We start from the raw sequence: 229,086 nt of genomic DNA on the forward strand, positions 1-229,086 counted from the left end.
TACGACGTGGAGGCCATCGAGGACGACCTCAAGGAGAACCAGTTGCTGTACGAACTCGGCGAGCGCTCAGAAGAGGAGTATCGGCGCCGCAAAGACGAACTCGAAGAAGAACTCGAAGTCGCCCGCGACGTCCACGAACGGCTCTCGAGCGGGCGCGTCGAGGTGAAAAAATAACGATGAGCGACGGTACCGACATCCCGGACGACGACCGCGACGAATCGCCCGACGACCACCGCGCCGACGACGGCCGACCAGGCGACGGTCGATCCGACGATCATCGTCCCGACGACCGCCGATTCGACGGGAGCAAAAGCGAAGACGAGGGGCCCGACCACTGGCTCTCGAGCCTGCTGTCCGCCCTCGAATCGCTCGAGAGCGGCGCGACCTCGCGGTCCGGTCGGCGGCGGGGCGACCACGCGGTGTTCGATTACGACGTGTCGATCCGGTCGGGCGACGACCTGTGGGACGACAGCCGGTTCGATCGACCCGCGGACGAGACCGACCGGTTCGGCACCGACGCTCGGGACCGCCCGCGAACCCGTCGCCGCCGCACGTCGCCCTCGAGCGACCACCACCTGACGACGCGGCGGCACGACGACGAGTTGCTCGTCACCGCGGACGTCGCGGGGAGCGACCGAGAGGAGGTCACGGTCGGGTTCGACGACGACACGCTCGTCGTCGCCGTCGAAGAGCGCGAGGTCGACCGCATCGACGTCCCCTGGCGCGAGCGGACCGCCGATGCGACCATCAAGAACGGTGTGCTGACCGTTCAGATCCGCCCGAAGACGAACTCGAGCGACGATTCGGGATCGACCGACGAAACCGAACCCGGAACAGACGACGGGGGACAGCAATGAGTGACGCCGACTCCGAGCCGGAGACGGGGGCGGAGGCGGACGCGTTCGACGAGTTGGTCGCGGACGCGAAAGAGAGCCTCGACCGGCTCGAGGGCCACCTCGGCGATGCCGACGCGCTCGACGACCTCGACAACGATACTCTCGAGACGGTCGTCGGCGACGTCAACGCCCTCGTCCGGGTCGCCGAGGAGGTCGAAGACCTGCTCGAGGCGATGGACCTCAGCGAACTGCCGGACGCGGTCGACGGGGACGAACTCCTCGACGCGATCGAACTCGGTGAGATTCCCGACGCGCTGGCCAACGAGGACGAGGGCGTCGGCGACATCGTCGATTTCACGGCGCTGTTCGACGCGATCGACCTGCTGAACGCCTGGAACGCGGCGGACCTGAGCGAGGTCTGGGAGGCGAAACGCGAACTGGATGACGCCGTCGGCGAACTCGAAGACGGGGACGACGCCGGACTGATCGAGGATGCGGTGTCGGACATCGCGGACGACGATGACGACGATGACGACGACTTGCTCGAGACGGGAATGGACACCGCGGAGACAGCTAAGCAGGCGCTCGGCGACATCAACGTCGCGGAGGATCCGGAGGCCTACCAGGTCGCTATCCAGCAGCAGGCTATGGAAGGGATCGACGCCTTCCGGACGGCGCTACTGGAGACGCACGAACAGTTCGAGCGCCTCTACGAGTTCAACCGCGAGAAGATGCGCCGTCAGGATACGAGCACGAACTCGCGAAACCCGACGGCGGCGTCGACGATTCCGGTCGACAGGCGGGACCTCGGGAGCAACGCGCGGTACGCGACGGTTCCGCAGGACGTCAAGCTCTCGACGGCACCCAGCCGGAAACGAATCTACGGGCGGCGCTTCGAACTCGAGCGGGAACGACGGAGGAGGAACAATGACTAACCCATCGATACAACGCCGACGCGGAGGACCGCCAACGACCGATCAGATTCCGGCGACCGCAACGAGATCAGCGACGGGGTCGACCGACGTCGGAGGTGACGACCGTGCCCGATGACTTCCAACCCAGCCGGCAGAAGGCCGACCTCGCCGAAGTCATCGAGATGCTGCTGGACAAGGGGATCGTCATCAACGCCGACATCGCCGTCTCGATCGGCGACACGCAACTGCTCGGCGTTCAGGTCCGGGCCGCGATCGCCTCCTTCGAGACGGCGGCGAAGTACGGTCTCGAGTTCCCCGAAGGGACGGACATGCGCCGGGTCGCCGAGGCCGTCGGCGACCCCGAGCTCGCGGAGATGGAGCGGCCGAAACCGCCGATCGATCCCACCCGGAGCGTCAACGTCACCGCCGACGAGGAGGTCGCCGGCGACCGGAACGAAAGCGCCGAGAGCACCGATACCGACGGCGGTGCCGACAGCGACGGCGAGTCGACTGCGAGCAACCTGGCCGTCGACGAGGGCGACATGGTGAGCGAACGCCTCGGCGCGCGCCCGGAACCGGACCGGCCGACCAGCGGCGGGTTCGACCTGCTCAGCGGCTCCGACGACGACGCAGACGCCGACGCGAGCGACGACGGCGAGCGCGAGTCGGCATCGGCCGACGAGGAATCCGAGGCGAGCGAGGCCGAAGCCGAAGCGGACGCGAACTCGGAGGGTGAGGACGCGTGACGACGATCGACGTCGGCGACGGCGAGGACGCGCGACAGGGGCTCGTGACCCTGGTCGTCACCGTCGTCGAGATCCTGATCGACGCCTTGGAGCGCGAGGCGGTTCGGCGCATGGAATCGGGCAACCTCTCGGACGAGGAAATCGAACGCCTCGGGAGCCAGCTCGCGACCATCGAGGCCGAGATCGAACAGCTCAAAGCCGACGAGGGGATCGACGACGGCGTCGACGACCTGCGGGGCGACCTGAACGGAATCGTCAACGACGCCATCGAACAGCTCCACGGCGCCCATCACGAGGGATCGACCGCACCTCGGACGCCAGGCTACTCCGTCTTCGGAGGTGACGACGAATGAGTCACGACGGATCGGGCGACGCCGGCGCCAGCCCTGGCGTCGGCACCGGGACCGACGACCGACTCGAAACGCTCGACGACCAGGCGACCGCCGGCCAGGCCGACGCCGAGGCCCCGGAGATCGACGAGGGCCGGTACCTCTACTGCATCGTCCGGGCCGACGAAGACGCGGACCTCGACGTGACCGGCGTCGACGGCGAACCGGTCACCGTCGTCGCCGAAGACGGGATCGGCGCCGTCGTCCACGCCTGCGACGGGATCTACGACTCGGCGGACCTCGCCCAGATCAGGCGCTGGCTCGTCCGCCACCAGACGGTCGTCGACGAGGCGGGTCAGGCGTTCGGGACGCCGATCCCGTTCCAGTTCGACACGATCCTCCGCGGCGACGACGAGGCCGTCCGCGAGTGGCTCCGCGAGGAGTCTGACACCCTGGAACGGGCGCTTGCCGGACTCGCCGGGCACTGGGAGTACCGCGTCGACGTCGTCGAGGTCGATCCCATCGGCGACGAGGAACTGATCGAGCGCGACGAGCGACTGCGCGAACTCGACGAGCGGATCGGCGGCTCCGAGGAAGGCACCGCGTTCCTGCTCGAGAAGAAATTCGACCAGCGGCTGTCGGAGCTCCGGGCGGCCCGCCGGGAGTCGCTGACCGCCGATCTGCAGGATCGCCTGGCCGACGCGGCCCGCGAGGTCCACGCGCTCGAGCGCTCGCCGAGCGCGAAGCTGTCCGACGACCTGGCGGATGCAGACGGCGACGACTCCGACGGCGAGACCCTCTGTCGGCTCACGCTGTTAGCCCACGAGGACGACGAGGGGACGATCGGGTCGATCCTCGACGACGTGGCCGCGGCCGACGGGCTCGAGGTCAGGTTCACCGGGCCGTGGCCGCCGTACACGTTCGCGCCGGAACTCGGCGGTGACGGCGACGGCACCGGTGCCGACAGCGACGCGCCGAACCCACAGCCATGAGACCGCAAAAGGACGACGAAGCGTTCGTGGACGTGCTCGACGTGCTGCTCAGGGACGGCGCGGTCCTGCGCGCTGACGTAATCGTCTCGGTCGCGGACATCCCGCTGGTGGGCATCAAGCTCACGGCGGCGATCGCCGGTATGGAGACGATGAACGAGTACGGCCTCTTCGAGGAATGGGACGGCAGCCGACGGCGGGCGGCCGTCAGACGTCGCCAGTACAGGAGGCCCAACAAGCCCGACGCCGAGACCGAACTCGAATCCGAACCGGCCGGCGAGCCCGGAACCCTCGACGAACTCGGCGTCGGCACCGCTCACGAGGGCGTCGACGACCGGGACGACGCAGACGGCGCGCCGGACTGACGATTGCTGGCCGTCCGATGCAGCAGGAAACTGAGATCGAGAACGAAAACGGACAGACACGCAGACGGCGTGAAGCGGAAGCAGAAGCGAAAGCGGCGAGAGGAGCGGCACTACTGCGCTCGCGGTCGTCGAAATCGATCGATATCGATCGATATCGGGCAGGCCGAATTCCGGACGGCACTCCCCCAAACCCGGACGGAGCGGGCTGGGGATGCCGGTCAGGCGTACTTCGGCCGTTCCGTCGTGTGTTCGACGTCGCCGGTGACGGTCTCCTCGTCGCGGTCCTCGTCGTAGACGTACTGCCCGGTCGCACCGCAGAGCGTACACTCGTACGTCTCGGAGATCTCGTTGATCAGTTCGCCGTCCTCGAAGTACACGCGGCTCTGCGTTATCTGCAGGAACTGGGCCGTCTCGCAGTTAGTGCAGGTGATCATATCCGTTCGATAGCCACCACCGGTTGTAGTTATCCGGCTTGTAACCGAAAGGGACGGCCGCCTATGGGGCTCTTACCCGGTCGACGCGCGCGAATCGGGGTGCGGCCGGATACAGCTTCCAGGCGGAGTCGTTCAACCCTGATCAAACGGACGTAATAACAGCATAATCCCGGGACGGGAACGGAATCGATTCGAGAGACGACGAACTCATTACCCCGGCGAAAACACCGCTTTCTCGGGGGAAACGAGCCTATTATAGTCACCGCTATCGACGGTTTCGGATCGGTTTCGAGCCGACCGGGCCGGCCATCGCCGTCCCGTCCGATCGGCGAGAGCCGACGGCGGTGCGATCGGGTGGCTCCCGACGCAGCGATCACGTATCGATATCGACATCGACTGCGATCCGCTCGCCCGTCCTGGCCGACTCGTAGGCCGCTTCGGTCAGCGCCGTCACTCGAAGCGCGTCCCGGACCGTCGCCGGCGGCTCGGTTCCCGCCCTCACACTCTCGATGAAGGCCTCGGCGCGGGACTGCTCGCGACGGGGATCGATGTAAGGGACGTGCTCCCCCGCGTCGGCGTCGATCTCGAAGATCTCCCGCGAGCCCCACTGGATCCCTTCGAGGTAGACGGCACCCTCGCCGTCCCAGAGGTGGACGTGCTCGCGGACCGACGGCGCGTCGCCGTGGAACGAGAAGGTCCCGGTCGCACCGTTTTCAAACGCGACGTCCAAGTGGGCGCGGCGGTCGACTCGTCGGTCCTCGTCGTGAAAATCCATGCTCGCCGCGACGGACGCCGGCTCCAGACCGGTCGTCCAGAGGACGCCGTCCAAGACGTGACTACCCGTATCGTACAGGAATCCGCCTCCCGAGAGGTCGGGATCGAGTCGCCAGGTCCCCCGCGAGTCGTCGATCCAGCCCTGGGTGATCGAGGCGGTCAGCCACTCGGGTTCGTGAGCGGGAGCGGCAAACCGCTCGCGGGCGGTCCGAAACGCCGTCTGGAGGTGGCGCTGGTAGCCGACCATCACGGTCCGATCGCTCCGTTCGACGCGCTCGGCGAGGTCGCGGGCCCGTTCGAGGTCGGTCGTCAGCGGCTTGTCGCAGTAGACGTGATAGCCCCGGTCGAGCGCGGCGACGACCTGCTCGTAGTGGAGGGTGTGCGGGGTTCCGACGAGCACCGCGTCGAGCGGTGCGTCAGCGAGCATCGTCTCGTACTCGGCGTACCGGCGGTCGGCCGAGATGGCGAACGCCTGACCGACCTCGTCGCGGAGCGCCGCGTCGAGGTCGCAGATCGCCTCGACGGTCGCGTCCGGATGGCGGTGGAACTGCCCGCCGACGGTGGTACCGATGTAGCCCAGGCCGACGATACCGATGCGAATCGGACGTGACGCAGCGTCGTCACTCATACGGGCCCGCACAGCGCGCAGCGATATCCCTCTGGCGGCGTCGCAGGCAAGTACCCCGTCGATTCCCCGCCGTAAGCGGCCGGCTACTGCTTCGAAGGGGGCGGCTGTCGATCCATAGGAGGGTGCTACGGCCGGATTACACGCCGCCTGCGGGTGGTTCGGGCCTGCTACCGGCCTCCAAGCGAGCGCATAACAATACTCGAACCCCGCGTTGGCCGATGTGCGGGGTTGCAAAGACCCCCGCCGGGTACGCGCTCGGCCCAACCGGCGACGCGCTGACCGGCCGATTGCGTGCGTTCGTGCCCGGATCGCTCGGACGTGGACTCGCCCCCGCTTCGAGTACGCTCATGTCTCTCACGCCCAGGGCGGTTCCCGCCCCGCCCGGGTTTCACGCGGCCGACTCGTCGACCGAAATCGACCGAAAAGCCGCGGCTCCGAGTATCGATCGAAAGACCGCTCCTCGCGGAGCGCCGCTTAGAACTCCGTGATGACCGGGATCCCGACCGTCTCGTAGTCGTCCATCGCGGCCAGGGTCTCCGGCGCGTCCTCGAGCGACAGCGTCTCGCCGATGATCTTACTCGGCTCGAGGGTCCCCTGGGCGATCAGGGAAAACAGTTCCTCGTAGCGGACCAGCGGCATGCCGAACGAGCCGTGGAAGTCGATCTCCTGCATCGTCATGACGTCGACGGGGAGGTTGATCTGGCCCGCCTCCTCGCCGGTGGTGAGCCCGACCTGGACGTGACTGCCGCGGGTACCGAGGCTGGTAACCGAGTTCTGGCAGGTCTCGGCGATGCCCAGCGCGTCGATCGAGACGTCGGCCCCGCCGTCGGTGATCGCTTTGACTTCCCGCGGGGCGTTGTCGACGTCGGCGCCGTTGATCGTCTCGACGGCGCCCAACTCCTCGGCCCGCTCGAGTTTGCTGTCGAGGACGTCGATCGCGATCGGATGCGCGCCAAGCGCCCGAGCGATGTGGATCGCCGAGAGCCCGACGCCGCCGCAGCCGTGGACCGCGACCCAGTCGCCTGGCCGGAGGTCGGCCCGATCGGCCAGCGCGTGATAGGCCGTCATGAACCGACAGCCCAGGCCGGCCATCTCGGCGAAGTCGACCTCGTCGGGGAGTTTTACGCAGTTGAAGTCGGCTTCCCGGACGGGAAATGCCTCCGCGAACGCCCCCGGCGCGTACTCCGAGAGTCCGAGCGGGAGCACCGTCTCGCAGTTGTTCGCCCGCCCCTCGCGGCAGTGGGCGCAGTTCCCGTCGCCGAGGTGGAACGGCACCGCCACGCGGTCGCCCGCCGCGAGCGTTTCGACGTCCTCGCCGACCGCGGCGACGACGCCCGCGGGCTCGTGGCCGAGGATCTGCCCCTCCGGGACGCCCGCACCGATCCAGCTCCAATCGCCCTGCCAGGCGTGCCAATCGCTGCGACAGATGCCACAGGCCTTCGTCTCGACGACGACCTGGTCCGGTTCCGGTTCCGGGTACTCGACGTCCGTGATCGCAAGCGGTTCTCCGTGTTCTTCGATGACGGCTGCTCGCATGTCCCTCGGTTTCGGGGGACACCATAAAAGTTTATGAGGTATTTATCGCGCATCGGAGCGGCGTCGATCCGCATCGTCCGTGGAGCGGTCACACTGGTACGCGCGCTCGCACGTCGGCCGACGGGCGACACACCGGCCGAACCACCGTTCTTCTCTTATACTATCGGTGCCTACTGAGCGCGGAATGTCCCATCGTTCGCGGTACATCCACGGGCTGGGGGTCCTGTTCATCGCGATCGCGGCGGTCCAATCGGTCGTCAAAGTGGTCAACGGTGGGGTGCCTCTGGAAGCGACGATCGACTTCGTGTTGATCAGCCTTCCGGGGATTCTCTTTCTGTACGTCGGCGGCTGGTTGTCGAGCACGGACCTCGATCCCGAACTCTACCCCCGGATCGCGATCTGGAGCCTCGGCGGCGTCAGCGTGATGTTCGTCTTTCTTTTCTTGCGTGCGGTTCACCCCGGAGTCGCCGCCTCGTTCACGTTCGGAGAGCGCGCCATCGCGTTAGCGCTCGGGTCGGTCGCGGGCCTCGGAATCGGCATTCACGAAGCGCAGGCGATCACTCGAGAGCGGGAGGTCAATCAGCGAAACGAGGCGCTGAAGCGAACGCGGCGACGGCTCGAACGGCGGAATCGGGAGCTATCGCAGACGCGAGACGACCTCGAAGCCGCGGTAGAACGGTTACAGGAGTCCAACGAGCGATTGGATCACTTCGCTTCGATCGTCTCCCACGATTTACGGGAACCGCTCCGAATGGTGACGAGTTACCTGGGACTCATCGAGGACAGGTACGCCGACGACCTCGACGACGACGGCGAGGAATTCATCGAGTACGCCGTCGACGGGGCCGAGCGGATGCAGACGATGATCGACGACTTACTCCGGTACTCGCGGATCGAGACGAAGGGGAACCCGTTCGAACCGGTCGAGCTCGACGCCGTGCTCGACGACGTCCGCCAGGACATACGGGTCAGCGCGGACGAGACCGACGCGACGATCACGGTGGAGTCGCTCCCGTGCGTCCGCGGCGACGAGAGCCAACTGCGCCAGCTGTTTCAGAACTTACTGTCCAACGCGATCGAGTACAGCGGCGACGACCCGCCCCGAATTCACGTCGCCGCCGATCGAACCGAGGCGACGTGGGTCCTCTCGGTCCGCGACCACGGCATCGGGATCGATCCCGACGATCAAGACCGCATCTTCGAACTCTTCCAGCGCCTCCACGCGATCGACGACTCCGAGGGATCGGGAATCGGCCTGGCGTTCTGTCGCCGCATCGTCGAGCGACACGGCGGCGAGATCTGGGTCGACTCCGAGCCCGGTAACGGATCGACGTTCTCGTTTACGCTGCCGGACGCCGTCGACGCGCCGGTACCCGCCGACGCGAATCCGCAGCACTAGATCGGGTTCGCGCGAGCGGCGATCACAGACTGAACGGATCGCCGCTCGCGATAGCTCACTGCGATCGGTTGCCGATGACGACAGTCAGGGACGCCTACGGCTCCAGGAAGTCATTTGACGCTGCGTGTGGACGTCCGGACCATGGGGATTCGTACCGCGGTCGATCAGAACCCGCTGCTCGCGTTCGGGCTGCTGTTCATCGCCGGCTGGGCCGTCTTCGTCGGCTCGCACATCATCAGCGTGATGGGGAGCATCACCGGCGGCGACTGGGTCGGCCGACACGGCCTCGGCGGCCTGATGGGACTGCTCGTGCTGGCGATCTTCCTCGGCATCGTGATCGCCGCGTTCGGCGCGCTCAGCGAACCGGAACCGGCGCCCAACGAGTGGCCGCCCGAGTAACGGCCGCCGACCGCTCGTCGACTGCTCGTCGACCGCCCGCCGCGACTCCGACCAGTTGATACGCGATGTACGACGAATGCACTCGATGCAGACAGATGGACCGAATTGCCCACCTCAATCCCGACCAGGCGTACCGCCGCCGTCTCAACTGCGAGGAACGCACGCGCTGGGAGTTCGCCTTCCGCGGGGAGGGCGTGTCGCCGTGACCCTCGAAATCGACGTCAGCGACCGGTTCCTCGAGGCCGCGACCGAGTGGGGCGACAACCGCCTCATGGACGACGAGCAGGCCCTCGAGACGAAGGCCGAGCAGGCCCTGCTCGAGATCGAACACCTCGTTTCCGGTGCGAACGAGGTCGACTTCGAGGTCGACGCCGACGAGGGCGTCATCTACCACGAACCCACCGACGAGCTCGACGCGTTCCTCGAACGCCAGGCCGACGAAGTCGGGCTCGACCCTGACGCGGTGCTGGCGTTGCACGTCGATCTGTTCGCCCGCGCGTTCCTCGACGACGCGGACGGCGGGTCGGCGTCGGACCGACCGGACGATCCGCGGCCGTTCTGACGCGGGGGTGGGCGGCCGTTCCGCAACTGTTCTCGCTCTCGGCCGAGATCGAGCCGGGGCCGAGCCCCGCATGACGCGGAACGTCTAGGCGAACCCTGACAAAAGCATAAGCCCGTCACTAGTGCACACATAGCTATGACCCACACCGACTGGCGACCGGACCCGGACCTCGACAAGAAACGCGATCGGGAGGTTTGGACGCACACCGCGCCGCACAACATCAACGACGGCGAAGTCGACGGCGACGTCTCCTTCAGCGACGAGGTGTTGGCGCCGTTCGTCGACGACGAGGAGGACGAGTCCGAAGACGAGGAGTGACGACGGCGCGGCTCCGTCGGCGCACCGCCGCCAGGCGACGGCCGGGCCGCGACCGGCCTGAAATCAGGCCATCTGCACCGAGATTTCCTCCTCGAACGCGATGTACCCTTCGAGCAGCGCCGCGACGGCCGCGTAGAAGCGCTCGTCGGTACGCTCGTGGACGTCCGCGGCCAGGTCGTCGATCCACTCGGAGAGGTGCTCCTCGTGGAACACCCGCTGGTAGCCGAACGTCTCCTCGTACCCCGCTCGCTGTCGGCGGATCAGGTTCCGGAGAAAGGCCAGTTCGACGGCGACGTAGTCGTTCTCCTCGGGGTAGTCCTCGGGCGGCGACCACCCCGCCGCGCCATAGCTGGCTTCGACCTCCGCCAGGCCCTCGCCGCGGAAGTCGGTGTCATCGCGGTAGTAGGTCTCGTGGGGGAGGATCGGCGGCCGCGGACCGACGAACAGCCGCGTGAACTCGCGTTCCAGGTCGGCCTGAACGTCGGCGACGTCGCGGTGGCGGTTCTCTTCGATGAACGCTTCGAGCGCTGCGAACCCCCGATCGAGGTCCTCGCTGACGCTGTCTTCGGGGAGCATCACGTCCTCGGAGAGCAGCGTCTCGACGAACGCCTCGTCGGGGACGTCGACGAACGCGTCGATCAGGAAATTCACTAACTCGGTTCGGGCGTCGTACAGCGCTCGTTGGTTGACACTCATGGGTACGATTACTCACCTCGGTGGAGCAGTTGCGCGCGGCAGTCGCCGCAGTACTCGAAGACGCTGCCGCGGGCACTCGGCGCGATGCCAGCGACGACGTCGCCGACCTCCGCCTGGATCTTCCGCGCGGTCCCCTCGCTCGTGAACGGCTTCCCGCAGTTGCGACACTCGCGCATTTCGCCGTCGAAGACCTCGGTCCAGGCGGGATCGGTGCCGTCGCCCGCGGCCTCGTTCTCGTCGTCTTCGACGTCGCGGTTCTCCGGCAGCAGCGACAGGTCGAGGCCGTCGCGCATCGTGATGACGTCCTCGACGCAGCCCTCCTCGCAGAGCCCGCAGTTCACGCACCGCTCGTGGTTGAACTCGAGGACGGCGTCGGCCTCGTTCCGGCGGATGGCGTCGGTCGGACAGAGGTTCGAACATGTCGGCGTGAGCGTACAGCCGTCGGCGACCTCCATGCGGCCGAAGTCCTTCAGCCCGCGGATCACGTCGCGGTCGGGCTCGACGTGCTCGAGGATCGCGCGGACGCTCTCGAGCGTCCAACCGTGGCTGTCGAACGGCGGGTTCTCGCGCTCGGGGTCGTCGATCCCGCCGGTGGCCTCGTGTTCGCCGACCGGAACCGGCGAGTCGTCGAGAGCGGCGGTGAACGACGAGAGTTCCTCGGCGAACGCTGCGGGCGCGTCGGGATCGGGCGCGACGAACGCGACCCGCTCGCCGAGTCCCAGGTCCGCGGTCGCGCGATCGAGCCGGTCGACCAGGTCGGCCTTCGGCTCCGGCCCGGAGTGGCGGCAGTCGCCGCCGCAACCGACGATCGCGACGCCGTCGGCGCCGGCCGCCAGCGCGTGCATCGCGTGGGCCTCGCCGACGGTATCGGTACAGTTGACGCGCACGGGGAGGATCGGCGGGTACTCGATATCGGCCTTCCCCGCGGCGGCCAGGCGACCGTACTCGGCCAGCGCGTCGTCGGCGTCTTCGGAGCAGACGAAGGCGACGACGGCCGTATCGAGGTCCGAGCCCGAACGGTTCAGGAGCCAGCCGCCCTCCTCGCCGGTCGGTCGGAGCAGGGCCTCGACCTCGCGGGCGAGGCGCTCGTTCGAGGGTTCGCGGAGCCGCGTCGCGCCCGTGGGGCAGGCGCTTGTGCAGGCGCCGCAGTTCTGGCAGGCCTCCTTGTGGAACTCGACCTCGTCGATCCGCGCGCGCTCGACGGCGTCGTGGGGGCAGGCCTCGACGCACTCGTTACAGCCGGGCTGGCTCGAGTCGCCGGCCGCACAGACGTCCATCTCGAGGTCGAGGTGGTCGGGTTTCTCGATTCCGCCGAGCAGGTCTTTCACCGCCGAGATCGTCGCCGCGTCGATCGGCGCGGTGTAGAAGCCGATCCGCCCGCCGCGGGCCGCGCTGGAGGCCGCGGGGTAGACGACCTGGTCGAACTCGAGCGTGCGCTCGGTCCCGTCGAGGTCGATCGCGTCGGTGGGACAGACGTCGGTCCAGTCGCCGTCGGGAGCCTCGGGGTCGACGTCGACCGGGTAGCGCGTCACCGCGCCGTCCGGGCCCTCGCGGACGCACTGCATGCAGGACACGCAGTCCTCCGTGACGCGGGACTCGAGGCGGACGGAAAAGTCGCCGAACCGGCCGTCGACGCCGACCACGCGGCCGCGTTCGATCGTCACCTCGTCGAGGGCCGGCGCCGCGTCGACGTACTCCTCGCCGTCGGCGATCAGGGTCACGTCCGCATCGTCGGCCAGCGCCGCCGCGGTCTCCGGATCGGCCACGACCGCGACGCGCTCGCCGGCCGCCCGCGAGACCGATCGGGAGACCGGTTCGGTCTCGAGACCGGCGCGCCTGGCGGTGACCAAGCGAGCGGTCTTGGCCGTGGCGTCGGCTTCGTCGTGGACCCAGCCGGCGCCCTCTCGCTGGTCGACGAACTCGACGGCGTCGGGGTGAAGCCCCTGCTGTTCGGCGACCCGTTCGAGCTTTCGCTGGACCCGCGACTCGGGGCACGTGACGATCAACTGGTCGAGGTCGTACTCGTCGATCACCTGCTCCATCGCGGGGAGGCCGTCCTCGCAGAGCAGGCTCGAACTGGCCGCGACGTCGACGTCGGCGATGCCCTCGCGGACGCCCTCCAGATCGATGTCGCAGGTGTCGGCGCACGAGCAGACGAAGCTCCCGACCTTCATCTCGTCATGCTATATCATGGCAGCATAATAGCGTTATGTGGGGATTCGATGAATGTCCAGTGTAATTTCGATATCGTGGCGAAAATTAACGCTATTCGTTTATTCTACGGCCATGATCTAGCTCCGATTCTAATTACAGAAAACGTTCCGTAGCAAATATTCATACGGTATAGCGTCGAAGTAGGGTATGGCATGGTAAATGTTCGCATTGGACCAACACGATCGCGGAAGGGTGTCAGCCACACGGCGATCGCTCGGCCACCATGAGCGGAGCCGGCGACCCGGTCACGATCGACCTCGACCGACGGTCGTTCATGAAAGCTAGCGCGCTCGCCGGCGGCCTGTTCCTCGGCGGCGGCGTGACCGGGCACGTTCTCAGTCAGGAGGAGGAGGGCGAGGAGGGCGTCGTCGACGACGCCGAGACGTCGAAGGTGATCTGTAACTACTGCGCCGTCGGCTGCGGCTTCAAGGCCGTCAAGGACGGCGACTCCTTCGTCGCCCAGGAGCCGTGGTTCGAGAACCCGATCAACAACGGCTCGCTGTGCTCGAAGGGCGCCGGGATTCTCGAGACGGAACACTCGCCCAAGCGGCTCAAACATCCGATGCAGAAGGTCGACGGCGAGTGGCAGAAGCTCACCTGGGACGAGGCCTACAGCGAGATCGCCGACACGTGGGAAGAGACGATCGAGGAGTACAGCCGCGAGAGCGTCATGCTGTTGGGCAGCGCTCACCACGCCAACGAGGAGGCCTACGCCATCCGCAAGCTCGCGGCCTTGATGGGCACTAACAATGTCGACCACCAGGCGCGGATCTGTCACTCCCCGACGGTCACGGGCCTGGCCAACACCTGGGGCTTCGGCGCGATGACGAACACGATCAACGACTACCGCAACTTCGATCTGCTCATCATCCTCGGCCAGAACCCCGCCGAGTCCCACCCGATCGCGATGCAGCACATCCTGGAGGGCCAGGCTCGCGGCGGGACGATCGTCTCGATCGATCCGCGCTACACGAAGACGTCGGCCCACGCCGACTACTACTATCGGCTGCGGCCGGGGACGGACGTAGCGCTGGTCTTCGGGTTGCTCAACTACGTCCGCGAGCAGGACGGACTCGACGACACCTTCCTCGAGGAGCGGGTGATGGGCTGGCCCGACGCCGAGACCGAACTCGACCGGTACGACCTCGACACGGTCTCGGATATCACCTGGATCGATCAGGCGGACCTCGAGGAGATCGGCGACCTAATCATCGAGAACGTCCCTCACATCCAGGTCGAGTGGGCGATGGGCGGGACCCAGCACAACAACGGGACCCAGAACATCCGCGCCTACGCGCTGTTTAGCCTGGCAACCGGGAGCGCGGCTCGCTCGGGCGGCGGCCTGCAGGTTATGCGCGGGCACGCGAACGTCCAAGGGGCGACCGACCTCGGCGTCGACGCGAGCATCCTGCCGGGCTACTACGGCGTCGACTCGCCTGGCTCGTGGGAACACTGGGCCGACGTCTGGGATCAGAGCCCCTGGACCAGCGGCAGCACATCGTTCGAGGAGCTGTACAACAAGTTCGAGATGATGCCGGAGGACATGTGGGGCGGCATGGAGACACCGGCTGAGGTCGAGTCGCAGGGGGCGGGCGTCGACGTCGAGGAGGAAGAAGAGAGCCAAGGGGGCGAAGGAGAGGAGAGCGGAGGGGGCCAGGGAGACGAGGAGCAGGGCCAAGACCAGGAAGGAGACAACGAAGAGGAGGGCCTGGACCAGGAGGCCCCGATCGACGTCGAGGAGCGGTCGATGATGTTCCAGATCGGGCTGACCGTCGCCCGCTGGTACGAGGCGGCCCTCGGGCAGGAGGATCGCCTGCTCCAGTCGAACCTCTACCAGCCCGAGCCGCTGAAGATGGCGTTCTTCTGGGGTCACTCGGCGAACTCCATCAGCGAGATGGACCGGATGAAACGGGCGATGGAGTCGCTCGACCTCATGGTCGTCGTCGACGTCTTCCCGTCGGTCGCCGGGACGCTGCCCGACGACGCGAACGTCATCCTGCTGCCGGCCTCGAGCCAGTACGAGCACGTCCGGACGGTGACGAACTCCCACCGCTCGGTCCAGTGGAGCGAGCGGGCCTCGCCGCCGGCGCACAACTCGCGGCCCGACCTCCGGATCATGCAGGAGCTGGCCCACCACCTCGGGTTCGGCGACCACTTCGACTGGGGAAGCGGCCCCGAGATCCACAACGGCCAGAGCTCCTACGAGGACGCGCTCCGGGAAATCAACCTCGGGACCCGCTCGATCGGGTACCAGCAGTCCCCCGAGAAGCTCCAGCAACACAAGGAGTACGACTGGGCCTTCAACACGGACAACCTGCGGGCGGACACCAACGGGCTGCCGGTCGACGGCGACTACTGGATGCTCCCCTGGCCCTACTGGGGCGACGACCATCCCGGGTCGCCGATCATCTGGACGAAGGAGGCCGATCCCCGCGAGGGCGGTCACGACTTCCGTGAAAACTGGGGCGTCAGGGCCCCGAACCCCGACGAGTGGGAGCAGTTGGATATCGACAAGGAGTACCCGCTCCAGGAGACCGTCAATCAGGAGGGCGAGGATGGCCTCGACCTGATTGCCGACTCCTTCGAAGCGCCGTGGTGGGACGGCCAGCAGGTCAACGGCGTCCCGTCGTATCCGAACTACGCGACGATGCTGCCGGACGATCCGGCGAACGCGTCGACTCAGACGCTGCCCGTCGAGTACGCGCTCGACGAGTCGGAATCGGTCTACACCGCGGCCCAGGCGCTTAACGAGGAGTACGGCGACGAGGTCGACATCGATGCCTCGGCCTACGAGGAGTACGACTACGCCCAACCCGATCCGCCGACGGGTCGCGGGAAGGCCCGCGCGGTCGTCTGGAACTTCCTCGATACGGTGCCCGTCCACCGGGAACCGGTCGAGAGTCCGCGGCCCGACCTCGTCGAGGAGTGGCCGGCAAACGGCGAACAGACCAACTTCTGGCGGCTCGACCAGAACAACGCCTCGGTCCAGCAGCGAGCCACGGAGGCCGTCCACACCGAACTCGGTAGCGATTCCGAGAACGGACGGACGGTGATCCTGACCTCCGGTCGTCAGGTCGAACATCAGGGCGGCGGCGCCGAGACGCGGAACAACGAGTACACCGCCGACCGCCAGCCCCACATGTACGCGGAGATCAGCCCCGCGCTCGCCGAGGAACTGGACGTCGTGGGCGGCGACGATCACGTCGTCGTCACCTCGGCAGATAAGGGGTCGATCCTGGTGAAGGCCAATGTGACGAACCGGGTTAACGAGGAGGAGATCTTCCTCCCCTACCACTGGGGCGGCGTCTTCCACGGCGAGGACAGGAGCCCCAACTGGCCCGAGGGGACCGAACCGCTGGCGATCGGCGAGAGCGCGAACATCATCACGCCGAGCGGCTTCGACGCCGAGACGCAGATGCAGGAGACCAAATCGGGCGTCGTCCACGTCCAGAAGGCCACGCAGTCGGTCGTCGATGACCTCGACATGGAGTTCATCGACTACCCGCAGGACGAGGTCGGGCTCGGCGCACAGAAACAGTACGACGTCCGCGACTGGGACATGTTCGAGGGAGGTGCAACACAGTGACACAAGAGGAACCATCCGGCCAGATCATGAGCCAGGGCGTGATGAGCACCGGCGAGGGGATGCGGATCTTCCCCGACGTCGAGGCCTGTATCGACTGCGGCGGCTGCGTCGTCGCCTGCAAACGCACCTGGGACCGCGAAATTCAAAATCAGCGTATCGACATCACGACGATGGCCGAGGGGTCGGCCGGCCCGCAGGGCGAAAACGCCAACAAGACCGATCGATTGGAGGCCGGCGAACGACCTGGCGAGACGAGCCTGCCGATGCAGTGTTACCACTGCGAGAACGCACCCTGCGTGTCGGTCTGTCCGACCAACGCCTTACAGAAGGAAGACGACGGGTTCGTGTCGGTCAGTGAGGATCTCTGCGTCGGCTGCCAGTACTGCCTGTCGGGCTGTCCGTTCGGCGCGCCGCAGTTCCCGGACAGCAACGACGGCGCGGCCCAGATCTTCGGCACCGGCGGCATCATGGACAAGTGTACCGGCTGTCGCGAGCGCCAAGAAGCCCAGAAGGGACCGGCCTGCGCCGAAGAGTGCGCCACCGACGCGATCCTGGTCGGAGGCGCCGGCGAGATCGCCGACGAACTCGAGAAGCGAGACAGCGGCCCGTTCTTCAACGACGAGGCCATGGCGGTCATCTTCGGGGCGGAGGACGCCCAGCTATTCCAGTGAGCCATGAGCGACGAACAACCACCCGACGACTCCCGCGACCGTGACCGCGAGGGCGACGACACCCGGGCCGCGAACGAGCGAGAGCGAACCCGGGAGCGGACGACTGACGCTGTCGACCGCGAGGCCCGAGCCGACGACCAGGCCGGGGCATCGACATCGACAGTCCGGAACGGCGGCGCGTCCGATCCGGAGGCCGAGCCGTCGAGCGACGGCGGCGATACCGGGAGCGGCAGCGGCGGCCGCTCCGACCGAATCGCCTTCGTCGTCAGCGCGATCGTCGGTCTCGTACTGGCGGTCGGCTCTATCGCGCTGGTCTCCGGCCGTGGGCCGTTCTTCGAGGACCTCCTTCGTGTCCGCCCGAGCGTCGAGGGCGGCGGCGTCGGCGCCGACTGGGTCGTCGGTAACACGGAACCGGCCCTCGAGATCGCGATCGCCGTCGTTCACTTCGCGGACGTCATCATGGGGATCTTCATCCTCCTGATGGTGTTCATCCACTGGGCGGCGTTCCGCCGCCTGGCCGCCCGGATGCGACCGCCGGGAGCCCCGACCCGCGGCCGAGACGCGGCGGCGGCGACCGACGGCGGTGCGCCGAGCGGCGACGCGGAGCCGAATCCGGAGCCTGGCGACGGCGACGAAACCGACACCGATCCAAGCCGATCCGACGGCGGTGATGCCCGATGACCAACCTCGATCACGGGAAGTTCTCCCGCGTAACTACCACGTTCCACTCGCTGCTGGCGCTGACGGTGTTCTTCCTGTTCTTTACGGGGTACGCCATCGCCTTCAACACGGAGCTGTGGTGGATGGTCGAGCTGATGGGCGGCAATCGAGGCGTGCTCGCGGTCCACCGCTTCGCTGGGTTCTCGCTGATCCTGCTGACCGGGTTCTGGGTCACCTTCATGCTCCTTCGGTCGGCGAGCCGGGCCAACTTCCGCGAGGTGCTGCCGGACCTCCGGACAGACCTGGCGGCATTCATTCAAGACGTTAAGTTCGCGCTCGGGCGGACCGACGAGCGCCACCCGGCCGCCCGCCAATTCGCGGGCTACAAGGCCGAGGAGGTGCCGCTGATCTCCTACGTCGGGAAGGGCGTCATCTGGATCTTCACCGTGGAGTTGCTCCTCCTGATGCTCTCCGGGCTGCTCATCTGGCGCAAGACCTGGCTGATCGACTTCTACAACTCCCAGTCGGTCGTCATGGCCTTCGTCGCCTTCCACGGCCTGCTCGGGGTCATCATGCTGATGGGCGTGATGTTCCACACCTTCGAACACGGGTTCCACCCTGCGTTCTACCCGGTCGAGATGAAGGCGTTCCTGCCGAAGGATCGGACGCCGAACTTCCACGACGATCCGGACGAGTACGAAACCACCGGCATCGATCGGCTTCGCCTGCGCCCCTCCTGGCGGTGGGCGACCAACCTGATGGGCGTGCTGGTCGTCGTCGGCATCGTCAGCGTGATGATGGCCAGCCTCTCGTACGGCGGCTACCCGGTGCCCGACCGGTTGCAGTTCAACGAGGGCAGCGTCCTGCGCACCATCGGCGTCAACATCGGCATGCTGGTGTTGCTCGTCGGTCTCATGCTCTCGGTCTACGGGAACGTCCTCCGGGCGCGGTACCTGCGCCGACGTCGGACCGAACCGGCGGAAGACGTCGAGCGAGCGCCGGCGACCGCCGACGGCGGTGACCGCGACGGCGGAACCCAAACCAGCACCGACGGCGGCCCGCGACCGCCCGCCGATCGATCGACAGATACCGATCGGCCGGACGGCACCGCCGACTCCGGCGACTAACCGTCCGCCTCCGCCCGCTTTTCTCGAGTCGCGGCGCAGCGAGTCGCTCGCCAGGCGAGACCGACGCCACAAGCGCAGCGGTCGAAGCGCCGAAGATCCGTCGGAATCCCGACCGCTCCGGTGGGGATTTACCTGTGTCCGCATCGTGTGAGAAGACATGGCAGACGCGCTGTACTCGATCTACGCCGTCGCGATCCTGATCGTGGCCGTCGGCGGACTCGTAGGCGTCGTTTTCGGCACGCCGGACACCGAGGGTGGCTCGAAGTACCGGTTCGAGACGCTCGCGGCCGTCGCTGCCCTCTTTATCGTCGCGATGGTCGGAAGCTTCGTCCTGTAGCCGAACCGAGTCGATCCGCGAGCGGGAGCGGCGGGACGGTACCGCAACCGACCCCATCCGATTTCGTCGGAAGACCAGTGCCGACTAGCATTGGGGGCGGTCAGTAGCCGTGTTCCACGGCTCGCTGCAACTGGCGCCTAACGAGTATCATATACCAAACAGTATTGTATAGTTGTGTTAGAGGCGACAAAACTATCGGTCGTCTTTCTGGATCGGGGCCGACCGACACGGTCTGTCTTCGCGTGGTTGACCGCCGATCGGTCCCTCCCTAGCTCGCGTTTCATTTCGAGAGCAAAAATACGGTGTGTTGTACCGAATAAGTCCGTTACAGCTGTTCTATCACGGTATCCATCGACTGGCCGCTGAGATCGGCTGCCGCCGCTACCGGCCGCGAACGGTGTCTCCTGCGGCGCGGTTGAAATTCGATCGGTAGCCGTGACCGCGCCCATCAGTTCGGCTCCGGATCCAGCGGCAGCGACCGTTAGTAGATCGAGTATCTATCATATTAGAATACTACTCTCATTCCTGGTACTTGTTAGAATGAGGTCGAACGATCAACGTCGGCGGTCGCCCCCGAAGCGGTGATATCGTTCTCGCGTCTCGCCGACCGACCGCGTTCGAACGACGATCCGCGAGCCGAACCAACGTCAGGTGTCGATCGCCGCTCCCGGTCGATCGAACAGCCATCGGGGCGTCACCTGGTATCGTCGGCGCGACCGCGCAGCCGATAAAAATGTTGGCGAAGCTTGAAGATCGAATAAATGATGCATATCGGCCATGTTAAAATACGAGGTGGCCGGTCAGGGTGATTCGAACGTGGAGTGTGGTATCTGCTCCGAGCACACGTGATACGTTACCTTCACCATCTACCCCGGATAGCGTATCGGCGTTACTGTAGAAAAAGGAGCGTTCGACACCAGTGACGGACTAATTTTTTATTTGTGACAATATATGAGAGACGATACTTAGTTGCCGGTTGTGGTTTCTTCGACGGAGCGACTCGTGAACGCGCCTCCAATCAGTTTTCCAGCCTTCGGATTTACGGCCATACGATTGTAATTCCCAGTAAGTGATGCGTTGGAGTCGTGCTCGATAGCCAGCGCCGCATTGGTTCGCCGAATCGCTTCGGTGAGCGGGCGCGACTGTGGCATTCACAGTTTTCTAAAACGCCCGTTTCCTAATTATGAACGAAATGAGGAACGGGAAATTTTCCGCGGCCTCTCGATCAGCAAATCGGCTCTCGACCCGAGTTTTGCGGCTATTGCCGGGTCTCAACTCCGCCTAACGGGACGGTCTCCGCTCGACCGTCCGTCGCGCTCTCGCGCCGTGAAACCGAATGGCGTGGGTTCACTCGATGCCCCTATGGAGAACGAATATTCATTATTGATAAACACTATCGTATACGATGGCGATGGTTTCGGTAACTAATCACACGTATTTGCTGGTTGCCGGCCTCGTCTCATCGATCGGCCTGCTGAACCATTGATCCACATACTGACTACCATATTCGTAATTATTGAACACATAGGTATTTATAGGAAACGCTGACTAGGCATGGTATGGGCAAACAGGCGAACAATCCCGTCAAATCGGTCGTGACCACGTTCAGGATTCTCCAAACGCTGCGCCGGTTAGACGGGGCCGGCGTCACCGAACTGTCGACCGAACTCGATCTCCCGAAGAGTAGCGTCTACAACTACCTCAGCACGCTCGAGCAGGAAGAGTACGTCGTCAAGGAGGACGGGCAGTACACCCTCGGGCTCCGCTTTCTCGACCTCGGACGGTACGTGCGAGAGCGCGACGACCTCTACGAGACGGCCCGTCCCGAAATGGAGTCGATCGGCGAGGAGACCGGCGAACTCGTCAATCTGCTCGTCGAGGAACACGGCCAGGGCGTCTACGTCTGCCGCGTCCGGGGCGACCAGGCCGTCAACGTCGCGGCGAGTACGGGCCACCGCGTCTCGTTACACAACACGGGGCTCGGAAAGGCGATCCTCGCGTATCTGCCCGAAGAGCGTGTCGACGAGATCCTCGACGAGAACGGGCTGTCGGCCGATACGCCGCACACGATCACCGATCGCGACGAACTCAAGGCCGAACTCGATCGGATCCGCGAACGCGGCGTCGCGTTCGACCGCGAGGAGCGCATCGGCGGCCTCTGCTGCGTCGCCGTGCCGGTTCTCGATCTCGACGACCGGCCGATCGGGGCGCTCAGCGTCGCCGGCCCGACGAGCCGCATGAAGGGAGAGCGGTTCGAGAGCGAACTGCCCGAACTGCTGAAGAGCGCGGCGAACGTCATCGAACTAAATCTCACGTACTCCTGAGAGCCCGATCGGATCAAACCCACGCTACGCCGTCGCACAAACTACTGTTCATCGAAGACGAACGAACGTCTCACGCTCGACGCCAGGCGACGACGTCGGCCGCGGTCGTCCGTTCGAGGGTGCCGCGATCGACGTGGGCGTCGAGGTGACCCGACAGCGGGTACGCGAGATCGACGTCGAGCCCGTAGCTGCCGCGCCGGTCGACGACGGCGTCGATGGCCTCTTGGAGCGTGATCGTCCCGCGGTCGTCGACCAGGTCGAGCGCGAGCGCGTCGAGTTCCGACGCGAACGCCAGCGACTCGTCGACGAACGCCGTGACGTCGTCGCCCTCGAAGACCTCGTAGTGGGTCAGCGAGAGGATTTCCGGCGAGAGGGTTCGAAGCAGTTCGATCGTGTCCCGGTACTCGGGGTAGCGGTAGTACGGCGGCGGCTGGATGGAGTCGCCGTCGACGGTGAACACGCCGCGGCCGAAGATCGCGTCGCCGCCGAGTACGACGTCGTATTCGGGGTCGTAGAGCGCGAGGTGACCACGCGTGTGTCCGGGCGTGTGCAGGACCCGGAGGTCCCGGTCGGCGAGCGCCAGGCGCTCCCCGCCGCGGAGGCGGAGATCGATCCGTTCGTCGGGGCCCAGCATGCCGTCCAGCCACTCGCGGGTGGCCGCGTCGTAGCCGATGTCGTGGTCGGCCTCGAACATGCCGTAGCGCTCGCGCATGATTCGGTCGACGCTCTCCATCAAAGGGGCGTCTGCGTCGTGAGCCGCGAACGTGACACCAGGTGCGTGCTCGCGGAGTTCGCGGTTGCCGCCGTGGTGGTCGGCGTCGGCGTGCGTGATCACGGCCAGCGAGACGTCTTCGAGCGACCATCCCTGTGCTTCGAGGAACGGACGGTAGACGGTCGTCGGTGCGTCGACGACGCCGGGATCGACGATGATGGGGCCGTCGGCGCCCTCGAGGACGTGATAGCCGTGGAGCTTCTCGTCGATGACGGTCTCGACTCGGTAGATTCCGGGCGCTATCGTGTCAGTCTCTATCGCTCGCATTCGTTCGATCGAATTTTCGTCGGAGCTACAAAAGCGTTCGTTCGAGCGGGGTGTCGGCCGTCGAGCGGTGACCGGCCGGCGGAACCGGGTAGCCGATCAGAACGCGCTGTCCGCGAACCCGCCGTCGACCGTGAGGACCTCGCCGGTGACGAACGACGCCGCGTCGCTGGCGAGGTAGATCGCCGCGCCGACGATCTCCTCGCGCTCGGCGACCCGACTCAGCGGGGTCCGCTCGTCGATGCGCTGGCGCTTCTCGGTTCCCTCGGCGTACGTGTCCGCGTTCTGGGGCGTGATGACGAACCCGGGCGCGATCGCGTTGACCCTGATCTCCGGGGCCAGTTCCTTCGCAGACGCACGCGTGAATGCCTCGACGCCGCCCTTGGCCGCAGAATAGGCCGGCAGGTTCGCCATCGAGAGCCTGGCCGACAGCGAGGAGATGTTGATGATCGATCCGCCCTCCTCGATCGCCGGTGCGAACGCCTGGGTGACCCGGCGGACGCCGTCGAGGGCGACGTCGGTGACGAAGTCCCAGTCCTCCTCCGAAATGCCCTCGACGGTCGCCCGGGAGATGGCCCCCTGGGAGGCGACGACGATGTCGATCCCGCCAAGTTCGTCGACGGCCGTTTCACGAACCCGATCGAGCGAATCGTGCTCGGTGACGTCGCAGGTGACGCGTGCCGTGTCGACACCCCGGTCTTCGATCGCCGCCGCGGTCTCCTCGACTTTCGTCTCGTCGCGACTCGTCGCGACGACGTCGGCGCCCTCTTCCGCGAAGCCGAGAGCGATCGCCTGTCCGATGCCGCTGGTCCCGCCGATGACGACGGCGCGTTTGCCGTCGACGGTCACCGGGCTATGTCGGTAATCGACCATGCGGTGACCGAACTCGTCTATCCCTATTATGGTTTCCCTCCGTCGCGGTGCCGGGCGGTCGCAGGCGCGAGCGGCGATCCGTCGCCATCGACCGGCGGATCGGGTCGTCGTGAAACCCCACAGAATTATAACTACCGGCGATCGATGCGGAACCATGCGCGGACTTGCCAAGACCAGTCGTAGCCACGGAGCCATGGAACTCGTCGACCGCGAGCGGCCCGAGCCCGGACCCGACGAGGCGCTGATCGAAGTCGACTACGCGGGCCTGTGCGGAAGCGACGCGGGGATCTACGAGTTCGAATCGGCGTTCGAGCGGATGGAGCTGCCGACCGTCATCGGCCACGAGTACACCGGCCGGGTCGTCGAGACCGGCGACGACGTCACGAAGTTCTCTGTCGGCGACCGCGTCGTCGAACGGCCGATCCGGGGCTGTGGCGACTGCTACCAGTGCGAGATCGGCCAGGAGAACGTCTGCCAGAACGCCGTGATCACGGGCGTCGACCACGACGGCGCGTACGCAGGGCACATCGCCGTTCCCGAGACGGCACTCCATCCCGTCCCCGACGACGTCGACCCCAAACACGCCGCGCTCGTCGAACCGACGAGCATCGGCGCGCGGGCGGTCATCCAGAACTCCCGCGTGAGCCCCGGCGACCACGTCATGGTCGCCGGCCCCGGCCCCATCGGTCAGCTCACGGCTCAGATCGCGCGGTCCCAGGGCGGCGAGGTCGTCGTCGCCGGCGTCGGACGAGACGCCGACTACCGGCTCCCGCTCGCCGAGGACCTCGGCTTCGAGACGATAAACGTCGCGGACGACGACCTCGACGCCAGGCGCGACGAACTGACCGACGGCATCGGCTACGACGTGGTCTTCGACACGACCGGCCACCCCTCGGGTCTGACGATGGCGGTCGACGAGGTCCGGAAGGGTGGGCAAATTGTCCTCGTCGGCCAGACCGGCGAGACCACGATGCCCTACTCTCCGCTCGTGCGCTCGGAGATCGACCTGCAGTGTTCCTACGCCTCGATGTACGAGGACTTCGAGCGCTCGCTGCGGCTGATCGCCTCCGGCGACGTCGACCACGCGACCTTTCTCGACGACCGGTTCAGCCTGCTCGAGGCCGACGACGCGTTCGAGACGTTCCTCGATGGCGGCACCTGTAAACCCGTCTTCGACATCTCGGTGCTGCGGAACTGACGCGCCTACCGCGAGTCCGATCGGCTTCACGGCAATCGGATCGGAACAGGTCACGCGTCAGACAGAAGTTTTAGTAGTGACTGTCGTAATTCACGAACGTCGATGGACTACAGACAGCTGTCCGACCCGAACGCAGAGTATACGATGCGCGACCTCTCCGCGGAGACGATGGGGGTTTCCAACTCCCGCGGGCCGCGCGACGTGAAGATCACCGACGTCCAGACGACGATCGTCGACGGCAACTACCCGTGGACCCTCGTCCGCGTCTACACCGATGCCGGGATCGTCGGCAACGGCGAATCCTACTGGGGCGCCGGCGAACAGGAGATCATCGAGCGGATGGCCCCCTTCATCGAGGGCGAGAACCCGCTGGACATCGACCGGCTCTACGAGCACCTGGTCCAGAAGCTCTCGGGCGAGGGCTCGATCTCAGGGAAGGCGATCTCCGCGATCTCCGGGATCGAACTCGCGCTCCACGACGTCGCGGGCAAGATCCTGGAGGTCCCGGCCTACCAGCTACTGGGCGGCAAGTACCGCGACGAGATGCGGATCTACTGCGACTGCCACACCGAGGAGGAGGCCGACCCCGACGCCTGCGCCGACGAGGCAGAACGCGTCGTCGGGGACCTGGGCTACGACGCCTTGAAGTTCGATCTCGACGTCCCTTCGGGTCACGAGAAAGACCGCGCGAACCGCCATCTCCGGAACCCCGAAATCGAGCACAAGGCCGAAATCGTCGAGAAAGTTACCGAGCGCGTCGGCGACCGCGCCGACGTCGCCTTCGACTGCCACTGGTCGTTCAGCGCCGGCAGCGCACACCGCTTAGCCGAACGGCTCGAAGAGTACGACGTCTGGTGGCTCGAAGACCCGATCCCGCCGGAGAACCACGACGTCCAGGCGGAGGTCACCAAGCGGACCTCGACGCCGATCACCGTCGGCGAGAACGTCTACCGCGATCACGGCAACCGCCGGCTGCTCGAGGAGCAGGCCGTCGACATCGTCGCGCCGGACGTTCCCCGCGTCGGCGGCATGCGCCAGACCCGGAAGGTCGCGGACCTCGCCGACCTGTACTACGTACCGGTCGCGATGCACAACGTGTCCTCGCCGATCGGCACGATGGCCAGCATTCACGTCGGCGCGGCGATCCCCAACTCCCTGGCCGTCGAGTACCACTCCTACGAACTCGGCTGGTGGTCGGACCTGATCGAGGAGGACATCATTCACGAGGGGTACGCCGAAGTACCGGAGAAGCCGGGGCTCGGCGTGACGCTCGACCTCGACGCCGTCGAGGAGCACTTGGCTGACGGTGAGACGTTGTTCGACGAAGCGTGAGCGACGTCGAACTCACGGAGCTTCGATCTGGGTTGTTCGATGAGGCGTAAGCTGATATCGAGCCCGCAAATCCCCGATTTGCGTCGTTTGACGAAGCGTGAGCGAAGTCGAATTCGCGGAGTGCCGCTCCGGGTCGTTCGATGAAGTATCGCTTCATCGGGCTCGCGGATCGGACCGCTGTGTCGATCGACGCGGCGCGAGACGCGACGCGTTCCGACGCGTGAACGGATCGCGACGGGATCCGGTCGGTCACCGGTTCCGGTGACGGACTGCCGTACCCGCGACGGACGTACCGCCTTCGAGAGCATCCGTCCCACCTTTCTATTCGGTAGCGGTATCGCCTGCGCCCGGAGGGAATCGCGAGCCGGACCACGGCTCCAAGCGATGCGTTCGGCGCCAGCATCGACAACGTGTAGCTGACTTGTACCGGTAGTTTTATAATTATATACGCTTGTTTTCCAATTAGTATGGTTAACAATAACACGGCTGACAATGGTATGGGGAGACGGACGTATCTCGGTGGCGTCGCGGCGAGCGCCGCGCTCGGCCTGGCCGGCTGTGTCGGGGATGGGGGAAGCGACTCCGGCGAACTCGAGGTGTTGCACGGCTGGACCGGGGGTGACGGGGCGGACGCCGTCGACGCGCTCACCACTGCCTTCGAGGAGGAACATTCCGACGTCGAGTCGAACTTCCAGCCCGTCGGTGGCGACGGGAACGTCGAACTGAACACGAAGATTCTCCAGCGATTGACCAACTCCAATCCCATGAGTTCCTTCGCGAACTGGCCGGGGAACAACCTCGAGCGATACCGGGGCGGCCTGATGGACCTCGAAGAGGACGTCTGGGAGGCGGAAGGGTACAAGGAGAGCATACAGGATCGAGCGATCGATTACTGTACGTTCAACGATAAGATGCCGGCGGTCCCGCTCGGGTCCCACCGGATGAACAACCTCTTTTATAACACGACCGCGTTCGAGGAGGCCGGCGTCGACGCCGAGAGCCTCGATAGCGTGTCGGACTTCCTCGACGCGCTCGACACAATCGATCGAGAGACCGATTACACGCCCTTCGCACACGGGATGCGCGCGCCGTTTCTCGGCCTGCAGACGTGGGCCCAGATCCTCACGAGTCAGAGCGGCGTCGACGCGTACATGGACTTCATCGAGGGCAACGGCGACAGGGACGCGATAATCGACGCGCTCGAAACGCTCCGAGAAATTCAGGAAAACTACATCAACGCCGACGCGTCCTCGATCGGGTACACGACAGCCGCCCAGAAGATCATCGGCGACGCGGACGAGCCGAGCGACGCCGCGTGTATCCACGGCGGCAACTGGCTCTACGGAATGTTCCGCGGCGACGACAGCTTCAACTACGGCGAAGAGTGGAACTGGGCCCCCTTCCCCGGCACCGAGGGGATCTACTTCTACCACATCGACGCGTTCGTCGCACCCGGAAGCAACCCGAGTCGGGAGCAGACGATCACCTGGCAGAAGTTCGTCGGCACGAAGACGGCGCAGATCGAGTTCAACAATCTCAAAGGCTCGGTTCCGCTCCGAACTGATATCGACCCCGGCGAACTGACGGACTTTCTGGCGATGACCTACGAGGACCTGACCGACTCCGAAGCGTATCCCCCGACGATCGCCCACGGGCTCGCCGTCGAACCCGAGGCCATGAACGACTGCAAGAGCGCCATCGGGAACCACTTCATGGGTCCGTATGACGCCGAAGCGGCGGCTGACGGACTGCTCGATGCCGTTTCCCAGTGATGGGCCATACTCGACTTCCGTCTCCACCCGGACCCCGACCGGATACCGCGCTATCATAACTCAATTTTTATTACGGTCGGAAGTAATGGCTAGCCCGATGGCAACGCGCGACAAGACAGAACCGACGGCAGTACCGACGGAGGAGGTGGTAGACTGGAAGACGAAGCTCAGGTACTTCCTGAACAGCGACTTCGTCCGGTCGTCACCGTACTGGGGGATTCCCTTCATACTGATGGGAATCGCCGTCTACGGAGGAATCGGCTACAATATCGCGATCTCGTTTACCGATTACGCGGGAATCGGTCAACCGACGTTCTCCAGCTTCGACCTCGAGATGTACCGGGAAGCGCTCGCGAGCGAGGCGTTCCGCGAGGCTGCATTCAACAACTTCGTCCTGCTCATCGCCTTCACGACGATCTCGCTGGCGCTGGGGCTGTTCCTCGCGATCTTGCTCGATCACGGGATCCGATACAAGGACAAGATCCAGACGATCTATCTCCTTCCGATGGCCCTCTCGTTCGTCGTCACGGCCCAGCTCTGGCTGTGGATGTTCAATCCCGAAAGCGGCGTCCTGACGGTCATCGTGACGACGCTCGGCTTCGAACCGATCGACTGGCTCGGCAACCCGCGGCTCGCCCTGCCGGCGGTCATCTTCGCGCTCGTCTGGCAGTTCAGCGGGTACGCGATGGTCGTCTACCTCGCGGGCCTCCAGTCGATCCCCGCTGACCAGTTCGAAGCGGCGAACGTCGACGGCGCGAGCACGATCCGGACCTACCTCCGGATCATCGTGCCACAACTCAAGGAGTCGTCGGTCAGCGCGGCCGTCGTCCTGATGGTATTCGCGCTCAAGGCCTTTACCTTCCTCTACTCGCTGGTCGGCCAGTACCGGCCGCCCAACGGGACCGACATTCTGGCCACGCTGATGGTTCGCCAGGCGTTCAAGTTCGGAAAGTGGGCCTACGGGGCCGCGATCGCGACGATGTTGCTATTGCTCGCGCTGAGCGTCATCGCGCCGTACCTCGCGTACCAACACCGTCAGGGGAGCCTCTAACATGTCACAGTCAACCTCCAGATCACCAATCGACGTCGAATCGCTCGTCGAGGACTTCAATTACAGGCGAGTCGGGCAGTACGCGCTGGTCGTGCTCTTCCTGGGTTTCTTCCTCGTGCCGCTCGAGACGGGTATCATGACGGCCCTGAAGACGAATTCGGCCGTCGCGCGGTCGCTGCCGTTCGCACCGCCCGTCGGGGACGGGTTCACGCTGGCGAACCTCGAGTACGCGTTCAATCAGCTCACGCGCGCGTTCGTAAACTCGCTGCTCATGGCGGTCCCGGCGACGATCCTCAACGTTCTGCTCGCGAGCATGGCCGCCTACGGGCTCACGATGGTCTCTTGGCGCGGTCAGCTGGCGGTGCTGTCGTTGTTCCTGGTCGGTGTCTTCGTCCCCTACCAGGCCGTGCTGGTACCGCTGGCACAGTTTTGGAACAATATCTTCCCGTTGGCACGGATGCTGGAGCCGCTGTTCGCGGCCGTCCCGCTGTTGCAGGGCGAGCACTCGCGGCTGGTACCGCTGATCATCACGCACGTCGCGTACGGGATTCCGATCTGTACGGTCCTCTTTCGATCGTACTACAAGGGCATGCCCAACTCGCTGGTGGAGGCGGCCAAGATCGACGGCGCGAGCATCACGAAGATCTACCGGCGTATCGTCCTGCCGCTGTCGCTGCCGATGTTCGGCGTCGTGTTCATCTACCAGTTCACCCAGATCTACAACGAGTTCCTGTTCTCGTTCACCCTCATTCCGGGCGCCGGTCACTCGGCGGCGCCGGTGACGCTGATCCTCCCGGCGATCGGCGCTTCGACCGAGGGGATCGACTTCGGGATCCGAATGTCCGCGGCGTTCCTCGCGGCGCTGCCGACGATCATCCTCTACGTCGCGTTTGCAGAACAGTTCGCGAAAGGACTGCGCACGGAGAGTGGATAACTGATGGGACGCATTCAACTCGATCATCTGACGAAACGATTCGGAGACACGGTCGCCGTCGAGGACGTAACTCTCGACATCGAGGACGGCGAGTTCCTCGTTCTGGTCGGCCCCTCCGGGTGCGGGAAGTCGACGACGCTGCGGATGGTCGCCGGCCTCGAGACGCCGTCCGAAGGCAACCTCTACATCGACGGCGCCCACATGAACTACCGCGTGCCCCAGAACCGGGACATCGCGATGGTCTTCCAGGACTACGCGCTGTACCCGCACATGACCGTTCGGGAGAACATCCGGTTCGGGCTCGAAGAGGAGGCCGAGTACACCGCCGCGGAGATGGACGATCGCGTCGCGGCGGTCGCCGCCGACCTCGGAATCGACGACCTGCTCGACCGCAAGCCAGGCGAACTCTCGGGCGGCCAGCAACAGCGGGTCGCGCTGGGTCGGGCGATCGTCCGCGATCCGGAGGTCTTCCTGATGGACGAACCGCTGGCCAACTTGGACGCGAAGCTTCGGTCCCAGATGCGGACCGAGCTCCAGCAGCTCCAGTCGGACCTCGGCGTGACGACCGTCTACGTCACGCACAACCAGACGGAGGCGATGACGATGGGCGACCGGATCGTCGTGTTGAACGACGGGCACCTGCAGCAGGTCGGCGAACCGCTGGAACTCTACCACGAGCCGGCCAACCGATTCGTCGCGGGGTTCATCGGCGAGCCGATGATGAACTTCCTCCGGGGGCGCAACGACGACGGCGCCTTCGTCGGCGACTACCTCGAGTACCCGTTCGACGAGCGGCTCGCCGACGCCGTCGGCGACGCCGACGAACTCGTGCTCGGGGTCCGCCCCGAGGCCGTCGACGTGCGGCGGGCCGAGGCTGCCGGGTCGGCGCTCGGGCCTCACGAGTTCCGGATGCGGGTGACGGTCACCGAGACGCACGGCGACCAGAACGTGGTGTCGCTTACGGCCGACGAGGAGACGGACCACGACGCCCTACGGGCGGTGACCGACGGGATGCACGTCGTCGACCAGTCCGACTCGGTCGTGGTCTCCATCGTCCCCGACGCGGTCCACGTCTTCGACGGCGCGACCGGCGACGCGTTGTGCAACCGACGGCTCGAAACCGAACGCAAACTCACGACGGTGTAATCGCATATGGCGCGCTTAGAACTCGACGACGTAACCAAGGTGTATCGGGAGAGCGACGGTGATAGTGACGCGGGCGTCGTTGCGGTCGACGACGTCTCGGTCGACATCCCCGACGGGGACTTCCTCGTGTTGGTCGGCCCCTCCGGCTGTGGGAAGTCGACGACGCTGCGGATGATCGCCGGCCTCGAAACGGTGACCGACGGCGAGATCAGGCTCGGCGACCGGACCATCAACGACGTGTCCGTCCAGGAGCGGGATATCGCGATGGTCTTTCAGTCGTACGCGCTGTACCCGCACAAGACCGTCCGCGAGAACATGTCCTTCGGGCTCGAGGAGTCGACGGACCGCTCCGACGGCGAGATCGTCGAGACCGTCTCGGAGGTCGCGACCCTCATGGGCATCGACGACCTGCTCGACCGCAAACCAGGCGAACTCTCGGGCGGCCAGCAACAGCGGGTCGCGCTGGGTCGGGCGATCGTCCGCGATCCCGACGTCTTTCTGATGGACGAGCCGCTGTCGAACCTGGACGCGAAGCTCCGCGCGGAGATGCGAACGGAGCTGCAACATCTCCAGGAGCAACTGGGCGTGACGACCGTCTACGTCACCCACGACCAGACCGAAGCGATGACGATGGGCGATCGGATCGCCGTGTTGGATCAGGGAACGCTCCAGCAGGTCGGCACGCCGTTGGAGTGCTACCACGAGCCGAACAACCTGTTCGTCGCGGGATTCATCGGCGAACCCTCGATGAACTTCTTCGACGGCCGATTCGAGGGGGACGCGATCGCGACCGACGCCTTCGAGTACCCGCTCTCCGCGGACCTTGACCTGCCGGCCGAAACCGGCCTCGAGGACGGCAGCGGCCTGGTCTTCGGGATCCGTCCGGAGGACATCACGCTCCGCGGCCAGGCGACGGGCGAGCGCTGCTTCGCGGCCGAGGTGACGGTCGTGGAGCCGATGGGCAACGAGAACATCGTCCACCTCCGGTTCGACGACGCGGACGGCGGCGAGTCGTTCATCGCGACGACCGAGGGGATTCCGAGGGTCAGCGACGACGACCGGATCGGCGTCGAGTTTCCGGAGGAAGCGATTCACCTCTTCGACGCCGAGACCGGAGCGGCGGTGAAGAACCGACGGCTGTCCTTTACGGGGGCGGCCGAAGGGACGCTTCCGTAAGCGGACGCTGTTCTATCCCTCTAGCGGACGCACTGTTCTCTATCGGCGGTTCCTCGAAAGAAGTGTAACCGGGGCGTGACTAATTCTCAAAAGCGGTGGGACCGCCAGCCACTCAGGCGAACGGGAGGATCGCCGAGAAGACGAGCGTACTGATTAGACCCGTGATCCCGATGAGGGTCGTCACAACGGTCCACGTCTTGAGCGTCTCGGCCTGCGTGAGGCCGCCGATCTCCTTGACGATCCAGAAGCCGCTGTCGTTGTACCACGAGCAGAACGACGCGCCCGCGCCGATGGACATGACGAGGTAGGCGACGTTGACGTCGAGGCCGCTCGCCAGCGGAGCCATGATCCCCGCGGTAGTGACGATCGCGACGGTCGCCGACCCCTGGACGACGCGGACGCCGGCGGCGATCACCCACGCCGTCACGAGCAGCCCGAGGCCGACCCCTTCGAGGTTGTCAGCGATGTACGTGCCGGCGCCGGCCGCCTGCAACATCGCGCCGAACGCGCCGCCCGCGGCGGTGATGGCGGCGATGTTCCCGCCGCTCTTGAGCGCGTCCGTGAGTTCGTCGGAGAACGCATCGCTGTTGAGGTCGCTCATGCGGAAGTACGTAAGCGCCGCAGCCAGCGCGGCCGCCGTGAGCGCGAGGTTCGGATCGCCGAAGAAGCCGGTGACGGCTCCGACCGCCGCGTCTTCCCCGAGGATCGTCTGCGCGGTCGTGTCCGCGGTGACGAGGAGGACGGCGAGGAGGATCGGGAGCAACGACTCGAAGACACCCGGGAGTTCGCTCGTCGGCACCTGGTTCTGCGCCTCGAGTTCCTCGACCGTCGTGCCCATCGAATCGCGAAGCGGAATTTCGAGTCGGCGGTTGATCCAGTACCCGTACCCAAGCCCCGACACGAGCGCGGTCGGGACGCCGACGAGCACGCCGATCATGATCGTGCTTCCGAGGTTCGCGTCGAACTCCTCGACGGCGAGCAGCGGACCGGGCGTCGGCGGCACGAACCCGTGGGTGACGACGCCGGCGGCGCCGACCGCGACGATGTACAGGGTGTAGTTCTTTCCGATGCGCGACCGCGCGGACCGCGCGAGCGGCGCGAGCAGGTAGAACACGTTGTCGAAGAACACGGGAATCGACATCAGGAAGCTGCTGCTGAACAGCGACAGCTCCGTGTTCTCGTCGCCGAACACGCTCGTAAACGCGCGCACGATCCGATTCGCGGCGCCGCTTTCGACCATCGCCTTGCCGATGATCGCAGCCATCAGGATGGGGATCCCGATTCCGACCATGTTGTCACCGAACGCCGACGCGAACTCGCTCGGGACGTCGGCGAAGGCGACCTCCGGAGCGACGATCCCGACCGTGAACCCTGCGATAACGAGCGACACGAACGCTGGCAAGTCGAGGACGACCAGCAGTAGAATAATCGCCACGATGCCAGCGACCAGCGACACGAGGGGCGCCTGGCCCCCTAACTGCAATACAGTGTTATTGAACATCACACCCATACATATATGATCATTATATTTTATCGTTTTTAATGATTGCAGACGTCTTCGATGAAAGAGTAACTCGTAGCGGAGTGAATTTGAAGCGTATCGCGTATGGGCGACGGCGAAAAGCGGCTCCGACAGTGGTTCGACAGCGCCGATCCGACCGAACCGCCCGGAGTCGCCGGTCCTACTCCCGGTCTCGACTCCGACTCCGACTCCCAATCGGGGGAGAGAATCTCGTTCGCATCGCTCCGCGGGGACGATCCCATCCCCGAGACGTGGATCCCGATTAGACTTCGATGACCGGATTCGAGAGTTCGCCGATCTCGTCGATCTCGATGCGAACTTCGTCGTCCGGCCGAAGCGTAAACCCGTCGTCCGGGACCAGCGACGTACCGGTCAGCAGGAGACCGAGTTCGGGAACGGTATTGTGGTCGCGCCAGAACTCGACCAATTCCTCGCAAGTCCGAGCCATGTTCCCGGTGGAGGTTTCGCCCTCGTAGCGGACCTCGCCGTTACGGCTGATCTCCATCGTCATCGTCAATTCGTGGGGGTCGTCGACGGAGTCAGCGGATACGATCGCGGGGCCGATCGAACAACACCGCTCGTACATCTTCGCCTGGGGCAGGTAGAGCGGGTTCTCGCCCTCGATCTCGCGGCTGCTCACGTCGTTGCCGATCGTGTAGCCGACGATGGAGCCGTCGTAGAGGACGATCCCGAGTTCCGGCTCCGGGACGTCCCACGTCGAGTCCGCGCGGATCCCGATCGCCTCGCCGGGGCCGACGGTGCGGCTGGGCGTCGCCTTGAAGAAAATCTCCGGTCGCTCGGCCTCGTACGCGTGCAGATACATCTTGGGCATGCCGCTCTCGGCCTCGCGCGCCTCCTCGCTGATCTCGTAGGTGACGCCCGCGGCCCACACTTCCTCGGGCACCACCGGTCGGCTCACGGCCGCCGGGTCGACGTCGACGACGGGCGCGGTGTCGGTTAGCTCGGACGCGAGCCGATCGACGCCCTCGTCGGAGATACTCGCAGCGGCTGCGAGGTCGCCGAAACTGTCGAGCCGCGGCTTGACGGCCGTGAGATCGTACGCAGTCTCGTCTTCGACGGCGAGCAGCCGATACTCACCGCCGCTGAAACGGCGATAGTAGCGCATGAGAGGATTGAATGCCCTATCCATGATAAAGTTCACCATTGCGGACAATTGCGGGGAAGCGCACGGACGGCCTGGCGGAGACGAGCCGTCGCGGGACACAGATTTATTAACCAGACCGGGAAACACGGCGACATGGCACCGACGATCACGCGGATAGAGAGTCGCGAATTCGAGTACCCGCTGGAGGACATCGGGACCGACGAGCACGGGTTCAACCTGGTCTACGAGCCAGGCGAGACGACCTCTCGAAAGCTGTTCGGCATCGAAATCCACACGGACGAGGGAATCACCGGCGAGTACGTCGGCGGGAACTCCCCGGCTGCGGCCCAGTACAACATCATCGCGAAGTACCTGATCGGAACGGACCCGCTGAAACGCGAGAAACACTGGTCGGAGATCAAGCGCGCCCTCCGAAAGTACGACCGGATGGGGATCGGCCCAATCGACATCGCGCTGTGGGACTTCGCCGGCAAGTACTACGACGCGCCGATTCACGAACTACTGGGGACGTACCGCGAGCGCATCCCCGCCTACGCCTCTACCTACCACGGGGACGACGCCGGCGGCCTCGACTCGCCGGAGGCGTTCGCCGACTTCGCCGAGGAGTGTCGCGACCGCGGGTTCGGCGGGTTCAAGATCCACGGCTGGGGCGGCGGCGACGACGCCCGCGACTTGACGCGAGAGATCGAGGCCGTCCGCGCCGTCGGCGAGCGGGTCGGGGACGAGATGGACCTGATGCACGACCCGGCCTGCGAACTCGAGACGTTCGCCGACGCCCTCGAACTCGGCCGCGCGCTGGACGAGGAGGGGTTCTTCTGGTACGAGGATCCGTTCCGCGACGGCGGGATCTCCCAACACGCCCACCGGAAGCTCGCCCGGAAACTCGACACGCCGATCCTCCAGACCGAACACGTCCGCGGCCTGGAGAGCAAGTCCGACTTCGCCGCCAACGACGCCACGGACTTCCTGCGCGCCGATCCCGAGTACGACGCCGGCATCACGGGAGCGATCAAGGTGGCGCGGATGGCCGAGGCCTTCGGCCTCGACGTGGAGTTCCACGCGCCTGGTCCCGCACAGCGACACTGTATCGCGGCGTGTCGAAACTCTAACTACTACGAGATGGCGCTCGTCCATCCGAAGTGCCAGAACACTCAACCGCCCGTCTACCGGGACGGCTACTCCGACATGATGAGCGCCGTCGGCGAGGACGGAACCGTCCCGGTCCCCGACGGCCCCGGTCTGGGCGTCGAGTACGACTGGGACTACATCGAAGCCAACACGACTGGCAGCGTTCACGTCTACGAATAACAGCGCAGCGCGATCGCCGACCGTCGGGCGGGGCTTCGCGGCCCGTCGACGGGTTCATCGACCCGGGAGCGGGCCGGACGAGCCAGGCGACGGCGACCGTTCGATCCGCCGACCGGTTCTTCGCCGAACATTTCGGAACGGGAAGAATTATGGGCGAACGGGATGACTGATACACTGTATGTCCGACCAGCGGCTGAACTTCATCGGCGGCGAGTGGACCGAATCGCAAACCGGAGAGACCTTCGAGACGACCGACCCCGCGAATCCCGAGGAGGTCATCGCGACCTATCCCCAGTCCGACGCCGCGGACACCGAACGGGCCATCGAAGCGGCCGCCGAGGCCAGCGACGAGTGGGCCGCGACGCCCGGTCCCGAGCGCGGTCGCGTCCTCACGAAGACCGGCTCCCTGCTCGACCGGCGCAAGGACGACCTGACCGAACTGCTCGTCCGCGAGGAGGGCAAGACCCGGAGCGAAGCCGGCGGCGAGGTACAGCGGGCTATCGACATCTTCCACTACTACGGCTCGAAGGCCAGCGACCTCGGCGGCACGGTCAAGAGTTCGAGCGCCCGCGACACGAACCTCTACACGAAAACTGAGCCCCTCGGCGTCGCAGGCCTGATCACGCCGTGGAACTACCCCATCGCCATTCCGGCCTGGAAGATCGCGCCCGCCCTGGCCGCCGGCAACGCGGTCGTCATCAAGCCTGCCTCGCTCGCGCCTGGCGTCGTCCACGAGATCGCCGACGCGCTCGCAGAAGCCGGCCTTCCCGACGGCGTGCTCAACGTCGTCACCGGCCCCGGGAGCGAAGTCGGCGCCACCATCGCGGGCCACGAGGATGTCGACGCCGTCTCCTTTACCGGCAGCACCGCGGTCGGCAACACCGTCTACGACACCGCGACCGAGGACGGCAAGCGCGTCCAGCTCGAGATGGGCGGGAAGAACCCGACGCTCGTCGGTGCCAGCGCGGACGCCGAGGAAGCGGCCGACATCGTCGCCGACGGCGCCTTCGGCGTCACCGGCCAGGCGTGTACCGCCTGCTCCCGGGCGATCGTCCACGAGGAGGTCTACGACGAGTTCGTCGACGCCGTCGTCGATCGGGCCGCGGCCATCGAACCCGACCATGGAATCGACGATCCGGACATGGGTCCCCACGTCAGCGAGTCCGAACTCGAGAGCACGCTGGAGTACGTCGAAATCGCCGAAGACGAGGGGGCAACCCTCGAGTACGGCGGGTCGACGCTCGATCGCGAGGGATACTTCGTCGAACCCGCCGTCTTCTCGGACGTCGACTCCGAGATGACCCTCGCCCAGGAGGAGGTCTTCGGCCCGGTGCTCGCGGTCATCCCCGTCAGCGATTTCGACGAGGGCGTCCGCGTCGCCAACGACGTCGACTTCGGGCTCTCGGCCGGCGTCGTCACGGACGACCACACCGAGGCCAACCGCTTCGTCGAGGAGATCGAAGCCGGCGTCGTAAAGATCAACGAGAAGACGACCGGCCTCGAACTGCACGTCCCCTTCGGCGGGATGAAAGACTCCTCGAGCGAGACCTACCGCGAACAGGGCGACGCCGGACTCGACTTCTACACGATCAGCAAGACGGTCTACGACAACTACTGACGAACCGCCAACCCGCTCGAGACGAGTTCGGAACCGACGCTATTTTTCGGCGGCTGTGTCCCGACTGCGATCGCTGGTCGAGCGCCTGGCGACGGGTCAACGGGTGCACCCGGCCACCCTGAACCGAGCGGGCGGAACACTGTATAGAACCACGGAATGGGGCAGAGATAGTCGTCGCAGCGTTGCCAGTCGTTCCCGAAGAGGGGTGGTTTGTTATCTAATAGCGAACGTGTGTTAGGATGGTCCCACATACGCCGGAAAACAAATTACGGACGTATGGTTGTAATCCATCGGTGGCGTCGAAACACCTCATTCGACGTATTGTCGGGGTACCGTGGGTCGAATCCAGTGTCTGACTGCACAGATCAATCCGTCACGGGGACGCGATCGCTATCACTTCTGTTTACCAATTATGGATAGGTGAGGCGCGAACAACATTACTCTAAGATCGGTTGTCCGTGCTTCGAGGCCGTTTCTTACTCGAATTTTCCAGATGATTGCCATTCGCCTATATGGGATTTGAGTTTCGGATAGGTGAATCCGAATCGATACGAAAGACGGGTCGCCGACGATCGGGAGGCGGAACCCTCGGAAAGAACGCTTCGTGCTTCTAGAGCCAGCAAAGACGTGACAAATCGGACACCGGTCCGAATTATTAAGGATCTGGGTTGTGAGCGTACGGGTGATGCAGACGAGCCCAGACAGCGGCGTCAGCAGGACGCCGGCCGAGCAGCGCATAGAGGACCGTCTCCGAGAGATGACGCTCGACGAGAAGGTGGCACAACTCGGGTCCGTAAACGCCGACAAACTTCTAGACGATACCGGAGAACTCGACGAGGACGCCGTCACCGAGCACCTCTCGGACGGTATCGGCCACGTGACTCGCATCGGCGGTGAGGGGGGCTTACCGCCGTCCGAGGCGGCCCAACGGACGAACGAACTCCAGGCGTATCTCCAGACAGAGACGCGACTCGGTATCCCTGCAATCCCCCACGAGGAGTGTCTCAGCGGGTACATGGGCCCGGAGGGGACGACGTTTCCGCAAATGATCGGGATGGCGAGCACGTGGTCGCCCGACCTTCTCGAAGCGGTCACCGACACTATCCGCGACCAGTTAGAAGCCATCGGGACCGCACACGCGCTGTCTCCGGTCCTCGACGTCGCCCGCGATCTCCGGTGGGGGCGCGTCGAGGAGACGTTCGGCGAGGACCCCTACCTGGTCGCGGCGATGGCGTGTAGCTACGTCGACGGACTTCAGGGGGACGGTGACGGCGTCGCCGCGACGCTCAAGCACTTCGTCGGCCACGCGGCTGGGGAGGGCGGGAAGAACCGGAGTTCGGTCTCCCTCGGACGGCGCGAACTCCGCGAAACCCACATGTTCCCCTTCGAAGCGGCCGTCCGCACGGCGGACGCCGAGTCGGTCATGAACGCCTATCACGACGTCGACGGCATCCCGTGTGCCAGCGACGAGTGGCTGCTGACCGACGTGCTCCGCGGCGAGTGGGGATTCGACGGGACGGTGGTCTCCGACTACTACAGCGTCGAATACCTCCGGAGCGAACACGGGATCGCCGCCGACGAACGGGAGGCGGGCGTCACGGCCGTCGAAGCCGGCATCGACGTCGAACTCCCCTGTACGGACTGCTACGGCGATCACCTTGCAGCCGCCGTCGAGGCCGGCGAACTCGCCGAGGAGACGATCGACGAGGCCGTTCGTCGCGTCCTCCGCGCGAAGGCCCGAAAGGGGCTGCTCGACGACCCGACGGTCGATCCCGACGCCGCGACGGACCCGTTCGGCACCGACGCGGCGAGGGAACTCACCGCGCGTGCCGCCCGCGAATCGATGACGCTCCTGCAAAACGACGGCGATCTGCTTCCCCTCGTCGGCGAGGAGACGGACGCCGTCGCGGTCGTCGGCCCGAAAGCCGACGACGCCCAGGAGCTCATGGGCGACTACGCCTATCCCGCCCACTACCCCGAAGCGGAGGTCGAGTTCGACGCGACGACGCCGCTCGACGCCGTCCGCGAACGGAGCGACGAGTACGGGTTCGAGGTGCACTACGAGCGAGGCTGTACGACGACCGGCCCCGACACGGACGACTTCGATGCGGCCGCGGACGCCGCCGCGAACGCCGACGTCGTCCTCGCATTCGTCGGAGCGCGCTCCGCCGTCGACTTCTCGGACTCGGACAGAGAACGGGTCAACAAGCCCAGCGTCGCCACCAGCGGCGAAGGGTGTGACGTAGTCGACCTCGGGCTCCCCGGCGTCCAGCGCGACCTCGTCGAACGCGTTCACGAGACCGGGACGCCGGTCGCGGTCGTCGTCGTGAGCGGGAGGCCCCACTCGATGGAGTGGATCGCGGCGGAAGTCCCGGCGGTCGTGCAGGCGTGGCTCCCCGGCGAACGCGGCGGCGACGGCATCGCCGCCGTCCTGTTCGGCGAACACAATCCCGCCGGCCACCTCCCCGTCTCTATCCCGCGCACCGTCGGGCAACTCCCCGTCCACTACAACCGGAAGCCGAACACCGCGAACGAGGAGTACGTCTACACGGAGAGCAAGCCGCTCTACCCCTTCGGCCACGGTCTCTCGTACACCGACTTCGAGTACGGCGACCTCTCGGTGTCGACGGACGAACTCCCGCCCGCTGGCACGATCGTCGCGGACGTGACCGTCGAAAATACCGGCGACGCCGCTGGAGACGACGTCGTCCAACTGTACGCGAGCGCCGAGAATCCCGGCCAGGCGCGCCCGGGTCAGGAACTCGTCGGGTTCGAACGCGTCTCTCTCGATGCGGGCCAGGCGAAGCGCGTCAGGTTCGAGGTCGACGCCTCGCAACTCGCCTACCGCGACCGAGACTTGGACCTGATCGTCGAGGAGGGGCCCTACGAGTTCCGCGTCGGCCATTCGGCCGCCGACGTGGTCGCGACCGCATCCTTCGAGGTGACCGGGACGAGCGACGTACCGCGGTCCGGTCGAACGTACTTCACCGAGACGGACGTCGCGGACGTCGAGTAGCGACTCCGATCGCGGCTGGGTGTCGGTCCCGTCTGGATCGGTCCTGACTCCAGGTTCGGGTGCGACGGACGGCCCGCCGACGTGGATCGTCCTCGGTCAGTGGTGCCGACGGTTGGTGCGGTAGTCAAACCCACACGTATTTACCCGCCGACGCGTATCACACGGCCATGCCGACAGATTCATCGGAGCTACTCGATGGGATCGCTTCCGAGTCGGAATCGATACCCCGCGGTGGCCTCGACGAAGCGGCGGTTCGCACCGCCCTCTCGTCAGCCGATCCGTTGATCCGACAGCGAGGCGTGGCGGTCTGCGAGACCCTTCTGGAAAGGGACGTCGACGCCGTCCGCCCGTACCTCGATGCGATCGCGTCGTTCGCCGCCGACGACAACGCCGCGATCGCACTGCGCGCGATCGCCGTCCTCGACGCCGTCGCCGAAAGCGATCCGGCGGCGCTCGAAGGCCGGGTTACCGACCTCGTCAGTGCCGTCGACAGCGACATCGCGGACGTGCAATTGACCGGTGCGACCGCACTCGGCACGCTCGTCGTGTCGCGACCCGATCTCGTCGCGCCGTCCGCACGGCAGTTGATCGCGGCCGTCCGAGCCGCCGAGGTCGACCCGAACGGTCGGGACTTCAGCGACGTGGTGGACGACGAGGTGACCCGACGAACGCTTCGGAACCACGAGGAAGAAGAGCGAAACCGGCGAATCGCCGGTCGTCGCACGCTCGTCAACGTCGTCGTCGCCACCACCGAAGCGGAACCCGAATCGGTCGTTGCCGCCGTCGAGGACCTCGTCGCGCTGGTGGACGACGAGGACCCGGTCGTCGCCGGCGGCGCCGTCGATGCGCTCGCCGAACTGGCGGCGGCGGACCCGACGGCCGTCGCCCCCGCGACCGATCGTCTGGTCGCCTGTCTCGACCGCGAGAGCGTCGTCGTCCGTGCGCGCGCCGTTCGAGCGCTCGGGCACCTCGGGGACGGAACGGTCGCGCCGAAACTTCGAGCGGTGGCCGCGAGGGACGCCGACGACGACGTTCGGGAACTCGCGGCCGTGACCGCGGGCTTCCTCGCCGAGCCGTCGTGATCCGGGTCGCGAGCCGACGGCGAGCGAGGATCAGTCGTCCATCGCGCGTTTCGTGCAGTACCAGTACGTTACGCTGAAGCAGGCGAACGCTCCGACCACCAGCACGATATCGATGACGAGGATGGGAAACGCCTCGTCGCCGGGTTCGACGAACGGGATCGAGAGCGCGAGGAGGAACCCAGACGCGATCAGCAGCGCGAGGACGACCTTCATCTGCTCGCGCTGAGCGGCGACGAGGTCGAGCAGCGTCGACGTCTTCGACATGGCATGTGAATTGTGAACTCATTGTAAAAACCTACTGGTGTCCTCCCTACCGTCACTCGCGCCGCTACTGCCGGCCGTCACTCGGTCGGTTCGGGGCCGGCGGAGACGAGGTGTTTCGGCGGGCGCTAGTCGGCTTGCCGTCAGTAGTTCGATCCCGTCACACCGATACTACCGGATATCCCTGTGGGAGCGAGACGGCCTGCTCCGCTCGCCCCGTCCCGAAGGAATATCATTGAAAATAAGCATCATAATGTTTATTGCTAACTATGATTATCTATTCCACGTCATGGTGTCTGATAGCAGCCCGGATGACTACAGCGATGTGGTCAGTCGCCGGGAGATGGTGACGATAGCAGGGGCGTCCGGTGTGGCCGCGCTCGCCGGCTGCGTCGGCGGCAGCGGGACGGACGACGGCACGTTCGTCAACGCGTACACCGGAAATCCCGCCGATCTCCACTTCAATACCTCGGCGATCCAGAACTACAGGTGGCCCGCGGGCCGATCGGTGTTCGCTCCGTTCATGAAGTACTCGTTTACCGAAAACGAGTTCCTGCTCGGAGCGCTCGACGACCTGGAAATCGAGGACGAGGAAGTCACGCTCACCTTCCGCGACGACCTGGCGTGGGACGACGGCGACGGGTGGACGACCGAGGACCTCGACGTCCAACTCCAACTCGCGGAGAAGACCGGCAGCTCGCTATGGGGCTATCTCGACGACTACGAGATCGTCGACGACAAGACCGTTCGCCTGCTCCTCTCGGGACCGACGAACCCCCAAATCATCAAGTTCGAACTCACGAACTTCCTCGTGGATACAAAAGCGGAGACCCACGAGCAGTGGCTGGACGCGGACGAGTCGGAGTTCCTCCGGTGGGAGTGGGACGACCCCGTCGCCAGCGGCATGTTCTCGTTCGTGAGCAAGGACCGCCAGGCGTTCGAGTTCGAACCTAACCCCGAGTTCTACAACGCCGACGACGTCGATATCGAGACGTTCCTGATCGAGAGCTACGGCGGGAACACCGCACAGCACCAGGCGTTGATGTCGGGGACGGAAGCCGACGCGGCGCCGAGCCTGTTCGCGCCGCCGGAGATCGTCGACCAGTTCCCGGACCACGTCGTCGAGGTCCAAATCCCGGCCAAGTGGGGCTACGGCATCGTGTTCAACCACGACGACCCGCACTTCGGACAGCGGGAAGTCCGACAGGCGGTCGCACACGTCATCAATCGCGAGGCGATCGTCGAGAACGCCGGTCCGCGATCGAAGTTCGTGACCCCGACACCCTGCGGTATCGCACCCCGCGATCAGGAGTACTGGCTCGGCGACTGGTACGACGACTTCGAAACCTACGGCGCCGGGTCCGGTCAGACGGAGGAGGCGGCCGACCTGCTCCGGGACGCCGGCTACACCCGGGAAGACGGCACGTGGCGGGACGCCGACGGGAACGCCATCGGCGGGGAGTACTACTCGCCCGCGGGCTGGACGGACTGGACGACCATGTCCCAGACCGTCGTCACCCAGCTGAACGAGTTCGGGTTCGACTTTTCGGTCAGCACGAAGCCGACGAACGACTGGTTCAGCCAGTACTCCGACAGCAACTTCTCGATGGGGAGCCTCTACTGGCTGCCCGGCGGCTCGCGGTCGTCGTTCCCGTACTTCCCCCTGCGCTACCAGCTGTGGGAGGAGGAAATCGGCGGCGGCCACAACTACCGATCGAAGGCGGACTCCGAACAGACGATTCCCGACAGGGACGGCGGGGAGCTGACGCTCAATCCGCTCGAGGTGACCGAGGAGATCGCAAGACAGCCCAACGACGAGGAGGCGCGGCCGTACGTCCAGCAAGCGGCGTGGCACAGCCACATCGAACTGCCGTTCCTCGGATTGGTATCCAAGTACGAGCAGTCCTGGGTGACCGACGACGAGTGGACGGTCGCGGACGAGGACAGCCCCAACCGACGGGTCAAGTGGCCGCAGTTCTGGTGGGTCCACGAGGGTGAACTGCAGCCCCGGAGCTAACGCTGAGCCGGTGACGTGATCCCGACATCACAGCAACCTACAAATGAACTACTACCTCAAACGGACGATACAGATCCCGTTAACGATCCTCGCAGTGGCGACGCTTACCTTCGGCCTGATCCGACTGCTTCCCGGCGGTCCGTTCACGCAGTTACGAATCCAACTGCTCCAACAGGGCGTTCCCGCCGAGCAGGTCGATGCGCGTATCGAGGCGCTGCAGAACATCAGGCCGGACGCACCGCTTTGGCAACAGTACCTCGACTATCTGATCGGGGTCGTCCAACTGGACCTCGGCCAGTCGATCTCGCTCAACGAACCCGTCATGGACGTGCTGGCCCGATCGCTTCCCTGGACCGTCTTCCTCGTCGTGACGTCGACGATATTGATGTTCGTCGTCGGCGTGGTGATCGGCGCGCTCCAGGCGTACTGGGAAGGGTCGCGATTCGACCGGCTCGCCTCCGGCGGGTCGATCTTCCTGATGTCGGTTCCGTACTACATCTTCGCGGTGCTTTTCCTGTTTTTCCTGGCGTTTCAACTCCAGCTGTTTCCGACCGGGAACGCCGTCGACCGAGGCGTCGACGCCTCGCTCAGTCCCGCGTACCTCTCGAGCGTGCTCCGCCACGCTGCGTTACCCATCCTGGCGTTTACGATCAGCGGCATCGGATCGACGGCGCTCAACATGCGTGGGAACGGGATTCAAGTGCTCGGCGAAGAGTTCGTCGAAGTCGCCAGGCTTCGCGGCCTCTCAAATAGTCGCATCGCCACTCGGTACGTCGCCAGAAACGCCATCCTGCCGATGTATACGGGACTGCTCCTGTTGATCGGGTTCCGTCTCGGCGGCACCGTCGTGCTCGAGGAAATCTTCTCGTACCCCGGGCTCGGCTACTACATGATCCAGGCGGTGAACGCGAACGACTACCCGCTCATGATGGGATGTTTCCTCGTCATCACGGTCACGCTCGTCGTCGCGGTCTACGTCGCCGACCTGACGTACGGACTGATCGATCCGCGCATCACGGCAGGTGATTCGAATGAGTACTGAACCGGACTCCGCCGCCGAGGGGATCGACTGGCGATCGGAGACGTCGAACGTCGAGATGAGTCGGCGCGACCGGCTGAGCGAACTGTACGAGCAGAAGATCCGCGTGCCCGCCATCGTCGCGTGGTCGGACGGACGGACCCGGCTCGGGATCCTCATCCTGAGCGTCTACCTCTTCATGGCGCTGGTAGACGTGCTCGGTCTCTGGCGCGATCCCAGTCCGAACCAGGCGGAACGGTTCCTCAGGCCGTTCGAGAACATGCAGTATCCGCTCGGGACGACCAATTCGGGGGTCGACCTGCTGGCCCTGATTATCGACTCGACGCCGTTTATCCTGCTGATGGTGCTCGCGGGCGGGGTGTGGGCGACCACCCTCGCGGTCGCGGTCGGCACCGTCTCGGGATACAAGGGCGGGACGGTCGACACCGTCATCACGGCGATCTCCGACTTCTTCATGGCGATTCCGGGGCTGCCGCTCGTTATCGTCTTGGCGATCGCACTCAGTCCGGAGAACCCGCTCCTTCTCGGGGTCGTCCTGACGATCAACTACTGGGCCGGCCTGGGCCGCTCGATACGGTCGCAGGTCCTCTCGATACGAGAAGCGAGCTACATCGAGGCGTCCCGAACGATGGGGACGAGTACGCCCCGCATCATCATCAAGGACGTGCTGCCGAACATCATGCCGTACGTGATGGTCAACTTCGTGCTCGCCGCGCGGTACACGATCTTCGCGTCCGTCGGCCTGTACTTCATCGGCGTGTTGCCCTATTCCGGGCAGAACTGGGGCGTCACGTTGAACAACGCGTATTATCAGGGCGGCCTGTTCACGATGCAGGCGTTCCACTGGCTCCTCGTTCCGATCGTCGCCATCGTCGGGTTAGCCTTCGGGCTCATCCTGTTGAGCCAGGGGATGGACCGGATCTTCAATCCACGAGTCCGGACCCGACTCACCGGCGACTCCGAGTCCGTAACGGAGGACACAGACACGTCGACGACGGAGATGATATAATATGGCTACCGATAGTTCATCCGGCGACCGAGCCGTCTCGCGAGCGACCGTCGAAGATCCGATCTTCGAAATCAACGACACGAGCGTCACCTACGACGACGGCGAAACGCGCGTCCTCGAGGACGTCAACGTCAGCATCGAGCGCCACGAGATCCTCGGCATCGTCGGCGAGAGCGGCAGCGGGAAGTCGATGTTCGCGTCCGCACTGCTCGATGCCATCCCGGATCCCGGCGTCCTCACCGGAGACATCCGATACCATCCGAAGGACGGAGAGTCGATCGACCTCCTGGCGTTGAGCGACGAGGAACGTCGACGGTTCCGCTGGGAGGAGGTGTCGATGGTGTTCCAGGGCGCGATGAGCTCGTTCAACCCGACGATGAAAATCGGAGCCCACTTCGAGGAGACGCTCACGGCCCACGACGAGAACGTCTCGGACGGGCTCGACTTCGCCCGCGAACTCCTCGAGAACCTCTATCTCGAGCCGGAGCGGGTGCTCGACGCGTACCCCCACGAGCTCTCCGGCGGGATGCAACAGCGGGCCCTGATCGCGTTGAGTATGGTCCTCGACCCGGAGGTCCTGGTGATGGACGAACCGACGGCCGCGCTCGACTTGCTGATGCAGCGGTCGATCCTGACGCTGCTCGACGACTTACAGCGCGAGTACGACCTGACGATCGTCTTCATCACCCACGACCTGCCGCTGGTCGCCTCGCTCGCCGATCGAATGGCCATCATCTACGCGTTCCAGTTCGCCGAGATCGGTCCGCGCGACGAGATCATCGGTAACTCCGCCCACCCGTACACCCGGGCGTTGTTGAACGCGACGCCGAATATCGATGCGCCCCTCGAGGAGATGCAGCCGATCGAAGGCGAAGGCCCCGCGCCCGTGAGCGTTCCATCCGGGTGCCGGTTCGAGCCGCGGTGTCCGCTCGCGACCGAAGCGTGTCGGACGACCGATCCGCCGTTAGCCCCGGTCGACCAGGGCCGCGCCGATCACCGGGCCGCGTGTCACCACTGGGAGACCGCCCGCGAGGAGATCCGGCTCAATTTCGACGAGACGAGCGACGACTTCGAGCCCGTCTCTTCCGCCGATCCGTCGACGTCTGTAGTCGAAGCGCGGACCGAACGGGCGAGCGAGACGCCGCTCCTGTCGCTCGACGACGTCGAGGTCCACTTCACCGAGGAGCAGGGACTGATCGAACGGTTCACCGACGACCCGACGGTCGTCCGCGCGGTTGACGGCATCTCGCTCGATATTCACGAGCAGGATCTCGTCTGTCTGCTCGGCGAGAGCGGCTGCGGCAAGACGACGCTGGGGAAGACGCTGATCGGCCTCCAGCGTCCGACCAGCGGCTCGATCGAGTATCGCGGACAGAATATCTGGGAGGCGAAAGCGGGCGACGGCGAAATTCCCTACGACGACGTTCGGTCGGCGCTCCAGATCATCCATCAGGATCCGGGGAGCGCGCTCAACCCCAACCGACGCGTCGTCGACATCCTCTCGGAGTCGCTCAGACACACCCATCCGAACATCGATCGGAACGAGCGCCGGCAGCGGATGCACTCGTTGCTCGAACGGATCGGCATGGCCCCGGCGGAGGAGTTCCTCGACCGGTACCCCCATCAGCTCTCGGGCGGGGAAAAACAGCGCGTCGCGCTCGCTCGCGCCCTGTTGATGAATCCGGACGCGATCCTCGCCGACGAGGCCATCAGCGCGGTCGACGTCTCGTTGCGCATCGAGATCATGGATCTGATGTTGGAGCTCCAGTCGGAGTTCGAAACCTCGTTCCTCTTCGTTTCCCACGACCTCTCGAACGCGCGCTACTTCGCCGAGCACGGCGACGGTCGCATCGCCGTCATGTACCTGGGCGAGATCGTGGAGATCGGCTCCGCCGAACGGCTCATCCACGATCCTCGCCATCCGTACACCGACGTGCTTCGATGGGCGACCCCGGATCTCGATCTCGATTCGATGGCGGCCGGTGACCCGCCGCTCAGAGCGGTTGACGTCCCGGACCCGGTCGATCCGCCGTCGGGCTGTCGGTTCCACACGCGCTGTCCCGTCGCCCGCGAGGCGTGCCGCGAGCAGCGTCCGGCCCTCCGGGAGATCGATGATGGAGACGGGAAGGCCGCGTGCTTCCGCGAGGACCCGACCCACGAGTACTGGGACAGCGAACCCTTAGCGGGGGCCGTCAAGCAGCCCGAAGACATCGAGCGGGACTGAAACGCGGCGGTTCCCTTTGCGTTCGTCGACGCTTCCGGCCTGGTCTCGGCTCTCGCTCCTGCGGTTCTCGGATCGTCCTTGCCAGGTGTCAACACTATTATTATGCGGGTGGCCGTACTCCGTACTGATGACACGGTACACGCCGGAGTGTTCGGACGGAACGCTCTTCCTCGTCGCCGACGGCGATCGCCTCGAGGTCGGCGCCGTCGACGACGTCGTGGGCGCGATCGGCGGCGACACGCATTCGATCGAGTACGACCGGCAACAACGAACGCAGCCGTGGTTGGAAACCGACGACGGCGTGCTCGAGATCGACGTTCGAGAGGCGGTGACGACGCTTCCCCACACCGACGAACTGGTTTCGGAGCTCCGCGAGTACGACATGGAAACGGACCGGTACGGGCTGCCCAGGCGGACGGTCGAGTTCGCCGACCGGCTCGTCGACATCCTCGAACAGCAGGGGCAGTCCGCGTCGCCCGACGGCGAGCAGCAGGGACCGCCGTAGCCGGTTCGGTCGATCCAGTTCGATCGGCGGCACCGAAACCGCTTCGCGAACCCGGCGCAGGATCCGATTTGCCCCGTTCGTGGAGTTCATTCGCGCGGTCGCGTTTCCGGGATCGGCATCGAAGCCGAATTGCGTCCCGAACTGGTGGATCGCGATTTCGCTTCCGAACGGTCAGTTACGCCTCTCCGCCCCGTTCTCCGACGGCGGGGTAAGTTCGATCGTCACCGAGCCGTTCTCGTCGTCGAACGTGACGGCCGCCTGGCCGGACAGGGCTCCCTTTTCGGCCGTAATCCTGTAGCTTCCGTTGAAACCACGTATAGTGTAAATGCCGTCCTCGTCGGTCTCGCCGCGTTCGTCGGTCCACCACTCCTCGAAGACGAGTTCACGGTACTGCTCGCCGTGTGGCCGCAGCGTCCAGTCGGAATTATAGTAGGTACTTCGGTCGCGGCTTCGGAGACCGCGCTCTCCGGTATCCGGCGGACCGGATGCGACGAGTCGTCGCATAACATCTATTAGCGGTCTTTCCGAAAGAGATTCTGTGAGACCGACATTGATGCTCCCGCCGTCCCCCGACCGGCGGTGGACGCTCGCCAGGCAACTCGGGCTGTCGACGGCCGTCGTCCGCTTCTGGGGGGCAGACGAGTGGTGGACGTTCGACTCGCTGCTCCGGACCCGGAACCGGTTTGCGGACCACGGACTGTCGCTCGACGTCGTCGAGGACCGACCGCCGATGACGAAGACGGTGCTCGGTCGGGAGGGACGTGACGAGGAGATCGAGACGGTCAAGCGGCTGCTCCGAAACATGGGCCAGGCCGGTATCAGCGTCTACTCCTGGGTGTGGACGGAGAACCCGGTCGGCGTGGTCCGCACGGCCGACGCCGTTCCCCTCCGGGGCGGCTCTCGAACGACGGCGTACGACCACGACCAGGCGGAACGCGCGCCCGACTACCCGGTCGACGTCACGGAGGCGCAACTGTGGGAGAACCTCGAGTACTTCCTCGACGAGATCGTTCCTGTCGCCGAAGAAGCCGGCGTCGAACTCGCGCTCCACCCCGACGACCCGCCGGCGGAGTCCGTCCACGGCGTCCCCCGACTCGTCAACTCCGTGGAGAACGTCGCGCGGATTCTGGACCTCTACGAGAGCCCGAACCACGGGTTGACGTTCTGTCAGGGGAACTTCGCGGCGATGGGCGCGGACGTTCCCGCGACGATCCGTCGGTTCGGCGACCGAATTCACTTCGTCCATTTCCGCGACGTGGAGGGGACCGCCGAGGAGTTCGTCGAGACGTGGCACGAAGCGGGACAGACCGACATGCTCGCGGCGATGGCGGCCTACCGCGACGTCGGGTTCGACGGCCCGATCCGCCCCGACCACGTTCCGAAGATGCTCGACGAGGGAGATCGCGAGGAAGCGCAGGCCGGTTACACCGATATGGGCCGGCTGTTCGCCGTCGGATACATGAAGGGACTGCTGGAGAACGTGCGCTCCTGACCGCGCTCCCGGCGGTCCCGTCCGAAGTTTTATCAGTATTCTCGAAGCACACTTGGTCATGGGATTCATTGACGAGCGGTATCTCCTCGACACGGAGGTCGCCGCGGACCTGTATCAGGCTATCACCGACCGCCCGATCGTCGATCCGCACACCCATATCGACCTCGCGGCGGTCGTCGAGAACGAGCCCTGGACCGACGTCTGGGAGGTCGAGGGGGCGACCGACCACTACGTCTGGCAGCTCATGCGCAAACGCGGCGTCCCCGAGGAGAAGATCACCGGCGACGCCGACAACCGCGAGAAGTGGAACGCTCTCGCCGCGGTCTTTCCGGACTTCGCGGGGAATCCGACTTACGATTGGGTTCACCTCGACCTAAAGCGGCGGTTCGGGATCCAGAAGCCCCTGAACGCGGAGACGGCCGACGAGATCTGGGAGCGGACCAAGGCGGCACTCGACGACCCGGGGATGCGGCCACAGGCGGTCCTCCGCGAGATGAACGTCGAGGTCCTCTGCAGCAGCGACGACCCGACGTCGCGACTCGAATACCACGAGCGGGCCGAAGAGGAGGTCGCCGACGTCGACGTCCGCCCAACGTGGCGGCCGGACCGGGCGCTGAAGATCGAGCGTCCCGAGTGGTCGACGTTCGTCTCGGAGCTCGACGCGGTGACCGACGGCGACGTCGACCGCTTCGAGGGGTTCCTCGACGCCCTCGCGGAGACGCACGACTACTTCGTCGACCACGGCTGCGTCGCGTGCGACATCGGAATGGGGACCGATCCGGTCTCCAAGCCCGTGAGCGACGAGCGCGCCCGCGAGGTCTACGCGAACGCGCGGCGCGGAGCGAGCCTCGACGAGGACGAAATCCGCGACTACAAGGCGTACCTCCTCGACTTCGTCGGCGAGTTGAACAACGATGCCGGCTGGGTGACCCAACTCCATATCGGCGCGGTTCGCGACTACCGCGAGTCCCTCTTCGAAACCGTCGGCCAGAACGCGGGCGGCGACGTCTCGACGCAGGACGTCGACCTGGTCTCGGGGCTCGATCACTTCCTCGACGCCTTCGACGGCGAGATGGATATCGTCCTCTATACGCTCGATCCGATGCACTACCCGAGCGCGACGGTCGTGGCCCGCGCCTATCCCAACGTGAGCATCGGACCGGCCTGGTGGTTCAACGACAGTCCGCTCGGGATCGAAAACCAACTGGAGCGGGTCGCGGCCGTCGACCTGCTCGCCAACTACGCCGGGATGGTCAGCGACTCCCGGAAAGTCGTCTCCTACGGCTCTCGGTTCGAGCTGTTTCGCCGGACGCTCGCGACCGTCGTCGGTGAGATGGTCGAGCGGGGACGGATCCCCTTCGACAACGCCGAGCGACTCGTCGAACACGTGGCGTACGATCGGCCGAAGGAGCTCTACGGACTGTAGCGGCTCCCGTTACTGTGCGCTGTCGTCGTAGCCGCCGTCGACCGTGATGATCTCGCCCGTCGTGAACGACGCGGCGTCGCTCGCGAGGTAGACGGCCGTCCCCGCGATCTCGTCGGGCGTCGCTACGCGCTCCATCGGCGTCCGTTCGTCGACGGTCTCGCGGAACGCCGTCCCGTCGTCCAGCTTCGGTCCGGCCATCTCCGTCTTGACGAACCCGGGCGCGATGGCGTTCACGCGGATGTCCGGCGCAAGGTCCGCGGCCACCGCGCGAGTCAACCCGTTGACGCCGCTTTTCGCGGCGCAGTACGCCGCGCGTTCCTCGCGGGCCTGGTCGGCCGACATCGAGGAGATGTTGATGATGCTCCCCTCGCTCATCGCTCGCCCGAACGCCCGACACGCCCGGAAGACGCCCGTGAGACAGACGTCGATGTCCCGCTGCCACTCCTCGTCGCTCAGCTCCGTCACGGCGGACGTCGCCACCGCTCCCGCCGAGTTGACGAGGACGTCGACGCCCCCGAACGTCTCGATAGCGGCGTCTCGGAGCGCTTCGATCGATTCGGTGTCGGTCACGTCGCACGTGAGCTCCGCGGTTGCCGCGCCGCGCTCGCGGAGCTCCGCCGCGACGTCCGCGACGGCGTCCCGCGATCGGCTCGTCGCCACGACGTCCGCTCCGTCCGCGGCGAATCCGAGCGCGATCGCGCGTCCGATTCCTCGCGTCCCGCCGATGACGACCGCGGTCTTTCCGTCGACGCTCACGGGCGCATTTGGTTCGGTATCCATACCGCCGTGTTCCTCGGCCAATTGTTTATGTATTTCTATGACACTCACGCTGATAGAAGCGCGAACGGCGCCGGCTCGGGCCGCCCGTTCGACGCCGCGATCTATCGGACATTCCGCCGCAGCGATCCGCTCCGCGGAGAATTCGCACGCTTACTTCTCCCGAAGCGCCGGAACTCGCGGACCGTGCAGACATTCGGCGAACGTCGTCCCAATCTCTGATCCACTACTAGTGGATTCCCGAGATCCCGTCCGCGCGAGCATCGAGGGTGACCGAAAGCAACCTGTTAGCACGCACCAGTCAAGAATAATGTCCCTTCAATCCCGATTGGTGGACGATCCTCGGGATATAGTCTGGGAGACATCCACTTCTGCAAACGGAATCGTCGCGGTCTCTCGGGGTTGTTTACAGCTGTACGAGTGTAATGGAAATGATCGCCATTCCCGCTTCGGTCGAGCCGGCGGCTTAGGTGTACGTGTACTTCAATTCGACCACGTTGGCCGTGTTTCGAAGCGAATCCAGCAGTTCGCCGATTCGATCGTCGCTGAGCCTGCTCTTCGGACCGGAGAGGGAGATCGCTCCGATAACGCCGGCATCCACTATGATTGGAACGGCGACGGATCGGATTCCCGCTCGGCGTTCCTCGTCTTCCAGCGCGTATCCCTGGTCTCGAATCCGTTCCAGTTCCGCCGCGAGCGAGTCCCGGTCGGTGATCGTCCGGTCCGTCTGCGCCGGCAGCCCGTAAACGTCGATGACGTCGTCGATGTAGGATTCCGGGCGGTGGGCGAGGAGCGCCTTTCCGAGCGCCGTCCAGTGCATATTCGTGTACTCGCCAGGCGGTGCGTTGTCGTAGACCGCGTCGCTGCCTTCGGCCTGGTAGAGGAGGACCCGCTGTCCGTTCTCCTCGACGCCGAGGTTCGCAACCTCGCCCGTCTCCGCCGCGAGTTCGTCGATCTCGCTCTCGCAACTGATGTACGCGCCGTTCTCCCGCCGAACGGCGATCCCGTCGCGGAAGAATCGCAGGCCGAGTCGGTACTCGCCGTCGTCTTTGATAACGTATCCGACCGATCGTAAGGTCTTGAGATAGACGTGGGCCGTACTCGAAGGCATATCGAACGACTCGGCGACTTCCGAGACCGTCATGCCGCCGGCTTCGCGCAGGGCGTCGACGATCGAAAAGGCTCGTTCGACCGCCCCGACCGTCTTTCCCGATGCCCCCGTTTGCGGATCGATCATGAATTATATGATAGGATCGACGATAATATTCCTTTCCACTACTGTTGAACTGCCGAAACCGGTTCGCTGCAAACACGTCCCTCGATACCGTTGTACTCGGTACCAACCGCCACTATTTTATCTGCAGTTGACGAACGGCGGTCCGTATGCCACTCGAAGAGTACGACGACTGTTGGCTCCGGTACGATCGAATCGACGAGGGGGATCGTCCGGCGTCACATCGCCGCTACTGCCAGCACGCCTACGTCTCCGACGGCGCCCCGGAACTGGGCGCGGTCCGGGACGAACTCCGACGGGGAATCGGCGGCCTTCTGGGGCGCGAACCCCACCTCTGGCACCATCCGCCCCGAACCGTCGACGGATTCCTGGCGATCGGGACGCCCGACGAGATGGCGGTCGTCCGCGACATCGTCGCCGTCGAAACGGTCGAATCGCTCGCCGATGGCGGGTACTGCATGCGAACGGGGCGGTGGAACGGCGCCGACTGCCTCGTCGTCACCGCCCCGACCGATCGGGGGCTCGTGTACGGGACGTTCCACCTCCTCCGGCTGCTGGCGACCGGCCGGCCGATCGACGACCTCGACGTGATCGAGGAACCCGCCACCGCCGACCGGCTGATCGACCACTGGGACAACCCGTTTCGCAAGTCGGTCGAGCGCGGCTACGCGGGACAGTCGATCTTCGATTGGGAGCTGCTTCCCGAGTTGCGACCCCGGTACGAGGACTACGCCCGATTGCTCGCCTCCGTCGGGATCAACGGCGTCGTGGTAAACAACGTCAACACGCAGCTTCCCCCACGCGAGAGCGCAAATCCCGCACACGACGAACTCGAGGGGTGGCGGTTGCTCGAGACTCGCTCCCTCGAGAAGTTGACCAGCCTGGCGGGACTGTTCCGCCGCTATGGGATTCGGACGCTTCTCTCGGTCAACTTCGCGGCGCCGATGCGGATCGGCGAGTTGGATACCGCCGATCCGCTCGATCCCGAGGTCGAGGCGTGGTGGAAGCGGAAGGCCGACGAGCTCTACGAGCGCGTGCCGGACTTCGGGGGCTTCCTCGTCAAAGCCGACTCGGAGGGACAACCCGGTCCCTACGAGTACGACCGCGATCACGTCGACGGCGCGAACGTCCTCGCGCGTGCCCTCGAGCCCCACGGCGGGCGAGTGTGGTGGCGAGCGTTCGTCTACGGGTCCCACGAAGACCGAGCCGTTCAGGCCGCCGAAACGTTCGCACCGCTCGACGGGGAGTTCCACGACAACGTGACCGTCCAGATCAAGAACGGCCCGATCGACTTTCAGCCGCGAGAACCCGTCTCGACGCTGTTCGGCGCGATGCCCGAAACGAACGTCGGGTGCGAGCTCCAGATCACGCAGGAGTACACCGGGCAGGGCGTTCACTGCTGTTATCACGTTCCGATGTGGAAGGAGATCCTCGAGTTCGACGTCGACGGCGAGGGCACCGCGGTCACGGACGTCCTCGGAGACGAGGGGGAAGGGATCGCCGGCGTCGGCGCCGTCGGGGACGATTACAACTGGACCGGCCACTACCTTTCCCAGGCGAATCTATACGGGTTCGGCCGGCTCGCGTGGAATCCGGATCTCGACGCCGAGACGATCACCGAGGAGTGGGTCCGGCTGACGTTCGGCACCGAGCCGGCGGTCGTCGAGACGGTCTCCGACATCCTCATGGCGTCCTGGGAGGCGACGATCAAGTACACGACCGGCGGGCTCGGCCTGATGCACATGATGGACAACGGCAGCGAGTTCCTCGAGAACCACTACGATCCCTCGCCCGAGGAGTGGCCAGGCTACCACGGCGCGACCGCGGACGGGATCGGCGTCGACCGAACGTCGGCCGGAAGCGGCTACGCACCGCAGTTTCGCGACCCGGTCGCCGAACGGTACGAATCGGTCGATACCTGTCCGGAAGAGCTCCTGCTGTTCTTCCATCATCTCCCGTGGGAGCACGAACTCGAGGATGGAACGACCGTCGTGCAGCGGCTCTACGACAACTGTTTCGAGGGGGTCGAGACTGTGCGAGAGCTTCGCGCCGATTGGGCGTCGCTCGAGGGTGAGATCGATCACGAGCGGTACCGACACACGATGGAACGCTTCGACGAACACGTCGAACACGCCGCGATATGGCGGGACACGCTGGTTTCGTTCTTCTACGAGCACTCCGGAATTCCCGACGAGCGCGGTCGAGTCCCGCGAGCGAATTGACCGAGCTAGAGGTCGACCGGCTCGCCGCGCTCGGCGGACTCGTGGACGGCCTCGATGATCCGCATATCCCGGAGGCCGTGTCGCCCGTCGGGATAGATCTCGGCGTCGCCGAGCAACCGATCGGCGAAGTAGTCGAACTCCTCTTCCATCTCGCGTTCCGCGTCGAAGGCGTCGTGTTCGATCGTGACCGACACGTCGCCGCGCGAGAGGTGAAGCGAGCACTCCCCGTGGAACGCCGGCCGGAGTTCGATCCGCCCCTCCGTCCCCGTGATCTTGAGGTGGGTGTCCTCGTGGGCGCGCTGGCTGGCCGTCGAGATCATCTGGACGTCGTCCTCGAAGACGAACAGCGACGAGGCGCGTTCGTCCGGGACGTCGTCGAACGCCTCGTGGTTCGAGAGCATGTTCGAGTGAACCGTCACGGGCTCGCGCCGGAGGAGGTAGCGCGCGGTGTTGATCGAGTAGATCCCCAGGTCCATCACCGACGTCCCGTAGCCGCTTAGGTCCGAATCGAGCCGCCACTGGTCCGGATCCGGAATCATCTCGAGAAGCGGTTGACTGTTGTGGCCGTAGACGGATACCGGCTCGCCGATGAATCCATCTGTAATCAACTCGCGCGCTCGCTGAGCCGCCGGATCGGTGTGCATCCGGTAGGCGATCATCAGCGGGACGTCGGCCGCTTCGCAGGTCTCGACGAGTTCCTCGGCGCGCTCAACGGTCGCCTCCATCGGCTTCTCGCAGAGGACCGCCTTGTCCAGCTCGGCCGCGGTCTCTGCGTACGCCAGGTGGTAGGCGTTCGGCGTCCCGATGTAAACCGCGTCGTACTCGTCGCTGGCCGCGCCGTCGTGGAACTCGTCGTAGCTGATCCCGCGTGCGACGTCGTTTTCGTCGGCCAGGCGCTCGGCCTTCTCTGTCGAACTGCTGACCAGCACGGTCACCTCGCCCAGGTCCGAGGATTCGATCGCCGGCAGCGCGACGTCGATGGTCCACCAGCCCAGGCCGATCAGCGCGTAGTTGATAGTCCCCTCGTCGGTGGTTTGCCACGTTCGTTTCTCGTAACTGTCGATCCAATCGAGCATAGGCGGTGTTATTCTCCAGTCTGATAAAAAATGATCGATGAAAGTGCGTGGTGCTGACAAGGTTCGTGGAGGCCCGTATCGCACCCGTCGCTCGGAGACGAACGAGTCGGTGCGTAGAAGGGAGACGCTACCGAGCCCGGACGCGGGTAATCCGTGTCCGGTCCCCGCCGCGGGAGCGATCGTCTCGACGACACCCGGACGTTCAGTAATGAAAAACGAGGGCTCGCCGTCTCCGGCGCGGGAGCGTCGGTATTCGCCGTCCGAGAGATCGCACACGCTGCGGTCACCACATCTGACACGGGGAGTGACCTTCCGTCTCACCTCGATCGGTTCATTCGTGCTCGTTCTATACCACTACTTGTCCGAACGGCCCGTCGTATCCGTTCGAACGCGGAGTGCGCGACGCTGTGCTCCGGGGCAGCGGTCTCGAGGTCGCGCTCGCAGCGGGACGCCCCCGCCGAAACGATAGCACTGCTCGTTGCTCCGAGAGGTGGCCCGGCGAATGCCGGTCGGCACCGACCGTCGATCAGGCCTGGTCGTTCTGGGCGTCGACCGCCGCGACGGCCGCCAGGTGGACGATGTCGGTGACTTCGTCGCCGCGCTGGAGGACGTGGACCGGCTCGTCCATGCCGACCAGCATCGGGCCGATGGCTTCAGCCCCGCCCAGGCGCTGGAGCAGCTTGTAGCCGATGTTACCGGCCTCGAGATTGGGGAAGACGAGCACGTTCGCCGGCCCCTCCAGGTCGGTGAACTCGTAGGTACCGGTTAGCATCTCCTCGACGACGGCGGTGTCGGCCTGCATCTCGCCGTCGACGGGGAAGTCGACCGCTGGATCCTCGCGGAGCCGGCGGGCCGCTTCGCGCGGTTTCCGCGTCCCCTCGTTGTCGACGCTGCCGAAGTCCGAGTACGACAGCAGAGCCGCGCGCGGTTCGATATCGAACCGGCGGGCCAGGTCGGCCGTGTGGCGCGTGACTTCCTCGAGGACGTCCTCGTCGGGCGCCTGGTTGACCGTCGCGTCGGCGACGAAGACCACGCGGTTCTTGAACGTGAGCATGTAGACGCCGGCGGCGTAGTCGGCGTCGGGCGCGGTGCCGATGACCTGCAGCGGCGGCCGCAGCGCCGACGGGTAGTGGTTCGTCAGCCCGGTGAGCATCGCGTCGGCGTCGCCGCGGTCGACCATGACGCTGCCGAAGTAGTTCGGGTCGTCGCGGATCATGGTCCCGGCCTCGCGGCGGGTGATGCCGCTCCGTTTGCGCCGCTCGTAGAGGTGGTCGACGTAGTCCTCGTAGTCGCCGGTCTCGGGGTCGACGACGTCCGGCTCGAACTCCAGATTGAGGGCCGCGGCGGTCCGCCTGATCTCGCCCTCGTCGCCGATCAGAACTGGCTCCGCGATGCCGCGTTCGTCCAGTTGCGCCGCCGCGCGGACGATCGTCTCGTCGGTGCCCTCGGCCAGCGCGATCCGCTTCGGATCGGACTGGGCCTTGTTGATCACGACCCGCATCATCTCGCGGGACTTCCCGAGGCGGGCCTCGAGCGTCTCGACGTACTCGTCGACGTCGAGGTCGACGCGAGCCGCACCCGACTCGATCGCCGCCCGTGCAACCGCGGGCGCAACCTCGAAGAGGACCCGCGTGTCGAGGGGCTTCGGAATGATGTACTCGGGGCCGAACTGGATCGGCTGATCGCCGTAGGCCTTAACCACCGAATCCGGGACGTCCTGTTTGGCTAACTCGGCCAGGGCGTGAGCCGCCGCGACCTTCATCGCTTCGTTGATTTCGGTCGCGCGGACGTCCAGCGCGCCGCGGAAAATAAAGGGGAATCCGAGCACGTTGTTGACCTGGTTCGGATAGTCCGAACGGCCGGTCGCCATGATGACGGTGTCGTCGCGGGCCTCCTTGGCCTCCTCGTAACCGATCTCGGGATCGGGATTCGCCATCGCGAAGATGATCGGATCGTCGGCCATCGACCGGACCATCTCCTGGGAGACGATGCCCCCAGCCGAGAGGCCGACGAAGACGTCGGCGCCCTCCATCGCGTCCGCCAGGTCGCCCTCGGGGAGGTCGCGGGCGAACTCGCTGTTGTACGGGTTCAAGTCGCCGGCTTCCGCCCGCTCGGTCGTCAGGATGCCGCCGATGTCGGCCATCGTGATATTCTCCCGCTCGACGCCCAACGAGACGTAGAACCGGGCCGTCGCGAGCGCGGCCGCACCCGCGCCGGCGAACGTGACCTCGAGTTCGTCAAGGTCCTTCCCGGCGATCTCCGCGGCGTTAAGCAGCGCCGCGCCGGAGATGATGGCGGTGCCGTGCTGGTCGTCGTGGAACACCGGGATCGAGAGGCGCTCGCGGAGTCGCTCCTCGATCTCGAAACACTCCGGTGCTTTGATGTCTTCCAAGTTAATTCCGCCGAAGGTCGGCTCCATCGCCGCCACCGACTCGACGAACGCGGCCGGATCAGCGAGGTCGAGTTCGATGTCGAAGACGTCGATGTCGGCGAAGCGCTTGAACAGCACGCCTTTCCCCTCCATGACGGGTTTCGACGCCTGGGCGCCGATGTCGCCCAGCCCGAGGACGGCGGAGCCGTTCGAGACGACGCCGACCAGGTTTCCTTTCGACGTGTAACTGTAGGCGTCGGTCTCGTCCGCGTCGATTTCGCGACACGGCGCCGCGACGCCAGGCGAGTACGCAAGCGAGAGGTCGCGCTGGGTGTTCGTCGATTTGGTGGTCGAAATCTCGATCTTCCCCGGCGGATCGGTCCGATGGTATTCGAGCGCGTCGTCGTCCATTGGTCTGTGCTGGTGTTCGCCCGCGTATCACCAAAAGTGTACGCTTCGACACACTGGTTGTGATGGTCGCACCGCTCGCCGCGACGCGAGTCGGTGAGACGTCGCCTTCGGGCGGCGAGACGATCGTAGCGGTGCTCGTCCGCGAACCGGTATCGAGCGCCGTTCGGCGGAATGGCTATTAAACGTTCTCTTCGAGCCTCGGAGGTACGGCGACCGTCGCGCGAGTCGTACCGCTGGACGGCTCGGTCCGATCCGCTCACCCGCGTCAAGCCGCGGCGAATCGGCGGGGCGCTGCCCGTCGATCGCGGCGGCGATTTGCCGTCCGTTCTCGGTGCTGACGGCGATCGCGGACCGGGGAGACGGCGCCGCCGAATTCGGCTCGAACGGGGTACGGTCGGGTCACTAATACGGACCGTTCCCAAAGACCGAACGGCGGCCGGATGACGCCGTCTACCAGCCGTGACGTCGCGTCTCGGCCAGTGGGCCGCCGCCCGGACGATTTACAGGCGTACATTTGTAATTATCAATTTCGCTTGCGGGGCTCGTGACCGGGTTCACGAAGTGGTCGAAACCCGAACTGTGGATAAACGACCCGGACGTGAAACGATTACAAACGGCGAATTCACCGGAGCGAAATAGACCCGTATACCCGGTCTACCACACGGATTAGGGGGCCGTGCGTGCCGACGTGGTTCCCACTCGCCGGCCGTTTCCTCGATAGGAGATATGAATGACATGCTGTGACGTACTCCCTCTCGTCCGGATCGCACCGGTCGCCCGCGCCGAAGCTAATCGCAACATTTGTACTATAGGCCTCGCTGACTTCCACTATGACGGACGACTCGAGCGGCGGGCGACGAACCAAGGTCGAGCGAGTGATCGACGAGTACGACCTCGACGGATGGGGGGATCGTTTGGAGGCCGAGTGGATCGGCGACGGAACGGAGCGGACGAGCCTCCGCGATCTCGCGACCGAATTCAACAAGGCCGTGCTCCGGGCGGCGGTCCGCGAGACGGGCGGCACCGCGCTCGACTCGGACATCGAATCGCTCTACCGAACGCTCACGGACGACGACGTCTCGCGGTCCGAAGCGGTCCGGAAACGCCGCGACCTCGAACGCGCCGGGGTCGACGTCGAGCGAGTGGAGTCCGACTTCGTCACCCATCAGACGATCCACACCTATCTCACGAACGTCCGCGAGGCCTCCCTCCCCGAGGAGGACGGCGAGGACCGCATCGAACGGAAAACCGAGACCGTCCAGCGCCTGGCCGGCCGAACGCAGGTCGTCACCGAGTCCACCCTCGAAGAACTGGGGAACGCGGGCGAAATCGCCGACCGGGACTACGAGGTCTTCGTCGACGTTCGCGTCATCTGCAACGAGTGCGGAGCCGACTACCCGGTCGCCGACCTGCTCGATCAGGGCGGTTGTGACTGTCAGGTCGGAGACGACTGACGCGACCGACGGTTCGTGACCGGCGAACGGGCGCGAACGACTGCAACCCGACAATATTTATACCGACGGCGATAAACGGCAGACGTGTCATCTCCAGAGTCAGTCACCTCGTCGATTGCCGTCTCTGCGGAGAATATCGGCGGGATCGATAGCACCGAGGTAACGCTTCAACCCGGCGTGAACGTCTTGACTGGCCGGAACGCGACGAACCGTACGTCGTTCCTCCAGACGATCATGGCGGCGCTTGGCAGCCGCCGCTCCTCGCTGAAGGGCGACGCCGACGCCGGCCAGGTCGAGCTCACGTTCGGCGACGAGCAGTACACGCGATACCTCGAGCGACGCAACGGCGAAATCGTCTTCGACGGCGATCCGTATCTCGACGATCCGGAACTCGCCGATCTCTTCGCGTTCCTGCTCGAATCCAACGAGGCCCGCCGGGCCGTCAGGCGCGGCGACGACCTCCGCGAGCTGATCATGCAGCCGATCGATACGGACGAGATCGAAGCCGAGATCAGGATGCTCGAGCAGGAAAAGCGTGAGCTCGACGATCGACTCGAGCAACTCTCCCGGCTCGGGAACGAACTGCCCGACCTCGAGACGCGTCGCACGAGCCTCGAGTCGGACATCGAGGAGACGACCGACCGGATCGAGGAACTCGAGGCCGAACTCGACGAGTTCGATCTGGACGTCGAAGCGAGTCGGGCCCGCAAGGAAGAGATCGAGTCGGCGTTCTCCGACCTGCAGGAGGCTCGAACCGAACTCGAGTCCGTCGAGTACGACCTCGAGACCGAACGCGAGAGTCGGACCGAACTCGAACGCGAACGCGAAGAGCTCGAAACGGAGCTCGAGGAACTCGACGAGGACCACGAGTCGCCGGACCGCCTCGACGGCCGTATCGAGGAACTCCGCGCCCGGAAGCGGTCGCTCGACACGACCGTCAGCGAACTCCAGAGCGTGATTCGGTTCAACGAGGAGCGCCTCTCCGGCGACGGGCTCGATCTCGACCTCGGCGACTCGCTGGGCTCGGACGAGGGCGGCGACGGGAGCGGCGACATCACCGACCAGCTCCTCGGAGAGTCGACCGACGTGGTCTGTTGGACCTGCGGCTCGGAGGTCGACCGCGAGCGCATCGAGTCGACGCTCGACCGCCTCCGCGAACTCCGCCAGGCGAAACTCGACGAGCGAAGCGACCTCCAGGACCAGATCGACGAGCTCTCCGCGCGACGCAAGGAGATCCGCGAGCGGACCCAACAGCGCGGCGAGATCGAGACGCGACTCGAGGCGATCGAGGGCGAACTCGAGCGCCGCGCGGAGCGCATCGAGGAGCTCGAGGCGGATCTCGAGGCCCAAGAAGAGCGCGTCGAGGAGCTCGAAGCCGACGCCGAGTCGTTCGAGAACGCGGAGTACGGCGACGTCATCGAGACCCACCGCGAACTGAACCGGCTCGAACTCGATCTCGAAAACCTCGAGGACGAGCGCGACGAGGTCGAGGGCCGCATCGACGAGATCGAAGCCCAACTCGACGAGCGCGACGAGCTCGAGGAGCGACGTGAGAGCGTCGAGGACGAACTGACCGACCTCCGGACGCGCGTCGACCGGATCGAGCAGAACGCCGTCGACGCGTTCAACGAGCACATGGAGTCGATCCTCTCGATCCTCGAGTACGAGAACATCGACCGCATCTGGATCGAACGCCGCGAGACGACCGTCCGGGAGGGCCGCCGCAAGGTCGATCGGACCGCCTTCGACCTGCACATCGTCCGCTCGACCGCCGAGGGTGCGACTTACGAGGACACCGTCGACCACCTCTCGGAGAGCGAACGCGAGGTCACCGGCCTGGTCTTCGCGCTGGCGGGGTATCTGGTTCACGACGTCTACGAGGTCGTGCCGTTCATGCTGCTGGACTCGCTGGAGGCGATCGACTCGAACCGGATCGCCGAACTCGTCGAGTACTTCGAGGAGTACGTCGACTGTCTGGTCGTCGCCTTGCTGCGCGAGGACGCGGAGGCGCTCTCAGAGTCCTACACCTACGTCTCGGAGATCTGAGCGGCGAAGTCGGTTCGTCTCCGCCCCGACCGCGTACCGGTGTTCTCCGAACCCGATCGAGACGGGACGCCGTTCTCCGCCTCTCTATCCGGCCCCTTTCCTGTATTATCGCATACCGACAAGTGACCGATAGTATCTATATTACGACCATTATTGGTCCGAAGAGACTGAAACCGGTTCTAATCGGCGTTGGGCTCCATTCCCGCGTCTACAGCCGAATAATGCGACTCACTCGGACCGTCTTTCGGACCCGAGGTCGTCGGTTCGATATCGTCCGGAATTCAAATATCGCGCTCGTCACCCTATATTCGAAGGTATCACCAGCGAGTTTGGCTTCCGCCCGCCCCGTATTATAGCATCCACACCTATCTAATTTACATAATACTACCGTAGCAGAGGATTCAGCGCTAACTGTCGCGACCAGGCATCGACTGCAGTCGACTGGGGTACGTACCGCTTCACGATACCGGCCGTCGGTGTTCGTCCCGCCTCACATCGGAAGCGACAGTCACCGACGCCGACGCGTTGCATTTGCAGTTGAAAGCTACAATATCGCCGCCGTGATGGGTGGCGTGTGACCCGTTTATCGAGATCACCGCCGCGATCGATCGAGACGTGGGCGCCACGAATCGGTGCGACGACGGCAGTCCGGACCGGCACGGTACAGCTGCGCGAATCGTTCGTTCCACTCGGATCCCCATGAGCGACAACGTGTCGAATACGGCGATGGACGAATCGCGGGGCGGACGGCCCGATTCCGAGCGGTCGCGACCGCTCGGCCGCGGGGAACGCCTGGCCAGCGCGAGCGTCGGCGGCATGCTGCTGGTCGCCGGAATCAAGCGGCGATCGCTCGGCGGCGTGGCGATGGCGCTGGGCGGCGGCTGGCTGGTCGCGCGCGGCATCAGCGGGAGCGGCCGGTCCCTCCGGGCGTTCGGATCGGGTGGCGAGACGGATCATGGCGCCGGTGAGGATGGTGCCGGCGGCGACCTGACGGTCGAACGCTCGATTACGGTCGGCGCGCCGGCGGACGACCTCGCGCAGTACTGGCGTGATCCCGAGCGGTTGACGCGGATCATGGGCTCGTTCGCCGTGATCACCGGCGCTGGTGAGGATCGCCACCACTGGGAAGTAGAGACGCCCCGCGGGCCGAACCTCTCCTGGGAGACGGAAATCGTCGACGACGAACCCGGCGAGGTCCTGCGCTGGGAGTCGGTCGACGGAGCGACGATCGCCAACGAGGGGACGGTTCGCTTCCGACCGGCCCCGGGCGATCGGGGGACGGAAGTGACGCTCCGGTTGCGGTTCGAGCCGCCAGGCGGCGCCGTCGGGACCGCGGTGGCACAGCGGCTGGGGATCGTCCCGAAGACGCTGGCGGGGAACGCGCTCCGGCGGTTCAAGAGCCTCGTCGAGACGGGCGAGATTCCGACGCTCGAGCGCAACCCGTCCGGCCGGGGAAGCGGTGATCTGGTGTGAGCATGCGAGCGCTCTGCTGGCACGACGTCAACGACTTACGCGTTCAGTCCGTCCCGGAGCCCGAGCTCGTCAATCCGCGCGACGTAATCCTCCGGGTGACGATGACCGTGCCCTGCGGCTCGGATCTGCACTTCATCGACGGCTACCTTCCGACGATGCGCGAGGGGGACGTCATCGGTCACGAGTTCATGGGCGAGGTCGTCGAAACCGGCCGCAAGGTCGAGTCGGTGGCCGAGGGCGACCGCGTGGTCGTTCCCTCGTTCATCGGCTGCGGGCGGTGTGGCTACTGTCAGGACGATCTCTGGTCGCTCTGTGACAACACGAACCCGAACGCGGCGCTCCAGGAGCCGATCCTCGGCGATACGACCGCCGGCATCTACGGCTACACGCACGCGTTCGGCGGCTACGCGGGCTCCCACGCCGAGTACGTCCGCGTGCCCCACGCCGACGAGAACTGCTTTGCCGTGCCCGACGAACTCGACGACGAGCAGGCGCTGTTCGCCTCCGACGCCTGGCCAACCGGCTACATGGGCGCCGACTTCTGCGACATCGAGGACGGCGACACCGTCGCGGTCTGGGGCTGCGGCGCCGTCGGGCTGATGGCCCAGCACAGCGCCGCGCTCATGGGCGCCGAGCGCGTGATCGGCATCGACCGCTTCCCGGAGCGCCTGCGGATCGCCGAGTCGGAGGCGGGCTCCGAGACCATCGACTACACCGCGGTCGACAGCGTCGTCGACACGGTGCACGAACTGACGGGCGGCCGCGGCCCGGACGCCTGCATCGACGCCGTCGGGATGGAGGCCCACGGCATCGGACTGGAGTACACCTACGACCGCACGAAGCAATCGCTGGGGCTGCACACCGACCGCGGGACCGCGCTTCGCCAGGCGATCCGCGCCTGTCGCAAGGGCGGGACCCTCTCGGTGCTGGGCGTCTACGGCCTGCTGGACAAGTTCCCGATGGGCGTCGTCATGAACAAGGGCCTCACCGTGCGGACGGCCCAGCAACACGGCCAGCGCTACGTGCCGGACTTACTCGAGTACGCCGCGGAGGGGGAACTCGATCCGTCGTACCTGGCGACCCACGAGCGCTCGCTGGAGGACGGGCCGGAGGCCTACGAGATGTTCAAGCACAAGGAAGACGGCTGCATCCGGCCGGTGCTCACGCCCTGAGATCGGTTCCGAGACGCTTTCGATCGCGGGACGAGCGGCCGACGGCAAACGGCGATCAGTCGCTGGGTGAAGACTCCGGGCGGTAACCCCGACTGATGGCCTTCCAGTGGCCGGCGGCGAACCGGTAGTACGTCACGACCGCCGGCACCAGCGTCTCCAGGATCAGCGCCGCGTACAGCGCCTCGATTCCCAGCGGCGTGACGGCGTCGACGGGGCCCACTGGGATCGAGACGGCGCCGACGACGGCGACCGGGAGCGCGAAGACGTACAGACCGAGCGCCTGGCCGTAGAACGGCCAGCGGGTGTCGCCGCTCGCGCGCAGCGGGCCGGTCGCGCCGCCGCTGACCCCGCGGAAGACGACGCTCACGCAGGCGACGACGATGAAGGTCGTCACGAGCGGCAGGATCGACGGATCGTCGACGAAGATGCGGCCGACCTGCTCGGAGAAGACGAAGACGAGGGCCGCGCTGACGAGGTAGACCGCGGTGCCGAACCAGAGCACCTCGTAGCCGTACCTGTCGGCGTCGCGTTCGTCGCCGGTGCCCAGTTCCTGGCCGACCAGGCTGCTCGAGGCGAGCGAGAAGCCCCAGCCCGGCGTGTCCATCAGGTCCCGGACGCGGCGTGCGACGACGTAGGCGGCCACGACGTTCGGGCCGAACAGGGCGACGATCGCGAGCATCGGGAACTGCGCGGCCCGACGGGCGGCGTTCGTGAACACTAGCGGCGTGCCGATGGAGACGACGTCCCGGATGTCTTCGACCGTCGTGTAGGGCCGCCCGAGGTCGATCGTCACGGGGAACTCGCCGATCACCGGGAGCCGGCCGACGGTGAACCCGGTGACGAAGGCCGCTAACACGAGGACGTTCGCCAGCACCGTCCCGATGGCCGCACCGACGACGCCCAGTTCGATGACGAACAGCAGGACGGCGTTGACCGCGACGTTGACGACCGCGCCGCCCGCCCGGAGTACCATCGGCGTCCAGGCGTCGTCTGCGCCGACGAGCGTCCGGCTGCCGATCAGGTTCAGGGCGGCGAACGGAACCCCGAGCGCGACGACCCGGAGGTAGTCCGCGCCGTAGGCGAGCGACGCGGCGTCGTCCCCGACGAGGTCGATCAGGCGCTCCGGGGCCGTCCAGTACAGCGCCGCGAGCGGGACGGTCAGCGCGACGACGACGACCGCGCTCGTCGTCACCGCCAGCGACAGCTCCTCGGTCGCCCGGGCGCTGTAGCGCTGGGAGACCAGGCTGATCGTCGCGCCGGCGACGCCGCCGCCGAAGGCGAACGCGATCGCCCAGAAGGGGGTCGCGAATCCGACGCCGGCGATGGCCGCCGGGCCAAGCGCGATGCCGACCATCGCCACGTCGGCCGCGGACTTCGACATCCGGGCGATGCCGGTCACGATGCGCGGCCAGGCGAGATCGGTCGTTCGCTCGACGCGGCGCTGATCGACGATCCCGGCGCGAACGAGCAGGGACCCGATCGACAGCAGGAGCCAACGGAACGGATTCGGCACTCGAGAAGCCACGAATAACCGTTCGTGTCTCAGCGCTAAAACTCTTCATACCTCAGCGATACGTCATGGTTGATCACGCGCTATCGACGACGTTATCGGTCGTGTGTGAACGAATGGGACACATACTACTAGATTACAATAGTATCTCGAGTGCGACGATCGCGCCGGCCGACATCCGCGTTCGGGCCGGGGTCGCGTTCCGTCGGTGCTCAACAATCAGTTCGTAATCGATCCCCGCGGATGCAGGCAGTACAGGCTTCCCGCGGACCGGCCCAGCCTCGGATATGTGCGCACGGTTCTCGGAGGACGACGTCGAGAAACGAGTCGAAAACGCGAACGGCGAGGTGATCGGCGCGATCACGGCCGTCGAGGGCGACACCGCCCACGTCGAACCGAAACAGGGGGTGATGGACTCGATCAGGGCGGCCCTGGGCTGGAATCGAACGCACGAGGACACCGTGTTGATCCACGAGGACGCGATCGCCGGGGTGTCGGCGGACGTGATTCGACTCGAGGAGACCGACGCACAGGCCGACGACGACACCGAGGCCGAAAGCCAGGCTGCAACCGGCCCGCCCGACCGGGCGGACGCCGAGACCGATCGATCGGACCCCGATATCGACGAGGACGCCCGCACCGAGCCGGCCGCAGCGAGCGAGCCGACGCGCGAAGCCGACCCCGAACCGTCTGACGGCCCGGAGTTCGAACCGGAGGACGCCGCAGAAGAACCCGGCAACGCCGCGGAGCGAGAGCCGGATCGCGATCGCGGTCCGGAGCCGGACCCGACCGCCCCTCGCAACGCGGCCGAACGGCCGAGCGGCGACGGCGGCCGGGGGACGACCGCCGACCCGGACGCACCGGAACCGACTCCCGAACCGGATCGGGCCGAGTCCGAAGCCGAGGGACCAGGCGACGTCGAGGAGCCGACCGAGGCCGGTGCTACCGAACCGAGTGCGACCGACGAGGTGGAACCGGTCGGGAGCCCCGACGAGCCGTCTCCGACCGAAGAAACGGCGACCGAACCGGCCGAGTCGCCGGCGATGGCCGAAGACGCCGCGACCGACGACCGGCCGTCGACGGCGGAGATGGACCTCGCCGACGAGCTAGATCGGGGCGTCGACATCGAGTCGGCCGCCGGCGAGCACGACGGCCTAGACGACGAGCCGAGTCCAACTGCGGACGACGACCTGACCGACGAAGTGAACACGGGCGTCGATATCGCGGCGGCCGCGGACGCCGTCGAAGCCGAGGGAGCGGCTGACGCCGACGTCGCGGGATCGTCGAGCGAGGAACGCGACCTGGCCGACGAGCTGAATCGGGGCGTCGACATCGAGTCGGCCGCCGGCGAGCACGACGGCCTGGACGACGAGCCGAGTCCGACTGCGGACGACGACCTGACCGACGAAGTGAACACGGGCGTCGATATCGCGGCGACCGCGGACGCCGTCGAAACCGAGGAAGCGGCCGACGCCGACGTCGCGGGATCGTCGAGCGAGGAACGCGACCTGGCCGACGAGCTGAATCGGGGTCCCGACATCGAATCGCTCGCGGCCGAAGCCCGCGAGCCGGACGCCGACATCGATCCGGAGAGTATCGCGGGGCAGGAAGTACCCGCCGAAGGCGGGAGTGAGGGGGCCGATCGGCGGACCATCGCCGAAAGCGAGTCCGACCTCCATTCCGCGATCGACCGTCGGCCGGCCGAGACGGCCGACGAGACCGAACGAACGCCGCTCGAGGGGTTCGATCCCGGCTCGTCGGCGGCGACCAGTGACCGACACCAGGCGACTACGCCACTGTCGGCGATGATCGCCGTCCAGCAGGCGGCGCTGGAATCGAGCCAGCGGGCGATTCAGCAGGGTCTCGCGCTCCAGGAGACGATGGCTCGACGCGCACTCACCGGGCAGACGACGCTGCACCGCCAGCAGCTACGACTCGCCCGGACGGCCGCCACGGCGCCCCTGGAGATCGCCGCCGCGATGACGGGGACGGAGACGGGAGACCGGCCGCCTCGCAACGACGAGCAGGGTAGCGCCGACACGGCGGGCAAGCGACTCGAACTCGTCGACGGGCTCGATGCGATGTACCGCAGGCGGCTCGTGGACGCGGGGATCGCCTCACTCGACGACCTCGCGCGGGCCGACCGCGAGACCGTCGCCGACGCCGCCGGCGTGACCGAGGCGCGTGCAGCCGGCTGGATCGAGCAGGTTGACGTCTGAGACGCCAACCGCGCCATCGGTGGCGGGTTCGGTCGACGCCGCTCTCGATCCGGGTAGCCGACGGCGGTCGACCGACCACGATCCGCGATGAGAAGGGGCTTTACGGTGTCGTCCCTGGGTCGAAGTAATGAGGCGACGTCGGCTGTTGCTCACCGGAGGTGCGGTCGCGGTAACCGGACTCGCGAGCGCCGCGGGTCGGCCGTCCGGCGACGACGCGTTGCTGGCGGCGGCGCGTCGATCCGACGGTACGGGCGAGACCGAGGCGTCGACGGAGACGATCCTCGCTGACACCGTCTACGAGACCACGCTGTTCGTCCGCGACGCGGGGCGCGACGGCCCCACGGCGATGGTCTTCGGCGGCGTCCACGGCGACGAACGAAACGGCATCGAGGTCGCGCGCGAAGTCGCCGACTGGCATCCCGATGCGGGACGGCTCGTCGTCGTCCCCGAGACCAACCGCGCGGCCGTCGACGACGATTCGCGGGAGGGTCCCGACGGAGACCTGAATCGCCACTTCCCGGCCGGTGAGGAGCCGGCGAGCGAACTCGCGCGCGGAATCTGGGACGCCGTCGCACGCCACGAGCCCGACGTCGTCCTCGACCTCCACCGATCGCTCGGCCTGGCCGCCGTTCATCCGCAGTACGTCGGCCAGGCGGTCTTCCACTCAGCGGACGCGCGCGGCGACGACCTCGCGGCGTACCTCAACGAGGTCGCCGTCCCGTGGGCCATGCCGTTCCACCGGGTTCGAGCGCGAGAGACGAACGCGTCGGGGCCGTTGCTCTTCCAGAAGGCGATCCGGGAGTTCGAGGCGACCGGCTACCTCTTCGAGACGACCGAGTTCCTGCTCGATCGGGCGGCGCGAAACGAGGTAACGCGGCTCGCGGCGGCGAAGGTGCTGGCGTTCCACGGGCTGCTCACGGAGGGGGGCCGATGACGACCGCCGACATTCGGCGCGCCCTTACGAGTCCCGCGACGCTCGTCACCTACGCCGTGCTGGTCGTCCCGTTCGCGATCGGCTGGCTCAAGACGGCGCTCATGACCCCGCTCGCCCTGCCTGGCTACCTGCTCTTCGTGCTCGGGACGGCCGTCGGCAAGGCGATCGCGCCCGGCATCGAGTTCTGGGTCTACTGGGTGCCGTTCCTCGGCGGGTGCTACGGACTCGCGGCCGCGGTCGGCTACGGCTACGAGCGGTGGCGCGACGGGGCAAGCGCGCTCGACTAACGGGAGCGATGCGCCGTCGCAACCGCGGCCGTGGCCGTGACGGGCCGCGATTTATTGCGTTCCGGACCATCGGTCGGACCACAGCGGATCCTGAGCGATGACCCGAGACGATCACTACAAACTGTTCGGCGTCTACCTCTCGGCGCCAGCCTTCGACGCGCTCGCCACGCGCCTGTACGAGGACGCCGGCGTCGTCGATTACGAGAACTACTTCGACCCGTCCGCGTCGACGGTCCCCGTCGGCGACCCCGGTGCCGACGCGACCGACGACCTCGTCTCGGACCTGGTCGCAGACTTCGCCGACCTTTACGACGCGGCGGATTTCGAGGCCGCCAGGCGGGTCGACCCCGATTCGTTCACCCTTGCGCATCTCGCGGCGGATCCCCAGACGGTGACGAACGCCCGCGAGCGGTTTCAGGCGGCCGCCACGATTCAGGACACGGACCTGCGGACGGTCCACACCGCGATTCTATCGGCGTTCCTCGACGCGGAGGCGGACCTCGACGACCGATAGCGTCTGCGGAGTAGCGGCGGACAGCACGCCTGTTGTGGCGGCTCAGCGGATCGGGATGGATATCCGGTCGCTTCTCGGCTCGAAAAACGACGGCCGTTCAGGCCGCTTGACGCTCGACGATGCTTACCCAGTGATCGACGTACTCGGCCTCGTGGTCGCTGGCGTACCGGTTCGCCTCGGCCCAGTCCGAGCACTCCCGATCGAGGTCACAGCTGTCACACTGTAGTACGTATGCCATGTTGTATCATACAACGCGAGTTCGCTTAAACGTTCGTCGGGAGTGTCACCGCCGGCAACCGTCGCTCGTTCGGACGACGCGATCGGATGGGCGGCTCCGTCGACTACGGTTCCGCTCCGTCGTTCCTATGTCAATCGGGATCGAACGCCAGACTGGCTGGCGATCGAGACGATTCGTATGCGGGCCAGGCGTCTGCCGAAGACACGAAGATTCATTTTGGCTGGATTTGATTTGAGATTGATGTATCGATATACGCCGGACGACATCGATCACGAACGCGCTGACCACCAGGCGGTCATTCAGGGCGCCGACGATCGCGATGCGAAGCGGATCGGCAATCTCGGGGAACTCGCGTTCGAACAGTTCTGTCGCGAGTACCTGCCCGTCGAGATGTGGGAGTGGAAAAACGAGGACGCGATCAGGCGGTGTAACCCGGAGAGTTTCTCCGGCCACGACTTTGAGGTCTTCGGCTACGAGGTGGACGTGAAGTCGTCGCGGGACGTCTCAGCGTTCTTACCCGAGTCGCTCGTCGAGCGCGATCCCGACGACGATATTGTGGTGATGGTCTGGCATCGTGACGACGAAGATAGTCTGATGTTGCTCGGCTGGGAGCGCCTCGCGACGCTCAAATCGAAGGCCGAGTACTCCGGCGAATCACCGGCGAAACTCGACCACCTCGCGGCCCGACCGATGAACGAACTGCTCGACCTCGGACCGAACACTGCCCACATGAACCAGAAGCCTGAGAATCCGTTCCAGCCAGGCGATCGCGTTGTGAAGGCCGAGGACGAGGATCCGTCCATCGGCGTCGTGGTCGAGGTGCTGCCGCCGGAGAAGAATACTGGCGCGTTCGGGCAGGAGATCGACGGGGAGGTAGTCAGCGTTGCGTTCCCGAGTTCACTCGACAAGGGGCCGGCCGATTGGCGTGAGTACCACCCGGCGATTCTCGCGTCGTACTGTGTCGATACGGATATCAAGCTCTGGAAGTACAAACACGAAAATCTCGAGTTCGCGGCGAACCCATACGTGCCAGGCGACCGCGTGATCAAAACCAGTCACGACGATCCGGATACGGCTGTTGTGGTCGAGACTCCGAACGGGCCTACCGGTGACGACGTTACCGTTGCGTACCTGAACGCTTTCGATGACGAGGGCGTTTGGCCCGGGAAGTTAGCGGAGCACTGTGAAGAGAACGGGATCAAATGCTACACGTACGAGCACTCGCAACTCGAGTTTCTACAGCGGGTTGAATAAAGCCACTATCACGCCTACGCTATCTATGGGTTCTCGCGAACGAAGTGTGCGAGTAGGTGGGGCAGATTTGAACTACGCCGAGACGTGCTCGCTCCGCTCGCACCACAAGGGTGAAGGCAATATCACTTCCCTGTAGATCCTGTCTGCCCGCACTACGGCGTTCCCGTCAGACAACCATGATGGAACGTCGATCCCAAATGAAACCCGAACGCTTCTACTAGATTCTTCGGAATCTTCCACTATCGCATTACTTATGGTGTCTCTCCAGATGGCGTTAAATTCATATTCCTTGAACATACAGTTTGACAGATATGGCAACACTAACGTGTCTTGGGGATTGTGCTATCGGCCTATGAGTCCCAGTATCCGTCTGCGAACGTCCTCGGCTGAGTCATATGTTTGGTCATCAGTTGAAGAGAGTACCTCCTCCAGGGGTTTCTTGCCGCCCTGAATTTCAAGTTCATAATCGCCATAGGCCTCAACCAACTCAGTTGTCGTGGTTGGATAGTCGTGCGATTTGAGCGCTTCATCAAGATCACCAAGCCGCACGCTTTCGTCATCAAACAGCGGTTCCTTTTCATCGCCGCGGGCTTTAGCCTCCTCTAATTCTCGCTCACGCTGGCGATTCTCTTCACGATCTGCTTGCTCATCTCGACCCTGTTTATCATCTGCCATATACAACAGTAGGAGATCCAGACGAATATAACTCTCGGCGGTTGGTTCGCAGGCACATTCTATCGGCTAATTCAGGATTCATTTGGAGAAAATAACGTAGCCCTTGTGCTGACTACATCCTCTATATTCAGCAGGCGACTTTTGGCATGCTTCGGACAAATCAATAGCTGCCTCGGTAACTGCTTGCCCTATGCTGGCCAGAGCTACCACAACCAAATACCGTGAAAATAAGGGTTGATACACTTCTTTGCTCGTCCGTGCTTCCCGCTGGTAACAGATCACCGGTAGAATTATCATTCCAGATTCCGTTAGTACAATCGCACAACGGCGACAGCCCCCGACAAGGGACTTGATGGAATCCAGTTTCCAATACTGGCTTCACCTATAAACGTCCCTACGCTGTCCGTGGGTTCTCGCGAACGAAGTGAGCGAGTGGGTTGGGGCAGATTTGAACTGCCGACTTCCTCCGTGTGAAGGAGGTATCATAACCGGACTAGATCACCAACCCGCACGAGGTGATATCGGTGCGTTCGACTTAAGGCTTCCTTTCGTCGATCGTCGTCGGCACCGATCGAGCGGGTCGTTCCCACACGACTCCGCACTGCACCGACCGCCTGGCGAGCCCGCGTCGCTCAATCGCGGCCGCATCGTTACGGACGCGTTCGCGACCCTGGCCAAGCCCGAACGCCGAGCCGGTGGGAGACCGCTGCCGCAATCGAGTTGTATACGGCCCTGGGAGCGAACGATCGCCCATGAACGAACTGCAGCCGGTCGCGCTCGAGCGCGAGGGAGCGACCGCCGACCTGGTCGTCGAGGGCGGGCGCGTCTACTGTTCGCACCGCCAGGCGTTCCTCGAGCGCGACATCGCGGTCGTCGGCGACAGGATCGCCGCGTTGCTCGAGGACGCCGCGTCCGTCACGGGCCCCGAGACGACGGTCGTCTCGGCGGCCGATCGCGTCGTCCTGCCGGGACTGATCGACGCGCACACGCACGCTGATCTCCAGCTGATCCTCGATCGATCGGTCCCGGACGTGCTCGCGACCGGGACGACCGCGATCGTCACCGAGAGCTCCGGCCTGGGCGTGCTGTTCGGCAGCCGCGGCGTCGAGACCGTCCTCGAGCGGACCGCCGACTGCCCGCTCACGACGTATCTCACCCTGCCGCCCCAGGGCTTCGTCGACACGTTCGAGCCGGCGACCGGCACCGCTGCGGAACTCGAATCGCTCGCCGACCTGCTCGATCGCGAGCGAGTGGTGGGCGTCGGCGAGATCGACTGGATCCACGTCGTCGGCCGCGACGCGCCGATCGAGGGGCTCTACGAGCGTGCACGCGAGGCGGACGCGACGATCGTCGGACACGGCGCGGGCTGTCGCGGCGCGTCGCTGCGCGCGTTCGCGACCGTCGCGGACAACGACCACGAGGCGATCTCGGCCGACGGCATCCGCGAGCGCGCCGACAACGGGATCCACGTCGTCGGCCGCTGTGGCTCCATTCGAGACGACCTCGACGCGCTCATCGAGGCATTCCCCGATCTCGACCGCCGCAGCGTCTCGCTGTCGACCGACGGCGTCTGGCCAGGCGACCTGCTCGAGGGATTCGGGATGGCCGAACTCGTTTGCCGGTTGATCGACGCCGGCATCGCCCCGGCGGACGCGATCGACGCCGCGAGCCGCAACACCGCGGAACATTTCGGACTCGCCGATCGCGGCGTCGTCGCGCCAGGCGCGGTCGCCGACCTCCTCGTCGTGGACGACCTCGAGACGATGGCAGTCGAGACGGTTCTCGCCGAAGGAGAGATCGCGGTCGCTGACGGCGAGCCGGTCGTCGAGCCGAGGACGGACCCGTACCCCGACTACGTCTACGACACCGTTTCAGTCGACCTCGACCGCGACCGGTTCACCGCGTCGCGCGCGGCCGCGCCCGACGGCACCGTCCGCGCGATGGCGGTCGATCGCGGGCTCGTGACGACCGAGACGACCGTCGATCTCGGTGTCGGTGACGCCGATCCCGATCCCGACGAGGAGACCCCTCAGCGACTCGGACCCGCTCCTGAGCGCGACGCGCTCACCGCCACCCTGTTCGACCGCGATCCGGCGACCGAAGACCGACGTTTCACCGGCTTCCTCACCGGCTACGGCCTCGAATCGGGCGCCGTCGCCACGACCGCCACCTGGGAGACGGCCGGCCTGGTGACCGTCGCCGCGGACGCCGACGACGCCGTCGTCGCCGCCGAGCGGGTCGCGTCGACGGGTGGGGGCACCGCGGTCGCTCGCGACGGCGAGGTGGTGGCCGATCTCCCGATGCCGATCGCCGGAACCGCGGCCGAGCTCCCGCCCGAACGATTCGCAGCCCGAGCCGCGGCCGTCGCGGACGCGCTCCGCGACGGGGGTGTCGACGTCGAGCGGCCGCTGTTGACGGTCCAGACGCTCACGTTCCCCGGCGTCCCCGCGCTGAAGCTCACGCCGTCGGGCTACGCGGACGTCCTCGGTCGGTCGCTCGTCGGCCTCGATCCCGAATCGGACGCCGGCGCGGACTGACGGGACTGCTCGGAGCCGCGCCCGCCCCGTGCTTAGTACTCGGGTGCGTCCTCGCGTTCGCCGTCGCGAGCGTTGACGACGCGGGCGAACGTGAACAGCCCGTCCGAGAGCCGGTTGAGGTACTGGACCGCGTCCTCGTTGATCGCTTCCGACTCGGCGAGCGCGACCGCCCGCCGCTCCGCGCGGCGGCAAACGGTCCGGGCGTGGTGCAGCGCCGCCCCATCGTCGCCGCCGGTCGGCAGGATAAAGGAGGTCAGGGGCTCGAGTTCCTCGTCGTACTCGTCGATCCAGTCCTCGACGGTCTCGACGTGATCCGCCCGGATCGCCGGATCGTCCTCGTCAGGGTCCGGGTTCGCGAAGTCCGCCTGAACGACGTGGAGGTGGTTCTGGATCGCCGCTAGGCGCTCGTTGATATCGTCGTGGTCGGTCGGCCGGATCGTGCCGATGAGGGCGTTGAGTTCGTCGACGGTTCCGTAGGCCTCGATGCGGGCGCTGGCCTTCGAGACGCGGGTCATGTCCCGGAGGTCGGTCTGACCCTCGTCGCCGCGACCGGTGTAGATCGACATGGCTGGACCGACGGACGGATTGCACTTAATTTCCGGTCTTCACCGGTCCTTCGGGGTCGATCGCCGGCGAGGGCGTCGAACCGACCGTCGCCGAAATCAGTACGTTAAACTCGCTTCGTTCGTTACCGTCGGGTATGGCTCTGGAACTCGACCACGAGTGTCCCAACTGCGGCGGCGAGAAGACGTTCTACCGCGCCGCGAGCACGTCGCTGCACCTCGGCGAGAAGATCAAGTGGCACTGTCCGGACTGCGACTACGGCTTCGTCCAGATCCGCGAGAACGGCACCGTCGTCGACTCGAGCGCCGCGTAATCGCGAGGACGACCGCTCGATCCGGTTTCGCGTCTCGCCCTCGATCACCGATTTCGAGGCACACCGCTTCTCACGTCTCACACGTTTCGACCGCGTCCGCGGTACGTCGACCCCGTCACGAGAGCGATCGACGGGTGAAAACCGACCGCGAGCGCGGTTTCGCCGCGCTCGGCGTCCGCCGACTTATGACTCGTCGTCGAGCGCCTGCCAGGAGAGTCGCGGGGTCCGCGCGGCGCTCGTCTGATCGATCCGGCGCGCGGCGGTTCGTTCCGGCGCGTCGGCGAGGGTCTCGCCGTCCTCGTCGACGACGGCGTTGAACGCCGCGGCGAGCCGATCCAAGGTGTCCTTGCTCTCGACCTCGGTCGGCTCGGTCATCAGCGCCTCCGGCACGATCTCGGGCCACTTGGTCGTCGGCGGGTGGACGCCGTAGTCGAGCATCCGCTTTGCCACGTCCGCGGCGTCCTGCTCGCCCGCGCTGGCAACGAACTCGTGGTGGAACGGCCCGTAGGGGACGTCGTACTCGATCCGCTCGGCGAGGTAGTTCGCGTTGAGCACCGCCGAGGCGCTGGCGTCCGCCAGGCCCTCGTCGCCGAGCCTGGCGATGTAGGCGAAGGCCTTGATCAGCACCAGCCAGTTCCCGTGGAAGCCGTGGACCTTGCCGATGGTGTGGTCGGGCTCGAACAGTTCGTAGACCGGTTCGTTGGCTTTCGAGCCGTCGGCGCGCTCACGGACCCGCGGCGCGGGCAGGAACGGCGCCAAGTCGTCGACGACGCCGACCGGACCGGCCCCCGGCCCGCCGCCGCCGTGGGGCGTCGCGAACGTCTTGTGGACGTTGTAGTGCATCACGTCGAAGCCCATGTCGCCTGGCCGCGCGCGGCCGAGCAGGGCGTTCAGGTTTGCCCCGTCGTAGTAGAGTAAGCCGCCGACGTCGTGGACCATCTCGGCGATTTCGGCGATGTCGCGCTCGAACAGTCCGAGGGTGTTCGGGTTGGTCAGCATGAGCGCGGCCGTGTCCTCCGAGAGGGCGGCCTCGAGCGCGTCGAGGTCGACCCGCCCGTCCTCGTCGCTTGGCAGCGAGACGACGTCGTAGCCGCCCAGCGCGGCGCTGGCGAAGTTGGTGCCGTGGGCGCTCTCGGGGACGATAACCTCGTCGCGGCCCCCCTCGCCGTTGTGCTCGTGGTAGGCCGCGGCGACGCGGATGCCGACGAACTCACCGGCTGCGCCCGCGGGCGGCTGGAGCGTCACCGCGTCCATCCCGCCGATCCGGCCGAGGTAGTCCTGGAGCCGGTACATGAGTTCGAGGGTGCCCTGAACGGACGCCTCGGACCGGTCGGGGTGGACGGCCGCCGAGGGCAGCGCCGCCACGTCCTCGGTGAACTTGGGGTTGTACTTCATCGTACACGAGCCCAGCGGGTAGGGGCCGCTGTCGATCCCGTAGATCATCTGCGAGAGCCGCGTGTAGTGGCGCGCCAGTTCAGGTTCCGACAACTCGGGCAGTTCGAGCGAGTCCCGAGTGAGGTCGTCGGGCAGCGGCGAGTCGGTCTCGATCGTCCCGTCGGCGTCGCTCCCGTCGCCGCCGTCGCCGTCACCGTTGCCAATTTCGACCCGCGTCAGGTCCTTCTCCGAGAGCAGCGGCTCGTACTCGCCGTCGTCGACGTAGCGGGCCTGGTCGTAGCGCGACTGCGAGTCGGTCCGGTCGTCCGAGCCGGCGTTTCCGTCCGTCATCGGACCACCTCCTCGACGGCCTCGACGAAGCGATCGAGCCGCTCGTCGGGGACGCCGGCGACGCAGATCTGGATCTCGTGTTCGCCGACGACGTGGACCGCAAAGCCCAGCCGTTCGAGATCCGCCGCGATGGCCGCGGCGGGTTGATCGACACGCGCGACGAACTCCCGGAAGTGGTGACGGTCGTGGACCGGCGCTTGCACGCCGACGATCTCGTCGACTCGGTCGGCGAGGGTCGCCGCGCGCGTGACGCCGCGGTTCGCCAGGTCGACCATTCCGCTCGGGCCGAGAGCCGCGGCGTGGATCGCGGTCCGGAGCGCGACCCACGCCTGGTTCGTGCAGATGTTGCTCGTCGCGCGCTCCCGGCGGATGTGCTGTTCGCGGGTCTGGAGCGTGAGCGTGAACGCGCGGCGGTCGGTCGCGTCCTCGCCGACGCCGACCAGGCGACCGGGGACCTGGCGGAGGTAGTCCTCGCGGGTGGCGAACAGGCCCAGGCCCATCCCGTAGCTGGTCGGGAGGCCGAGCACGCTCGCGTCGCCGATGACGACGTCAGCGCCGACGTCGGCGGGCCGCTGGAGCAGAGAGAGGGCGATCGGGTCCGAGCCGAGCGTAAACAGGGCGTCGTGCTCCTCGGCCAGCGAGCCGATCTCCGCGAGGTGCTCCTCGACGGCCCCGCGGACGGTCGGGTTCTCGGCGTAGACCATGACGACGTCCTCGTCGATCGTTTCCTCGAGTCCCGCGAGGTCGACGGTGCCGTCCGCGACCGGGAATGTCTCGACGGCGAGATCGGTGCCGGCGACGTAGTTCTCGAGCGTGCTCCGGCGTTCCTCGCGCAGGAGCGTCGGTTCGGGCACGAGCACGCGGTGGCCCGTGGTGGCGCGGACGCGGTCGGCCAGCGTGGCCGCCTCGCCCAGCGCCGTCGCGGCGTCGTAGATCGAGCAGTTCGCGACCTCGAGGCCGGTCAGTTCGACCAGCAGCGACTGGTACTCGAACAGGGCCTGCAGGAACCCCTGGGAGATCTCGGGTTGGTACTGCGTGTACGAGGTGAGAAACTCCGAGCGGTCCGCGAGGTGATCGACCAGCGACGGGACGTAGTAGCCGTAGTGGCCCCGACCCAGCAGTTCGGTCACCTCGTCGTTGCGGCCCAGGATCGAGCGCACCAGGCGTCGGGTTTCCCGTTCGGTTCGCGGGTCGATGTCGAACTCTCCGTCGAAGCGCACCGCGTCAGGAATATCGAAGAGGTCCTCGACGGTGTCCGCATCGACCGCTTCGAGCATCGTCGAGCGGTCCTCCTCCGTGTGGGGAGCGTACGGACTCCCCGTGGCGTGTGATCCGTGCATAGTCAGCGGTAGCCGTGGTCTCGGTCGGTCGAGTCGCATCCCCTCCCGCGTCGACGGCGGCGTTCGATCCGAGACACGATACCTGCTTCTAACGGACAGGGGGTAATGAACGCACCCGTTTCGAGTGTGCGAGTGTCACGCGAGCGACGTAGCTAGCCCCGATCGGCGGGCGACTGCGAGCCGACGAGTCATGAGCGCCCCTCGTCGGCCCTGCAATCGCCGTGCGGACCACTATGCGCGCTGGCGGTGTCGGGGGGTGCCATGGTCGACGACCGCGACGACCGAGACGGCCCTCTCGATCGCGACGACCAGGAGATCGGCGCGACGGTCGCCGAGGACACCGACGCCCTGCTCGGCGTGCTTCCGCACTTCTACCGCGGCGAGGTCAGCCAGGCAAACAGCGCGCAGGACCGCATCGATCGCACGACCGACTGGGCGATCGCCCTGCTCGCGGCCCTCCTGTCGCTCGTGTTCTCGAGTCCGACCATGCCGGCGTTCCTGTTGCTCATCGGCCTCTTCGTCCTCGCGATCTTCCTCGTCTACGAGGTCCGGCGCTACCGGTTCTACGACCACTGGCGCGCTCGCGTCCGCTTCGTCCAGGAGAACGTGTTCGCGAACGCCTTGGAACCCGTCGGCGTCGAGCACCCGGCCTGGCGCGAGGAGTTGAGCGACGACCTCCGGAACCCGACGTTCAAGGTCTCGACGCTGGAGGCGCTCTCCCGGCGAATCCGTCGCGTCTACGGGCTGTTGTTCGCGGTGATCGGCGTCGCCTGGGCGTTCAAGGTCACGCTGTTCACGCCGGAACGGCAGTGGACCGAGGCCGCCGAACTCCCGGGCGTCCCCGGCGCGCTCGTGGCGGCGGGCCTCGGCGTCTTCTTCGTCGTCGTCCTCGCGCTCGGTCTCTGGCCGACCAGGCGCCGGGCGAAGGGCGAGATTCACGGCGCGGAACCGGGCGACTGGAAGAACGACTGAGCGACCGGCGAACGGCTCGGTTACGAGTCGGCGTCGCGTTCCGACTCCGACTCGGAGGCAGGGTCGGGATCGGGGTCAGCGTCGGGATCGGCCACCGACTCGGCGCGCCGCTCGGATTCCGAATCGGCCGCCTCGGGTTCGGTGGTCGTCGATTCCGCGGCGACGGCCTCGGTTTCGTCGTCAGCGTCGGCGTCCGTTCCCGTCCCATCGATACGCTCCCGAGCGAAGATGTCGAGCGTGAGCTTCGCGCCGCCGAGGACGACGGGGCCGACGAACAGCCCCACCGCGCCGAAGGCGATGAGCCCGCCGAAGATCCCGACCACGATGATCGCCGAGTTGAACGCGCTCGTCCGCCCGATGAGCGCGGGCCGGAGGTAGGTGTCCGAGAGCGTGACGAGCAGACCGTAGACCGCGAGCCCGGCGGCGGCGACCGGCCGACCGATCGCGACCAAATACAGTGAGACGGGCAGCCACACGCCGAAGGCCCCGACCAGCGGGAGGAGGGTGAGCAGGAAGGTAAGGACGGTGAGCAACACGACGGCGGGGATGCCGAGCACCGCGAGGCCGACACCGAGTAGCACCGCCTGGATGACCGCGACGAGGACGTTGCTGATGACCGACGCCTGCATGAGCTCGTCCAGTTCCGCGAACAGCTCCCGCTGGATCTCGTCGTCGAGCGGGAGCACGTGGTACGACCAGGCCAGCAGTCGGTCGCCGTCGCGCAACAGCGCGAAGCAGACGAACAGCGTGATCGTCAGCCCGATCGCGATGCCCGGCAGGCCGCCGACGATGTCGAGCGCGCCGGTCGCGAACCCCTGTAGCCCGCCCGTTATCGCGTCCTGATACGATTCGTACAGCCCGGCCAGATCGACCGCGTACCCCCTGTCGGCGAGCGCCCGCTCGATCGTCTCTATGTCCACGTCTCCGTTCCGAACGGCGGTGACGAGCTGGCCGGTCTGTCGGAGCGCGACGCTGAGGATATACGCCAGCGGCAGGACGATGACGAGTATCGCGACGACGACGGAGACGAACGCGGCGATCATCGGTCGCACGTACTCCTCGAGGCGTCGCTGAAGGGGCACGAGGATGTACGCGAGGACGACGCCGAAGAGGACATACTGCAGGTACGGCAGGATGATAAACAGCGCGAGGACGGTACTACCCAGCGCGAGTGCGGTCAGGACGGGCTGTTCGACGACCCACGCCGGCGGCTCGTGACGATCTGCCATATGTCCGGGTGCGACGCCCCGATAGATGAGTCCGATGGAAGGAGCAGTCGAACTGCCGGCCAGGCGAGCCAGCCTGGCAGTGACCCGAACCGAGACCTACCGAATCGGTCCTATTCGACGTACCGGTACTTCCGCTCGCCCATGCGACCCCAGCCGTCGAAGACGAACTCCTCGCTGGGCGTCGTGAACTCCTCGACGTCGACGTCCATGTCGTGGTTGTGGGCGTCGTGGATCTCCTCGTAGTCCTCCCAGCTGAGTTCGTACCGTTCGGCGAGCTGCTCGTCGACGTTCAGCGCCTCGATTTCTTCCTTCCAGCCGTCGCGGACCGTCTCGGCGTGGATCTCCGCCTGGGCGCCGCTGCCGTAGGAGCCGACCAGCAGCCGTTCGCCGGTCAGTTCGCGGTCGTTCTCGAGGGCGTGTTTGAGCGTGCTCGCGCGAGCGACGTGGACGGAGCCGGTGTACCAGTTGCCGACCTCGCGGGAGATCGTCAGCGACGGATCGATGGCCGCGTCGTACCACTCGGCGTATTGGTCGGTGTCTTTGAGCGCGTCCATGTATTCCCGGAGCGCGTCGCGGAACTCCTCGTCGGAGTCGAACGCTTCGGGCCGGGGCTGGCGCCCGATCTCCTCGGCGAGTTCGTCCTCGATGCCCGTGTCGCGGATGATGTGGCGGTAGGCCAGCAGGGCGGCCTTCCGGACCATGCCCGGGAAGGGAGTGTGGAAGGGGGCGTAGACGAAGTCGTCCTCGTGGACCTCGCCGGCGACGCTCTCGAAGTCCTCTAGGGCTTCGCGCATCCGCGCGAGGTAAACCTGGACGGAGCGCTTGCCGTCGACGGAGGGGAACTGCTGGTTGGGCTTGAGGAAGTCGGTCTCGTCGGCCGAGCCGTAACCCTGCTCGGTCGAGAGTTCGACCAGATCCGGGTCCTCGCTGATGAGCATCGCGACGGCGCCGGCGCCCTGGGTCGCTTCGCCGTCGTCGCCGCGGGCGTACAGCGCCGTGTCGGTCGCGATGACCAGCGCCGATCGGCCGCGGTTGCGGCCCGCGCGGATCCAGTTACAGGCGTCGTCTAAGCTCTGGGTACCCGCGATACAGGCGAACTTCCGTTCGCCCTTGTTGGCGTGGTGGAAGTTGCCGTCGTAGACCTGTTCGAGACAGCCAGCGACGTACGTCGAAACCGGCTTCGAATTATCGAACGCGCTCTCGGTCGCGACGTCGATCCGGCCGATATCGTCGGGTTCGAGCCCTTTGCGCTCCATCAGCCGGTGGGCAGCGTTGGCGCCCATCGTGACGATGTCTTCGTAACTGTCCGGGAAGGAGCTGACGTTGAGGCCGAGCCCTTTCGTGTACTTCTCGGGGTCTTCGCCCTTCTGCGGGGCGAACGTCCCGGGAAGGTCGAGCTTGAGGTTCCCGGTCCAGATCTCGACGGCGTCGATACCGACTGCAGTCATACGTCGTCAATACAGGTGATAGTACAAGGTATTGTCGTTCGTTGTATCGACGATCGTCGAATAAGTCGCCGATTTATCGTTCTCGTCGTCCGATTGCCCGTGACCGATGCGAAGCGCCGATTAACGGTCGATTCGAGGCGGAAAATAACGTACGATCCGGGTACAGGTCAGTTCGAAATCGCGAGCGATCGACGACTCGCGTCCCCGAACACACGCGGCGTACGGGTCGGGCGCGATCTCACACTCACTAGATCGAGTGCCGAAAAGACGGCCGTCCGCGACGAACGTCTCTATTACTCGTCCTCCTCGACGACCTCCGGGTCGCTCATCGCGCTCTGGAGGCTGTCGAGGCCGTTAATCCACTCGGTGACCAGGCCGTACTCGAGGTCCTCGGCGACGGTCATGTCGAGGTCCTCGTCGTCGATGACGAGCGTCCCCGCCTGAGCGGCGTAGCCGAGCGCGGCGTCTAAGTCCTCCTCGGCCTCGGCGTCAGCCGCGGCGCCGAGATAGTCGCCGACGCTTCCGTCCTCGGCCGGGCCGTTGGCGATGTACTCCTCGGCGGCGAAGAAGACGCAGACGAGACTCGTCTGAACGCCGTCGACGAGGATCAGCTTCTCCTCGTCCTCGATGTCGACCTCGCCGAGGACGATCTCGCGAACGTCTTCGATCTCGGCGAGCGCGTCCTCCTGATCGAGTTCCCCGTCGTCGTAGGCCGAGACGATCTTGGCGACCGCGATGGCCGTGTCGTCCTGCAGGTTGAGCAGCAGCCGCGCCGATGACTCGTCCTCCGGATCGATGTCTTCGTCCTTGATTCGACCGATCCAGTTCTGCCAGCGTTCCTCCGAGTAGAACTCGGTCGGGGGATTGCTCATACAGACACCTACACCGGCCGCTTGAAATGCCTTTCTCTACACTAGCCGAATCTAGTGACTGTCTAGTTCGACTGAAAGAGCCGTAACAGCCTCTCAAGCGCCCGTCTTCGCTCTCGTCCGCGCTCGTCGGTCGTCGTGGATCGGGCGGGGGCGACGGGCACCGAGCGAGGCGACCGACCCCGCTACTCGTCCGGCTCGAGCGTCGCTTCCGTGTCGATGTCGTACACTCGCTTCGGCGTCTCGACGTGGGCGTTCCGGACCGCCTCGTCGTGGCCGTTCTCGAGCAGCCAGCGGACTCGCCGGGGGACCGTCTTCGGACCGAGCACCGCTCCCGGCCGATCGGGGTCGTCGATGTAGTCGGTCTCCATCAAGAACGGCTCGCCGCGCTCGGCGGCGGTCTCCAAGCGGTCCTTCTCGCTCATCACGCTCGGCGTCGGCCCCGCCAGGCGGCCGCTCGCGTAGTGTTTGACGACCTTGTGGGCCGGCATGCCGGCCTCTTCGGCCCAGTCGGCTACCTCGGTCAGGTCCTCGCTGGCCTCGGTGTGCAGTTGGACGGCGCAGTCGAGGGCGGCCCCGTGCTCGAACGCGCGACGCATGACCGCGTTCGAGGCCGCCCAGACGTCGTCGTCGACCTCGTAGTGCGGGCGGCCGGACTTCAGCGCCAGGGCCTCGCCCGATTCGACGTACTCCGCCGCTACGTCGATCCCCGCCTGCATGAGGTCGCGGGCCTCCGCCGGCGTGAACCCGCGGTCGTCGACCAGGCGCGAGATCAATCCGGGGTGGACGCCGAGGACGGGCCAGGCCCGGCCCTCGAGTTCGGCCGAGGCCTCGGCGACGATTTCGATGGTGCGCTCGAAGACCGCGCGGAAATCCTCGCCGGTCTCGGCCTCGACGCCGAGGTGCCAGGAGGGTTTGTTCACCACGAGCAGGTGGGTCCCGCCGACGCGGGCGAAGTCTTTGACGGCGTCGATGCCTCGATTATTATCCGGATCGAGGTGGAGGTGGTCGTCCAGCACCGGCCGATCGTCGATCATAGCCGTATGTGAGTGGGCCGCGCTCGAAAACTCACCGACTTCGAAGCGAGCGTGTGGCCCGTTCGACGGGTCCGGCCGGTTCGATCGCTCGCCGAGACGCGCTCGCAGGACGGAATCGATGGGTAAATGATAGACTTCGTGCGTATAGGATGAAGGACCGATAGCGACCGACGAGAAATACGATTCCAATACTGTCAGAAATGGTTATTATGACGGATACAGTTAGCACAATGTGGGAATATGAGTGAGATAATATGAGTGATACTGGGGACGGACCGACCGACCAGTTCGTACAGCCCGGCAGCGGGGACCCGGACATCGAGTTCTACGGCGGCCGCGGGATGAGCGCGATCCCGATCGCGTTTTTCATCCTGTGGGCCATCGTCCAGACCGCCCTCTGGCGGATCGGGGACACCGGCGGGCTCATCGTCGGGATTCTGGTCGGCCTCATTCTGGGGATGTTCTTCGTTCGGGGGAACTGGCAGACCTACGCCAACACGATCTTCGAGGGGATGACCCAACCAGTCGCGGTGACGGCGATCGTCGCCTGGATCTGGGCCGGCATGTTCGCCCAGTTGCTCCAGGACGGCGGCTTCGTCGGCGGCCTGGTCTGGCTGGCCGACGCCGCGGGCGTCGGGGCGGCGCTGTTCCCGGCGATCACGTTCGTCCTGGCCGCCGTCTTCACGACGGGGATCGGGACGGGCTACGGCGCGAGCATCGCCTTCGTCGGCCTGTTCTTCCCGGCCGGCGTGTTGCTCGGCGCCAACCCCGTCTTGCTGTTCGGTGCGATCCTTTCGGGGGCGATCTTCGGCGACAACCTGGCGCCCGTCAGTGACACCACGATCGTCAGCGCGGTCACTCAGGACGCCGACATCGGTGGCGTCGTCGCCTCGCGGTTCAAGTACGTCATCATCGCTGCGATCATCGCCTTCGTCGGCTACGTCGCCGCCGGCCAGGCGATGCCCGGCCTCGAACTCAGCGCCGAGGCCCAGGAAGTCCTCCTCGAGGAGAGTGAGGCAATCGGCCTGATCCACCTCGTCTCGATGCTCGCCGTGATCGGCGCGGCGGTCGCCGGCCGGCACATCGTCGAGGCGATCTCGTGGGGGATCGTCCTCGCGATCGCCTTCAACCTCGTCTTCGGACTGACGGGGCTCGGCGACATCGTCATGTTCAACGCGCCCCCGGACGCGCCGCTGTCGCAGCCGCTCGAGTCCCTGCCGATCCTCACGATCGTCGAGGATCCCGACGCGATCGGCGTCACCGGGAGCCTGATGACCGGCGTCTCGGGCTTTCTGGAGTTGTCGATCCTCGTCCTGCTGATCATCGGTGCGGCTCAGATCATGATCCGCGGCGGCGCGTTCGACGTGTTGCTCGAGTGGTCCGTCGAGAACCTGGCGACGAACGTCCGCAACGCCGAACTCACGATGGTGGGCACCGCGGCGCTGATCAACGCGATCATCACGATCAACACGGCCGCCGAGGTCGCGATCGGCCCGTACATCTCGAAGATCGGCGAGCGGTTCAACCTGAACGGCTACCGCCGGGCGAACATCCTGGACGGACAGACGGCCGCTATGGGCTACATCTTCCCGTGGTCGGGCGGCGTCCTCGCCGGCTACTCGGCGATGCAGGAGTTACCGGGATCGTACGACTGGTTCGACACAGGAATGCTCGTCACGCCGATCGACGTCGTCCCGTTCGTCTTCCAGGGATGGCTCCTGGTGGCGGTGTTCGTCATCGCGGCGCTGACCGGCTTCGGCCGCGAGTACGTGATCGACCGCGAGAGTGAGGAGGTGGCACGCGTATGAGCTTCCTAGAGAAGTACCTCAAAGGCTGGCAATTCCGGGCGAACCGTCCCTCCCTCGACGAGGGGAGCGAAATCGACGTCTTCGTCGCCGAGACCAACGGTTCGACGGGCCGGGCGTACGTCGGCGACACGGAACTGCTCATCGACGGCGCCGGCCCCGAGACCGTCGAGATGCAGGTCCGAGTCCGCGTGACTCGATTCGACGAGACCACGGCGACCGGCGAAGGCGACCTCGTCGAGATCATCGGCGAGAGCTCCTACAGCGGGTAGCCTCTCCGTTTTCGTCTCTCAAACCGACGCGGAGTGACGTACTGCGGCCTCGCTTTCGCTCGGCTGCGCGATCGACCGACCAGGCCGCGGTACGGCTTCCGGTCGGTCCGTCCGTCGAGGAGTCGCTGTCGCACTAGCAGTTGTACACGACTCGGATCGTACACGCACGCTCGCGACCGGGACTTCGGTCCCTGAATTCCATACTTCGGGCTCCGGACGCTCAGTCACCGAGCGTGATCGCCTCGTCGGCCGCGTTCCGCAGCGCGTCGGAGCGGCCGTGCGAGCCAGGCGCGATCGCGATCGTCTCCGCGCCGACGGTGCCCGCGTACTCGAGGACCGGCTTGAAGTCCGTGTCCCGCGAGGCGACCGCGAGCCGGTCGATGGTGCCGTCGCCGGTCAGGGCGGTCGCGTCGACGGCGAGTTTCACGTCGACGTCGCCGCTGGTGACGATCACTTCGAACCCCCGGGCCTCGGCGGCCTGGATGAGGCCGGGCGTCGCGTGTTCGTCGAGATAGAGTCGAATGACCCCGACGCGGCCGAGGTCTCTGGCGGCGTCGCGGAGGTCGTCGAGGTCGACGTCGAACTCGTCGCGGAAGACGTTCGGCCCGTCGACGAACAGCCCCACGGACGGCTCGGCGGAGGACTGCGAATCGCCGCCGCCGAGCGCGGCGAATCGGGCGCGAACGCGGTCGAACATACCCGGACTTTCCCCGGCCGCGAGATAGATGTGACGAAACGCGACCGCGGCGGTCGGCCGGTCGTCCCGACGCGAGTCGAACGCTGCGGCCCGAGGTGACACGCTTCCGACCACAACCCCGCGTACGTTTCTCCCCGACCAATCGGCGGCCGTAATCGGCGGCCTTCATATGTTCAGTAGCTATCCCCCGACCAGATTGTCTTCTGACATCGAGAGACGCGTATCTTCGGAAATAAACGACGGATAGTTCGATAAGCGTTTACTAATTTCAGACTTTGGTGACTGTCGTCCTATGACGCAGAACGGTCCCCCCGAGGAGCCGGATTCCACGGCCGACCCCGACGCCGACCGCACGTACGACCGCCGATCAGTCCTGACCGGTGCCGGTTCGATCGCCGTCGGCGGCCTGGTCGGGTCGACCGGCGTCGCGAGCGCGACGCCTGGCCGCGATCCGGGCCCGAAGAAAGACGAGATCATCGTCGGCATCTCCGCGGCGGTCGCCGGCGCGGACGTAGCCCGGGAGGCGCGCGACGCCGTCCCCGGCCAGGCCGACGTCGTCCACGCGAACGAGACGATCCGCTATGCCGTCGTCGAGTTCCCGTCGGATGCGCCGGACCACGCCCGCGAGCAGTTCATCGAGGCCATCACGAGTTCGCCCGCCGTCGAGTACGCCGAGCCGAACGTCACGGTCCAGTCGCTGCTCGACCCGGACGACCCCTACTACGACTACCAGCACGCGCCCCAGCAGATCGGCTGCGAAACCGCCTGGGAGACCACCCGCGGCAGTGAGGACGTCGTCGTCGCCGTCGTCGACCAGGGGATCCAGTACGACCACCCCGCGCTGGCGGGCGTCGTCGACGACCGGATCGGCGCGGACTTCGTCGACGGTGACGGCGACCCGTACCCGGCGAGCGACGAGACCCACGGCACCCACGTCGGCGGCATCGCCGCCGGCGGCACCGACGACGGTACCGGGCACGCCGGTATCAGCGACTGCTCGCTGCTCTCGGTCCGCGCGCTCGACGGCAGCGGCCAGGGCTCGCTCTCGGACATCGCCGACGCGATCCAGTGGGCCGCCGACGAGGGCGTCGACGTCGTCAACCTCTCGCTGGGCGTCGACGGCTCCTACCGGACGCTGACGGCGGCCTGCGAGTACGCGGCCGACCGGGGCGTCCTGCTCGTCGGCGCGGCCGGCAACGACGGGGCCGATCGCGTCTACTCGCCCGCCGCCGAGGACACCGTCGTCGCCGTCTCGGCGCTCGAAGACGACGACTCACTCGCTTCCTTCTCCAACACCGGGCCCGAGATCGAACTTGCCGCGCCCGGGACTCGCCTGGTCTCGAGCGTGACCGGAAACGGCTACGCTCGGATGTCGGGCACGTCGATGGCGGCCCCGGTGGTCGCCGGCGTCGCCGGCCTGGCGCTGTCGGCCCACCCGGAGCTCTCGCGGTCGGAACTGCGGAAGCACCTCCGGGCGACCGCGGTCGACGTCGGGCTCGGCGACGACGAACAGGGGCACGGCCGGGTCGACGCGGCCGCCGCGGTGACGACGGCTCCGTTCTCCGACAGAGAGACCGGGAGTGACGGCGACGAGACGAACGAGGGTGCGACCGGCGAGTGCGGCGATGAGACGGTCACCGCGAGCGCCAGCGGCGCGCTCGACGGTAGCGGGTGGTGGGGCGAGACCGCCCGGTACGGCTACTCCCTGCGGACGAGCGATCCCTGTTCGGCGACGATCGCGATCGACGGGCCCTCCGGGGCGGACTTCGATCTCTACGTGACCACCGACGGTCGCTCGCCGAGTCGGTGGATCCACGACGAGTCGGCGACCGGGTCGGGCGCGAGCGAATCGATCACCGTCCCGCTCGACGGCGACGAGGAGTTCGGCATCGAGGTCCACGCAACCGGCGGCAGCGGCGAGTACACGCTGCGAATCGAGGAGCGCGGTCGATAGCCGCCGCCTGGAGCGAGACCCCCGGCGCGCGGCGACCCCGTCGCCGGCAGCAGCGATCGGCGTCGCCGTCTCGGCTCGCCAGGCGGGCAGCGTCGCGTGCGGCCGACGAAAAGACATTACTACCCCGCGGATGACGATTGGAGTATGCCGCTTCAGACGCCGCCGTTACGTGGGATACACGACGAGCGCGGGGCGAAGTTCACGGAGTTTGGCGGCTGGGACATGCCCGTCGAGTTCGATTCGATCCAGACGGAGCACGCGGCCGTTCGAGAGGACGTCGGCATCTTCGACGTCTCGCACATGGGTCAGATTCACGTCACCGGCCCGGACGCGACGGAGTTGATGCAACGGCTAACGACGAACGACGTCTCCCGTCTCGGGGTCGGCGATTCGCAGTACGCCGCCATCACAGACGAGGAGGGACTCATCCTCGACGACACCGTCGTGTATCGACTGCCCGCCGAAGGCGAACATCCGACGTACCTGTTTATCCCCAACGCCGGGACCGACGAGGAGACCCACGAGCGGTGGATCAGCTACCGCAACGAGTGGGACCTCGAGGCGACCGTCGACAACCGGACCGACGAGTACGCGATGTTCGCCGTCCAGGGACCGAACGCGGCCGCGCTCGTCGCCGAGGTCACCGAGGACTCGGTCGACGAACTCGATCGGTTCGAGGCCACCTACGCGACGATCGGCGACGTCGACTGCTGGACGGCCCGAACGGGCTACACCGGCGAGGACGGCTTCGAACTGATCGTCCCCTGGGCGGCCGCCGAGGAGATCTGGGCGGCGTTCGACTGCCAGCCCTGCGGGCTCGGCGCCCGCGACACGCTCCGCATCGAGGCCGGCCTCCTGCTGGCCGGTCAGGACTTCGATCCGGAGTCGAACCCGCGCACGCCCTACGAGGCCGGGATCGGCTTCACCGTCGCGCTCGACACCGAATTCGTGGGCCGGGACGCCTTAGCGAAAGTCGAGGAGGCCGGCGTCGAGGAGCAACTCGCCGGCTTCCAGCTAATCGACCGCGGCGTCCCCAGACACGGCTACGACATCACGAACCCCGAGGGCCGGGTGATCGGCACCGTCACCAGCGGCACGATGAGCCCGACCCTCGAGAAGCCGATCGGGCTGGGCTACGTCCCGGTCGAGTACGCCGAGCCGGGGACGACACTGCAGGTGGTCGTCCGCGGCCGGTCGAAGAAAGCGAGAGTCGAAACCACACCCTTCATCGACACCGTATAACGATACCCGTACACACCATGAGCTTCGACGTTCCCGACGACAGACGGTATCTGGAATCGCACGAGTGGGCACTCGAGACTGACGACGTCGTCCGCGTCGGTATCACCAACTTTGCGCAGGACGAACTCGGCGACGTGGTCTTCGTCGAACTCCCCGACGAGGGCGACACCCTCGATCAGGAGGGCGAGCTCGGCGTCGTCGAATCGATCAAGGCCGTCTCCGACCTTTACGCGCCGGTCAGCGGTGAGGTTACCGCGGTCAACGAGGCGCTGTTCGACTCCCCCGAACTCGTCAACGACGACCCCTTCGGCGAGGGGTGGATGCTCGAGATCGAGCCTGACGACATGGACGAACTCGACGAGCTACTCACTGCCGACGAGTACGAGGACCAGATCGCCTGATCGGCATCCCTTTTCGACGACGAGAGGACGTCCGCGTAGCCGTAGCAGCGCACCGGGACGGCTCCACGGGTCGATCCGTCGAATCGAGAATCCACCGCCGAACTACTCGAGCGAGACCAGGCGATCGAGCATCTCGTCTAACGGGGCGTCGGTCACGGCCAGCGAGTAGCCGTCGATCCGGGCCAGGTCGGCCGCGTGGTCCCAGAGGGAGTCCTCGTCGATCCCGTGGAGGATGACGGCGTTGGGCGTCGGGTTGACGACCCGCAGCGCCACGAGCGGGGATTCGCCCCGCGTAACCCCCGTGAACACGAGCACGCGGTTCGTGCTCTGGCCGTAGAGGCGGAAGAACTCCTCGCTCGAGAGGCGGGTGATCGCTTCGATGCTGTCGATGACCGTGTGGCCGCTGATGCGGTCGGTGCCGCCGGCGGCCACCTCGGTCGCGCCCAGTTCGGCGTAGAGCCGCGAGAGCGGGATCGAGGTGGCGTACTCCCGTAAATCGTGGACGACGTCGCTCTCGAAGCCGGCCGAGAGGACGCGCCCGTACTGCCGGATGCGCTCGCCGCCGCGGCGCTCGTCGATCGCGAGCAGTCCGTCGACGAGCCTGGCCACGACGGCGATGCCGGGGCTTTCCCGGCGACCGCTCTCGTAGTCGGAGATGACCGACGAGGAGACGTCCAGTTCGGCCGCGAGATCGGTCTGCGAGACGTCGAAGTCGGTGCGCCACTTCCGCAGGGTCGCACCGGGATCGTCGCTCAGCGTGATCTCTCCGGCGATCTTCTCCGCGAGCTCCCGTTTCGGTCCGCGCCCGCCCATATACCCGTGGGTCGTCCGGTCGGCTCAAGTAGCTACCGGAGACGATCCGCGGCCTTCGCTTCGCGCATCGAGAAGCACCCCAACAGTAAATAGTCGGACCATGTCGTACGTTATCATGCCTTCGGTCGCCGTCCACATCGCCCTCGCCGGCCTGGTCGGGACAGCACTCCTCGGCGATCGGTTCACGCCGAAAGCGATTCTACTCGTCATGATTCTGACTGCGGCCCTCGACGCGGACACCCTGATCGGGCTGTTCGTCCCCGGCGCACACCGCACGCTCTTGCACAACGTTTGGCTCGTCGCCGTTCTGGCCGCGGCGCTGGTCTGGGACGGCCGGTACCGCGACCGGTCGGTCGTCCGCGAACGCTGGGGCGCTGGCGGCTATCGGATTGCGTGGGTCGCACTCGCCGCGATGCTGTTCGTCCACATCCTGCTGGACGCCTTCTACAACGGTGCGAACCTGTTCTGGCCCCTTCAGGACCGGTTTTACGATCTCTCCGGGGAGCTACTGCTCACCGATCAGCGCGGCGTCGTCCAGACGTTCATTGAACTCGACGGCGGCAGCGCCGGGGTCGTCGAATCGATTTCGCGGGGCACGACCGACGACGTCCACTACGCGACCGGCTTCAACCCGACGCGAGAGAAGTCCGCCTCGAACGTCGAGCGCGTGTTTCCGGTCGCGGGTAACGGCGAGCGGCTGGTACTCGTCGTCACGGGGTTCGCAACGGTGCTGGTCCGAACGGTCGAGCACTACCGGATCAGGTGACCGACCGGCTGTCGAATGGCCGACCGGCGGGTCGTTATTCGACCGCCCCCTCGTCTCCGTCCCCGTCCACGCCCTCGTCTTCGTCCCCCTCGGCCACCGGCGGCTCGGTCGTCTCCACGTTCGCTCGGAGCCACTCGACGGCTTCCTCGACCGTCTCCGGATCGGTACTCGAGACGCGAAGCCGGCCAGGCCGGTTCTCGCTGCGCGGGTAGCTCCCGACCGAGACGTCGAACCGCTCGGAGACGGCCTCGAGGGCCTCGTGGAGCGCGCCCTCCGGGGCCGGCGTGTAGAGCGTGCGGGCGACCGAATCGCCCTGGAACTCCTCGGACACCGCTTCGAACATCGCTTTCATCTCGTCGGGAATCCCCGCGAAGACGTAGACGTTCTCGGCGATACAGCCCGGTGCCCACCCCTCGTCGGTGACGATGGGCGTCGCCCCCGCGGGGATCGACGCCGCGGCGTCGACGTCGAGTTGCAGGTCGTAGTCCTCGACCAGATCCGGATTCTCGTCGCGGAACGCGGCCGCCTTCTCGACCAGGCGCTCGCGGATCTCGCCGTGGACGACGTACTCGCGGTCGAGACCGTCGGCGACGGCTTCGACGGTCACGTCGTCGGGCGTGCCGCCGATGCCGCCGGTGACGACGACGGCGTCGAAGTCGTCGCTCCAGCGGGCGACGTAGTCCGCGATGAGGGCGCGGTCGTCGGGGATCGTCAGAATGCACTCGACCGTGCTCCCGCGCTCGGTCATTCGTTCGGCCAGCCACGACGCGTTGGTGTTGGTCGTCGACCCGGCGAGTATTTCGTCGCCGACGGTGACGATCGCGACGTTCATAGCGGGTAGTGGGGGTCCCGGACAGTTATCGTCTCCGCACGACGCTGCGGTTCGCTCGGCGATACTCGATCAATAGCTCGACGACGCGACTCGAGACGCGGGGCTCCGTGCGAGGACGGCCCGCCGATGCCTGCGCCACGATTTTGTGATTCGTCACCCTATCGTCCGTATGTCCGGCGTTCTCCAGGAGCGGCCGCGGCCGCCCGACGCGGCGCGGAGCTGCGGTAGCGGCGGCTCCAGCAGGGATCGCGATCCCGACGGAGCGACCGCTCTCGACAGTCGAACCGAGAGCCAGCACGGCGACGGTATCGCCGCCGACACGTCGTCCGTGTCGCGGTCGCAGTATGCGAACTCGAACCTGAACCCGAATCAGGCGAGTGCGGGGTGGGACCGATGGTAGACGTCGCGTTCTCGCTCGGACGGCTCGCCCTCGCCTTCTTTCTCGTCCTCCTGAACGGCTTCTTCGTCGCGGCGGAGTTCGCGTACGTTCGAATTCGGTCGACTCAGATCGAGACGCTCGTCGCGGAGGGCCGGTCGTCGGCGAAGCTCGTCCGGGAGGCCGAAGAGAACTTAGACGACTACCTCGCGGTCACGCAGCTCGGCATCACGATCGCCTCGCTGGGGCTGGGGTGGGTCGGCGAACCGGCCATCGCCTCGCTCATCGAACCCATACTCGGATCGGTGTTGCCCGCGGGCACGATTCACCTGGTCGCGATCGCGATCGGGTTCGGCACGATCACCTTCCTGCACGTCGTCTTCGGCGAACTCGCGCCGAAGACGATCGCCATCGCGGAAGCCGAGCGGATCGCGCTGCTGGTCGCCCGCCCGATGAAGCTCTTCTATTACCTCTTCATTCCCGGTATCGTCGTGTTCAACGGGACGGCGAACTTCTTCGTCCGGCTTTTCGGCATCGCGCCGGCCTCCGAACGCGACGAGAGCCACAGCCCCGAGGAGATCATGCGTATCGTCTCCCGATCGGGCGAGCAGGGCGCCGTCGACACGGACGAGGTCGAGATGATCGAGGCGGTCTTCGACCTCGGCGACACCGTCGCCCGCGAGGTGATGGTCCCCCGACCCGACGTCGTCACCATCGACGCGGACATGCCGCTTTCAGAGCTCCGCGGCGTCGCGGCGACGGGGAACTACACCCGCTTCCCCATTGTCGACGAGGACGCCGACGAGCCCGTCGTCGGCTTCGTCCACGCGAAGGACGTCCTCCAGGCCATCGAGTCCGCCGACGCGGACGACTCGGCGGCCGAGGATGCGGAGCCGGCCGCGCGTGACCTCGCCCGCGACGCGCTTATCGTTCCCGAGACCCGCCGGATCGACGAAATCCTCGCCGAATTCCGCCGACAGAACGTCCAGTTAGCCGTCGTCATCGACGAGTGGGGCGCCTTCGAGGGGATCCTCACCATCGAGGACGTTATCGAAGAAGTCGTCGGCGAGATCCAAGACGAGTTCGACGTCGCCGCGATGGAGCCCTCGATCGACGAACTGCCGGACGGCCGCTACGCCATGGACGGCGGCGTCGCCCTCGACGACGTCAACGACGTCCTCGGCACCGGCTTCGAGAGCGAGGCGTTCGACACCATCGGCGGCCTGGTGTTGAGTCGCCTGGGCCGTCCTCCCGAAGTCGGCGACGCGATTCGCGCCGACGATTACGAGGTGACCGTCGACGACGTGGAAGGGACGCGGATCTCGAGCGTCATCGTCAGCGAAGCCGCGCCGGAAGCGGAGGCCGAAGCCGAGGAGTCGTCCGACTGAGCCGCCCGCTCGGCGGGATTCCCGTCGCCTTCGCTCGTTCTCGACCAGGCGAGTGTAATCGCGGCCCCGGACTGTGGTCTCGCCCCAGTCCGAACCCCGTAGTCCTGCGGTCCGTTCGAAATCCGCGGCGTCGCGGCCTCGTTCGCCGCCCGCGGTCGGTGTCGCTCGCGGCGACGGTCTGGTAGTCCGGACGCTCCGGTACGATTCGATGACTGTAATCGGACATAACATATTTCATACATATTTATGCCGCGGGAGACGGAGTTCCGGATATGGATCGTCGGAAATTCGTCGTCGCGACAGGAGTCGGAGTAGGACTCGCCGGCTGTATCGACGCGAACGTCGACTCATCGGGTGGCGGAACCGATCAGAGCGACCCGGGCGATTCGAACGGGCCGACCGGCTCGGGCGATTCGAGCGACGATTCCGATCCGTCGCTCGACGACGAGGCTTCGGCCGATGAGTCTCGCGGAGACGACGGCAACGGAGACCGTGACGGAGACGAAACCGACAACGAGGACGAAACTGAAGACGGTCCGGACCGATCGGTGACGTTCCACTCCTGTACCCGGGCCACGGTCTCCGGCACGTTCGACGCCGACGACGTCGCCTTCGCGAGTACGGGGTTCTACGACGAGGGGCTCTACGGCGATACGATCCTCGAAGACGGCGTCGTCTTTGGTGACGACGTCACCGCTCCGTTCTCGGGGTCGGTTACCTTCGAAATCGGCAACGAGTCGAACGTGGACGCGGGTGACGAGGAAATCGTCGTCGAAGTACCGGACTATGGCAACGACGGCACCGTCATCACGTCGCTCACGACCAGGCGGGCCGACTACATGGGGGCCGCCCCCACGCACGCCAATCCGCACGCCGACGAGTGTCTCGGCGAGCTCGAGCCCGACGGCGACGGCGACGACGGGACCGCGACGTTCGACGTAGCCGGGGCCGAGACGAACGCGCCGGTTACCGCCGGGGAGTACCTCGAAGCGAGCGTCGAAATCGAGAACGCGGGTGGAACGTCGGGGACGGAGACCGTCGAACTGATCGTCGGTACCGACCCGGAACGGGTCGACGCCCGGCAGATCACCCTCGACGCCGGCGAGCGGACGATCCTCACGGTGGGGTACGAGACCCCGCCGGTCGACAACGACCAGGAGTTTCCCGTTCGGGTCGAGACTGAGGGTGATGCGGTGACTCGCACCGTGCTGGTCTACGGTACGGGATAATCGCATACCGGTTTCGAACGGGCTCCGGAAGCGGGGAGCGACCGCTGCGTCGGAGTCACCGGGCTTCAGGCCACTGGACGAGCGGCTCGCCGGTCCCCGACCGGCGGACGTACTCGGTCTGCATCTCGTACACTGCGTCCGCGAACGGTTCGCCCGCCTCGAGGCGGTCGCCGACGCGGTCCAGTTTCCACCGGCTCGGCGTCGTCCGCTCGGTCCACCGCGCCTCGATCGGACCGAGGTACTCCTCGACCGTGCCCGGCGGAACACCGCGCTCTCGGAGGCCACGCCGGGCGAACTCGAACAGCTCGTCGTAGATCACCGCTCGATCGCCCGTTCGCTCGCCGTCGGCGGTGACCCACACGAGGTCGGCGTCGAGCCCGTCTTCGACCGCGCGGTAGAAGCTCCGTTCGGCCGCGTCTCGATCGAGGGTCGCGAGCGGGTGGTCGGCCGCACACAGGCCGCAGATGAGCCCGGCGACCAGGCACTGGAATCCGATAGTTTCCGTCACCGTCGGCTGGGCGGGGAGGGGCCTATACTCGATGCGGATCGACCAGCGGTCGCCCTCGGCGACCGGTTGGCCGCCGACGACGGTGCGAAGCCACCGCCAGTACGTCCCTCGCTTGTGGTCGAGTTCCCAGAACCGGTCCGGAAACGTCTCGCGGTCGTCGTCGTGGAGCCACTCCCGGAGAAACGGCGCACACGTGGGATCGTCGACGAGCCGTTCGACGGTCTCGGCCGCGGTCCCGATATCGCCGGGGACGCGGACCTTCTCCCAGGCGCGATTGATGGACTGCTCGAACACCGGAATCCGGAGCTCGTGGTACGTTTCCTCGAGTAATCGGGCGGGATCGTCGACGTCGTACAGGTCCGGCGGTAACAGGGGCGAGTTCGTCGCCAGGGCGAGCACCGGACCGAGCGTTCGGATAGCGGTGTTGTAGTAGAACGGGAAGTCCTCGGCGGCGGGGATCTGGACGTGCGGTTGAATCGAACTCGCGAGGGATTCGAACAGGATCGACGGAAACCGGTGCTCGCTTCCGGGTACCGAGAGGGTGATCGGCCCGTCGATTCGCTCCGAGATGGCGTTATCGATCGCTCGATAGCGGGGTTTCGGCGCCATGTTCTCGGCGAGGATCACCCCGTCGTCGTCGCGGACGTCCGCGAGGTACTCGCGACTGCCGTCCGGCGGCGGAATCGTCCACATGGCGTCCGGGACGATCTCCACCCCCGCGCTCTCGGCGGCGCGTTGTGCGTCCCGGTAGCAGCGACGGAGCTCCGCCGCCTGTGCGGCGATCCCCTCCCCGTCGAACGGATCGGGATCGGTGTGGAATTCGACGTTGTGCACCCCGAGTTCCCGGTCACAGCGGTCGCCGAACACGGCGTCCGGCGCCCGAGCGAGCCGCCCGGCCTCGTCGACAACGTAGGCCTCGACCTCGAGCCCGAGACCGAAGCCGGGGCTGTCGAGTCGTCCGGCGCGGACGGCGTCGGTGAGACGGGCGGCCTGGTCGTCGACGCGACGATCGAACTCCCGCCTGGTCGCGTCCCGGAGCGATCGCTTGATCAGGTCGATCCGGTCCGCCATTACGGAACTAAAGCGGTCCCAGTCGCTTAGAACTACTGTGCGACCGCCGACAAGAGCCCCGCGAGCGCTACGCGTCGACGCGGACGTCGAACCGCGTCGTGATCAGGACCCCCGCCGGCCTGGCCTGCAAGAACAGCCGGTACCGGCCGGGGGTCGGAAACCGCGCGCCGAACTCGACGCGACCGCTGTCTGATGCGGTCTCCGCCGGGTGGACGTGGAGATACGCGAGATCACCCTCCCGGAGCGCGACGAGGTGGCCGAGCGCACCGAGGTACGCTCCCAGTTCCGGGACCGGCTCGCCGTCGCGCCGAATCTCGAACGTCAGTCGACTCCGTTCTCGAGCGGCGACCCCGTCGGTGCGCAGTTCGATGTCGTAGCCGTCCGCCGTCGCCCGATGCGAGGAGTCCGGCCGCGCCTCGATCTCTCCCGGCCCCGACGCGAATAAATCGAACCCGAGCGTCGTCGGCTGCCCGTCAACGACGATGTCGACGAACGCGCGATAGACGCCTGGATCCGGGAGTGAGAGCCCCTCGACGCGCCACGCCCCGTCCGATTCCATGTCGGGATGCAGGTGCTGGAACCGGGTCAGGTCTCGCCGAACGAGGATGAGGTGGCTCCGTTGTCCGTGTGCCGCCTCGAAATCGGTCACGACCCGCCCGTCCTCGCCGACGATCCGGTACGTCCAGTCCGCGGACTCGCCCGGGTCGAACCGCGTCGCCGCCGGCTCGAGGCGGAGCCCGTTCGCGGCGAGCGCGAGCCCGCCTGGCGTACCGTGGCCGCCTGGCGCATAGCCGCGGGTCGGTTCCGGGCCGTCGTCGTGGCCACCGTGATCGTCGTGGCTCGAGTGATCCGCCATAATGGGTCACTCGCCGCCGAAGGGCTTACTGTTTAGCGTCGGTCGCCGTGACGTATTCTCTGACACGATGCTCACTCTGGATCCGTCGAAAGACAACACATTACACCAAAACTGTGACAGATGTCTCGAACCGCTCATCTTAGCGCGTTAGTTAATATCTCGCAGAGCCTATTTACACTGAGTGAGGGTAATGACAATGGACAAATCGATGAGAATGATGGAAGCGAATAAAGAACTCGTCAAGCAGGCCTCGTTCGAGACGTACACCGAAGGCAACACGGACGTTATCGACGAACTGGTGAGTGACAGCTACGTGCTTCACGATCCCACGAGTCCCGAAGCGATCCGCGGTCGTGAGGCGTTCAAAGAACACGTCGAGTCGATCCGACGTGCCTTCCCGGACCTCACTACCACGATCGAACACACCGCTGTCGAAGGCGATCTCGTTGCGGTGCAGTTCACCGTCGGCGGAACGCACGAAGGACCGTTTCCCGATCTCGACCTCGAACCGACCGGCGAGACGTTCGAAATGGACGGGATGGAATTCGACCGGATCGAGGACGGCCAACTGGCCGAAACGTGGCTCGTGTTCGATTCGCTCGCGTTCGCACAGCAATTGGGAGCGGTTCCTGATGAGGACAGTGCCACCGTGCACTAGGATGTGCAGAGCAATCACTAGTCCAACCACTTCTTTCGGTGATTACTTCGAAGCTCTACTGAACGGCCGATTCATCCCTGCTCGGATAAGCGATCTCGCGGGAAGCGCCGTCTCACCTGTTGGAATCCGGTGAGTGCTTCCCGCCAGGCGAGCATATCGCGCGGGTTTAGCGTATCTAACTACCTCACCTCCCGATCTTAACCACAGTGAGTTGATCTCGGGAATTGTCGGATCGCGTCAGGGCGACACCGAACCGAAGGTCCACAGGCTCAGAGTCCACTGATAACGAGAACCTTTGATTCGTTAGTCGGCGAGGGTGTCCCCTCTTCCGCAACGAACAGAACGGAGAGAAATGCGCACCATAACCACTAAACACGGCATACATCGAGAGGATAGTATATGGATTGGACCGAGAAGTAACCATAATCCAGGGGCAGCCATATATTTGAACAAATTTTACTCATAGAGAATTTCCTTCAGCAGCGTTGAATCCACAGCCGCTGACATTGTGGCATGATATCTCGATCTCAGTGATGCCGAACTTTAACCGTCTGAATCGAGTACCCCGGTCTAATGAATCAAACCGTTGGACGCTATGACCAGCCAGAAGTACTGGACCTCGAAAACGGTCTCGAGGCATTTCAGTCCAGTCCTGAGTTCCGGGGCCCGGTTGAACCGTTCGACGGGCATACCTGCAACGATCACTTCGCACATATCTATGAGACACATGAGGAGATGTTTGAGGCTGCCATCCCGTTTATTCGGCATGGACTCGAGCGCGGCGAGCGCGTCATGTATATCATCGAGAAGGGTACTGAAGCCGAGGTGCGGGAAGCGATGCGCGACGCCGGACTTGACGTTGATACCGCGCTTACTGCGGGCGCATTGACGTTCCACACCGTACAGGAGACCTATCTCCGAAACGGATCGTTTGACCCCGACGAGATGATCGACTTCTACGGTGAGATGGTCACCGAGGCTACTGAGGACCACGAGGCGCTCCGGATTGTCGCCGAGATGACGTGGCTCAACAACGATGATACGTCGGTCGAGCAGTTCATAGAGTACGAACAGAAAATCAACGATCTCTTCGACCACACGGATTCGCTTGCGATCTGCCAGTACAACCGCAACTTGTTCGCACCGGAGGTCATCCGGAACGTCGTCCAGACGCATCCGCATCTCATCTACGACGGCGCTGCATGCCACAACGTCTACTACACGCCACCAGAGGAGTTCTTCGGTGCCGATGCACCAGCCCGTGAAAACGAGCGCATGCTCCAGACGCTCCGGGACCGGACCATAGCGAAGGCCCAACTCCACCGCCGCGAACGATTCCTGCAATATCTCTACGAAGTCTCGTCCGATCCCACGCTCTCATTCGAGGAGAAACTGCAGGCACTGTTCGATCTCGGATGCGAGCAGTTTGGCCTCGAACTCGGGGCGATGGCCAAGGTCGACCCCGACGCCGATCAGTTCGAGATCGAATTTGTGAGTGACGATCACGAGTACTTCGAGGCAGGTCTCGAACTCCCTCTGTCGGAAACGTACTGCACCGCAGCGACCAACACCAGCGGGATCGGGAGCGTGGCTGATCCCGTTGAGGCCGGGTACGATGATATCTACGTTCATAATGAGTTCGGCATCAAGACGTATCTCGGCACCTATATCGAGGTCGAGGGCGACGACAACCGAACGTTCTTCTTCGTGTCCGAGGAGCCGCGCGACGAGGACTTCTCGGCTAACGAGCGCACGTTCCAGCGGTTGCTGGGGCAGTGGGTCAAGTACGAACTCGAACGCCAGCAACGCGAACAGTTCCTCCACAAGTGTTACGAGATCACGTCCGATCCCGCCCTCGACTTCGAGGAGAAACTCGAGCAGTTACTCGAACTCGGGTGCGACCAGTTCGGCCTCGAGATCGCCGGACTGAATCACTTGCCGTCATGGGACGGCAAATTCCGACTCGAGAAGGGCATCGGACTCGGCTTAGATTCCGATGAGGAGCTATGGACCGACCCGGACAATGGCTGTTACTGCCGTCAGACCATGACCGAGGATAGTCCGGTCGAGATGGTCGACGTGCGCGACACCCATTGGGCCGAGGATACGATCTACCAAGAGTTTGGACTAACGAGCTACCTCGGGACGAAAGTGTCGACCGGAGCCGCACCATACGGCACGCTCTGGTTTGGGAGTACCGAACTACGGGAGCGACCGTTTTCGGAGACCGAGCGCTCGTTTATCGAGTTGATGGGGCAGTGGGTCAGCTACGAAATCGAGCGGCGCGAAAACAATGATTCCCAGCGGAAGCTCTACGAAATCACCGCAAATCCCGATCTCGATCCTGACGAGAAGATTGATCAATTGCTAGAAGTCGGCTGCAAGCGGCTGAACCTACCAATTGGGATGCTCACTCGCAAACGCGAGCAGGCATTCGAGATCGAGCATATGCACGGTACGCATCCCGAGCTTGACGAAGGGTCGCTCACCCCGCCGTTGACGGACAACTACTGCCGTCGCGTCGTCAACACTGGCAACTCGATTAGTGTCGGCGACGCTGGGGCGGCCGGATGGGACGGCGACGCGCTCTACCACGAATTCGATCTCAAATGTTACTCTGGGACACAGGTGTTCGTCCGCGGTGAGAACTATGGCACCGTCTGTTTCACGGATCTGGCCACCCGAGAAGAATTCACCGAGGCGGAGCAGGTGTTTCTCGATATCCTCGGCCAGTGCGTGAGCTACGAAATCGAACGCCAACAGCATGAGGCCGACCTCAAGGAAACAATCGATCAACTAGAACAGTCCAATGACCGACTGAGGCAGTTCGCCTATGCCGCCTCGCACGACCTACAGGAACCGCTCCGGATGGTTTCAACGTATCTACAGCTACTGGAGAACCGGTACAAGGAGGATCTCGACGAGGACGCGCAGGAATTCATCAATTTCGCAGTCAATGGAGCTGACCGGATGCGGGCAATGGTCGATGATCTGCTTGCGTTCTCACAGGTCGAACACGCCGGTAACGAGTTCGATTCAGTTGACTGTGACGCAGTCCTCGACCACGTCACCGACGATCTCCAGATACAGATCGAGGAGAACGACGCGGAGATCATCAGCGAGTCACTTCCGACGGTGAGAGGCGACCAAGAGCAACTCGAACACCTATTCAGTAATCTCGTCTCAAACGCTATCAAGTATAACGAAAGTAATCAGCCGCGCGTCGAAATCTCGGCCGACCAGCGGTCTAACCGCTGGGAATTCGCAGTTACCGATAACGGAATTGGGATCTATCCAGACGAAACGGACAAGATATTTGAAGTTTTCAAGCGGCTCCACCACGATGACGAGTACTCGGGGACAGGGGTCGGTCTCTCGCTATGCCAAAATATTGTCAACAATCACTATGGAGAAATCTGGGTCGAGTCCGAACCTGATGAGGGATCGACGTTCTCATTTACGCTTCCCGCGGGCGAGAATCCGACGCAGTAAGTCCACGTACCCATTCATCTCTGGTACCCGAGACCTGTCTTAAACCAATATTGACTACGACGGCTGGCCAGTATCTTCAGACCCACGCTCCGCAACCACTAAATTGCGCGGAGCAGTTCCGAGCGAAGCAAGCAATCCCGAGGTGGGAAAATCTACGCTAAAAAAGCCGCTCGCTCTCGAACGGGTCCAGCACTTGTGACTCGACCGGAAGGATAACGCCTCCGCTTATATTGTCCGTTGCGAGCAGTTACATTTATTTTATACACTAAAAACCCAGATCTCGAACGTCGGGAGGCTTATCCCACTTAATCTCTACCAAAGGTATATGAGTACTCGTGCGGGCGCTAACGAAGAGGGATTTTGGAGAGATGTCGACGACGATGTCGCGCTCCATCGATACCAGACGCTCGTAGACACGATTGCTGATGGGATCTACCAACTCGATGCGGACGGGTATTTCGTGGCTGTCAACAATGTTATCCTCGAGACGACTGGCTATGCTCGTGACGAACTCCTCGGTGAACACGTCTCGCTTCTCTTCGATGATGCCGATATCGAACGCATCGAACGCGAAATAGAGAGCCGACTCGAAACGAATGGCGACGACATCGCTACCTTCGAACTCGCCGCCCGTACTGCTGACGGCGACACAGTTCCATTCGAACTGCGGCTCAACCCGTTGATAGAGGACAGTGAGTTTCGGGGGACAATCGGCGTCGCTCGTGATCGCTCCGAGAAAGAACGCCGACAGGACACAGTCGAATCAACGAAGGCATCGCACGAGTCGATTACGAGCATCATCGACAAGGCCGATATCGGCGTCTGCGTCCTCACTGAGGACTCCGAGGTCGCATGGGCCGACGAAACTCTCGAACGGTACTTCGGTCTCGAGCGTGCGGACCTCCTCGAGCGGAACAGCTGGACGGTCATCGACGATACCCTCAAGACCAGATTCGCGGACCCGAACCGCTTCGCTGAAACCATCCTCTCTTCGTACGATGACAATATCTATATTGACAGTTTCGAGTGTCGGGTCAGCGGCGACAGAGACACCGTCGAAGAACGATGGCTCAAGTACCAGAGTAAACCGATTGAATCGGGGGAATTCGCCGGTGGGCGGGTCGAACTGTACTACGATATTACCGATCAGAAGCAATCGGAAGGGGCTCTACAGGAAAGTAAAGAAGAGTTCGAGTCCCTGGTTGATGCAGTCGAGGAGTACGCGATCTTCCGGTTAGACACGGATGGACACGTCATCAGTTGGAACAGAGGCGCACAGAACCTCAAGGGCTACGACCGCGAGGAGATCCTTGGCGAGCATTTTTCGACGTTTTATACCAGTGCAGATCGTGCGGAAGACGTTCCTAAACGGAACCTCGAGACTGCGACCGAGAAGGGTTCCGTTGAGGATGAGGGATGGCGCGTTAGAAAGGACGGCGCGCGATTCTGGGCGAACGTAACGATCACGGAGATTCGAGACGATGATGGCACTCATCGTGGGTATCTCAAGGTAACACGCGATATGACTACCCGTCATAAACGTGAACAGGAACTCGAAAGCGAACTCCAGCGTATTCTCAGCAGGATCTCCGACGCGTTCTACGCGGTTGACGTCGAGTACCGGTTCACCCACGTCAACGAACGCGCTGCGGAACTCCTCCAACACTCCGAGGAGGAACTACTCGGCGAGCAACTCTGGGACGTATTTCCCGATCTCGTTGATCTCGATGAAGTCTGGGATGCCTTCCACACAGCGTTGGAAACACAAGAACCGACCAGCTACGAACTCTACTACGATACGCTCGACTTCTGGGTCGAGGCCAATCTCTATCCCTCCGAAACCGGTATCTCGGTTTACTTCCGCGATGTCACTAGACGCCGAGAGCGCGAACAGGCACTCGAGAAGTCTGAACAGCGCTACCGCACCCTCGCCGAGTACTTCCCGAACGGCGTCGTCATGCTGTTCAATCATGACCTCGAATACACGTTAGCGGCTGGTCAAGGATTCGATAGAATACCGGTCGCACCAGCCGATCTCGAGGGTTACCAGTTCCACGACGTCTGGCCCGACGAGACCGCTGACGCTATCAAGCCAGCGTTGGACGCTGCCCTCAACGGCGAGGAGCAATCAGTCGAACTTGAATACGCCGGTCGGGAATGGGTGCTCTACGCGGTCCCGATCACTGACAGCCGCGGTGATATCTTTGCCGGGGTGACGATGGCTCACGATATCACCGAACGGAAGGAGAACGAGCGCAAACTCGAAAAGACGATTTCGCGACTCGAGGAGTCCAACAAACGGTTAGAACAGTTCGCCTACGCAGCGTCGCACGATCTGCAGGAACCGTTACGGATGGTCTCGAGTTATCTCCAACTCATCGAGCGCCGCTACGCCGACGAGTTCGACGAGGAGGGCGAGGAGTTCCTCGAGTTCGCCGTCGATGGTGCAGATCGGATGCGGAACATGATCGAGGGGTTACTGGCGTACTCGCGGATCGAGACGGAGGGTGAGCCATTCGAACCAGTTAATCTCGATTCCATCCTCGAGAGCGTACTGGAGGATTTACAACTCCAGATCGAGGAGACGAACGCCGAAATCACGACCGAACATCTACCTCGCGTTGCGGGTGACGCCAGTCAGTTGCGGCAGGTGTTCCAGAATCTCCTGAGCAACGCACTCGAGTACAGCGGGGACGAGCCACCGCAGGTTCACGTCGATTGCGACCAACGGGGTCGAGAGTGGACGATCTCGGTTCGCGACGAGGGCGTTGGAATGGATCCCGACGATCAAGATCGTATCTTCGAGGTATTCGAGCGTCTCCACGGTCGCGAGGAACATTCCGGCACTGGAATCGGTCTCGCAATCTGTCAGCGCGTCATCGAACGGCATGGCGGCGACATTTGGGTCGACTCCGAACCCGGCGCGGGAACGACGTTCTCATTTACACTTCCCGCGGCACGGAATCCGACGCAGTGAGTCCACGTACGTACTGCTCTCGGGAACCTGATCCCGTCTCAAACCAACATCGACTACGACGGCTGTCTCAGTATCTTCGGACCCACGCTCCGCAACCACTAAACGCGGTACGCACCGATAGACAGTATATGGATTGGACCGAGAAGTACCGTCCGACGACGCTGTCGGAGGTACGCGGAAACAACAAGGCCCGCGACAAACTCGAGGAATGGGCCGAGACCTGGGACGAGCACCAAAAGTCGGTGATCGTCCACGGCAGCCCCGGCGTCGGGAAGACCTCCGCTGCCCACGCGTTGGCCGACGACATGGGGTGGCCGGTGATGGAACTCAACGCCAGCGACAACCGCCAGGCGGACGTCATCGAGCGGATCGCCGGCGAGGCCTCCAAGAGCGGCACGCTCACCGGCGGCGAAGCGGGTCGCCGGCTCGTGATCCTAGACGAGGCGGACAACTTCCACGGCAACGCCGACTACGGCGGTTCGCGGGAGGTCACCCGCGTCGTCAAGGACGCCAACCAACCGGTTGTCCTCGTGGCCAACGAGTTCTACGACATGAGCCAGTCGCTCCGGAACGCGTGCGAGACGATCGAGTTCCGCGACGTCTCGAAGCGGTCGATCGTCCCCGTTCTGCGGGACATCTGTCGCCGCGAGGACGTCGAGTTCGAAGAGACGGCCCTCGAAAAGATCGCGGAATCGACCAGCGGCGACCTGCGATCGGCGGTCAACGACCTCCAGGCGGTCGCCGAGGAGGCCGAGCGGCTGACCGTCGACGACGTCGTCACGAGCGAGCGCGACACCACCGAGGGGATCTTCGACTTCCTCGACGCGCTCATCAAGGAGGAAGACGCCGAGGGAGCGCTGCGGGCCTCTTACGACGTCGACGAGAACCCCGACGAGATGCTGAACTGGATCGAGGACAACGTCCCGAAGGACTACGCGGGCGCCGAACTGGCCGACGCCTACGAGTTCCTCGCGAACGCCGACCGCTGGCTCGGCCGGGTGCGCTCGACCCAGAACTACTCGTTCTGGCGGTACGCGACGGACAACATGACCGCCGGGGTCGCGGCCTCCCGACGCGAGCCCAAGGGCGGCTGGACCCGCTACGGGCCGCCGAGCTACTGGTCGAAGCTTGGTCGCAGCAAGGGGACCCGGAACACCCGCGACTCGATCGCCGAGCGCATCGCCGAGCGCGAAGGGGCGAGCGTCGCCACCGCTCGTCGAGAGATCCTCCCGTTCCTCTCGACGATGACCCACCACTGCAAGAACCGCGAACTGACGATCCGCATGGCCGCCGCCTACGATCTCGACGAATCCGAGGTCTCGTTCGTCACCGGCAGCGGGAAAGACACCAACAAGGTCCAGTCGATCGTCGAGGAGGCCGAGGAGCGCACGGCCGAGGAAACGGTCGAGCACTCCGGCAACGCCTTCTTCGAGGCCGACCGCTCGAGCGGCGACCAGGCCGCCACGGCCGACACCGACGATGACGGAAACGACCAGCAGACGCTCGCGGCCGCGGAGGGCGACGACGGCAGTACTGCGGAGCCGGACTCGGTCGCGGACGACGCGACGGCCGACGAACCCGACGAAGACCAATCGGGGCTTAGCGACTTCCTCTGAGCGGAATCCGCGGGGTTCAGCTGTCTTTTTCTACCGACACTGTCAACACACGGGTCACTGATGGCAGCGGTCGAGAGTCCGCCAGGCGCCACCGAACCGCGATGATCCGGGTTCTCCCTCGAGGATATGTCTATACATTGGGTGATAGACACTATTACGTCGATGACCGTCGAGAGGATAGTATGATGACCGGCAGCATAACTGAGTCCCACGGCTGCCCGCTCTGTACGGAGTCGTACGACGACCGCATGGACCTCCGAGTCCATCTGGAGGTCGAACATCGGAAATCCGAAGTCGTCGCTTACTTGATGGAGTTCGACGCGGCGGTAACCGACGTCTCGGCCGATCGAGAACCGCCGACGGTCGACGAGGAGCGGTCGGCGCCCTCGGCTTGACGCTGTCGCGGGAAGCGGGACGAACGATCAGTCGTTTTCTATCGGAAGTCGATCGCGAAACGCCGGCGACAGCGCCTGGCAGACGCCGGTGGCGAGTTCGCGCGGGTCGTCCTCACGCTCGCGCTCTCCGGTTCCGTTTTCGGTCCCTTCTTCGTCCCCGTCCCCGGCCAGCGGCGGCACCGTCTCGACCGCGTAGCCGGTCATCCGCTCGAGTTCGGCCGGGTTCGTTCGCTCGGCGGTCGTCTCGCCCGCGTACTCGTTGCAGACGATGCCGACGACGTCGATTCCGCGGGCCTCGAGCGCGTCGATCGAGAGCGCGGTATGGTTGAGCGTCCCGAGTCCCGATCGCGTGACTACGACCGCCGCGGCCCCGAGATCGGCGACCAGGTCGATCACCTCGCGGTCGTCTGCCAGGGGCACCCGGAGGCCGCCGATCCCCTCGACGATCGGGACCGGCGTCGTCGCGATCTCGCGCTCGCAGGCCGTGCGGATTGCCGCGTACTCGAGGGGTTCGTCGGTGACTTCGGCCGCGACCCGCGGTGCCAGCGCGGGTTCGAGGTAGTGAGGACAGGTCGCAGCGTCGGGATCGTCGCAGGCTGCGGCGACGAACGCCGCGTCGTCGTCGAGCGGATGGCCGGTCTGGGCCGGTTTGATCGCTCGCGCCTCGTAGCCGGCCTCGCGGAGCAGTCGCGTCAGCCCGGCCGTTACGACCGTCTTCCCGACGCCGGTTCCGGTGCCGACGACGGCGATCGGCCGAGTCGCGGTCATAGCAGTCCGACCGCTTCGCCCGCCGCCCGGAACGCCTCGAAGCAGGTCACGATGTCGTCCCGATCGTGGGTGGCCATCGGGACGACGCGGAGCCGACTGGTCCCGTCGGGGACCGTCGGCGGACGGATCGCCGGCACGACGACGTCTCGCTCGCGGAGTCCGTCGGCGAGCGCGAGCGCGTCCTGCCGGTCCCCGACGACCACGGGGAGGATCTGGGAGTCGCCCCACACCTCGAAGCCCATCGACTCGAAGCCGTCGCGGAGGTGCGCGACGTTCTCCCAGAGGCGCTCGCGCGCGTCGCTGTGCCTGGCGACGTGCAGGGCTTCGCTCGCGGCCGCCGCGGCCGGCGGGGCGAGCCCTGTCGAGAAGACGAACGAGCGCGCGTCGTTGCACAGGCACTCGATCAGTTCCGCGCTGCCGGCGACGTAGCCGCCCTGGCTGGCCAGGGCCTTCGAGAGCGTGCCCATCTGGATCTGCACACGATCCTCGACCCCCTCCGCTTGAACGACTCCGCCGCCGTTCGCGTAGAGCCCGGTCGCGTGGGCCTCGTCGACCATCACCCACGCGCCGAACTCCTCGGCGGCGTCGCAGATTCCCTCGAGCGGGGCGACGGTGCCGTCCATGCTGAACACCGAATCGGTGACGATCAGCCATGACTCGTCGGCCGGCTCGCGGCCCTCGCGGGCCGCCCGCTCGGCTCGCTCCGCGAGCTTCGCCCGCAGGCTCGCCGCGTCGCAGTGGTCGTAGACGACGGCGTCGGCGTCCGCGAGCCGGCAGCCGTCGACGATGCTCGCGTGGTTCAACTCGTCGGAGAAGATCACGTCCGGCTCGAGCGCGGTGATCGTGCCGACGTTCGCGGCGTATCCCGAGGAGAACGTCAGCGCGCGCTCGGTGTCTTTCGTCTCGGCGAGCAGGCGCTCTAAGTCCCGGTGAACCAGCGTGTCTCCGGTGACGAGCCGGCTCGCGCCGGCACCCGTCCCGACGGTCGCGGCCGCCTGGCGAGCCGCGTCCTGGACGCGCTGGTCGTCGGTCAATCCGAGGTAGTTGTTCGAGGCAAAGACCAGCGCCTCCGCCGCGTCGAGCACGGGCAGATCGCCGCCCGAAGGCGCGGCGAAGTAGCCCCGCTCGGCGACCCGGTCGACGGGTGACAGCGCTCGCTTCAGATCGTCCTCCTCGAGGGTCGCCAGGCGGTCCTCGAGGTCGAACCCGCGGTCGGCCATTCGGGTAAAGGGACTCATCGCCACGGTTTCACTCTCACGGTTCGGCTCTCTCGGGAAATTCCGGCCGTTCGAGCTTCGAGTCGGCCGATACGTCGCGATATCGGAGCTGAAAGTCGTCACGTTCAGCCGAAAGTGACGGATACATTTGCCGGAAATTGGTCAGAAGCCGGGCATCAGTTCGGCGGGGCCGACGACGCCGTACTCGCCGGCGCGGTTCCGCCGCACGCCGGCTTTCAGGTAGCCCAGCGCGGGCCCGTTGACGTTGGCCGCCATGCTCGTCTCGTCGCCCAACTGGAAGACGTTCGTCGCGGTTTCGCCGTCGAAGGTCGTCCCCGTCACGCGGACCGTGGTCGTCGTCGGCTTCTCGTCGTCGCGGACGTCGAGGATGCCGCCGACCGTGACGTCCTCGGCGTCGCAGACGCCCGCGCGCTCGAGCAACACGTCGTCGGCGTGTTCCATGTCCTCGAACTCGAGGACGCCGTCGCGCTCGTCGATGAGCCGCTCGATTTCGTCCGCCGAGAGGTCGCGCGCGGTCTCGATATCGTACTCCGGGAGGTGCGCGATGTCCTCGCGGACGGTTCCGCGGTTGTCCTCGTAGCCCGACTTGAGGCCGACGCCCCACCAGATGTCGACCGACTCGACCTCGACGAACGACTGGGCGGCCAGCGCCGCCGCGCCGGTCAGCAGGCCAGGCGTCGCGCCGGCGCCGCAGACGAACGTGATCCCGGCGTCCTCGAAGGCCGCGCGACGATCGTCGAGCATGTCGATCACGCGTGAGCGCTTGAGGACGTCGATCAGGACGCCGGAGTAGCCGCCCTCGACGAACCGGTCGGCGGTCCGCGGGATGAAATCGTGCTCGTAGTTGGGCAGCGCGAGCAACACGGCGTCGATCCGATCGCCGCGGTCGACAATTTCCCCGATGGGGTCCTCGCTGGGGCGCGCCTGGTCGGAGGCGACGACGCCCCTGTCTTCGCCGTGTTGTTTGACGCCGTCGCCGCCGTCCTCGTTTCCGCCGCCGTCACCGTCGACGGCCGCGGTTCCCGCACCGCCGTCCGTCGCGACCTCGTTGTCGATGTTGCCTTCCGTCGCAGCCAGCAGTTCGTCGACGTCCAGCCCGTCGGCGTCGAGGGCGATGCCGCGGCGGTCGCACGCCGCGACGGGTGTCAGCGTCTCCTTGTGTTGGCTCACTTCGAGCGCTCGTCGGCCGATACCTCCGGTTCCGAGTACCGCAAACGTGATCTCGTCCATAGATGCGTTGAATCGCTGTATTCGCTGAATCCGCTGTGTTCGCTTCCGTCGCTCTCGATCTCAGTCGTCGTTCGATTCCGCCGCGCTCGTCGTCTCCGTCGTCGTATCCATCGATTCCGCCGACTCCGCCAACTCACTGTGGCGGGCCGTGACCGCCTCGGGGTCGAAGTCGTTGACCGCTCGGTTTGGTGTCAGGCCCACGCGTTCGATGAGCTCGATATCCTCGCCAGGCGACTGGCCCTCGGTCGTGAGGTAGTCGCCGGTGAGGAGGCCGTCCGCGCCGGCTTCGAGCGGCAGGTGCTGTTCCTCGGGCGCGAGGTTCGCCTCGCGGCCGCCGGTGAGCCGGACCCGCGCCTCGGGGTGGAGCAGCCTGTACACCGCGACCGTCTTCACGATCTCCTCGGTCGTGATGTCGACGCCCCGCTCGGCCAGCGGCGTCCCCGGGACCGGGTTCAGCACGTTCACCGGCAGCGAAGCGATCCCGATCTCCTGCAACGCGACGGCGGCCTCCACCCGATCGGTCGGCGTCTCGCCCATTCCGAGGATGACGCCCGCACAGAGGTCCATGCCGGCGCCCTTGGCGACCTCGAGGGTCTTCACCCGATCCTCGAAGCTGTGGGTATCGACGATTTCCGGGAAGTACCGCGGTGATGTCTCGATGTTATGGTTGTAGTGATTGATCCCCTCCTCGGCGAGGATTTCCGCCTCTTCCTCGGTGAGGATGCCCAGGGAGGCGTCGACCTCGAGGTCGCACTCCTCGCGGACCAGGCGGATCGCCTCGATGACCTCGGCCCACTCCTCGGGACGGCGGTCCTTCGAGACGCCCTTCTCGGCGACGACGATGCCGAACCGCTGGGCGCCGTCGCGCTCGGCCCGCTCGGCTGCCTCGAGGATCTTCTCGGGGCCGAGAAAGCCGTAGGTGTCGATACCGGTGTCGAAGTGGACCGACTGCGCGCAAAAGCCGCAGTCCTCGGCGCAGTTACCCGCCTTCGCGTTGACGATCGAGCAGGCGTCGACCGTCCCGTCGCCGAAGCGGTCGCGCACGACGGCTCCGGCCTCGGCCAGCGGCTCGACCGGCTGGGCGATCAGCGCCAGGCCGTCGGTGCGATCGAGCCGTTCGCCGGCCAGGACCCGCTCGAGTGCGTCGTCGATCGTCTCGTTTCCCGTCTCGTAAACCACAGATCTAGACGTGGTTGACGTAGATATAATGTTTTTGGAAGGTCACGTCGATTGCGAAGCTCGACGCGGAAACGATCCGGACCGTCAGCGTTCGCTTTCGACTGCTCGAACGCGCGCGTGCGATCGAGCGGACCTCCCCCGCAAATACGGCGGCGGTCGAGGTCCTCTACGACGCTTTGCCGGTTCGCGATGGATCGACGGCCTGGCGAGAGTGGCCATCGACCGCGCGGCTACCGCGGGGACGATCGACGCCCTCGACGGCGATTCGGCCGCCGATATCCGTCGACGCGTAGCGATTTCCGACAGCATCCCAGACACGCTTAGTCGGACCGTCTTGCGGGCGAACTTGTGCTGATTCCTGATTGTAGGAACCGACTGGTGTGCGACGGATTAGTTCTATTTTATCAAATTTTGTGACCGTCAGCCCCCCGTATCGGCCATCACACTAATACAGGAGCTCTCTCGTCGCTCCCAACCGGAAAAATTCCAAAAATTAAAGTCGCGTGATAATCCAGTGGCAGAGAGTGACCGTATGACAGACAGTACGATGGAGCCCGATCCGGGCAACGGCGCGTTCGACGTGGGTGGGAGCGTCGATGACTTCTTCGGGGGGTTCGCGACGGACGCCGATACGGGTCGCGACCGGGCTGCAACCGACGACGACGGGGGCCGGGCCGGTGACGGCGTCGAGGATCAGACGGCTGCCGACGTCTTCGATCAGCTCCTGATCGACGTCGACGACGAGGGGAGTGCCGACGTCATCCTCGCCGACGAGAGTCCGGACGACATCATTGCGAGCGCGGACGAACCCGAGCCCGAACCGCACGCGACGGTCGACGACGACCTGACGGCCGACGACGACGAACTCGCGGCTCTCTTGCTTCCCGGCCGCTCGATGGACGACGGGGAATTCCTCTGGGTCGATCCCGAGGCAGACGACGGGGTCGACAGTGACCGGGACAACGACAGTACCCCCGAATCGGTCCGGGAGACGACGCCCGACCGAGAGTCCTCGGAAGGCGACGCGGACGAATCCGTACCGGGCGAATCGGAACCCGAGGACGAACCCGACGGTGACGAATCGGCCGCGAGCGATACCGATACCGCGGCCGACGAATCGCCGGTCTCCAATTCGAACGGCGACGCCGGTAGTGAAGAACACGACGGCCGAACCGGCGTCGACGACGGCAACGAGGCCGACGTGAGCGAGTCGGAACCGAACCCGAAACCGGAATCGAACCCGGATCGGCCGGCCGACGGACCGGAGCCGACCAGGCCGGACGATTCGTCCGGGATCCTCTCTCGACTCCGATCGGCGCTCAGCGGACTCTTCTGACGGGTAGCGATTTCGACTCCGGCGCGATTCGCGGTTCCTTTCGGTCGATCAGGGATCGGGGTGCCAGACGATCCCGGCTCGGCGGACCGTATACGGGCGCTCGCCGCACTCGGGACAGCGCGTGCCGCCGTCGGGGTCGTCGGGTCGCTCCGGAATCGTGTGCTCGTACCCGCAGTTGTCGCATTCGAGCCAGACCGGCATACGAGACGCTGACGGGTGACGGACCCATGACGGTGCTGCGGGAGAACGACGGGTGACCGCGTTCGCCGTCGCCGATGCTGGTCGGTGCACGGATCGAAGCAACCGACGATCGGCGGGCGTCGAGTACCGCGAGCGGAGAAAAAGCGGAAAGAGAGAGGAGAGAAGGGGGCGTCGACCCGCGAGCGCAACTGCGCGTCGATCACGGCCCGACGCGAGCGCGAACTCGCAGCGTTAGCCGAGGAACTCCTCGATGTGGTCGGCGACTTCTTCGGGGGTGTCGCCGACGGGGACGCCGGCGTCGTTGAGCGCCGAAATCTTGCTCTCGGCGGTGCCGGTGCCCGAACCGGAGACGATCGCGCCGGCGTGACCCATCCGCTTGCCCGGCGGCGCGGTGCGGCCGGCGATGAAGCCGGCGACCGGCGTGTCGACGTGCTCGTCGATGTAGGCCGCGGCCTCCTCCTCGTCTTCCCCGCCGATTTCGCCGCACATGACGATGGCCTCGGTCTCGGGGTCGTTCTCGAAGAGTTCGAGGGCGTCGACGAAGTCGGTGCCGATGATCGGGTCGCCGCCGATGCCGATGGCGGTGCTCTGGCCGATCCCGCGGTTCGTCAGGTTGTCGACGACCTGGTAGGTCAGGGTGCCCGAGCGGGAGACCAGGCCGACGTTGCCCTCGGCGAAGATGTTGCCGGGGAGGATACCGAGTTTGGCCTCGCCGGGGGTGATGAGGCCGGGGCAGTTCGGACCGATGAGCCGCGTGTCGGTCTCGGAGAGACGCTTGTTGACCCGGGCCATGTCCTGGGTCGGGATGCCCTCCGTGATGGCGACCGCGAGATCGAGGTCCGTATCCAGTGCCTCGAAGACGGCGTCGCCCGCGAACGCGGGCGGGACGAAGATGACCGAGGTATCGGCGTTCTCCTCCTCGACGGCCTCGTGGACGGTGTCGTAGACGGGGACGCCGCTGACCTCCTGGCCGCCCTTGCCGGGGACGGCACCGGCCACGACGTTGGTGCCGTACTCCATCATCTGTTCGGCGTGGAACTTGCCTTCCCCGCCGGTGATGCCCTGTACCACGACGCGAGTGTCGTCGTCGACTAGTACGCTCATTATTCGTTCACCTCCCCAGCGTACTCGACGGCACGCTGGACCGCATCCTCGAGGGTCTGCTCGACCGTCACGAGGTCCTCGTTCAGAATCTCCATGCCTTCCTCCCAGTTGGTGCCGGCCAGGCGGACGACGACCGGCTTGGGGATCTCGTCGAACTGCTCGAGCGCCTCGTTGATGCCGCGGGCGACCTCGTCGCCGCGGGTGATCCCGCCGAAGATGTTGAAGACGACGGAGTCGACGTTGTCGTCCGAGAAGACCATGTCCAGCGCGTTCGCGATGCGCTGGGCCTTCGCGCCGCCGCCGACGTCCAGGAAGTTCGCGGGCTGGCCGCCGTAGTGGTCGACCAGGTCCAGCGTCGTCATCACGAGTCCGGCACCGTTGCCGATGATGCCGACGTTGCCGTCCAGGCGGACGTAGTCGAAGTCGTACTCGTCGGCCTTCTGCTCGAGTTCGTCGCCGCCGGCCACTTCGTCCTCCATCTCGGCGAGTTCGGGCTGGCGGAACAGCGCGTCCTCGTCGATGTTCATCACGGCGTCGGCCGCGATGACCTCGTCGTCGCTGGTGACCATCAGCGGGTTAATTTCGGCGTCGGAGCCGTCCTTCTCGTCCCAGAGCTGGTAGAGCGTCGTCAGAACGCTCGAAACGTCGCGCGCGACCGATTGGTCGACGCCGGCGTCGTAGACGGCCTTGCGGGCCTGGTAGGGATGCATCCCGAAGGAGGGGTCGATGTGCTCCCGGGCGATCGCGTCGGGGTCCTCCTCGGCGACCTCCTCGATGTTGACCCCGCCCTTGGTCGAGACCATGGCGACGGGCTTGCCCTCGCCGCGGTCCATCGTGATCCCGACGTAGAGCTCGTTCGTGAAGTCGACCGCTTCCTCGACGAGAACCTGGTCCACGTGGTAGCCCTTCAGGTCCATTCCGAGGATGGAGTCGGCCGCCTCGTGGGCCTCGTCCTCGTCCTCGGCGAGCTTGATCCCGCCGGCCTTGCCGCGACCGCCGACCTGTACCTGCGCTTTGACTGCGACCGGATACCCGATCTCCTCGGCCGCGGCGACGACGCCGTCGACGTCGGACGCGAGCTGCGAGTCCGGCGTCGGCACCCCGGCATCGGCGAAGACCTGCTTCGCCTGGTACTCGTGTAATTTCATACCATTCGAACGGCCGTTCCGACCTTGCTTAAATCCTGCCAGTTTCCACTCGCCGCGGGCGTTCCATCGACGCACATTAACGACACAGGCGGTGGAACTGCTGTACCGTTTCCGTATTGGCTTCCTATGTGTGGATTCTAAACTGAAGTAGGATGTGAACTAACCGCACGTTCGAACTCGGCCCCGTCACGTCGTCACGAGTGGTCGATTTTCAAGCTGAGATCGCAGCGATCGATCGCCGAACGCCGATGGGGGCCGGCACAGCATTCAAAGTTCGCCTCTCCCTAGGAGCGACACGAGGCTTCCCTCTGTGAACAACCCTACCGCAACGCGTCGGACGACAGGGTGGGCGTCGTCGATCACGGCCGTCCTCCGCTTTCTGATTCACAGTAACCTCTTTATCTCGCTGGCGACGGTCAGCGTCGCCGTCACGACGATCCGCCTGGCGAACCTCCCGCTCGAGCCGCTGCCGCTTTTCATCGTCTTCGCGGCCACGATGTTCGTCTACACCGTCAACCGTTTCACCGACATCGAGGAGGACGAGCAAAACGTCCCGCGGCGCGCGGCGTTTACGAGGCGCTATGGCCGGTACTGGCTGACCGCCGGCGTCGCGCTCTACGTCGCCGCGATCGGGGCCGCGATCGCGCTCGGCCTCCCCGGAGTCGCATATCTGCTCCTGCCGCTCGCGGTCGTGTTGCTGTACTCCGTCGGCGGCGTCAAGCAGTTCTTCCTCGTGAAAAACCTCGTCGTTGGCCTCGCCTGGGGCGCGATTCCGCTGGGCGTCGGCTACTACTACGCCCAACTCCGGACGCTCGAGGTCCTGTTCCTGTTCGTCTACGTCACGGCCATGATCACGATCGCCGCGGTGATCTTCGACGTAAAAGACATCGAGGGCGACCGCGCTGAAGGGATCCCGACGGTTCCGAACCTGTTCGGGCCGGAGTGGACCCGCGTCGGTTCGCTGATCGCCACCGTCGCCGTCGCCGCAGCGGTCGTCACCCTCGTGGCGACCGGCGCGCTGCCGTGGGAGTACCTGGTCGTGCTCGCGATGAACGCCTACGTCTGCGCGTACATTCCCTTCGCAACGCCGGACCGCGGCCCGCTGTACTACGGGTTCGTCGTCGACGGCGAACACGTCTTCCTCGCGGCCGTCGTTTTGACGCTCGAGTGGCTGGTCTGGTAACTACCGCAGCGGTCGGTAGCGCCGCGGAGATGCAGCGCTTGCGTTCCGGCCGCAGCGGGAACGTCGACCGGGTTATTCCTCGGGGATATCGATCGAGCGGTAGATTTCCGATCGTAACTCCGACGCCCGCTCGTCGTCGATTATATCGCTGTCCTCGAGTTCGTCGATAATACCGACGATCGCATCGCAGAGCCGTTCCGGACGATCGATGCGGGCATCGGGTTTGTCTTCCATACGGCGTCTCCCACAGCGGGACTCTTCAATAAAAGGGGGCCGTACCGTCGGTCGGCGTTCCGGTCAAAAGCGACGGCAGCCACCGCTGAACCGGCCGTCGTGAGACCGACCGAACGGCAGACGAATCGGCGCGGTTCCCGCCACTAAATCGGCCACCGCGTCGAGGATAGCGGTCGCTGCGGGTTGGCCGACGCTCCGGAGCGGACGCGATCAGTCCCGATCCGTCTCGCTCCAATCGCAGTCCTGGCACTTCCTGCCGGTGACGAGCTCCGTGACCGACGGCATGTACGTCACCGTCAGGACGTTACCGCCGCAGTCCGGACACTCTTCGTCCGCCTCTCCGATCGAATCGACCTCCATGACGGAGTCGCCTTCGACCAGCTCGGCGAGTTTCTCAGCCGTCACCATTCGCCCCTGAACGACGCGATTCTCGCTCACACTCGGACTACCGGACGCGACGCCCTAAGGGTTTCCTGAACCGGTCGGCGCCGCGGCTGCGGTCGTGACCGTGACTGCGCCTCCGAGTCGAATGCGCCCCGCTTCCGGTTCCGAATTCCCGTACCGGATCCGTACCAGGCGCTCGGCACGATGCTCGAAACCGGACTGACGCCAGCAGAAATCCGAAGCGACGGCGGGTCCGACCGGGCCAGGTTTGGACCCGGCGTCGCCACGCGTCACCGTCGACCGGACCGGCCCGTCGTAGCTTCCCCTCCCGTTCGTGCGGGATCGATCGCCGCAGTGCGGTAGCCGTTCCACCACCTACCGCATCCGATACACCGGCGGGCTGGAATATCAGTGTAACCCGCACAGTGTGTGCGCGCCGTGCACACGGCCGTGTCCGAGTTGCAGCCCGCCGTTTCCGTCGGCTCAAACCCCTCCGGAGACGAATCCCTGCGCGCTACGACGTCTCCGAGACTACGACGTCTCCGAGAGCGGCGTCGCTTGCTCGGCCAGGCGCTCGAATCGCTCGTCGGCCCACTCCGTGACGCGGTCGTCGGTCGTCTCGAGCAGCGCCGTCGGCAGGTCGCTCTCGTCGTGGACGCCGAACTGGACGGCGTCGTCGACGATCCCGAGATAGAACGGAATTTCGTCGGCCGCGACCGAGACGGTAAGGCCGTCGCTGTCGGCGATCGAGGCGAAGGCGTCCGCGATCGGCGGCTCCGAGCGGAACGCCTCCGCGACCGAGTCCGTGACGACAAGGTCGACGGTCGCGCCCGCATCGAGCGCGTCCCGGGCCTGTTCGAGCGGATCATGTCCCGTCGCCGGGAGCGTGAGCCGGGCACGGTCCGCGTCGGCCAGGCTCGCCGCGTGGTAGTCGACCGGGGCGTACGGGTTCGCGGCCGTAGACTCGACGACCGTCGCGTCGAGGAGTCGGTCGAGGTCGAACGCGAAGGTTCCGGACGGGAGTCGCTCGAGGACGGGGCGCAATCGCATCGCCGCGTCGATCCGGTCCAGAGTCCCGGAGAGCCCCGCCGTGACGAGTTCCCCCGCCGACGTAAGCTCGTAGGTCCGCTCTCGCTCGCGGAGCAGCCCCCGTTCCGCCAGTCCCGTGAGGTTCCGCTGGAGCGTCGTTCGCACGACGTCGAGTTCGGATCGCAACGTCGATCTCGAGACCGGCCCCTCCTCGTGGAGCAACTCGAGGATTCGGACGCGGGACGGCGTCCGTACCACGAATTCGAGCGCGTCAATCGCACCGCGCTGCCGATCGCTCATCACACCCGCCACCTCTCAGTGGACCTACTTTACCGCACTGGCCGCCTCGTCCGGTTCGAGGCTCCCAGCGGCCGAGCCGTGCGAGCCGACGCGACGAGCGGTAATCGAACCGGCCGCGCACCCTGTTTCTGCGGGCAGAACCGTATAGGCCGTCACGGGTGAACGGGCGCCCATGGAGACGCGATGGGCGACCGTCGACGGCGTCACCCTCGAGCTACCAGACGAGTGTACCGTCAGCGAGCTTCGAGACGCCCTCTACAAACCCGACGACGCGGTTCTAGTCGCGGTGACGGGGGACCTCGTCTCGGTCGTCCACGACGAGACCCGACCGCTCTCGGAACTGGTCGCCGGCTGCGCGGACACCTACTACTTCCGGCGCCCGAACGAGCCCGAACGGAACGACATCCTGGCCGCCCCGGAACTCGAGGACGCGCTGGCCGAGTCGGACGACGACCGCGCGGATTCGGAGACGACGTTCCAGCGGCCCGGGATCGACCACTGACGCGCTGCGAGCTGACGTCCGGCCTCGATTCAGTTTGCGACGATCTCGATCGAATCGCCCGCGCGGAGCGTGGCGCCGCGATTGGTCTCCGGCACGCGCGCGATGATCATTGCCGAGTAGTAGTGATCGAACGCGTCCGAATCGGCCCAGTCGGGAAACGTTTCCTCGCGCTTCCGGACGAATCGCTCCCGAAACTCCGGAATCGACTCCCCGGTGTCGGGATCGCGCTGGGGTACGACGCAGCGACCGCACGGCGTCACCCCCTCGAATCGAACGTCGCCGATCTCGAACGCCGGCGCGTCCTCGCCGACGAACCGATCCTCCCAGAACGGCTCGACGCCGGCGACCTCGACGTTCGCTCGCAGCCGCCGCCGCGCGCCCTCGACGGTCATCCCGTCGAACCAGTCGGCGACGGTCCGGAGCGTCGCCGTGCTGATCACCGACGGCCCCATCTCGCGGCGGTCCACGTACCCCAGCGACGGATCCCGTTCGAACGAGAGGGCTTCGTCGAAGAACTCGCCGAACCAGGCGGCGGCAGTCTCGCGGTCGGCCTCGAGGTCGAACGCACGGGTCTCCCCACCGGGTGTTTCGACGGTGAGCGTGTGTATCGCCGGATCGAAGTCGGTGGCGAGGTCGTGGACGCGGTCGTCCCGTTTGCCGTTGAGGACCTCGTCCGCCTCGTCGAACAGCGCGAACTCCCGGTCGTAGGCGAGCGTCCCACCCTCGAGTACGTCGCTCGCTTCGAGTTCGATGCCGTCGAGTCCCTTCACCGGATACACGCGGAGTCGGTCGAGTCGTGCCATCGATCGTCAGTATGTACGCCGGCCTCTTAGTCTTCTTTCGAACGGTATCGCATCGTAACTGAGACCGATGGCTACAGCGACAGGCCAGGCGACCCGATAGTAGCCGCTCTCGGCGCCTCAGGGAACGAACAGTTATAGAAGTGGCCGCAGCGACGCGTGTCCCACGGCTACTCGATCGTAACGACGGGTCCGTCGTCCTCGTCGAACTCGACGCGCACTTCATGACCGGCGTACGTGAAGCCGACGTGGCCGGCCCGGAGTCCGCCCGACTCCGTGGTCTCGAAGATCGCTGCGAGTGCATCGGGATCGACCGCCTCGAAGAGGGGTGGAAGTTCCATCGGATCGCAGCCCTCAAGCGCTGCGATCCCGGTAACGATCCGTTCGTGCACCTCGTCGGTGTCGACCGCGAGGGTCTGAGCCATTGACGTCTACGGCCACACCACTCTATTAATAGGTTTCGGAACGATAATCAGTGAGAGGAAAAATTATTAGCGACCGACAGTCGGCGGCGAAGCGGCGGTCTCGAAGGAGTTCACGGCGGACCGATCGAGCGTTCACTCGGCTGCCGGTTCGGTTTCGTTCGCGTCTCCCGCGCCGTTAGCGTCGGGGAAGTACCCCCGCGCCCCGACGTCGATGCTCGCCAGGCTCGGGGCCGCGGCGTCCTCGTCCTCGAGGAAGGTTCCGTAGGCGAAGTTGGCGATGTACAGCGTCGTCGTCTCCTCGGTAGTGCCGAAGTGCACGTCGGCGGGGAAGTCCAGCCCCTCGCCGGCGACGACCGTCTCGAGGTCGTGATCCGGCGTCACCCGGACGATCTCGTTTCGCGCGTTGACGGCCACGTACACGGCGCCGTCCTCGTCGATCGCTAGTCCGTCCGCACCGACGAGCCCCTCGTCCCGGACGACTTCCTCCGGCCGGCCGGCGTTGCCGTCCTCGACCGGAACGCGGATGATCGAACCCGCGTCGAGGTTGTCGACGTAGACGTCTCCGTCCGGATGGACGGCCAGGCCGTCCGCGCCGACCGGGTTCGCCGCATCCGCGTCCGGTTCGAGCGACGGATCCGAGACCCACGGCTCGGCCTGGCTGTCGGTCGTCACCCGCCAGATCGCACCGCCCAGGTGATCGGAGACGAGCAACGCATCCGATGCCCCGGGGTCGGGAATGATATCGTTGGGGACCGTCTCGTCGAACGGTAACGCCGCGATCCGTTCGGGTTCGGCGTCGCCGTCGAGATCGACGCGCCAGGCGCCGTGGAACGCCTCGTCGCCCGCGGCGTTCGCGGCGTAGAGGCTGCCGTTGAGGAGCGCGATTCCCAGGAGGAGTCCCTCCTCGCCGGTCTCGATCGTCGCGACCGAGGACTGGCCGCCGTCGGGATCGACCGCGCGGATCTCGCCCGCTGGACCCGTGCTGAGATAGACCGTCCCCGCGCTGTCGATCGCGATGTTCTCGGGCAGCGACGGCGGCTCGAAGTTGGCCACGATCTCGAGATCGTCGCCGCCCTCGGCTGTCGTGCCCGGCCCGTCAGCGTCCTCCTGCCGGCCGAAAACGCCGGTCGGAACGCCCGCGAGCGCCCCCATCGCGGCGACGCTACCGAGGACCGACCGGCGGGACGGCCGTCCGCGAGAACGAGCGTCGATGATCGACTCGACCGTCGTGTTGGTGTCGTCGGTCATAGGTACGCGACGAACAAACCGGCCGAAATCGCGTAAATGAGTGCGATCGTTTCCTACCATATCAGTCGATTACCGCCAGTTACACCCGCGAAACGAGTGTTGTCTCTCAGACACGGCCGATTAGTTCCGCCGGTCGGCGTCGACACGCTCGCCATCGACCGGCACGCGTTCCTCGGTTCGCGTCGACCGCGGGACGAGCCGCGATGGACGGTCGGACGCTCGGGCCTGGCCGACGAGGATGAGGACGAGGGTCCGATCGACGGCGCGGATCACCGAACGGACAGATCGTCGCCGCCCGACGGCTCCGTGAACTCGAGTTCGATCTCCAGTTCCCGCTCTCGTTGTTCGGAGAACTCGATCTCGACCTCGACGGGGTCGCTGTAGTCGAAGGGGATCTCCCACTCCGTCGCGGAGATCGTAAACGAGGTGCCCGTCTCGAGTTGGTCGGCCAGGTCCCGCAGGAACGCCGCCGTCTCCTCGCGCGAGAGGTAGACCTCCTGCTCGAAGAAGCCGCCCGTGATCGTCCGTCGCTCGCTGGTCCGGTCGTCGGGGAAGTTGACGCGGTCACTCATGGGAACCCATCCCACGACGACCACGATAAATCTCCCGTCGCCACGAGTGATCGAGATATCGTTCGACGCCTCCGTCGGCCCGGTTCGATTCGATCCACGTCCGTTCGATCGGTCGATGCCGTATCGACGCGTTCCCGACCCGAATCGCCGTGAGAATGGGCGAAACGCTTCTTTGGACGGACGTGATACCAGTTCTCGTGACTCTCATCGACGCCCTGGGAAGCGGAACGCGCCTGGCCATTCTCAGGGAACTCTCACGGGAGCCGATGTACGTCTCGGAACTCGCAGAAACGATCGGGATGGACGGAAAGTCCGCCGTGCATCACCTCTCGACGCTGGAAGAGGCCGGCCTGGTCGACCACTATAGGCGGGGCAACCGGAAGTACTACGAGCTAAATCGCCGCATCGAACTGCGCATCGCGCCGCCGCCGGAGCGGACGTTCATTCTCCAGGCCGACGAGGTCGACGACGAGCGGTAACGACGATTGGACGACGATTGGACGACAGGATACCGCCGTCCGCGGTCGCCCGCCGATGGCCGCAGCCGCGCGTGTAGAGATTTCCCATGGAATTCTCTCCCCGGCCTGTTAGATATATGCCACCGGTTACCATATTGGAGTGGTATGTTAGATGTCCGCACGGGTGGGAGCGCCGGACCGCAGCGATCGCGGCTCGGCGCAGTCGGCCGCCTGGTCGGTGCGATCCCGCTGCCCCGTGGTGTCGATCGGACTCCGGTACCAGTGTCGTCGCGACCCGCCGTCGGGTCTCATCGCTCGGTTCGACGAGTCCTCGGCTGTTTCCTGCTGATCGCAATGCTCGTCGTCGCGGTCCCCGTCGCCCCGGCGTTCGCACAGGACGACGGCGACCCAGACGACGATGACGCAGCGGAGAGCGAGGGCGGTCTCGAGGGAGCGATCGAAGGCGTCGTCGAGGAACAGGGCACGATCGGCGCGATACTCGCGCTCGTGCTGGGTGGGGTCTTGCTGACGGTCTGCGTCGAGAAACTGATTAACTACCTCACTCGAGCGGCGCTCGGGCTACAGATCTCGCTGTTCACCCTCGCGATCCTCTTTACGGGAATCGAGTTCGACGATACGGTCCTGGCGCTGGTCCTCTCGGCGGGCGACCTCGAGGGGGCGGCGCTCGGAACGGCGCTGGGCACCGGCCTGGCGATCGTCGGCGTGACGCTGGCGCTCGCCGCGATCGTCACGCCGTTCCCGGTCGATCTCCCGTCCGATTACGTCGCCCTCTTCGCGATCGCGCCGGTGTTGCTCGTCCCGTTCGTCCTCTGGGGAACGTTGACGGTCGTCCACGGCCTCGTGCTCCTCGTCGCGTTCGTCCTCATGTTCGGTTACATCGTCGTTCGCGAGTATCATCGCGACGTGCCCGTCTTCCGAAATTCCGAACTCGGCCGGCGGGTTCAACCCGACGGCGGCGTGGCCCTGCCCGAGTCGGTCGCCGACATCCCCGAAGACCGCTTCGTCACCGGTCGGTCGACGGCGGGACTGATCTGGATCTCGCTCTCCGTCGTCGCGCTGGCCGGAATCGTGTTCGCGTCGATGCTGCTCGAGGCGGGATCGGAGGTCGTCGTCGACGGGTTCGGGATCGAGGAGACCGTCTTCGGCGCGACCGTCCTGACGGTGATCCTCACGTTCGAGGACGTCATGCTGACGATCGAACCGGTCCGCCGGGGCGTCCCGGAGATCGGCGTCGGGAACGTCATCGGGAGCGTCCTCTTCTCGGTGACCGGCAACGTCGGCGTCATCATGCTCGTCAGCGACCTCGAGATCTCGCGGGCCGTCCTGCTGTTTCACCTCCCGACGGTGGTCGTCGTGACCGCCCTGGCCGCGTACTTCCTCTCCCGGGGCCAGCTGGAGCGGCGCCACGGCTACCTCCTCGGGGGGCTCTACGTCGCTTACTGGCTGCTCGCGATCCTCGTGTTCGGCGGCGTTCCCATCGGCGGGTGACGGCCGCTCCGTCTCGGCCGCTCCGAGTTGATACGTGCTAGCGGGCGACAATTAAGTGCGACGACGAGGTAGGCCACTGACATGGTCGGGCCGAGTTCCACGCTGGCGCTGGTCGCCCTGTTCCTCGTCGGCGTCGTTCTGGTGATCTGGTGCGTCGAGGTCTTCATCGAGGCCGTCGCCCACAGCGCCGTCTCGCTCGGGATCTCCGGCTTCTTCCTCGCGGTCGTGCTGGCCGGCGTCGACCTCGAGAACGCCGTGCTCGGAGTGACCGCGGCGTTCGTCGAACTCCCCGACCTCGCGCTCGGGACGGTGTTCGGCGAGTCGCTGTTCGTCCTCGCCGTCGCGGTCGGCCTGGCGGGAATTCTCGTTCCCTTCCGGACGAACGTCCCTCGCGTCTATCTGCTCATGCTCGTCCTCGCACCCGTTCCGGCGTTCGCGCTGTCGCTGGAGGGAACGATCGAGCTGCGCGAGGGGGCGGCGCTGGTCGCCCTGTTCGTCCCGCTGCTGGCGGGGATCTTCTGGCACGAGCGCCGCTCGGAGACGACGTTCCTGCTCTCGGGGGAGGTCCAGGAGGTCGTCGACTTCGACCCCGAACCGGACGCCGAATCCCGGGCCGCGTCCGGATCCGCGCTCGAATCGGGCGCGGAGGCGGCCGACGGCGGCGAACGGGCGACTCGATCCGAAGACGCGGAAGCAAAACCGGAAGCAGGGGAGGACGGACCAGAAGAGGGTCTCGACCTAGATCTGGACCTCGACCTCGACGAACTCGTCCCCTCGTTCGAGAACCGCAGCGGCCTCTTCGCCCTCGGCGTGGCCGTCCTCGCGGTCGTCGGCATGACCGTCGGCTCGGGCATCACGGTCTACAGCGCCGAAGGCATCTTCGTCGCCTTCGGCATCTCCGGCCTGGCCTTCGGCGCAACCGTGTTGAGCTTCATCGCCTCGATCGAGGAGCTGGCGCTGACCGTCGAACCGGTCCGACAGCACCGCCCGGAGCTCGCCGTCGGGAACGTCGTCGGCAGCACGGTCTTCTACATGACCGCGAACGTCGGGCTCATCGCGTTGCTCCACCCCGTCAGTACCGGCGGCGACGTTCTAACAGTTCACTGGCCCTTCTTCGCCGCCGGCCTGGTCGTCGTGACGGTCATGCTCGCGCGGGGGAAGGTGACTCGCGTCGGCGGCGTCGTCCTGTTCGGCCTGTACCTGGCGTACTGGGTAGCGAACTACCTGTAGCCGGTACGAACGTCCCGGCCGTTTCGACGGGACGACGCGGGGAGGTCGGACCGAAAACCGTCGGCGGATCGGAACGAGTTACCGCGGAGACGCGGTTTTCGACCGAATCGATCTCGACCGACCTCTCGCTTCGGTTACCGTGACCCGGCGCCCGACAGTTCGTCGAACAACGACGCGACCCGGGCCTCGATCTCGTCGCGGATTTCCCGACCGGTCTCGAGGTCTGCCCCGTGCGGGTCGTCGAGATTCCAATCGCGGTTGTCCCCGCTCCAGGTGGCCGGACAGACGCCGTCCGCCGAACAGCCCATCGTAATCACGTAGTCGCAGTCCCGAAGGTCGTCGGGGGTGATTTCCCGCGGCGTTCGATCACGTAGGTCGATGGCTTCCTCTCGCATGACGTCGACGACGACGTCGTGAACGGAATCGGCTGGCCTGGTGCCGCCGGTCACGATCTCGACGGAGTCGGTCAGCGCTCGAGCGTCACGCTCGCGCTTGGCGAACGCGGCTGCCATCTGGGACCGCCCGGCGTTTTGTACGCAGACGAAGGCGATGCGCGTGGGAGTATCGCTCATTATCGGGATACTGGTAGCGATTGTATTCGAGAGAGCAAAGAGGGTCGGAATGGCTCAATTGAAGCGGATTCCGTCGAGTCGGATCGGTTCGCGGCCCCGGATACCAACGCTACTGACTGACCGAACTCTCGCTATCTAGTGAGTAGGTATCGGAGAAATGCTCCGTCTGGGATTTGAACCCAGGTCATCGGCTCGAAAGGCCGAAATGATTGGCCGGACTACACCAACGGAGCGATCGCGCTGTGCTCGCACCGAGGCCCGCATTACCGCGTTCAGCGCACCAGCGGAGGCGTGCTTCGCGTCTGCAATTGCTTGTTGCTCAGGCCTAATGAAAAACGTTCCGTTCCGAGGGCGGAGTGGCACGATATCACGTACGGCGGACCCCTTACGCCGCCGACAGCACCTGTCCGTCGTCACTCCTCGTCTCGGGTTCAGTCCCACCGCTACTCTTCTCCCCCGCCGCGCCGAAGCGACGACCCGTCGAACGCCATCGAGAGATCGTCCGCGATCCCGAGCAGATCCGCGATCGTCGGTGCCACGTCCGTCGCGTCGACCGGGCCGTCGCCATCGAACGCGGGTGCGGCCGGGCCGCCGAGGCCGAAACAACCGAACGCCGACTCGTCGACCCGGCCGTGGGAGCCGCCGACCTTCGACGCGTCCAGCGACACCAGGCCGTCGTCGCCGAAGAACAGCTCGCAGGGATCGAAGCCCGGCTTCTCGTGAATGTCCATGTCGGTCGCGTACGGCGGCGCGTTTTCGCGGTCGTCCCACCAGTAGTACTGGAACCAGGCGTCGGGCTCGGCGACGAGGACGAGGTCGCCCGCGTTGGGGTGGTCGATCTCGCGCTCGGCCTTGCCCGCGTCGTTGAGGACGGCGTCGATCCCCTCGAGAGCCGCGAGGGCTTCGCGGGCGGCGTCGAGCGAGCCGTCGTCGGCGTAAACGTGGGCGATCTGGTGGTCGACCATGGCGAACGCGTCCGAGCCGGCGATGTCGACGTCGCCTTCGGCGTCCGTCTCGAGCAGGCCGGCCTGGCGGAGCGCGCGGTTGGGGAACACCGGTCGGTCGACGTCGTGGAAGCCGTACTCGCTGACCAGCGCGAGGACGGTCTCGTCCCAGCGGTCGGTCTCGGCCAGATCGTCGAGGAAGTCCGCGAGGAGGTCGTCGACGGTCTCTAGTTCCGCCGCGAAGGCGTCGCTCTCGGGGCCGTCGCTCTGGCCGACGTAGTCCAGATGCGGGACGTAGATCCACAGCAGATCGGGGTCGAAGCGGTCGATCGCCTTGCGCGCGGCCGCGAGAATCCAACGGGATCCCTCCTCGTTCGCGCCCGGGCCCCAGTAGTTGTGGAGGGGGAAGTGGTTCAGGTCCGCCCGGAGATCGTCGTAGAAGCCGTCGGGGTTGGTCCAGCAGTTCATCTCGAGGATGTTGTTGTCCTCGTCCTCGATCGGCGAGGGCGTGACCGCGACGTCGGCGCTCGTGCCGATCAGGTGCTGGAAGTTCAGGACGCCGGTGGTTAGCCCCGCCCGGTCGCTTGCGGTTTCCCAGAGGCGCTCGCGGCCGTCGCGGTCGCGCTCCCAGAACTCGGCGACCTGCCGCTCGCGGTCGAACTCACCGCTGGAGACGTCGCCGTGAGACGCGGGGCCGCGCCCGGTCGCGAGGGTCGTCTGGGATGGGACTGTCAGGGCGGGAAACGGCGGTTGGAGGTCGGTTACGGCGTCGCTCGGAAACAGCGATTCGAGCGTCGGCGTCCGCTCGGCGTCGACGTGCTCGGGTTGCAGGCCGACGACGTCGAGGACGATCACGCGGTCGGGCGTCTCGGTCGGGTCGGCGATCGTGGGATCGGAGTCGGGATCGGGATCGGACATGGCTTCGCGGTGAGAGTCAGCTGTGTCGGTCGGCGTAGTCGTACAGGCGATCCAACTGTCGGGAGAAGTCGTGCTCGTCGACCCCGAGCGGGGCCTTGAAGAACGAGGCCAGCTGCGGCTGGAGTCCGCCCGAACCGTGCTCGTCGGCGTGAGCGATCAGCCGCACGAGGTCGAGCACGAGCGGCGCGGCCAGCGCGGAGTCCGAACCCTCCCAGGTGAACTGCATCTTCATCTCGGTGTTCAGAAAGCCCCGGAAATGGACGTAGTCCCACGCGGTCTTCCAGTCGGCCAACGAGGGCGTGTAGTCGATCCGGACCCGGCTGTGGCCGATGTCGGGGAGGATCGAGTCGAGCACGTCGCCCTTGCTCGCGAGCTTGCCCGCGGCGTTTTCCTCGTCCTCGAGCACGAGCCCGTCCTCGTTGCCGAGGATGTTGTGCCCCTCCCAGCTCATGACGTGCAGGTTTCGGCCGGCGAACATGGGCGCGAGCGCCGACTTGACGAGCGTCTCGCCGGTCTTCGCGTCCCGGCCCGTGTGCGGGACCGACTCCTCGACGGCGAGTTCGCGCAGGCCGCCGAGCGCATTGCCGGTACTCGGCGTGAAGTTGACGAACGGGTGGCCGGCCGTCATCGCGGCGGAGGCGTAGAGGACGCTGGCCGGCAGATCGCGGTCGTCCTCGTCGATCGCGCGTTCGAGCGCGTCGCGGGTGTCGTACCGTTCCGGGTCCGCTAACTCGGGCTCCGTCGAGGCGACGTTGACGACCACGAGCCGATCGAGGTCGCGGCGCTCGCGGAACCGCTCGTAGTCGTCGCGGATCAGGTTGACGACGTCCCGGATCGCCAGGCTCTCGTCCACTTGCTCGCTGTCCGCTGAGACGGCGGCCCCGCAGTTGACCGCCGTCCCGACTTCGATCCGCTCGTCGATCTCGGCCAGATCCTCCCGGACGGCGTCGAGGGTCTCGCCGTCGGGGACGCCGTTGCGGTCGCGCTGGCGCTCGGCCCGGTCGACGAGCGATTCCGGTGCGATGTCGTGGCCGCCGAAGACGAAGCCGTCGACCGGCGGGAGGTCGAGGCTCGCGACCGGTTCCCGGGCCGTGACCATGCCGGTCTCACCGGTTACGCCCCGCGCGATGGCGCGGGCGCCGACGATCGCCATCGTCGCGACGTTCCCCCGGGCGCCGATGAGCCAGACGCCGGTCCGCCGGTCGGCCTCGCGCTCGGTCTCCCGGTTCATCGGGAATCAGCCCGCCTGGCCGGGCCGCCGTGGTGAGACTTCGGCGCGGTTCGTCCGCCGAGGCCGTCGGGCTCGGCCGGCGGCGGACGCGCCACTCTCGTCGCGCGGTCGATACGAGTCATTCCAGCGTGAGTCGTGACCGGACGGGTTTCGTTATGACTCGCGTAGCGGAAGTAAAGCCGTATTGCCCCCTCACAACGGAGTATAACACCGTATTCCGCGGTCGGAACTGCCCTCACCCCCGCTTTCAATGACACGTTTGCCTGTCGAACGACCGGCACCCCCAAGCCCGCTGCCGGTGGGTCGGCCACTATGCGAATTATCGATCCTCACATGCACATGATCTCGCGCTCGGCCGAAGACTATCGGCGAGCGCGACGTGCGGGCATCGAGTGCTGTATCGAGCCCGCGTTCTGGAGCGGCCAGGACAAGCGCCACGCGGGATCGTTCTTCGACTACTTCGAGCAGATAATCGACCACGAGACCGACCGCGCCGAGCGCGCGGCCGGGATGGACCACTACGTCACGATCGGCCTCGAACCGAAGGAGGCCAACTACCGCGACATGGCCGAGGAGGTCGTCGACCGGCTCCCGGAGTACCTCGATCGCGACCCGGTCGTCGGCGTCGGCGAGATCGGCTTCGATCAGGTCACCGACGACGAGGAGTGGGCCTTCCGCCGCCAGCTCGAGATCGCGGAGGACCGCGAGCTACCCGTGATCGTCCACACGCCCCACACGGACAAGCCGTCGGGGACCGAGCGCATCGTCGAGATCATCGAGGAAACGGGCGTCACCCAGGAGCGGATCATCATCGACCACAACACCGAGAACACGATCGATATCTCGACGCGGACCGACTGCTGGATCGGCTTCACCCTCTACCCCGGGAAGATCGAGGCCGAGGCGGCGATCGACCTCTTAGAGGAGTACGGCACCGACAACATGATCTTCAACAGCGCCGCCGACTGGGATCCCTCGGACCCGCTTGCGGTGCCGAAGGCCCGCGACGAGATGCTCGACCGCGGCTGGGACCGTGAGGCGGTCCGGAAAGTCGTCTTCGAGAATCCCTACGAGTTCTTCGACCAGTCGCCGAACTTCGACTACGAGGCCTGACGATGCAGTTCGGATTCTCCACCAACGCCTTCCGAGAGTACCAACTCGAGGACGCCATCGAGGCCGTCGCCGACGCGGGTTACGACGGCGTCGAACTCCTCCTCGACGAGCCCCATCTCTATCCGCCCAACGCGACCGACGAGGAACGCGAGCGTGTCTCGGACGTCCTCGAGCGCCACGGGATCGCGATCAGCAACGCCAACGCGTTCATGCTGACCGCGATCGAGGGCTTTCACCACCCCTCCTACATCGAACCTGACGAGGAGTACCGGCAACGACGCGTCGACTACACCCTCGCGGCGCTCGAGACCGCGGCCGACCTCGGCCACGATTACATCTCGATCGAACCAGGCGGCCCGATCCCCGAGGGCAAGTCCCGCGAGTGGGCGATAGACACCTTCGTCGACAGCCTCGAAGAAGTCATCCCGACGGCCGAGGAGCTCAGCGTCGACCTGCTCGTCGAGCCCGAACCCGACCTGCTGATCGAGACCGCCGACGAGTTCCTCGCACTGCTTGAGCGCGTCGACTCCGAGCGCGTGAAGTGCAACTTCGACGCCGGCCACTTCTATGCCGTCGGCGAGGACCCGGCCGAACTGGTCGAACCGCTCTGGGACCACACGGAACACTACCACCTCGAGGACATCCCGGCCGATCGGAGCCACGAACACACACAGCTCGGCGATGGCGCGATGGACATCGACGCGTTCCTGAGCGAACTCGAGGCCCGGAACTACGACGGGTTCGTCACCGTCGAACTCTACCCCTACGAGGAGGCGCCGATCGAGACCGCGCGGGCGGCGATGGACTACCTCGAAGAACACGGGTGGGCGTAGGGTGGCCGGCGGCGTCCGGTCGGGAGCCGGCGGGAACGGGGACGCGGACGCGAATACGGCCGACGACGCGGCCCTCGATTCCGACGCCGGACTCCGAGCCACAGCCGGCGCGTACGCGGACCTGATCCGCGTCCCGAACCTCTTTACCGCCCCGCCGGACGTGCTCCTCGGCGCCTCGCTGGTCGCCGCCGACGCCGACTCGGCCCTCCCGCGCTCGATTTCCGTCACCAGCGTCGCCGGCCTGGCGGTCGCCTCCGTGCTCCTTTACGCCGGCGGCACGACGCTCAACGACGCGTTCGACGCACCCGTCGATGCGCGGGAACGACCGGAGCGACCGATCCCGTCCGGCCGCATTCCCCGGCAAACCGCCTTCGCCCTCGGAGTCGGGTTGTTGCTCGTCGCCGTCGGCGTCGCGTTCGCCGTCGCGGGCGTCCCGGCGGCCGTCGCCGCCGGCCTGGTCGCCGTCGCGATCGGCTGCTACGACGGGCTCCTGAAGGGGACGGCGGCCGGGTTCCTGACGATGGGCGCGACCCGCGGGCTGAACGTCGTTCTGGGGACGACCGCGGCGGGCGCGGCGGTCCTCGAGTTGCCGCCCGTCGCGCTCGCGGTTCCCGCGATCGTCATCGTCTACATCGCCGCCGTCACGTTCATGGCCGCGCGGGAGACCGACGGCGGCAACCGGGGCGCCGTGACGGTCGCCGCCGTCGGATCGGTCGCGGCGGTCGGCGGACTCGCCTGGTACCTCGCGGCCGTCGACCCGGCGCCGGGAGCGGCCGGGGTCGCGCTCGCGTTCGCCGTCGCGTTCTGCTGGTGGGTCGGACGGCCCCTGCGGGCTGCTTACGCCGACCCGATCCCGGCCACCGTCGGCCCGGCAGTCGGCGCGTGCGTCTTGGGACTCATCCTATTCGACGCGGCCGTCGCCGCCGCTGCCGGTATCGGTTGGGGGATCGCCGCGGGAGCCTTCCTCGTCCCGGCGGCGGGTCTCTCGCGGGTCTTCGACGTGACCTGATCTTTCGCGACGGAGCCGATGGCGGTTCCCGCGGAAACGAGCCGGTTCGGAGCGCATCGCGCAGTGTGAGGGCCAACGAATTAGTGGTCGTTCGGCGTACGACGGCCAGATCGATGGTGGAACTCGCCTTCTCGACGAACGCGTACACGGAATACGAGCTGTCCGAAGCCGTGCGTCGGATCGCCGACCGTGGCTACGCCGGCGCCGAACTGCTCGGCGACGAGCCCCACGCCTACTTTCCCGCGTTCGGCGACGCGGACCGCCGGACGCTTCTCGACGCCCTCGCGGACACCGGCCTGGCCGTCTCGAACATCAACGCCAACACCGCGATGGGCTACTACGACGACGCGCCACCGTCGTCGTTCTTCGAGCCGAGCGTTATTCGGGCCGACGACGCGGCCCGAGAGTGGCGCGTCGACTACACCAGGCGGGCGATCGACCTCGCCGAGACTGTCGACGCGCCGGCGGTCTGCCTGGCGACCGGGCGTCCGCTACCGGGAACTCCGCCCGAGGTGGCCCGCGAGTACCTTCATGAGTCGCTGTCCGAGATCCTCGACTACGCCGAGGAGCGCGACGTCGAGGTCGGCATCGAGTTCGAACCCGAGTTGCTGATCGAGAATACCGAGGAGGCGCTCGACCTGATCGACGAACTGGATCGGGACTCGCTGGGAATCAATCTGGACGTCGGGCACGCGGCCGTCTACGGCGAGGACGTCCCGGAGAGCATCCGAGCCAGCGCCGGCTCCATCACGGGGCTCCACCTCGAGGACATCGTCGGCGGCCGTCGCGGGAAACACTACCACCGGATTCCCGGCGAGGGCGATCTAGACTTCCGGGGGATCTTCGACGCGCTCGACGATATCGGCTACGACGGATTCGCGACGCTGGAGCTCTACACCTATCCCGACGAACCCGATCGGGCGGCCCGCGAGGCCTACGCGGAACTCGAGGAGTACGTGTAGTCGATCGGTCTCTCTCCGTCCGGTGACTCGCTTCTGGGTCGCCTGACCGTCGACTCATCCGTTCCAGTCCGTGTCGCGGTCGTTGCGGAGCCTGTCGATTCGCCCCCGTTTTGTCCGACTTCTCAATACTTTTTACCCCATGTCACCATCCACCGAGCATGAGATACGTTCGCTTCCGCGATCCCGCCGGCGCGGTCCGCCGCGGCGAGTACGAGAACGGTACCGTGCACTTCGCGAACGAGAGCTACGCGCTCGAGAGCGACGAGATCGACGTTCTGCCGCCATCCGAGCCGACGAAGATCGTCTGTATCGGCCGCAACTACGCCGACCACGCCGACGAGATGGGCTCCGATCTCCCGGACCGCCCGATGCTCTTCCTGAAGGGACCGAACGCGGTCGCGAGCCACGGCGACACCGTCACCGCGCCCGCCGGCAAGGACCGGATCGACCACGAGGCCGAACTCGGCGTCGTCATCGGCGAGCAGTGCCGCCACGTTCCGGAAGACGATGCGATGGACGTCGTCGAGGGATTCACCTGCGTCAACGACGTCTCAAACCGTGACGACCAGCGCCAGGAACAGAACTGGATCCGCGGGAAGGCCTTCGACGGCGCCGCGCCCATGGGACCGGTGCTCGCGACCCCCGACGAGGTCCCCGAGGACGCGGCCGTCCGATCGCGGGTCAACGGCGAGCTGAAACAGGACGGCTCCCGCGAGCAGCTCATCTTCTCGATCCCCGAGCTGATCGCCGAGATCACGACCTACCTCACCCTCGAACCGGGCGACGTGATCGCGACCGGCACCCCCGAGGGCGTCGGCCCGCTCTCGGACGGCGACGATGTCGAGATCGAGGTCGAGGGCGTCGGCACGCTCGAGCACTCGATCCGCCGCCCCTGACCGCGGAATCGAGATCCGAGTCCCGAGAGCGTCGCCCAACCGCGAGCCCGAGAACCGAACGCGTACACTTTTCGGCCCGCTCGAGAAAGAGTCGCGACATGACCGTCCGCTTCGACGCGGTAACCGTCGACTGGTTCGGCCTGGCGACCGTCCGCCTCGCGGGCCGGACCGGCGCAGTGATCTACACCGACCCTGGTCCGGAACGGTACGGCGTCCTGGATGGCCTCGAGCCCCGCGACGGGGACCTGATCCTCGTCTCCCACGCCGACCACTACGACCCCGACTCGATCCGACGGGTAGCGCGCGATGACGCGCTGGTCGTCGTCCACGAGTCGATCGACGCGAGCGAGATCGATCGGGTCGACGAGCGCCCCGAGGACCTCCCGTTCGAGGTCGAGCGCGTCCGTGCGGACGAGTCGTTCGTCCTCGGACCGCTGGACCTGTTTACCACGCCGGCGTACAACGATCCCGACGGGCCACACACTGATGCGGACGGGGAGCCCTACCACCCAGAAGGAAAGGGGTGTGGCTTCGGCGTCACCGTCGACGGCATCACCGCGTTCTGGCCCGGCGACACCGACGCGCTCCCGCTGCACGACGACGTCGCCGCCGACCTCCTCCTCCCGCCGATCGGCGGGACGTTCACGATGGACCGCCGCGAGGCGGCGCGCCTGGCCGAGCGGCTCGATCCCGATCTCGTCCTGCCGGTCCACTACGACACCTTCGAAGCGATCGAGATCGATTCCGAGGCGTTCGTCGTCGACGTCGCGCGCCGCGGGGTGCCGGTCGTCCTCGACGAGTAGCCGACGGCCGCCGATCAGACGCCCACGCGCGACCAGGCGAACACCGCGAGGGCGATGAAGATCAAGACGCCGAACGCGGCCCACTGCCCGAGTCCGGTGTCCGCGATCGGCGCGAAGAAGTCGACCAGGCCGGTGCCCTGTAGGAGGCCGATGGCGAGCACGACCATGGCGCCGATCGCAACGAGGCCGACCGTGATCCCCTCTTTCATCATCCAGGCGCCTTCGTCGGCCTCCTGGGCGCTGGAGGTCGTCGGCTCGTCTATCGCCTCCTCGTCCGGGTCGCTGTGCAACGGCCGTTCGCTGTCGTTGTCGTCAGCCATGTCACCGTTCTAGCCCGAATGAACCCTCGCAGACGGGAACCGGTTGCACCTGCAGTCACAGGGCGGCGACGGCGATCAGCGAAGTTATATGCGCCCGGTGGAGAGTCTCCGGTATCGATGATGCGGACTGTTACCATGGTTGAACTGACGACACGACCCGCGGCGTCTCGCCCCGGGATCGAAACCGCGACGCGGGCGCTCGGTGATCGCGATGGCCGGTGAGCCGGCGAAGGTCGCCGAGCCGGAGCTCGAGTACCCGGAACGGAACTGGCGCGGCTTCTTCAGGGAACACTTTGGCCCGTCGATGCTGTGGGCGCTGATCGGCATCGGCGGCAGCCACATCGTGCTGGCTCCCACCCTCGGCGGGACGTTCGGCCTGGTCGCGATCTGGATGTTCGGGCTCATCTATGCCGCGAAGTACGGCGCCTGGGAGCTGGGCATCCGGTACAACTACGGCGCCGGCGCGAACCCGATCGAGGCCTACGACCAGCTTCCCGGGCCGAAGAACTGGGCGCTGTGGGTGACGGTCCTCGTGTTCACGGGGATGTACACGTTCATCACCGCCAGCGTCGGGATGAACACCGCGGCGTTCGCCGCCGCGCTGACACCCGAGTGGTTCACCGCTACCATGGCGTACGTCGTCTTCGTCGGCGGCGCGGGGTTGCTCGTCGTCGTCTCGCGGTACGACCTGCTCGAGACGGCCCTGATCGGCTTCACGGTCGCGCTGGGCGTGCTCGTCCTGCTGGGCGCGCTCGTCGGCCCGCCCTCGGGCGAGGTCGTCGCCGAGACGATGTTCGCGGTGCCCGGCCTGACTGACCCGGCGTTCGTCGCGCTGTTCGCGGCCGCCGCGGGCTTCGCGCCGACCGGGTTCAGCACGAGCATCCTGATCGGCAGTTGGAGCATGGCCAAAGGCGACGGCGCGAGCGAACTCGAGGAGAAGGGGCTGGACCCCCACGATCCGAAACACCACGACTACATCCGGGCCTGGATCGAGACCGGCCGCCGCGACTTCAACATCGGCTACGCCTTCAGCTTCCTGCTGATCGTCTCGATGGTCGTCCTCGCGTCGAACGTCCTCTATCCGAACCCGCCGACGGACGCCAACCTGGCGTTCGCGATCGGGTCGATCCTGAGCGACTCGTTCGGCGAGTGGTCGTACTACGCCATGTTGCTCGGCGGGTTCGCAGCCCTGTACTCGACGGTGATCACCCTGCTGGACGGCTCCGCGAGAGCCACCGGCGACATCCTGCCGCTGGCCCTCGAGAACGACGACATCGACAGCGAGCGCGTCCGAAAACTGGTCGTCCTCGGCGTCGTCGTCGGCAGCAGCGCGATGGTCGTCGCGCTCGGCGAAGTCCCCGTCACGCTGTTGCTCTACGTCGCCGCGCTCCTCGCGGTGACGGAGATCTTCTTCTACCCCGCGAACTGGTACGTCGTCGAGAAGAACCTCCCCGAGCCGTTCCGGCCCTCGCGGGCCTGGCACGCCTACTACGTCGTCAGCCTGGTCCTCGTGCTCGTCTTCGGCGCGATGGGCGCGGCGGTCCGACTCGGCCTTATCGGGTAGGTTCCGACTCGCTTTTCGGTGCGGACTCGTTCGACGGCGGTCCTGTTGCTGACCGGCGCAAAACGGTGCTACAGCTGGGAGGCGTCTCGCCAGCCGCGACTTCCAACGAAAATCTCGACTTCGGCTCGCGGTCGCTCCCCGTCCTCAGAGGACGCCCATCTCGTCGAGTCGTTCGGGAAGATAGGTGTCCGTCACGAAGTCCAGGCCGTGCGACGCCAGCGACTGCTGTTCGGACTTCTTCTCGAGGTCGAGCTGGAGTTCGATCTGCTCTTCCCAGTAGTCGGTCTGGAAGCGCGGGTCCTCGAGTTCGCTCTCCAAGGCATTGACGTCCGAGTCCGAGAGCGGGTCGGTCGGCAGTTCGTACTCGACGATGTCGGCGGGCTGGATGCCGATGAACTTCGCCTCGGGGGTCGCCAGGTACTCCGAGAGGTGGGCGGACTTGATCGAGCCGTACGCGACGGAGCCGTAGATGCGGTACGACCACGGGTCACCGTCCGTAAACACGGTGACGGGGAGATCGAGTTCGTCGTGGAGGCGCTTGGTGATTCGGCGAGTCGCGCGTGCGGGCTGGCCCTTGAGGTGGACGATCAGGGCGTTGTACTCGTCGTCGAAGCCGTTCTCGACGAGCCGGTCGCGCATACCACCGGTCTCGACGGCGAGGATGAAGTCGGCGTCGGTGTCCAGAAACTCGATCGTGTCGGGGTTGTTCGGAATCTGGTACCCCCCTTCGCCGACGTCCTCCTGGCAGTGGATCTCGCGCTCGCCGCGGCGGGTCTGCTCGCGGAGGTGCAACGGTCCCATGATCGTCGCGCCCGACTCCTCGGGGCGCATGTGGAAGTCCTCGCGGGTGACTCCCGAGACGATCTCTAAGTCCTCGATGAGGCCGTTCGACTCGTCCTGATCGTTGAACTGAGCTTCTTCGTTGTCCCAGCTCTCCGAGAGGTAGTAGAGTTCACGCAGGGTCGAGGAGCGGTCTTCCTCGAGCTGGTCGGCGAGGAACTCGATGGTGTAGACCGCCTTCAGGAGCTTCCGCGCGCCGCGGACGGAGTTGGCCGATCGGGTCGACTCGCGGTCGCCGTAGACCCAGACGTCCTTGTCCTCGTCGTACTCGATGTTGTTCTTCGTCCGCGTCGGCACGGACATGTGCGGGATCTCGCCCAGTTCGAACTGGTCGTAGAACTGTGCCGCGAGATCGATCAGCTGCTCTCTGGCCTGCTGGGTGTCGTCTGCGCTCATTGGTCAGTCACCGTGAGTTTCTCGCTCTCGACGCCTTTGACGTTCAGATCGAACGTCGCGTCGTCCGGTACCTCGTACTCGAGTTCGGCCTCGTCGCCGCTTCCGACGTCGGGTTCCCACTTGACGAACCACTCGCCGTCCATCTCGACGACCGTCGCGCCGTCCGAAAGGGCGGTCGGCTCGGCCGAGACGATGTCGGTCACTTCCAGCGACTCGCTGGTGCTCGCGTTGTTCTCGACGACGACGGAGACGCCCTTCCCGTCGCCGTTCTCCTCGACCCGGCGCTCGACGAGCACGTTGTTCATGATCCGGGCGATCGCGTCGTCGATGTCGGGCTCCCCGCGGCCGGTGACCTCGGCGACCTTCTCGGCCATCTCCGGGAGAATCTTCCCGAGGACGTTCTGCTTCTTCCGGCGCTTCTGCATCGAACGGCGCTTGTTGAGGAAGCTCTTGAGTTCGCGTGCGGCCTCGCGGATCGCGAGTTCGATCTCGTCTTCGATCTCCGGAACGTTCGCGACCGCGTCCTTGGACTCGCTGGTAAAGGGCACGTTCGTCGAGGCGACGTGGATCATGATGACGGCGGGGCCGTTCGGCAGCCCGGAGCCGCCTGGCTGGTCGAGTCCGTAGTTGCGCCAGCCGATGGACTTGACGACGTCGGTCGTCGCACACGCGCCGCGCTGGTAGACCAGCGGTACGCGGTTGGCAAAGCGCATGACGTCGACGCTGCCCTCGCTCCCGATCTCGCCGCCGTAGGCGATCCCGGCCTCGACGATGAACGGGTCGCCGCCGTGGACCTCGGCGTCCCGCGTCGCGGAGGCGTAGAAGTCGGCCTCGAACTCCTTCTCGAGGCCGGCGGTGATGAGATCCTCGGAGATGGGGGAGAGACACCGCGTCGGCGGCGCCATGATGTCGGTCCCGCGCATCGCGTCGACCAGGTCGCTGGTGGCGTCGCGGTCGCCGTTGAGTTCGCGGACGAGCGGCGGCTCGTCAGGCACGGTAGCCATCACGTCCCAGATTTCCTCGACGACGTTTTCGCGGGCCGTCTCGCCGAAGGAGACGTCGTCGTACTCCTCGGTGAGGTCCGCGGCTCGATCGATGTGCTCTCGCAGCTGCGTCCGGGTGAGTCGGTGGCGGACGTTCTCCGCGTCGCGTTCGTCCTCGAACTTGGCGGCGAGCCGGTCGGCGAACCCGCGGATCACCGCGTCGTCCTTCCGGGTGCTCGTCGCCTGGTCGGCGAGTGCGTACAGGTCGGCGACGAGTCGCGAGCGGGTGTCGGCATCGCTCTCGGCGTCGGCCTGGTCGTCGCGTTCTCCCTCGCTCTCGGCGTCGGCCGCGGCCTGGCCTGGCTCGGCGGCGCCGATCAGTTCGAGCCAGACGGCTTCGACGGCGTTCTCGCGAACGGTGTCGCCGAACGTCGTTCCGTGGTCGGTCTGGACCGTCTCGGCGGCCGAATCGACGGCCGCGAGCAGTTCGTGGTAGGCGATACGGTCGAAATCGTCGACGGCGTCGGCGATGGCCGCAGCGAAGGCCGCCGTGGCCTCGGGGCCCTTGTTCGCCGTCGCGGCCTCGACGGCGGCTTCTAAGTCGACTCGCTCTCGCGGGCGATGCCCGCTCGAGTCAGCCGGAGAACTCCAGCGCATCTCGCGCCCGTAGTGGCGGTCGCGGAACTCGTCGATGATCGAGTCGGCGGTCTTCTTGCCGACGCGGGTGAACTCCTCCTGAAGGAAACCCGAGATCGTCTGGGAGTCCGTCGCCGTCAGCATCTTCATCACGGTGCCGAGTTCGACGCCGTGAGGGTGGGGCCGGATCTCCTCGGTCTCCTCGGGGAGCTGGTCGGTCGCGCGCTCGAACTTGAAGTGTTCCTGCGGTTCGCGCAGTTCGAGGCGCGCGTGGGGGTTGACGACCGCCGTGTGCTTGATGTAGTCGTGGAGCTGCTGGCGGGCGCGCATGTTCGCCTCCATCTCGAGTTCGATGCGCGTCCCGTGGGGGCGGTCCCAGGTGGTCGTCTCCTCGACGCTGATCTCGGGTTCGTTCTCGTCGGTGTCGACGATCAGTTCGAAGTACTCCGCCTCGCTCGATCCCTGGGTTCGACTGGTGATCTTGGCGGGTTTCCCGCTCGTGAGCTGCGAGTAGAGCACGGCGGCGGAGATCCCGATCCCCTGCTGCCCGCGGGATTGTTCGCGCGCGTGGAACCGAGAGCCGTAGAGCAGTTTCCCGAAGACCTTCGGGAGCGATTCTCGCGTCAACCCGGGCCCGTTGTCCTCGACGATCAGGCGGTAGTAGTCGCCGGCTTCCTGAATCTCGACGTAGATATCCGGGAGAATGCCCGCTTCCTCGGCGGCGTCCAGGGAGTTGTCGACGGCCTCCTTGACGGCCGTGACCAGGCCCCGAGCGCCGCTGTCGAAGCCGAGCATGTGCTTGTTCTTCTCGAAGAACTCGGCGATGGAGATCGACTGCTGGCTCTCCGCCAGCTCCTCGGCGATCCCCGGCTCGTCACCGAGTGTCGACTGGAACGACGTCATCGTCTTCCCTTACTAACGGTGGGGCTAAAAGGTGTGCGCTACCGGAGTGAAAGTGAATCTACAGCGATGACTGCGGGCGGTTTGCTTCGCGCGGTGATGCATCGTCCGCTCTCGCCCGTCTCCCGTCGGCTCGTCGACCGCGACTCAGAACGTGATGATCTCGTAGTCGTCGTCGACCAGCGAACGAATGCTCGGGTGACCCTCGTTCTCGTCGACGGTGACGACGTCCGTGGTGCCGACGGCGTCTTCCACCCCGAAGGCGTTGGCGCAGTAGTCACAGACGGCCGCCTGGTCGCTGACCGACTGGTAGAGTTCGTGGTAGTCGTGGTCCTCGTCCTCGAGTTCCGGGATCCACTGAGTGCCGGCGCCGTCGAAGATCAGCTCTAGCTCGTCGTCGGGGTTCTCATCGAACTCCCTCGCGGCTTCGAGCCCGTTGACGAGCCGGCCGGTGTCGCTGTGCGATTCGGTTCCTGCCAGAATGACGACGGCTGCCTTTACCATGACGACTACAACTGGGTCTCGGGATCACAAAAGGCGACTGCGGTCGTGTACGGGGCACGCAGATCCGATCGTTCGAGAGCGCCGGTTATCGGCGGGCGATCGGCGATCCGGATCGGCGGGCCAGGCGAGGCGTCAGTGGCCGTGATCGTGACCGGCGTGATCGTGGTCATGCTCGTGGCCGTGCCCGCGTCCGTGATCGTGCTCGCCGCCGAGGGTGAACTGGCCGGAGAACGCCCGCTGGACGACCTCCGAGAGCGCGGGGTGGACGTGGACTGACCGCCGGATGTCCTGTACGGTCCCGGAGCCGGCCGTCATCGCGACGACGACCTCCTCGATCAGGTTCGACGCCTCGGGGCCGATGATGTGACAGCCGAGGATCTCGCCGTCGAGGTCGATGAGCGGCTTGACGAACCCCTCGGCCTTCATCGCCGAGCCGCGGGCGGTCTCCTCGTAGCGGTAGGTGCGCTTGGCGTACTCGCGGTTGGCGGCGCGCAGTTCCCGTTCGGTGAGTCCGACGCCCGCGACCTCCGGCGAGGCGAACACCGCGAACGGCATCGCCGAGTAGTCGACCGGTTCGGGATCGTCGCCGAAGACGTTGCGCGCGACGGTCTCGGCCTCGTGGTTGGCGTTGTGTTTTAGCAGGTACTCGCCGACGATATCGCCGAGCGCCCAGACCCCATCAGCGGTCGTCCGGAGGTACTCGTCGGTCTCGACGAACCCGTCCGCGTCGGTCTCGATGCCGGCGGCCGCAACGTTCAGCGTGTCCGTGTTCGGGACCCGACCGGCCGCGACGAGCAGTTCGTCGCCGGTGACGGTGACGGGTTCGTCGCCGTCCCCCGTGCCGTCCGCCGCGTCAGCGTTCGCTGCGTCGGCGCCGGCGTCGGGATACGGCCGAGCTTCGACCGTGATCGAACCCGCACCGTCGCCGCCCGAGACGGCGGTGGCCTCGTAGCCCGTGTAGAGATCGAACCGGTCGGCGTACCGCTCGGTGAGGGCCGTGGCCACCTCCTCGTCGGCGTCCGGGAGCAGGCGGGGCCGGCGGCCGACGATCGACACGTCGCTGCCGAAGGTCCCGAAGAACTGCGCCAACTCGGCCGCGATGTACCCGCCACCGACGATCACCAGGCGATCCGGCGGCGTCTCCAACTGGAGCGCTTCCTTACTCGTGAGGAAACCCACGTCCTCGATGCCCTCGATCGGCGGGATCGCCGGCCGCGTGCCCGCCGCGACCAGAACAGTGTCCGCCCGGAGGCGCTCGCCATCGTGGCCGCCGCCGGAGAGTTCGAGCGTCCGCTCGTCGACGAATCGGCCCTCCGCCTGGTACAGGTCGTGCCGATCCGACGAGCGCAGGCCGCGCCGGATCGAGTCCGAACTCCCGTGGACGTCCTCGGTCACCTCGCGGACGATATCGGCGAACCTCACGCCGTTGACCGTCGCGTCGACGTGGAACTCGTCGGCGCGCTCGATCGTCTCCACGACCTCGGCGTGGTACAGCAGCTTCTTCGACGGGATACAGCCGCGGTTGAGACAGGTCCCCCCGAGCCGGCCCTTCTCGACGACCGCGACCGACTGTCCCTGGTTGGCCGCTACGTTCGCCACGTCCAGCCCGGAGCCGGAACCGATGACGAGAAAGTCGTACTCCTCCATGGAAGCATACTCGATCCGGAGCGCCATGAAGAACGGTCCGGGGTATTCCGGGCCGCGAGCGGAACCCGTCTCGCTCGGAGCGGAGTCGCGAGCGAGGCGAGCGCGCTCACTCCTCGACCGGCGGCCACTCCCAGGCGTCGCCGCGGACGACCCCGAGCAGCCGTCGCCGGCGTTCGGTCAGGTCCTCGAGGGCGTCCGCGAACTCCTCGTCCGAGACGGTCGGGATGTCGTCCTCGCGGAGTCGGTCGAGATCGGGTGGCGGCGGCACCTCCTCGGCCGGATCGATAAACGCGGTGTCGAGCGTCTCGAGGTAGCTCTGTGCGCTCGAACGGCCGTTTTCGATGATCGCTGGGTCCGGGCTGTCGTCGTCCGGAACGCCGTGGAGAAAGAGCGTGAGCGCTTCGTCGTAGATGGGAACTGCCATGGCCGAGGCGCGCTCGCCCTGCTCGCTGTGGTAGTAGTGCAAGATCGGATACGACTTGTGTTGCTCGGCGAGCAGGCTCAGTTCCGCTGCGAGCGTCTCGAGGGTGAGATCGAGCCCCTGAAAGTCCTCCCCGGTCCAGCCCGTTCGGACGAGGGCTTCGCTTCGCTCTCCCAGCCCCGTGACGGAACTCGCGAACGAGCGTTTATCGGAGACGGCCCCGAGGACGGTGAGGATGTAGGAGACGCCGAGCGTGACGAACGCCATCCCCGTGGCCGTCGTGAGCGCGCTAGCCATCTCCCAGACGTCGCCGATGGGGGTGTAGTCACCGTTGCCGTCCGTGAACATCGTGTAGGCGACGTAATACAACCGGCCCGACCAGTCCGCGACGGCCCCGGTGCGCGTGCTGATGAGGGCGGTCGGATAGCTGGCGAAGATGAACGTCCAGCCGATCCAGATGAGACCGATCCACGTCGCGAGCGTCAGCGTGAGAATGAGCGGGCCGGCAAGGCTGAGCGCCTTCTTGTGATCGCCAGTCATGACCCGAAGCCCGCGCCAGACGGCGGTCGTGAGTCGGCCGGAAATGGGACCGGAACCCCCGTCGACCCAGAGAGTAGTCCAGAGAATGTCTACGATCGCACCGACGAGCAAGACGAGTCCGGCGACGAGATAGACCGGATTCATTCCACGACTGCCCGCTCCTCAATGACGTCCGTCAGCACCGTCGCAATTTCCGCGTTGGTCTCGGGGCTGTAGTGGCCGCCCTCCCCGCGTTCGACGTACAGTGACTCGACGTCGCCGTCGTCGGGCGAGAGGTGGGTCGCCATGTCGATCGTCGTCAGGTCGTCGTACCGCTCGTCGAGCCGATCCATCAGGTCGCCGTAGATTGGGCCGTGCTCGGACTCGTACTTCGCGTACCGGAGCTGCTGGACCATCACGAACACCGGCTCGAAGTCCTGTTCGTCCGCGTAGTCGACGAACTCCTCGATGAGCGCGTCGAACAGGTACTCGTGGGTGTCGAACAGCCGCTCGTGGTACCGCACGCGGGGTTGTTCCAGCCGCAGGGCCGACTGCGTCTGGGCCAGATCGAAGTCGATCCCCGGAATCGAGCGCTCGAATTTGCGTTCGATCTCCTTTCCGGCGGTATAGCCGGCGTACCGGAGGTGTTCGGGCTTGTCGAACAGGTCCGTCGTATAGGGCCGCGAGGCGAAGTGCGGCTTGAACCAGTGCTCGTAGTGGAAGTCGTACTCGCGCAGGAACGCCGCCTTCGACTCGAGGTCGAGCAGGTCCTCCTTCTCGTCGACGGGGCTCTCGACGCGCTCGAGGTCGCCGTCCTCGAGGACGTACCGGGGTTTGACCGCCAGAATGTTGCCGAACTCCTGATAGTGTTTCCAGACGCTCAAGATGCGCGCGATCGACGAGGCCGTGACGACCATGAAGACGTAGTCGGTCGGATCCTCGGGGTACTTGCGCTTGAGCCGCATCAGTGCCTGGTCGAGCCCGTAGTTGCCGCCGCCGTAGTTGGCGACGTGGGTGTCCAGTTCCTGGGCCAGGTAGTTCTGGAAGGTCTTGTCGTTGTCGACCTCCCGGCAGAAACAGTAGGAGTCGCCGTAGGTCGAGACCGTGAGGTCGGCGTCGGGATCGCGCTCCTTGGCGGGACAGATCCGGCTCGCGTACTCGTCAGTCGAGTACGTGACCGTGGTCCGGACCTCTTCCCCGGGGAGGTGATCGCCCGTGTCCTTCTGTTTCTCCCGGTTCGGCTGCGGTACCCAGCCCAGTTCCGGATCGAAACTGCTGAATTTCCCTAACAACTCCCGGTCGATCTCGGGGAACTCCTCGGTGGCGACCGAGGGAATCCGTTCGAGCGCGCGAAACGAGGCGTACTCGAGCACCACCACGCCGATCACGAGCGCGAGCGCTATCGCGACGAGCGGAAGCATCGGGCCACCACTACCAGCACGCGGGATAAGTGGATTGTGCCGTAACGTGCCACTTTCCGGGCGAGAGGAAGGAGACGCCGGACGCCCCCGGGCGCACGGCGCTGCGAGCCGAGACGACTCAGGTCGCCGTCCGTCGCGGGATCGCCGACCGCCGCCGATTCCGGATCGCGTACGCGCTGTAGGTGCCGAGTCCGAACGCGACCAGGCCGGCGACGATATCGGTCCAGAAGCCGACCGCGCTCGTCGTCTCGGCGCCGCCCGCGGTCGCGCTTCCGGCGCCGAGCAGGAACGGCGCAGCGACGAGCCACAGCCCGACGAGCGCGACGAGGACGGCGACGCCGAGGCTCCCGAACTCCGCGTTCGCCCGCCGGTAGTAGTTGTACCCGCCGGCGGCGAGCAGCGTCGCCCCGACGAGCGCGTCGTTCCAGAACTGGCCCGCGGCGAGGTCGACGAGGGCCGCCTGGCCGAGCAGAACGAGGCCGACCAGGCCGACGGCGGCCGACAGCCGTTTGCCGCGTTCGTCGGGGTTCGGTTCGTAGGGGAGTCGGTCGCGGCCGGTCAGGTCCTCGTCCCCGCGGCCGTCGTGTTCCGACGCGCCGTCGTCACCGCTGTGCCAGGGAGTATCCGGGTTTTCCGTCCCGTCGTAGTCGCTCATCGTGGCTCTCCACGGGGACTCCGCTTGACAGCGCTAAGAGTCCGGTGCCCGTGTGTGCAGGCGTCCCATACACCGGGCCGCCGACCGCGTCACCGGACCACGGTCACCGGTACTGGCGAGTGCCTGACGACGACCTCCGCGACGCTGCCAAGCAGAATTCGGGCGACGCCCGATCGACCGTGACTCCCGATGACGATGTGGTCGACGGGCCGGTTCTCGGCGTACTCGAGGACCTCCTGGGCCGGGGTTCCGAGTCGCGCCTGGGTCTCGATCTCGATCCCGTGCTCGTCCGCGATGGACTCGGCGACCTCGATGCGGGCCGCGGCCTCGCCGAGGAGTTCTTGGGTCTCCTCGTCCCCGCCGCCCTCGGACGCAGCATTGGGGATAAAGGGCAGTGACGTGGTGTCGACGACGGTGAGGACGACGAACTCGCCGTCGGGGAACAGCTCGAAGGCGTGGTCGAGCGCCTGGCGGGCCGGCTCGGAGTCGTCGAAGGGAACGAGGATCCGCGGTGGCATTCGTCTCGCGGTTCGACGGGTGCCGTCTTTAGTCTGGTTCCCGCAGCGAGACCGAATCGAAACGCCGCGTCGGGTCCGGGAGGGACCGACTAAAGCGCGAGATAGGGGCCGACGCCGAGCAGAACGACCCCCAGCGCCGCCTTCAGCCGCTCGGGATCGACGGCGTGGGCGACGCGCCAGCCGACGACGACGCCCAACAGCAGCGGCGTTCCGATGACGACCGCCAGCGGGACGAGGACGTTCCCCTGGAGGAAGTAGCCCGACGCTGCGAAGATTGCGATGAAGATCGACTGGACCTGCGCGACCGCGACGGCCAACAGCATGGGCACGCCGACGAGCACCAGCGTCGGCACGGCGAGCACCGGCCCGCCGATACCCAACAGGCCGCTGCACACGCCGAGCGCGAAGCCCAGTCCGGCGAGGACCGCCCGACCGGATCGGGTCCGGGGTTCGACGTCGTAGACGGGGCTGAACCCGCGCCGTTCGCGGTAGAGGATGGTCCCGCCCACGGACATCGCGATGCCGCCGAGCAGGAGCCCGAACACGGAGCGGGGAACGAAGGTGTTCACGTACGCGCCGACGAGCGCGCCGGCGACGCTCGAGGTGCTGAGCACGATCGCGATCGCCCGACTCTTGCCCGTATTCATCTCCCCCGAGTAAAGGTAGGCGGCGCTGCCGACGAGTCCGGTAACGACGAACGTCGCGTGGGCGGTGCCGGCGACCTGGCTCGAGGCCAGCGGCGTCAGCGAGTACAGTGCGATCGTCACGAAGATGCCCCCGGGGCCGATGGTGGTAATGCCGACCCCCGAGAAGAACGCGATCGAGACGAGCAACAGGACGAGCGAGAGGCTGAACGGTAGTTCTAACATCGGGCCGACGGGACGTCGTTATCGACGTGTTCGGCCCGGGTCCCCTGACTCTTCCGATCGGCGACGAGGTCGCGCGGTCAGCGAAGCGCGACGATCGACCGCGCGACCGCGGCCGAGCCGAGCGGAGTTCGACGAGCGACCGTGCGAGGGTACGGAACGCCGGTCATCTCGTCCTCGACAGCAGTCCGAACGGCGGTATGCGGACCGTTACAGAATGTTCATGATCGTCTCGTAGAGCGACTGGATCGTCAGGAGGCTCCCGGCCAGCAAGATGAATCCCGCGGCCAGGAACGCGATGTTCTCGTACCACTTGACGTCGTAGTACCTGTTGACTGCCCCGATGAGCGCGAAGACGGTCACCGGGAGCCCGATCGCACCGTTGATGGCCGGCATGATGATCGCCATTTCGATGGGACCGAAGCCCGTGAGGGCCAGTATCGGCACCGCGGTGATCGCGGAGAGCGCGATCAGCGCGACGACCGTCCGGCGGAAGGCCTGGTCGCCGAAGACGGTGTCCTGCCCGAGCGATTGCGGGATCATGAACCCGGCGCCGAATAGCGTCCCCGTAGCGGAGGAGATCGACGCGAGGAACGCCGCGAGCATGAACACGATGAGCGCGTACCGGCCGAGGATCGCCGCAAGCGGCTCGCCGGGGCCCGTCAGCGTCATCTTGCCTTCCGTGAGCGTGATCGCCGAGACGATCATCACGAAGCTCCCGATGATGAGCGTCGTCGCGATGCCTGCGGCGTTGTCGCGGCGGTACTTCCAGATGTCTGTCCACTCCTTTGTCGGCTGGATGCTCGACTGGATGAAGAAGTTCGGCCAGTAGACCGTCGTCCCCAGCAGAGCGATCACCGCGGTGAGGTAACCGATCTCGCTCTGCAGGAGCGGCTGCAGACCCGCGGCGACGGACTGCCAGGGGATGTCGAGGCCGACCAGCAACAGGCCGTACGAGCTGAAGACGGCGAACACCATCGCGGCGATCGCTGCCTCGATCCGGTCGTAGACCTTCATCTGCACGATGGCGATCCCGATCCCGGCCGCGAGCACGATCCCGACGAGGACGTTGTCGAGTCCGGGCACGAGCCAGGCGAGTGCCGCGCCGGCCACGGCGTAGTTCGAGACGGCCCACAGCGCCGACATCAGCGAGATTCCGACGACGACCGTCGTCCCGCCGATCGGGAGCGCGTCGACGATGTAATCGGCCAGCGGTTCGTCGGCGACGGCCAGGCGCGCGCTCATGTCGTGGAGCGCGATATCGACGAGGAACGCGAGCGGGAGGACCCACAGCAGGGAGAACGCGAAGTTCGCCCCCGTGTCCGCGAGGATGTATACCGACCCGGCGCCGAAGACGTTCGCAGCGAACAGGACGCCCAACCCGTACCTGTACAGCGCCTTGTGGATCGTCTCGCCGCCGGGAACGACGTCGACGACCGTCGAGGTAGAGGGAGACGTCGACGCGGACGCCGACTGTTTACTCATGCGCGATCACCCCGGATGGCGAACCGAGCGGCGGTCGCATCGACGCGCGGGACTCTCGCGAACCGTCGTTCGTCTCAGTAGTCGTTTCTATCAGGATAGTGCCGGACTCGGATGCGAACGTATTCGACGGAAAGCAGGGTCCGAGTCCGCAGGTCAGAATTGTTTCGGTTGCCGGTTCGACAGAATCGTCCGCCACGGTACTGTGGGGTGCCATGTGTGGGGGGTCGTGGAGAATCGTCAGAGTACGACTGCTCGAGCGCCCGGTCGACCGGCTGCGGCACTCGAACAGGCCCGTTCGGTGTACTGCTACCGTTTATCTATTGTACGGAACTGTGTATTCGAAACAAGGATAGGGATTTGTTTGAGTACCAAGCTTGAGATAGCAGCCGGCCTTTCATATGGCGGGGCGAGTAAGAAGAACTTACGCGGTCGCACCGCTGTGATCCGCAGGGCCAACGGTCATCCGGCTGGTCCCGTGATCACCACCACGGGCCGAAGCGCAATCCGGGTCCGAACGATACCCCACCGACGAGTCCTGGTCGGCTTCTTCCGACACGGACTCAGTTTCGCCAGGCGGACCACACCGAGATCGGCCCGCGCCCTCGGCGGGCGGACTTGCCCCCAGAAGAAGGCATATAAATGGCAGTCCCTTACCTCAGGTGAAGGTCAACAGAGACCGGAGACTCCAATGCAAGGACAATCCCAACAGCAGGCCTACGATCGGGGGATCACGATCTTCTCCCCGGACGGACGCCTCTATCAGGTCGAGTACGCCCGCGAAGCAGTCAAGCGCGGGACCGCGAGCGTCGGTGTTCGCACGCCCGACGGTGTCGTCCTCGCCGCCAACCGGCAGGTGAGTTCGCCGCTCATGGAGCGCTCGAGCGTCGAGAAGCTCCACAAGGCCGATGACCACGTCGGCGTCGCGAGCGCCGGCCACGTCGCCGACGCCAGACAGCTGGTCGACCTCGCCCGCCGCCGCGCGCAGGGCGAACAGCTCCGTTACGGCCAGCAAATCGACGTCGAGACGCTGACGCGGTCGATCACCGATCACATTCAGGAGTACACCCAGACCGGCGGCGCGCGCCCGTTCGGCGTCGCCCTCCTCGTCGGCGGCGTCGACGACGGCGAGCCGCGACTGTTCGAGACCGACCCCTCGGGGACGGACTACGAGTGGCAGGCCGCCGCTATCGGCAGCAACCGCGACGCGATTCAGGGGTACCTCGAAGCGGAGTACCGCGCCGATCTCGACGTCGACGCGGGCATCGAGCTCGCCCTGCGCGCGTTGAGCGAGCCCGAAGACGAGACCGTCGAGGCCGAGTCGGTCGACGTCGCGACGATCACGAACGACGACCAGGGGTACCGCTCGGTCCCGGCCGAGGACCTCGAATCGATCGTCGCCGAAATCGACGCGGGAGGCGACGATGACTAACTGGACGACCGGGAGCGGGAACGCGTCGGGTCCCCGGGACGCCGGCGAGCCGTCGCCGTACGCACCGGAGCTCGGTCGGGTACCAGGCGACGGCTCCGCCGACGATCACGGCGACACCGTCAACAAGACGGGGACGACGACCGTCGGTATCGCGACCGACGAGGGCGTCGTCATCGCGACGGACATGCGCGCCAGCCTCGGCGGCCGGTTCGTCTCGAACAAGGACGTCCAGAAGGTCGAGCAGATCCACCCGACCGGCGCGTTGACTCTCGTCGGCTCCGTGGGCGGCGCGCAGTCGTTCATCCGGACGCTGCGGTCCGAGGTCAACCTCTACGAGGCTCGCCGCGGCGAGCCGATGTCCATCGAGTCCCTGGCGACGCTGGCCGGGAACTTCGCCCGCGGGGGTCCGTTCCGGGCGATCAACCCCATCCTCGGCGGCGTCGACGACGAGGGCAGCCACGTCTACAGCATCGACCCCGCCGGCGGCGTCATGGAAGACGACTACACCGTCACCGGCAGCGGGATGCAACTGGCCTACGGCCTCCTCGAGCAGGAGTACGAGGGCGACCTCTCGCTGTCCGACGCGCGGACCGCGGCCGCTCGCGCGGTGAAAAGCGCCGTCGAACGCGACACCGGCTCCGGCAACGGCGTCTTCCTCGCCGAAGTCACGGACGAGGGCGTCGACATTCGGGGTCATAACGAATTCGACGCGCTCGTCTGAGACCGCTTACTCGGATTTGTAGCGTCGTTTGACCGTCGTCCCGGTCGATCTATCAGCGCGTGGCGAATCGCGCTCGCGCGCGTACACGTGACTTTTATTAGTACCGGACCGCTAGCCGAAAGCAGGTTTTACATGTCCCAGGAAAGCGAGTACGGCGCCGGACAAATTCAGGTCCTTGAGGGCCTGGAGGCCGTGCGGAAACGGCCGGCGATGTACATCGGATCTACGGATTCTCGAGGACTCCACCACCTGGTCTACGAAGTGGTGGACAACTCGATCGACGAGGCACTGGCCGACTACTGTGACGACATCACCGTTTCCATCCACGAGGATGGCTCGGTGAGCGTCGCGGACGACGGCCGGGGGATTCCCGTCGACACACACGAAGAGTACGACCGCCCTGCACTCGAGGTCATTCTCACGGTCCTCCACGCCGGCGGCAAGTTCGACAACAAGTCCTACCAGGTCTCCGGTGGGCTCCACGGCGTCGGCGTCTCGGTCGTCAACGCCCTCTCCGAGCGCCTCGAGGCCGAGGTGAAACGCAACGGCGGCGTCTTCCGCCACGCCTTCGAGGCGGGCGAACCGGTCGGCGATATGGAGCGGGTTCGCGACATGGAGCCGGACGAGGAGACCGGCACCCAGATCCGCTTCTGGCCCGACGTCGACATCTTCGAGACGGGCGAGTTCGCGTTCTCGACGCTGGCCAATCGGCTCCGCGAACTGGCCTTCCTCAACTCGGAAGTCCGGATCACGCTGCGCGACGAGCGCACGGACGCCGGCGAGGCCGATTCGGACGGTCCCGTCGAGGAGACCTACGAGTACGAGGGCGGCATCCGCGAGTTCGTCACGTACCTGAACGAGACGCGCTCGGCGATGCACGACGACGTCATCTACTTCGAGGACGAGGAGCAGAACATTCAGGTCGAGGTGGCGATGCAGGCCACCGAGGAGCTCCAGGGATCGATCCACGCCTTCGCGAACAACATCAACACCCGCGAGGGCGGAACCCACCTCACCGGGTTCAAGACCGCCCTGACCCGGACGGTCAACGACTACGCCAACGAGACCGACCTGCTGGGCGACCTCGACAATAACCTCAAGGGCGAAGACATCCGCGAGGGGCTCACCGCGGTCATCTCGGTCAAACACCCCGACCCGCAGTTCGAGGGCCAGACGAAGACGAAACTCGGCAACTCCGAGGTGCGGGGCATCGTCGAGAGCGCCATGCACGAGGGGCTTGGCACCTACTTCGAGGAACATCCCGACACCGCCGAGGCGATCGTCAACAAGGCCGTCGAGGCCGCGAAGGCCCGCATGGCCGCCCAGAAAGCCGAGGAACTCACGCGGCGCAAGTCCGCCCTCGAGTCGACCTCTCTCCCGGGCAAACTCGCGGACTGTCAGGCCCGCGACCCCGACGAGGCCGAACTGTTCATCGCGGAGGGCGACTCCGCCGGCGGCAGCGCGAAGCAGGCCCGCAATCCCAAGTTCCAGGCCGTCCTTCCCATCAAGGGGAAGATCCTCAACGTCGAGAAACACCGGCTCGACCGTATCTTAGAGAACGACGAGATCCGGAACATGATCACCGCGATCGGCGCGGGGATCGGCGACGAGTTCGACGTCGACGACATCCGCTACAAGAAGATCATCATGGCGACGGACGCCGACGTCGACGGCGCCCACATCCGGACGCTGCTGTTGACGTTCTTCTACCGGCACATGCGGCCGCTGCTCGAGGGCGGCTACGTCTACGCGACCCAGCCGCCGCTGTACCGCATCCGCTATCGCGGCGAGACCTACGACGCGATGACCGATGCGGAACGCGACGAGATCGTCGAACAGAAGTGCGACGGCAACCCCTCGCAGGTCCAGCGGTTCAAGGGGCTCGGCGAGATGAACCCAGAGCAGCTCTGGGATACGACGATGGACCCCGACAACCGCATTCTCAAACAGATCACCATCGAGGACGCGGCGGCGGCGGACAAGATGTTCTCCGTCCTGATGGGCGACGCCGTCGAGCCGCGCAAGCAGTTCATCAAGGATCACGCTCCGGAGGCGGAGTGGATCGACATCTAGCTGAGGTGATGACTACATGAGTTCAGACGTACCCGATCCAACTGACGTAGAGGCACGGGCGGTCGAAAACGTCCGCATCGAAAACGAGATGGAGCAGTCGTATATCGACTACGCGATGAGCGTCATCGCGGGTCGTGCGCTCCCCAGAGTCGAGGACGGGCTAAAGCCCGTTCACCGGCGCATCCTGTACGCGATGCACGAGATGGGGGTTTCCTCGGGCTCCTCTCACCGCAAGTCGTCCTCGATCGTCGGGGAGACGATGGGTGACTACCACCCCCACGGCGACAGCGCGATCTACGACACTCTGGTCCGGATGGCCCAGGACTTCTCGATGCGCTATCCCCTCGTCGACGGCCAGGGGAACTTCGGCTCGATGGACGGCGATCCGGCCGCCGCACAGCGGTACACCGAGGCCCGGATGTCGCCCATCGCCGAGGAACTGCTCGAGGACATCGACAAGGACACGGTCGACTTCTCCGCGAACTACGACGACCGCCTGCAAGAGCCCGACGTACTCCCCGCGGCGTTCCCAAACCTCCTCGTGAACGGCTCCTCGGGGATCGCCGTCGGAATGTCGACGAACATTCCGCCGCACAACTTAGGCGAGGTCATCGACGCAACCATCGAACTGATCGACGACCCTGATGCCACCGTCGACGACCTGATGGAGCACGTCAAGGGGCCCGACTTCCCGACCGGCGCGAACATCGTCGGCCGCGACGCCATCTACTCCGCCTACAAGACCGGCCGCGGCCGCATCCGCGTCCGTGCCGAGTTCGAGGTTCAGGAGTGGAAATCCAACCGCGAGCGGATCATCGTCACCGAACTCCCCTTCCAGGCCAACAAGGCCCGCCTGGTCGAGCGCATCGCCGAGGACGTCAACGAGGGCGAGATCGAGGGGATCTCGGACCTGCGCGACGAGTCCGACCGGGACGGCGTCCGCATCGTCATCGAACTCAAGCGCGGCGCCAACGCCGAGGTCGTCAAGAACAAGCTGCTCGAGAACCACCTCGAGCGGACGTTCGGCGTCATCAACCTCGCGCTGGTCGACGGCCAGCCCCAGGTGCTCTCGCTCAAGGAGACCTTAGAGGAGTACATCGCCCACCGTCGCGAAGTTGTCCGACGGCGCAGCGAGTACGACCTCGAAGAGGCCGAGGACCGCGCGCACATCCTTGAGGGCCGGTTGAAGGCCGTCGAGAACGCCGAGGACGTCGTGGAACTGATCCGCGACAGCGAGGACCGGTCGGCGGCCAAGGACGCCTTGCGGGAGACCTACGGCTTCTCGACGGACCAGGCCGACCACATCGTCCGGATGCAACTGGGTAGCCTCACCTCGATGGAGGCCGCCGAGATCGAGGACGAGTACGAGGACGTTCAGGCCGAGATCGAGCGGCTGACCGCGATCTTAGAGAGCGAGTCGGAACTGCTCTCGGTCATCAAGGACGAACTCCGCGAGGTCAAAGACGAGTACGGCGACGAGCGCCGGACCTCGATCGTCGAGGACGAGGGCACGGTCACTCACGAGGACCTCATCCCCGAGGAGGAGGTCTTCGTGGTCATGACCGAGGACGACTACGTCAAGCGGATGCCCATCGACGAGTTCGACCCCCAGGGTCGCGGCGGGAAAGGGATCATCGGCGCGGACGTCAAGGAGGACGACCGCGTCGCGACGGTCTTCCGAGCCAACACCCACGACTACCTGCTGTGCTTTACGAATCAGGGCGAAGTCTACCAGCTCAAGACCTACGAGATCCCCGAGATGGGCCGGACCGCCCGCGGAAAGTCCGCGGTCAACATCCTCGATCTCGATCCGGGTGAGGACATCACGGCCATCGTCGACACCGACGCCTTCGGCGACGACGAGTACGTGACGATGGTCACCCGGCACGGCTACGTCAAGCGCACCGCCGGCGAGGAGTTCGACAACATCCTCTCGACGGGGATCATCGCCGCCGACTTAGAAGAGGGCGACGAACTCGTCGACGTCGAGGTCACCGACGGCTCGAAGGACCTGGTCATCGCGACCGAACACGGCATGACGATCCGCTTCGACGAGGACGAAGTCCGCCCGATGGGCCGCAACGCCCGCGGCGTCAACGGGATCAAACTCGAGGGCGACGACGCCGTGGCCGGCCTGGTCGCGACCGGCGAGGGCGACGAACAGGCGCTGTTGACGGTCACCCGGAACGGGTACGGCAAGCGGACGCCGCTCGCGGAGTATCGCACGCAGTCCCGATACGGCAAGGGGCTAATCGACATCAAGACGGGCGACCGCAACGGGCCCGTGACGGCCGTCAAGGCGGTTTCGGAAGACGATCAGCTCGTTCTGATGAGCGAGGACGGCCAGATCGTGCGGAGCCGCGTCGACGAAGTCTCGACGGTCGGGCGCAACACGATGGGCGTAATCGTGATGGACGTCGAAGACGGCGACGCAGTCGCGAGCGTCGACGTGATTCCGGCCGCGGCAGCCGCCGACGCTGACGACGAAGCGGTCGACGAGACGAACTGAGCGATCCGCCGCCGGGATCGCAGAGAGATAGAGACTCGCTCTCCTCCGCGGCATGTCACCGTCTCTCGTTATTCGGGCGCGCGAGAGCGATCGCTAGAAGAGAAAAGCGGAGAAAACCGCATTCCGTCGACTTAGTGGTTCGGCTCTTCCGCGGGCGCGACCATGTCGTCGATCCGCAGGATGAGGATGTTGTTCGTGTCGTCCTTGCCGTCGACGGTTCCGTCGATGACGAGCTTCGACAGCGGCGTCGGGCCGACGGTGACGTCGTCGTCCTCATGGATGTCGCTGAGCGAGCCCTGAATGTGGATCTCGGCGCGACAGAGTTCCGGATGGTGGACGCTCGAGAGGTCGATTTCTTCGATAATCGTGTCGGTAACGGGTTCGCCCTCGTGTTGCATCGGGACAGAGGCGGGATCGTCCATCTGCTGGATCTCGAGGGCCTCGTACGCCGCGGCCGTCGGTTTGTAGCCGCCTTTCGGACCGGGTACGCCTTCTACCAGCTGGAGCGCTTTGAGACTCTGCATCTGGTTGCGGATGGTCCCGGGGTTGCGGTCGACCTGTTCGGCGATGTCCTCCCCCTTGATCGCGTCCTCGGACTCCTTGTGGAGGTTCGTCAGCGCGCGGAGGATTTTCTTCTGGCTCGGGGTGAGTTCGATCGATGACATAGATATTTATTCGTATTTGGTTTCCTTAAACCCGGCGGGTGAGCCCCGCCGTTTCGTCGGGATCGGACGGTTAACACCGGGCCCGGGAAGATGTTTCTCTTTGGATCCGCCCGAGACGGCTGGCATGCGTTTACTTCCCGTACTCACCCCGGAACGAGCAGGTCGACCACCACTCCCCCGAGGACGTCCTCGAGGAGGAGCATCAGTGCGAAGCCGACGGCGAACGTCGCCACGTTGGTCCGGGTGACGATCGCCTCGGCATCGAACCGAATGAACTGCCCGAGTTCGACGAGGACCTGGCCGATCGCGCCGACGGCGACCGCGTAACAGGCGACGGCGATCAGCGCGGAGCCGGCAAAGCTCCCGAGCCAGCCGCCGAGGATGACAGGGCCACCGGCCAGCAGCCCCATCGCGGCGAAGTGACGAAGCGGCGGCGCGGCACCGTCGCGGGCGACCGCCGACACCACGATCGGCCCCTCCATCACGTTGTGCATCACGAATCCGACGACCAGCAGAGAGACCAGGCGACCGTTGCCATCGACGACCGCGGTGCCGATGGCCAGGCCCTCGCCCATGCTGTGGAGACCGAGCGCGACGGCCACGAGATACGCGACCGCCAGGCCGGTCCGCTCGACGTCGACTGTCGCCTGCCGGCGCCATTCGCTGAGCGCGTACATGGCGCCGAAGGTGGCGAGCAGGCCGGCGCCGGCCACGAGCGTCGCGACCGACGGGCGGCCCGCAGCGCCGGCGTTGGCGGCGATCTCCGCGACCATCTCGAGGCCGATGAAGGCGAGGACGCCGGCCGAGAGCGCGAGGAAGGCGTGGATGTACCGGTCGTCGAGCCCTCTGATGACGGGGAACCAGCACATCCCGATCGCGACCGGGACGATGCCCGCGAGCGTGCCGATCCCGGTGAGCAGCCACAGGAGTTCGGGTGTACTCGCATCTGCGGCTGCGGCGAGGTCGCCGAACGGCGTCGATAGGGACAGGAGGGCGACGACCACTCCGAGCAGGGCGACAGGCGCCAGCGCCTGTACCCAGCGAGGGGGATCGACCGGGGTCCGACCGCTCATCTCACGGCCACACCTCCGCGGCGTCGGGCGTCGTACTCATCGGATCATAGTTAGACGGATCTAATCCTTATATGTTTTCCACGCACGGGCGACTAGAGTGTATCTAAATCAACCCTCGATACGATATCGTAGCTGAATGTAACGCGATTTCGGCCCGTCGCCTACGGTTCGGCTTCCGCGAGCGCCGACACGCGGACGTGGTGGGCGACGGACTCGGGCAGCGACACGGGCTCGTCGGCCTGGTCCGAGCGCGCGGTCACCATGCCGAACGGCGCGATCTCGAGGATTTCGAGCTCGACGCCCGGCTCGACGCCGTGCTCGGCGAGATACGAGAGCACCGCCGGGTCGCGGTCGGCGACCTCCGCGACGGTGACGACGGCCCCTTCCTCGAACTCCGAGATGGCCCGACCGGCGGGACGCTCCGGGGGTTCGAGGTCGGCGCTGGGGATCGGCGAGCCGTGCGGGTCGACATCCGGTTCGCCGAGGGCGTTGGCGACGCGGGCCTCGAAGTCCTCGCTGATGTGGTGTTCGAGCCGGTCGGCCTCGGCGTGAACCTCCGACCAGTCGTAGTCTAAGTGTTCGGTGAGGTACGCCTCGAGCAGCCGGTGGTGGCGGACGATCTCGAGGGCGACGGTCTCGCCCTCCTCGGTGAGGGTGACGCCGCGGTACTTCTCGCGGTCGACGAGGTCTCGATCCTCGAGTTTGTCGAGCATGCTGGTGACCGTCGGCGACGTGACGTCCAACTCCTCCGCGATCTCCGAGGTCTTGATCCGCTCGTCGCTCTCGCGTTGGAGCTGGTAGATGACCTTCAGATAGTCTTCCATCACGTCGCTCATCATCATGCTGTCCCGGCTTTAGACGCGTCTAACCCTAAAGGTGTCGCCGACAGCTTGGTGCGAGAATCGAGCCCGGGAGAGCGGACGGGAACGACGAATCGCCACGACCAAACCGGGTGCTGGCGAAGGAAGCGTATGAGCCGAACCGTCAGAATCATCGGCGCGCCGATGGACTACGGGGCGAACCGACGCGGCGTCGACATGGGACCGTCCGCGATCCGCTACGCCGACCTGGCCGACGGCCTCGAGGCGGCGGGCGTCGAGCCGGTCGACGACGGCGATCTGTCGATGCCGCGGGCGGAAGAGCGCGATCCGGACGTCGGCCAGCCCAGCCGGGGGAACGCGAAGTTCCTCCGGGAAGTCGAGGGGGTCTGTACGAAGCTGAGCGATCGCGTCGCGGCGACGCTGGCCGACGGCGAGTTCCCGCTCGTGCTGGGCGGGGACCACTCGCTGTCGATCGGCTCGCTCGGCGGCTCGGCGCGGGAGACCGACCTCGGCGTCGTCTGGTTCGACGCCCACGCCGACATCAACACGCCCGAAACCTCGCCCAGCGGCAACGTCCACGGGATGCCCCTGGCCGCGGCCCTCGGCCGCGGGCTGTTCGGCGAGACCGACTGGGCGCCCGCGCCCGGGTTGCGAGAATCCTCGGTCGCCTACGTCGGGCTTCGCAGCATCGACGAACAGGAGCGCGAACTGATCCACGACAGCGAGTTAACCGCCTTCACCATGGCCGACATCGACGAACGGGGCATCTCCGCGGTCGTTCAGGACGCCCTCGACGTGGCGACCGACGGCACCGACGGCGTCCACGTCAGCCTCGATCTCGACTGGCTCGATCCGAAGACCGCGCCTGGCGTCGGGACGCCCGTCCGCGGCGGCGTCACCTACCGGGAGGCTCACGCCGCGCTCGAGACCCTCTCTCGGCGCGACGACCGCGAGGGCTTCCTCCGGTCGATGGACGTCGTCGAGGTGAACCCCATTCTGGACGAGGCCAACGAGACAGCGACGCTGGCCGCCGAACTAACCGCGAGCGCGTTCGGCAAGCGCATTCTGTAAGGCCGCGTCGCCGCGGAGCAGCCCGAGAATGTCGATCCGCAGACGTTTGTGAGGGAGGAGCACACTGATTCTCGTTCCAACACCTTTGTATCATAGTGTTTCGCAGTGTCGTGTATGACCGAGAACGTCGTCGTGCTCGGTGCCGGATACGCCGGCACCGGCGCGATCACAACGCTCCAGTCGGAGCTCGGGGGCAACGCGCGGTTGACCTGGATCGCAGACGTGGACTACCACCTCGTGCTGCACGAGGCCCACCGCGTGATCCGCGATCCGTCCGTCCGCTCGGACATCACGTTCCCCGTCGACGAGGTCGCGGCCCCGTCGACTAGGTTCATTCAGGACGAAGTCACTGGTCTCGACGTCGACGAGCAGGTCGTCGAACTCGCCGACGGCGACGACGTCGAGTACGACTACGTTCTGGTCGCGCTCGGCAGCCAGACCGCGTTCTACGGAATCCCCGGTCTCAAGGAGCACTCCCTGACACTGAAGAGCTTAGACGACGCGCTCGAGATCCACGAAGCCGTCAAAGAGGCCAGCCAGGAGGCAACCCGCGGCGAGCCCGCACAGATCGTCATCGGCGGCGCCGGCCTCTCGGGCATCCAGACCGCCGGCGAGATCGCCGAGTTCCGCGACGAGCACCGCGCGCCCGTCGAGATCCATCTCGTCGAGGCGCTCGAGGAGATCTTCCCCGGCAATGATCCGGAGATCCAGCAGGCCCTGCGCGACCTGCTCGAAGAAGCCGGCGTCCACATCCACACGGACGACCCGATCACCGAGGCCACCGACGAGCAGATCGAATTCGACGAGGGCGAGCCCCTCGAGTACGACATCCTCGTCTGGACCGGCGGAATCACGGGCCGGGACGCCCTGAACGGCGCCGACCTCGAGAACGAGCACAACCGGCTCACCACCGAAGCCAACTTCCAGACCTCTAACGAACGCGTCTTCGCCATCGGCGACTCCGCGGTCATCGACCAGGGCGACCAGCCCGCACCGCCGACGGCCCAGGCCGCCTGGCAGGCCGCGGACGTCGTCGGCGAGAACATCGCCCGCGCCATCGAGAACCGTCCGCTGAAGACCTGGGAACACGAGGACAAGGGGACCGTCATCTCCGTCGGCGAGAAGGCCGTCGCCCACGACGTCAAGCCAGCCATGGGGCTGTCGCTGCCCGTCGACACCTTCGGCGGCGTGCCGGCCCAGACGCTCAAGAAGATGATCGCCGCGCGCTGGATCGCCGACATCACCTCCTGGAACGAGGCGCGCAAGTCCTGGTCGTCGCTGTAAGCGCCGCCGCCGACCCGACTACCGACCCGTATTCTCCGCTCGTTTTGGTTTTCGGTTCTCCGTTCTCGGATCGAACGCGACCGGGCAGTCTCAGGTCCGCGAGTCGTCCGCATCGCTCGACTCGCCCATCGGTTCCGCCGGCACGCCCGCGACCGTCGTCCCCGGCGCCACGTCGCGGGTCACGAGCGAGTTCGCCGCGACGCGGGCGTCCGCGCCGATCTCGACGCCAGGCAGGACGATCGCGCCGGCCCCGATCATTGCCCGCTCGCCGACGACGACCTCGCCGGTCCGGTACTCGTCCTGGAGGAACTCGTGACAGAGCAGGGTCGCGTCGTAGCCGACGATGGCGTCGGCCTCGACCGTGATCAGGTCGGGCCAGAAGACGTCCGGCGTGGCCTCGAGTCCCCAGGAGACGCCCGGACCGACCGTGACGCCGATGCGGCGCAGGAGCCAGCGCTTGAGTCGGAGGCTCGGCGAGATCCGGACGAGCCAGACGACGACGTAGTTGATCGCGACCCGGAGGGGGTGGCGGGCGGTCGTCCAGTGGGCCAATGAGTTGCGCGGCCCGGGCGTCGCGTGGCGGGCGATGCGCTCGTGGCGCGGCGTCGCGTCGTCGGAAGTCGTCACTGGCACACCGTTTGACGTGTCGGTACATGAAACCGATCGATGCGGAGTGCGGTGTGTCGGCCGGCGGACGATCACGATCGCGCCGACGAGCGACCGCAGCTACGGCGTCTCCGACCGCTCAGGGGACGGATCGGGGGCGGCGGACCGCTCGCCGGGAATTCCGACCAGATCCCGGAAGGCGGATCCCGAGAGGGCGCAGCGATAGGCGGGCTTGAACATCATGTTCGCTCCGCCGGCGCGAACGTTCCACGCCGACTCGATCTCGTCGCGCAGGTAGTACTGCGGCCGTTCGTTGCCCTCCCTGACGTAGTAGTCGCTGAGCCGGATCGGATCGCGCTCGAACAGGCCGCCAGGCTCGCGGCCGTCGACGATGACGACCGGTTTGTCGAGGTAGAGGTCGCCGTCGCGGGCGCGTTTCGCGTGGGCGTTCTCGGGATGCGCATCCAGGATCGCCTGGCGTTCGGCCGGCGGCGTCTCGGGGCCGACGACGACCGCGCGGTCGACGGTAAAGTACCCGATCAGGTAGCGGTGAGCGCGGTCCCCGCCTGGCCGTCGCAGCCCGGCGTAGAAGCCGACGACGTCGCCCGGTTCGAGCGCGCGCAGCCGCGAGACGTAGCCGCTGGTCCGGTGCTCGCCGTAGGTCAGCGCCTCGAAATTTGGGTCGCGATGCAGCGGCCACGACTCGAGCGCATCGCCGGCGACGGACTCGGCGCCGTCGTGGATCGGCTGCGGGGTGATGCGGGTCGTCAGGTCGGCGGCGACGCCATCGCCGACCCGCAGGTCCCACGACCCGAGGGTCTCGGATTCGGTCGTCTCGCGGGTCTTCTCCGGGATCGGCACGTACTCGAAGCGCCCGTCGTCGTAGAGCGGAGCCAGCGCGCCGACGTTCGTGCTATCGGCGCCGACACCGGCGAGAACGACCGTCATTGGTGGGTAGTCGATCCGTCGGGCCGACACGGCGATAAACCCGCCGATAGCGCGCGCCGGACGCGGCGTCGACCGGACGCCCGTCGCGGGAACGAGCACAGCACATCGACCGTCGCCAGGCGACAGCGACGGCGGACCGTCCGGCGGTCAGAACTCCGTAACGACCTCGATGCCGCTCGTCTCGTACTCGGTCATCGCGGCGAGGCGGTCGGACACGTCCGCGAGGGCGACCCGCCGGGTCACCAGGCGCTCGGGCTCGAGGCGACCGGAGTCGATCAGCCGGAGGAGTTCGTCGTAGCGCGAGGGCGGCATGCCCCGCGAGCCGACGACGGTGACGTCCCAGCGGGTCAGTTCGTCGATCGGAAGGGCGATCTCGCCGCGCTCGGCGTCGGTCGTCAGCCCGATCTGGACGTGCGTTCCCCGAATCCGGAGGCAGTCGAGGCTGTTCCGACAGGTCTCGGCGCGGCCGAGCGCGTCGACCGAGACGTGGGCGCCCTTCTCGGTGATCGATTCGATCTCGTCCGGCACGTCGTCGACGGCGGCGCCGTTTACGGTCGCGTCCGCACCGAGTTCGGTCGCTATCGCGAGTGGCTCCTCGCGGACGTCGACCGCGATCACGCGCGCCCCGAGTGCGCCCGCGATCTGGACGGCCGCCAGGCCGAGCCCGCCGCAACCGTGGACGGCGACCCAGTCGCCCGCGCCGACGTTGGCGCGGTGGGCCAGCGCGTGGAAGGCGGTGACGTACCGACAGCCGAGCGCGGCGGCCTCGGTCGCAGAGACGCCCTCCGGGAGCGCGGCGACGTTGAACTCGGCGTGGGGCACGTGGATCCGCTCGGCGAAGGCGCCGGGGACGTTCGGCTCGAACCCGAGCGCGTAGCCGTCCTCGCAAACGTTTCCGTGGCCGTTCCGGCACTGATAGCACGAGCCCTCGCCGAGGTTGAACGGGACCGCGACCCGATCGCCCGGCGCGAGCGTCTCGACATCCGCGCCGACCTCTGCGATCCGCCCCGCCGGCTCGTGGCCGAGGATCTGTCCGCGAGGCACTCGATCGTCGGCCCACTCGCCGTGGCCTCGCCAGGCGTGCCAGTCGCTGCGACAGATCCCACAGGCCTCGACGTCGACGACGACGCCGTGGGGGTCGAGTTCGGGCGGATCCACCGACCGGATCGCGAGCGACTCTCCGTACTCCTCGAGGACTGCAGCGCGCATACGGGCAGGTCGGCCGCCGCCGAGTTATACGTTCGCTGTTGGCGGCGGTCGTCGGTGACCCGCCGTCGGCGACCGACGATGAACCCGCGAGCGGTACCCTTTATCGGCCCGGGCGTGCCACTTCCGCGTATGCGCGTTACCTTTCTCGGCACGGGCAGCGCGATGCCCACCGGCGAACGCTTCCAGGCGGGAATCCTCGTGCAGGACGACGGCCGAACGGTGCTCGTCGACTGCGGCGCAGGCGCCCTCCAGCGGCTCCAGCAGTCCGGCGTCGGCTACGAGAACGTCTCGACGGTCCTCCTAACTCACCACCACCTCGACCACGTCTCGGACCTCCTGCCCCTGATGAAGGCCCGCTGGCTCGCCGGCGAGGAGCACCTCGAGATCGTCGGCCCGCAGGGGACCAAGGGCCTGGTCGACGACCTGCTCGACGTCTACGAGTACATGCAAGACAAGATCGACCTGCAGGTCCGAGAGGTCGTCCCCGGCGAGTTCTCGGTCGCGGGGTTCGACGTCTCGGCCTACGAGACCCGCCACTCGCTGCCGTGTCTCGCCTACCGCTTCGGCGACCTGTTCACCTTCAGCGGCGACAGCGAGGCCTTCGCCGGCCTGGCGAACTTCGCGGAGGGGTCGGCGATCCTGGCCCACGACTGCTCGTTCCCGGACGACGTCGACGTCTCGAACCATCCCACGCCCGAGCGCCTCGGGACGGAACTGGCCGGTCGGGAGATCGGACGGGTCTACCTGACCCACCTCTATCCCCACACCGACGGGCGCCACGAGGAGATGCTCGACTCGATCGGCGCCCACTACGACGGCGACGTCCGATTCGCCGAGGACCTCCAGACTGTCTCGATCGAGTGACCGGATACCGCCGCCACTGCGTCGGCTCCTCTCGACGGGCCTCTTGACGATAATTCTTCGTTACGTTGGTTCTCAGACCCGGTACCGATAGAATAGCGTACTGATACGAAGACCGAACACGTATATACGATTGAGTTTGTAGGATCATAACAACAGATGGCCTCAACTGACTTCGGACGAATCGATCGAGAGGTGAACGGATGAGTCTCCCGGACCGACTCGCCGACGCGCTCACCGCACATACGCGCGTCGTCCTCGTCGTTCTGCTGCTTGCGACGGCCCTGGTCGGCGCCGGCATGCCGATGGTCGACGACGACTCCTCGCTCGACCAATTCGAGAGCGACTCGGCCGAGGCACAGGCCCTCGAACGCATCGAGGGGAACTTCACGAGCGACCAACAGGAGAACGCGACCAACGTTCAGGTGATCTCCCGCGACGACAACGTTCTCACCAAGGAGTCGCTGCTATCGTCGCTCGAGTTCCAACAAGAGATTCGAGCGAACGAGTCGATCAATTCGACGCTCGTCGAGGACCAGCCGATCACCGGGGTCGAGAACGTCGTCGCCATCACGGCGATTCGCAACGACCAGGCCGCCGACCTGAATCAGACGAGAGCGGGACTCGAAGACGGGCTCAACGAAACGGTTGGCCTCCAGCGCCAGTACGAGCAGTTAAACGAGTCGTCCGACGAGTCCGATCCCGAATATCAGCAGCAAGCGGCCGAACTCGAGGCCCAGTTCGACGCCGTCGTCGAGAACGCGACGGTGGGACTCACCGAGAACCAGACCGCCGAGTACGAGGAAGCGGTCCGGCAGGCCCGCCAGATCGAATCCCAGCGCTACGAGATCCGCTCGCAGACCGAGTCGCCGGAGGAGAATCCCGAGTACCAACAGCTGTCCGACCAGCTCGAGGGCGTCTACCAGGCGGGGACGTTCGGCGTGCTCGAGGACGAGTACGCCGCACTGGAGAGCGACGAGCAGCCGCCGATCGACGAGCAGATCGAGGCCCTCGAGAACCTCGACGACGAGGAGTTCGAGCGAACGATCGAGGAAACCCTCTCGGGTGACGCCGACGATAACTTCGCGATCGCGTTGATGGCGACGTCCTACGATCCGGGGAGCACGCAGGCCGACGTCCGGATGACGTCGCTCACGCAGTCGTCCGACAGCGACGGCGCAGAAGCGGAAGCGATGGGCGGCGTCGACGACCGCATCGTCGAGAGCCAACTTCAGCTCCACGACCTGGCGGAGAGCCAGGGGCACGAGCAGGAGTACCTGGTCTTCGGTAGCGGCGTCATCACCGACGAGATCGACCGCTCGATGGGCGACAGCCTGGCCATCGTCGGTCCGCTCGCGCTGCTGTTCGTCGTGGTCGCCCTGTTCGTCGCCTACCGCGACCTGCTCGACATCGTCCTCGGCGTGGTCGGCATCGCCGCCGTCCTCGTCTGGACGTTCGGCTTCATGGGCTGGGCGGGGATCGCGTTCAACCAGATGTTCGTCGCGGTGCCCGTCCTCTTGATCGGGCTGTCGATCGACTACGCGATTCACGTCTTCATGCGCCACCGGGAGCAGCGCGAGACGCGGAGCCGCTCTGAGACGCAAGCGGACGCCGGGACCGCCGGCGACGTCCGCGGCTCGATGACGGTCGCGCTCGCCGGCGTTGGCGTCGCCCTCGTCTGGGTGACGGCGACGACCGTCATCGGCTTCCTCTCGAATCTGGTCAGCCCGATCGGTCCCATCCGCGAGTTCGGGATCGTCAGCTCCGTCGGCATCGTCGCCGCGCTGATCGTCTTCGGCGCGCTGATCCCCGCCGCCAAGGTCGAGTTCGACGAGTTCCTCGAGGCCCGCGGGATCGATCGCCGCAAGCGCGCGTTCGGGACCGGTGGCGGCCGCTTCAGCGAGCTCCTGACGGTCGGCTCGACCGCCGCGCGGAAGGTCCCCATCCTCGTGCTCGTGCTCGTGCTCGTCCTCTCCGCCGGCGGCGCCTACGGCGCGACCCAGGTCGACACCAGCTTCGAGGAGGAGGACTTCCTCGCCGAGGACCCGCCGGCCTGGACCGAGAACCTGCCGGGCGGGATGAGCCCCGGCGAGTACCACGCCAAGAACGACCTCGAGTTCGTCAACCAACACTTCCAGCGCGAGGGTAGCCAGGCGCAGCTCCTCGTCGAGGGCGAGGTCGACGACCCCGACGCGCTCGCGCAGATCGACGCGGCACGCGACGACGCCGCGGAGAGCAGCGTCGCCTACGAGTTGGCGACCGGTGAGGAGGACGTCCAAGATCCGCTGTCGACGATGGAACGGGTCGCCGCGCAGAACGAGTCGTTCAACGAGTCGTTCCACGCGGCCGACACCGACGACGACGGCGTCCCCGACGAGAACGTCTCGGCGCTGTACGACCAGCTGTTCGAGACCGACGAGGAGGCCGCGAGCCAGGTCCTCTCCCGGACCGACGGCGGCGACGGCGGAGACGAGTACGACGCGGCCCGCCTGGTCATCGGCGTGGAGGGCGACGCCAGCGCGGCCGACACGACGGACGAGATGCGCGACATTGCCGACGGAATCGAGGACGGGAGCGACGGTCGCTGGACCGCCACCGCGACCGGCGATCCGATCGTGAGCCACATCGTCGAGCAGGACTTGCTCAACACCGTCCTCGAGAGCCTGCTGATCACGCTCGTGGCCGTGTTCGCCTTCCTCGCGGTCGCCTACTGGCTGACGGGCAACAGCGCGTCGCTGGGCATCGTTACGCTGCTCCCGGTCGCGTTCTCGGTCAGCTGGATCCTGGGCACGATGTACCTCATCGGCATGCCCTTCAACGTGTTGACGGGGATGATCACGAGCCTCACCATCGGGCTCGGTGTGGCCTACAGCATCCACATCAGCGCCCGCTACTCGCTCGAACTAGAGCGTCAGGGCAACGTCTGGTCGGCGCTGCGGACCACGGTCACCGGGACCGGCGGCGCACTGCTGGGCAGCGCAGCGACGACCGTCGGCGGGTTCGGCGTCCTCGCGTTCGCGATCCTGCCGGCGCTCCAGCAGTTCGGCATCATCACGGCGCTGACGATCACGTACGCGTTCCTCGCGAGCGTCGTCGTCCTGCCGGCGTTGTTGGTGCTGTGGACCAGGTACTTCGGGCCGGAGGTTTCCTTCGATCCGTCAGGTGCGAGCGGGCCGACGCCGGCCGCGAGCGACGGCGGAACACCGGCGTCGGCGGCCCACGACGGATCGAAAAACGACGGTGACGGCGAATGACCGACGACGAGAACACGGCGGTTGACGCCTTCGAAGGGCTCGGGCTGACCAGCTACCAGGCCAAGGTGTTCATCGCGCTTCACCGGCTCGGTGCGGGGACGGCCCGCGACGTCGCCGACATCACCGACGTGCCCCGGTCGCAGGTCTACAGCGTCGCCGAGAGCTTGGAGGAGCAGGGGCTGCTCGAGGTCCAGCAGTCGAATCCGATCCGGTACCGGCCGGTCAGCGTCGACGAGGCCCGGGAGACGCTGCGCGATCAGTTCGAGCGCGAACAGGACCGGGCCTTCGAGTACGTCGAGTCCGTCAGGGACGACGCCGCCGGGGAGGAGACTCAGGAGGACATCTGGACGGTTCGCAGCCGCGATCGGATCGACGATCGAGTCGTCGACCTCCTCTCCGAAGCGGACGAGAAGATCGTCTTCGGGACGCGACTCCCCGAACTCGTCACCGACGCGATCGAGCGGGTCCTCGCTGAGCGGGCCGCGGCCGGCGTCTCGGTCCACGTGATCAGCAGGACCGACGCGATCCGCGACCGCCTCGGCGCGCTCGAGGGGGTGACCGCCGAAATTCCGCCGTTCTACCGCGAGGAGGAGGAGCGATCGGGACGGTTCGTCGTGGTCGACGACGACGGTCTCCTGTTGAGCGTCGTCGGCGACGACGGCAGCGAGACGGCGATCTGGAGTTCGGGCTCGCTGTTCGCGTCCGTCCTGATCCAGCTCATCGAGGCGGGCGACGAACTGTAGGCCGTTTCGGGGGTCGGTAGCCGCTCGGCGGCGCGGTTCGTCGGACCGCCAGCGGCCTGGTCCGTGCCGAAGCGGTTGCAAGCACGCAGCGGATATCGGATCGCTCACCTAAGTTCGACATGGTCGAGCAGCACGGCGACGTGTACAAGGGTCGCGCCTGGTTGCTGTCGGCGCGCGGGACCGTCCTCGCGCCGATCGTGCGATGGTGTCTCCGGCGACCGTCGCCGTACCGGGCCATGATCGTCCCGACGCTCGTCTCGCTCCTCTCGACGGGCGTCTGTTACTGTCTCGTCCGGTTCGCCGCGGCCAGCGTCATCCCACCGGCGGTCGGTATCGGGTTGACGCTGCTCGTCTTCTGGCCGCTGGCGCTGGCGGCGGCGCTCGTCGCGGACATCATCCAGAAGGAACACAAGTTGCGGGGGCGCTCGCGAGACGGCGCTCGATAGCCGTCCCAGTTACTCGAGCCGGTACCGGAGCAGCGCCGCGATCCCGCCGAGGTTGGCGAGTTGCTGGCCAGGCGGGAACTCGCTCGAGAAGACGGTCACCTCGCCGCCTTTCTGTTCGGTCGTGCGGACGATCTCGTCGGCGTCGATGTGCCACTCGCCCTCGGGGCCGCGTTCCTTCCGGAGCCGGTCGTCGAGAACGAGCAGGCGATCGATCGCGCCGAACTCGGCGGCCTGCTGGACCTGCTCGGGGCCGTAGGCCGCCTTCGCGCCCTCGGCGATCCGCTTCGTGAGTTCGTCGATGTACTCGGCCTCGCTCTCGATGCGGGTCTCCTGTTGGACGTCCGCGACGGCGCCGCGCTTTAACACCTCGTGGACCCCGCGGTCGCCGACGCTTGCCGTGTCGACCATCGTTACGTTTTCGGCGACCGCGGGCTCGTTGTCCTCCAAGTACTTGTAGGCGTCCTGCTTCGTGAAGCCGGGGCCGGCGAGGATGACCGCGTCGGCGTCCTGCCGTTTGAGCACGTTGCCGAGCTCCGAGAAGAGCTCCGAGCGCTCGCGGGCGTACTCGCCCTTCCCCGTGGGACCGGTGATGGTCGCCCGCTCCTCGGTCCCGTACTGGGCGACCGTGTGGACGTGCGCCTGGCCTTCCTCGACGGTCGCGATGGCGACGTCCGGGTTCTCGGTGGCCTCCTCGGCCTCCTCGAGGCGTGCCTTCTGATCGGGCTTGAACCGCTTCTCGATGGAGAGCTCGTCGCGCTCCTCGACGTTCAGCGTGTGGTGGAAGCCGAGTTGGTCCTCGCGCGAGCAGGCGACGATCTCGCCGCCGACACGCAGCCGGTTGGCGAACTTGTGGAACTCGATATCCTCGACGGCGATGGCGACCCACATGTGTTCGCGCTCGCCGCCGGTGTCGCGCATCTGGTCGTCGTTGCGCTGGATCCGGCGCGTCGTATCGCCCGCGACGCGGTCACCGGGCTCGAGGACGTACTGCAGGTGCCAGAGGTCGTCCACGCTCTCGGGGACGACGGTAACCCGTTCGCGTCCGCCCTCGACCTGCTCCCGGTCTTTGATCTGCATGCGCCTGGCTTCGCGGGGCGGCGGTAAGTGGACTGCGATCCCTCGACGATCGGTTCGTGGCGGGGTCAGCCCCGAATACGCGGTCGGCGGAGTTCGACGTTTGGCGGCAGCGTTATCTCCGTTACGAGCCACTGTATACCATGAGGCTAGCACACGTATCTCTCTTCGAAGACTTCGGGACGCGCTCGCTTGCGACCCACGCACTCATGGTACTCGCACTGGCGAACGGCATCTTGGCGGGACTGTTCGTCGAGGGGCAACTCGGGCTCGTCTCGTTCGTCTCGCTACTCGGTTTCACCGCCGGGTTGTGGATCGCACAGTCGATTCACTCGCTCGGGAACGCGGCGTCCGACGGCGAGTACGAGGGTATCCTGAACGAACTCGTCGACTCGACCGGTGACGAGCGGAGCCAAGGATTCGATACCGGTCGGTTCGGCCGGCTGCTCGCACTGATCGCCGCCGTGACGGCCGTCTCGCTGTTGACCTCGGCACAGGTCCTCCCAGGGACGATCCTCCCGATCGCGATCGTCGCCGTCGGCAGTATCGCCGTCGTGACCGCGATCATCGGCTTCCTGATCGCCCTCGGTGCGTCCTACGACGCGGCCCAACGGGACACACTCGAGCGGACCGCTCCGATCGGAGCAGTATCGTCGGAGGACGACCCGGCCGAGGAGAGCATGGACCAGTAACGGCCACCGATTTCAGCCGAGAAGCGAGCACATCTCGTCCGTTCCGAGATAGCTTTCGGAAGATAGTGCCGCTATTCCGCATCCGGTTCTCGACAGTCTCTCTCCCATCCCACGGACGATTGCCGTCCGCATCGGCGTCGCCGGTAAGCATTGCCCGGGGCGACGGACGAAGGCCCGTGGGCCACGAACCGTTCGTATGACGATCGCACTGCGGACGCTCGACGACGGCGCGTGGATCAGCGTCAACGACAGCCGTCAAGTGAGCGTCAGCGACGTCTGGGCGCTCTCGCACGGAGTCTTCTGTGATTGCGAACCCGCGTACGTCCTTCTCGAAGCGTTCGTCGACGTGGACGTCGACGGCTCGATCGTGGTCGCGGACGCCGTCGGGCAGTGTCTCGAGTGCGGCACTCGGGACCCGATCGACCGGTTGCCCGTCGGCCGCATCGTCGACGGCGAGTTTCGACCGTACGGCCCCGAGAGCATTCAATGGCGCGTCGAACCCGACGGTGAACCAGCGTGAGATGGGACAGCAGACTGCGGACAGGGAACGAGACTCATAGTGGCAAGGACAGCCGCAACCAGTGAGATCCGGGGAGAACTGACGACAGAAAGGGAGGCTTATACGCTCCCACCATATAACGGCTCCAATGGTCAGCGACGTCGAGCAGTGGAAGGACGAACTATACGGCACCGACATTCGCGACGAAATCGAGCGCTTCGCCGAGGAAGGGTGGGAGTCGATCCCCGACGACGAGCAGGACGCCTGGTTCGAGCGGTTCAAGTGGTTCGGTCTGTACCACCAGCGAGCCGGCCAGGAATCGTACTTCATGCTGCGGATCGGCCCGCCAGGCGGCGTCCTCGAACCGGGTCAGTTCCGGCGGATCGTCGAAATCGCGGACGAGTTCTCCCGCGGCCCCGCCGAGAACCCCGAGTTCGGCAACGGCTGGCTCGACGTGACGACTCGCCAGGCCATTCAACTGCACTGGATCCGCCTGGAGGACATCCCCGAGATCTTCGAGCGGCTGGAGGACGCCGGCCTCTCGACGGTTCAGGCTTGCGGGGACTCGTGGCGCAACATCGTCGGCTGTCCGGTCGCCGGCAAGGACAAACACGAGCACGTCGACGCGGGTGCCCTCGCGAACGAGCTCCACGACACCTTCAAACAGAACGAGGCTCACTCGAACCTGCCCCGGAAGTGGAAGGTGTCGGTGACCGGCTGTGACGAGGGCTGCGGGCAGGGCGACATTAACGACCTGGCGTTCGAGCCCGCACAGAAGGAGATCGACGGCGAGACCGTCACGGGCTACAACGTCCGCGTCGGCGGCGGCCTCTCGCGCAACGAACCGCGGTTCGCGCGCAATATCGACGTCTTCGCCACGCCGGACCAGGCCGTCGAGGTCGCCGGCGGGCTCTCCGCGCTGTTTCGCGACCACGGCGACCGCGAGGACCGCTACAACGCGCGCATCAAGTTCCTCGTCGACGAGTGGGGGCCGGAGAAGGTCCGCGACACGCTTCAGGCGGACTACGTCGACTTCGAACTCGAGACCGCGGGCGAGGACCTCCGCGACTCGTACTCGTACAACGCGGGCGAGGCCGACGGCAAGCACGACCACGTCGGCGTCCACGAGCAGGTCGACGGGAACTACTACGTCGGCCTGAACGTCCTCGTGGGCCGGATCGGCGTCGATGAGGGGTACGACCTCGCCGACGCGGCTGAGGAGTACGGCTCGGGCGAGGTGCGGCTGACCCAGCGCCAGAACATCATCTTCACCGACGTCGCCGAGGAGAACCTCGACGACCTGCGCGCGGAGCCGGTCCTCGAGGAGTACAGTCCCGATCCGCACCCGTTCCAGCGCGGCTCGATCGCCTGTACCGGGACCGAGTTCTGTTCGCTCTCGATCGTCGAGACGAAGAACCGCCAGGTCCGGTTCGCCCGCTGGCTCAAGGCGAACGTCGAACTGCCGGAGGGCGTCGAGGACTTCCACATCCACCTCTCGGGTTGTACCGCTTCCTGCGCTCAGCCCCAGATCGCTGACGTCTCCCTGCGCGGCATGAAGACGCGCAAGGACGGCGAACCCGTCGAGGCCCTCGACATCGGCCTCGGCGGCGGCCTCGGCGAGGAGCCCCAGTTCGCCTCGTGGGTCACCGAGCGCGTCCCCGCCGACGAGGTGCCCGGCGCGATCGCGAACCTCCTCGAGAACTTCGCCGAAGCGCGCGAGAGCGAGGAACAGAGCTTCCGCGAGTTCGTCCTCGAGCGCGACGACGAGGAACTCGCCGAACTGGTCGAACCCGAGGAGACCAGCTACGACGACCCGTACATGCACAACACGAAGCGCACCTGGTACCCCTACGTCGAGGACGACGGCCTCGATGCGAGCCCCGCGCCGGCCCGCGCCGACGGGACGCCGATCACCTCGGACGACTGATCGACCGACCGCCGAATCGCTCTTCGGGTTCCGTTTTCCGCCGTTTCGCGGTCTTCGTATCGAATAGCGATAGCGGGGCTAGGACTGCGGAGCACGCGACCGCTGCGAACAGTTCGACGAGCAGCGCGGTTACTCCGCGCGTTCGTCCCTCGTGTTGACTAAGTGCGTTCGCCTGCTCCCGTACGATATGACCGACCGACTGATGAAGGTCAACGCCTACACGACGCTCGACCTTGTCGACGCCGTCGCGACGGGCCAGGACTTCGAGACCGAGGCGTTCGCCGTCGCGAACGCGACGTCCGATAAGGAGAACCCCGACTGCGTTCGACTGCAGTTCGAACTCGACAACATGACCGAGGAGCACCTCCCCGCACATATGGAGGAACTCGAACTGACGGCCGACCAGGCGCGGACGCTCGCGTCGGCCCTCGAGAAACACGCGACCCGCGTCGAGGAGGCGGCTGTCGACGAGTGAGACCGCCGAGAGCGAGCACGATACCGCCGGGCGGTCCGTGACGCGAATCGACGATGGGCCATCGAACCGACGCCTCACGGTGACCGACAGTCGATACGGGTGGTGTAAGGGACTGTTATTGGCCCCTGTGTCGAGGTTCGGACCGTCACCGCCGAGCGGCAATCGGGCGGCGTGATTCGCGGGGAGAGAGTCGACGTCAGCCATACGTTGTTAGCTTTATGGTCGTGAAGGGTGGCGCGGTGTCTATGGCTGCGACCGAGCGCCAGCCGGTAGACAATGACAGCGCAACCGACAGAGTCGACGGCAACGGGGACGATACGAGTGGAGCTGTTTCTCCGAAATCACGGGTCCGCAGCCGTCGTCGACCCACTCAGACGGGTCGTCGCGCGAGCGCGCCGCCTCGAGGACGAGATCGGCGCGACCGTTCGGGTCGAGACGTGGGCGTCGGTGCGGCCCGCGATCGAGGAACTCAGCGATAGCGGCACGTCGACTTCGCTCACCGTCGACGCGTTTCGATCCTGGGCCGAGCGAGAGGGATACACGCTCCGACCGAGTTTCGAACGACACGAAACGCCCTCGATGCTCGGCCAGTGTGCGGTCGAGATCCGGGTTCCGAACGTTTGCGTCGCCGTTTACGAGGACGGGGATCTCCAGTGTGTCGCGCCCTGTGCGGACCGGGAAAACGAGAAACGGACCTACACCGTCGAGCGGTGTCTCGACGCGCTCGAAGCCGGCGTTACGGAGCCGTTCGTCGACGACGATCCGCAATCGACCGACGATGAGGACGCCGTAGAACGGCGTGGAGATACCGAGTAGCGCGACCAGAGCGGCTCGAGTGAAGCGCGAAATCGTCTCTCCCACGAGACGACCGCATCGATCGGGTGCGAGCGGTCAGTCCCGGAGGTCCTCGAGCTTTCCTTTCGCCTTTTCGAGGCCGGACTCGAACGTCTCCTCGAGTTCCTCGACGGAGCGCTCGACGTAGTGCACTCGCTGCTTGGGAACCCGCCGAACCACGTCGTTGCCGTCCTCGTCGGTCCCGTACGCGAACAGCCAGTGGTCCTGAAAGTACGCGATCCGATCGTTGTCGACGGTGACGCGCTCGATCTCTCCGTCGGTCGGCTCGTAGACGATGGTCGCGGTCCCGAGCTCCGGCTCAGTGTCGGTGTCGGTGCTGATCTCCACCATGGGCGGTGGGTCCACCGTCGGCCGTGTAGTCGTGAACCCGGCAAGTGCAGTCTCCGCAGGGCCCGCCGACGGAGCGATCGGGTGACCGAAAACGACGACGGCCAGGCCGCCGCGCCGTCAGCCGGACCTCGACTCCCGCGGCGAGTCCGCCCCCTCCTCGGTGTCGGTCTCGGTCCCGGCGTCGCGAACGGCCGTATCGTCGGTCGGCGTCGGTTCGGCCTGCTCCGCCTGGTACGGTTGGGTGCCGGGACCGAGCGCCAGGAACACCACGAACGCGACTAAACCAACCATCGCGGCGATGATGACCCAGCCGACGATGACGGGGACGTCGAGACCGCCGCCGACGACAGCCGGGACGAGCGCCTCAGGTGGTGCCATTGGGAGAACCCTACCGTCGTCGCGCCGATCAGTATTGACCCGGCCATCTCGGGGTCACGGGTCCGCGTGGGGCGAGGTTGGGTCGGGGTCGCCGACGGCCGGCACCGGGACCGGGACCGGGTCCGCTGGTCGACTCAGTCCTCCTTAATTCGGCTCCCGCCAGGCGGCATGAAGTGCTGGATCCGGTCGGGACTCGCGATCTTGCGGACGAACGACTCGTCCGCGAAGCGCTCGCGGAAGCGCCGGTACATCCGTTTCGCCGCGTCGGCTTGCGCGTAGCGGCCGGGCTCGAGTTCGATCGTCGTCACCGCCCGGTCCTCGATGGCCGACGGCGGCCCGCCGATGACGCGGGTGTAGGGTTCACATTGGATGCCGACGGCCGCGCCGACCGGCGTGTCCCGGTAGTAGGTCCGGTCGCCCCGGATCGCGAACCCGCCCTTCTCTAAGTACTCGCCGCTCTCGGGCGTCTTCGAGACCTGGTCGGCGTCGACGGCGTAGACGTCGCCCGCGTAGCGGCCGTCCTTCCAGACCGACGCGTAGGTGACGGCGAACTGGGCGGCCTCCTCGATGCTCGACTCGGGGAGTTCGATGTCCGAAGAGGACGACTCGCTGGGATCGGTCGCCTTCAGGACGGTGACGGGGCCGCCGTGGGCCTGCGTGTGGAGCACTTTATCTCCCGGTTCGAGGTACTTCTTGACCAGTTCCTCGTTCTGGTCGGCGTTGCGGCCGCCGATCACGAGGTAGTCGTCGCTGGTGTGGAACCAGCGGAACCGGTCGAACCAGGGTTCGTTCTCGCGGATGGGGACGGACGGCTCCGAAAGCCAGTCGCGCTTCGCGTCCTCGTCTTCGTCCCCTTCGTCCTCGTCGGCGTCCGCGCTCCCGCTCTCGTCGGCCTCCCACTCGTTGCGGCGGCGCTTGACCGCTTCGAGGTCCTCGCGAGTATCCTCGATGGCCGCCAGCGCGCCCTCCTTCTTCTCCTCGACGCGCTTGGCCTCCGTATAGAGCCGATCGGCGTTCTGCTCGACGCCCCGGTTCGCGTTGAGGTCGATGCGCTCGCCGTCCAGTTCGACGGTAACCGTCCCCTCGCTGCCGTCGACGTCGGCGACTGCCTCGGCGGCCTCGATGCCGCGCTCGGCGCCCTCCGCGAATCGCTCCTCGATCTCGTCCCACGAGCGATCCTGATCGCGGGCCTCCTGAATCGTCGAGAGGATCTCGTCGACCAGGCCGTACTGGGCGTACAGCAGTTCGGCTTGCTCGCGCAGCGATTCAGCCTCCTGTTCGAACCCCTCGATCGCGCCCTGCTGTTGCTCGATGATCCGCTCGTGTTTGGCGATCTCGGACTCGAAGTCGGGTCGCCGCTCGGTCGGCTCCTGCTCCTCCTCGTCGTCCAGAACGAGCCGGAAGAAGTAGTCGTCCAGCGCGGCGAGGAAGGAGTCGTAGGGATCGGCGGCCAGGTCCGAGCGCTCTTCGAGCGGGAACGGCGTGACGTCGACGACGCGGCCCTCGTCGGCGTCGGTGTCGTCGTCGCCTTCGGCTTCGTCCCCGCCGTCGCTCCCCTCGTCGTCCGACTCGAGGTAGAGCCGCGGGTCGAAGTTCCCGTTCCGGATGTCGAGCGCGAGCCGCTCGATGGCCTGGTAGACGCGATCGTAGACCGCCTCGTCGGCGTCGTCGATATCCATCGCCTTCTCGACGCCGGCGCGGGTACAGATCTCCTCGGCGTAGAGGCCGCCGAAGTTGAGCTGGGTCGCGAGCGTCCGGACGACGTCGGTGTCGGAGTCGTCCATCTCCCGGTCGAAGGCCTCCCTGGAGACCGTCAGCGGGTTCGTCCGGGACTCGGGGAACTCGTAGCGCGAGCCGGGGACGACGGTCCGCGATTTGAGCCGAACGGTCTCGAGGCAGTCGATCACCTCGTACTCGCCGTCGGTGACCGCGACGTTACCCTGGCCGAACAGTTCGACGATGATTCGGGTGATCCCGTCGTCGCGCTCGAAGGTGAACTCGAGGATGCGGTCGAACTCGTACTGCTCGACGCCGACGAAGTCGGCGCCCGACAGCCGGTTTCGGAGCATCATCGCGAACTGCGGCGGTCGGCCGGGGGCGTCGGGCACCCGCTCGGGGGCGACCGTGTGGGCCCGCTTGACCTCGCCGACCTCGAAGATCAGTTCGACCCGTCCGCGGTCGAAGTCCCGCATCTTGAGCCGGACGAGGTCGTCGCCGTAGAGATAGGCCTTGTCGACTTTCGCGCCCTCGTAGGCCCCGAGCTCTCCGACGAGCGCGGCGAGGTCGACGCTGGTGAGTTCCCGCTTCGGATCCATACCAGCAACTGCCCGGTCCGGTCAAAAAGGCGTGTCGCTCCGGGGCGAACGGCCGGAGTCGGAAGGCCTAATCGGTGCAGGGCCGTTCGTCGAACTATGATGGACGCGAGCGAGTCACTGCGCGGAGGAGCCGTCCCCGCGGGCGTGTCGCGCGGTTCGATCGACGCGAACGGAGGTCACTATCGATGAGCGTCGAGGACGGGGGAGAGCAACCCTGGACCGACGTCTCGCGGTTCCCGGACTTCCTCGATCACCTCGAGGATCAGGGTGGGGCCACCGTCAAAGGCATCGTCGACCGGATCGACGCCGACATCGACGCGGACGGGGTCGTCTACCACGACCGCGGGATCCGCGCGCCCGGCTACGACGCCACGTTCGTTCCGGAGCCCGAGGGATCGCAGGTCGTTCCCGCGTTCAGCGTCGAGGTCCACACTATCGGCCCCCGCAGCGTCTGGGCGGTGTTCGACGCGACGCTGTCATGGGACTTCTATCTCCTCCAGTCCGACGGCGTCGCAGCGATCGCCTGGGTCAGCGACGAGGAGTACAACGCCGAGGAGGCCGGGATGTTCCTGTCGAAACGCGACGCGCTCGCCGCGGGCCGCTTCTCCTTCGGCACCTTCATCTACGCCGACGAGGAGTGGGAGGAACAGCGCGACCTAATCGAGGGCACGAACGCGCCGGCGTTCCTCCAGCGCGACGACGGCAGCACGCTCGTCCCGACCAGCCAGGCCGAGTTCTACGACGTCGTCAACTCGACCCCCGAGGATTTCCGCACGAACGGCGGCGGGGCGCCCTCGCACCTCGGGCTGCTCGAACTCGAAGTCACGATCGACTGACGGCCGGCCACACCACCTCCGACGCTACCGCCGCCACAGACGACCGCGCCGACGATTGCAACCGGTACCGTTTTGCTCGCAGCGCCGGACTCGACTGACACGGACATGTCGCCGCTCGGTGAGGTCGTCCTCGTCGCCACGATCGCGGGTTGTACGACCGGAATCGGTGCGCTTCCGCTGTTGCTCACCGACCGCGTGAGCCACCGCGTCTACGACGGCGCGCTCGGCCTGGCCGCGGGCATCATGGTCGGCGCCGCCGTCTTCGCGCTCGTATTGCCCGGACTCGAACTCGGCTCGCCGCTCGAGGTCGTGATCGGCATCCTCGCGGGCGGCGGGTTCCTGCTCGGCGCCAACGCCTTCTTCCCGCACCTTCATCTCCTGTTCCGCGGCGAGCAGGTCGAGGGAACCGCGGCCGTTCGCGATCCCGCGGGCGACCTGCCGACGCTCGCGGACCGCGTCAGCGAGGGCTCCGACGACGGTCACGGGGACGACCTGCGCCGGGCCGCGCTCGTCGGCGGCACCGTCACCATCCACAACGTGCCCGAGGGCCTGGCGGTCGGCATCGCGTTCGCCAGCGGCGAGACGGCGCTGGGGCTCGCCATCGCGACGGCGATCGCCGTCCAGAACGTGCCCGACGGGTTCGCGATGGCGGTCCCCGCGGTCCGGGCGGGCGTCTCCGGCCCGCGGACGCTCCTCTATACCACCCTCTCGGGCGGCGTGCCGGAGCCGCTGGCCGCGGCCGTCGGCTTCGCGCTGGTGACGGTCGTCGCGGACCTGTTCCCCGTCGCGGCCGGCTTCGCCGCCGGCGCGATGATCGCGGTCGTCTTCCGGGAACTCGTCCCCTCGAGCCACGGCCACGGCTACGCCGACACAGCGACAGGGACCTTCGTCCTCGGGTTCGCGATCATGCTGCTCGTCGACACCGTCCTCGCGGTCTGAGATCGCGACGCGTCCGCCCGCCGGGCTACAGACCTACTAGCCGCGATCGACATCGGACGGTCGACGCGTCACGGACGCCAGGCCGACCGCTACAACACGGCCTCGAAGCGACGGACACCGCCGCCACCAGCGACTCCGAGCGCTGCGATCAGGCGGAGATATCGTCGTCCGACATCGGTGGCTGCGCCCGCTCGATCTGCGGCAAACGATCGACGCACCGCCGACCGGATCGGTCCGAACACCGAGCGGCGGCCGGCGACGTTGCACTCGACGGCCAGGCGTCCAAACGGTTCGGGGACGAACGATCGACCATGGCCGAAGACGATGCCGACAGAGCGAACGAGTACGAGGCGGAACGAGAGGCCGAAATAGAGGAAGAACTCGAACGAGTCGACCGCGATCCGGACGAGGTCGACGACGGCGACGACGACCTCGGCACCCAGAACGCCCCGCGCGAAGAGGCGGACGACCTCGAAGAGGCCGAAGGAGCCGAGGAAGCGGACGAGAGCTGAGACGCACAGACGGCGTCTTCGACTCCCGGTCAGCCGAAACCGGTCCGAATCCGACCCGGTTTCGGACCAACTGCCGACGGGGGTCGTCAGAACGACGGCAAGACTTCGTTTTCGTAGAACTCGACGAACGCCGCCTGGTTCGTCCCGATCTGGTGGACCGTGACGTGATCGTAGCCGGCGTCGACGTACTCCTCGAGCGCGGCGACGTGGGCGTCGGGGTCGTCGCCGCAGACGATCAGGTCCGCGATTCCGTCCTTGGTAACCGACTGGACGGCCTGCTCGAGGTGGGCCGGCGTCGCCAGCTCCCACATTAGTTCGCCGGGCAGCCCTTCGATGGGCCAGACCTCGTGTGCGCGTTCGACCGCGGCCGTCTCGTCCTCGTCGTAACAGACGGTGACCTCGCCGTACTTCGGTCGGTCGCCATCACCGGCCTCCTCGAACGTCTCGATCAGGTTCGAGTCGGGACTGACGCCGACCAGGCCGTCGCCGTGCTCGCCCGCGAACCGCGCTGCGTTGGGGCCGTCCGCGGCGATCGGGATCGAGGGGAGCTCGTCGGGCAGCGTGAAGAGCCGCGCGTTCTCGACGGTGTAGTACTCTCCGCGGTAGCTGGTCGTCTCGCCCTGCCAGAGCCGCCGGATGATCTCGATCGCCTCGTCGAGCATCTCGAGGCGGACCTCGTGTTCCGGCCAGCGGTGGCCGAGGACGTGCTCGTTCAACTGCTCGCCGGCCCCGACCCCGAGGAAGAATCGGCCGGGCATCATCGCCGCCGCGGTCGCGGCCGCCTGGGCGACGATCGCCGGGTGGATCCGAATGATCGGGCAGGTGACCGCGGTTCCGAGCCGCAGGTCGTCGGTCGCGTGCGCGATGGCCCCGATCACGTTCCAGACCATCGGGCTCTCGCCCTGGCTCGCGAGCCAGGGATGGTAGTGATCGGAGATCATCGCGAACTCGAAGGCTGACTCGTCGGCCAGCTCGGCGTATTCGACGAGATCGGTCGGTCCGTGTTCCTCGCAGATGAGTTTGTGGCCAATAGCGGTCATGGCTCGGACTCCGGTTCGGATTCGGGTGGAGTCGGCTGGTCTCCAGGGTCGCTCGGGACGTCAGGCTCGCTCGGCCCACCCGGATGACCCGGTCCACCCGGAACCCCGGGGCCGCCGCCGATCGGGGACTGCGGCCGTTGAACGTCCGGTCGTTCGTCCAGCGTCAACTCGACCGTTTCTCGCTCGCCGTCGCGGACGACCTCGATCTCGATCGTGTCGCCTGGCGAGGTCTCGAGCGCGAGGTACGACGAGAGCTGTTCCTGGTTCGGGATCGCCTGGCCGTCGATGGCGACGATCACGTCGCCGCTCCCCGGTCGGGTGGTCGCCGGCTCGAGGGTGCCGTCGGCGGGCGAGTTCGGAACCACTTGCGTGACGAGCACGCCGGACGGTTCCTCGAGGCCGATCTCCTCGGCGATCGCCGGCCCAACCGGCACCACGCCGACGCCCATGAAGGAGTGTTCGTACGTCCCGTCTTCGACGAGCGCGGGGACGACCCGGTTCGCGAGCCGCGCCGAGATGGCGAACCCGATCGTCTGGCCGGCGCCGGCGAAGACGACGCCCAGCACCTCGCCGTCGAGGTCGACCAACGGTCCGCCGCTGTTGCCGGGGTTGATCGGGGCGTCTGTCTGGATCGCGGCCGGAATGGAGAACCCGGTCGGGCTGGGCAGCGATCGGTTGGTCCCGCTGACGATCCCCTGGGAGATCGAGGCGTTGAGGCCCAGCGGGTTGCCGATCGCGAGCACCTCCTGCCCGATCACGGGCTCGGACTCGGACAGCGTCAGCGCTTCGGCGACGTCGGGCATGTCCTCGACCTGAAGGACGGCGAGGTCGCTGTAGGCGTCCGTACCGACGACCGACGCGGTCCGCCACTCCTCGGTGCTGAACTGGAGTTCGATCCCGCCCTCGGCGGCAGCCTCGACGACGTGGTTGTTGGTCAGGACGTACTCGTCGTCGATGACGAAGCCGGAACCGAGTCCGCCACCGCCACCGTCGAGACCGCCCGTCCCGGAGACCGAGACGAGCACGACCGAATCGATCGTCTCCTGATACACCGACGCGTACTCGCTGTCGACGTCGGCGTCGGCCTGGTCCGTCGAATCCGCGTCCGACTCGTTCGCGCCGGTGGATTCGTTTTGCGCACTGCCGGCACCGGAGCCGCCGAGGCCGAGCGCCGCGACGGCCCCGACCGTTCCGACGGTGCCGAGTAGCCGCCGGCGAGTACACTGATCCGGGTCGGACTTGAGGTCGAAATCGAGATCTCGATCGGGAGTCACGCCCATTCCCACCCCGACGAGCGACATAAAACGGCCACCAGCACCAGCAGCCGCTACGCTGCGGGTTCGAACCGGCTCGTGGGCGGTTCCGCGAGAATTCGTACCGGTCGCGTCGGTCGGGTCGTTGCCGACTCGCCTATTCGCTTCGGGCCGCCTCGACGGCCGCGACGAACGACGCGGCCGTCTCCCGGACTTGCTCCATGTCGCCCTCGGCGATGGCCTGGTCGTCGACGATGGCGCCGCCCGCGCCGACGGCGACGGCGCCGGCGTCGAAGAAGTCGGCGACGTTGTCCCGCGAGACGCCGCCGGTCGGGATGATGTCGACGTCGCCGAGCGGACCCGTGAGCGCGCCGATGTGGCCCGGTCCGACCGTCGACGCGGGGAACATCTTGAGCACGTCGGCACCGGCCTCCATCGCCGTGACGGCCTCCGTGGGTGTCATGACCCCCGGTGCTGCGAGGACGCCGTGGCGGTTGCAGGTCCGCACGACGTCGGTGTCGGTGTGAGGCGAGACGACGAACTCGGCGCCGGCGTCGATCACGGACTGGGCGGTCGCCGCGTCGAGGACGGTCCCCGCGCCGACGACCGCGTCAGTGTCCGCGAGTTCCCGGTCGACGGCGGCGATCTTCTCGGCCGCGCGCGTGCCGTCGGCCGTGACCTCGAGCGCGGCGACGCCCGCGTCGTGGATCGCACGGGCGACCGGAACGATTTGGTCCTCGTCGACCCCGCGAAGGACGACGAGGACGCCGCCGTCGACGATGCGCTCTCGAACCATCTGCGTCGCCGTCATTCGTCCGCCCCTCCCGTCCGGCGCCGCGAGGCGACGGTCGTTCGATACCCGGTTTCGCTCCGTTCGATCGATTCGACGGGACTGTCTCTCATACCGAGCAGTTCGCCCCTCCCGCACAATAAGTTTACTCACGGCCGGAAAAACGGTTCGCGGCTTCTTCGCGGTCAACCGCTTGCGAGTCGTAGCGCTCTGCTCAGCGATCGTCGCTCTCGTCTCGCCCTTCGATCGTCCGGAGGGTGACCGATTCGGCCTCGTAGTCCTCGAGGAACGAGCCGGCGCCGCCGATGGCGTACCGGTCGCCGCCGACGTCGATCTCGAACGCGTTCTCGATCGGGAGCGTCGAAGTGACCGGCCGGACCAGGCTCTGCCGGACGTCGACGACCTCGCCGGACAGCGACGACGGGAGGTCCCGCTCGCCGACCGGCGAGCCGGTGACCGACGCCTCGACGCGCGCGTCCGTCGCACGGTGGAGCGCGATCTGGAAGACCGCGTTCCGGAAGCCCTCGTAGGTCCGGGGCAGTTCGTCGGGTGTGGTGACGTACCGCTCCTCGGCCGTCGGCCAGTAGTTCGCCAGGAACGAGCCGGCCAGGACGGGCACGAGCTGATCCTGGGAGAGCGCGATCGCCCGGGTGTCGCTCGTCGAGGTCGTGAGGAGTCGGCTGGGGGCCAGCAGGCCGTGGGCGCCGTCGACCGTCAGCATCGTCGGCACGAGCGCGTCCCACGTTCGGACCGCGCTGGCGGTGCCGGCCAGCGAGGCGACGTCCCGATCGCCGTCGGCCGCCCCCAGCAGGAGCAAGACGAGCACGCCGCGCTCGACGGTCGCCTCGAGCGTCGGCCGGATCCGCGGCAGCACCTCGGCGGGCAGGGAGAGCGTGACCTCCGTCTCGGCGCTCGCAAGCAGGCTCTCGATCCGCTTGCGCACCGTCTGGCGGGACTTGATCACCTCGAACTGGTCGCCGGACCGTTCGGTCGCCGTGTACCGCGATCGGAGTTCGGGCTCGATCTCCTCGACGCTCTCCGTGAGCCGCTCGACGACCGTTTCCGGTTGTACCGGCCGGATGATCGTCGGCACCGCGTGATCGTCGACCTCGACGAACCCGCGATCCTCGAGCGCCTCGCCGATGCTGTAGACGTAGCGCTTTGACACGTCGGCGGCGTCGGCGATGGTGCTCGCCTTCGACTCCCCGCGTTCGAGAATCGCGAGGTAGGTGTCGATCTCCTTCTCCGAGAGGCCAAATTGCTCGAGCAACCCGGCGAGGTCGTCGTCGTCCATTGTCTCTTACGGTACCGATTGCGAGGACAGCGTGAAATATGCTCGGCCGAAACCGCATCGTGGCGGCGATCTCACGGTCCGATCCGGGTTCCCGCGAGTTCGGCCCCGATCGTCCGAAAAACGAGAGTGCAGCGGAACGTTCGTTACGCTTCGTCGAAGAGCTCCTCGCCCTCGACCATGTGCTCCTCGACGACGTCCAGATCGAGCGTGACGCCGAGACCGGGTTCCTCGGGGACCTCGATGTAGCCGTCCTCGATGACGTCCTCCTCGACTAAGTCCTCCCACCAGCCGAGTTCGTAGGAGTGGTACTCGACGGCCAGGGAGTTCGAGATGGCCGCGCCGACGTGGGCGCTGGCCGTCGTCGCGACCGGCGAGGAGACGTTGTGCATCGCGACCGGCACGTAGTAGAGATCGGCGAGGTCGGCGATCTTCCGCGTCTCGCGCATGCCGCCGACCTTGGGCATGTCCGGCGCGATGATGTCGACGGCCTGCTCCTCGAGCAGGCGGCGCTGGCCGTGCTTGCGGTAGACGTTCTCGCCGACGGTGATCGGCGTCGACGTGCTCTGCGTAACCTCCCGCTGGACGTCATGGTTCTCCGGCGGGACCGGGTCCTCGAGCCACCAGACGTCGTAGTCCTCTAAGCGCTTCGCCAGGCGCTTGGCACTGCCGCCGGAGAAGGTCCAGTGACAGTCGAAGGCGACGTCGGCGCGGTCGCCGACGCGCTCGGTCACGTTCTCGACGATCTCGGCCTTGTGTTCGATCTCGGGCTCGCGGAGGTGACGGTTCGCGCGGTCCTTCTCGTGGCCCGAGGGGACGTCGAGGTCGAACTTCAAGGCGTCGTAGCCCAGGTCCTCGACGACGCGTTCGGCCTCGTCGGCGCAGGCCTCGGGGTCGGCTTCTTCTTCGGTGTGGCAGTCGCAGTAGACGCGGACCTCGTCGCGGTACTTGCCGCCCAGCAGCTGGTAGGCCGGGACCTCCAGGATCTTGCCCGCCAGGTCGTGGAGCGCGACCTCGATGCCCGAGATCGCAGTGACGGTGACGCCGCCGATCGACCCCTCGCCGGACATCTTCTGGACCAGGTGCTCGGTCAGGCGGTCGATGTCCAGCGGGTTCTCGCCCACGACGAACGGCTTCATGCGCTCGATGAGCTCCGGCACGCCGGCGCCCCAGTAGGCCTCGCCGGTGCCGACGACGCCCGCGTCGGTGTAGATCCGGACCAGCGTCCACGGGAAGTTCCCGTCGACCATGGTCGTCTGGACGTCGGTGATCTCGATGTCACGCCCGTCGCCGCGCTCTCGGGTGACTCCCATCGTCTCCGCCGAGAGGTCCCGCATCGTATACTCGGCGTTCGGGTCGTGTAACTGTGAGTAATCGACTCCCATAGCCCAGCGTTCACTCGCACGGTAGTAATAAGTTACACTTTCGTGTGACTATCATCGCCGATTGTCCTGTCAGCGGAGATATTCGACCGGCTCGAACTCGATCGAACGGCAGAATCGGTTGTAGACCGTTCCTACGCGCGATCGACACCGCCGTCGAGCTCGTCCGGCACGTCCGCGAGGTCGGCGTCGAGCGCGGTCGTCGCCGCGAAGGCGGCGCGTTTCTCGGCCGCCCGTCGGTCGATCGCGCGCGGTCCGACCGCCAGTTCGATTCGGTAGACGCCATCCGTCGGGCGCGACCCTCCAAGCACCGTGACGGGACCGACCTCGCGCGTGTTCCGGACGTGGGTCCCCCCGCAGGCCCTGGCGTCCCACGGGTCTCGCGACCCAGTCGTCCTCGTCGCCCCGGCCAGGCGGGTTCCGTTTCGGCCCCCGGTCTCGCCCTCGGCGGCGATCGTTACGACCCGCGCCCGGCCCATTTCGACGGCCGCAGTGTGGCGCTGCTCGTCGAACGCGATGTCGGCGCGCTCGCGCGCGTCGGCGATCGGCACGTCGTCCCAGGAGATCGGCCGCGACTCCCAGACGACGCGGTTCACGCGCTCGTCTAACGCGACCAACGTCTCGTCGTCGACGGAGGCGTCTGTCGCGAGGTCGACGCGGACCGTCTCCGGTCCGATTTCGATCCCCGCGGTCGTCGCCCCGTCGAGCAGCCGTCGCGCGGTCCCCGAGAGGATGTGGGCGGCGGTGTGGGCTCGCATGCAATACATTCGAAACGACCAGGCGACCGAACACAGGACGCGGTGGCCCGGCTTGAACGCGGGGGCCTCGGCGAGCACGTGAATCTGGTCGCCGTCGACCAGTTCGACGTCGGTGACGTCGATATCGCCGATCGTCCCGCGGTCGGCCGGTTGGCCGCCGCTCGCACCGTAGAAGTGACTGCGCTCGAGCCAGACCCGTCGGCCGTCGACCGACGTGACTTCGGTTTCGAACCGCGTGGCGTACGGCTCCGCTGCCGCCCGTTGCCCGATCATCGGTCACAGTCTGTCGCCGATCACTAAAAGTCTGCCCGCCGTGAGTGTGGGTTCGTCCGACAGAATTGCGAGAGGACGGTTACTCCGAGAGGGTGACGCCGAGGCGGTCCTCGAGCGCCTCGATCAGGCCGCCGCCGATGCCGGCTTGGGTCGCACGGCCCTGTTCGACCGCGAGCACGTCCGTCTCGGGGACGCCCAACTCCTCGGCGAGTTCCTCGCGCTGGAGGCCGGCGTCTCGCCTGGCCTCGACGACGACTTCGCCGTAGTCCGAGACGAGGTACGGCAGCGGGTCGTCGTCGTAGTTGGTTCCCTCGCTCTCCCAGTGTTTAGAGTCGCCGTCCCAGACCGGGTTCGCCTTCGCGACGTTCTGGGCGGCCTTCTGCTTACGGCTGGGTTCGTCGTTCGATCCGCGTCCGCCCGTACTCGTCTCCTGGTCGGACCGGTTCCGATCTCGGCCCCGGTCGTGCGTCTTGGAATCGTCGTGTGGCGCGCAGTCGGGACACACCTCGAGTTCGGCTCCGGCGACCGACGCGAGTGTGAGCGAATCGCTCTCGGTACCACAGAGTTCGCAGGTCGTCCCGCCGCCACCGCTGGACGACCCGGTCGAGTACTTGGTCATGCGAGATTTTGGCATCTGTCGCATTTCAACTGTTCGGTAGCGCGGAGTGGCCGGTCGGCGGCCAGCCTCGGAGTCGATCGATCGAACCGCGATTTCATCGTGGATTACCACGGACATACTGTCTCGACAATATAATATACCATATTTTTAAAGGAGTGATGATCAGATTCAGTCCCTGTTTTAGCTAGGATATCGAGTATAAATGGAATAAAGTGGCCGAGTATTTACTAAAGTCCATATTTAGACGAATAAGATCTTTTTATAGAGCCATATAGGAACAATTGGGCATTTATATTTAGGAGTTCATTTTGAACCTCGTTCGAGCTGTTATGGGGTTATTCGCCTATTTCGACCAGCGTTAGAATTTTGTGGTTATACATCTTATATGACTCTTTTTCTATAGTACGATACATTACCCAGATATCTTATGTCTGTTACGCCGTTGCTCGACCGTTCAGCCGTGCGTCGACGGGAGTTCGTCGGCGTTGATCGTCGTTTCGGGAACGGCGCCGTCGTACGCGGTCCGAACGTTCGCCGCCGATTCTCTGCTCATCGCGGCAAGCGCCTCGGTCGTCCGAGCACCGACGTGCGGCGTCGTCACGACGTTATCGTACTCGAGGAGGGGATGGCTCGGGGACGGCGGCTCGGCGGCGAACACGTCGATCCCGGCTCCGGCGATCGCATCGGACTCGAGTACCGCGACGAGCGCGTCCCTGTCGACGATTTCGGCTCGCGCCGTATTGACGAGGATACCCGACGGCGACAGCCGCCGTAATTCCGCCTCGCCGATCGCGTTCCGGGTTTCCGCCGTCAGCGGTGCGTGGATAGAGACGGCGTCGGCCCGGTCGAACAAGGCGGCCGGCGAGTCGACGGCCGCGACGTGCGCCGGGAGGTCGGCGGGGTCGACGTACGGATCGTAGACGCAACAGTCCATGTCGAGGCCCGACGCCAGGCTGGCGACTTCGAATCCGATATCGCCACAGCCGTACAGCCCGACGGTATCGCGCCGGAACTCGTCGGTGAGGACGTCGTAGTCGTCCGCGTTCCCCGCGCGAACGGCGGCATCCGCCGGCCGGAGCCGCCGTCGCACGGCCAGGAGTAGCGTGATCGCGTGTTCGGCGACCGCGCGCGAATTGACGCCTGGCGTATTGCTCACGAGGACGCCGTTTTCGGTCGCGGCGTCGACGTCGACGTTGTCGTATCCGACGCCGTGTTTGGAAACGATCTCGAGATCGGTCGCCGTTTCGATGAACTCTCCGTCGATCGGTTTCGTCCGGGTAATGACCGCGTCGAATCGGTCTGCGTCGGCGAGCAGCGCCGCTCGGTCGTCGTATTCGTCTCGTCTCACGGTCGTCGCGATATCGGCGATCGATTCCGGTCCCGCCGGGTGAATCCTCTCGGGAAGCAATACCGTCCATTCGTCCGTCGCCATACGGTGGTAGAACGGAACACGTTACATAATCACTTTGTTTCGAATTTGACGGGTCCTGACGCCGACGAGCGTCCGCTACCGACCGGTGAGAACGCCGCGCTCGCGAACCCTATCGCGACAGTGGGTGCTGGGAGGTTTTTTGTCCGTTTACCCGTAAGTAGCGATCGACGGTACCGGACGGCTCGCCACCGGGAGACGGCATTCGATCGCTTCCGGTGACGAGTCGTTCGACTGTAACGGTTTGAGGTAACTGATGATTCGAACTACCTACCGCGGGGCCTCGATTGCCGCCCCAGACGGACGAACAGGGAGCGAAGAACGCCGCGTGTGTGCGGTCCGCGCGAACGGATCGGGAGTCGTGTGGCGGGTATGACCGGACGCAGAGAGCCGGCGACGGACACCGTCGACCGGCGGTTGAACGGCAATCTCCCGCTCCTCGACGCCGGCGCCGCCGCGGCGCGAATCGACGCCGACGCGACGGTACTCACGAGCGGTTTCGGAAGCGTCGGCTATCCGAAACTGATTCCGCTGGCGCTCGCCGATTCGGATCGCGACCTGTCGCTGACGGTCGTGAGTAGCGGCAACGTCGGCGACGAGATCGACGTCGCGCTCGTCGAGTCGGGCGCGATCGATCGCCGCTTCACGTACCAATCGTCGGCCGTCGCTCGGGCCGCGACGAACCGACGCGATATTGCGTTCAGTGATCGAAACGCGTCGTCGATCGGCGACGAGGTTCAGTACGGCGGCCTCGTCGAGCCCGATATCGCAGTCGTCGAAGCGGTCGCCGTCGGTGAAGACTGGTTCGTCCCGTCGACCTCGGTCGGCCAGGTACCGGCGTTCGTTGAAGCCGCCGACGAGCTCCTCGTCGAAGTGAATCACAGACAGCCGTTGAAACTTCAGGCGCTCCACGACATCTATCGTCCGGAGGCGCCGCCGAACCGAGGTCCGATCCCGCTCACGGACCCGGGTGAGCGAATCGGAACGTCTCGCATGCACTTCGATCCCGAGAAACTCGTCGGCGTCGTGGAGACGGACCGCGTCGATTCGACCTACTCGTTCCGGGAACCGGCAGACGACGACCTCGCGATCGCCGCCAATCTCGGCGACTTTCTGGCCGAAGAGATGGAACGAACCGCGGCGTTCGAAGACGCCGTCCACTTACAGTTCGGCGTCGGGTCGCTCGGAAACGCGCTGATGGGCGAACTCGAGGGCCTCGAGTTCGGGGACCGCGATGTCGTATACTACGGTGAACTCATTCAGGACGGACTGCTCGATATGCTCGACGCCGACCGCCTGGCGTGTGCGAGCGCGACGTCGATGGCGCTCACGGACGAGGGTCAAGAACGGCTCTTCGCGAGCGTCGAGCGCTACGCGCGGGACGTCGTCCTCCGGCCGGCGGATGTCTCGAACCATCCCGGACTGATCGATCGGTTCGGCGTGATCGGCGTCAACAGCGCGATCGAGGTCGACATCTACGGCAACGTCAATTCGACCCACGTCGGCGGTAAACGGATGATAAACGGCGTCGGCGGCTCCGCGGACTTCAACCGCAACGCGCTGGTGACGATCTGTGCGCTCCCCTCGACGCACGACGACGGCGAGATCTCGCGCGTCGTTCCGATGACGTTCCACGTCGATCACACCGAACACGACATCGACGTCTTCGTCACCGAACAGGGGGTCGCGGACGTCCGCGGACTGTCGCCGGTCGAACGCGCCGAACTGATCGTCGAAGAGTGTGCGCATCCCTCCTTCAGACCGCGCCTCCGCGATTATCTGGACGACGTTCGGAGCCAAGACGACCACATCCCCCACGACGTCGCGCGAGCCGCGGACTGGCCGGAGTAACCGCCGGCCGCCGATTGTCCTTCGAAACGAGATCCTCTGAAAAGCGCGCGAAGTGTCCGGGACGGGAGCGCGACGCCGACGCTTACGCCGCGAGGTAGAGGGAAAGCCAGTAGAGGTAGCCGCCGGTGAGGACGAGGGCGATGATCGCCTCCGCGAATTTGACGTATGTCCGTCCGTATGCGCTGCGGAAGTCCTGAATCAGTTGAATCCGGCGCCAGATCGGCATGAGCCGTGGCGGAACGATCTCTTCGAGTCCACCGACGTTCTCGGTGTCGACCGCCTCTTCCGGATCGTCGTCGGCAGGGCGCGCGCTCATTGTCCCACCCCCTTGAGGAACGGCAGGTTCCTGTCGCGGACCATCACCTTCTCTATGACGAAGACGCCGGCGAAGAGGGTGATTCCGGCGAGTTTGACGAAGCGGCCGGGATAGACCATCACGATCGTCCCGAGCACGGTCAGCCCCAGCCGCAGTGCGAGCCGGCGGCCCGCTCGCATCTTGAACGGATAGTTCAGACCGTAAATCATCGCGATCGCACCGAGGAGCACCAACGCACCGGCGATCACGGTCGCGAGGCCGAACGACATGGAGACGAGCGCCGGATTGTAGACGAACGCGATCGGCAGGACGAACAGCGGTGCGGCGATCTTGATCGCAGCGCCACAGACCCGCCAGAAGTTCGCCTCGGCGATGCCGGCCGTCACGACCGCGGCTGTCGCGACCGGCGGCGTGATCCCGGCCAGGATAGCGGCGTAAAACACGGTGTAGTGGGCCGTGATCTCGGGAATGTTGAAGTCCGAAATGAGAGTGGGCGCGATGAGGATCGCGACGATGACGTACGCTGCGACCGTCGGCATCCCGATACCCATCAGGATGCTCACGAGCATCGCGAGGAGCACGGCGAACAGCAGGACCCCGCCCGAGAGATCGATCAACAGCAGCGCGATCTTGTTCGGCACGCCGGTCACGCTAAAGATGTCGACGACGCCGTTGACCGCCGCCAGGATGATCGCGATCGGGGCGAGGATGATCGCCCCGCGGCGGAACCCGCGGATCGTGTTCCAGAGCTGCGTGAGCAACTCGTTTAGGAGTTGCATGAGCAACTCGACGGCGTCGGACGCCGATCCGTCATACAACCGCTGGCCCACTGGGAAGAAGACGCCGGTGGTGATCATCGCCACGATCGTCCACAGCGCGGACGTCATCACGGTGTACTGGACGACCCCCAGCAGATAGATCAGGACGAGAAACGGGATCCCGAACCGGACCGCTTCGACCAGTTTTTCCCGGTTGGTCATCCGTTCGTCGAAGAACTCGTCGAAGTCCATCTCCTGGGTGCTCGCGTCGCTGATCGCCGTGTAGTGGACGGCGATGCCGACCGAGGCGACCAGAATTGCCGCCGGAATCAGGCCCGCGACGACGATGTTGAGGTAGGCAACGCCGAGGTACGACGCCATGACGAACGCGGACGCGCCCATAACGGGCGGGAGGACCTGGCCGGACGTCGACGCGACTGCTTCGATGGCCGCCGCGCGGTGGCTCGCCATGCCGCTGTCTTTCATCGTCGGGATAGTGAACGAGCCGGTCATGGCAGCGTTCGCGGTGTACGAACCGTTGATCGATCCGATAACGGTCGACGCGAGCACCGCAGTCTGGGCGACGCCGGACCGGATGTAGTTCGCCGACTCGATCGCGACCCGCAGGATCAGGTCGAACGCACCGTAGGCGAACAGCAGGCCGGCGTACAGGAGGAAGGGGGCGATCCACGCGGCGGTCAGTTGCGTGAGGCTCCCGTAGAACCCGTACAGGTCTGTGACCAGCGACTGCAGGAGCGTCAGTTCGGTCATCCCCCCGTGGTTCAGGATTCCGGGGGCGAGGTCCCCGAACATCCCGTATATAATGACGCCACCGACGAGCCCGAGGAACAAGTTCCCGAACTCGCGCCACGTGAGATACAGGATCGAGACGATGATGAGCCGCGCGAGCATGTACTCGTGATCGAGCGCGTAGCCCTGTTGGTGGACGTAGACGCGTTCGAAGTTGAGGGCGAAATAGACCGACGCCGTTATGAGCACGATCGAGGCGGGCAACAGGACGGCGGCATCGAGTCGGTCACCCTCTTCGAGCGCTTGCCGCGACTGGTCCATCGCGTACACGGTGAGGATTGCACCGATGAAGATCACGCCGTACTTGACTCGAGACATTCCCTGGGTACGGGCCCAGTAGAGGACGATGAGCCAGAACAGGACCGAACTGAGCGTAACGCTGATGTCCAGCAGGCGGGGGAGCCAGGCGGTCGATCGATGCGTGGTTTCGGGTTCTGAATTCATTGTATGGTGTGGTTCGTATTATAATATCTTGGAGTGTCCCCCTCTCGATTCGGATCGGGCGGATCAATTACTCCGGGGTCGGGAGACTATCGTCCCAGGCGTCGTTGTCCTGATAGTACTCGACCGCGCCGGAATGGAAGGGGAACGTGTCGTCTTCGAGGGCCGCGCCGAGCATGTCCTCCGTCGATTCGAAGTCGTTGAACTGCTCTTCGCCCTCGTTGACGGTGTCGTTGTGCTCGTCGACGACGCGACAGAGTTCGTAGACGGCGTCGTCGCTGGCGTCGGGGTGGAAGACGTAGTTGACCTGCAAATCCCAGGTGAACACCTCGTCGACGCCGATGTCCTGCTCGAGCCCCCAGTCGTCGTACGCGATCTGTGAGGTCCCGGCACCGGCGTACGATTCGGCGGATTCGACCAGCGCATCGGTCTCTTCGACGTAGTGGACATCGACGCGGGCGTCGTATTCGGTCACGAAACCGGTGTACCTGACCGGCGGGGTCCCGTAGGCGATCGCGGCGTCGATGCGTTCCTCCTCCATAGCACCGGGGGCGTCGTCGACGCCCATGTCCATGATATTCATCTCATCGTAGACGTCCGCCGTCGGGTCTTGGCTCCAGACGTCGAGCGTCGTTGCCCGCGTCGAGTAACCCGGCTCGGCCGGGTAGACGTTCGCGCCCGCCAGATCGTCGAATGTTTCGATCCCCGTCCCGTCGCGAGCGACGATATAGATGCTGTACGGGAACGCGTAGAATCCCTGATAGGGAATCATATCGACGCCCTCGTCCTCGAAACTGCCACGGTCTTCGGCTGCCTTCGTCATCGAGTTGTTATCGACGATACCGGCGTTGAATTGATCCTGATCGAGCCGGTACAGTGTGCCGATGTATCCCGGGCTCTCGACCGTCGAATAGTCGAGTTCGTCGCTCTCCTGATCGACCGCTCGTTCGACGGCGAGTCCGACGTCTTGCGTTCCCCCGGCGGAGGTTCCGACGCGGAGCTGCATCTCGTCGCCACCACCGCCTAAGCAGCCTGCCACGCCGATCGCGCTCGCGGTCGCTGCCCCTTTGAGAAATTGCCGCCTATCTACACCATTATCTGGCATATACATACGTGGTATCTCATGGCATGCTTAACAATCTATCTGTTTATTCCCTATTGTGATAGGAGTAATTATACCATATAGAGACTATAATAGCATGGCGTTCGATACCGGACATTCGTTCGAATTAGTTCGAAGGGCCCGATTCGGTATTCGATCGCCATCGCGAGATGGCCGTGAGAGTTGCGATGGTGATGATCCACAGAATCGGCGACTAGCGGCCGTGTACCGATTCGATAGCTATTCGAAGCCGTCCGTTCCGTCGAGTCGGTGGTCCTCGGCGACCCCCTCGTCCAGTTCGATCCCGAGGCCAGGCGCCTCCGGCACCTCGATGTATCCGTCCTGGATAAGCGGCTCGTCGCGCGTGTGCAACTCGTCCCACCAGTCGACCTCGAGGGCGTGATACTCGAGGACGTCGAAGTTCGGGATGGCAGCGCCGAGATGCACGCAGGCCATCGTCCCGATCGGACTGCAGACGTTGTGTGGGGAGATCGGCATGTAATTCTCCTCGGCGCGATCCGCGATCCGCATCGTCTCGCCGAGACCGCCGACGGTCGTCGGATCCGGCGTCACGATGTCGACGCCGTGGTCGTAGATCAGGTCGGAGAGTTCGTGGACGCGGAAGCGGTTCTCACCGGTCGCGACCGGCGTCTCCGTCGCTTTCGTGACCTCGATCTGCGCGGCCGTGTTCTCCGGCGGAATCAAGTCCTCGAGCCACATGAGGTCGTAGTCCTCGAGCTTGTACGCCAGGCGCTTCGCGCTCTCGACCGAGTAGTCCCAGTGACAGTCGAACGCGAGGTCGACGTCGTAGCCGATTTCCTCGCGGACCGCCTCGACGAGCTTGCGCTTGTACTCGACGGCCCCGTTGCTGAGCCGACCGTTGAACGGGTCCGGGTCGTTGTCCATCTCGAGGTCGAGGTCGAACTTGAGCGCGGTAAACCCCATGTCGACGACCCGCCGCGCCTCGTTCGCGTATGCCTCGGGGGAGTACGCGTCGGCGTCGGCGTACTCGGTGTAGCCGTCCTCGACGGCGTAGGCTTCGCCCGCGTGACAGTCGCAGTAGATCCGGATCTCGTCGCGGAACTTCCCACCGAGCAGCTGATAGACGGGGACGTCGAGGATCTTGCCGGTGATGTCCCACAGCGCGATCTCGATGCCGGAGGCGGCGGTGATGACCTTGCCGGTCGTCCCGCCGTGACCGGACATCTCCTGGATGATCCGCCTGTAGAGCCGCTGGACGTCCAGCGGGTTCTCGCCGATCAGGAACCGCTTCGCGTACTCGACGAGTTCCGGCACGCCGCCGCCCCGGTAGGACTCGCCGATCCCCGTGACGCCGGCATCGGTCTCGATCTTGATCAGGTTCCATTCGAAGTTCCCTTCGACGACGCAGGTCTGGATGTCGGTTATCTCGACGTCGCGGTCCGCGTCTCGGTTCGATATCTGGTTCGAGAAGTCTTTCATGGTGCTGGTGAGTTCGGCTAGTCGATTTCAGTTCGCCTGGTACGATTCGTACGTCCGGTTGAAGTCCGCAAGCGCGTCCGCGTCTAACTGCACGCCGTGGCCGGGGGCATCCGGGAGCGGAATCGTCCCGGTTCCGTCGGGCCGGAGCGGGGTTTCGACGATATCGTCGAACACCTTCACGTCCATGTCGCGGTAGAAGTACTCCACCCAGAGCCCATTCTCGATCGCGCCGAGCAGCGACGCGTGCAGGTTCCAGTTGTAGTGGGGTGCGATCCGCACGTCGTTGGCCGCCGCGTAGTGGGCGATCTTGAGCCACTCGGTGATCCCGCCACAGACGGTCGCGTCGGGCTGGAGGATGTCAGCGGCGCCGTCGTCGGACAGTCGTTCGAAGGAATAGCGCGGTCCCTCGAGTTCGCCAGTCGCGACCGGGTACGGGATCGCCTCGTTGACATCGGTCATCGCGCCGACGCTATCGATCATAACCGGTTCCTCGATGAAGTACGGATCGTACGGTTCGAACGCGCGACACGCTCGGATCGCTTCCGTCGCGCCCGACCAGGCGCCGTTCGCGTCGAGCAACAGCGTCCGATCGGACCCGATCTCGTCGCGGACGGCCGCCACGCGGTCGGCTTCCTCGGAGATCGACCGGCGACCGACCTTCATCTTGACGACGTCGTGTCCCTCATCGAGGTACCGGCGCATCTCCTCGCGGAGTCCCTCGTGGCCCTTCTCGTCTCGGTAGTAGCCGCCGCTCGCGTAGGCGGGGACCGTGTCGGCGTGGCCGCCGAGGAGTTTGTACAGCGGTTGGTCGGCCGCCTTCGCCTTGATGTCCCAGAGGGCGATATCGACGGTCGATATCGCCCGGAGAAGCACGCCGCTCCGTCCGATCTGGACCGTCCCGTCGAACATCTCGCGCCACAGCCGTTCGGTGTCCCGCGGATCCTCGCCGACGACGAGCGGTTCGAGCAAGGATTCGACCGCATCGGCGATCAGTCCCGCGCCCTCGTAGCCAAGCGAGTAGCCGACACCCTCGCGTCCGCTTTCGGTCCGGACGTACGTGATCGCGTGATCGCGATAGGTGAGCGTCCGGTTCGAGAAGGACACCGGCTCTTCCAGCGGTATCGCCACTGGAAAGGACTCGACGTGGTCGATCTCCATACCATGAGACTGAGGGGCACGGTAAAATCGACTCATATACCGGCAATTATTTCCACAGTAAACTATACGTCGGGAGACTAGACGTGGGGTATGGAGTTCCCCGACCAGAGCGACATAGCCGATCTCATCGATCCGCAGCCGCACCCGCCGTTCGCGCGCGTCAGTTACGAACCGTCTACCGAGACCCTGACCGATCCGCTAGCGACGGTCCGGTCGGAGCTGGATCGGCTCCCGTTAGACGAGATAGAGCCCGGCGCGACGGTCGCCGTCGGCGTCGGCAGCAGGGGGATCCACCGGATCGACGACGTCGTCGCTGAGACGGTATCGGTCGTCGAGGAGCGCGGGTTCGAGCCGGTCGTCGTCCCGGCTATGGGTAGCCACGGCGGTGCGACTCCCGAAGGGCAACGAGAGATCCTCGCGGCGCTGGACGTCACCGAAGAGCGGATCGGTGCGCCGATCGACGCCCGGATGGACGTCGAGCAACTCGACGAGATAGACGTCGACGGGACGACGACGCCCGTCTACTTCTCGGCCGCCGCGCTCGAGGCTGACGCGGTCATGGTGATCAACCGAGTCAAGCCGCACACGAACTTCACCGGCCGGATCGAGAGCGGACTCTGCAAGATGCTCACCGTCGGACTCGGCAAGCAACGGGGCGCCCAGGCGTTCCACTCGACGGCGATCGAGCAGGGATACGTGCCGACGATCGAATCGCTCGTCGCGGCCATCAGGAAGTCGGTCCCCCTGCTCGGCGGGCTCGCGCTGGTGGAGAACTTCCACGAAGAGACGGGCCACATCGAGGCGATTCCGGCGCCGGAGCTCGAGGAGCGCGAGCCGGCCCTGCTCGACCGCGCTCGCGAAGAGATGGCGACGCTCCCCGCCGACGAGATCGACCTGCTCGTCGTCGACGAACTCGGGAAGGAGATCTCCGGCGCGGGGATGGATACGAACGTGATCGGCCGATATCGTGTCCTCAACGCGCCCGATCCGGAGACACCCTCTATCAAACTCATCTACGCCCGCGGGCTCACGGACGCAACCAGCGGCAACGGGAACGGGATCGGCCTGGCCGATATCACTCGCCAGGCCGCCGGCGAGCAACTCGACTTGCGGAAGACCTACGCGAACGCCCTGACGAGCGGCTCGCTCGCCAAAGCGAAGCTCCCGCCCGTCGTACCGAACGACGAACTGGCGATGCGAGTCGCGCTGAACGCGCTCGGCGGTTACGACCCGGAGACGGTCCGGATCGTCTGGATCGAGAACACGACCGACCTCGCCGAGTTCTACGTCTCGGAGGCACTGCTTGAGGACATCGACGACGGCGTCACTGTCGAAAATCGGGTACAACTCGCTTACGACGACGGAACGGCGGCGTTCGAGCCCGTCTGATTCACTCGACGACGTGATCGTTCGAACTATCAGGTGACGAGTAAGTGATGTTCAGTTCGAGTTCGTTCGCGGCCGCGAGCAGGCGGTCCGGAAGCTCGTCCTCGAGCCGCTCTCCGGTCAGCCGGTTGGACGGCCCCGCGACAGCGAGCGCCCCGAGAACCGCCCCATCGCGTTTGACGGGGACCGCGGCCCCGTTGATTCCGTCGACGTGCTCCTCGCGGTTGAAGGCGACGCCGCGCTCGCGGACCTCCTCGAGTTCCGCGTAGAGCTCCTCGCGGTCGGTGATGGTGTTCTCGGTGAGCGACGGCAGCTCCCACCGGTCGAAGATGTCGTCGACGCGCTCTCGCGGGTAGTGCGCGAGTATCGATTTGCCCGCCGACGACGAGTGGAGGTGGATCTGCCGACCGACGCCGAACCCGGCGCGGACGGCCTTGCTGCCGGTCGCCATGTGGATGTAGATCCCGAGTCCGTGATCTTCGACGACGAACTGCGATCGCTCCTGGGTTTCCTCGGAGAGGGTCTGGACGTACTGCTTCGCCATTCCGTACGCCGGGTCCCTCATTTGCGCCGCTCGGCCCAACCGCACGAACCGGAGTCCGATCTGATACCGTTCTCCCACCCGCGACACGTACCGGAGATCACAGAGCGTGTTGAGGTGCCGGTGCGCTGTGCTCTCGGTAATATCGAGTTCGGCGGCGATCTCGGAGAGCCGGGCGGGACCGTTCTCGTGGAGTTCGTGGACGATCTCGAAGCTCGTTTTCGTGCTCCCGATCCGATTTCCGCCACCAGTGTTTCGTTCCATCATACCACTCCATGATCGATCATGGGTTAAAAATTCCGCCATATGGAATCATCCCTCTCGGTCCCTATTTTCGCGCCGAATCGATCGATTCGATTCCGAGACTGGTCGCTCAACGGCTTCGACGGCCGACTTTCGAACCGTATTACGGAATGTTCGTCCGACCGAACCGAGACGAGACTCTCCTGAATTACATGCCTATGTTTGTAAATATCTGTGTGGTGTGCGATAGCTATTACCTCAATTCTATGGGAAGCAACGTTTCGTTCGCGGTTCTGGGCCGCGTAGCCGCGACGACGGCGTCTCTTTCTCCGTTCGAGCGGTCCGGTTCCGCAATACGGAGCGTATGGGTGCGTCGGAGAGCAGAGTGGTACGAGTTACCGCAACACAAATCTTTTTGCTCTTCTCCTCGGGGATTACGGACGAAATGGATCTCCAGATTACTGACAATGCGGCGCTGGTCACGGCGTCGTCCAGCGGGCTCGGCAAGGCGTCCGCGAAGGCGCTCGCTCGGGAAGGCGCGAACGTCGTCATCAACGGGCGCGACGAGGATCGACTCGAAGCGGCGAAAGCGGAGATCGAAGACGTCGCCGCGGGTACCGTCGTCGCTCGACCGGGCGATCTCACGGATGAGGACGACATCGAGGCGCTGGTCGAGACGACCGTCGACGAGTTCGGCGGTATCGACCACCTCGTGACGAGCGCCGGCGGACCCCCCTCCGGTCCGTTCCTCGACACCGACGACGAGGACTGGTACCAGGCCTACGAGCTGCTCGTGATGAGCGTCGTGCGCCTGGCCCGCGAGGCCGAGCCGCACCTCCGCGAGGGCGAGGGGACGATCGTGAACATCACGTCGCGAAGCGTCAAGGAGGCCATCGACAGCCTCGTGCTGTCGAACTCGGTCCGCATGAGCGTCATCGGTCTCGAGAAGACCCTCTCCCAGGAGTTCGCGCCCGAAGTGCGGGCCAACGCGGTGCTCCCGGGTCCACACGAGACCGAACGGATCGAGAGCCTCGTCGAGCAGGCGGTCGATCGCGGGGACTACGACTCCTACGAGGAGGGCCTCGACGACTGGGCGAGCAACCCCCTCGACAGGATCGGCGATCCGATGGAACTGGGCAACACCGTTGCCTTCCTCTCGTCGCCGCTGTCGGGCTATATCAACGGCGAGAGCGTCCTGATCGACGGCGGCTCCACGGGGGCGAACCTATGAAGCCGGTCGACTTCGACGACGCGGCGACTTACGAACCCGACGAGGGCTGGCGGCGGGTCTCACTGGCCGGTAGCGACCGGTTCTCGTTCGAGTGGTTCGAGAAGCCGCCGGGCCACAGCTCCCCGATGCACCATCACGAGAACGAACAGGTCTGTCTCTGTCTCGAGGGCGAACTCACCGTCGCGAGCGAGGACGGCGAGTCGGTCACCCTCGAACGGTACGACTCCGTCCTGCTCGAGTCCGACGAACCCCACAAGGTCGAGAACACCGGCGACGAGCGGGCGGTCGGCCTGGACGTGTTCGCGCCCGGCCGATCGTTCGACTTCTGGACCGACCGAGACGAATGAAGTACCTCGCACGAACCACCGACAGCCGACCGCTGCTCGGGGATGACGAGGGATTCGTCCCGCTCTCGTCGGCCGCCCCGGATGTCGCGAGCGTTCGCGAGGCGCTCCCCCTCGCTGCGAGCGGGCGGCTCCCCGACACGGACGCGGCCCCCGCCGATCGGATCGATCGGCGACACGTGCAGTTCGGTCCGCCTCTCGAACGGTTCGGCAAACTGTGGGGCATCGGGCTGAACTACGCCGAACACGCCGGCGACTTGGACGAGCAACGGCCGGACGAGCCCGCAAGCTTCCTGAAGCCGACGAGCGCCGTCACCGGGCCCGGCGGCCCGATTCAACTCCCGCCGGCCGATCAGAGCGACGGCGTGACGGCCGAGGCCGAACTCGCCGTGTTGATCGGGCGAGAGTGTCGCAACGTCGCCGAAGACGAGGTCGACGACGTGGTTGCGGGATATCTCCCCATCATCGACATGACCGCGGAGGACGTCCTCCAGCGCAACCCGCGGTTCCTGACGCGAGCCAAGAGCTTCGACTCGTTCCTCGTCGTCGGACCGACGATCGCCGTCCCCGACGAGCCGCCGCGCCTCGAAGACGTGACGGTCCGGACGATCGTCAACGAGACGGTCGCCGCCGAAAACGAGGTTCGGAACATGCTGTTCCCGCCGCGGGAGATCGTCTCGTTCCACTCCGACGTGATGACGCTCCAGCCAGGCGATCTCTTCAGTACGGGAACGCCCGGTGCGGAACCGATCGAACCGGGGGATCGCGTTCGCGCGACCGTCGAGACGATCGGCGACGTCGACGCGCCGGTCGTCCGCTGACGGGCACCCCGTCCGCGGCTCGCCGTCGACCGGAACCGCCGCTCGCCGCTCCGGGTCAGGCGGCGGTTGACAAAGCGTTTACCGCCTCGACGCGAGGTCCTCGGTAATGGCACGAACGGTATCCTGCTACGACTGCGGGAACACGTACGCGTTCGACGAGCGAAAGCGCTGTGCGTGCGGCGAACCGCTCTGGTTCGAGACGACACCGGACGAGTTCGCCTGGGACGACGCGGGTGCGATCGACGACGCGTGGCGCTACATCGACGCGCTCCCCGTCTCGAACCCGACCGGCGTCGCGCCCGGCGGCACTCCACTGGTCCGCGCGGAGCGCCTCGACGAGTACGCCGGCTGTACCCTCTCGTTGAAACACGAGGGACAGAACCCGACCGGTAGCTTCAAAGATCGAGGCAGCGCCGTCGGGATCGGGTACGCCCTCGAGGCTGGTCAGGCGTGGGTCGGAACCGTCTCCCACGGCAACATGGCGTTGAGTATGAGCGCGTACGCCGCCGGTGCGGGGCTCGACTGCGCCGTGTTCGTGCCCGCCGACACCCCCGCGGAGCGACTCGAACTGATCGGCCGCCACGACCCGGAGATCTTCCGGGTCGAGGGCGACTACGGGCGACTCTACGCGGACACCCTGTCGCTCGACGCCCCCGTGAACTTCGTCAACTCCGATACGCCGCTTCGCGTCGCCGGGCAGAAGACGGTCGCCTACGAGATCGTCGAGCAGTCGGCTCCGGACGCGCCCGACGCGATCGTCCTTCCGGTCAGCAGCGGTGGCCAGGCGAGCGCGGTCTGGAAAGCGCTCCGGGAACTGGAAACGGCTGGCGCGATAGACGAGATTCCGCGACTCTACTTCTGTCAGGCGGCCGCGTGCGACCCGATCGCGGCCGCGTACCGGGACGACGAGCCGCGGGTCACGCCGGTGACCCCCGAGGAGACGATCGCCGTCTCGATCGCGAACGCCGATCCGCCGAGCGGAACGCGAGCGCTCGCGGCGGCGCGCGAGACCGGCGGCGCGGTCGTCTCGGTCCCGGACGCGGCGATCCGCGACGCGATGGACCGACTCGCGACGCGGGTCGGACTCTCGGTCGAACCCTCGAGCGCCGTCGCCGTCGCCGGCGTTCGCCGCCTGGCGCAGCGGGGCGAGATCGAGCCGAGTGACGACGTCGTCACCGTCCTGACTGGCTCGGGCTACAAGGAGCGGTACGACGCCGACGTCCGGAGCCGAACGATCGACCTCGACGACGTCGAGCGGGAACTCGCGTCGGTCGTCGGCCGCTGACCCGTTCGCGGAGCGCTGCTACGTCGCTGATCGAAACGGCGGCGATTCGTCCGGGCGGACCTCGAACGCGTTCAGCACGCAGGCGAGCATCGCGTAGTAGCCCGCGGTCGCGGTCAGTTCCACCAGGCCCCGGACGCCGAAGCGTTCCTCGGCTCGTCGAAACGTCCGCTCGGAAACTCCGTGGTCGCGGAGCAGTGCTCGGACGTACCGGACGACGAGAGCGTCGGCGTCCGGCACCGCGTCGAGCGCATCATCGGTGGCGACCGCGTCGATGGTCGCCGTCGGGACCCCCTCTCGTCGGGCAATCGGCTCGTGGAAGACCCATTCGTAGGCGCAGTCGAACTCGCGTGCGGTCGCGAGGATCGCCAGCTCCCGTTCTCGACCGGCGAGTGCGCTCTCGAAACGGACATACGCTCCGAGACGTCCCACTCTCTCGGCCAACTCCGGGTGCTGCAAAAGTACGGGGAACGGCCCGCTGACGTCGTCGCGACCCTCCGCGATACTGTCGTACCGGTCGCGCTGATTCGGCGGTAGCTCGTCTCTCGTCGAGATCGTTGGAATCCGTGGCGATCGCTCGTCCATCACCGGTCCGTCGGTGGTCCATGGTATTAATCTGCACGGCCCTGTCCGCGTCGGAACGATGCTGTCTGAAACGCGTCCAAACCGGCCGACTAACTGACTCCACCCCCGTGACTGTCAGTCGCCGTCCACGTTCGCCGCGCGGGTCCCATTCGCCGCGTCGCCGGTGACGAGCAGCGAGCCGCTGAGCAGGCAGGCCAGGACCGCGACACCGGCGAGCGTCGCGAACATCGGGACGATCCCAAAGCCGTCGTAGACGACGCCGGTGAGCGCGGCACCGAGCGCGCCGACGCCGAACGTGCCGACGTACGTGAAGCCGTAGGAGAGCCCGCGAGCGTTCGCCGGCGAGTACCGAGCGATCGTCGCCTGGTACAGGGGCTGGATCAAGAAGAGGACGAAGCCGAGGGCGGCGCTGACCAGCGCGAGCGAGACGGCGCCGGCCCGGGCCGCGGGGACGAAGGCGAGCGCGATGACCGCGAGTGAGCCGAACGCGACTACCAGTCCCCGTTCGGTCGGCAATCGATCGGTGAGTTTCCCGCCGACGTACTGGCCGCCGATGCCGACGAGCAGCAGTCCCGTGTAGAAATACCGCGATGGCTCGAACTCCGACGCCAGCGCGGAGTTGGGATCGAAGAGCCGGAGGTCGCCGATACTCGGTTCGAGCATCGTCGTCAGAATTTCCGGCAGCAACGTCAGCGTTCCGCGGTAGAACAACCCGCTGAGCATGACGATGACGAAAACGAGGGCGAACCCGGTCGCGAACAGGGCCTTCGAGCCGGCCCACAGCTCCGACAGCGACGACGCCGACGGGGCAGCGCTTTCGTCCGCGTCGGCCCGGCGCGCGTTCGCGCCGGCGTGCTCGTCGAACCGAACCGTCAGCGCGTAGCCCGCGACGACGAGGGACGGAAGCGACAGCAGAACGGTGACGAGCCGCCAGTCGACGACGAGCAGGAGGAGCGCGGTCACCAGAGGACCGAGGGCGATACCGGCGTTGCCCGCGACGCCGTGATACGCGAACGCCGTGCCGCGGTCGACGACGCCCGTACTGATCAGCGAGAGCCCCGCCGGGTGGTAGATGCTCGCCGCGATGCCCCAGCAGACCAGCGCCAGCACGAGGACGTGGAGGGTCGGCGCCGCGCTCACGAGGAGAAACGACGCGCTCATGCCGACGAGACAGCAGACGATCAGCGTTCGCGAACCGTAGACGTCGGCGAGGACGCCGGTCGGAAGCGCCCCTAATCCAAACATTGCGTAGCCGGCGGAGACCACGACGGCGAGGGAGCCGATTGAGATCGAGAACGCGTCCACCCACAGGAGCATGAGAATAGGAATCGAGAGCTCGTACGTGTGCACGATCGCGTGCGATAGCATAACGAAACTGATGATAGACCGATCGTTCGCGTCCATACGGTACCCGTTGGTTCGCGGTACCCTGGGTAAAATGTACGTCTTCCAGCAGCGTTTTCGCGATTCTACCGATGCCGACATGAGCTGAGTGATCGCATGCTCGACGGGGTAACTATCGTTCGACTACGAGCACCGTGAGCGCGTCCGAATTCCTGGTGGAACTTCGAGTCCCCCTACGGCGAAAGAGAGACCGAATCTGAGATCCCTCATGGTGGCCCTCAGACGAAACATATCAGACCCAAATCTATTGCGTATAAAATATGTTTGCAACGATGTATGGTTTGCATTTATTTTATCAGACCAGTACTATAGTCGGTAATACTCTAAATACGCCCCTATTTCTGTGTAGTTTAGAGATAAAGACGATTTAGGAACGTATATAAGAAATAGTGGGGTGGGAGATGAGGGATGCGCCTAATATAGCTATCAAGAGAGATCATATCGCTAGATTCGGGATGTAGAGTCGGGCCACTAGATCATATATGGAATCGTATACAACATCAGACGTATCAGTTATATTTCTGTCCTAGGATAAGATCGGATCATGTAACGCAAGCAACTATAGGCAAACGGAAACGACCCCTACGAACGACATCTCGTCCCGGCGCAGCGGTAGACGCGGATTGCCGGCGACACCGCGTCCGGCGTACCCGGCGGGCAATCAGCGACCGAAGTGTTTCCGAATCGTCGCCCGCAGCGGCAGTCCGAGCGCGCCGGCCAGCGGCAGCACGACGAACGCAGCCAGATCGGCCGGGAGCGAAGCGACGCCCGCCGCCGCGGCGCCCAGGCCCACGAGCGGCGCGAGGACCGGCAGAACGTAGAGGTACGACGGCGTCCAGCCCGGCCCGCGCCTGGTGTGGCGGACGATCACGCCGAACAGCAAAGGCATGAGCGTCGCCCCCGCGAGCAGGGGGCCGCCGACCAGGCCCGTCGCGGCCGTTACCGCGAGCGCGACGACGATCGTCTCGTCGATCGTCACCGGGTCCCACCGCTCGGCCGCTTCTCGACGGACCAGGCGGACGCCGACCAGGCAAGCCAGCGCGAGCGCGACGACGCCGGCCAGCGCGGCGTACCACGGCGTCGGCGCCAGCGGCGGCGTCACGAATTCGACGCCTCGAACGAACGCGACCGTCGTGTCGATGCCGTGGCGGCTCTCCGAGAGCAGGGCCCAGAGGCCGGCCGGATCGGTGCCGACGCCGCGCACGTCGGCCCAGAGCGAGCCGAGCGCGGCGCCGTTTTCGCGTCCGAAGTGGCCGAGCCCGACGGCGTAGACGAGCACCGAGAGCCAGATCAGCGGCAGGGAGAAGTTCTGGCGACGCCACCAGCGGACGAGCGGATTGGCGGGCCCCGAATCGGCCGTCCCGGTACGAGTTTCGGTCCCGGTCCCGCTCGCTCGGCCTGGTCCGCGCTCCGATTCGCCGGTCGCGGCCCCGGACGGCCCGCTCGATCCCGAACCGGTTCCGGGTCCCGTTTTCGCGCCTGTCCCCGTTCCGGTCGCACTCGAGGAGTCGGTCGCGGTTCCGGCCGACGCTGCGCCGGCCGCTGACGTCGACGCGCGCGACCCGGCCGCGCCGGTCGTGGCCGAACGCCCCGTTGTCGAACCGCTCACCGTGGCGGCGGAATCGTCGGCGGCTGCCGTCGACGACGCGGTCGACGCCGAGGCCGATGCCGACGCGGATTCGCTCTCCGTCTCGGACTCCGACTCCGAGTAGCTCAGTTCCGTGCCGCTCTCGTCCTCGTCGTCCTCATCATCGTCGCTATCGCTCTTCCAGACGTCGGGCGAGGGGAGGCCGCTGGTCCGCTTGGCGACGTACTCCTCGTGACCCAGTCGGTCGTAGGCCTGGCGCTCGACCGGATCGCCGAGGATGTCGTAGGCGGTCTTGACGGCGGTGAACTGGGCCTGCGCGCGATCGTCGTCGTTCACGTCCGGGTGATAGACCCGGACCTGATCGCGGTAGGCCTCCTTGATCTCGTCCTGGGAGGCGTCGGGAGGGATCTCGAGAAGATCGTAGAAGTCCTCTGTCATATGAACATGGGGCGGTGTGCTGAAGTCTGCTACGGTGATTGTCGGGGAGGGGTTATAATTTCGATGTTCTTTCCGCTCCTGATGACTATCGCTCTGACCGAGTGGTTACGAGAAATCCGCGAGCGAGGTTTGACCGCTCGGTCGGTCGTCGAGCACAGCAGTCGGCTCCGATTCCGACTCTGGCTCCGACTCTGACTCCGTCTCTCGGCTGCGATCCTCGTCCCCCGTCTCGTCCGTGGGATCGGTCTCGACTTCGGCTGCGGGTTCGGAACCGTCGTCGTCCCGTTCCCAACTCGCCAGGCTGGCCTGGTCGGCGGCGGCGAACTCGAGGTTGGCCACGCGGACGCCGACCTTGCGAACGGGCTCGGTCTCGAACTCGGCGAAGAGGTCGCGGGCGACGCGGTCGACCAGATCGGGGTCGTCGATCGGGCCGGACAGCGACCGCTCGCGCGTGTTGACGTCGTACGGCGGCGTGACGGCCTTGACGCCGATGGTCCGGTACAGCGCGCCCTCTCGCCGGGCGCGGTCGGCGACGGCCGCGGCGAGCGTCTCGATCTGTTCGTACTTCGGTTCCGGCTCCGAGACGGGGTCGGCGAAGGCCGATTCCCGGGAGAAGCTCTTAGGATCGCCCTTCGGCTGGACCCGCCGGTCGTCCTCGCCCCGTGCGCGGTCGTAGAGTTCCCGGCCGCGCTCGCCGAACCGCTCGACCAGCGGTTCCGGGTCGGCCGCGGCGACGTCGCCCGCCGTTTCGAGTCCCATTTCCCGGAGTTCGCGGGCGGTTACGGGACCGACGCCGTGGAGCAGGTCCGCCGCCAGCGGGGCCAGGAACTCCCGGAGTTCGCCCGGTCGGACGACCGTCAGCCCGTCCGGTTTGTCGAAGTCGCTGGCGATCTTCGCCGCGCTCATCGTCGGCGCGACGCCGACGCTGACGGTGACGCCGACCTCCCGGCGGATGCGGTCCTTGATGTGGCGAGCGAAGCCGTCGGCGACCTGCCAGGCGGTGCGGTCGGTCACGTCCAGATAGGCCTCGTCGATGCTCACCTCGCGGACGACGTCGGCGCAGTCGTGGAGGATCTCCCGGACGTCGGCCGCGACGGACTCGTAGTAGTCCATGTCGACGGGGCGGTAGTGGCCGGTCTGCTCGCGCGCGACGTCGCTCTCGAGGTCGCCGGACTCGTAGGCCGCGCGCCTGGGGAGCCGTTCGAGCGCCGTCGAGATGGCCTGGGCGCTCTCGACGCCGAACTCGCGGGCCTCGTAGCTGGCGGTGGCGACGGCGCCGATGGTTTCGCCTGGTTCGTATCCCATACCGACCACGAGGGGTTCGCCGCGGAGGTCGGGCTCGCGGAGTCGCTCGCAGGAGGCGTAGAAGCAGTCGGCGTCGACGTGACAGACGATGCGGTCCTCGTCGTCCTCGTCCTCGACATCGACCCCCGGTAGCCGCGGCCCGTCGGACATTCGTCTACCCGTCGATTCGTCCGGACCGATGTGAACGTTGCGCCCCGGACCGGGCCTCGGCCGACGGTCGCTCTCGACGGTCGACGCTGGCGACTACAGCTCGTACGCCATCATCACCTCGTCGATGTGTTCGCCGTCGATCGTGTAGTGGTCCCTGCGGATCGCCTCGGTGTTCCAGCCGTGGACGGTCAGGAATTCGAGCGCGGTGTCGTTGACGACCGGAATGCTGTTGTACACCTTCCGGTAGCCGTTCGCTTCGGCCCACTCGATCCCGCGTTGCAGGAGCGCGCTCCCGATCCCGTGGCCCCGATAGCCCTCGCGAACGCCGACGGTCTGTTGGGCGACTTCCCGGACCGGGTCGACCCCATCGCAATCGAGGTGGGTCCACCCGACGACGTCGCCGTCGACCGTCGCGACGAAGAACGTCCGAGACTGGACCGCGTTGTGCCTGATGACCGTGTTCTCGTACAGGAGCTGCTCGGCGATGGTCTCCGCGACGACGTACGTCTCTTTCGCCGTGACGTCCCGGATTGTATCGACCAGCCCCTCGAAATCCATCTGCCGGGCCGGGCGAATGACGACGGTGAACTCGCCTAAGTCGTGTTTCTCGACGGCACCGAACTCGAGCGCGATCCGTAGCGTTCCGCCGTCCTCCTCGAGGTATCCGTCGGATTTCAGCTCCTCGAGTCGCGTTCGAAACTCCTCCGAAGGGAGGGAGACGACGTCCAGTACCTTGTGACGTTCGACGGTCCCGTGCCGTTCGACGTACTCGTAGATGCGTCTGCTGGCGTCGGACGCAAACGACGGCCGATCAATCGCGTCCATACACGTACTACGAGGAATCCACGCATATTCCTTGCCCATTGTTATCATTCATTACCCGATCGTCGAACGTTACGGTCGATCGGACCGCGTGCATCGGAACGGATCAGGTCAACGTGCGTTTCTATCAGATGAGGACGGCCTGGCGACCGATACGAATCGCCGAAAATCGCGGGTGCTCGAAGATGGTAGCTCGTCTCGAGCGATTACAACTCCGAGATCCGGGAGGTACTCGGCGAGGACCTCTTGCTCCTCGGCTCACTATCGTCCCGGCTAACGCCTCCCCGCTCCGCGATCGTCGTCGGCGCCTCGACGACGATCCGCATCGTCCATCTCGAAGGACCCGCAGGAGTGCGGCCGTTCGCGCCGTTCCTGTCGCTGGAGACTGCCGTGCCAATCAGTTGTACTCCCGCCAGCGGTTTCCACACTCGGTGCACTTGAAGAACCGCGTCGGCGGTTCGTCGGCCGAGGCGGTCTGCTTGAGGGTGTACCAGGCCTCCTCGTTGCTGCACTCATCGCAGACGACGTCGGTGGCCTTCGGCTTCCCCTCGAAGTTGGCCTCCTCGCTGGACTCGATCACGTCGTCGTCGGTCTGGGACTCGGTCGTGACGAACGCGGCTTCCTGCTCGCGGTCCCGGTCGCTCGCGGCGCCGCAGTCCTCGTTCGTACAGACCATGCGGTCGCCCTGTGCTTTCATCATGGAGCCGCAGTCGTCGCAGAATTGCATATCGTGGGCGTACGAACTCGACACGCAAAAATACTCCACTTCGCTCGACTCGCGTTGCCGCTCGCTCCCTGCTCTTCGTCCCCGCTACCGTCGATCACCGGCGTCGTCCGTCCGGGCTCGCGCGCCGGTCTCGGCCGGCTCCGCGAGGAACACTCGGCCGTCGAGTCCGCGGTCCGCGAGCGCGTCCTCGGCCGCGGCTTCGGCCTCCGCGACGTGGGCGGCGTCGGTCACCCCGTAGACGACCGGCCCCCACGAGGACTGGCCGACCCCCGAGAGCACCGGACAGTCCTCCAAGGCCTCGACGAGCGCACCCGCGGGCGGCCGGAAGACCCCGCCCTGCGCGTCGGCGTACCAGGCGCCGTTCTTGCGACCGATCTCGGCGACGGCCTCGCCGAAGGGCTCGAGCCGCCCCGCGGCGACGGCCGGCAGCAGTTTCCGGGTAACGACGCCGGCGATCTCGTCGGAAACGGCGGGATCGGCGCGTTCGACGACCGCGCGCATGCTCGCGTCCTCGTCGTCGCCGCTGCGGCCTGGTTCGGCGTCGGGGACGACGACGAGGAATCGCCAGTCGGCGGGCAGATCGTGGCGGGCGACGACCGGCGGTACCGTCCAGTCACCCTCGGCGGGCGGTTCGGTCGTGAACCGGTTCGTCGGGTGGCCGGCGTCGACGACGAAGCCGCCGTCCTCGAAGGTGGCGACGCCGACGCCGCTGCGGCCGCCTCGGCCCATCGCAGGGGCTCGCTCGCGGACTCGCGGGTCGCGGCCGTGTGCCCGTGCGGTGGCCGTCAGCACGGCGAGCGCGAGTTGGGTGCCGCTGCCGAGGCCGACGTGACGCGGCAGTCGCTCCTCGATCGAAACCGCGACGCCAGGCTCGTCGAGGATCTCCGTCGCGCGGCGGGCGTACGCGCGGACCAGGCGGTCGTCGGCGTCGATGGTCTCGGCCGGTTCGGCGGTGACGGTGACTCGGGGTTCGGCGAGTCCGACGCCGATGCCGCCGTAGAGTCGCTCGCGAGCGAGCGAGAGGTTCTGGAAGCCGACGTGGAGTCGCGCACCCGCGCTGACGCTGACGGTCGCCATGTGTCGCGGCGTAGGGGAAGCGCCGTCAAGGGAATTTCGACGGTGGCAACGATCGTGCGGGATCGACTCCCGATCGGCCGGTCAGGGCGGCGCGTAGAACACCCAGCTCTCGGGCGGCACCCAGACCTCGACCCGTCCGTCGCCGTCGACCTCGACGTCGTCGGCGGTGCCGCTGTAGTCGTTGAGCGTCTCGTTTCGCCAGGTCGTGGACACCTGCTCGCCGCGCCACTCGTCGGTGTCGTTGTTCAACCCGACCAGCAGGTTGTTCTCCCGTTCGTAGATCGCGAGGGCGGAATCGGTGTGGCGCCAGTGCGTCTCGCCGCCGGCGAGATTCGATTTGACCCACACCATGTTGGTGATCGCGTCGTCGTCGAGGATCTCGTCCGGATACAAGTTATACACCATTGGGGTCCCCTCGATCGTGAGGACGTGGGCGTGGGCGAGGTGGTACTGCGACGGCGCGCCCTCGTCGTGGTTCTGGACGAACGGCCAGGCGTGCCACGGATCCTGCGCCACGACGCCGGCCCCTTCGAGGCGGCTCATGTCGCCGTGGTCGAAGACCTCGTCGAGGGTCCAGTACAGCGGGTAGTCGAAGGTGTCCATGCCGGTGTCGATGTAGGTCTGCACGTAGTCGACGCCGCCGTCGAACACCTCGCCGACGCGGTTCATGCCGAGTTCGTCGGCCCACGGATTGGCGTACCGCTCCCAGAACTCCGCTTCGACGTGTTTGACCGCGTCGTACCGGTAGCCGTCCGCGCCAAAGCTCGCGATCTTTTCCATGTAGTCAGAGAGCTGTTCGCGGACGTACGGCGCCGTGTCATCGTGGCCGTGGGTCTCGAGCTGCGCCAGGTCCTTCAGGCCGAGAAGGTTCCCGTGTTCGACCTGATGTTCGTCGTCCCAGTCGTCGATCGATCCGACGTGGGTGTGGAAGTGCTCCTCACCGAACTGCGGGAAGTCGTACCCGCGGTCCGCGGCCATGTGGTTCATCACGCAGTCGACGTACACCTCGAGGCCGTGGTCGTGTGCAGTGTCGATGAGTCCCCGGAGGTCGTCCTCGGTTCCGAACTCGCTGTCGAACGAGCGGAAGTCGACGGGCTGGTAGCCGAGTGGCGGGTCGTTCCGCCCGTCCCGATCGTCCCAGGTCAGTTCGCTCTCCTGGGGCGCCTGGATCCAGATCCCGTCGTAGCCCCGATCGGCGACCCTCGAGAGGTCGTTCGTGATCGTCGGCCAGGTTTCGTGGAAGTACTGGAAGAACACCCGTTCGCCGGCGGCCGCCGTCGCCGTCGAGGCGGCCCCCGCGCCGGCGAGCGAGAGACCGGCCACCGCGGCGCCGCGGACAACCGTGCGTCTGCTGATCGTTCGATTCGGTTCATCGGTTCGATCACTGAATTTGTGATTGTCATTCTCTGACATTCAGCCGTGACGTACTATTTCATCATAGATATATCTGGAGGCAATTGCCGTTACAATTAGCGAACAGGAAGAAAAATGATGGCGGCGCTTCAGACGTCGTCTCTCTCGAACTCCGCGTTTCCGATCACGAGAGGCGTTTCGCCGTGCAGACCGGCGGACGACCTGCGAAGCGACCGGCGGCTTTGACGAATCGCTGCGCTTCCTCGAGGACTCCTATCACTCCCGGTTGGTGCGCCGCGAAGGGACCGTCGTCTACGATCGCTCCCGACGCGATGTCCGCCCGCCGCCAGGCGCGGGCCAAGTACGGGCGGCTCCGCTGGACCTGCCCCGCGGCGATCCCGAATCTGCGGTGCCGAGACTATCGCCGGCACAGGAGTGCTTGTAGACGGATCGTCCCTCTCGAATCGGCTCGATCAGCCGCACCCGTTCGACCGGATCGGATTCGATCGAACGGTTGCCCGGGAAAGGGTAACTTATGTCCCTCCGACGCAAGGTCCGACCATGAGCAGCGACAGCGAATTCGACTACGGCAAGGACGAGGACCTCCGGAGCCGCGAGGTGACGGAGGGCGCGGAGAAGGCGCCGCATCGCGCGATGTTCCGAGCGATGGGGTTCGACGACGAGGACTTCGGCGCGCCGATGATCGGCGTTCCAAACCCCGCGGCCGACGTTACGCCGTGTAACGTCCACTTAGACGACGTCGCCGAGGCCGCGCTCGAGGGCGTCGACGAGGCCGGCGGCATGCCCATCGAGTTTGGCACAATCACCATCTCCGACGCCATCTCGATGGGAACCGAGGGGATGAAGGCCTCGCTGATCTCCCGGGAGCTCATCGCCGACTCCGTCGAACTGGTCTCCTTCGGCGAGCGAATGGACGGCCTGGTCACCATCGGCGGCTGCGACAAGAACATGCCCGGGATGATGATGGCGGCCATCCGGACGGACCTTCCCAGCGTGTTCCTCTACGGTGGGTCGATCATGCCTGGCGAGCATGGGGGACGGGAGATCACGGTCCAGAACGTCTTCGAGGGCGTCGGCGCCGTCGCCGAGGGAGACATGTCCGAGGACGAACTCGACGAGATGGAGCGCAACGCCTGTCCCGGCGCGGGCTCCTGTGGCGGCATGTTCACCGCCAACACGATGGCCTCTATCTCCGAGACCATCGGTTTCGCACCGCTCGGGTCGTCCTCGCCCCCGGCCGAGGACGAGGACCGCTACGAGGTCGCCCGCGAAAGCGGTGAACTGGCCGTCGAAGCCGTTCACGAACAGCGCAAACCCTCGGACTTCCTCTCGAAGGAGTCCTTCGAGAACGCCATCGCGCTGCAGGTGGCGGTCGGCGGTTCGACCAACGCCGTGCTCCACCTGCTGGCGATGGCCGCCGAGGCTGGCGTCGATCTCGACATCGAGGAGTTCAACGAGATCAGCGCCCGCACGCCGAAGATCGCCCACCTCCAGCCAGGCGGCGAGCGCGTGATGAACGACCTCCACGAGGTCGGCGGCGTGCCGGTCGTCCTGCGGGAGCTGCTCGAGGCCGACCTGCTCCACGGCGACGCGCTGACCGTCACCGGCGAGACGCTCGCCGAGGCCATCGAACGCGTCGATCCGCCGGCCGTCGCGGACCTCGACGCCGACTTCCTCCACACCGTCGACGACCCCATCCACGAGCGGGGCGCCATCCGCATCCTGACGGGGAACCTCGCCCCCGAGGGCGCCGTCATCAAGATCACCGGCGAGGACCACCTTCACCACGAGGGTCCGGTCCGGATCTTCGAGAACGAAGAGAACGCGATGGAGTACGTCCAGGAGGGCCGCGTCGAGAGCGGCGACGTCATCGGGATTCGTAACGAGGGGCCCCGCGGTGGTCCCGGCATGCGCGAGATGCTCGGCGTCACGTCGGCCGTCGCCGGCCAGGGTCACGCCGAGGACGTCGCGCTCTTTACCGACGGCCGGTTCTCCGGCGCGACCCGCGGGTTCTCCATCGGCCACGTCGCTCCGGAGGCCGCCGTCGGCGGTCCCATCGCCGCGCTCGAGGACGGCGACACGATCACCATCGACATCGACGACCTCGAACTCTCCGTGGACCTCTCCGACGAAGAGATCGAACGGCGCCTCGAAGAACACGATCTGCCCGAACCCCAGTACACGAGCGGCGTGCTGGCGAAGTACGGCCGCGACTTCGGCTCGGCCGCGAACGGCGCCGCGACCAACCCCGGCGTCACGGACGACTAGTCGCGCGCGGTTATCCTCGCGCCGGGTCACGGAGGCGGCCCGAAGCGGGACGCTACCCCCGGCGACCTCCTCCCTCCCCATCCCGACCATCCAAACGGACTACTTCCTCGCACCGGCAAGAGCCGGTCCCTTCGATTTCCTGCACGGGCCTTTCCCGCCTTTGTGAGCGAATACCGGCTAGACCGACGAATGTGTAAGTACTGTCTCGAGTGCGACTGGCAGATAAGTACCGCCGACGGCTATACAGAAAAGGAAGTCTCAGAGAAGGCAATCGAGCACTTCGTCGAGACGGGGCACACGGTCGACTCGCTCCGGCTGCCGCCGCCCGCGGTCGTCATCGAGAACTGAGCGAGAAATCGAACCCGATCGGGCGAACGTCGGTCCCGCTCTCTCGATGCCGCGACTCGAGACGACCGCCGCCCTTTCTCGCCGCTTATCCCCGCTGGTCGAGGATCCGCTCGATGATCAGCCGCGTCGACAGCAGTTCGTCCTCGGCCGCGGGTTCCCTGGCGCCGGCGCGGCGCACCTCGCAGTCGATCCCGCGGCGTTCGAGTTCGGCCTCGATGGCGGCGTCGTCGTGGTGCTGATCGTGACCCAGCGCGATCACGTCCGGATCGAGTTCCTCGATCGGGACGAAGATATCCTCCTCGTGGCCGAGGATTGCCTCGTCGACGGCCGCTAACGCGCCGACGACGTCCCGACGTTGGGTCGCGGGACAGATCGGCTTCTCCTTGTGGTCGACGTTAGCCTTCCGGGCGACGATCACGACCAGTTCGTCGCCCATCGCGGCGGCCTCCTCGAGGTAGTGGACGTGGCCCGGATGGAGGATGTCGAAGGTGCCTTGCGCGATAACCGTCCGCGTCATGTGGGTCTCGCCTTCGATATGTCGGCCGTCGGTTCCGTCGCGGTGCGTCCCGTAGTCAGTGGCATCGTCTCGCGCATAGCGAATCTCATCGTCGCAGTTCCTCGTCGATGTCCGCCTGCGTGAAATCGAAGAACTCCTCGGTCTCGGGCAGGTCGACGTCGATCACGTTCAATTGAGTGGGCTCTCCCTGCGAGTCGAACGCCCGCCAGTCGGTCCGGCGGTAGGGCGCGCCGATGATGATGTGGACGCTGCCCCGTCCGAACGTCTCCAAGTCCGCGTCGCTCGGGCTGATGACGCCGTTGGGATGGGAGTGGACGCTCCCCAGCGCCTTCATGTCGTTGGGTATCTGGTTCGTCTTGACCGTCGCGCTGACGCTGTTGGACTCGGTGCCGGGGATCACGAGGATGTCCGTGATGACGAGTCCGTCCCGATCCAGGCCCAGCCGGTGTGCCTCGGTACCCCGGAGAAACCCCATGTACTCGTCCGGATGGGCGGCCTCCGAGGCTTCGAGGGCGAACTCGAGTGTCTCCTCGGCGATCCCGAGGATCTCACTCGAGCGAAACAGCGCGTCTAACAGCCCCATATCCCCATCTGCGGCCTTGCGGTTGCTAAACGTTCCGATGCGCCCGTTGCTCGGTCCGCGCGGAACGCCGCCGGGATCGATCGGGACGCACGTCACCGCTCACGGCTCACGGCGGCCGCGAGCGACCGATCACTCGTCGTCCGGTTCGGACACCGCGTCTTTCGGGATGATCCCGTCGATGTCGCCGCGCAACACCTCCTCGTTGGCTTCGTTCGTACAGACCGTCGAACTCCGCACGTCGTAGTACTCGTCGCGCTCGGTCACCGAGTCGAGGCGACACGTACAGGAGATCCGTTCGCCGGTGTGGACCGGCTGGACGAACTCGAACTCCATGCTGCGCGCGATGTAGTTGAGATCCCCGCCGATCTTCGTCGGTAGCGTCGCGGTAAGCAGCCCCTGGACGGTCAATCGGCCCAGTTCGTCCGGCTCGGTATGGATCGGCTGCTGATCGCCCGAGAGTTCGCCGAACTCGCGGACGTCCTCGCGGTCGAACGACCGTTCGTACGCGTACTCGTCGCCTTCTTCGGGCGGGAATGACACTGTCATGCACGGATAGTTTCGGCGACGCGGCTTGTAACTACTCCTCGGTCGCGTCAACTCGATCGGGCGCCCATCGCTTCTTGACAAGGGTTATACGCGACCACCCCCAAACGGCGAATCAAGATGACGTGTGACTCCGCCGGGGACCCCGGCGCAGACGACGGGGATTCCGTCGTCTACGATCTCGCTTCCGATTGTACCGCTGACGACGTGGAGTACGACCGACCCTATCTCGCCGAGATCAACGGCATCGTCGACTACGGCGTCTTCGTCGATCTCTCCGACTCCGTCTCCGGTCTCGTCCACGAATCCGTCCTCGAGGGCACCTACGCCGTCGGCGACGAACTGGTCGTCGAACTCGAGAGCGTCCGCGAGAACGGCGACATGGCCTTCGAGCCCGTCGACGTCGACGACTACACGCTCCGGCAGGTCTCCCACGACTACGCCCTGACCGGCACGGACCGCCTCGAGAGCAACCTCGGCGAACAAATCCACCTCGAGGGCGAGGTCACCCAGGTCAAACAGACCGGCGGGCCGACGATCTTCCACATCGCCGACGAGGACGGCGTCGTCCCCTGTGCCGCCTTCGAGGAGGCCGGCGTCCGCGCCTACCCCTCCATCGAGGTCGGCGATGTCGTCCGCGTGACCGGCGCGCCCGAACACCGCGAAGGATCGGTTCAGATCGAGGTCGACGGCCTCTCGAAGCTCGAGGATCAGGACGCCGAAGACGCCCGTGAACGCCTCGAAAACGCCTTCGAGACCCGCGCCGAACCCCACGACGTCGAGCCGCTGATCGACTGGCCGGCCTTCGAGAAGCTCCGCCCGAACTTGGAGGAGGTCGCCAGGCTGCTCCGCCGAACCGTCCTCGAAGGACGCCCGATCCGGGTGCGCCACCACGCCGACGGCGACGGGATGTGCGCCGCCGTCCCCGTCCAGATCGCCCTCGAACGATTCATCGCGGACGTCCACGAGGACGACGACGCGCCGCGCCACCTCATCAAGCGGCTGCCGTCGAAGGCGCCCTTCTACGAGATGGAGGACGCGACCCGCGACCTCAACTTCGCTCTGGAGGACCGCGAGCGCCACGGCCAGCAGCTCCCGCTCCTGCTGATGCTCGACAACGGGTCGACGGCCGAGGACGTGCCGGCCTACGAGACGCTGGCCCACTACGACATCCCGATCGTCGCAGTCGACCACCACCACCCCGACCCCGACGCCGTCGGCGACTTACTCGACGCCCACGTCAATCCGTATCTCCACGACGAGGACTACCGGATCACGACGGGGATGCTCTGCGTCGAACTCGCGCGGATGATCTACCCCGACCTGACCGAGGAACTGCGCCATGTCCCCGCCGTCGCCGGCCTCTCGGACCGCTCGAAGGCCGACGCGATGGAGGACTACCTCGAACTCGCCGCCGCGGAGGGCTACGACGAGGAGCGTCTGCAGGACGTCAGCGAGGCTCTGGACTACGCCGCCTTCTGGCTGCGCTACAACTCCGGCGATCAGCTGATTCAGGACCTGCTTCAGGTCGACAGCGACGACGAGGAGCGCCACCGCGAACTCGTCTCCTTCTTCGCGGACCGGGCCCGCGAGGAAGTCGACGAACAGCTCGAGGCCGCGACGCCCCACCTCGAACACGAGACGCTGGACAACGGCGCCCACCTCTACCGGATCGACGTCGAGAACCACGCCCACCGCTTTACCTACCCCGCTCCGGGGAAGACCACCGGCGAGATCCACGACCGCAAGATCGAGGAGACCGGCGATCCGGTCATCACGGTCGGCTACGGCCCCGACTTCGCCGTCCTCCGCAGTGACGGCGTCCGCCTGGACATCCCGAACATGGTCTCGGAACTCGAGGCCGAGATCGCCGGCGGCGGCGTCTCCGGCGGCGGCCACTTGGTCGTCGGCTCGATCAAGTTCGTCACCGGCAAGCGCGAGGAAGTGATCGACGCCTTGGTCGAGAAGATGGCCGAGGCAGACATCGACGAAGCCCTCTCGAGCGCGGCGCCGATCGACGACTGAACCGGTCGGTCACGCTCGGCACGTTTTTCGTCCTCGTTCGTCACGCCCGATAGCGGTGGCGCTCACCCTCGGTTGGATTGCGACCTCGTTCGAACGTCGTCCTCCGCCAGAGCGAGCCAGCGCCAGCGAGCCGTCGTGGCGGCGGATCGGACGGGTTCCGAAACTATCACGTAAATGTATTTAAATCATAGTTAATTTTTAGTGGGGGAGTAATGACGTACGACGGGAAATGGAGGATGAAAAACCACACCACACTTTGGGACAGTATCGACGACGAGGCTTCCTCGGCGGGATGGCGTCGCTGTTCGCGGCGACGGCCTACTCGCTGACCGTCTCGGCGGACGCCGCAGCGCCGGTCGGCGAGGGTGACGATTCGGCGACGCAGACCGTCACCTCCCCGGACGGGAGCGTGGCGTTCACCGTCGACGTCGCGGACGGGACGCCGACGTACAGCGTCTCGTTCGAGGGCGAGCCCGTCGTCGATTCCTCGCGGTTAGGCTTCGAGTTTCGGAACCAGGCGATCTTCGGCGTCGGCGCGGACGCGGCCGACCTCGCCGTCACGGGGAGCGAGCGGACGACGGTCGACGAGACCTGGGAGCCCGTCTGGGACCGGTACGACGAGATCCGCGAACACTATACCGAACTCCGGCTCGGCCTCGAAGAACGGGCGGAGCCGGGACGAGGCGGCACGCTCGAGGTCCGGGTATTCGACGACGGCGTGGGCTTCCGGTTCCTCTTCGACGAGCGCTTCGGCGAGGGGTTCGTCATCACCAGCGAGCGCACCGAGTACGAGTTCGCCGACGACTACGCGTCGTGGTGGATCCCCAACGACTACAACAACTTCGAGGTCGAGTACGAGGAAACGCCGCTGAGCGAGGTCGACGCGACGCTCGAGGACGATCTGGGCGGCGAGTTCGACGGCGTCCACACGCCGATGACGATGCGGACCGACGACGGCCGCTACGTCAGCGTCCACGAGGCGAACCTCGACGACTACGCCTCGCTCGCGATCGCGCCACAGGACCGCGGCGACACGACCTTCGAGTCGACGCTCGCGCCGCTACCCGACGGCACGAAGGTGTCCGCGTCCGCGCCCCACAGGACCCCCTGGCGGACGGTCCAGTTGGGACGGCAGCCAGGCGACCTCGTCGAGTCGAACCTCGTCGTCAACCTCAACGAGGACTACAGCGACGACGTGTTCACGCAGGGCGTCGACTGGATCGAGCCCCAGAAGTTCATCGGGGTCTGGTGGCTGATGATCACGGGCCGCGCCGACTGGGAGTATCAGGGTCCACGGACCGGCAACCACGGTGCCCAGACCGGCCGCGCGAAGCAGTACATGGACTTCGCGAGCGAGCACGGCATCCCCGGCGTCCTCGTCGAGGGGTGGAATCGGGGCTGGTCGAGCTACCCGGGCGACGGGAGCGACCTCGACTTCACCGAGTCCTACCCGGACTTCGATCTGGAGGGCGTCACCGACTACGGGACGAGCTTAGCGCCCCCGACGCAGATGACGATGCACAACGAGACGGCGGGGGACTTCCACAACTACGAGTCCCAGCTCGAGGAGGCCTTCGGGCTGTACGACGACCTCGGTATCCGGACCATCAAGAACGGCTACGTCGCCGACGACGGCGACCTGGCCGGCGAGGGCCACAACCACCACAACCAGGTGCTGGTCAACCACCACACCCTGGTCGCCGAGACGGCGGCCGCCAACCGGCAACTGCTCGACATTCACGAGCCGATCCACCCGACCGGTCGCCGGCGGACCTATCCGAACCTGATGACCCGCGAGGGCGTGAAGGGCCAGGAGTACGACGCCTTCGGCGACGTCAGCCCGAGCCACCACGTGACGTTCCCGTTCACGCGGATGCTCGGCGGCCCGGTCGAGTACACGCCCGGCATCTTCGACATGGATTCGGGCTCCGGCGGTATCGAGACGACGCGGGCCAAACAGCTCGCGATGTACCCGACCTACTTCAGCGGCCTCCAGATGATCGCCGATCTGCCGAGTTCGTACTTAGCCGATCAACCCGCGACCTTGGACGTCGGCGAAGTCGGCCAGGCCCAACACGCCGAGCTGGACGGGTTCGTCACACAATCGGAGTGGGCCCACGCGCAGGGCGAGGAGTACGTTCCCTTCGACGCCAACAGCGTCGACGGCGGCGCGTCGGCGGCGTGGACGCTCGAGGACGTCGACGCGGCCGGCGAGTACGACGTCCACCTCCGGGTCGCCAACTACGAGGCCGACAACGGGCTCGACGAGGGCGTCGACGCGACGGCGACCCTCCGGATCGACGGCGAGCCGGTCGAGCGACTGACGATCCCCGGCACGGCGTACTGGGACGTCTGGACCGCGACCGCGACGACCGTCTCGCTCGAACCCGGTGACAGCGAACTCTCCCTGACCCTGACCGACGAGGACACCGGCGGCTTCAACCTCGATTCGATCGCCGTCACCGAGTCCGGCCAGGCGATGCCGGAGCCAGACGAGCCGCCGATCACCGGCCCGACGGTCCCCGAGTTCCGGTTCATCGAGGACGTGCCAGCGGCGGGCTGGGACGACACCCGCGTGCTAGACGCCGCGATCGGCGAGTACATGATCACCGCCAGGCGGAAGGACGACGAGTGGTACGTCGGCGCGATGACCGACGAACATGGCCGCGCGCTCGACGTGCCGCTTTCGTTCCTCGACGAGGCGCCCGGTCGACGGCGCGGTCACGAGAACGGCGAGGGGAAGGGCCACGGTCACGGCGACGGCGACGGGAACGGCGGGAATCGCAGTCGCGAGCGGGGCCGCGGCAACGGCCACGCGAAGGGCAAGTACGTCGCCGAACTCTACTCGGACGGCGTCGACGCCAGCTACGACGACGAACTCGAGGACGTCCGCATCGACGAGGCTATCGTCGATTCCTCGACGACGGTGCTGGCGTCGACGGTCGGCTCCGGCGGCACCGCGATTCGGCTGCGGCCGGCGACCCGCGAGGATCTCGAGCGGCTGCCGCGATACGAGCGGCCCGCGCAGGACGTCGACGTCTCGATCGACGCGAAGACCTTCGTGCGCGAGCCGTTCGTCGCGGCGAGCGGCACCAACGACGGCGACTACGTCGGCGGCACGAACGTCGAACTCGTCGTCGACGGCGAGGTCGTCGCCCGCGAGAACGTCCGCTTCGCGCCGGGAGCCGAGGACGGGACGTTCGCGTTCGGCGCGACGATCGACGAACCGGGAAGCTACGACGTGACCGTCCGAACGCCGGACGGGGAGACTCTCGCCGACCGGACGGTGACGGTAACCCCGCCGGAGACCGTCGCCTCGTTCGACGATCCGAGCGGCGACGACCACGGCCCCGGCGAGTACACGTACCCGACCGCCGACGACTTCCCGGACGGCGCCTTTGACCTCCGATCGGTCGAGGTGACCCGGACCGAGCGCACCGTCGAGTTCACCTTCGAGACCGAGACCCTGCCCAATGTCTTCGGCAGCGACCGCGGCTTCTCGCCGCAGCTGTTCGCGCTGTGGCTCCGCGACCCGACCGCCGACGGCGGGACCGCGTCCGAACTCGGCGACCTCGGCCTGGCCGCCGGCTTCGAGGCGCCGTGGCACTACCGCCTGGAGGTCAGCGGCTTCACGAAGAGCGCGGTCGACGCCGGCGGCAACTCGCTGACCGACGTCGACGGGAACGCGATCGCGGTCCGGGACGACGTCGACACCGACGCGAATACCGTCTCGCTGGCCGTCGATCGCGCGGCGTTCGGCGAGACCGACGTCTCGGAACTCGAAGCCGTGGCGATGGTCCAATCCGAGGACCGCGGCGAACTCCGCCCCGTCGCCGAAGAGGCCGAGGGCTACGTGTTCGGCGGTGCTATCCCCGGCGCCGAAGCGAACGCGCCGCGGGTGATGGACCTGGTGACTCCCGGGGGCGTCAGCCAGAGCGAGGCCCTGGCCTACTCGGCCGAGGAGCGGGCGACGCTGCCGTTCGTGCCGCTGAGCGACGGCTGATCGGACGCGGAGCTCTCGAGCTGTGACTACCGAAGCGTGAGAACTGCGACGCGCCCGACGGAGACCCGTCGGACGGCGCTTCGAATCGTCGAAGCGAGACTATCGAGACCGCATCGAGAGGGAATCGTCGGTCGATACGCCGTGTCGGATGCGGGACGCGCCGATCAGTCGGCGCCGTGTCGCGGGGTGTAGCCGCACTCCGCGCACTCGAGCGAGCCGTGTTCCGCCGTGAGGGAGCCCGAGCATTCAGGACAGCTGTATGCCGATTCGGTCGTGGACTGCGTGATCGCCATATTCGGTCCGGAGAACTGCGCGGCAATAAGCGCACCTATTACGAGATAGATATTGTATATTGGCAATAAATGTCGTATTGATTTCTGCTGCCAACCCGTTATCGGATCGACCGGACGTCGCCGCGGTTCGCGACGGGTGTCTCGAATCGACGCGACCCCGGCCCATTGCCGGCTGCTAACCGCCGACCGCCGGCCTGGCGATCAGAACTGGTAGCGCCGCTCGTCGTCCATCGTCGGATACTGGTCCGCGCCGGTCATCTCCTCGAAGGTCATGCCGGAGAGGTACTCGTCGTAGGTGACGTCGTAGTCCGACCGGAGCTGGAAGTCGAGCTTGCCGGTGTCGACGGTCGACTGGAAGAGCATGTGGATCGCCCGCCGGACGAGTTCGTCAGTCGCCTCGGGTTCGAGGGCGGTCTCGAGCAGGGCGAGTTCGTTGCGCGTCTCGCGGTCGAGCGAAACGGTCAGCTCGTCGCCGATCCCGGCGTAGGAATCCGTGACGTCGTCGGTGAGATCGTCCAGGCTCATACGGAAGGGGAATCGAGCCGACGGCATAGGGCTTTCGTGGTCGGGTCGAGGACGGACCCGGTGTCGCCGAATCATCACTGATAAACCGTCGCTTCCCTAATCCTCGCCGATGACAACCGGGGCCGAGGAGTGGACGCTGCCCGACGACCGCCAGGCCGTTCGGCGAGCGCTGGTCGCCTGGTACGAGGACGACCACCGCGAGTTCCCCTGGCGGCGGACGGACGATCCCTACGAGATCCTCGTCAGCGAGGTGATGAGCCAGCAGACCCAGCTCGGCCGTGTCGTCGAGGCCTGGGAGGAATTCCTCGAGCGCTGGCCGACGACCGCGGACCTGGCCGCGACCGACCGCGCGGACGTCGTGGGTTTTTGGACGGATCACAGCCTGGGCTACAACAACCGGGCGAAGTACCTCCACGAGGCGGCCCGCCAGGTCGAGGAGGAGTACGACGGGGCGTTTCCGACTACGCCCGACGAACTCCAGGAGCTAATGGGCGTCGGGCCGTACACGGCCAATGCGGTCGCGAGTTTCGCCTTCAACAACGGTGACGCGGTCGTCGACACGAACGTCAAGCGGGTGCTCTACCGAGCGTTCGACGTGCCGGACGACGACGCGGCCTTCGAGGAAGCGGCGCGCGAACTCATGCCCGAGGGCCGTTCGCGGGTCTGGAACAACGCGATCATGGAACTGGGCGGCGTCGCCTGCGAGCAGACGCCCCGGTGTGACGAGACGGGGTGTCCGTGGCGCGAGTGGTGCGGGGCCTACGCCAGCGGCGACTTCACCGCCCCTGACGTACCCACGCAACCGAGTTTCGAGGGGAGCCGCCGGCAGTTCCGCGGGCGCGTGATCGGGACCCTCCGCGAGTACGACGAACTCGACCTCGACACGCTCGGCCACCGTATCCGCGTCGATTACGCCCCCGACGGCGAGTACGGCCGCGAGTGGCTTCGAGGCCTCCTCGACGACCTGGCCGATGACGGACTCGTCGAAACGGGAGAGCGCGACGGGGAGGTCGTCGCCCGACTCCATCGATAACCGGTCCGGCGTCCCTGCGCACCGCTACAGGTGCAAGGTCGTGCGCTGATTTCGTCGCGGGACCGGTCACAGCGGACGGCACGCCGGAGAGTCGACGACGGTCGTCACGTCCCGTCGATCCCGTCGAGTCTGAACGAACGCGCGGCGGCGACGCCTGAGAAATGAGCGACACAACCGTCGACGCCCGACCGCCTCGACTCGTCGACCGATCGGTCTTCCGCAACCGGTTCCGTTCGCCGTTTGAAAACGCCGAACAGCCTGCATTCCCTGTCAGCCAAATTTCTGCGCTGGCCACCTGAAACGAGTGTCCGACGATACTTGTACCTGCTCGCGAGTTACAAGAATTGAGAACGGTCGAACCGTTTCGAGAACTCCGTTTCTCTCGAGTCGGCGCTAAAAACGAACTTGAAACACGGTTGACTAGTCCACTGGATTTTGAAACGCGGGCTGAGACGAAAGCAGTTACAGTCGCTCTGTGAATACCTTTCAGACGCAACCAATTATCACAAGTGAGCCTTCGGTGAAAGTGACAATCACCGGAATTGGGTGGCGGGAAAGGCTACCGGAAACGTAACCCGTCTATAGGTCTTCGTGGTGGAATCCGATGATGACCACAGTCGTCGAACTCGAGATTCCGGCTGACCGACTCGGTCTCGCTCGGACGTTTGATCACGTGTCGGCGTTCGAGTTCCGGATTGGCGGGATGATCGGCGGGGCGCCACCGCTCGTCTGGACCGGCGGCCCGGATCGGACGACCGTCCGCCAGGCGCTCGAGGCGGATCCGTCGATCGACGTGATCGCGAGCGTGGCCGACGACGGCGACGCGGCGGTGGACGAGACGGGGGCCGGCCCGACCGACCAGTGGTTGTTCCGCCTCGAGTTCGGTGACGGCGTGAAGCTATTCGAGCAACTCGTGACGGAAAACGACGGGGCGATCCTGTCGGCCCGCGGCGACGACCACCGGTGGATACTGAAGTTGCTCTTCCACGACCGCGAGTCGGTCTCGGCCTGCCACGACCTGCTCGAACAGTACGAGTTCGGCGCCGACGTCAGGCGGATCAGCGGCGTCAACGACCTCGCGACCGCGCGGACGCCGCTGACCGAGACCCAGTACGAAACGATCTGTAAGGCCCACGAGCAGGGATACTTCGACGTCCCTCGCGAGATCACCCTCAAGGAACTGGCCGCCGAATTGGGGATCTCACACCAGGCGCTCTCCGAGCGCCTCCGCCGGAGCCACGCCGCCCTCGTGAGCGCGGAATTATCCGAGCGGTCCGCCCCGATGGAGATCGATCCCTGATCGGTCCACCGACGGTGTGTCCGAGACCGACGCTGCGGAAACCCCCACCGTTAGAGAGCGGACGCGCCCTCCTCTGTCCCTCCCTGCGTCCACATGTACTGAGGAATAGCTAACAATCATACACCTATTCTCGAAGTTCTGTGGTATTTGTACCAATAGATAGCTTTATTTCTGGACTCCCCAATACTACGATGTCGGCATCACGCCGACCCGACGTATCAACGCTCGCTGTGAACGCCGGTGGATCACCCGTGCTCAATCACCGATCCGCGGTCATTCGTGGCTGTGTGGCCGCATCGCTACCGGACTCCCGACGGGTCGCGGGACACGACCCGTACCCCGTTTTCGCCGCGTCCCGTGCGCCGCGTCCAGCGACTCGGGTTCAGTTCGAATTGGTGCGTAGATTTATCTGTCCGTCGGAAATACAGTCTTTCGAGAACGGACGTGATCGGACGCAGCCGGACGGACCCCGTCGGTGAGCCGCCTAGAGCCACTGATGCCGTCGACGTTCCGTCGGAGTTGTCGCTGGACGATATCTATCACCTCTTGCAGACGAAACGCCGACGCGACGTCCTCCGTTACCTGCGCGACGCCGACGGCCCGGTCCGCATGCGGGAGCTCGCCGAACAGGTCGCCGCCTGGGAGCAAGGGACCAACGTCGAGCAGTTGAGTTCCGACGAACGCCAGCGCGTCTACATCTCGCTGTACCAGTCGCACCTGCCGAAACTCGATAACCACGGCATCGTCGACTACGACAAAGACCGCGGCTTGGTCGAACCGACGGCGCTCACGCCCCGGCTCGATCCCTTCATCGAAGGCGTCGGCGAGTCCGGGTCGACCGATCCGTGGCCCCGTCGGTACGCGGCGACCGTCGCGCTCTGTGGCCTGGTTCTCGGAACGATCGCCGCGGGAATCGCGCCGCTCTCCGGATTCGCGGGCGCAGTCCTCGTCCTCGGGGCGTTCGCGATCGCGACGAGCGTCCACGCCTGGTCGACGGGCGCGGTGGCTCGAACCGGCGATCGATGAGACGGGAAAACAGCGAACAGCGGCAACGAAATCGGGACACACGGCGGCCGCCGTACGACGACCGTCAGTCGGCGCGGGAGGGGGCCGCCGCGTTCGAATCGCGAGTGCGGGCTCGTTTCCGTTCGAGGAGCTGCTGGGCGTGGAACGCGACCGAGAAGTCCTGCGGACTGGGCAGCGAACAGGCGAGCCAGCCGATGGCAGCCGCGGCGACGACCGGCGCGTCGCTCGTCACGAGTCCGGCGAGGGCCAACCCGAAGACCGGAACGGCGAGGAGGGCGGGCGCGAGCGCCGCGAGGCGAAGCGTCCAGGGCGGTTCGCGGCCGGTCGGTCGGGGGTGGACGGCAGCCCAGGGACGGGTCGTCAGCGCGGCGACGACGCCGTCGGACCGGCCGGGAAAGTAGGAGACGGAATAGTCGACGCGGGCGAGTCGGAGGGTCGCCGCGTGGGCGGACTCGTGGGCGACCAGGCCGACCGCCACCGAGAGGGCAAGCGCGCACCCAGCAACCACCACGTTCGAGCCGATCATAGGGGACTACGAGATGTACACTGTCGACCGCGCCGACGGCGCGGCGATCATCTCGCGCTCGAGTCGATGAACTGCCGGTGGAAGTTCGTCCGGCTGTACTAGTTGTCGCCTTAAGGGCGGGCAAAAGGGGCCGGCGATCGGCGATGGAAGTGAGGTCGTCCTTCCCTGCTGATGGTATCGCCGTACGCCACCGCTTTTCAGCGATCGTATCCTATCACTGGAGCGTATTCAACAGGAAGCGCCAACGAAGGGTTAAGTATTGTTGGGTGGTAGCGTACACCATGGAACGAGAAACCCTCGAATTTGGGCACGAGGACCGCAGGCGGATTTACGAGTACGTCGAGCGTCAGGGGGCGGCCGATCCTGACGAGACGCGAGATCGACTCGGCGTCGATCCTAGCGGGTTCCGCCACCACGTCGCGATCCTCAAGCGGGACGGGAGAATCGAGGAAGAAGGTGGCAAACTGCGGGTCACACTCGACGCCGGCGCCGAGGAGGAGTACGTCTCCGAGGACCTCGAGTTCCACATCCGGCCGGCGCGCCAGGAGGACCTGACGGGGATCGTCGGCGCGATCCGCCAGGTCGCCGAGGAGAAGACCTACATCGAGGCCGAGACCGTCGCCGACGAGATCGACCACGAGGAGGCCCTCCTCCGGCACAACGAACTGGAGTCGCGGATGTTCTTCGTCGCCACCGTCGAGGACGAAGTGGTCGGCTGGGTCCACCTCCACGCGCCGGAACTCGAGAAGCTGAGCCACACCGCCGAGCTCACGGTCGGCGTCTTGGAGGAGTACCGCGGCCACGGCGTCGGTTCACACCTTCTCTCGCGCGGACTCGAGTGGGCCGGCTCCAACGGCTACGAGAAGGTCTACCAGAGCGTCCCCTCGACCAACGAGGACGCGATCGCGTTCCTCGAGGAACACAACTGGGAGACCGAAGCGATCCGCGAGGATCACTACAAACTCAACGGCCACTACGTCGACGAGGTGATGATGGCCGTCGAGCTGTAGTCGACATCCCCTCTTCTCCCCTTCGTCGCTCTCGGGTCTCTCAAACGGGACTCTCCTCGGCCTCGGCGATCTCGAAGAGTTGCTCGTAACCTTCGTCCGCCGGCAGCTGCGTGCGGAGATCCTCGTAGGCGTCACCGGTGACCGCCTCTGCGACGACGTCCATGACGACTTGCGCGTGCAGCGCGGCCGCCGGCTCGTCCT

205 protein-coding genes and 2 tRNA genes (2 of these 207 cut by a window edge) are annotated in these 229,086 nt (G+C 66.0%); 107 read left to right on the forward strand and 100 right to left on the reverse strand.

Annotated elements, in window-relative coordinates; genetic code table 11:
• From gvpF to gvpM, 7 genes are all read left to right on the forward strand, one after another.
• Positions 1-174 carry the 3' portion of a gas vesicle protein GvpF gene (gene gvpF, locus BMY29_RS03180; protein ID WP_049989789.1) on the forward strand. It extends 81 nt beyond the left edge of the window, so the window shows 174 of its 255 coding nt (coding positions 82-255); the start codon falls outside the window, past its left edge; it ends in the stop codon at positions 172-174.
• A gap of 2 nt (positions 175-176) precedes the next feature.
• The gene (locus tag BMY29_RS03185) at positions 177-857 is read left to right on the forward strand and encodes a DUF7127 family protein (protein ID WP_049989788.1); all 681 of its coding nucleotides are present in this window, start codon (positions 177-179) and stop codon (positions 855-857) included.
• Positions 854-1,771, forward strand: coding sequence for a hypothetical protein (locus tag BMY29_RS03190; RefSeq protein WP_049989787.1), 918 nt, complete (start codon positions 854-856; stop codon positions 1,769-1,771). The genes BMY29_RS03185 and BMY29_RS03190 overlap by 4 nt, the downstream gene beginning before the upstream one ends.
• A gap of 95 nt (positions 1,772-1,866) precedes the next feature.
• Positions 1,867-2,496, forward strand: a complete 630-nt coding sequence (gene gvpJ, locus BMY29_RS03195) for a gas vesicle protein GvpJ (protein WP_394297060.1) — start codon at positions 1,867-1,869, stop codon at positions 2,494-2,496.
• The gene (locus tag BMY29_RS03200; RefSeq protein WP_049989786.1) at positions 2,493-2,849 is read left to right on the forward strand and encodes a gas vesicle protein K; all 357 of its coding nucleotides are present in this window, start codon (positions 2,493-2,495) and stop codon (positions 2,847-2,849) included. Before gvpJ ends, BMY29_RS03200 begins: the two co-directional genes overlap by 4 nt.
• Positions 2,846-3,817: a gas vesicle protein GvpL gene (gene gvpL / locus BMY29_RS03205; protein WP_049989785.1), complete on the forward strand. Its 972-nt coding sequence runs from the start codon at positions 2,846-2,848 to the stop codon at positions 3,815-3,817. Before BMY29_RS03200 ends, gvpL begins: the two co-directional genes overlap by 4 nt.
• Positions 3,814-4,179, forward strand: coding sequence for a gas vesicle protein GvpM (gvpM, locus tag BMY29_RS03210; RefSeq protein ID WP_049989784.1), 366 nt, complete (start codon positions 3,814-3,816; stop codon positions 4,177-4,179). The genes gvpL and gvpM overlap by 4 nt, the downstream gene beginning before the upstream one ends.
• Before the next feature lie 218 nt (positions 4,180-4,397).
• Here gvpM and BMY29_RS03215 read toward each other — a convergent pair whose 3' ends face one another.
• The 3 genes from BMY29_RS03215 to BMY29_RS03225 form a co-directional block, all read right to left on the reverse strand.
• Entirely contained in the window at positions 4,398-4,613 is a 216-nt protein-coding gene (locus tag BMY29_RS03215) for a hypothetical protein (RefSeq protein ID WP_049989783.1), read from the reverse strand.
• 373 nt (positions 4,614-4,986) lie between these two features.
• Positions 4,987-6,015 carry a Gfo/Idh/MocA family protein gene (locus BMY29_RS03220; RefSeq protein WP_049989782.1) on the reverse strand — a complete coding sequence of 343 codons (1,029 nt, stop codon included), beginning with the start codon at positions 6,013-6,015 and terminating at the stop codon, positions 4,987-4,989.
• Between the two features lie 474 nt (positions 6,016-6,489).
• The gene (locus tag BMY29_RS03225) at positions 6,490-7,551 is read right to left on the reverse strand and encodes a zinc-dependent alcohol dehydrogenase family protein (protein ID WP_049989781.1); all 1,062 of its coding nucleotides are present in this window, start codon (positions 7,549-7,551) and stop codon (positions 6,490-6,492) included.
• A 184-nt stretch (positions 7,552-7,735) separates the two neighbouring features.
• Between BMY29_RS03225 and BMY29_RS03230 the strand changes: the two genes are divergently transcribed.
• The 4 genes from BMY29_RS03230 (at position 7,736) to BMY29_RS03245 (ending at position 10,229) form a co-directional block, all read left to right on the forward strand.
• On the forward strand, positions 7,736-8,950 hold the full coding sequence (locus tag BMY29_RS03230) for a sensor histidine kinase (RefSeq protein WP_049989780.1): 1,215 nt from the start codon (positions 7,736-7,738) through the stop codon (positions 8,948-8,950).
• 141 nt (positions 8,951-9,091) lie between these two features.
• Entirely contained in the window at positions 9,092-9,349 is a 258-nt protein-coding gene (locus tag BMY29_RS03235; protein ID WP_049989779.1) for a hypothetical protein, read from the forward strand.
• A gap of 202 nt (positions 9,350-9,551) precedes the next feature.
• A complete protein-coding gene (locus BMY29_RS03240) occupies positions 9,552-9,911 on the forward strand; it encodes a hypothetical protein (RefSeq protein WP_049989778.1) in 360 nt (119 codons plus the stop codon).
• Positions 9,912-10,046: 135 nt separating this feature from the next.
• Positions 10,047-10,229 carry a hypothetical protein gene (locus tag BMY29_RS03245; RefSeq protein WP_049989777.1) on the forward strand — a complete coding sequence of 61 codons (183 nt, stop codon included), beginning with the start codon at positions 10,047-10,049 and terminating at the stop codon, positions 10,227-10,229.
• 63 nt (positions 10,230-10,292) lie between these two features.
• Here BMY29_RS03245 and BMY29_RS03250 read toward each other — a convergent pair whose 3' ends face one another.
• A complete protein-coding gene (locus BMY29_RS03250; RefSeq protein ID WP_049989776.1) occupies positions 10,293-10,925 on the reverse strand; it encodes a TorD/DmsD family molecular chaperone in 633 nt (210 codons plus the stop codon).
• An 8-nt stretch (positions 10,926-10,933) separates the two neighbouring features.
• Positions 10,934-13,099, reverse strand: coding sequence for a hydrogenase iron-sulfur subunit (locus BMY29_RS03255; RefSeq protein ID WP_049989775.1), 2,166 nt, complete (start codon positions 13,097-13,099; stop codon positions 10,934-10,936).
• A 263-nt stretch (positions 13,100-13,362) separates the two neighbouring features.
• On the opposite strand from BMY29_RS03255, the gene BMY29_RS03260 reads away from it, so the two are divergent.
• The 6 genes from BMY29_RS03260 to BMY29_RS03285 all read left to right on the forward strand — a co-directional run bounded on the left by BMY29_RS03260 (position 13,363) and on the right by BMY29_RS03285 (position 21,844).
• Entirely contained in the window at positions 13,363-16,725 is a 3,363-nt protein-coding gene (locus BMY29_RS03260; RefSeq protein WP_074854618.1) for a molybdopterin-dependent oxidoreductase, read from the forward strand.
• A 26-nt stretch (positions 16,726-16,751) separates the two neighbouring features.
• Positions 16,752-17,396 (forward strand): 4Fe-4S dicluster domain-containing protein, encoded by a 645-nt coding sequence (locus BMY29_RS03265; RefSeq protein WP_173424956.1) that lies wholly within the window; start codon positions 16,752-16,754, stop codon positions 17,394-17,396.
• Between the two features lie 3 nt (positions 17,397-17,399).
• Positions 17,400-18,077, forward strand: coding sequence for a hypothetical protein (locus tag BMY29_RS20860; RefSeq protein ID WP_049992218.1), 678 nt, complete (start codon positions 17,400-17,402; stop codon positions 18,075-18,077).
• Positions 18,074-19,183: a cytochrome b/b6 domain-containing protein gene (locus tag BMY29_RS03275; RefSeq protein ID WP_049992217.1), complete on the forward strand. Its 1,110-nt coding sequence runs from the start codon at positions 18,074-18,076 to the stop codon at positions 19,181-19,183. The genes BMY29_RS20860 and BMY29_RS03275 overlap by 4 nt, the downstream gene beginning before the upstream one ends.
• A gap of 157 nt (positions 19,184-19,340) precedes the next feature.
• Entirely contained in the window at positions 19,341-19,520 is a 180-nt protein-coding gene (locus BMY29_RS03280; RefSeq protein WP_049992216.1) for a hypothetical protein, read from the forward strand.
• A gap of 1,559 nt (positions 19,521-21,079) precedes the next feature.
• Positions 21,080-21,844, forward strand: coding sequence for an IclR family transcriptional regulator (locus tag BMY29_RS03285; RefSeq protein WP_049992215.1), 765 nt, complete (start codon positions 21,080-21,082; stop codon positions 21,842-21,844).
• A gap of 70 nt (positions 21,845-21,914) precedes the next feature.
• Here BMY29_RS03285 and BMY29_RS03290 read toward each other — a convergent pair whose 3' ends face one another.
• Both BMY29_RS03290 and BMY29_RS03295 read right to left on the reverse strand, forming a co-directional pair.
• A complete protein-coding gene (locus BMY29_RS03290; protein WP_049992214.1) occupies positions 21,915-22,883 on the reverse strand; it encodes an MBL fold metallo-hydrolase in 969 nt (322 codons plus the stop codon).
• Positions 22,884-22,979: 96 nt separating this feature from the next.
• Positions 22,980-23,753, reverse strand: coding sequence for an SDR family NAD(P)-dependent oxidoreductase (locus BMY29_RS03295; RefSeq protein WP_049992213.1), 774 nt, complete (start codon positions 23,751-23,753; stop codon positions 22,980-22,982).
• 154 nt (positions 23,754-23,907) lie between these two features.
• On the opposite strand from BMY29_RS03295, the gene BMY29_RS03300 reads away from it, so the two are divergent.
• From BMY29_RS03300 to BMY29_RS03330, 7 genes are all read left to right on the forward strand, one after another.
• On the forward strand, positions 23,908-24,951 hold the full coding sequence (locus BMY29_RS03300) for a zinc-dependent alcohol dehydrogenase (protein ID WP_049992212.1): 1,044 nt from the start codon (positions 23,908-23,910) through the stop codon (positions 24,949-24,951).
• 102 nt (positions 24,952-25,053) lie between these two features.
• Positions 25,054-26,283 (forward strand): mandelate racemase/muconate lactonizing enzyme family protein, encoded by a 1,230-nt coding sequence (locus BMY29_RS03305; RefSeq protein ID WP_049992211.1) that lies wholly within the window; start codon positions 25,054-25,056, stop codon positions 26,281-26,283.
• A 497-nt stretch (positions 26,284-26,780) separates the two neighbouring features.
• On the forward strand, positions 26,781-28,055 hold the full coding sequence (locus tag BMY29_RS03310; RefSeq protein ID WP_049992210.1) for an ABC transporter substrate-binding protein: 1,275 nt from the start codon (positions 26,781-26,783) through the stop codon (positions 28,053-28,055).
• Between the two features lie 97 nt (positions 28,056-28,152).
• The gene (locus BMY29_RS03315; protein WP_049992209.1) at positions 28,153-29,106 is read left to right on the forward strand and encodes a carbohydrate ABC transporter permease; all 954 of its coding nucleotides are present in this window, start codon (positions 28,153-28,155) and stop codon (positions 29,104-29,106) included.
• Between the two features lies 1 nt (position 29,107).
• Positions 29,108-30,040, forward strand: a complete 933-nt coding sequence (locus BMY29_RS03320; RefSeq protein WP_049992208.1) for a carbohydrate ABC transporter permease — start codon at positions 29,108-29,110, stop codon at positions 30,038-30,040.
• 3 nt (positions 30,041-30,043) lie between these two features.
• Positions 30,044-31,186 carry an ABC transporter ATP-binding protein gene (locus BMY29_RS03325; RefSeq protein ID WP_074854619.1) on the forward strand — a complete coding sequence of 381 codons (1,143 nt, stop codon included), beginning with the start codon at positions 30,044-30,046 and terminating at the stop codon, positions 31,184-31,186.
• 6 nt (positions 31,187-31,192) lie between these two features.
• The gene (locus BMY29_RS03330) at positions 31,193-32,362 is read left to right on the forward strand and encodes an ABC transporter ATP-binding protein (RefSeq protein WP_074854620.1); all 1,170 of its coding nucleotides are present in this window, start codon (positions 31,193-31,195) and stop codon (positions 32,360-32,362) included.
• Positions 32,363-32,474: 112 nt separating this feature from the next.
• On the opposite strand, the gene BMY29_RS03335 is transcribed toward BMY29_RS03330, so the two are convergent.
• Together BMY29_RS03335 and BMY29_RS03345 are read right to left on the reverse strand one after the other, a co-directional pair.
• Entirely contained in the window at positions 32,475-33,863 is a 1,389-nt protein-coding gene (locus BMY29_RS03335) for a GntP family permease (protein WP_173424874.1), read from the reverse strand.
• A 283-nt stretch (positions 33,864-34,146) separates the two neighbouring features.
• Positions 34,147-35,010, reverse strand: coding sequence for a fumarylacetoacetate hydrolase family protein (locus tag BMY29_RS03345; RefSeq protein ID WP_049989220.1), 864 nt, complete (start codon positions 35,008-35,010; stop codon positions 34,147-34,149).
• A 132-nt stretch (positions 35,011-35,142) separates the two neighbouring features.
• Here BMY29_RS03345 and BMY29_RS03350 point away from each other — a divergent pair, with 132 nt between their 5' ends.
• From BMY29_RS03350 to BMY29_RS03365, 4 genes are all read left to right on the forward strand, one after another.
• Positions 35,143-36,318, forward strand: coding sequence for a mandelate racemase family protein (locus BMY29_RS03350; RefSeq protein WP_049989221.1), 1,176 nt, complete (start codon positions 35,143-35,145; stop codon positions 36,316-36,318).
• A gap of 178 nt (positions 36,319-36,496) precedes the next feature.
• Entirely contained in the window at positions 36,497-37,936 is a 1,440-nt protein-coding gene (gene xacF / locus BMY29_RS03355) for a 2,5-dioxovalerate dehydrogenase (RefSeq protein ID WP_049989222.1), read from the forward strand.
• A gap of 685 nt (positions 37,937-38,621) precedes the next feature.
• Positions 38,622-40,952, forward strand: coding sequence for a glycoside hydrolase family 3 N-terminal domain-containing protein (locus tag BMY29_RS03360; protein ID WP_173424875.1), 2,331 nt, complete (start codon positions 38,622-38,624; stop codon positions 40,950-40,952).
• Between the two features lie 167 nt (positions 40,953-41,119).
• A complete protein-coding gene (locus tag BMY29_RS03365) occupies positions 41,120-42,034 on the forward strand; it encodes a HEAT repeat domain-containing protein (protein ID WP_143067645.1) in 915 nt (304 codons plus the stop codon).
• A 30-nt stretch (positions 42,035-42,064) separates the two neighbouring features.
• On the opposite strand, the gene BMY29_RS03370 is transcribed toward BMY29_RS03365, so the two are convergent.
• Positions 42,065-42,298, reverse strand: a complete 234-nt coding sequence (locus BMY29_RS03370) for a hypothetical protein (RefSeq protein ID WP_081985424.1) — start codon at positions 42,296-42,298, stop codon at positions 42,065-42,067.
• 340 nt (positions 42,299-42,638) lie between these two features.
• On the opposite strand from BMY29_RS03370, the gene BMY29_RS03375 reads away from it, so the two are divergent.
• The 5 genes from BMY29_RS03375 to BMY29_RS03395 all read left to right on the forward strand — a co-directional run bounded on the left by BMY29_RS03375 (position 42,639) and on the right by BMY29_RS03395 (position 49,089).
• A complete protein-coding gene (locus BMY29_RS03375) occupies positions 42,639-44,312 on the forward strand; it encodes an ABC transporter substrate-binding protein (RefSeq protein ID WP_049989223.1) in 1,674 nt (557 codons plus the stop codon).
• A 43-nt stretch (positions 44,313-44,355) separates the two neighbouring features.
• On the forward strand, positions 44,356-45,354 hold the full coding sequence (locus BMY29_RS03380) for an ABC transporter permease (RefSeq protein ID WP_049989224.1): 999 nt from the start codon (positions 44,356-44,358) through the stop codon (positions 45,352-45,354).
• Positions 45,344-46,360 (forward strand): ABC transporter permease, encoded by a 1,017-nt coding sequence (locus BMY29_RS03385; protein WP_173424876.1) that lies wholly within the window; start codon positions 45,344-45,346, stop codon positions 46,358-46,360. Before BMY29_RS03380 ends, BMY29_RS03385 begins: the two co-directional genes overlap by 11 nt.
• Position 46,361: 1 nt before the next feature.
• Entirely contained in the window at positions 46,362-48,584 is a 2,223-nt protein-coding gene (locus BMY29_RS03390) for an ABC transporter ATP-binding protein (protein ID WP_049989226.1), read from the forward strand.
• A gap of 127 nt (positions 48,585-48,711) precedes the next feature.
• Positions 48,712-49,089 carry a hypothetical protein gene (locus BMY29_RS03395; RefSeq protein ID WP_049989227.1) on the forward strand — a complete coding sequence of 126 codons (378 nt, stop codon included), beginning with the start codon at positions 48,712-48,714 and terminating at the stop codon, positions 49,087-49,089.
• Positions 49,090-49,260: 171 nt separating this feature from the next.
• On the opposite strand, the gene BMY29_RS03400 is transcribed toward BMY29_RS03395, so the two are convergent.
• Complete coding sequence (locus tag BMY29_RS03400; protein WP_049989228.1) at positions 49,261-49,593, reverse strand: hypothetical protein; 333 nt, start codon at positions 49,591-49,593, stop codon at positions 49,261-49,263.
• Positions 49,594-49,642: 49 nt separating this feature from the next.
• On the opposite strand from BMY29_RS03400, the gene BMY29_RS03405 reads away from it, so the two are divergent.
• Together BMY29_RS03405 and uxaC are read left to right on the forward strand one after the other, a co-directional pair.
• The gene (locus BMY29_RS03405; protein WP_049989229.1) at positions 49,643-50,581 is read left to right on the forward strand and encodes a mannonate dehydratase; all 939 of its coding nucleotides are present in this window, start codon (positions 49,643-49,645) and stop codon (positions 50,579-50,581) included.
• A 58-nt stretch (positions 50,582-50,639) separates the two neighbouring features.
• Entirely contained in the window at positions 50,640-52,007 is a 1,368-nt protein-coding gene (uxaC, locus tag BMY29_RS03410; protein WP_049989230.1) for a glucuronate isomerase, read from the forward strand.
• 9 nt (positions 52,008-52,016) lie between these two features.
• Here uxaC and BMY29_RS03415 read toward each other — a convergent pair whose 3' ends face one another.
• Both BMY29_RS03415 and BMY29_RS03420 read right to left on the reverse strand, forming a co-directional pair.
• Positions 52,017-52,787 (reverse strand): SDR family NAD(P)-dependent oxidoreductase, encoded by a 771-nt coding sequence (locus BMY29_RS03415; protein WP_049989231.1) that lies wholly within the window; start codon positions 52,785-52,787, stop codon positions 52,017-52,019.
• A gap of 463 nt (positions 52,788-53,250) precedes the next feature.
• Positions 53,251-54,021: an IclR family transcriptional regulator gene (locus BMY29_RS03420; protein WP_049989232.1), complete on the reverse strand. Its 771-nt coding sequence runs from the start codon at positions 54,019-54,021 to the stop codon at positions 53,251-53,253.
• 146 nt (positions 54,022-54,167) lie between these two features.
• Between BMY29_RS03420 and BMY29_RS03425 the strand changes: the two genes are divergently transcribed.
• Complete coding sequence (locus BMY29_RS03425) at positions 54,168-56,240, forward strand: alpha-glucuronidase family glycosyl hydrolase (RefSeq protein WP_049989233.1); 2,073 nt, start codon at positions 54,168-54,170, stop codon at positions 56,238-56,240.
• A 5-nt stretch (positions 56,241-56,245) separates the two neighbouring features.
• Here the strand turns inward: BMY29_RS03425 and gfo6 are convergent, their stop codons facing one another.
• A complete protein-coding gene (gene gfo6 / locus BMY29_RS03430; RefSeq protein WP_049989234.1) occupies positions 56,246-57,316 on the reverse strand; it encodes a D-xylose 1-dehydrogenase Gfo6 in 1,071 nt (356 codons plus the stop codon).
• A gap of 526 nt (positions 57,317-57,842) precedes the next feature.
• The gene (locus BMY29_RS03435; RefSeq protein WP_049989235.1) at positions 57,843-60,098 is read right to left on the reverse strand and encodes an NADP-dependent malic enzyme; all 2,256 of its coding nucleotides are present in this window, start codon (positions 60,096-60,098) and stop codon (positions 57,843-57,845) included.
• A gap of 830 nt (positions 60,099-60,928) precedes the next feature.
• On the opposite strand from BMY29_RS03435, the gene rdfA reads away from it, so the two are divergent.
• The 4 genes from rdfA (at position 60,929) to BMY29_RS03455 (ending at position 66,243) form a co-directional block, all read left to right on the forward strand.
• Positions 60,929-61,552 carry a rod-determining factor RdfA gene (rdfA, locus tag BMY29_RS03440; protein ID WP_049989236.1) on the forward strand — a complete coding sequence of 208 codons (624 nt, stop codon included), beginning with the start codon at positions 60,929-60,931 and terminating at the stop codon, positions 61,550-61,552.
• An 84-nt stretch (positions 61,553-61,636) separates the two neighbouring features.
• Complete coding sequence (locus BMY29_RS03445; protein ID WP_049989237.1) at positions 61,637-63,598, forward strand: archaea-specific SMC-related protein; 1,962 nt, start codon at positions 61,637-61,639, stop codon at positions 63,596-63,598.
• Positions 63,599-64,297: 699 nt separating this feature from the next.
• The gene (locus BMY29_RS03450) at positions 64,298-65,071 is read left to right on the forward strand and encodes an SRPBCC family protein (protein WP_074854645.1); all 774 of its coding nucleotides are present in this window, start codon (positions 64,298-64,300) and stop codon (positions 65,069-65,071) included.
• A gap of 2 nt (positions 65,072-65,073) precedes the next feature.
• The gene (locus tag BMY29_RS03455; protein WP_049989239.1) at positions 65,074-66,243 is read left to right on the forward strand and encodes a zinc-dependent alcohol dehydrogenase; all 1,170 of its coding nucleotides are present in this window, start codon (positions 65,074-65,076) and stop codon (positions 66,241-66,243) included.
• Between the two features lie 55 nt (positions 66,244-66,298).
• On the opposite strand, the gene BMY29_RS03460 is transcribed toward BMY29_RS03455, so the two are convergent.
• Positions 66,299-67,756, reverse strand: a complete 1,458-nt coding sequence (locus BMY29_RS03460; RefSeq protein ID WP_049989240.1) for an MATE family efflux transporter — start codon at positions 67,754-67,756, stop codon at positions 66,299-66,301.
• 284 nt (positions 67,757-68,040) lie between these two features.
• On the opposite strand from BMY29_RS03460, the gene BMY29_RS03465 reads away from it, so the two are divergent.
• The 4 genes from BMY29_RS03465 (at position 68,041) to BMY29_RS03480 (ending at position 71,707) form a co-directional block, all read left to right on the forward strand.
• Positions 68,041-69,972 carry a helix-hairpin-helix domain-containing protein gene (locus BMY29_RS03465; RefSeq protein ID WP_049989241.1) on the forward strand — a complete coding sequence of 644 codons (1,932 nt, stop codon included), beginning with the start codon at positions 68,041-68,043 and terminating at the stop codon, positions 69,970-69,972.
• A 127-nt stretch (positions 69,973-70,099) separates the two neighbouring features.
• Complete coding sequence (locus BMY29_RS03470; RefSeq protein ID WP_049989242.1) at positions 70,100-70,906, forward strand: succinylglutamate desuccinylase/aspartoacylase family protein; 807 nt, start codon at positions 70,100-70,102, stop codon at positions 70,904-70,906.
• Positions 70,903-71,193, forward strand: a complete 291-nt coding sequence (locus BMY29_RS03475; RefSeq protein ID WP_049989243.1) for a hypothetical protein — start codon at positions 70,903-70,905, stop codon at positions 71,191-71,193. The genes BMY29_RS03470 and BMY29_RS03475 overlap by 4 nt, the downstream gene beginning before the upstream one ends.
• Before the next feature lie 97 nt (positions 71,194-71,290).
• Positions 71,291-71,707 carry a hypothetical protein gene (locus tag BMY29_RS03480; RefSeq protein ID WP_049989244.1) on the forward strand — a complete coding sequence of 139 codons (417 nt, stop codon included), beginning with the start codon at positions 71,291-71,293 and terminating at the stop codon, positions 71,705-71,707.
• Positions 71,708-71,804: 97 nt separating this feature from the next.
• Here BMY29_RS03480 and BMY29_RS20865 read toward each other — a convergent pair whose 3' ends face one another.
• On the reverse strand, positions 71,805-71,945 hold the full coding sequence (locus tag BMY29_RS20865) for a hypothetical protein (RefSeq protein ID WP_173424877.1): 141 nt from the start codon (positions 71,943-71,945) through the stop codon (positions 71,805-71,807).
• Positions 71,946-72,185: 240 nt separating this feature from the next.
• Here BMY29_RS20865 and BMY29_RS03485 point away from each other — a divergent pair, with 240 nt between their 5' ends.
• On the forward strand, positions 72,186-73,199 hold the full coding sequence (locus BMY29_RS03485; RefSeq protein ID WP_049989245.1) for a DUF7961 domain-containing protein: 1,014 nt from the start codon (positions 72,186-72,188) through the stop codon (positions 73,197-73,199).
• A gap of 342 nt (positions 73,200-73,541) precedes the next feature.
• Here the strand turns inward: BMY29_RS03485 and BMY29_RS03490 are convergent, their stop codons facing one another.
• Entirely contained in the window at positions 73,542-73,874 is a 333-nt protein-coding gene (locus tag BMY29_RS03490) for a DUF5789 family protein (protein ID WP_074854621.1), read from the reverse strand.
• 433 nt (positions 73,875-74,307) lie between these two features.
• A tRNA-Val gene (locus BMY29_RS03495) sits at positions 74,308-74,382 on the reverse strand.
• Between the two features lie 244 nt (positions 74,383-74,626).
• Here BMY29_RS03495 and BMY29_RS03500 point away from each other — a divergent pair.
• A complete protein-coding gene (locus tag BMY29_RS03500) occupies positions 74,627-76,411 on the forward strand; it encodes an adenine deaminase C-terminal domain-containing protein (RefSeq protein WP_049989246.1) in 1,785 nt (594 codons plus the stop codon).
• A gap of 32 nt (positions 76,412-76,443) precedes the next feature.
• Here the strand turns inward: BMY29_RS03500 and BMY29_RS03505 are convergent, their stop codons facing one another.
• Positions 76,444-76,977, reverse strand: coding sequence for a cob(I)yrinic acid a,c-diamide adenosyltransferase (locus BMY29_RS03505; protein WP_049989247.1), 534 nt, complete (start codon positions 76,975-76,977; stop codon positions 76,444-76,446).
• 134 nt (positions 76,978-77,111) lie between these two features.
• Here BMY29_RS03505 and BMY29_RS20870 point away from each other — a divergent pair, with 134 nt between their 5' ends.
• Complete coding sequence (locus BMY29_RS20870; RefSeq protein WP_173424878.1) at positions 77,112-77,288, forward strand: DUF7838 family putative zinc beta-ribbon protein; 177 nt, start codon at positions 77,112-77,114, stop codon at positions 77,286-77,288.
• A 183-nt stretch (positions 77,289-77,471) separates the two neighbouring features.
• Here the strand turns inward: BMY29_RS20870 and gcvPB are convergent, their stop codons facing one another.
• Complete coding sequence (gcvPB, locus tag BMY29_RS03510) at positions 77,472-79,013, reverse strand: aminomethyl-transferring glycine dehydrogenase subunit GcvPB (RefSeq protein ID WP_049989248.1); 1,542 nt, start codon at positions 79,011-79,013, stop codon at positions 77,472-77,474.
• On the reverse strand, positions 79,010-80,353 hold the full coding sequence (gene gcvPA, locus BMY29_RS03515; RefSeq protein ID WP_049989249.1) for an aminomethyl-transferring glycine dehydrogenase subunit GcvPA: 1,344 nt from the start codon (positions 80,351-80,353) through the stop codon (positions 79,010-79,012). Before gcvPA ends, gcvPB begins: the two co-directional genes overlap by 4 nt.
• Before the next feature lie 261 nt (positions 80,354-80,614).
• Here gcvPA and BMY29_RS03520 point away from each other — a divergent pair, with 261 nt between their 5' ends.
• Positions 80,615-81,325 (forward strand): DUF2270 domain-containing protein, encoded by a 711-nt coding sequence (locus BMY29_RS03520; RefSeq protein WP_081985425.1) that lies wholly within the window; start codon positions 80,615-80,617, stop codon positions 81,323-81,325.
• 20 nt (positions 81,326-81,345) lie between these two features.
• Here BMY29_RS03520 and BMY29_RS03525 read toward each other — a convergent pair whose 3' ends face one another.
• From BMY29_RS03525 to BMY29_RS03540, 4 genes are all read right to left on the reverse strand, one after another.
• Positions 81,346-82,554 carry an AI-2E family transporter gene (locus tag BMY29_RS03525; RefSeq protein ID WP_049989251.1) on the reverse strand — a complete coding sequence of 403 codons (1,209 nt, stop codon included), beginning with the start codon at positions 82,552-82,554 and terminating at the stop codon, positions 81,346-81,348.
• A gap of 110 nt (positions 82,555-82,664) precedes the next feature.
• Complete coding sequence (gene hmgB / locus BMY29_RS03530; protein ID WP_049989252.1) at positions 82,665-84,002, reverse strand: hydroxymethylglutaryl-CoA synthase; 1,338 nt, start codon at positions 84,000-84,002, stop codon at positions 82,665-82,667.
• A 293-nt stretch (positions 84,003-84,295) separates the two neighbouring features.
• Positions 84,296-84,874, reverse strand: a complete 579-nt coding sequence (locus BMY29_RS03535; protein WP_049989253.1) for a DUF2150 family protein — start codon at positions 84,872-84,874, stop codon at positions 84,296-84,298.
• 182 nt (positions 84,875-85,056) lie between these two features.
• On the reverse strand, positions 85,057-85,908 hold the full coding sequence (locus BMY29_RS03540; protein WP_049989254.1) for a TatD family hydrolase: 852 nt from the start codon (positions 85,906-85,908) through the stop codon (positions 85,057-85,059).
• Between the two features lie 254 nt (positions 85,909-86,162).
• Between BMY29_RS03540 and BMY29_RS03545 the strand changes: the two genes are divergently transcribed.
• Both BMY29_RS03545 and BMY29_RS03550 read left to right on the forward strand, forming a co-directional pair.
• A complete protein-coding gene (locus tag BMY29_RS03545) occupies positions 86,163-87,716 on the forward strand; it encodes a Na+/H+ antiporter NhaC family protein (RefSeq protein WP_049989255.1) in 1,554 nt (517 codons plus the stop codon).
• Positions 87,713-87,985: a DUF7513 family protein gene (locus tag BMY29_RS03550; RefSeq protein ID WP_049989256.1), complete on the forward strand. Its 273-nt coding sequence runs from the start codon at positions 87,713-87,715 to the stop codon at positions 87,983-87,985. The genes BMY29_RS03545 and BMY29_RS03550 overlap by 4 nt, the downstream gene beginning before the upstream one ends.
• Positions 87,986-88,205: 220 nt before the next feature.
• Here BMY29_RS03550 and BMY29_RS03555 read toward each other — a convergent pair whose 3' ends face one another.
• Complete coding sequence (locus tag BMY29_RS03555) at positions 88,206-88,682, reverse strand: NYN domain-containing protein (protein ID WP_049989339.1); 477 nt, start codon at positions 88,680-88,682, stop codon at positions 88,206-88,208.
• A gap of 292 nt (positions 88,683-88,974) precedes the next feature.
• Between BMY29_RS03555 and BMY29_RS03560 the strand changes: the two genes are divergently transcribed.
• The 3 genes from BMY29_RS03560 (at position 88,975) to gcvH (ending at position 92,279) form a co-directional block, all read left to right on the forward strand.
• Positions 88,975-90,636 carry a S8 family serine peptidase gene (locus BMY29_RS03560; protein WP_049989257.1) on the forward strand — a complete coding sequence of 554 codons (1,662 nt, stop codon included), beginning with the start codon at positions 88,975-88,977 and terminating at the stop codon, positions 90,634-90,636.
• 144 nt (positions 90,637-90,780) lie between these two features.
• Positions 90,781-91,878 carry a glycine cleavage system aminomethyltransferase GcvT gene (gene gcvT / locus BMY29_RS03565; RefSeq protein WP_049989258.1) on the forward strand — a complete coding sequence of 366 codons (1,098 nt, stop codon included), beginning with the start codon at positions 90,781-90,783 and terminating at the stop codon, positions 91,876-91,878.
• Between the two features lie 17 nt (positions 91,879-91,895).
• Positions 91,896-92,279 carry a glycine cleavage system protein GcvH gene (gene gcvH, locus BMY29_RS03570; protein ID WP_049989259.1) on the forward strand — a complete coding sequence of 128 codons (384 nt, stop codon included), beginning with the start codon at positions 91,896-91,898 and terminating at the stop codon, positions 92,277-92,279.
• Between the two features lie 102 nt (positions 92,280-92,381).
• On the opposite strand, the gene BMY29_RS03575 is transcribed toward gcvH, so the two are convergent.
• Positions 92,382-93,092 carry a helix-turn-helix domain-containing protein gene (locus BMY29_RS03575; protein WP_049989260.1) on the reverse strand — a complete coding sequence of 237 codons (711 nt, stop codon included), beginning with the start codon at positions 93,090-93,092 and terminating at the stop codon, positions 92,382-92,384.
• Between the two features lie 115 nt (positions 93,093-93,207).
• On the opposite strand from BMY29_RS03575, the gene BMY29_RS03580 reads away from it, so the two are divergent.
• The gene (locus BMY29_RS03580) at positions 93,208-93,858 is read left to right on the forward strand and encodes a metal-dependent hydrolase (RefSeq protein ID WP_049989340.1); all 651 of its coding nucleotides are present in this window, start codon (positions 93,208-93,210) and stop codon (positions 93,856-93,858) included.
• A 34-nt stretch (positions 93,859-93,892) separates the two neighbouring features.
• Here the strand turns inward: BMY29_RS03580 and BMY29_RS03585 are convergent, their stop codons facing one another.
• Complete coding sequence (locus tag BMY29_RS03585) at positions 93,893-94,690, reverse strand: competence/damage-inducible protein A (RefSeq protein ID WP_049989261.1); 798 nt, start codon at positions 94,688-94,690, stop codon at positions 93,893-93,895.
• A 169-nt stretch (positions 94,691-94,859) separates the two neighbouring features.
• Between BMY29_RS03585 and BMY29_RS03590 the strand changes: the two genes are divergently transcribed.
• The 3 genes from BMY29_RS03590 (at position 94,860) to BMY29_RS03600 (ending at position 97,683) form a co-directional block, all read left to right on the forward strand.
• Positions 94,860-95,090, forward strand: a complete 231-nt coding sequence (locus BMY29_RS03590) for a hypothetical protein (RefSeq protein WP_049989262.1) — start codon at positions 94,860-94,862, stop codon at positions 95,088-95,090.
• On the forward strand, positions 95,084-96,454 hold the full coding sequence (locus tag BMY29_RS03595) for a hemolysin family protein (RefSeq protein WP_049989263.1): 1,371 nt from the start codon (positions 95,084-95,086) through the stop codon (positions 96,452-96,454). The genes BMY29_RS03590 and BMY29_RS03595 overlap by 7 nt, the downstream gene beginning before the upstream one ends.
• A 272-nt stretch (positions 96,455-96,726) precedes the next feature.
• Positions 96,727-97,683: a hypothetical protein gene (locus BMY29_RS03600; RefSeq protein ID WP_049989264.1), complete on the forward strand. Its 957-nt coding sequence runs from the start codon at positions 96,727-96,729 to the stop codon at positions 97,681-97,683.
• A gap of 55 nt (positions 97,684-97,738) precedes the next feature.
• Here BMY29_RS03600 and BMY29_RS03605 read toward each other — a convergent pair whose 3' ends face one another.
• Positions 97,739-99,262 (reverse strand): glutamate-cysteine ligase family protein, encoded by a 1,524-nt coding sequence (locus BMY29_RS03605; RefSeq protein ID WP_049989265.1) that lies wholly within the window; start codon positions 99,260-99,262, stop codon positions 97,739-97,741.
• Positions 99,263-99,329: 67 nt separating this feature from the next.
• Positions 99,330-100,118 carry a hypothetical protein gene (locus BMY29_RS03610; RefSeq protein WP_049989266.1) on the reverse strand — a complete coding sequence of 263 codons (789 nt, stop codon included), beginning with the start codon at positions 100,116-100,118 and terminating at the stop codon, positions 99,330-99,332.
• A 217-nt stretch (positions 100,119-100,335) separates the two neighbouring features.
• On the opposite strand from BMY29_RS03610, the gene BMY29_RS03615 reads away from it, so the two are divergent.
• The 5 genes from BMY29_RS03615 (at position 100,336) to BMY29_RS03635 (ending at position 109,256) form a co-directional block, all read left to right on the forward strand.
• Positions 100,336-100,776 (forward strand): ester cyclase, encoded by a 441-nt coding sequence (locus tag BMY29_RS03615; RefSeq protein ID WP_206539049.1) that lies wholly within the window; start codon positions 100,336-100,338, stop codon positions 100,774-100,776.
• A 573-nt stretch (positions 100,777-101,349) separates the two neighbouring features.
• Positions 101,350-104,268, forward strand: coding sequence for an MEDS domain-containing protein (locus tag BMY29_RS03620; RefSeq protein WP_049989267.1), 2,919 nt, complete (start codon positions 101,350-101,352; stop codon positions 104,266-104,268).
• A gap of 325 nt (positions 104,269-104,593) precedes the next feature.
• Complete coding sequence (locus BMY29_RS03625) at positions 104,594-107,245, forward strand: PAS domain S-box protein (protein ID WP_049989268.1); 2,652 nt, start codon at positions 104,594-104,596, stop codon at positions 107,243-107,245.
• 128 nt (positions 107,246-107,373) lie between these two features.
• Complete coding sequence (locus tag BMY29_RS03630; protein ID WP_049989269.1) at positions 107,374-108,861, forward strand: replication factor C large subunit; 1,488 nt, start codon at positions 107,374-107,376, stop codon at positions 108,859-108,861.
• Positions 108,862-109,046: 185 nt separating this feature from the next.
• Positions 109,047-109,256, forward strand: coding sequence for a hypothetical protein (locus BMY29_RS03635; RefSeq protein WP_049989342.1), 210 nt, complete (start codon positions 109,047-109,049; stop codon positions 109,254-109,256).
• A gap of 27 nt (positions 109,257-109,283) precedes the next feature.
• Here the strand turns inward: BMY29_RS03635 and bioD are convergent, their stop codons facing one another.
• The 4 genes from bioD to bioB all read right to left on the reverse strand — a co-directional run bounded on the left by bioD (position 109,284) and on the right by bioB (position 113,671).
• Complete coding sequence (bioD, locus tag BMY29_RS03640; RefSeq protein ID WP_049989270.1) at positions 109,284-110,024, reverse strand: dethiobiotin synthase; 741 nt, start codon at positions 110,022-110,024, stop codon at positions 109,284-109,286.
• The gene (locus BMY29_RS03645; protein ID WP_049989271.1) at positions 110,021-111,244 is read right to left on the reverse strand and encodes an aminotransferase class I/II-fold pyridoxal phosphate-dependent enzyme; all 1,224 of its coding nucleotides are present in this window, start codon (positions 111,242-111,244) and stop codon (positions 110,021-110,023) included. Before BMY29_RS03645 ends, bioD begins: the two co-directional genes overlap by 4 nt.
• A 159-nt stretch (positions 111,245-111,403) precedes the next feature.
• A complete protein-coding gene (locus tag BMY29_RS03650; protein WP_049989272.1) occupies positions 111,404-112,492 on the reverse strand; it encodes a (S)-8-amino-7-oxononanoate synthase BioU in 1,089 nt (362 codons plus the stop codon).
• A gap of 60 nt (positions 112,493-112,552) precedes the next feature.
• Entirely contained in the window at positions 112,553-113,671 is a 1,119-nt protein-coding gene (bioB, locus tag BMY29_RS03655; protein ID WP_049989273.1) for a biotin synthase BioB, read from the reverse strand.
• A 532-nt stretch (positions 113,672-114,203) separates the two neighbouring features.
• Between bioB and BMY29_RS03660 the strand changes: the two genes are divergently transcribed.
• A complete protein-coding gene (locus tag BMY29_RS03660; protein WP_074854622.1) occupies positions 114,204-115,007 on the forward strand; it encodes a hypothetical protein in 804 nt (267 codons plus the stop codon).
• A gap of 48 nt (positions 115,008-115,055) precedes the next feature.
• Here BMY29_RS03660 and BMY29_RS20875 read toward each other — a convergent pair whose 3' ends face one another.
• The 3 genes from BMY29_RS20875 to sucC form a co-directional block, all read right to left on the reverse strand.
• Positions 115,056-115,208: a hypothetical protein gene (locus BMY29_RS20875; RefSeq protein WP_173424879.1), complete on the reverse strand. Its 153-nt coding sequence runs from the start codon at positions 115,206-115,208 to the stop codon at positions 115,056-115,058.
• A 231-nt stretch (positions 115,209-115,439) separates the two neighbouring features.
• A complete protein-coding gene (gene sucD / locus BMY29_RS03665) occupies positions 115,440-116,312 on the reverse strand; it encodes a succinate--CoA ligase subunit alpha (RefSeq protein WP_049989275.1) in 873 nt (290 codons plus the stop codon).
• The gene (gene sucC / locus BMY29_RS03670; protein ID WP_049989276.1) at positions 116,312-117,460 is read right to left on the reverse strand and encodes an ADP-forming succinate--CoA ligase subunit beta; all 1,149 of its coding nucleotides are present in this window, start codon (positions 117,458-117,460) and stop codon (positions 116,312-116,314) included. Before sucC ends, sucD begins: the two co-directional genes overlap by 1 nt.
• A gap of 310 nt (positions 117,461-117,770) precedes the next feature.
• Between sucC and BMY29_RS03675 the strand changes: the two genes are divergently transcribed.
• Complete coding sequence (locus BMY29_RS03675) at positions 117,771-118,643, forward strand: UbiA family prenyltransferase (RefSeq protein ID WP_049989277.1); 873 nt, start codon at positions 117,771-117,773, stop codon at positions 118,641-118,643.
• A gap of 72 nt (positions 118,644-118,715) precedes the next feature.
• Here BMY29_RS03675 and BMY29_RS20880 read toward each other — a convergent pair whose 3' ends face one another.
• From BMY29_RS20880 to BMY29_RS03685, 3 genes are all read right to left on the reverse strand, one after another.
• Positions 118,716-118,877 (reverse strand): hypothetical protein, encoded by a 162-nt coding sequence (locus BMY29_RS20880; protein WP_173424880.1) that lies wholly within the window; start codon positions 118,875-118,877, stop codon positions 118,716-118,718.
• A gap of 210 nt (positions 118,878-119,087) precedes the next feature.
• A complete protein-coding gene (locus BMY29_RS03680) occupies positions 119,088-119,315 on the reverse strand; it encodes a DUF5795 family protein (RefSeq protein ID WP_049989278.1) in 228 nt (75 codons plus the stop codon).
• Between the two features lie 477 nt (positions 119,316-119,792).
• Positions 119,793-120,590, reverse strand: a complete 798-nt coding sequence (locus tag BMY29_RS03685) for a helix-turn-helix transcriptional regulator (protein ID WP_049989279.1) — start codon at positions 120,588-120,590, stop codon at positions 119,793-119,795.
• A gap of 172 nt (positions 120,591-120,762) precedes the next feature.
• Here BMY29_RS03685 and BMY29_RS03690 point away from each other — a divergent pair, with 172 nt between their 5' ends.
• Entirely contained in the window at positions 120,763-121,092 is a 330-nt protein-coding gene (locus tag BMY29_RS03690; protein WP_049989280.1) for a hypothetical protein, read from the forward strand.
• Positions 121,093-121,121: 29 nt separating this feature from the next.
• Here the strand turns inward: BMY29_RS03690 and BMY29_RS03695 are convergent, their stop codons facing one another.
• The 5 genes from BMY29_RS03695 to BMY29_RS03710 all read right to left on the reverse strand — a co-directional run bounded on the left by BMY29_RS03695 (position 121,122) and on the right by BMY29_RS03710 (position 124,137).
• Positions 121,122-121,895, reverse strand: a complete 774-nt coding sequence (locus tag BMY29_RS03695; protein WP_049989281.1) for an MOSC domain-containing protein — start codon at positions 121,893-121,895, stop codon at positions 121,122-121,124.
• 167 nt (positions 121,896-122,062) lie between these two features.
• The gene (locus BMY29_RS03700; RefSeq protein WP_049989282.1) at positions 122,063-122,317 is read right to left on the reverse strand and encodes a HalOD1 output domain-containing protein; all 255 of its coding nucleotides are present in this window, start codon (positions 122,315-122,317) and stop codon (positions 122,063-122,065) included.
• Between the two features lie 132 nt (positions 122,318-122,449).
• Complete coding sequence (locus BMY29_RS03705; protein ID WP_049989283.1) at positions 122,450-123,565, reverse strand: SMP-30/gluconolactonase/LRE family protein; 1,116 nt, start codon at positions 123,563-123,565, stop codon at positions 122,450-122,452.
• A gap of 120 nt (positions 123,566-123,685) precedes the next feature.
• A complete protein-coding gene (locus tag BMY29_RS20885) occupies positions 123,686-123,838 on the reverse strand; it encodes a hypothetical protein (RefSeq protein WP_160290088.1) in 153 nt (50 codons plus the stop codon).
• Positions 123,835-124,137 (reverse strand): amphi-Trp domain-containing protein, encoded by a 303-nt coding sequence (locus tag BMY29_RS03710; RefSeq protein ID WP_049989343.1) that lies wholly within the window; start codon positions 124,135-124,137, stop codon positions 123,835-123,837. Before BMY29_RS03710 ends, BMY29_RS20885 begins: the two co-directional genes overlap by 4 nt.
• A gap of 197 nt (positions 124,138-124,334) precedes the next feature.
• Here BMY29_RS03710 and BMY29_RS03715 point away from each other — a divergent pair, with 197 nt between their 5' ends.
• The 3 genes from BMY29_RS03715 to BMY29_RS03725 all read left to right on the forward strand — a co-directional run bounded on the left by BMY29_RS03715 (position 124,335) and on the right by BMY29_RS03725 (position 127,334).
• Complete coding sequence (locus BMY29_RS03715; RefSeq protein ID WP_049989344.1) at positions 124,335-124,616, forward strand: ArsR/SmtB family transcription factor; 282 nt, start codon at positions 124,335-124,337, stop codon at positions 124,614-124,616.
• Between the two features lie 333 nt (positions 124,617-124,949).
• Complete coding sequence (locus tag BMY29_RS03720; protein WP_081985427.1) at positions 124,950-126,104, forward strand: sodium:calcium antiporter; 1,155 nt, start codon at positions 124,950-124,952, stop codon at positions 126,102-126,104.
• 81 nt (positions 126,105-126,185) lie between these two features.
• Positions 126,186-127,334, forward strand: a complete 1,149-nt coding sequence (locus tag BMY29_RS03725) for a sodium:calcium antiporter (protein ID WP_049989284.1) — start codon at positions 126,186-126,188, stop codon at positions 127,332-127,334.
• 134 nt (positions 127,335-127,468) lie between these two features.
• Here the strand turns inward: BMY29_RS03725 and BMY29_RS03730 are convergent, their stop codons facing one another.
• From BMY29_RS03730 to BMY29_RS03745, 4 genes are all read right to left on the reverse strand, one after another.
• A complete protein-coding gene (locus BMY29_RS03730; RefSeq protein WP_074854623.1) occupies positions 127,469-127,906 on the reverse strand; it encodes an arsenate-mycothiol transferase ArsC in 438 nt (145 codons plus the stop codon).
• A 158-nt stretch (positions 127,907-128,064) separates the two neighbouring features.
• A tRNA-Glu gene (locus BMY29_RS03735) sits at positions 128,065-128,139 on the reverse strand.
• A 210-nt stretch (positions 128,140-128,349) separates the two neighbouring features.
• Complete coding sequence (locus BMY29_RS03740; RefSeq protein WP_049989286.1) at positions 128,350-129,768, reverse strand: alkaline phosphatase family protein; 1,419 nt, start codon at positions 129,766-129,768, stop codon at positions 128,350-128,352.
• Between the two features lie 16 nt (positions 129,769-129,784).
• On the reverse strand, positions 129,785-130,999 hold the full coding sequence (locus BMY29_RS03745) for an inositol-3-phosphate synthase (RefSeq protein ID WP_049989287.1): 1,215 nt from the start codon (positions 130,997-130,999) through the stop codon (positions 129,785-129,787).
• Between the two features lie 312 nt (positions 131,000-131,311).
• On the opposite strand from BMY29_RS03745, the gene BMY29_RS03750 reads away from it, so the two are divergent.
• The 6 genes from BMY29_RS03750 (at position 131,312) to BMY29_RS03775 (ending at position 136,615) form a co-directional block, all read left to right on the forward strand.
• Positions 131,312-132,112, forward strand: a complete 801-nt coding sequence (locus BMY29_RS03750) for a TatD family hydrolase (protein WP_049989288.1) — start codon at positions 131,312-131,314, stop codon at positions 132,110-132,112.
• Positions 132,113-132,114: 2 nt separating this feature from the next.
• Entirely contained in the window at positions 132,115-132,945 is an 831-nt protein-coding gene (locus tag BMY29_RS03755) for a sugar phosphate isomerase/epimerase family protein (protein ID WP_049989289.1), read from the forward strand.
• A 1-nt stretch (position 132,946) separates the two neighbouring features.
• On the forward strand, positions 132,947-133,954 hold the full coding sequence (locus tag BMY29_RS03760; RefSeq protein ID WP_049989290.1) for a UbiA family prenyltransferase: 1,008 nt from the start codon (positions 132,947-132,949) through the stop codon (positions 133,952-133,954).
• A 113-nt stretch (positions 133,955-134,067) separates the two neighbouring features.
• Positions 134,068-134,916 carry a sugar phosphate isomerase/epimerase family protein gene (locus tag BMY29_RS03765; protein WP_049989291.1) on the forward strand — a complete coding sequence of 283 codons (849 nt, stop codon included), beginning with the start codon at positions 134,068-134,070 and terminating at the stop codon, positions 134,914-134,916.
• A 158-nt stretch (positions 134,917-135,074) separates the two neighbouring features.
• The gene (locus BMY29_RS03770; protein WP_049989292.1) at positions 135,075-135,812 is read left to right on the forward strand and encodes a fumarylacetoacetate hydrolase family protein; all 738 of its coding nucleotides are present in this window, start codon (positions 135,075-135,077) and stop codon (positions 135,810-135,812) included.
• A 98-nt stretch (positions 135,813-135,910) separates the two neighbouring features.
• Positions 135,911-136,615: an MBL fold metallo-hydrolase gene (locus BMY29_RS03775; protein WP_049989293.1), complete on the forward strand. Its 705-nt coding sequence runs from the start codon at positions 135,911-135,913 to the stop codon at positions 136,613-136,615.
• A 14-nt stretch (positions 136,616-136,629) separates the two neighbouring features.
• Here BMY29_RS03775 and BMY29_RS03780 read toward each other — a convergent pair whose 3' ends face one another.
• Positions 136,630-136,935 carry a hypothetical protein gene (locus BMY29_RS03780; protein ID WP_049989294.1) on the reverse strand — a complete coding sequence of 102 codons (306 nt, stop codon included), beginning with the start codon at positions 136,933-136,935 and terminating at the stop codon, positions 136,630-136,632.
• Positions 136,936-137,146: 211 nt separating this feature from the next.
• On the opposite strand from BMY29_RS03780, the gene BMY29_RS03785 reads away from it, so the two are divergent.
• Positions 137,147-138,499: an Nramp family divalent metal transporter gene (locus BMY29_RS03785; protein ID WP_049989295.1), complete on the forward strand. Its 1,353-nt coding sequence runs from the start codon at positions 137,147-137,149 to the stop codon at positions 138,497-138,499.
• Positions 138,500-138,643: 144 nt separating this feature from the next.
• On the opposite strand, the gene BMY29_RS03790 is transcribed toward BMY29_RS03785, so the two are convergent.
• From BMY29_RS03790 to BMY29_RS03835, 10 genes are all read right to left on the reverse strand, one after another.
• On the reverse strand, positions 138,644-139,735 hold the full coding sequence (locus BMY29_RS03790; protein ID WP_049989296.1) for a DNA topoisomerase IV subunit A: 1,092 nt from the start codon (positions 139,733-139,735) through the stop codon (positions 138,644-138,646).
• Entirely contained in the window at positions 139,732-142,257 is a 2,526-nt protein-coding gene (locus tag BMY29_RS03795) for a DNA topoisomerase VI subunit B (RefSeq protein WP_049989297.1), read from the reverse strand. The genes BMY29_RS03790 and BMY29_RS03795 overlap by 4 nt, the downstream gene beginning before the upstream one ends.
• Before the next feature lie 144 nt (positions 142,258-142,401).
• The gene (locus BMY29_RS03800) at positions 142,402-142,758 is read right to left on the reverse strand and encodes a DsrE family protein (RefSeq protein ID WP_049989298.1); all 357 of its coding nucleotides are present in this window, start codon (positions 142,756-142,758) and stop codon (positions 142,402-142,404) included.
• A 132-nt stretch (positions 142,759-142,890) separates the two neighbouring features.
• A complete protein-coding gene (locus tag BMY29_RS03805; protein ID WP_049989346.1) occupies positions 142,891-144,405 on the reverse strand; it encodes a dihydrolipoyl dehydrogenase in 1,515 nt (504 codons plus the stop codon).
• A 106-nt stretch (positions 144,406-144,511) separates the two neighbouring features.
• Entirely contained in the window at positions 144,512-145,510 is a 999-nt protein-coding gene (locus BMY29_RS03810; protein ID WP_049989299.1) for a potassium channel family protein, read from the reverse strand.
• Positions 145,507-146,766, reverse strand: a complete 1,260-nt coding sequence (locus BMY29_RS03815; RefSeq protein ID WP_049989300.1) for a hypothetical protein — start codon at positions 146,764-146,766, stop codon at positions 145,507-145,509. The genes BMY29_RS03810 and BMY29_RS03815 overlap by 4 nt, the downstream gene beginning before the upstream one ends.
• A gap of 118 nt (positions 146,767-146,884) precedes the next feature.
• Positions 146,885-147,421 carry a hypothetical protein gene (locus tag BMY29_RS03820; RefSeq protein WP_049989301.1) on the reverse strand — a complete coding sequence of 179 codons (537 nt, stop codon included), beginning with the start codon at positions 147,419-147,421 and terminating at the stop codon, positions 146,885-146,887.
• Positions 147,422-147,510: 89 nt separating this feature from the next.
• A complete protein-coding gene (locus BMY29_RS03825; protein WP_049989302.1) occupies positions 147,511-147,939 on the reverse strand; it encodes a universal stress protein in 429 nt (142 codons plus the stop codon).
• 89 nt (positions 147,940-148,028) lie between these two features.
• Entirely contained in the window at positions 148,029-148,808 is a 780-nt protein-coding gene (locus BMY29_RS03830; RefSeq protein WP_049989303.1) for a sulfite exporter TauE/SafE family protein, read from the reverse strand.
• A gap of 207 nt (positions 148,809-149,015) precedes the next feature.
• Positions 149,016-150,290, reverse strand: coding sequence for an NRAMP family divalent metal transporter (locus BMY29_RS03835; protein ID WP_081985428.1), 1,275 nt, complete (start codon positions 150,288-150,290; stop codon positions 149,016-149,018).
• 688 nt (positions 150,291-150,978) lie between these two features.
• On the opposite strand from BMY29_RS03835, the gene psmA reads away from it, so the two are divergent.
• From psmA to gyrA, 4 genes are all read left to right on the forward strand, one after another.
• Entirely contained in the window at positions 150,979-151,719 is a 741-nt protein-coding gene (psmA, locus tag BMY29_RS03840; protein WP_049989304.1) for an archaeal proteasome endopeptidase complex subunit alpha, read from the forward strand.
• Entirely contained in the window at positions 151,712-152,440 is a 729-nt protein-coding gene (gene psmB, locus BMY29_RS03845) for an archaeal proteasome endopeptidase complex subunit beta (RefSeq protein WP_049989305.1), read from the forward strand. The genes psmA and psmB overlap by 8 nt, the downstream gene beginning before the upstream one ends.
• Positions 152,441-152,572: 132 nt before the next feature.
• Positions 152,573-154,513, forward strand: coding sequence for a DNA topoisomerase (ATP-hydrolyzing) subunit B (gyrB, locus tag BMY29_RS03850; RefSeq protein WP_049989306.1), 1,941 nt, complete (start codon positions 152,573-152,575; stop codon positions 154,511-154,513).
• Between the two features lie 16 nt (positions 154,514-154,529).
• Positions 154,530-157,022, forward strand: a complete 2,493-nt coding sequence (gyrA, locus tag BMY29_RS03855; RefSeq protein WP_049989307.1) for a DNA gyrase subunit A — start codon at positions 154,530-154,532, stop codon at positions 157,020-157,022.
• A gap of 131 nt (positions 157,023-157,153) precedes the next feature.
• On the opposite strand, the gene BMY29_RS03860 is transcribed toward gyrA, so the two are convergent.
• The 3 genes from BMY29_RS03860 to BMY29_RS03870 all read right to left on the reverse strand — a co-directional run bounded on the left by BMY29_RS03860 (position 157,154) and on the right by BMY29_RS03870 (position 159,602).
• The gene (locus BMY29_RS03860; protein ID WP_049989308.1) at positions 157,154-157,687 is read right to left on the reverse strand and encodes an Rrf2 family transcriptional regulator; all 534 of its coding nucleotides are present in this window, start codon (positions 157,685-157,687) and stop codon (positions 157,154-157,156) included.
• A 143-nt stretch (positions 157,688-157,830) separates the two neighbouring features.
• Positions 157,831-158,760, reverse strand: a complete 930-nt coding sequence (locus tag BMY29_RS03865) for a ZIP family metal transporter (protein WP_049989309.1) — start codon at positions 158,758-158,760, stop codon at positions 157,831-157,833.
• Positions 158,761-158,921: 161 nt separating this feature from the next.
• Positions 158,922-159,602: a metal-dependent transcriptional regulator gene (locus BMY29_RS03870; protein ID WP_049989310.1), complete on the reverse strand. Its 681-nt coding sequence runs from the start codon at positions 159,600-159,602 to the stop codon at positions 158,922-158,924.
• Between the two features lie 129 nt (positions 159,603-159,731).
• Between BMY29_RS03870 and rocF the strand changes: the two genes are divergently transcribed.
• Both rocF and BMY29_RS03880 read left to right on the forward strand, forming a co-directional pair.
• Positions 159,732-160,652 (forward strand): arginase, encoded by a 921-nt coding sequence (rocF, locus tag BMY29_RS03875; protein WP_049989311.1) that lies wholly within the window; start codon positions 159,732-159,734, stop codon positions 160,650-160,652.
• Positions 160,653-160,766: 114 nt separating this feature from the next.
• Entirely contained in the window at positions 160,767-161,936 is a 1,170-nt protein-coding gene (locus BMY29_RS03880; protein WP_049989312.1) for an NAD(P)/FAD-dependent oxidoreductase, read from the forward strand.
• A 90-nt stretch (positions 161,937-162,026) separates the two neighbouring features.
• Here BMY29_RS03880 and BMY29_RS03885 read toward each other — a convergent pair whose 3' ends face one another.
• The 3 genes from BMY29_RS03885 to BMY29_RS03895 form a co-directional block, all read right to left on the reverse strand.
• Positions 162,027-162,563, reverse strand: a complete 537-nt coding sequence (locus tag BMY29_RS03885) for an acyltransferase (protein WP_049989313.1) — start codon at positions 162,561-162,563, stop codon at positions 162,027-162,029.
• A 99-nt stretch (positions 162,564-162,662) separates the two neighbouring features.
• On the reverse strand, positions 162,663-163,490 hold the full coding sequence (locus BMY29_RS03890; protein WP_049989348.1) for an Nmad3 family putative nucleotide modification protein: 828 nt from the start codon (positions 163,488-163,490) through the stop codon (positions 162,663-162,665).
• A 147-nt stretch (positions 163,491-163,637) separates the two neighbouring features.
• Positions 163,638-164,699: a zinc-dependent alcohol dehydrogenase family protein gene (locus BMY29_RS03895; protein WP_049989314.1), complete on the reverse strand. Its 1,062-nt coding sequence runs from the start codon at positions 164,697-164,699 to the stop codon at positions 163,638-163,640.
• Between the two features lie 129 nt (positions 164,700-164,828).
• Here BMY29_RS03895 and BMY29_RS03900 point away from each other — a divergent pair, with 129 nt between their 5' ends.
• The 4 genes from BMY29_RS03900 (at position 164,829) to BMY29_RS03915 (ending at position 170,003) form a co-directional block, all read left to right on the forward strand.
• A complete protein-coding gene (locus tag BMY29_RS03900) occupies positions 164,829-165,563 on the forward strand; it encodes an MBL fold metallo-hydrolase (protein WP_049989315.1) in 735 nt (244 codons plus the stop codon).
• Between the two features lie 200 nt (positions 165,564-165,763).
• The gene (locus BMY29_RS03905; protein ID WP_049989316.1) at positions 165,764-168,814 is read left to right on the forward strand and encodes an efflux RND transporter permease subunit; all 3,051 of its coding nucleotides are present in this window, start codon (positions 165,764-165,766) and stop codon (positions 168,812-168,814) included.
• Positions 168,811-169,557 carry a TrmB family transcriptional regulator gene (locus BMY29_RS03910; protein ID WP_049989317.1) on the forward strand — a complete coding sequence of 249 codons (747 nt, stop codon included), beginning with the start codon at positions 168,811-168,813 and terminating at the stop codon, positions 169,555-169,557. Before BMY29_RS03905 ends, BMY29_RS03910 begins: the two co-directional genes overlap by 4 nt.
• Positions 169,558-169,676: 119 nt before the next feature.
• Positions 169,677-170,003 carry a hypothetical protein gene (locus BMY29_RS03915; RefSeq protein ID WP_049989318.1) on the forward strand — a complete coding sequence of 109 codons (327 nt, stop codon included), beginning with the start codon at positions 169,677-169,679 and terminating at the stop codon, positions 170,001-170,003.
• Positions 170,004-170,012: 9 nt separating this feature from the next.
• Here BMY29_RS03915 and BMY29_RS03920 read toward each other — a convergent pair whose 3' ends face one another.
• Positions 170,013-171,080 (reverse strand): mRNA surveillance protein pelota, encoded by a 1,068-nt coding sequence (locus BMY29_RS03920; RefSeq protein ID WP_049989319.1) that lies wholly within the window; start codon positions 171,078-171,080, stop codon positions 170,013-170,015.
• Positions 171,081-171,220: 140 nt separating this feature from the next.
• On the opposite strand from BMY29_RS03920, the gene BMY29_RS03925 reads away from it, so the two are divergent.
• The 5 genes from BMY29_RS03925 (at position 171,221) to BMY29_RS03945 (ending at position 175,486) form a co-directional block, all read left to right on the forward strand.
• A complete protein-coding gene (locus BMY29_RS03925; RefSeq protein ID WP_049989320.1) occupies positions 171,221-171,769 on the forward strand; it encodes a hypothetical protein in 549 nt (182 codons plus the stop codon).
• A gap of 196 nt (positions 171,770-171,965) precedes the next feature.
• Positions 171,966-172,289, forward strand: a complete 324-nt coding sequence (locus BMY29_RS03930; RefSeq protein WP_049989321.1) for a DUF8134 family protein — start codon at positions 171,966-171,968, stop codon at positions 172,287-172,289.
• 127 nt (positions 172,290-172,416) lie between these two features.
• On the forward strand, positions 172,417-174,195 hold the full coding sequence (locus BMY29_RS03935; protein ID WP_049989322.1) for a nitrite/sulfite reductase: 1,779 nt from the start codon (positions 172,417-172,419) through the stop codon (positions 174,193-174,195).
• A 187-nt stretch (positions 174,196-174,382) separates the two neighbouring features.
• Positions 174,383-174,670, forward strand: coding sequence for a DUF6360 family protein (locus BMY29_RS03940; protein ID WP_143067646.1), 288 nt, complete (start codon positions 174,383-174,385; stop codon positions 174,668-174,670).
• A 276-nt stretch (positions 174,671-174,946) separates the two neighbouring features.
• The gene (locus BMY29_RS03945; RefSeq protein ID WP_049989323.1) at positions 174,947-175,486 is read left to right on the forward strand and encodes an HTH domain-containing protein; all 540 of its coding nucleotides are present in this window, start codon (positions 174,947-174,949) and stop codon (positions 175,484-175,486) included.
• 75 nt (positions 175,487-175,561) lie between these two features.
• Here the strand turns inward: BMY29_RS03945 and BMY29_RS03950 are convergent, their stop codons facing one another.
• From BMY29_RS03950 to rqcH, 3 genes are all read right to left on the reverse strand, one after another.
• The gene (locus tag BMY29_RS03950; protein ID WP_049989324.1) at positions 175,562-175,855 is read right to left on the reverse strand and encodes a hypothetical protein; all 294 of its coding nucleotides are present in this window, start codon (positions 175,853-175,855) and stop codon (positions 175,562-175,564) included.
• Between the two features lie 117 nt (positions 175,856-175,972).
• Complete coding sequence (locus BMY29_RS03955; RefSeq protein ID WP_049989325.1) at positions 175,973-176,233, reverse strand: hypothetical protein; 261 nt, start codon at positions 176,231-176,233, stop codon at positions 175,973-175,975.
• Positions 176,234-176,367: 134 nt separating this feature from the next.
• Complete coding sequence (gene rqcH / locus BMY29_RS03960; protein WP_049989326.1) at positions 176,368-178,548, reverse strand: ribosome rescue protein RqcH; 2,181 nt, start codon at positions 178,546-178,548, stop codon at positions 176,368-176,370.
• Positions 178,549-178,733: 185 nt separating this feature from the next.
• Between rqcH and BMY29_RS03965 the strand changes: the two genes are divergently transcribed.
• From BMY29_RS03965 to BMY29_RS03975, 3 genes are all read left to right on the forward strand, one after another.
• Positions 178,734-179,384 carry a hypothetical protein gene (locus BMY29_RS03965; protein WP_049989327.1) on the forward strand — a complete coding sequence of 217 codons (651 nt, stop codon included), beginning with the start codon at positions 178,734-178,736 and terminating at the stop codon, positions 179,382-179,384.
• A 105-nt stretch (positions 179,385-179,489) separates the two neighbouring features.
• Positions 179,490-180,323 carry a ZIP family metal transporter gene (locus BMY29_RS03970; RefSeq protein WP_049989328.1) on the forward strand — a complete coding sequence of 278 codons (834 nt, stop codon included), beginning with the start codon at positions 179,490-179,492 and terminating at the stop codon, positions 180,321-180,323.
• A gap of 311 nt (positions 180,324-180,634) precedes the next feature.
• Positions 180,635-180,835, forward strand: a complete 201-nt coding sequence (locus BMY29_RS03975) for a hypothetical protein (RefSeq protein ID WP_049989329.1) — start codon at positions 180,635-180,637, stop codon at positions 180,833-180,835.
• An 86-nt stretch (positions 180,836-180,921) separates the two neighbouring features.
• Here the strand turns inward: BMY29_RS03975 and BMY29_RS03980 are convergent, their stop codons facing one another.
• From BMY29_RS03980 to BMY29_RS04015, 8 genes are all read right to left on the reverse strand, one after another.
• Positions 180,922-181,875: a TIGR03557 family F420-dependent LLM class oxidoreductase gene (locus tag BMY29_RS03980; protein WP_049989330.1), complete on the reverse strand. Its 954-nt coding sequence runs from the start codon at positions 181,873-181,875 to the stop codon at positions 180,922-180,924.
• Positions 181,872-183,176, reverse strand: a complete 1,305-nt coding sequence (locus BMY29_RS03985; RefSeq protein WP_081985429.1) for a S1C family serine protease — start codon at positions 183,174-183,176, stop codon at positions 181,872-181,874. The genes BMY29_RS03980 and BMY29_RS03985 overlap by 4 nt, the downstream gene beginning before the upstream one ends.
• Positions 183,177-183,285: 109 nt before the next feature.
• Entirely contained in the window at positions 183,286-183,939 is a 654-nt protein-coding gene (locus BMY29_RS03990; RefSeq protein ID WP_049989331.1) for a bifunctional 4-hydroxy-2-oxoglutarate aldolase/2-dehydro-3-deoxy-phosphogluconate aldolase, read from the reverse strand.
• A 193-nt stretch (positions 183,940-184,132) separates the two neighbouring features.
• Complete coding sequence (locus BMY29_RS03995) at positions 184,133-185,212, reverse strand: TrmB family transcriptional regulator (protein WP_049989332.1); 1,080 nt, start codon at positions 185,210-185,212, stop codon at positions 184,133-184,135.
• 143 nt (positions 185,213-185,355) lie between these two features.
• Entirely contained in the window at positions 185,356-186,594 is a 1,239-nt protein-coding gene (locus BMY29_RS04000; RefSeq protein WP_049989333.1) for a mandelate racemase/muconate lactonizing enzyme family protein, read from the reverse strand.
• A 131-nt stretch (positions 186,595-186,725) separates the two neighbouring features.
• On the reverse strand, positions 186,726-187,622 hold the full coding sequence (locus tag BMY29_RS04005; RefSeq protein WP_049989334.1) for an alanyl-tRNA editing protein: 897 nt from the start codon (positions 187,620-187,622) through the stop codon (positions 186,726-186,728).
• Positions 187,623-187,701: 79 nt separating this feature from the next.
• The gene (locus BMY29_RS04010; RefSeq protein ID WP_049989335.1) at positions 187,702-188,241 is read right to left on the reverse strand and encodes a helix-turn-helix domain-containing protein; all 540 of its coding nucleotides are present in this window, start codon (positions 188,239-188,241) and stop codon (positions 187,702-187,704) included.
• Between the two features lie 454 nt (positions 188,242-188,695).
• Positions 188,696-189,673, reverse strand: a complete 978-nt coding sequence (locus BMY29_RS04015) for an NAD(P)-dependent oxidoreductase (protein WP_074854624.1) — start codon at positions 189,671-189,673, stop codon at positions 188,696-188,698.
• A gap of 369 nt (positions 189,674-190,042) precedes the next feature.
• On the opposite strand from BMY29_RS04015, the gene BMY29_RS04020 reads away from it, so the two are divergent.
• The gene (locus BMY29_RS04020) at positions 190,043-191,521 is read left to right on the forward strand and encodes a succinyl-CoA:acetate CoA-transferase ScpC (RefSeq protein WP_049990757.1); all 1,479 of its coding nucleotides are present in this window, start codon (positions 190,043-190,045) and stop codon (positions 191,519-191,521) included.
• Positions 191,522-191,603: 82 nt separating this feature from the next.
• On the opposite strand, the gene BMY29_RS04025 is transcribed toward BMY29_RS04020, so the two are convergent.
• From BMY29_RS04025 to BMY29_RS04045, 5 genes are all read right to left on the reverse strand, one after another.
• Positions 191,604-191,837 carry a hypothetical protein gene (locus tag BMY29_RS04025; RefSeq protein ID WP_049990758.1) on the reverse strand — a complete coding sequence of 78 codons (234 nt, stop codon included), beginning with the start codon at positions 191,835-191,837 and terminating at the stop codon, positions 191,604-191,606.
• On the reverse strand, positions 191,834-193,849 hold the full coding sequence (locus BMY29_RS04030; protein ID WP_049990759.1) for a TRAP transporter permease: 2,016 nt from the start codon (positions 193,847-193,849) through the stop codon (positions 191,834-191,836). Before BMY29_RS04030 ends, BMY29_RS04025 begins: the two co-directional genes overlap by 4 nt.
• A gap of 67 nt (positions 193,850-193,916) precedes the next feature.
• Positions 193,917-194,951: a TAXI family TRAP transporter solute-binding subunit gene (locus BMY29_RS04035; RefSeq protein WP_049990760.1), complete on the reverse strand. Its 1,035-nt coding sequence runs from the start codon at positions 194,949-194,951 to the stop codon at positions 193,917-193,919.
• Between the two features lie 237 nt (positions 194,952-195,188).
• Complete coding sequence (locus tag BMY29_RS04040) at positions 195,189-196,409, reverse strand: mandelate racemase/muconate lactonizing enzyme family protein (protein WP_049990761.1); 1,221 nt, start codon at positions 196,407-196,409, stop codon at positions 195,189-195,191.
• A 27-nt stretch (positions 196,410-196,436) separates the two neighbouring features.
• Positions 196,437-197,567, reverse strand: a complete 1,131-nt coding sequence (locus BMY29_RS04045) for a mandelate racemase/muconate lactonizing enzyme family protein (protein ID WP_049990762.1) — start codon at positions 197,565-197,567, stop codon at positions 196,437-196,439.
• 90 nt (positions 197,568-197,657) lie between these two features.
• On the opposite strand from BMY29_RS04045, the gene BMY29_RS04050 reads away from it, so the two are divergent.
• On the forward strand, positions 197,658-198,956 hold the full coding sequence (locus tag BMY29_RS04050; protein ID WP_049990763.1) for a nickel pincer cofactor-dependent isomerase, group 22: 1,299 nt from the start codon (positions 197,658-197,660) through the stop codon (positions 198,954-198,956).
• Position 198,957: 1 nt separating this feature from the next.
• Here BMY29_RS04050 and BMY29_RS04055 read toward each other — a convergent pair whose 3' ends face one another.
• A complete protein-coding gene (locus BMY29_RS04055; RefSeq protein WP_049990764.1) occupies positions 198,958-199,761 on the reverse strand; it encodes an IclR family transcriptional regulator in 804 nt (267 codons plus the stop codon).
• A 421-nt stretch (positions 199,762-200,182) separates the two neighbouring features.
• On the opposite strand from BMY29_RS04055, the gene BMY29_RS04060 reads away from it, so the two are divergent.
• The 4 genes from BMY29_RS04060 to thrC all read left to right on the forward strand — a co-directional run bounded on the left by BMY29_RS04060 (position 200,183) and on the right by thrC (position 203,418).
• On the forward strand, positions 200,183-200,968 hold the full coding sequence (locus BMY29_RS04060) for an SDR family oxidoreductase (protein WP_049990765.1): 786 nt from the start codon (positions 200,183-200,185) through the stop codon (positions 200,966-200,968).
• Positions 200,965-201,315, forward strand: coding sequence for a cupin domain-containing protein (locus BMY29_RS04065; RefSeq protein WP_049990766.1), 351 nt, complete (start codon positions 200,965-200,967; stop codon positions 201,313-201,315). Before BMY29_RS04060 ends, BMY29_RS04065 begins: the two co-directional genes overlap by 4 nt.
• A complete protein-coding gene (locus BMY29_RS04070; protein ID WP_049990767.1) occupies positions 201,312-202,133 on the forward strand; it encodes a fumarylacetoacetate hydrolase family protein in 822 nt (273 codons plus the stop codon). The genes BMY29_RS04065 and BMY29_RS04070 overlap by 4 nt, the downstream gene beginning before the upstream one ends.
• 106 nt (positions 202,134-202,239) lie before the next feature.
• Positions 202,240-203,418 carry a threonine synthase gene (gene thrC / locus BMY29_RS04075; RefSeq protein ID WP_049990768.1) on the forward strand — a complete coding sequence of 393 codons (1,179 nt, stop codon included), beginning with the start codon at positions 202,240-202,242 and terminating at the stop codon, positions 203,416-203,418.
• Positions 203,419-203,436: 18 nt separating this feature from the next.
• On the opposite strand, the gene BMY29_RS04080 is transcribed toward thrC, so the two are convergent.
• The 8 genes from BMY29_RS04080 to BMY29_RS04115 all read right to left on the reverse strand — a co-directional run bounded on the left by BMY29_RS04080 (position 203,437) and on the right by BMY29_RS04115 (position 212,924).
• The gene (locus BMY29_RS04080; RefSeq protein WP_049990769.1) at positions 203,437-204,000 is read right to left on the reverse strand and encodes a carboxymuconolactone decarboxylase family protein; all 564 of its coding nucleotides are present in this window, start codon (positions 203,998-204,000) and stop codon (positions 203,437-203,439) included.
• A 114-nt stretch (positions 204,001-204,114) separates the two neighbouring features.
• Positions 204,115-205,404 carry an MFS transporter gene (locus BMY29_RS04085; RefSeq protein ID WP_049990770.1) on the reverse strand — a complete coding sequence of 430 codons (1,290 nt, stop codon included), beginning with the start codon at positions 205,402-205,404 and terminating at the stop codon, positions 204,115-204,117.
• Between the two features lie 661 nt (positions 205,405-206,065).
• On the reverse strand, positions 206,066-207,430 hold the full coding sequence (locus tag BMY29_RS04090) for a J domain-containing protein (RefSeq protein WP_049990771.1): 1,365 nt from the start codon (positions 207,428-207,430) through the stop codon (positions 206,066-206,068).
• A 105-nt stretch (positions 207,431-207,535) separates the two neighbouring features.
• Complete coding sequence (gene dinB / locus BMY29_RS04095; protein ID WP_049990772.1) at positions 207,536-208,885, reverse strand: DNA polymerase IV; 1,350 nt, start codon at positions 208,883-208,885, stop codon at positions 207,536-207,538.
• A gap of 93 nt (positions 208,886-208,978) precedes the next feature.
• A complete protein-coding gene (locus BMY29_RS04100) occupies positions 208,979-209,710 on the reverse strand; it encodes a GNAT family N-acetyltransferase (protein WP_049990773.1) in 732 nt (243 codons plus the stop codon).
• Positions 209,711-210,104: 394 nt separating this feature from the next.
• A complete protein-coding gene (locus BMY29_RS04105) occupies positions 210,105-210,434 on the reverse strand; it encodes a transcription factor S (protein ID WP_049990774.1) in 330 nt (109 codons plus the stop codon).
• Positions 210,435-210,518: 84 nt separating this feature from the next.
• A complete protein-coding gene (locus BMY29_RS04110; protein ID WP_049990775.1) occupies positions 210,519-211,511 on the reverse strand; it encodes a beta-ribofuranosylaminobenzene 5'-phosphate synthase family protein in 993 nt (330 codons plus the stop codon).
• Positions 211,512-211,592: 81 nt separating this feature from the next.
• Entirely contained in the window at positions 211,593-212,924 is a 1,332-nt protein-coding gene (locus BMY29_RS04115; RefSeq protein ID WP_081985478.1) for an alpha-amylase domain-containing protein, read from the reverse strand.
• A gap of 501 nt (positions 212,925-213,425) precedes the next feature.
• On the opposite strand from BMY29_RS04115, the gene ilvD reads away from it, so the two are divergent.
• Entirely contained in the window at positions 213,426-215,153 is a 1,728-nt protein-coding gene (gene ilvD, locus BMY29_RS04120; RefSeq protein ID WP_049990777.1) for a dihydroxy-acid dehydratase, read from the forward strand.
• A gap of 189 nt (positions 215,154-215,342) precedes the next feature.
• On the forward strand, positions 215,343-215,501 hold the full coding sequence (locus BMY29_RS20890; protein ID WP_173424922.1) for a hypothetical protein: 159 nt from the start codon (positions 215,343-215,345) through the stop codon (positions 215,499-215,501).
• Between the two features lie 85 nt (positions 215,502-215,586).
• Here the strand turns inward: BMY29_RS20890 and BMY29_RS04125 are convergent, their stop codons facing one another.
• From BMY29_RS04125 to BMY29_RS04135, 3 genes are all read right to left on the reverse strand, one after another.
• Positions 215,587-216,018, reverse strand: coding sequence for an FAD synthase family protein (locus BMY29_RS04125; protein WP_049990778.1), 432 nt, complete (start codon positions 216,016-216,018; stop codon positions 215,587-215,589).
• 85 nt (positions 216,019-216,103) lie between these two features.
• On the reverse strand, positions 216,104-216,601 hold the full coding sequence (locus BMY29_RS04130; protein WP_049990779.1) for a Mov34/MPN/PAD-1 family protein: 498 nt from the start codon (positions 216,599-216,601) through the stop codon (positions 216,104-216,106).
• A 129-nt stretch (positions 216,602-216,730) separates the two neighbouring features.
• Positions 216,731-217,147: an FAS1-like dehydratase domain-containing protein gene (locus BMY29_RS04135; protein WP_049990780.1), complete on the reverse strand. Its 417-nt coding sequence runs from the start codon at positions 217,145-217,147 to the stop codon at positions 216,731-216,733.
• Positions 217,148-217,264: 117 nt separating this feature from the next.
• Between BMY29_RS04135 and BMY29_RS04140 the strand changes: the two genes are divergently transcribed.
• Positions 217,265-219,169 (forward strand): Hef-associated nuclease, encoded by a 1,905-nt coding sequence (locus tag BMY29_RS04140; protein ID WP_049990781.1) that lies wholly within the window; start codon positions 217,265-217,267, stop codon positions 219,167-219,169.
• 229 nt (positions 219,170-219,398) lie between these two features.
• Positions 219,399-223,172, forward strand: coding sequence for a glycoside hydrolase family 97 N-terminal domain-containing protein (locus BMY29_RS04145; protein WP_049990782.1), 3,774 nt, complete (start codon positions 219,399-219,401; stop codon positions 223,170-223,172).
• Positions 223,173-223,336: 164 nt separating this feature from the next.
• Here the strand turns inward: BMY29_RS04145 and BMY29_RS21565 are convergent, their stop codons facing one another.
• Both BMY29_RS21565 and BMY29_RS04150 read right to left on the reverse strand, forming a co-directional pair.
• Positions 223,337-223,465 carry a hypothetical protein gene (locus BMY29_RS21565; RefSeq protein WP_275041251.1) on the reverse strand — a complete coding sequence of 43 codons (129 nt, stop codon included), beginning with the start codon at positions 223,463-223,465 and terminating at the stop codon, positions 223,337-223,339.
• A 201-nt stretch (positions 223,466-223,666) separates the two neighbouring features.
• On the reverse strand, positions 223,667-223,990 hold the full coding sequence (locus BMY29_RS04150) for a ribbon-helix-helix protein (RefSeq protein WP_049990783.1): 324 nt from the start codon (positions 223,988-223,990) through the stop codon (positions 223,667-223,669).
• A gap of 109 nt (positions 223,991-224,099) precedes the next feature.
• Between BMY29_RS04150 and BMY29_RS04155 the strand changes: the two genes are divergently transcribed.
• From BMY29_RS04155 to BMY29_RS04165, 3 genes are all read left to right on the forward strand, one after another.
• The gene (locus tag BMY29_RS04155) at positions 224,100-225,023 is read left to right on the forward strand and encodes an HhH-GPD family protein (protein WP_049990784.1); all 924 of its coding nucleotides are present in this window, start codon (positions 224,100-224,102) and stop codon (positions 225,021-225,023) included.
• 607 nt (positions 225,024-225,630) lie between these two features.
• Positions 225,631-226,323: a helix-turn-helix domain-containing protein gene (locus BMY29_RS04160; protein ID WP_049990828.1), complete on the forward strand. Its 693-nt coding sequence runs from the start codon at positions 225,631-225,633 to the stop codon at positions 226,321-226,323.
• A 444-nt stretch (positions 226,324-226,767) separates the two neighbouring features.
• The gene (locus BMY29_RS04165; protein WP_049990785.1) at positions 226,768-227,349 is read left to right on the forward strand and encodes a DUF7344 domain-containing protein; all 582 of its coding nucleotides are present in this window, start codon (positions 226,768-226,770) and stop codon (positions 227,347-227,349) included.
• Between the two features lie 64 nt (positions 227,350-227,413).
• Here the strand turns inward: BMY29_RS04165 and BMY29_RS04170 are convergent, their stop codons facing one another.
• Positions 227,414-227,875, reverse strand: coding sequence for a hypothetical protein (locus BMY29_RS04170; protein ID WP_049990786.1), 462 nt, complete (start codon positions 227,873-227,875; stop codon positions 227,414-227,416).
• 281 nt (positions 227,876-228,156) lie between these two features.
• On the opposite strand from BMY29_RS04170, the gene BMY29_RS04175 reads away from it, so the two are divergent.
• Positions 228,157-228,885, forward strand: coding sequence for a bifunctional helix-turn-helix transcriptional regulator/GNAT family N-acetyltransferase (locus BMY29_RS04175; RefSeq protein ID WP_049990787.1), 729 nt, complete (start codon positions 228,157-228,159; stop codon positions 228,883-228,885).
• A gap of 40 nt (positions 228,886-228,925) precedes the next feature.
• Here BMY29_RS04175 and BMY29_RS04180 read toward each other — a convergent pair whose 3' ends face one another.
• On the reverse strand, positions 228,926-229,086 hold the end of the coding sequence (locus BMY29_RS04180; RefSeq protein ID WP_049990788.1) for a DUF2267 domain-containing protein. It continues 250 nt past the right edge of the window; 161 of the gene's 411 nt are visible here — the last part of the coding sequence; the start codon falls outside the window, past its right edge; the stop codon is at positions 228,926-228,928.

The organism is Natrinema salifodinae (assembly GCF_900110455.1).
Classification (GTDB): domain Archaea; phylum Halobacteriota; class Halobacteria; order Halobacteriales; family Natrialbaceae; genus Natrinema; species Natrinema salifodinae.

Excerpts from the sequence above, each read along its gene's own strand:
- uxaC (WP_049989230.1), top strand. The coding sequence starts at position 50,640 with ATGGGATTCATTGACGAGCGGTATCTCCTCGACACGGAGGTCGCCGCG.
- BMY29_RS03900 (WP_049989315.1), top strand. The coding sequence starts at position 164,829 with ATGCGCGTTACCTTTCTCGGCACGGGCAGCGCGATGCCCACCGGCGAA.
- BMY29_RS04025 (WP_049990758.1), bottom strand. The coding sequence starts at position 191,837 with ATGAGCGCGCGCCCTGCCGACGACGATCCGGAAGAGGCGGTCGACACC.
- BMY29_RS03185 (WP_049989788.1), top strand. The coding sequence starts at position 177 with ATGAGCGACGGTACCGACATCCCGGACGACGACCGCGACGAATCGCCC.
- BMY29_RS03830 (WP_049989303.1), bottom strand. The coding sequence starts at position 148,808 with ATGTTAGAACTACCGTTCAGCCTCTCGCTCGTCCTGTTGCTCGTCTCG.
- BMY29_RS03790 (WP_049989296.1), bottom strand. The coding sequence starts at position 139,735 with ATGAGCGCAGACGACACCCAGCAGGCCAGAGAGCAGCTGATCGATCTC.
- BMY29_RS03390 (WP_049989226.1), top strand. The coding sequence starts at position 46,362 with ATGGCTACCGATAGTTCATCCGGCGACCGAGCCGTCTCGCGAGCGACC.
- BMY29_RS03780 (WP_049989294.1), bottom strand. The coding sequence starts at position 136,935 with ATGGCTGACGACAACGACAGCGAACGGCCGTTGCACAGCGACCCGGAC.
- BMY29_RS04070 (WP_049990767.1), top strand. The coding sequence starts at position 201,312 with ATGAAGTACCTCGCACGAACCACCGACAGCCGACCGCTGCTCGGGGAT.
- BMY29_RS03375 (WP_049989223.1), top strand. The coding sequence starts at position 42,639 with ATGGTGACGATAGCAGGGGCGTCCGGTGTGGCCGCGCTCGCCGGCTGC.
- BMY29_RS03745 (WP_049989287.1), bottom strand. The coding sequence starts at position 130,999 with ATGAACCGGGAGACCGAGCGCGAGGCCGACCGGCGGACCGGCGTCTGG.
- BMY29_RS03320 (WP_049992208.1), top strand. The coding sequence starts at position 29,108 with ATGTCACAGTCAACCTCCAGATCACCAATCGACGTCGAATCGCTCGTC.
- rocF (WP_049989311.1), top strand. The coding sequence starts at position 159,732 with ATGAGCCGAACCGTCAGAATCATCGGCGCGCCGATGGACTACGGGGCG.
- BMY29_RS03950 (WP_049989324.1), bottom strand. The coding sequence starts at position 175,855 with ATGGTGGAGATCAGCACCGACACCGACACTGAGCCGGAGCTCGGGACC.
- BMY29_RS20860 (WP_049992218.1), top strand. The coding sequence starts at position 17,400 with ATGAGCGACGAACAACCACCCGACGACTCCCGCGACCGTGACCGCGAG.
- hmgB (WP_049989252.1), bottom strand. The coding sequence starts at position 84,002 with ATGACTGCAGTCGGTATCGACGCCGTCGAGATCTGGACCGGGAACCTC.
- BMY29_RS03825 (WP_049989302.1), bottom strand. The coding sequence starts at position 147,939 with ATGCCACCGCGGATCCTCGTTCCCTTCGACGACTCCGAGCCGGCCCGC.
- BMY29_RS03585 (WP_049989261.1), bottom strand. The coding sequence starts at position 94,690 with ATGAACGTCGCGATCGTCACCGTCGGCGACGAAATACTCGCCGGGTCG.
- BMY29_RS03245 (WP_049989777.1), top strand. The coding sequence starts at position 10,047 with ATGACCCACACCGACTGGCGACCGGACCCGGACCTCGACAAGAAACGC.
- BMY29_RS03225 (WP_049989781.1), bottom strand. The coding sequence starts at position 7,551 with ATGCGAGCAGCCGTCATCGAAGAACACGGAGAACCGCTTGCGATCACG.
- BMY29_RS03190 (WP_049989787.1), top strand. The coding sequence starts at position 854 with ATGAGTGACGCCGACTCCGAGCCGGAGACGGGGGCGGAGGCGGACGCG.
- BMY29_RS03580 (WP_049989340.1), top strand. The coding sequence starts at position 93,208 with ATGCCTTCGGTCGCCGTCCACATCGCCCTCGCCGGCCTGGTCGGGACA.
- BMY29_RS03235 (WP_049989779.1), top strand. The coding sequence starts at position 9,092 with ATGGGGATTCGTACCGCGGTCGATCAGAACCCGCTGCTCGCGTTCGGG.
- BMY29_RS04060 (WP_049990765.1), top strand. The coding sequence starts at position 200,183 with ATGGATCTCCAGATTACTGACAATGCGGCGCTGGTCACGGCGTCGTCC.
- BMY29_RS03800 (WP_049989298.1), bottom strand. The coding sequence starts at position 142,758 with ATGGTAAAGGCAGCCGTCGTCATTCTGGCAGGAACCGAATCGCACAGC.
- BMY29_RS03650 (WP_049989272.1), bottom strand. The coding sequence starts at position 112,492 with ATGGACGAGATCACGTTTGCGGTACTCGGAACCGGAGGTATCGGCCGA.
- BMY29_RS03615 (WP_206539049.1), top strand. The coding sequence starts at position 100,336 with ATGGAAGCGAATAAAGAACTCGTCAAGCAGGCCTCGTTCGAGACGTAC.
- BMY29_RS03360 (WP_173424875.1), top strand. The coding sequence starts at position 38,622 with ATGCAGACGAGCCCAGACAGCGGCGTCAGCAGGACGCCGGCCGAGCAG.
- BMY29_RS03700 (WP_049989282.1), bottom strand. The coding sequence starts at position 122,317 with ATGGCTCAGACCCTCGCGGTCGACACCGACGAGGTGCACGAACGGATC.
- BMY29_RS03485 (WP_049989245.1), top strand. The coding sequence starts at position 72,186 with ATGTATCGATATACGCCGGACGACATCGATCACGAACGCGCTGACCAC.
- BMY29_RS03970 (WP_049989328.1), top strand. The coding sequence starts at position 179,490 with ATGTCGCCGCTCGGTGAGGTCGTCCTCGTCGCCACGATCGCGGGTTGT.
- BMY29_RS03835 (WP_081985428.1), bottom strand. The coding sequence starts at position 150,290 with ATGAGTAAACAGTCGGCGTCCGCGTCGACGTCTCCCTCTACCTCGACG.
- BMY29_RS03480 (WP_049989244.1), top strand. The coding sequence starts at position 71,291 with ATGACCCGAGACGATCACTACAAACTGTTCGGCGTCTACCTCTCGGCG.
- BMY29_RS04110 (WP_049990775.1), bottom strand. The coding sequence starts at position 211,511 with ATGGCGACCGTCAGCGTCAGCGCGGGTGCGCGACTCCACGTCGGCTTC.
- BMY29_RS03645 (WP_049989271.1), bottom strand. The coding sequence starts at position 111,244 with ATGGCCGACCGCGGGTTCGACCTCGAGGACCGCCTGGCGACCCTCGAG.
- BMY29_RS03395 (WP_049989227.1), top strand. The coding sequence starts at position 48,712 with ATGACACGGTACACGCCGGAGTGTTCGGACGGAACGCTCTTCCTCGTC.
- BMY29_RS03915 (WP_049989318.1), top strand. The coding sequence starts at position 169,677 with ATGGTCGAGCAGCACGGCGACGTGTACAAGGGTCGCGCCTGGTTGCTG.
- BMY29_RS03995 (WP_049989332.1), bottom strand. The coding sequence starts at position 185,212 with ATGGACGACGACGACCTCGCCGGGTTGCTCGAGCAATTTGGCCTCTCG.
- BMY29_RS04005 (WP_049989334.1), bottom strand. The coding sequence starts at position 187,622 with ATGATCGGGCAACGGGCGGCAGCGGAGCCGTACGCCACGCGGTTCGAA.
- BMY29_RS03730 (WP_074854623.1), bottom strand. The coding sequence starts at position 127,906 with ATGAGCGATACTCCCACGCGCATCGCCTTCGTCTGCGTACAAAACGCC.
- BMY29_RS04160 (WP_049990828.1), top strand. The coding sequence starts at position 225,631 with ATGACCACAGTCGTCGAACTCGAGATTCCGGCTGACCGACTCGGTCTC.
- BMY29_RS03940 (WP_143067646.1), top strand. The coding sequence starts at position 174,383 with ATGACCGACCGACTGATGAAGGTCAACGCCTACACGACGCTCGACCTT.
- BMY29_RS04030 (WP_049990759.1), bottom strand. The coding sequence starts at position 193,849 with ATGAATTCAGAACCCGAAACCACGCATCGATCGACCGCCTGGCTCCCC.
- BMY29_RS03560 (WP_049989257.1), top strand. The coding sequence starts at position 88,975 with ATGACGCAGAACGGTCCCCCCGAGGAGCCGGATTCCACGGCCGACCCC.
- BMY29_RS03450 (WP_074854645.1), top strand. The coding sequence starts at position 64,298 with ATGAGCGACAACGTGTCGAATACGGCGATGGACGAATCGCGGGGCGGA.
- BMY29_RS03420 (WP_049989232.1), bottom strand. The coding sequence starts at position 54,021 with ATGATCGATCCGCAAACGGGGGCATCGGGAAAGACGGTCGGGGCGGTC.
- BMY29_RS04155 (WP_049990784.1), top strand. The coding sequence starts at position 224,100 with ATGACAACCGGGGCCGAGGAGTGGACGCTGCCCGACGACCGCCAGGCC.
- BMY29_RS03230 (WP_049989780.1), top strand. The coding sequence starts at position 7,736 with ATGTCCCATCGTTCGCGGTACATCCACGGGCTGGGGGTCCTGTTCATC.
- psmA (WP_049989304.1), top strand. The coding sequence starts at position 150,979 with ATGCAAGGACAATCCCAACAGCAGGCCTACGATCGGGGGATCACGATC.
- BMY29_RS04085 (WP_049990770.1), bottom strand. The coding sequence starts at position 205,404 with ATGGACGCGAACGATCGGTCTATCATCAGTTTCGTTATGCTATCGCAC.
- BMY29_RS03720 (WP_081985427.1), top strand. The coding sequence starts at position 124,950 with ATGCTCGTCGTCGCGGTCCCCGTCGCCCCGGCGTTCGCACAGGACGAC.
- BMY29_RS03810 (WP_049989299.1), bottom strand. The coding sequence starts at position 145,510 with ATGAATCCGGTCTATCTCGTCGCCGGACTCGTCTTGCTCGTCGGTGCG.
- rqcH (WP_049989326.1), bottom strand. The coding sequence starts at position 178,548 with ATGGATCCGAAGCGGGAACTCACCAGCGTCGACCTCGCCGCGCTCGTC.
- BMY29_RS20880 (WP_173424880.1), bottom strand. The coding sequence starts at position 118,877 with ATGGAAGACAAACCCGATGCCCGCATCGATCGTCCGGAACGGCTCTGC.
- BMY29_RS04050 (WP_049990763.1), top strand. The coding sequence starts at position 197,658 with ATGGAGTTCCCCGACCAGAGCGACATAGCCGATCTCATCGATCCGCAG.
- BMY29_RS04135 (WP_049990780.1), bottom strand. The coding sequence starts at position 217,147 with ATGACAGTGTCATTCCCGCCCGAAGAAGGCGACGAGTACGCGTACGAA.
- BMY29_RS03785 (WP_049989295.1), top strand. The coding sequence starts at position 137,147 with ATGGCCGGTGAGCCGGCGAAGGTCGCCGAGCCGGAGCTCGAGTACCCG.
- BMY29_RS04140 (WP_049990781.1), top strand. The coding sequence starts at position 217,265 with ATGACGTGTGACTCCGCCGGGGACCCCGGCGCAGACGACGGGGATTCC.
- BMY29_RS03325 (WP_074854619.1), top strand. The coding sequence starts at position 30,044 with ATGGGACGCATTCAACTCGATCATCTGACGAAACGATTCGGAGACACG.
- BMY29_RS04000 (WP_049989333.1), bottom strand. The coding sequence starts at position 186,594 with ATGGGAGTCGATTACTCACAGTTACACGACCCGAACGCCGAGTATACG.
- BMY29_RS03920 (WP_049989319.1), bottom strand. The coding sequence starts at position 171,080 with ATGCAGATCAAAGACCGGGAGCAGGTCGAGGGCGGACGCGAACGGGTT.
- BMY29_RS03415 (WP_049989231.1), bottom strand. The coding sequence starts at position 52,787 with ATGGATACCGAACCAAATGCGCCCGTGAGCGTCGACGGAAAGACCGCG.
- BMY29_RS03990 (WP_049989331.1), bottom strand. The coding sequence starts at position 183,939 with ATGACGGCGACGCAGATGGTTCGAGAGCGCATCGTCGACGGCGGCGTC.
- BMY29_RS03880 (WP_049989312.1), top strand. The coding sequence starts at position 160,767 with ATGACCGAGAACGTCGTCGTGCTCGGTGCCGGATACGCCGGCACCGGC.
- gcvT (WP_049989258.1), top strand. The coding sequence starts at position 90,781 with ATGCCGCTTCAGACGCCGCCGTTACGTGGGATACACGACGAGCGCGGG.
- dinB (WP_049990772.1), bottom strand. The coding sequence starts at position 208,885 with ATGTCCGACGGGCCGCGGCTACCGGGGGTCGATGTCGAGGACGAGGAC.
- BMY29_RS03690 (WP_049989280.1), top strand. The coding sequence starts at position 120,763 with ATGGAGACGCGATGGGCGACCGTCGACGGCGTCACCCTCGAGCTACCA.
- BMY29_RS03305 (WP_049992211.1), top strand. The coding sequence starts at position 25,054 with ATGGACTACAGACAGCTGTCCGACCCGAACGCAGAGTATACGATGCGC.
- BMY29_RS03315 (WP_049992209.1), top strand. The coding sequence starts at position 28,153 with ATGGCAACGCGCGACAAGACAGAACCGACGGCAGTACCGACGGAGGAG.
- BMY29_RS03705 (WP_049989283.1), bottom strand. The coding sequence starts at position 123,565 with ATGACCGACGACACCAACACGACGGTCGAGTCGATCATCGACGCTCGT.
- gvpL (WP_049989785.1), top strand. The coding sequence starts at position 2,846 with ATGAGTCACGACGGATCGGGCGACGCCGGCGCCAGCCCTGGCGTCGGC.
- BMY29_RS03625 (WP_049989268.1), top strand. The coding sequence starts at position 104,594 with ATGAGTACTCGTGCGGGCGCTAACGAAGAGGGATTTTGGAGAGATGTC.
- BMY29_RS03285 (WP_049992215.1), top strand. The coding sequence starts at position 21,080 with ATGGGCAAACAGGCGAACAATCCCGTCAAATCGGTCGTGACCACGTTC.
- BMY29_RS03775 (WP_049989293.1), top strand. The coding sequence starts at position 135,911 with ATGACCGTCCGCTTCGACGCGGTAACCGTCGACTGGTTCGGCCTGGCG.
- BMY29_RS03405 (WP_049989229.1), top strand. The coding sequence starts at position 49,643 with ATGCTCCCGCCGTCCCCCGACCGGCGGTGGACGCTCGCCAGGCAACTC.
- BMY29_RS03750 (WP_049989288.1), top strand. The coding sequence starts at position 131,312 with ATGCGAATTATCGATCCTCACATGCACATGATCTCGCGCTCGGCCGAA.
- BMY29_RS03860 (WP_049989308.1), bottom strand. The coding sequence starts at position 157,687 with ATGTCATCGATCGAACTCACCCCGAGCCAGAAGAAAATCCTCCGCGCG.
- BMY29_RS03220 (WP_049989782.1), bottom strand. The coding sequence starts at position 6,015 with ATGAGTGACGACGCTGCGTCACGTCCGATTCGCATCGGTATCGTCGGC.
- BMY29_RS20890 (WP_173424922.1), top strand. The coding sequence starts at position 215,343 with ATGTGTAAGTACTGTCTCGAGTGCGACTGGCAGATAAGTACCGCCGAC.
- BMY29_RS03335 (WP_173424874.1), bottom strand. The coding sequence starts at position 33,863 with ATGTTCAATAACACTGTATTGCAGTTAGGGGGCCAGGCGCCCCTCGTG.
- BMY29_RS20875 (WP_173424879.1), bottom strand. The coding sequence starts at position 115,208 with ATGCCGGTCTGGCTCGAATGCGACAACTGCGGGTACGAGCACACGATT.
- BMY29_RS03595 (WP_049989263.1), top strand. The coding sequence starts at position 95,084 with ATGGTAGACGTCGCGTTCTCGCTCGGACGGCTCGCCCTCGCCTTCTTT.
- gyrB (WP_049989306.1), top strand. The coding sequence starts at position 152,573 with ATGTCCCAGGAAAGCGAGTACGGCGCCGGACAAATTCAGGTCCTTGAG.
- sucC (WP_049989276.1), bottom strand. The coding sequence starts at position 117,460 with ATGAAATTACACGAGTACCAGGCGAAGCAGGTCTTCGCCGATGCCGGG.
- ilvD (WP_049990777.1), top strand. The coding sequence starts at position 213,426 with ATGAGCAGCGACAGCGAATTCGACTACGGCAAGGACGAGGACCTCCGG.
- BMY29_RS03525 (WP_049989251.1), bottom strand. The coding sequence starts at position 82,554 with ATGGCAGATCGTCACGAGCCGCCGGCGTGGGTCGTCGAACAGCCCGTC.
- BMY29_RS03425 (WP_049989233.1), top strand. The coding sequence starts at position 54,168 with ATGCCACTCGAAGAGTACGACGACTGTTGGCTCCGGTACGATCGAATC.
- BMY29_RS03275 (WP_049992217.1), top strand. The coding sequence starts at position 18,074 with ATGACCAACCTCGATCACGGGAAGTTCTCCCGCGTAACTACCACGTTC.
- BMY29_RS03610 (WP_049989266.1), bottom strand. The coding sequence starts at position 100,118 with ATGGCGGATCACTCGAGCCACGACGATCACGGTGGCCACGACGACGGC.
- BMY29_RS04015 (WP_074854624.1), bottom strand. The coding sequence starts at position 189,673 with ATGGCGACGGACGAATGGACGGTATTGCTTCCCGAGAGGATTCACCCG.
- BMY29_RS03475 (WP_049989243.1), top strand. The coding sequence starts at position 70,903 with ATGACGACCGCCGACATTCGGCGCGCCCTTACGAGTCCCGCGACGCTC.
- BMY29_RS03550 (WP_049989256.1), top strand. The coding sequence starts at position 87,713 with ATGAGCTTCCTAGAGAAGTACCTCAAAGGCTGGCAATTCCGGGCGAAC.
- BMY29_RS04080 (WP_049990769.1), bottom strand. The coding sequence starts at position 204,000 with ATGGACGAGCGATCGCCACGGATTCCAACGATCTCGACGAGAGACGAG.
- BMY29_RS04130 (WP_049990779.1), bottom strand. The coding sequence starts at position 216,601 with ATGGGGCTGTTAGACGCGCTGTTTCGCTCGAGTGAGATCCTCGGGATC.
- BMY29_RS03805 (WP_049989346.1), bottom strand. The coding sequence starts at position 144,405 with ATGGAGGAGTACGACTTTCTCGTCATCGGTTCCGGCTCCGGGCTGGAC.
- BMY29_RS03755 (WP_049989289.1), top strand. The coding sequence starts at position 132,115 with ATGCAGTTCGGATTCTCCACCAACGCCTTCCGAGAGTACCAACTCGAG.
- BMY29_RS03870 (WP_049989310.1), bottom strand. The coding sequence starts at position 159,602 with ATGATGATGAGCGACGTGATGGAAGACTATCTGAAGGTCATCTACCAG.
- BMY29_RS04150 (WP_049990783.1), bottom strand. The coding sequence starts at position 223,990 with ATGAGCCTGGACGATCTCACCGACGACGTCACGGATTCCTACGCCGGG.
- BMY29_RS03740 (WP_049989286.1), bottom strand. The coding sequence starts at position 129,768 with ATGTCCGATCCCGATCCCGACTCCGATCCCACGATCGCCGACCCGACC.
- BMY29_RS03820 (WP_049989301.1), bottom strand. The coding sequence starts at position 147,421 with ATGAGCGACTACGACGGGACGGAAAACCCGGATACTCCCTGGCACAGC.
- BMY29_RS03265 (WP_173424956.1), top strand. The coding sequence starts at position 16,752 with ATGAGCCAGGGCGTGATGAGCACCGGCGAGGGGATGCGGATCTTCCCC.
- BMY29_RS03215 (WP_049989783.1), bottom strand. The coding sequence starts at position 4,613 with ATGATCACCTGCACTAACTGCGAGACGGCCCAGTTCCTGCAGATAACG.
- BMY29_RS03890 (WP_049989348.1), bottom strand. The coding sequence starts at position 163,490 with ATGACGGTCGTTCTCGCCGGTGTCGGCGCCGATAGCACGAACGTCGGC.
- BMY29_RS03345 (WP_049989220.1), bottom strand. The coding sequence starts at position 35,010 with ATGCGCTACTATCGCCGTTTCAGCGGCGGTGAGTATCGGCTGCTCGCC.
- BMY29_RS03250 (WP_049989776.1), bottom strand. The coding sequence starts at position 10,925 with ATGAGTGTCAACCAACGAGCGCTGTACGACGCCCGAACCGAGTTAGTG.
- BMY29_RS03365 (WP_143067645.1), top strand. The coding sequence starts at position 41,120 with ATGCCGACAGATTCATCGGAGCTACTCGATGGGATCGCTTCCGAGTCG.
- BMY29_RS20865 (WP_173424877.1), bottom strand. The coding sequence starts at position 71,945 with ATGGCATACGTACTACAGTGTGACAGCTGTGACCTCGATCGGGAGTGC.
- BMY29_RS03310 (WP_049992210.1), top strand. The coding sequence starts at position 26,781 with ATGGGGAGACGGACGTATCTCGGTGGCGTCGCGGCGAGCGCCGCGCTC.
- BMY29_RS21565 (WP_275041251.1), bottom strand. The coding sequence starts at position 223,465 with ATGGCGATCACGCAGTCCACGACCGAATCGGCATACAGCTGTCCTGAA.
- rdfA (WP_049989236.1), top strand. The coding sequence starts at position 60,929 with ATGACGGACGACTCGAGCGGCGGGCGACGAACCAAGGTCGAGCGAGTG.
- BMY29_RS03630 (WP_049989269.1), top strand. The coding sequence starts at position 107,374 with ATGGATTGGACCGAGAAGTACCGTCCGACGACGCTGTCGGAGGTACGC.
- psmB (WP_049989305.1), top strand. The coding sequence starts at position 151,712 with ATGACTAACTGGACGACCGGGAGCGGGAACGCGTCGGGTCCCCGGGAC.
- BMY29_RS04105 (WP_049990774.1), bottom strand. The coding sequence starts at position 210,434 with ATGCAATTCTGCGACGACTGCGGCTCCATGATGAAAGCACAGGGCGAC.
- xacF (WP_049989222.1), top strand. The coding sequence starts at position 36,497 with ATGTCCGACCAGCGGCTGAACTTCATCGGCGGCGAGTGGACCGAATCG.
- BMY29_RS03590 (WP_049989262.1), top strand. The coding sequence starts at position 94,860 with ATGTCCGGCGTTCTCCAGGAGCGGCCGCGGCCGCCCGACGCGGCGCGG.
- gyrA (WP_049989307.1), top strand. The coding sequence starts at position 154,530 with ATGAGTTCAGACGTACCCGATCCAACTGACGTAGAGGCACGGGCGGTC.
- BMY29_RS03300 (WP_049992212.1), top strand. The coding sequence starts at position 23,908 with ATGCGCGGACTTGCCAAGACCAGTCGTAGCCACGGAGCCATGGAACTC.
- BMY29_RS20870 (WP_173424878.1), top strand. The coding sequence starts at position 77,112 with ATGGCTCTGGAACTCGACCACGAGTGTCCCAACTGCGGCGGCGAGAAG.
- BMY29_RS03470 (WP_049989242.1), top strand. The coding sequence starts at position 70,100 with ATGAGGCGACGTCGGCTGTTGCTCACCGGAGGTGCGGTCGCGGTAACC.
- BMY29_RS03770 (WP_049989292.1), top strand. The coding sequence starts at position 135,075 with ATGAGATACGTTCGCTTCCGCGATCCCGCCGGCGCGGTCCGCCGCGGC.
- BMY29_RS03465 (WP_049989241.1), top strand. The coding sequence starts at position 68,041 with ATGTGCGCACGGTTCTCGGAGGACGACGTCGAGAAACGAGTCGAAAAC.
- gcvPB (WP_049989248.1), bottom strand. The coding sequence starts at position 79,013 with ATGACGGACGGAAACGCCGGCTCGGACGACCGGACCGACTCGCAGTCG.
- BMY29_RS04010 (WP_049989335.1), bottom strand. The coding sequence starts at position 188,241 with ATGACCAAGTACTCGACCGGGTCGTCCAGCGGTGGCGGCGGGACGACC.
- gcvH (WP_049989259.1), top strand. The coding sequence starts at position 91,896 with ATGAGCTTCGACGTTCCCGACGACAGACGGTATCTGGAATCGCACGAG.
- BMY29_RS04125 (WP_049990778.1), bottom strand. The coding sequence starts at position 216,018 with ATGACGCGGACGGTTATCGCGCAAGGCACCTTCGACATCCTCCATCCG.
- BMY29_RS03955 (WP_049989325.1), bottom strand. The coding sequence starts at position 176,233 with ATGGCACCACCTGAGGCGCTCGTCCCGGCTGTCGTCGGCGGCGGTCTC.
- BMY29_RS04040 (WP_049990761.1), bottom strand. The coding sequence starts at position 196,409 with ATGAAAGACTTCTCGAACCAGATATCGAACCGAGACGCGGACCGCGAC.
- BMY29_RS03455 (WP_049989239.1), top strand. The coding sequence starts at position 65,074 with ATGCGAGCGCTCTGCTGGCACGACGTCAACGACTTACGCGTTCAGTCC.
- BMY29_RS03980 (WP_049989330.1), bottom strand. The coding sequence starts at position 181,875 with ATGACCGCTATTGGCCACAAACTCATCTGCGAGGAACACGGACCGACC.
- BMY29_RS03660 (WP_074854622.1), top strand. The coding sequence starts at position 114,204 with ATGACAGACAGTACGATGGAGCCCGATCCGGGCAACGGCGCGTTCGAC.
- BMY29_RS03500 (WP_049989246.1), top strand. The coding sequence starts at position 74,627 with ATGAACGAACTGCAGCCGGTCGCGCTCGAGCGCGAGGGAGCGACCGCC.
- bioD (WP_049989270.1), bottom strand. The coding sequence starts at position 110,024 with ATGACCGCGACTCGGCCGATCGCCGTCGTCGGCACCGGAACCGGCGTC.
- BMY29_RS03935 (WP_049989322.1), top strand. The coding sequence starts at position 172,417 with ATGGTCAGCGACGTCGAGCAGTGGAAGGACGAACTATACGGCACCGAC.
- BMY29_RS03865 (WP_049989309.1), bottom strand. The coding sequence starts at position 158,760 with ATGAGCGGTCGGACCCCGGTCGATCCCCCTCGCTGGGTACAGGCGCTG.
- BMY29_RS03350 (WP_049989221.1), top strand. The coding sequence starts at position 35,143 with ATGGCACCGACGATCACGCGGATAGAGAGTCGCGAATTCGAGTACCCG.
- BMY29_RS03905 (WP_049989316.1), top strand. The coding sequence starts at position 165,764 with ATGAGTCTCCCGGACCGACTCGCCGACGCGCTCACCGCACATACGCGC.
- BMY29_RS04145 (WP_049990782.1), top strand. The coding sequence starts at position 219,399 with ATGGAGGATGAAAAACCACACCACACTTTGGGACAGTATCGACGACGA.
- BMY29_RS03975 (WP_049989329.1), top strand. The coding sequence starts at position 180,635 with ATGGCCGAAGACGATGCCGACAGAGCGAACGAGTACGAGGCGGAACGA.
- BMY29_RS03255 (WP_049989775.1), bottom strand. The coding sequence starts at position 13,099 with ATGAAGGTCGGGAGCTTCGTCTGCTCGTGCGCCGACACCTGCGACATC.
- BMY29_RS03260 (WP_074854618.1), top strand. The coding sequence starts at position 13,363 with ATGAGCGGAGCCGGCGACCCGGTCACGATCGACCTCGACCGACGGTCG.
- BMY29_RS04055 (WP_049990764.1), bottom strand. The coding sequence starts at position 199,761 with ATGATGGAACGAAACACTGGTGGCGGAAATCGGATCGGGAGCACGAAA.
- BMY29_RS03290 (WP_049992214.1), bottom strand. The coding sequence starts at position 22,883 with ATGCGAGCGATAGAGACTGACACGATAGCGCCCGGAATCTACCGAGTC.
- BMY29_RS04090 (WP_049990771.1), bottom strand. The coding sequence starts at position 207,430 with ATGACAGAGGACTTCTACGATCTTCTCGAGATCCCTCCCGACGCCTCC.
- BMY29_RS04115 (WP_081985478.1), bottom strand. The coding sequence starts at position 212,924 with ATGTCAGAGAATGACAATCACAAATTCAGTGATCGAACCGATGAACCG.
- BMY29_RS03930 (WP_049989321.1), top strand. The coding sequence starts at position 171,966 with ATGACGATCGCACTGCGGACGCTCGACGACGGCGCGTGGATCAGCGTC.
- BMY29_RS04035 (WP_049990760.1), bottom strand. The coding sequence starts at position 194,951 with ATGCCAGATAATGGTGTAGATAGGCGGCAATTTCTCAAAGGGGCAGCG.
- BMY29_RS03725 (WP_049989284.1), top strand. The coding sequence starts at position 126,186 with ATGGTCGGGCCGAGTTCCACGCTGGCGCTGGTCGCCCTGTTCCTCGTC.
- sucD (WP_049989275.1), bottom strand. The coding sequence starts at position 116,312 with ATGAGCGTACTAGTCGACGACGACACTCGCGTCGTGGTACAGGGCATC.
- BMY29_RS03535 (WP_049989253.1), bottom strand. The coding sequence starts at position 84,874 with ATGAGCAATCCCCCGACCGAGTTCTACTCGGAGGAACGCTGGCAGAAC.
- BMY29_RS03605 (WP_049989265.1), bottom strand. The coding sequence starts at position 99,262 with ATGGCGGACCGGATCGACCTGATCAAGCGATCGCTCCGGGACGCGACC.
- BMY29_RS03815 (WP_049989300.1), bottom strand. The coding sequence starts at position 146,766 with ATGCTTCCGCTCGTCGCGATAGCGCTCGCGCTCGTGATCGGCGTGGTG.
- BMY29_RS03555 (WP_049989339.1), bottom strand. The coding sequence starts at position 88,682 with ATGTTCGACCGCGTTCGCGCCCGATTCGCCGCGCTCGGCGGCGGCGAT.
- BMY29_RS03545 (WP_049989255.1), top strand. The coding sequence starts at position 86,163 with ATGAGTGATACTGGGGACGGACCGACCGACCAGTTCGTACAGCCCGGC.
- BMY29_RS03600 (WP_049989264.1), top strand. The coding sequence starts at position 96,727 with ATGGATCGTCGGAAATTCGTCGTCGCGACAGGAGTCGGAGTAGGACTC.
- BMY29_RS03710 (WP_049989343.1), bottom strand. The coding sequence starts at position 124,137 with ATGAGTGACCGCGTCAACTTCCCCGACGACCGGACCAGCGAGCGACGG.
- BMY29_RS04020 (WP_049990757.1), top strand. The coding sequence starts at position 190,043 with ATGACCGGACGCAGAGAGCCGGCGACGGACACCGTCGACCGGCGGTTG.
- gcvPA (WP_049989249.1), bottom strand. The coding sequence starts at position 80,353 with ATGCACGGATCACACGCCACGGGGAGTCCGTACGCTCCCCACACGGAG.
- BMY29_RS03635 (WP_049989342.1), top strand. The coding sequence starts at position 109,047 with ATGACCGGCAGCATAACTGAGTCCCACGGCTGCCCGCTCTGTACGGAG.
- BMY29_RS03540 (WP_049989254.1), bottom strand. The coding sequence starts at position 85,908 with ATGATCGACGATCGGCCGGTGCTGGACGACCACCTCCACCTCGATCCG.
- BMY29_RS03910 (WP_049989317.1), top strand. The coding sequence starts at position 168,811 with ATGACCGACGACGAGAACACGGCGGTTGACGCCTTCGAAGGGCTCGGG.
- BMY29_RS03295 (WP_049992213.1), bottom strand. The coding sequence starts at position 23,753 with ATGGTCGATTACCGACATAGCCCGGTGACCGTCGACGGCAAACGCGCC.
- BMY29_RS04175 (WP_049990787.1), top strand. The coding sequence starts at position 228,157 with ATGGAACGAGAAACCCTCGAATTTGGGCACGAGGACCGCAGGCGGATT.
- BMY29_RS03490 (WP_074854621.1), bottom strand. The coding sequence starts at position 73,874 with ATGGCAGATGATAAACAGGGTCGAGATGAGCAAGCAGATCGTGAAGAG.
- BMY29_RS03370 (WP_081985424.1), bottom strand. The coding sequence starts at position 42,298 with ATGTCGAAGACGTCGACGCTGCTCGACCTCGTCGCCGCTCAGCGCGAG.
- BMY29_RS03280 (WP_049992216.1), top strand. The coding sequence starts at position 19,341 with ATGGCAGACGCGCTGTACTCGATCTACGCCGTCGCGATCCTGATCGTG.
- BMY29_RS03945 (WP_049989323.1), top strand. The coding sequence starts at position 174,947 with ATGACAGCGCAACCGACAGAGTCGACGGCAACGGGGACGATACGAGTG.
- gfo6 (WP_049989234.1), bottom strand. The coding sequence starts at position 57,316 with ATGCTCGATTGGATCGACAGTTACGAGAAACGAACGTGGCAAACCACC.
- BMY29_RS04045 (WP_049990762.1), bottom strand. The coding sequence starts at position 197,567 with ATGGAGATCGACCACGTCGAGTCCTTTCCAGTGGCGATACCGCTGGAA.
- BMY29_RS03505 (WP_049989247.1), bottom strand. The coding sequence starts at position 76,977 with ATGTCGATCTACACCGGTCGCGGCGACGAGGGTCAGACCGACCTCCGG.
- BMY29_RS03520 (WP_081985425.1), top strand. The coding sequence starts at position 80,615 with ATGGTCGACGACCGCGACGACCGAGACGGCCCTCTCGATCGCGACGAC.
- BMY29_RS03330 (WP_074854620.1), top strand. The coding sequence starts at position 31,193 with ATGGCGCGCTTAGAACTCGACGACGTAACCAAGGTGTATCGGGAGAGC.
- BMY29_RS04065 (WP_049990766.1), top strand. The coding sequence starts at position 200,965 with ATGAAGCCGGTCGACTTCGACGACGCGGCGACTTACGAACCCGACGAG.
- thrC (WP_049990768.1), top strand. The coding sequence starts at position 202,240 with ATGGCACGAACGGTATCCTGCTACGACTGCGGGAACACGTACGCGTTC.
- BMY29_RS03400 (WP_049989228.1), bottom strand. The coding sequence starts at position 49,593 with ATGCGACGACTCGTCGCATCCGGTCCGCCGGATACCGGAGAGCGCGGT.
- BMY29_RS04170 (WP_049990786.1), bottom strand. The coding sequence starts at position 227,875 with ATGATCGGCTCGAACGTGGTGGTTGCTGGGTGCGCGCTTGCCCTCTCG.
- BMY29_RS03380 (WP_049989224.1), top strand. The coding sequence starts at position 44,356 with ATGAACTACTACCTCAAACGGACGATACAGATCCCGTTAACGATCCTC.
- BMY29_RS03575 (WP_049989260.1), bottom strand. The coding sequence starts at position 93,092 with ATGGGCGGGCGCGGACCGAAACGGGAGCTCGCGGAGAAGATCGCCGGA.
- BMY29_RS03985 (WP_081985429.1), bottom strand. The coding sequence starts at position 183,176 with ATGTCGCTCGTCGGGGTGGGAATGGGCGTGACTCCCGATCGAGATCTC.
- BMY29_RS03965 (WP_049989327.1), top strand. The coding sequence starts at position 178,734 with ATGAGCGTCGAGGACGGGGGAGAGCAACCCTGGACCGACGTCTCGCGG.
- gvpM (WP_049989784.1), top strand. The coding sequence starts at position 3,814 with ATGAGACCGCAAAAGGACGACGAAGCGTTCGTGGACGTGCTCGACGTG.
- BMY29_RS03895 (WP_049989314.1), bottom strand. The coding sequence starts at position 164,699 with ATGCGCGCTGCAGTCCTCGAGGAGTACGGAGAGTCGCTCGCGATCCGG.
- BMY29_RS03385 (WP_173424876.1), top strand. The coding sequence starts at position 45,344 with ATGAGTACTGAACCGGACTCCGCCGCCGAGGGGATCGACTGGCGATCG.
- BMY29_RS03435 (WP_049989235.1), bottom strand. The coding sequence starts at position 60,098 with ATGGACGACGACGCGCTCGAATACCATCGGACCGATCCGCCGGGGAAG.
- BMY29_RS03695 (WP_049989281.1), bottom strand. The coding sequence starts at position 121,895 with ATGGCACGACTCGACCGACTCCGCGTGTATCCGGTGAAGGGACTCGAC.
- BMY29_RS03795 (WP_049989297.1), bottom strand. The coding sequence starts at position 142,257 with ATGACGTCGTTCCAGTCGACACTCGGTGACGAGCCGGGGATCGCCGAG.
- BMY29_RS03620 (WP_049989267.1), top strand. The coding sequence starts at position 101,350 with ATGAATCAAACCGTTGGACGCTATGACCAGCCAGAAGTACTGGACCTC.
- BMY29_RS03765 (WP_049989291.1), top strand. The coding sequence starts at position 134,068 with ATGGTGGAACTCGCCTTCTCGACGAACGCGTACACGGAATACGAGCTG.
- BMY29_RS03685 (WP_049989279.1), bottom strand. The coding sequence starts at position 120,590 with ATGAGCGATCGGCAGCGCGGTGCGATTGACGCGCTCGAATTCGTGGTA.
- BMY29_RS04100 (WP_049990773.1), bottom strand. The coding sequence starts at position 209,710 with ATGGACGCGATTGATCGGCCGTCGTTTGCGTCCGACGCCAGCAGACGC.
- BMY29_RS03925 (WP_049989320.1), top strand. The coding sequence starts at position 171,221 with ATGAGGCTAGCACACGTATCTCTCTTCGAAGACTTCGGGACGCGCTCG.